The following is a 230,686-nucleotide window of genomic DNA, read 5'->3' as shown; positions in this document are numbered from 1 at the left end:
TCGATAGCCCGTGGATGCTACGTTTAACAGCATTATTTTTAGCTGCTGCTCTATTTTTATATATTCAAACTGAAGATAATCGAGCAGCAGATTCTGGTTCATCAAATGAAACAGATGTTATTACAAATGTGCCGCTTGAAGTGTATTATGATTCAGATAGTTTGTTTGTTACAGGGCTTCCCGAAACCGTCGATGTAAAAATTTCTGGACCGAAGGCAATTGTTTTAACAACAAAGCTGGAAAAGGATTACAAATTATTTGTCGATTTAAACTCATTGTTAATCGGTGAACATAGCGTTACAATACAGCAGGAAAACTTTTCTGAAAAACTAAATGTATCAATTGAACCGAAAATCGTTAATGTGACAATTGAAGAAAAAATTACCGAGCAGTTTCGTATAGAGCCTGAGATGAATAAAAGCCTTGTCGCCGAAGACTTCATCGTAAATAGGATGAGTGTAGAACCGACGAAAGTTGCCATTACCGGTGCAAAAAGTGTGATTGATAACATAAGCTTTGTAAAGGCAACAATTACAGGTGAAAAAGGTTTAAAAGAATCGTTTGAGCAAGAAGCTACTGTAAAGGTTCTTGACCGTGATTTAAATAAACTGGATGTGCGTGCTAATCCAGATAAGGTCAATGTTAAAGTAGAAATTAATGAATATAGTCGGGAAGTCCCGATTACATTGGTTGAAATTGGGGAATCAGTAGATGGGCTTAAGATTGAAAAGTTGTCGTCAGAGCCATCCCGCATCACTGTTTATGGGCCGAAAGCGGCAGTGGATGCTTTGGAAGAAGTAATTGTAGAAGTATCTCGTGAAAAAATTACCGAGTCTGGCTCCTATGATTTTAAAATTCCACTTCCAACAGGTGCAACAAAGTTATCGCAGAATAAACTTACGGTATATGCAGATGTATCAGGCGAGCCTGTTAGTGAAGAGGAAAGCGAAGCCAATGCAGATGAAAGTGTTGACAACGCGGAGTAAAACTTAACTACCAACAAAAACAATCAGTCCACATTAGGTGGTAAATTTAAAACGTATGTAATTTAAGCGTTGAAGGAGAGAAAAAGTAATGGGTAAATATTTCGGAACAGATGGCGTCCGCGGTGTCGCAAATAGTGAGCTAACACCTGAGTTGGCGTTTAAACTAGGTCGTATTGGCGGCTATGTGCTAACGAAGGATGCTAAAGATCGCCCGAAAGTATTAATTGGACGAGATACACGTATTTCTGGAGAAATGTTGGAAGGAGCACTTGTAGCAGGTCTTCTTTCGATTGGTGCAGAAGTTATGCGTTTAGGAGTGATTAGTACACCAGGTGTTGCTTACCTTACACGTGTCATGAATGCAGAAGCAGGTGTTATGATTTCAGCTTCGCACAATCCTGTGGCAGATAACGGCATTAAATTTTTTGGTCCAGATGGCTTTAAATTAACTGACGCACAAGAAGCCGAAATCGAAAGCCTAATCGATGCAGAGGAAGATACATTACCACGTCCTGTAGGAGCTGCTGTTGGTTCAGTGACAGACTACTTCGAGGGTGGACAAAAATATATTTCATACTTAAAACAAACTGTGGATGAAGATTTCGAAGGTTTACACGTTGCGTTAGATTGTGCGCATGGGGCAACTTCATCTTTAGCAACACATCTGTTTGCAGACTTAGAGGCTGATATTTCCACTATGGGTGCTTCTCCAGATGGCCTGAATATTAATGAAGGTGTCGGTTCGACTCATCCGGAAAAATTAGCTGAATTTCTTCTAGAGCGTAATGCAGATGTTGGCTTGGCCTTTGATGGAGATGGTGACCGTTTAATAGCAGTTGATGAGAATGGAACAATTGTCGATGGTGACCAGATTATGTTTATCATCGGAAAGCATTTACAAACAAAAGGTCGCTTAAACAAAGGTACGGTCGTTTCTACTGTAATGAGTAACATGGGCTTCTACAAAGCATTAGAAGAGCATGAGATGACAAGTATCCAAACAGCTGTAGGTGACCGGTATGTAGTAGAAGAAATGCGCGCTAACGAGTATAACCTGGGCGGCGAACAATCAGGTCACATTGTATTTTTAGATTACAATACAACAGGTGACGGACTTTTAACGGGGATTCAATTAGTGAGCATCATGAAAGCAACAGGTAAAAAACTATCTGAGCTTGCAGGAGAAATGACAATCTACCCGCAAAAATTAATTAATGTTCGTGTCACAGATAAACATGCAGTAACACAAAATGAAAAGGTTGCAGCAGTAATTGCCGAAGTGGAAGCAGAAATGGCCGGCAATGGTCGTGTATTAGTTCGCCCTTCAGGTACTGAGCCTTTAGTACGTGTGATGGTAGAAGCAGCTTCTGCGGAGGCTTGTGAAGAATATGTTACCCGCATTGCAGATGTAGTAAGCGCAGAAATGGGTTTAGCTGAATAATCTAGAATAAGGCATCGGGAGTAATGGAAACATTGCTTTCGGTGTTTTTTTTTGTCACTTTAATATACCCGAATGCCGTTACTTAATGATAACTAGTAAACATGAATATAGTTTAGCAAATGTTTTAATTCATAAAGTTAAGGGAAATGATATGGTGTACCCTAATAAGACGAAGGAGTGTTTTACATTGGCTAAAATTGCAACATTAATTACAGATAAGTTTGAAGATGTGGAATTCACAAGTCCGAAAGAAGCACTAGAGGCTGCAGGGCATACACTTGTGACGATTGATAAAGAAGGTAATAAATCCGTTACAGGTAAAAATGGTGAGGCTACAGTTCAAATCGATAAAGGTGTGGCAGATGTAAATCCTGCAGACTTTGATGCGCTGTTTATCCCAGGAGGCTTCTCACCGGATTTACTTCGAGATGATGATCGTGTCGTAGCTTTCGCAAAGTACTTTATGGATGAAAAGAAACCTGTATTTGCGATTTGCCATGGACCACAGTTATTAATTACGGCGAAGTCCTTAGAGGGAAGAGATACGACAGGTTATAAATCGATTAAAGTTGATTTAGAGTATGCAGGTGCAAAATTCCATGATGAGGAAGTATTTGTTTGTCAGGAACAGCTTGTGACAAGCCGTACTCCAGATGATTTACCTGCATTTAACCGTGAAATCGTGAAGTTATTAAAAGATAAGGCACTGTAATAGTGCTCTTGGCATAAGATAATATAATAGTGCATATCCCGTTTGGAAGTCATTGGAGTGAATGAATAAATCAGTGGGCAGCACAATTCTTCACTGATGCGTTATTCCAATGACAAAAACGGGATTTTTTTCTATGAAGCGCTTACATTAGATGCAGAGGATTGACGTATGAATTTGATTATGTGTATGATGGAAATGCTCATGGAAAAAACTATTTCTTGAGTTGCGCTAAAGGAGGGAAAAGCTGCGCATAAAATAAAATCGGAAAAAAAGTAAAAGCGCCAGAGCTAAGGAAATCGAGCGAACATTAATCCTTAGCTGACGAGGTGGAGGTTTATCGAAATTTCGGCGGATGCCTCCCGACCGCACATGCCCGGTTGTAACTTTCGTTTTAAAACAGAAAAGCGATTTTCTGGACAGAAGAACGAAACGGCATACAAATAAAAAATACTAACAAGCTACATCACCTTTTAAAGAGTAGGAATTTTATAGATGAGTTGACACTTTGCTAATCGAGAGCAAAGAACCTTTTCTAGTTAACATTCCTAAAGCGCATCAGGCGAAAAAAAAGGTAGATTTCGTAGTCTGCTTTCTTATTGCCAAATGTCGCTTAGATATAGCTGTTGCATCGGAGGAAATGGATTATGTGTGGAATTGTAGGATATAATGGCGTATTAGACGCAAAGGAAATTTTATTAAAAGGTTTAGAGAAACTAGAATACCGTGGCTACGACTCAGCGGGGATTGCTGTGCATAATGAAGAGGGGATTACGATCTTTAAAGAAAAGGGTCGTATTGCTGATTTGCGTAAAGCAGTAGATGGCGATGTTGAAGCTGCAGTAGGAATTGGTCATACACGTTGGGCAACTCATGGTGTACCGAATCGTTTAAACGCGCACCCTCATACAAGTGCATCAGGAAGATACACACTTGTACACAATGGCGTTATTGAAAACTATCACTTATTACAAAAAGCTTATTTAAAAGGCATAAAAATGTCTTCAGATACAGATACAGAAGTTATTGTACAGCTAGTTGATTTATTTGCAAAAGAAGGATTATCAACTTTAGAAGCATTCCGTAAAACTTTATCTTTAGTGCATGGTTCATATGCATTAGCGCTTTTAGATAATGAAGATGTTGAAACAATCTATGTTGCGAAAAATAAATCTCCTTTATTAGTAGGTGTGGGAGAAGACTTTAATGTAATCGCTTCAGATGCTATGGCGATGCTGCAAGTTACAGATCAATTTATTGAATTACATGATAAAGAAGTTGTTATTGTTCGTAAAGACAAAGTAGAGATATCTACTTTAAATGGTCGTTCGGTTGAGCGTGCACCATATACAGCAGAGCTGGATGCTTCTGATATTGAAAAGGGTACTTACCCTCACTACATGTTAAAGGAAATAGATGAACAGCCTACTGTTATCCGTAAAATTATTCAAGCTTATGAACAGGGCGAGGATGTAACTGTTGATGCCGATATATTAAACGCATTGGCTGAAGCGGACCGTTTATATATTATTGCAGCAGGTACGAGTTACCATGCTGGCTTGATCGGTAAACAGTACTTTGAAAAAATTGCGGGTATTCCAGTAGAGGTGCATATTTCAAGTGAATTTGGCTACAACATGCCATTACTTTCGAAAAAGCCTTTATTTATCTTTATTTCGCAATCAGGTGAAACAGCAGATAGCCGTCAAGTATTAGTGAAAATTAAAGAACTTGGCTATAAGTCATTAACTGTAACGAATGTTCAAGGTTCTACGCTTTCTCGAGAAGCGGACTATACATTACTGTTACATGCTGGACCGGAAATTGCAGTTGCTTCAACTAAAGCCTATGTTGCACAGGTAGCTGTGTTAGCGGTAGCAGCTTATGCAGTTGCGAAGGAGACAGGTGTGGCACTTGATTTTGATCTAAAACAAGAATTAGCAATTGTTGCAAACGGCATTCAAACGATTATCGATTCTAAAGATGTAATGGAACAAATTGCGGAGGATTACTTGAAAATCGCACGCAATGCATTCTTCATTGGTCGTAACATGGACTTCTGTGTATCGTTAGAAGGCGCATTAAAGCTAAAAGAAATTTCTTATATTCAAGCTGAAGGTTTCGCAGGCGGTGAGTTAAAGCACGGTACAATTGCTTTAATTGAAGAAGGTACACCTGTATTTGCTTTAGCAACACAAAAAGACGTAGCACTTAATATTCGCGGTAATGTGAAAGAGGTTGTTGCGCGCGGTGCCAATGCATGCATTATTGCAATGGAAGGTATGGAAGAAGAAGGAGATTGCTTAGTCCTTGCTCCTGTACATGAACTATTAACACCACTTGTATCGGTTGTACCGCTACAGTTAATTAGTTACTATGCAGCTCTTCACCGCCGTTGTGATGTGGATAAACCACGTAATCTAGCAAAATCGGTTACAGTTGAGTAGAATGATAAAAACAACCTCTATTGGTGAAATATCCATAGAGGTTTTTTTATATATCTTTGACTAAAAAATCGAATTGAAAATGTGCATAGAAAAAACCAAGAAATATTAATGTTGATTTGATAATGGTCCTAATATGAATAAGTAAAGATACCTTCTGTCTCCACCCCTCTATTTAACGAGGGGTTTTTTTAGTATATTTAAATAAAAATGAGATGTCCTGCTCATTTTTTCCGTCTAATAAATATAGAAAGGAGGCGGGCGAATGGATATTGAATATTACGTAGAGCAATACGGGGATTATTTATATCGCATTGCCTACATTTATACGAAAGATCGACAAGCAGCGGAAGAAGTAGTGCAGGATGTTTTTATTAAACTGTATGAAACGCAACAGTTCGAACAGAAAAGCTCGGAGAAAACATACTTAACGAAAATGACGATTAACCGTTGCTATGATTATTTGCGAAAATGGAAAGCGAAAAAAGCCCAAATTGTTCATTACTTTATGAAGCAGGAGCCTAGTGGTGAGCAGGTAGTAGTGGAGGGTGAGGAGCGCGATGTAATTGTAGAAGCAATTTTGAAGCTGCCTTTAAAGTACCGGGAAGTGTTATTACACTACTACTATGATGATTTGTCCATTGCTGAAGTGGCATCTTACATCAATATTCCGGAATCGACAGTAGCTACGAGACTGCAAAGAGCACGTCAAAAACTGAAAGATCAATTGCCAGCAATCGAATGGGAGGTGTTGCGTGATGCATAATTTAAAACAACGATTAGAACCAATACGTTTAACGAAAGCGCAAAAGCAGCAAATGATTGCCAATGCGAAAAGACCGTCAAAGAAAGAGCCATCATACATACCGGTAATTTTACCCGCTTTTCTTATTTTAAGTGTCTTTTTTGTGAGTATTAGTTTTGCGCCAGACAGCTGGACACTTCAGCCGACGACAGCTTCTAGTGGCAGTGAATCACCGTTTCACAATATATCATTAGCAGTCGTGCTTTGGTCAGTGGTAAGTTCGATTGAGCTGATTGTGATTTATTTTATCGGAAAAGCTTGTATAGCCAATACGAAACGTTGGCAAACAAATGAAAGAGTGCAAGAATGGAATGCTTTTTTATCGAAGCCGATTCAACCTAAAATTGCGGTGATCTTCACACTTCTTCTTTTATGGGCAGGAACGATTTATTTTGCGAGCCTTTGGTATAGCCAGTTAATTTTTGTCATATTATCCGTAGTTTTGGTGACATTATGGGTTTTATATGATGCCCGGGAACGAGAACAGTCACATTGTCCCCATTGTGAGACCCCATTTACACGAAAACAAATTTTCCGTAAAACCTATATGCCCTATCGTGAAAAATGCGATTCTTGCCAAAAAATTATCTATTTAGAGGGTAATGCCTCACAAAGTACAATGAGATATGCATTAATACCATTAGCACCGATCTGGCTACAAAATTTCCTGTCACTTCACTTTCCCTATGTATTGTTATTTTCAGCGCTAATTGTTGTCTCCTTAACATATTTTTATACCCCGCTTATGGTACAGTTTACTGATCGAGATACGACAATGGATGATTTTAAGAAGTGAGAATTTAAGCTTGGCAAAATATGCTAAGCTTTTTTCGTCTTTTTAGCAGTCAGCTTCGTTTATATAGAGAAGGGAGGGAGAACGTTTGAAATCTTCCGGGTTCATTGAAGAAGTGATGCATACTTATACCGACTACCTGTTTCGCATTGCCTATTATTACGTAAAAGATTCACATATGGCAGAAGATATTGTGCAGGATGTGTTCATGAAATTATATTGTTCGAACTATGTGGAACAAGGCGAACTAAAGGCGTATTTATCTCGAATAACAGCGAATGCGTCCAAAGATTATTTAAAGAGTTGGGCGTACCGCAAAATCAAGTTAACTGAGAAATTATTTTCAAAAGAAAATGTTTTACATAGAGATCACCTAGTGCACCAGGAAGAATTAAATACAATAGACAAAGCGATATTAGCATTGCCTCTAAAACAAAGGGAGGTAATTGTTTATTACTATTTAGAAAGTTTATCGACCAAGGAAATTTCGGAGCTTGTAGAACGTCCTGAAAGTACAGTGAAATCGAGGCTAAAGAGTGGACGGGATTTGCTGAAGCAAAATCTTGCAAAAGAAGAATGGGAGGTGCTTTTACATGACTAATTATCGTTTAACACCACTTCGAGATACATCAGAGAATAAAAAGCGCATTATGGAACATATGCGAAACAATATGTCTTCACCCAAACCAACAACTAAACGTAATTGGATGCCGGCGCTTATTGCTGTTTTCACGCTTGTCGTTGCTATATTTTTGATCGGTCCTTCTTTGTATCAGGCGTTATTTAATAAACAAGATTTTACGATTGAGAAAGTTGTATTTCCTGAAGTAGCCTATACGGCGTTAACTAACTCGACTTACCTTGATGAGACAAATGAATTTATTTATCGGACAGAGCGCGGATTTTATTCATTTGATGTTGCTAGTAAGCAAGAAAGATTTTTGGTAGAAACAACTCACTGGGGTTATGACTATGGAGTATCAGAAAACTGGCTTGTTTGGGCACAGCCTGTTGAAAACGAAGAGAAACTTCATGTAATGAATCGTCAAACGAATGAAGTCCAAATATATGAGACGGATTACTTTTATGGGATTGAAGTGAAGGACAATACATTATTTTTTATGGGGGTCACGAGAATTGATGGGAATTCTTCAAGTGCTGCCTATAAAATGATGGATTTGAAAACGGGAGAAATCAAAGAGTTAAGAAAACTTCATGGAGAAGGGGGGAGTAGTCTTCCTGAAATTAATGGGAGTCTTATGGTCACTTCTGAAACAGTAGAAGGAGAAAGCGGTATGTCGACAGAAATTACCGTACAAGATTATAAAGAAATAAACGATTATGGAAACTATACAGTACCCTATCGATCTGTTCAATATTTGCAATTAAGAGAAAATCAAGTTTATGGTTATATGTGGAATGAAGGGGACGATGAGCCTTTTATCGGTTCAATTGATATGGAAAGCGGTCAATTCCATGCAATTAAAACTTCTTTCAAGCTACATGACTTTGCAACAGATGGTGAGCATTTTGCTGTTTCGGTACAAAGAGGCGACAGCGATACAGTATGGCTCTTTGAAAATAATGATGGTGCATTAAAGCGAGTATCTAAATTGCCAAGTATTAAAGAACGTCTTGTTTTACCGAGATTTACGGAAGCCGGTACACTTGTCTTAAATGGAGAAGGACCAGATCGTGCCATGTACTTAATACGATTTAAATAGTGTATAAAATTTGAGCATTTAGCGTCCATTTGAATTGCAATCCCAACATAGGGATTCCCAATTTCCCAGTTTAGCTTTACACACTAAGGGTAAATACGTTAATAGCTAGGAGGGATAGACAATGAATATTAAATTTAAGATGGGCATTATTTCTCTATCTGCTGCATTAGCACTTGCTGCATGTGGCGGGGAAGGGGATGAAGATACTACTCAAAATAAAACAACACAGGAAGAAACAAACGGAATGTTAAATGAACAAAGTGAAGGTGCAGAAAATGGTAGCGAGAAAGATATGGATCATTCTTCAATGAACCATTCGGGGACAGGCGAAGTACCAGAAAATTTAAAAGAAGCCCAAAATCCAACATTTCCTGTTGGAAGCAACGCAGTAATTCAAACCAATCACATGCCTGGTATGAAAAATGCGGAAGCCACAATTGCAGGAGCTTTTGATACAACGGTATACACGGTTTCCTATACACCGACTACGGGAGGAGAAACCGTTAAAGATCATAAATGGGTTATTCATGAAGAAATAGAGGACGCAGGAGAAGCACCTTTAGAACCTGGAACAGAAGTATTACTTAATGCGGATCATATGGAAGGAATGCAGGGAGCAACTGCCATAATAGATTCAGCTGTAGAAACAACGGTTTATATGATTGATTTTACTTCCACAACAGGAGAACAAGTAAAAAATCATAAATGGGTAACAGAAAGCGAACTATCTTCTAAATAAAATCAGAAAGGTGTCCATGTAAAGGTGGGCATCTTTTTTTATTTGCGAAAAAATAAGAGTTCTATGGAGTTACAAATCCCATTCCGAAACAATTACTTCAAATAGTATTTAAACCTACTTCAAATGCTACTAAGAAAAAAATTTTATATAACATGAAATTGATAATATTATTCTAAAAACATATTTTACCAATTAGATAAAATTTAGAATATTCAGCATACTTTAGGCGACTAAATCGTAATTTACTAGATTATTTTAATTTAACCCATATAAACGAATAATCCTAAATTACACATTAACTATATTTATTTGTTAAGTTTTATAACATGAATAAAGTAATTGTATGGTTTTTAGTGATATTGACCATTAAAAATTAGCGTGATATATTCCTTTTATGTTAGAAAGACTAACATTAAATCTATTTCGGAGGTGTAATGTTCATGAAAAAACTATTTAACCTTAGAAAAGGGCTAGTCCTAACTTCTCTACTCTCGATGCTATTTTTAGCAGCATGCAATAGCGAAGAGAGTGATAAGGATGCTAGTGCAGCGGGAAAAGATACGATTAAATTAGGTCTATTAGAAGATCACTCAGGAGACTTTTCATTAATTGGACTACAAAAATTACATGCTGCTGAATTAGCTGTATCGGAAATTAATGAAAGCGGTGGTCTATTAGGTAAACAAGTTCAATTGATTGCTCCTGATACGCAGTCAGATAACACCAAATTCCAGGAGTTGGCTAGAAAACTTATTTTACAAGATGAGGTGGATGTATTGATGGGGGCTGTGTCAAGTGCATCTCGTGAAGCCATTCGACCAATCGTCGAGCAAAACAAAATACTATACTTCTATAACAATCAATATGAAGGTGGGGTTGCAAGTAAATATACCTTTGCAACTGGAGGCGTTCCTGAACATCAAATTCAAACATTAATGGAAGGCTTAATTAAAGACTATGGTCCAAAAGTTTATGTAATTGCAGCTGATTATAACTTCGGTCAGATTTCAGCGGATTGGGTATATAAAGAAACTGTCGAGAATGGTGGAGAAATTGTAGGAGAAGAATTCATACCACTAGGTGTTTCACAATTTAGTAGCACAATCTCCCGTATAAAAGATGCAGATCCGGATGTATTAATTACGTTATTAGCTGGTGCGGAACAATCTGCTTTTTATGGTCAATGGGCAAATTCAGGCGTTAGAGATATTCCAATGGGTACTACGGTTAATATGGCACAGGCCTATGAACATTTGAGGTTCCAGCCGCCAGCATTAGAAAATATGTATGTAACTGCAACATTTATGGAGGAGTTAGGTAAAAGTGATTTAGAAATTGCACCAAAAGCTCAGGAATTTGTTGATAAGTTTTATAAAATGTTCCCTGACGATAAATATGTAGGGATGGAAGCAGAAGCTGAATATTCGGCAATTATGCTTTGGGCTAAAGCGGTTGAAAAGGCAGGTACTACTGAAACTGATGCTGTAATTGAAGCATTGGAAACTGGAATTAGTTATGATGGCCCTGCTGGTTTAGTCACTATCGATGGTAAAACTCATCATGCAATTCGAAATGTTTATTTAGCTCATAGCGGCAAAGGTCATGAGATTACTTTCCCTAAACATTGGGAGGCAATCGTACCTGATTGGCTATCAACTGAAAAGGGTGTTGATTTAACTACTAAACCTGAATTTGTACAATATAATCCACTTGATTAAAAATTGATGAAAGGCGTTTTTAAAGCGCCTTTCACAAAAAGGGGGTAGAATCTATGAAATCATTTGAGCTTTTGTATCAGTTTATGGATAACTTTGCCTTCCTTGTTTTATCGGCAGTAGGCTTAGCTATTATTTTTGGAATGATGGGGATTATAAACCTGGCTCATGGTGAATTTATTATGTTAGGTGCCTATACAGCAAGTATTGCTGTAATGAGTGGGGTACCCTTCATATTAGCAATTGTACTGAGTGTTTTAGTTGTTGGCTTAATAGGTTTTATAATCGATAAATTAATAATCAGTAAGTTATATGGTAGAACGATAGATTCGGTAGTTGTAACTTTTGGTATAAGCATGGTATTAGGTCAGTTAATGCTTATCGTATTTGGACCTTCGATGCAAAGTCCTGCTACACCATTAGGAGCGGTAACGATCTTCGGTAGCTCCTACTCCGTATACAGAATTTGTTTGTTTTTTGTAGCTGTATTTATTCTAATTTTCATCTATTGGTTATTTATGCATACTCGCTTTGGTCTATTATCGAGAGCTACTATCCAAAAAAATGATATAGCAAAATCATTAGGGGTTAATACTGAAAAATACTATTCTTTAACATTCGTACTAGGTTCTGCTTTAGCAGGTTTAACAGGTGCTTTATACGCAGCGACAATGACGGTTTCTCCGACATTTGGAAATGGATTTTTAACGCCAAGTTTCGTAACGGTTATTGTAGGTGGTGCCAACGCTTTAATAGGAACAGTTATGTCTGGGACAATGCTTGGAATCGTTAATACAGGTGTAGATTATATATGGGGAACACTTTATGGTCGTTTAGGTTTATTAGTTGTAACAATTTTAGTCATTAGATTATTGCCTCTTGGTTTATCTGGCTTCGTTGAATCAAAATTTCTAAAGGTAAGGGGTAAATAATATGCAAAATAAACTATTTAAATTAAACACTGAAAATATAGTGATGATTGGATTATTTTTAACTCTATTAATTTATCCTCTAATGACTACTGCATACAATGTATTGAATCTGTCCTATTTTCTAACGATGGTTTTATTATCAATAAGTGTAAGCCTGGTCTGGGGGTATGGTGGCATCTTTAGTTTTGGACAAGCTTTGTTTTTTGGACTAAGCGGTTATTTTTACGCCATCTTAACGATGAACATTAATAATGCACAATTCAATTTTATTGCACTGATTATTGGTGTTTTATTTGGTGCTTTAATTGCTACAGTTATAGGTTACTTTATTTTCTACGGAGGCATTAACGATGTATTTGTAGGGTTAATTACATTGTGTTTGGCAGTTGGAATCGAAACATTTTTAGCGCAAACTGCAGGACCACAATGGAAGATAGGTAATATTTTATTAGGCGGTTTTAACGGTATTAATGGAATACCTACAATTCAAATGGGCAGTTTTGTGCTACAGGGCAATAGTTTATATTACTTCATTCTCCTAGCCATAATAGCTGTATTTATCGGGATTAAATATTTGATGATTTCAAGATACGGTTATGCTCTTATTGCCATTCGTGAAAATCGTGATCGTACACAACTGTTAGGCTATAACGTTCCAAAATATCAACTTGCTGTATTTGCATTAGGTGGAGCAATTGCTGCTTTAGGCGGGATATTATACGCCATCTGGGGGAGTTATTTAACACCTGCAACATTAAACTTAACTGCTGCAACACTCCCTATAGTTTTAGTAGCTGCTGCTGGTCGTAAAAATCTTTCTGCAGGGATTATTTTTACTTTAATTTATTATTGGGGTTCACAACAACTTGCTGCTTCCGGTAACCAATATGCACTGATTATTTTAGGAGTGGTGTTAATAGTTGTAATGTTATTTGTGCCTAATGGCCTTATTCAAACGCTATTTTCATTAAGCGATAAAGGTGTTAGCTCCCTTTATCAACAACTTCAAAAAAACCCGAAAAAGAGGGGGGCTTTACAAGATGCAAGTACAAAATAGTGAACCTATATTGAAGTTATCAAATGTTGGTAAATCCTTTGGAGGGTTAAGAGCTGTAGATGAAGTGGATTTAGTTATTAGAAAAGGGGAGCTGCATTGCTTAATTGGCCCCAATGGCGCAGGGAAAAGTACTATTTTTAAAATGATCATGGGAATCTTTGACCCGAGTGATGGTCAAATATTGTACAAGGGTAAATCACTTGCACATATGAAGAAGTGGGATCGTTTTAAAGAAGGGATTAGCATAAAAATGCAGGTGCCGGGTGTTTTTGGAGATCTTACAGTTTATGAAAATTTGAGGATTGCTGCACAACGGACGTATTCAAAAAAGGCATTAGAAGAGAAAATAAATTACTTATTGGAAGAATTTAATTTAACCCACTTAAAAAGTGAAATGGTTAATAATTTGTCGCATGGTCAACAACAATCTTTAGAGATGGGGATGGCAATCGCAAATGACCCTACGCTGCTTCTATTGGATGAACCTGTCGCTGGAATGGGACCTGAAGAAACTCAATTTATCTCAAACTTAATTAAAAAGATAAATAACAATGGAATTACGATTCTATTCATAGATCACGATATGGAGTTTGTTCGGTCTCTAGCACAACAAGTTACAGTATTACACTTAGGTAAAAAATTTGCTGAAGGGACGATTGAAGATATTGAAAACAATGAAAAGGTAGTAGAGATCTACCTTGGACAATCGTAGGAGGTGGTCTAATGCTGAAAATCAATAATATGGAAGCAGGATATGGAAAAATAATGATTGTGCGGGATTTAGATTTAGTTATAGAATCCAAAGAAATTGTTTCTATAATAGGTCGTAACGGAATTGGAAAGAGCACATTAGTTAAGTCAATTATTGGCTTAGTTCCTATAAATAAAGGGGAGCTAATTTATAATTCAAAAGCTGTAACGAATAAAAAAGCTCATGAGCGTGCATGGGAAGGTATGGGCTACGTACCACAAGGTCATCAAGTTTTTCCCATGTTAACTGTTGAAGAAAATTTAAGGATGGGAAAATTAATTAATAAGAAAAGCGGAAATTTAGACTTTGAAATAATTTATAATTATTTCCCTAAATTATTCGAAAGACGTAAACAAAAAGCAGGAACATTAAGCGGAGGCGAACAGGCAGCTTTATCATTAGGGAGGGCATTGGTAGGGAATCCTGAATTATTAATTTTAGATGAACCTACTGAAGGCATCCAGCCAAATTTGGTACAAGAAATTGGAGAAATCATTAAACAAATAAATAAAGATTTAGGTATTACCGTACTATTGGTTGAACAGCATATTGGACTTATACAAGCTATTTCCCAACGCTGTTACGCAATGGATAAAGGGAAGATTGCCCAGGAGATTCAGGGTGATGACATAAAAAATTATGATTTACTGAAAGAGTATTTAGCAGTTTAAATAATGGAGGGATATGAAATGGTAAAAATTCAAGAGAACCAAGTAACAGTAATCACTCAACCAGGAGAGCATAGCTATGTTTATTCTAAATATTTAGAACCAATTGCCGTTGTAAAACCAGGTGAGGTTGTAGAAATTCACACAAAAGATGCATTTGGCAATCGAGTTACAAATGAAAATGATCTTCCGTCTGTTGTATTGGTCGATGTAAAAGGCTTAAATCCTCAAACAGGTCCAATCTATATAGAAGGAGCGGAGCCTGGCGATACATTAGTAGTTCATATTATAGATATTCAACCTGACCGAGATTGGGCGGTTAGTGCGCTAAAAGAAAGTTTTGGCGGATTAAGTTCCACAGATTTAACTCCTTCTCTGCAAGAACCACTACCTGAAAAGGTTTGGATTTATAAAATTGAGGACGGGATGGTAACTCATAATAAGCAATTATCTTTCCCATGGCGACCTTTCCTAGGAACTATTGGTACAGCACCTGAATTAGAATCAATATCTTCATTAACCCCGCATAAACATGGCGGAAACATGGATGTTCCAGATGTAAAACCAGGAAATAAAGTCTATTTACCTGTTAAAAATAAAGGGGCATTTTTCTATACTGGAGACTGTCATGCCGGTCAAGGAGATGGAGAATTATGCGGTGTAGCTCTTGAAGTATCAGCGCGCGTAACACTAAAGTTTGAACTTATTAAACAAAAAAGTATTGAATGGCCACGTATAGAAAGTGAAACAGAATATATGGTAGTAGGTAGTGCAAGGCCAATGGAGGATGCAGCTAAAATTGCGTACTCTGAGTTGATTTACTGGATGGAGGAAATGGGATGGGATAAGTTTGAAGCTTATCAGGCACTTACCCAAATCGGAAAGCTTTATGTAGGAAATATGGTAGATACAAATTACTCGCTTGTAGCGAAAATTGAAAAGAAATATGCAGATGTCATTTTAAAAGATGAATAATTGCCTCTTAATATTTCTGAATATTTAGAAATTATGAAGATAAAAACAATTACAGTGTTAAGTTATCTTATTGTAATTGTTTTATCTTTTTCCGATTATGGCTTATTTGTAGAAGCCAAATATCCGTTAATGTCCGTTTTAGAAAGAAGGGGCCTCTATGAAAATAATACGTATTATTGCCCAAATATTTATTTTATGGATTTTCTATTTTATAGGTCAGGTTATTGTAAGCTGGACTGGAATATTTATTCCTTCTAGTATAATTGGTCTTCTATTGCTTTGGATTTGTTTGATGACCGGTATTATAAAAGTTGAATATATTAAAGATGGAGCAAGTTTTATGATTTTATATTTAACTTTATTCTATATTCCGGCAACTGTTGGTTTGATCGAATACCCTGAATTATTAAGATTAGAAGGGATATTATTAATGGTTGCAATTTTTGTTAGTTCTGCAGTAACGCTAGTGATAACTGGAAAGGCGAGTCAATTTATAGAAAATAAAGAAGGCGAAAAAATAAATGGAGGGGACTATGCAAATCTTAATAATCATTAGTACCGTTGCATTATATATTTTAATGAATAGATTATATTTAAAAATAAATAGTCCCTTACTTGTACCATTTTTCACCGTAACCGTCTTTTCAATTGCGGTATTATTAATATTTAATATTCCATATGAGACGTATATGGCTGGAGCTGAATGGATTCAAATCATGCTTGGTCCAGCTGTGGTTTCTTTAGCATATCCTCTATATAATCAGCGTTTACTAATCAATAAGTATAAAATGGCAATTATTTCAAGTATATGCATAGCTATGCTAACAGGTTTAGTGAGTGTTTATATAATACTAAAGCTATTTAAATCCTCACAGGAATTTATTTATACAGCGTTGCCAAAGTCTATGACTACACCTGTTGCAATGCAGGTAAGTGAATCGATTGGAGGCGTTGCACCGCTGACAGCTGTACTAGTTATGATAGCAGGGTATACAGGCGTATTGCTTGGACCTTTTTTATATAAAATAGCAAAAATTAATACTCCGATTAGTCGTGGTGTTGCTATGGGTAGTGTCAGTCATGGGGCAGGGGTATCAAAACTAAAGGAATTTGGAGAAAAGGAATTATCAATAGGCTCGCTATCTATGGGACTAAGCGCAATTATTGGTGCTATTGTTGTTCCGTTTTTTTCTCTACTAATAATGTGAAAAATTAATTAAACGAAAATCATAGGATAAAAGCGTTATTCCATTTGGAGATAACGCTTTTATCTTTTTACTTACCTATTATAGATAAGTTGCATTGCTTGAGAGGTAATTAGAATATATCTATACTTTAATTATGCAATAAGTGTTGTGTAAAAAATTGTTAATAGGCGGCAGAGTATATCAAAGGGGGCTTTAAAGTGAAGAGTGATTCAACGTTTCAAAGAGAAGTAAAAGATTATTGGTATCCGAAATATAACAAGAATGGTTACCCTCATATTCAGCAGGGCTTCATCCTTTCTCCAGATAGGAATAAAGAATTTGACCCATTTATTTTAATGGCGGAAGACTGGTTCAAACGCGGAACATTTTCGGATCACCCACATCGAGGCTTCCAAACGGTAACGTATGTAATCGATGGAAGACTTGAACATATCGATAATGCAGGCGGATATAGCATATTAGATGCTGGCGATGTTCAATATATGAATGCAGGTTGGGCAGCTAGACATGCGGAAGAAGCTTATGATGATGATCTTATTCATACATTACAGCTATGGTTGAACCTTCCGAAAGGCCTGAAACATACAGAGACAACTTATCAAAATATATATGTAGAAGATGCGCCTGTTGTAAATTTTGAAGGGGGCTCCATTCGAGTATATTCAGGGGAGATTGCAGGAGTAACAGGTCCAATGAATAGTTTAGTCCCGATAACGATGACGGAAATTAGCCTCCGCGAAGGAGCGGAGTATACACATGTTTTACCTGAAAACCATAATTCATTTTTATATATGCTAGCAGGAGAAATGGCGTTCGGGGATAATGAGACAACGATTACTAAAACAGGGGCAGCTACTTTGTCCTTTTACGAAGAAGGTTCAGAAACGAATCAAAGTGAGTTGAAAATCAAAGCAGTCACGCGTTCGAAAGTGTTAATTTATTCAGGCGTTCCAATCCGTGAAGAAATTGCTCTTGGTGGACCATTTGTAATGAATACAATGGAAGAAATCAAAGAGGCATTCCGAGATTTTCAGCAAGGAAAGTTTGGCGCACCGGCCGTAAAAGAGAAGTAAGTTCAAAGGAAACCAGATGGAGCAATCATCTGGTTTCTTTCTATAAATTAAAATAGTAAATCAGCGATAACTTGGACAATTAATAAGAAGAAGATAATAGGAAGCAAAATCTCAATCCATTTACCCTTTAAATAAGGGATAATTTTAAGACCGATTTGGGAGCCAACGATTGATCCAACAGCTACTGGAACGGCAACCCCCCAATTAACAATTCCATAAAAAAGGTAAAATAAAAATGCGGTCGTACAGCTTGCAAACATAACAAAGCGAGTCATTTCAGCAGCCATTACATAGCTGAATTGTTTTTTCAGAAAGTACGTTATATTTAAAAGCGCGGACCCCGTTCCAAGCCCGCCGTCATATATTCCTATGAGGAATGGAGCTATTAAAGTAGTTTTCTCTTCAATCTCAGGTTGTTCGTTAACAACTGATTTTTTATTACTTTTTATAACGAAAATGAACATTACGATTAACACAATACAAGCTACAATATTCATCGTTTGTTCCGACAGTCTTGTTGCTAAAAAGGCTCCGCTTATTCCGCCAACTGCAGCGATGAGCATGAACGGAATCATTTTTTTCAGATCCACTCTCTTTTTCATTGTCAGAACAATTACTGTCGAAAATGAAGATATGCCTGTTGCAAATTTGTTTATTGCAACGGTTGCATGGATGGGGATGCCGACCAGTAATAAGGAAGGAAGTAATACAAATCCTGCCGCTCCAAACATTACACCCACAAGTGCTGCAAGTAAACCAATTCCAAATAATATGAGACCATCAAATGATAGCCACTCTATTAGTAAGTTTTCCAAACAAATCACCCCTAATGACAAAATACTGCTATACTACTCATAAAACAAATATATATATTTTGTTTATTCATAAATTTTAGTTATGAATGGGTGAGAAAATGAATTTACATACACTAAGAATTTTTACAAATGTCGCAAAGTTAGGCAGTATTACTGAAGCGGCAAATATCCTGCATATTAGCCAACCAGCTGTTACCGCACAGATTCGCAAACTTGAAGGGGAAATCGGGGTCAAGCTCATAACTGGAAAGGGAAGAGGGATACAACTAACCTCCGAAGGGGAATTTCTTTATGAACAAGGACTGCGCTTATTCTATTTAGAGGAACAAATTGATGAGAAATTTAAAACGTTTTTGGCGAAGAAGGAGAACGTAAAAATAGCTTCTTCCTATATATCAACGAATTATATTTTACCATCAATAATTGCGGGTTATAAATTAGAAAACCCACAAATCGATGTATATGTATCGTTAGGTAATGTGCAGTCAGTAGAGCGGCTCGTCCTGAATTATGAAGTCGATTTTGGCTTTGTTGTACAGAGTAATATAGGTCATGAAGATTTATCCTTTGAGAAAATACTGGATATCCCATTTTGGTTTGTGGTAAATCCAACTCATCCTCTAGCAAATAAAGAAGTATCAATTTTTGAATTGAGTAGGCATGATTTTATTTATAGAGAACGGGGCAGTTCAACGCTGGATTTACTTGAGGCGATTTTTTATACACATAATTGTCCGCTACCAAAATTCGGCTTACAAATGGAAGGTGTACTTGAATCAATAAAAGTCGTTGAAGCTGGTTATGGAATGGCCATTGCACCAGCCGTCAGCGTAAAGGAGAAATTGGAACAAGGTAGTCTTGCGCGTGTATTTGTAGATCAAGTAGAAATCAGTCAAAGCCTGTTTATTTGTACAAGGAAAGCCGATCAGAATGAGTATCCGTTTATTCAATTTTTAAAAAGGAAATTAGGAGACTTAGAAATAATCTAACTTCCCTTTATAGTGTTTAACCGTAGTTTCTATCCAAAAATAGAAGCATATAACTAGCTGCAAAAAGAATAATAGCAATTCTAGTAATAATATATATTGAAAGCTCGGATGAATTCAGCTTTCTTTCCCTCTTCATCTTTTTAAAATGTCTATAATAATAGATAGCGCACAATAATAATATTATCGCTGATATTTGATAAATGTTTTCTAATAAATTAACTATCAAAAGAATGCCTCCTCATTTCTAACGTATAAATAAATTACCGTATTTAATGAAGGTAATTTCGTGTTTCAATAATAAGTTCCACAAAATAGGACATAATCCTGTTTTTTTATGGATGCACTATTAGGAGGATTTCTATGATCTATCAATCTCTGCTAGGTAAACAGTTCGGGCAACTCCATCCAAAATTGCAGCATCGATATACAATGCCCTTTTATGCAAAGGGCGTCATGCATGAGATTCAAACAGGTTCTCCATTTATAAAGCCTGTTTATCTACTGGGAAAGTATGTGAATTTCCTGTTTCCTGAAAACGGCAAAAACATTCCTTTTACACTTAAAAACACATGGGACGGCAAGGACACTGTAATATTTGAAAGAACTTTTTACTTTCCTGCCGCAACAAGAACCTTTACAACTGCAATGCATGTTAATTTAAACAATCTAACAGCACGAGATTATTTAGGTAAACCCGCCATTGTATGCGCGGATTTAGAATTTTTCACAACGAAAGATGGTGGTCTTATTACAAAATCCGGGGCACAAAAGCTTGTCGCAGGTACTGTTGAAATTCCGCTACCTTCTATTTTAGAAGGGCGTGGCAACGCGGTAGAAAGCTTTGATGAACAAAAACAAATGTATACAATTGAAATTGCTACCTATAATCCCCTATTTGGTAAAATTGTCAGTTATATTGGGGAGTTCGAAGAAACAGAACCTTTTTAGCAGTTTTTTTGCACGAGATTTAATCAATAAAACAAAGAGAAAAAATTTTTTGGGATAGTAATCGCTTACAAAATTGACACATATAAACAGATGGAATAATCTGAAAATATAACATCTGGAGGTGTGTACAATGAAGCTTTTAACCAATCCTAAGCCATTCAAGGAATTAATTCCTAAAGTGTTGCAAGTGATTTTGAATATTGGTTTATCGGTACTGGCGTTAGCTCTATGCGTCATGCTCATCGTCGAGATGGTCGAATTTCTAAAGTTTATAATTAATAGCGGGAAGCAGGAGTATAAATACTTTTTAGCTAAAATTTTAGTCTTCTTTCTGTACTTTGAGTTTATAACAATGATTGTGAAATACTTTAAAGAGGATTACCATTTCCCGCTTCGTTACTTTATGTACATCGGGATTACGGCAATGCTAAGGCTCATTATTGTCGAACATGATTCTGCATTAGATACACTTGTTTTCGCAGGAGTTATATTAATTTTAATCATTGGTTACTATATTATTAATATAACTCCGAGAGAGAGACCAGTGAAGAAATATTAAATACAGTGATTATAAGTTTCAAGTCTTGAAAGGGCTTGAGGCTTATTTTAAAGTGTAATAGCAAGTTCTTTAATTCTTAACTACATTTATTAGCCACTTATCATCCGCATCTTTTGCAACAATAAGTTTCACTTGAATATCTTTAAATATAATTTCCCCTTCTTTTCGGACTGTTGCCGCCATATTAACCGTATCTATATAACGAATATCTTTATAAGAAGCGATATATTTTAGCACCTCATTATTTGAAAGGGATTTCAGCTTTTCAACTGCAACGTCTGCATTGATACCTAACTTTATAAATCCCCTCACAAGAGTGGATTGATTAAAAAAGGTTAGCTCATCTCTATCAGCCTTTACTAGCATATTGGCAAACTGTGAACGCTTAATGGGTGTACTAGGTTTAAAGTTGCCATCCTGATAGCCAGATAAAATTCCAAGTGTTTCAAGTGTGGCAATTTGTTGTCCCCATGGATCCGTAAAGTAATTGCCGTTAAAGATATCCGATTTAACAGCTCCATTTTCTTTGTAACTGTGACGCTGAATTAATGGAATGTCATAGGCTTTTATAATGATTCCGGCAAATTGTCCGCGTGTTAAAGGTTGATTTATACCAAATGCCCAATCGGAAGAATTTCCGACAGTATAGCCACGCATTATCCCATTAAAGAACAGTCTATCAATATAAGGGTAAAATTGATCTGTCTTCGGCACGTCTATATAGTCGATTCCATAATACAAATCTGAGTATTCTACCTCTTTTAAGCGATTGTCCAATGCCTTTGTCAATATACTGGAAACCTGTCCACGTGTAATATTTTCATAAGGTCTAAAATTAGGCAAAGTTCCACTAATGGCCTTTTGATCCAATAAATATTGAACAGATGGGTAAAAGTTATCGGATTTCTTGACGTCTTTGTAATGTACGTTTGCTGCATTTACATCCATACTTACCGAAAACAGTAATCCTAGTGATATTCCAATAGTTGCAACAGTTCTTTTCATCTATTCAGCTCCTTTACCAATTTGGGGTAATTTCCCTTTAACATACCATTTTATTAACAGAATAATCAATAAATTGATAGAAAAGCTTTGTATTTCACTAATTAAAAAGTGCAGCCAAAGTACAATTTAATGTACACTGGCTGCACTTTTATTTGGAAATATCTTTTCTTCCTTTAAATTTTGAAACGACTAACAGCTGTCGCAAGGTCAGTGCTCAATTGATTTAATTCCTCTGAAGCCTGTGCGACCGATTGAATCGCATGTAACTGTTCGTCTGTCGATGCACTTACTTCTTCACAAGCAGCAGCTGCCGTTTGTGAATTCATCGACATTTCCTCGATTGTATCTAGCACACGGTCTTTGTATTTATTTACATTATCAATTTCTGAATGAACAGCAATAAATGAATGGTTTACACTGTCAATTAAATTTGATAGCTGTGCGAACAGCTCGCCTGTTGTATTAACAACCTCATTTGATTCATTAAAAGACCGCTTCATTTCATTCATACGGATTGTCACATCATGAGACTGGCTTTGAAGCTGATGAATTGTTTTTTTAACGGATTCTGTTGCCTCAGCCGATTGTTCAGCCAGTTTTCGTACCTCCTCTGCAACAACCGCAAATCCCTTGCCATGCTCACCAGCACGAGCAGCCTCAATGGAAGCATTAAGTGCAAGTAAATTTGTCTGGGACGAAATAGAGGAGATCGTATTCATTATAGAATCGATTGAACCAATTCTTGACTCTAACAACATAATTACCTTTGTCAGCTCTATTAATTCCTGATCATTTTCTGTAAAGCTTTCTAAAAGGTTATCCATCTTCTGACGCCCCACCTGATTCAGGGCTGTTGCTTCTTTTGTTGTTTGTTCTACTTGAGTGGATAGATTATTCATATTGTTGATTTTCTCGCTTAAACTTGTTGATTGCTCAGTTACAGTATCTGCCTGATCAGATGTACTCGCAGCACTAATTGCTATTTCATTTACAGCTTGTGCCACTTGTACGGAAGAGGCACTCGTTTGTTCAGCCATCGCACTTAAATGTTGTGAGCGATCATCTACTTGTTCGGAAGAAGTTTTTACAATACTAATAATATTTTTCATTTCACCAATCATTGAATTAAAGTGGTGAGCTAAACGTCCAATTTCATCTTTTGATTTTACATCAATATGAACAGTTAAATCTCCTTGAGATACTTTTCCCATTAATGTACCGAGAGTAAAGAGCGGTTGAACAATTTTTGAAATAAAGAAATATAGCACGATAAAGGTAATAGTTAATATTCCGATTGTAATTAAGAAAATAATCTTTTGAATATCAGTTGCTGTACTGTTGAGACTGGATTTATCATAAATCGTGGCTATGGTCCAATCTACATTATCGATACGCTCTGAAACGATAATGCTCTCCACATTATTTATTGATTCTTTAATAGTTGTAGAATCAGTTGTTTGCAGTAACTGCTTAGCGTACGGTTCCACCGATAAGTCCTCACCCGCGAGCTCGGGGTGGACAATTGCTAAGCCTGTACGGTCAAAAATGACAGGATATCCGTTATACCCAAGCTCCATTGCTGAAACCATTTCTGTTAAGTTTGTTAACAAAATATCTGCTGCAAGTACCCCGATTACTTGGTCATTTACTTTTATGGCTGTCACTCCTGTAATAGTAAAAGTACCAGTTGCCGCATCCAAATAGGGCTCTGTCCAGCTCACGACATCCGGATTCTCTAGGCCAAGCTGATACCAAGGGCGTGTTGTCGCATCAATATCTTCGAGACCATCAAAGTGAGGCTCATACATCAACCCTTCAACGTCAGCAGTATAAATTCCGGACACATTAGGATATGTAGCTAAAAATGTTTGAAAATCCTGACGAAGTGTTGTATCCGCTTCGTCAAAAAGCACACTATTATTCAAATAGTAGTTTTCAATTTCATCAGATTGTGCAATTATTTGAAGAGAGCTACCATAATTTTCTAAAACCGTCTGAACATTCGTTGATAACTGTTCCACAATGGTCTTGCTTTGATTCACAACGCTTTCTTCTGTTTTGTTCGAAATAATAATGGAACTAATGGTTGCCAATGATCCTAAGCCAATAATAATAATCATGATAACAATCCCTATTATTTTCCATTTTACTGATATTTTCATAGACTCATCCTTAAATTAGTAGTAAGTTTTTACTTTTCTAATAGTAATAATAAATAATGAATATTGCAAAATCATTTTGGTGAACAAGTTGTTATAGTATATAGATTAATAAATAAAGTAGTTAATGATAAATAGAATTAAGGCAGGTGTATAGTAATGGAATTTCAATTGGCATCAGTAGACGATATGGAATTGTTAATTGATTTGCGTAAGCGGTTATTGATCGAGGAAGGGCAACATATGTCTGCGAATATAGATGAACAATTAACAGCTTTTTTTGAGAATCAATTAAAATCAAGTCAATTTGTACAATGGTTAATACAAGAGGGAAATCATATTATTGCGACAGGAGCGATTCAATTTATTTCATTTCCACCCAGCTATTTTAACCCAACAGGTATTCGAGGATATATATTGAATATGTATACAAGGCCTGAAAGTAGAGGCCAAGGATTAGCGAAAAAGTTAATAGAACGATTAATAGATGAAGCACAGGCTAGAAATGTTCATCACCTATTTTTAATCTCTTCACCGATGGGAAAACCGCTATATAAGAAAATTGGATTTAAAGAAAATGATATTTATATGGAATATTTTATGGGATAAATTTTGATTAGAACAATTATTAATGGGGCAGGAGGGGCATGGCGATGACTTTAGAAACAGAAAGACTTTTATTAAAGCCTTATGAAAAAGAATTTGCAGATGATATTTACGAGGTCGTGAAGCGTAAGGAAATTGCAGATACAATGGTGATGATTCCGCATCCTTATCCCCGAGAAGTGGTGGATAGTTGGATTTCTTATTTACAGAAAAGTTTTGAACAAGGAAAAGCCTATGAATTTGCAGTATTTCTAAAAGAGAATGGCCGTTATATTGGAAATTGTGGGTTAGTTACGATTTCAAAAAATCACAGAAATGCTGAGGTAGGTTATTTTATTGATGTTTCGGAGTGGGGAAAGGGGTATGCAACAGAAGCATGCAAGAAAATAATAGAATATGGATTTCAGGAACATCAATTAAATAGAATTTATAGCGGCTGCATGGTTAGAAATACAGCTTCAAGAAAAGTAATGGAAAAGTCAGGAATGATATGGGAAGGGCGCCATAGACAAGAGTTTTTAAAAGATGGTGTATATGAAGATATGGATTATTTAGCTATTTTAGCGGAAGATTTTATTAAAAATAATTAGAGGCTAAGTCCTTTGAGGCATCATTATTAATACTTCTTATAAAACACTTGAAATGTTGTTATAGCAATATTTTAAGTGTTTTATTTTTTTGATGAGCCAATACTTCAAAAATGTATAGTAAATGTCCAAGTATAAGGGTAGTAATTTATATGAACGATAGCTTTTATAAAAAGGGAGGTTTTATTTTGAAACTGCTTGTCGGATTAAGCATAGTTATATTATTTCTTTTCGGATGTTCAGCAAAAGAAGACGAACAGGTTCAGCCTTTGCCTGCAAATGAGGACATACAGATTGATGGTCGATATGAAGCCATCGCAACTAACCTCACTGCACCATGGGCAATTAATAAGATTGGTGATAGTTTTTATATTACGGAGCGTACAGGAAATATTGTAAAGGTAGAGCAAGGTGAAGTAGTAAGACAGGAAGTAAGCTTGGAACAAACACTTTCAACTGCTTCAGAGGCAGGCTTATTGGGACTTGTATTAGCACCGGATTTCGAACAGTCAAATAAAGCATTTGCGTATTATACTTACGAAAAAGGACAAGAACAGTTTAACCGGGTTGTGTTACTCCAATTAGAAAACAATAGATGGCAAGAGAAGCAAGTGCTTGTTGATGAAATTCCAAGTGGCACCTATCATCACGGGGGCCGTTTGAAAATAGGTCCAGATAACATGCTTTATGCTACAGCAGGTGATGCCTCTGATCCCAAAATTGCGCAAGATACGGATTCGTTAGGTGGTAAAATACTGCGTATACAACTAGATGGCAGTATTCCAAAGGACAACCCATTCCCTGACTCATATGTATATAGCTATGGACACCGCAATCCACAAGGAATCACTTGGTCTCCAGAAGGAAAAATGTATGCGAGTGAGCACGGACAAAGTTCGAATGATGAAATTAATGAAATAGAAGCAGGGCAAAATTATGGCTGGCCTACTATCGAAGGGGATGAAGAACAAGAAGGATTAATGTCTCCTTTATTTACCTCAGGTGAGGGAACGACTTGGGCTCCTTCAGGTATGACTTTTTACAATGGAAAGCTATATGTTGCTGCACTGCGAGGGACGGCGATACTTGCTTTTAATTTAGATACAAAAGAAGTGGAAGAAATCGTTGATGATGTCGGTCGAATACGGGATGTTTGGATAGAAGAAGATAAACTTTACTTTATTACAAACAATACAGATGGTCGAGGAAATCCATCTAATAACGATGATCAGCTATACTCGTTAGACTTATAAAATAAAAAGGGGCTAGTAAAAGCAGATAACTTTTACTAGCCTATTTACGCGTCCTCTTTTATTCAGATTGCTCTTCCCAAAACAAATCGTCCAACGTTTTATTCAATGTTTTACAAATCGCTATACACACACTTAATGTCGGGTTGTATTTGCCCAGCTCAATAAGTCCGATCGTTTGTCGAGTTACCCCCACTTTTTTAGCCAATTCATCCTGCGATAAATCATGTTCAATACGAGCCATTTTTAAACGTACATTTTTCATCTGCATTCACCACGTATCTTCATCATCTTTTAACATCTTATCATTTATTTGTTTGCTTTTCTTCACAGCTGATTGATGGCCAATAAATAAAAATATCGCTAGAAACGGCGCGTAAATAAGCAATGATATTAAAAACACCATAAAGAAATATTCAATAGCCTGGGCATTACTATCTGCATAGTTAATACCGCTATTTAATCCCATTGCTAAAGCAATTAAAACACCAATAAGAATGCCGATAAAGACAGTTTTAGTACTAGATCGGAATTTACTGTTGGCATCATGGATTTCTACCTCTTCCGATAAAACCCCGGTATACATCGCGCGATAACTATAATAAATACCGCATACAAATAGGATAATAAGTTCAGTTGCTACATGTTCTACACCACGACCGTAAATAATCATTTTAGTAATTAATGAAATAAGACAAATAATGGATACGATGTAGTAAATTTCACGATAAATTTTGTTTTGTATATTTTGTACACGTTCATCAACAATTTTGCGTTTAAATAACCCCATAATTAACGCCTCCTTAGTTTGTTTGTTAATTTTATTATACATTATAAATTACAAAATGCAATTTATATATGTCATAAAGTAATGTATTTTTTGCTTTAAAAATTTATCAATAGGACTGTTTTTGTATTTTAATTAATGTTATGTTATTTTTATACATTTATTTCAAATGAGGAGGTTATATAAATGCTTGATACGATTAGAAGTGTTACAGATGGAGAGCAAATTATAAAAGTAATTCATGCAGCATTTAAACGTTATGAAGATGATCCGATGCCCTCGAGTGCTTTAATTGAAACGGCATCAACAATTAAAAAAGAGCTTGAAAGTAATGTACTAATATTAGGTACAGAGTTTCTAGGGCAGATTGTGGGGGTAGTAAAAGTGGTCTATCATAAAGATTATATCTATTTTTCAAGGTTATCGGTATTGCCTGAATACCAAGGAAGGGGAATTGCGAGTAAGCTTGTCAAACATATTGAAAAGCTGGCGGTTAATGAGGAAATTCCATATGTGCGCTGCAAAGTTCGGAAATCGGAAGAAGCTAATATACGGTTGTATAGGAAACTGGGGTTTCATATTTCAATAGAAGAAGTAATGACAAGCCCGTTAGGTTTTGTGATGGAGACTTTAACGATGGAAAAGAAGGTTATAGATTAAACCACTAACCTAAGTTTCTGTTAGTGGTCTTTTGGTATGATCTTTAAACATTTGTATGAAGAAGCGAAAACTTAGTGGTATCTTCAAATATGCCATGCACATGTTGAATATCCACGTTGCCTCCGGAAATGAGTGTGACAATATTTTTTCCTTGCATGTTGATTTTATTATATAGCGCGGCTGCAACTGTTATAGCACTTGAAGGTTCGATTAGTTGTTTCATGCGTTCAAGTACAAAGCTGAATGCCATGCGAATTTCCTCTTCACTAATGAGAACAAGGTCGTCTAAATACTTTGATAATACAGGGAATGTTAAATCGCCCGGCTGATTAGTACGGAGACCGTCTGCAATAGTATGTGTTTCGGGAATTGCCGTAATTTTATTGTTCTGTAATGATAGATAGGTGTCCTGTGCAAGTTCAGGTTCAACGCCGATAATTTGAATGGAAGGATTCGTCTCTTTTACTGCGGTTAAAATTCCTGAGATTAAGCCACCTCCGCCAATCGGTACAATAATAGCATCGATATTATGGAGTTGTTGTAAAATTTCCAGACCCACTGTTCCTTGCCCTGCCATTATTAGGGGATCATCATAAGGGGGAATATAGGTGCCGTTTTGATCGTCTGCAATTTGCTTTGCTCTTGGCAAACGCTCAGCAGAAGTTGTTCCGCACTTTTCAACTTGACCGTTATAACCTAAGATGGCATTAATTTTACACTGGCTCGCATTTTCAGGTACAACAATTGTGGAGGATATCCCGTATTTATTGGCAACGTAAGCCACTGCCTGACCATGATTTCCGGAAGAAGCAGCTGTTACATGCCGGGCGCCATTTTCAATAGCATGAATGACCATGTTGCTTGCCCCACGAATTTTAAAAGAACCAGTTTTTTGTAAATGCTCTGCCTTTAAAAATAACTGATTTCTACATAAATTTGATAAGTGCTCAGATTGAAGAATGGGTGTTTCAAAGACCACATTTTGAATACGCTGTCTCGCATCCTGAATATCTTTAAGTGTAATCATCATTTCCCTCCTTTTTTCAACCTCAAAAATTGGAAGGATCTATCCGGAAATAGAGATAGATAGATCCCAAGAATTACTTTAGTACGCCATGTAATGTCAGTGCTTGTAAAAATACCTCACTTATATGCAGCATAGACTGTTCATCAACATCAAATTTCGGATGGTGATGTGGGTAAATAGCATTAATGTCGTCATTACCGCCACCAACGAAGAAGAATGTACCGGGCTTTTCCTGCAAATAATACGTAAAATCTTCAGCCCCCATACGAGGCGGTACATCTATTACTTGAAGCTTTGGTAAATTAATTGAAACGGCTTTGCGTAAAGCAGCTGTTTCGGCAGGATGATTGTATACTGCATCATAACCACGTGTATAGTCAAAATCCAGCTTTGCGTCGTATTGAATTTCAATGGCCTTGCATAAATTATTTAACTTTTGCTCTACCATATCGCGCACTTCGGGATTGAATGTGCGTACAGTCCCTTTTAAGTAGGCCTTATCAGGTATGACATTGCCGACGGTTCCACTTTCAATTTTGCCTACAGTAATAACAGCGGATTCAATCGGATCAGTATTACGGCTTACAATCGGCTGTACACCGAAAACAAATTGAGCTGCTGCGACAATCGGATCAATTGTTTCATGCGGAGCAGCTCCGTGACCGCCTTTTCCTTGAATTGTCAGTTCAAAAAAGTCTGCAGCGGCCATCGCATATTCTTCACAAAACAGCACCTTACCGAGCTCGCTCCATGAAGCAACATGTGCACCATATACGTAATCGACCCCCTCCAAACAACCTGCCTCTACCATAGCCTTTGCACCGCCGGGAACTACTTCTTCAGCGAACTGGTGAATAAAAACGATATTTCCGTGTAGAATTTCACGTGCATCGGCAAGTGCTTTGGCTAAACCAAGAAGTGCAGCTGTATGAATATCGTGCCCACACGCATGACTTATCCCATCAATTTTAGATTTGTAAGACACATCCTTTTCATCTTGAATCGGAAGTGCGTCAAAATCTGCACGAAATGCAATAGTTGGTCCATCAAAGGCACCTTTTAACACCCCAACAACACCATTACCGCCAACGTTTTCTTTTACTTCAATTCCAAATGAAGCAAGTTTTTCAGCGATAAGTTTTGGTGTATTTATTTCTTTAAAAGAAAGCTCAGGATACATGTGTAAATGTCTTCTTATATCAATCATCTCACTAAAATTTGCCTGAAGTTTTTCCGAAATGCTCAACTCATCCACCCCTAAATTTTATTGATGTAAAGCTTTCCATTCTTCTCGTAAAATGCCCATACGAATTGAATCGTAATAATGTCCTTCATAATAACGGACTTTACGAATGCGCGCTTCCATTTGCATGCCAAGTTTTTCACCGACACGAATCATCCGTTCATTGCCTGACCAAGTGGTGAATCCAACCCGAACAAGTGGCATAGATTCAAATAAATGTTCAATCCATAATTTCATTGCGCGTGTTCCAATGCCTTTACCCCAAGAGCCAGCTTCGTGTAAAACAATGCCGATTTCAAGCCATTGTGACGGCTTATGCTCCCAGTAATACGTAATAATTCCACGTACGACACCAGCTACTTCAATAACCCAAAAGCTGTCATCACCAATCCAGTCACCATTATTTTGAATAAAGCTTTCGTAAGGGATAGCTTTATGCGGATAGTAGGGTGCATCCCACTTTTTCCACTCAGGTTGTTCCTCTTTATAAATAAGTTCCCATAAGCGTTTCATATCATTTTCATTAATAGGTCGAATTATTAATTCTTGATCTTTATACATTGTTTTCCTCTTTTCAATTGTCATTGTATTTGTAAAAGATTGAAAAGAGCATAGAGTCTACTTTTCAATCACCTTTGCCATGTTTTTCATCTGAATCATCCTTTCTATAATTAAGTTGATACTATTTTATCAGAAAATTAAGTGAAATATAAATAGAGTTTTACTAAAAAGGAAATTAAAGGGTGTATACTTTGTTTATTTTATAAAATCTTCCATTCTAATAGAAAATAATATGGATAGGCAAGAAGATAATCGTGATAGATTATAAAAATAGGAGTAAAAGGTAAAGATTAATGAAAATGAGCCGAATTTAATGATATGTACTATTAATAATGTTTATTTAGAACTATAATAACTCATTAAAGAGACGCTGGTAATATAATATAGTAATAGAAAATATTCACAAGTTAAATGTGAGGTGGAGGAATGGTTAAAATAGAAGAGACAAATGTCCTAGGTTCAATGCAACTTACAGTAGAAGAATTACAAAATATAAAATTGGCATTAGACGAAGCCTCCATTTTAGCTGTTACTGACCAACGCGGTGTAATTACAATGGTAAATGACCGATTTTGTGAAATATCTAAATATGAAAGAAATGAGCTAATTGGACAGGACCACCGACTGTTAAACTCAGCTTACCACCCGAAAACATTTTTTAAGGAAATGTGGCGTACAATTGGTTCAGGGCAAACGTGGCATGGGGAAATATGTAACTGTGCTAAAGATGGATCAATATATTGGGTGCAAACAACGATTGTCCCTTTTTTAAACTCTAAAGGAAAACCGTATCAATATATTTCTATACGTTCAGATATTACAGCTCGGAAGAAAATCGGCGAAATGATACATATCGCCCATCATGATGATTTGACAGGACTACAAAATCGCCGTCAATTAATAAATGACTTAAATAAACTGATAGAAGTAGAAAATCACCCGTTCACTCTTATGCTGTTTGATGTAAATCGCTTTAAAAATATTAATGATGGTTTAGGTCATCATATAGGTGATATTTTCTTGGTGGAAATAGCTCAACGCATGAAAACTTTAAATAGTGATGAAGTCACTTTTTACCGATTAAGTGGAGATGAGTTTGTTTGTATTTTAAAGGAACCCACATTACTGGAAAAAATTGTGGATGATCTCCAAATGCAATTTCAGCGGCAATTTGATTTAAATAATCATAAATTTTATGCATCAATTAGTATAGGCGCCGTGAATTTCCCCGATCATGGTCAGTCAGCGCAGGACATCCTAAAATATGCAGATATTGCGATGTATGAAGCGAAGAAAAGCAATAATAAAAGCTATGTAATGTATAAAAAGCAGCAACGTTTTTCGCATAATCAAATGCTGAAATTAGAAACGAGATTGCATGATGCAATTATTAACGAGGCATTTGAACTATATTACCAACCTAAAGTAAATTTGCAGACGAATAAAATTGATGGAATGGAAGCACTTATTCGCTGGTTTGATGATGAACTTGGCTTTGTTGCACCGGACCAATTTATACCCTTTGCCGAAGAGGTTGGTTTTATAACAGATATTAGTGAATGGGTCATTGCTAAAGCTGGACGCCAAGTTATGAAATGGAATGAACAATTTAACTTGAACATGCGAGTTGCTGTTAATATTTCACCAAGCCATTTGAAAGCAGAAAATTTTATTGAGCGATTGAAAACTATATTAAAAACCAATGAAATTTCCCCGAGTTCATTGGAAATAGAAATTACCGAAATGAGCTTTCTAGATCAAAATGTAGATTTACTAAGCACGATAATGCAATTGAAAGAAATGGGAATTACATTAGCGATTGATGATTTTGGTACAGGCTACTCGTCACTGAGCTATTTGAAAAGATTTCCGGTAGACCTGTTAAAAATTGATCGTTCGTTCATCCATGAAATGTATAAAAATGAAGCGGATGTTGCAATGGTAGCAGCTATAATTACATTAGCGCGGGCACTCGATTTAAAAATAGTTGCAGAAGGTGTGGAGGAATATAAAGACTTATTGCTACTACGTGATTTTAATTGTGAGTTTGTCCAAGGCTATTATTACAGCCGACCATTAACTATTGAAGATTTTTCAAAACGATTAAGTGAAAAGGGCATACAAGTATAACGATCCACGCATGTTGATGTATTGAGCATGCGTGGTATTTTGAGTTATGGAATTAACTTTATATTTGGGTTTATTTCGAGCAGTATTTTAACAAAGCCTTCTTTGTCTTTAGGGGAGACAAGAATGACCTCACTAAAAGTAGTATTATATGTAATTTCGATACGGTCTATTGACATTGCGGGTGCAGAAAGCGGATTTTTCGATGGGCGTAAGCTTCGTATTTGTTCAATATCAATACGTTTCTTATAAATACCGCCATATACAATTAGCTCTTCACCCTCGATAATATATTTTGTTCCAAAAAATAATGTTGCTAACAAAACGATTACAATTGTAGTAACTAGCATTAAAATTGCATTAGGTTCCGTTATTACTCCATAAATCATTGAAATAGGTACAGCGAGAAAAATAGCTGCCATCCACCAATCAACCTTTGATTTGAAAATCAATATAATTCCCCCCTTAAATAATGTATTAATTATATTGTAAATGGATGTAATTATACTAATCAATGAAACTTTAGGAAGCTGAAAATAAAAAGCCATGGATGTCTTTGCAAACTAATAGACAAACCATGGCGGTTATTTATTTAATACCATATTTACGGTCTAATGTAACAATACGTGCATCGGCATTAGGTCGGTTCATGATTAAGTCAGCTATAATTTTTGATCCGAGCATGCTATAAACCGTACCGTTGCCGCCAAAGCCAAGCAAATAATAATGATTTGGCTCTTCAGGATGTTGCCCAATGAATGGTAGGTGGTCCAATGATTCGCCGAACGATGCACAATATTTATATGGTGCATGAAAGGTTTCATTAGGTAATAACTCATGGAGTTTATCGAGTAGGCTATTTGCCATTGCATCAACCTTTGTTTCATGTTTGGCAGGTGATGCCTTCTTTTCATCCAATCCTCCTATTATAATGCGGTTGTCCACCGTTTTTCTCATGTATAAATATGGACGGGCTGTTTCCCAAATGAGTGCGTTTTCATACCAACCCTTGAAGCTCGGTTTTTGCTCAGTAACAATCGCATAGGAACGATTAATGTCTGCCCCTTCCATTGTTCCGTATGGAAGACGCTCATAACCGGTTGTATAGACAATGCGGGATGCTTTAAAGTCACCATTCATTGTCCGCAGTATAACCTCATTTCCTTCATTTTCAATAACATTGGCAAACGTATTTTCAAATAAATCCATTCCTTGATCTATTAGCTGTTCTGCTAAAGAGACAACAAGTTTATAAGGATTTACTTCTGCATCATTATTCGTGTACAATGCAGCGGGCGCTTTAAAAGGCAACCGCTTTTCTACGATAAGTTCGTTCCAGAACTCAGCAGGAAATCCGTGTTTAACCAACATTTCACACTCTTTTTCCAGTAGTTTTACATCGCCTTTTTTACTTGCAAAACAGATGCTTGGGCGACGTATAAAATCTGCCTGATCGAGTAATGAAGATGTTATTTCCTCTAATTGATCAACTGCTTCATAGCAAAGTTTATAAAAGCGTACGGCATCCTCTTCACCTATCAATTCGCTCAGTTCATACAACTGAATGTCATTTGAATATTGGAGAAGTCCTGTATTTGCGGCAGTACTGCCATAGCCGAGTTCGTTTCTTTCTAGCACGGCTACGGTTAATCCCTCATCCATTAATGCCTTTGCTGTTAATATTCCACTCATTCCGGCGCCAACTACGATGGCATCATAATGCGGCTTAATGGGTGGGTTTGAATGTTGTTTTTTAACGAATGTACTAGGCCAAAACAATAAACCGTTGTGCAATTCCATAAATAATCCCCCTTATAATCATCTAGAGAATAATTCCCGCTTGATATCATTTCTAATCTTTAAATTTTATAAAATTGGGTAAAAGAGGAAAGAGTTGAAATTAGGAGGAGGTATTGTAAATGGATCCTTACATTTTCGGATTTTTCGCATTAGCTTATATTTTTATCTTGATTTGGGGAATTGCGAAGCATAAAAAAACAGCCTCGGCTATTATATTTTTTGTTATTCTTGCCCTTATTTATGATAATGCAATATTAGCGGTAGGGCATTTATTTGGAGAAGGGGAGTTACTGGAAAATTTAAGCTATGGACGATTTTGGCTTCACGCAATCTTTACCCCAACTTTGATCATTTTTTCCTTACTTGTCATGAGAGAAGCGAACATTGAATTTGCATATAAAAAATGGGTTGCCTTTTCATTTGGTGCATTATGGATTGTGGCAATGATTGTCGAGTATTTTATGGAATTAAGCGGTCTTAAACTCGCACCAAAAGAGTCATATGGGGTGCTTAACTATAGTACAACCGAAGCCGCCTCAGGACCACCACCCATGATTTTAATTGTTCTTGTGGCGTTATTAATTGCTGCAGTTACGCTTGCCTGGAAAAGAAAGTGGTGGTGGATGCTTGTTGGAACCATCTTTATGACAATCGGCAGTGCGGTTCCTATTGATATTGGGAGCGATGCGATTACAAATGCCTTCGAATTATTTTTAATTGCAACATTGATGTGGACAGCTATCCATTTCTCTAATGATAGAGCTTATAAAAGGTTTTAAAAAAGTTGTGCTAAGTTTTTTACTTAGCACAATTATTTTTTGTACACTACCTTGCAATGAACAGTAGTGTTTGATACACTACTGTATATAAAACAATAGTGAGGTGTGAGGTGAAGTAGTGAATCCTCAATTTAAAAAAGGTGTATTGAATTTATGTGTACTCGCCTTGTTAGAGCAGAAAGATATGTACGGATATGAGCTTGTCCAGGCGATCTCAACACAAATAGAAATTTCAGAAGGCTCGGTCTATCCGTTGTTGCGCAGGCTCACAAAAGATGGACTTTTTACAACGTACTTAATGGAGTCTACAGAGGGGCCACCACGCAAGTATTATCAAATTACCGAACAAGGCATTGAACAACTAAACAGCTTACGTAATGAATGGGAAAGTTTTATTTCAGGTGTAAATACTTTAATTCAAGGGAGCAAATAAAATGAACGAACAACAATTTTTAATTTTACTTGATCACCATTTAGAAAAATTACAGCAGCAAGAGCGTGAGGATATTCGCCGAGACTTTGAGGAGTATTTCGAAAATGGCCGTGCCGAGGGAAAAACGACAGAGGAAATCATTCAATCGTTCGGAAATATAAAGGAGCTGGCCGAAGAACTTCTTGCCTCATATGATGAAGAGGATTTTACAGAGAATATGGCCATTATGAAAAATGATGAAACGATCCCATATCGCAATGTAGAGATAGAAGCTGACGGAGTGAACATATTAATTATTCCAACAGATGCTAGTGAGGCAATGATTGAAGCAAAGGATAAGGACAACTTAACAGAAGCATCGATGGAAATTAAAAATGACACACTTTTTATTTCCGTAAAGCGTCAAGAACAAGTTCGCCGTTTTTGGTTTATAACGATAGTAGGGTCAATCAATCCAATAGATACGGTTATTCATTTGCCGAAAAAACAATATGAGAAGCTAAAAATTAATAATGACAGTGGGCGTATTAAGGTATCCGAAACAGTCGCACAGCAATTTTATTTAAGATCAGATAACGGTCGTATTTTAACAGATCATATTCAAGGGAAGATGCTTGATGCTCACTCTGCTAATGGGCGTGTTGTACTTACAGAAACTAATATTAAAAATGTAAAAGCAAGTTCAAATAATGGTCGAATTATTGCAGAGAATGTAGTTGGTCAGCAACTACAATTAGAATCTGATAACGGGCGTGTAGAACTGAAAGATGTTGTAGGGCAAATTAAAGCACAATCAAGAAATGGAAGGATTGTAGCCCAATTAAAAACTGTGCAATCTCCATTAAATTTTGCATCCGATAACGGGCAAATTTTATTAAGCACAGAAGGAAAGCTAGAAAATGTTGAAATTGAAAGTTCGACTGCCTGGGGTTCTGTCTCTATTTATAATGAAAAAACGTCGCATTATACACATGGAACGAAAGAACATCGAATTCAATTGAAAACTAGTAATGGGAAAATTACAGTAGAGGATCGGTTAGTACTGTAATCATTGTCAAAATTAGAATTTCATCGTCATAATCCGTATAATAAAACTAATGATAGTTGAAATGGAGTCGTTAACGATGAAAACATATAGCTTTAAATTATTTGGTGGCTATAAGGTGATGCTGGATCAAAAGGATATAATAATTGACTATGCGGGGGAGAAGTTCCTTTTTATAAAAAAAGCAAAACCTCGCAAAAAGGCCATTCCTTATCAGGAGATTTTACGAGTAGATTATAAGGAAGCCGGCATGACATTCGGTTATGTACGTCTTATTACCGAGCACAACGCCCCCTATGTTAGCAGTTCTTATGTTGCTCAGCATGATGAAAATTCTTGGATGGTAGAAAAAGATGAAATCGGTAAATTAAACGAAGTGTTGGATTTACTGAAAAAACAATGTAAAAATATAGAGTTCGTTCATATGAAAGCTTAGCTAATATGCTAAGCTTTTTTGTTTGAAAACTAAATTAACATTGAACCGTTGATTTCCATTCCGGGACCGATGCTTTCCCCGGGCACGGCTCCAGCTAACTAAATTGTGCCTACAACGGCAGGCACAATTTAGTGGATCTTCCGCGCGTGCGTTTCCCGGTGGAGTCACGGTCCCTCCACTCCAATCAACTTATTAATTCCTTTAAATAGGAGAAATTTTTTAACAACTTGTCCCTGCTAAGCATCTAGTTGAAATTTATAATAAAAAGACAAAAGGCCTCTCGAGACATTTTGTCGACAATCGGAAGTACCCAATTTATTTTGGATACTTACTTATATATATATTAAATCGTTTGCATTTTTGACCACAGCTGCTTGTAATAGGAGTGGGAGTTAATCAGTTCTTCATGTGTGCCTGCGCCTGAAAGCTGACCTTCTTCAAATAGTAGTATTTGATCGGCATTCGTAATCGTTGAAAGACGGTGGGCAATAATAATCGTCGTCCGGTTTTTCATCAATGCCTGCAAAGCAAGCTGAACTTCCCGTTCTGATTCATTGTCTAAATTAGATGTTGCCTCATCTAATAATAGTATTTGGGGGTTACGTAAAATTGCCCGGGCTATCGCAATTCGTTGTTTTTGACCGCCGGATAATTTAATGCCGCCTTCACCAACCTCGGTATCCAAGCCCCGTTCCAATGCCATAACAAAATCATATGCATATGCAGCTCGTAACGCTTCCACAACCTGCGCCTCTGTTGCCTCATGTTGACCGTATAATACATTTTCACGAATTGATCCGTTCATCAGCGGGGCATCCTGGGTTACATAGCCGAAGAGCTTCCGCCATTCATATAAGTTGTATTGTTCTATGTTCGTTTGTCCATATAAAATTTCACCATCTGTCACTTCATAAAAACGTTCAATTAAGGAAAACATCGTCGTTTTCCCCCCGCCGCTAGTACTTACAAATGCGGTCGTTTTGCCAGCAGGAATTGTAAAGTTCATTCCTTTTAAAATAGGCTGCTCGGCATACTGAAATTTTACATTTTGAAAGGCGATTGCCTGTGCAGTAGTTGGGATAACAGAGCCAGGAATCTTTTCAGTCACCTGTGAAATGATGGATTGGATACGCTCTGTAGCACCGAGTGCTTTTTGTAATGCAGTAAAAAATGTAGCCATTTGTGTAAATGGAATAATAATTTGTACTAAATAAATCATTATCGCTACAAGTGCCCCTGAAGAAATTGCACCGGTAGAAACCTGAGTACCACCGTAACCGAACAAGAGAATTAGAACAACCATCATAATAAGTGTCATAATCGGGGACAAAATAGCTAAAATTTTAGCTTCCTTTAGACCGAATCGATAAAGCTGCTCAATACGGTTTTCTCCGCGCTCCTTTTCCAAACGCTCAGTTTGAGACGATTTCACGAGTCGAATATTCGATAATACCCGGCCTAGATGTCCGCTGAATGAAGCAAGTTCATCTTGATTGGCTTTTGCTATTTTATGCATTCTTTGTCCAAGCGGTATTGTGACAAAAATGGCAAGTGGCACAGCAATTAACATAAGTAATGTCATCTTCCAGTCAATCCACAATAAAATTGCTATCGCTCCAATAATAGAGAAAATACCTGAAACGAAGCTGACAAGATGACTTGTCACTAATTCTTTAACAACGCTTGTATCTTGTGTAATTCGGCTCATCGTTTCACCCGATTCATGGGCATCAAAATAAGGGGTTTTTAAATGTAAAATGTGCTGCCAAAGTGTATTGCGTAAATTGGCAACAATACGTTCTCCAAGCATGCGCATTAAGAAATAGGTAAGACCGCTTAGTATTGCTTGAATAACTAAAATGACCGCTACAGCGGTTACCGCTGTCCATGCAAATCCAGTGCTCGAAAAATCATTGATCATATTCATTGTAAATAGGGGTACGGCTAAAGAAGCGAGTGTTTCAATAATGCTTAAGGCAAAAACAACTATGACTAGCCTTTTTGGGAATTTACTTCTTTTTACGAGTGCCCATAATTGCTTAAGTTGAACGTTCATGTAATAACCTCCTCTAGTATTTTTAACCGCTCAACTTGTTCCATTAACCAATTTTCCTCTTCAGTAGTAAAAGGAATTGAAAATAACCAATTATCAACTTCAATTGTCTCATATTTCCCGAATTCCTGAACTAAACTTTGCGCTAAATCCTGCGGGATAATACTAAATAAACGTTCGATGATCTCTTTTAAGTCAGTATCTGCAGGAGGACAAATAAAGGCTTGCTTTAGTTCATGTACACTTTCAATATAGCGCCGATTAATTTCGATAAAGTTCATACCAAAATAACTATATATGCGGTCGATTAGTTGTTCAGGAATATATTGTCTTAAATAGTCCCTTTGAGCATCCTCTGTTAATAAACTATGAATGACGAGCAATAATGTCGTAGGATCAACCGCCGTATGTTCTTGGTGTATATGAATGGCAGTATCGATTGTTGAAATCATTTGTTCAAGTTGTTTTTTCTTTTTGAGTAACTGGTATTTTTGCTGTTCCAAAGATTCAAGTAAGGAATCGTTCTTTTCCAGAAGTTCCTTAATATCCTCTAAAGAATAATCAAGGTATTTAAAAGTTACAATCTTTTGAACTGTAATTATACTGTCGTCATTATAATAGCGCTGTCCGCCATCAGAAATATAGGCCGGTTTCAGTAAGCCTTTTTCACCGTAGTACCGTAATGTACGAATTGTAATGCCAGTTTTTTTAGAGAATACCCCAATTGAATACATTCATTTCCACCCCTTTATATGTAGTATAAAAGCTAACGTAACGTCACATGCAATAAAAAATATTTAAACAATATTCATATAAAAAAGTTATTACGTTATTGTCGAAAAGTGTTGCAATATGTTTCACGTGAAAACTTTTGACCTAAATTTAAATATATAAATAACCGAATATAATAAATATTTGTAAAAATTAAAAAACATTAACAGAAAACATAGATAAAAAATACAATAAATACTATTATATTTAGTAAGAAAGAGTTAGGTTGTTAAGTAGATTTTCTGCTTTTTTATACAAATTAGTTTCCAACAACGACGATAGCGAGGAGAGAGTGTTTATGTTTCGAAGGATTTTGTTTCAATTTGTAGTAATATGTATTTTTTTGTCGGCAGCAAACGGTGTAGGGTATGCTAATACATTTCCGGATGTTCAGCAGGGCACAAAATTAAGCGAAGAGCTTACTGTTTTAAGTGATTTTGGTGGAGTCACGATAGTGCCAAATGAACCTTTTCGGGTAAATGACGCAATAACAAGATATGAAGCGGCAGAACTTATCGTTCGAACAATGCAAATTGATTCTGAAGCTATAGCAATACCTACATATGAAGATATTTCAGTAGATGACCCTCGCATGCCAATTATCGCAGCGATTACAGAGCTGCGTATTATGACAGGGTTTGAAGGTAAATTTAATCCCGATACAAAACTCACGCGTGCCCAGGCAGTGAAAATCCTTGCGCATGCTTTTAGCTTATCAGGGCAAGCAAAGGTGACTTATACAGATATTCCTAAAAATCATAGTGGGGCAAATGCCATTCAAGCTTTTGTAGCAAACCAAATTCTATTTCCTGCAAAAAACGAAAAGTTTAATCCAAACGCAATGATGACACGCGGGAATTTTGCTTCTTATGTTGCAAGAATTATCGAACCATCACTACGACCTACTGAACCAGAACAACCAGTTTTTGAAAGTTGTGTTAAAGAAACGAATAAAAAAAGATATGTAGTCGATGTTGCAGTAACAAATTTATGGAATAAACCAAATCAAGCGCGTGCTGTTGATTATCCTTCAACGAAAAATCCAGTAGAAATGCAAAAGTGGGTTTCATCGTTAAGCTTATCTCAGAAAAAGTGGCTAGTTGGACGTACAGATACGCAAGCATTGTACGGGGATGAGGTTACGCTGCTTGATACAAAAGGAAAATGGCAACGAGTGGCGGCAAAAGATCAATATGTACCGTATTTAAAAGCGGGTTACCCAGGCTGGGTACCACAAAGCCATATCGCAACGACGAATAAAAATTACGATGACTGTGCCATTGCAATCATAACTTCACAAAAAGCACACTTGTTTGAGGAAGATGCAAAAACAAAATTTCTTCAAATTAGTTATGCGACGATTTTACCTGTAATCGATGAAGATAAAAAGTATTATTACGTCGAGACACCAAGTGATGGCGTTAAGCTATTAAAGAAGGGGGACGCAAAATCGTATACAGCATATAGCAAAGTGCCAAAACCAACAGCACAAACGATTATTAAAGAAGCGAAGCGTTATTTAGATCTACCGTATTTATGGGCAGGAACATCTTCATGGGGATATGATTGTTCAGGAATTTTATATGCGGTATTTAAAGCGCACGGCATTATGATACCCCGAGATTCATTTTACCAAGCGACAGGCGGGAAAGCAGTTGCAAAGAAAGACTTAAAGCCTGGAGACCTTGTATTTTTTGCTTATAATGGCGGCAAAGGGAAAGTATATCATGTCGGTCTGTATGTGGGGGAAGGTAAAATGCTGCATGCCCCACATTATGCGTCAAAAGTGAAAATTGAATCGATGAATAATGGCGCCTATAAAAAGAATTACTCAGGAGCAAGACGTTATTTATAAAAAATGAGGTGTGTTGAAAGAGGGAAAGCTTTTAACACACTTTCGTATTTTTTCAGATGTATTAATAATTGCCAAATGGGTATATGTATTAAAATAGAGGAATAGAAGGAGGTATATTAATGAATAGTTGGCTTTTGGCTTCAATTATAATATTAGGAATAGCTGTTGTTGTTTTAGTTGGATGTATAGTTGCTGTTCTAGGACCAATAAAAAAAATCGTCACTTTATTATTGGCACGTGTTGAAGGTATCCAAAAACAGATGAGCTATATTCAAACTGAAATAATAAAGTTAACGGAAACAATGGATCGTTTAAAAACCGATATTGAATTTAAAAAGGACTCTGTTCAATCTGTTATTCATTCAGTAAAAAATACCGGGACTATATTAAACGAGGTGAGTGATGTCTCCTATGACAGGACTTCGGCTGTTATGAAAAAGGCAAATAATGAACCACAACGACAAGCGGAAGTTAAAGCGTGGACAAATACAGTGATGAGTTATATAAACCGCAAAGCACAATGAGTAAAAGTATAAGGCTGTGTTAAAAGTCAGGTTGACTTTTAGCACAGTTTTTTTGGGTTTTAAAACAGCGTGCGCATAAAAAGATGTGCTATGTAAATTTATAATTGCTTTTGAAAGCGTTTTTATTGTGTGCTATAACAGATGATGCTAGCTAATGATCTATTCTTCTAAATTAAATTTAAAACCGATAAAAGTGAGGTGTCACAAAGTGTTCAAAGAAAGCGTTTTATTTTTGAACACATTGTGAAAAGGGGTATTTTCCACTTTTAATTTTATAAAAAGAGAGTACAATGTGAAGTAAGAAAGTTGTTATATAACAAGTCGCAAAAGTCATTGGGGAATAGGCTTTTTAAAATAATAGGTTTTAAAAAAAGGAGAAATGAAACATGTGGGTAGTAACAGTATTTAACGGCATAAATGATATACGTATGTTCGAGTATAAGACGAAAAACGAAGCAGCAACAAAGTTAGCGAAATATACAAATGCAGTTTTATCTTACACAAAATAAAACAATTTAAAGGAGCTGGAATTTATGTGGGTAGTAACTATTTTTAATAATCCAAACGATATTAGAATGTTTGAATATACAACGAAAAAAGAAGCATCGGCAATTTTAGCTCGATACAAAAATGCCGTATTATCTTTTACAAACTAATATTAGAAAAGTCTATGCTGTAAGTGAAAGCTTATTGCATAGACTTTTTTACTTTTTATGAAGAATACCATAGTACGTGATGCATCCTCTTTCTCATTTATTAGGATGAAATGAAGTGTTAAACGAGAATTGCCAGAATTAAAATGATTTGATTCTATTAAAGGAGATAATGCTCATAATTTTTTGAGGGACAATTATTTCTTTATAATTTCTGTATACAAGAATAACGTATATATGAGAATTTACTTTTATTCAAATACAATTTATTGTCTATTTGAATTATACTGATATTGATATCTGCCAAGGGATTGCTCATTTTACAAGAAAATCTCGCAATTTATGTAGCTACTAGTTGACGAAATATTATTAATGTAAGATAATTTTAGATGGTAATAATAATTATTTTATAATAATTATTCAACGATATTTATATAGGAGGAATTTTATCATGGCATTAATCGGTAAAGAAATAGCACCATTCGCTGCAAAAGCATTCCAAAAAGGCGAATTCATCGACGTATCTTCAGAAAACTTCAAAGGACAATGGTCAGTAGTATGCTTCTACCCAGCAGACTTCACATTCGTTTGCCCAACTGAGTTAGAAGACCTACAAAACGAATATGCTACTTTAAAATCTTTAGGAGTAGAAGTTTACTCAGTATCAACTGACACACACTTCACTCACAAAGCATGGCATGATACTTCGGATGCTATCGGTAAGATCGAATACATCATGATTGGTGACCCATCACATACAATCTCTAAAGCATTTGACGTATTAAACGAAGAAGATGGTTTAGCAGAGCGCGGAACATTCATCATCGATCCAGATGGTATTGTACAAGCAGTAGAAATCAATGCTGGCGGTATCGGTCGTGACGCATCGATTTTAGTTAACAAAATTAAAGCAGCTCAATACGTACGTAACAATCCAGGTGAAGTTTGCCCAGCTAAATGGGAAGAAGGCGGAGATACGCTAACACCAAGCTTGGATCTAGTAGGTAAAATCTAATCTAACTTTTAAGTTATAAATAACAATAAAAAGGCGGCAAAAAACAACCATTATGGCTTGATTTTTGTCGCTCTGTTTTTAACGTGGAAAAGAAAGACAAGCTCTCTATCTTTTAATTTAATATGAAAGAAGGTGAAAGGCTTGCTGTATTAGAGGGAGAATGGTCGATTATTTTTCGGGGGGAACAATCATCGGCATTCATACAGCAGCCAGTGCAATGTTAGATAATCAAATTAAAGTGCAATTACAGCAGTATTTAACGATGCTTGAAGGAGATTTATTAATTAAAGCGAGTATTGGTGATGACAAAACATCACAAGATATGCTCAATTTAGTAGAGGAACTTGAAAAAATGTCGCCTCGTATTACGGTGCAACATGCATTGTTGGAACGTACACCAAGCTTTAGCATTAATAAGGTAGGTGCAGAGGAATCAGGCGTTGTGTTTGCAGGGTTACCGCTTGGTCATGAATTTACATCATTAGTTTTAGCGCTTTTACAAGTTTCAGGTCGTGCGCCAAAAGTAGATGCCGCGGTTATAAAACGTATTCAATCAATTAAACAGCCATTGAAATTTGAAACGTATGTAAGTTTAACTTGTCACAACTGTCCGGATGTTGTACAAGCATTAAATATTATGTCAGTGTTAAATCCGAACATTTCCAACGTGATGATTGAAGGTGGTACTTTCCAGAACGAGATTAAAGATCGTGACATTATGGCAGTACCTACAGTTTATTTGAACGGTGAAAATTTCGGCGGCGGTCGTATGGAATTGGAAGATATTTTAACAAAGCTTGGGGAAGTATCGGATGGTTCGGAGTTTGCGGATAAAGAACCTTTTGATGTATTAGTTGTAGGCGGTGGTCCGGCGGGTTCTGCAGCGGCAATTTATTCGGCGCGTAAAGGGATTCGTACAGGTATTGTTGCTGAGCGCTTCGGTGGTCAAGTAAATGATACGCTATCAATCGAAAACATTATCGGAACAAAGGCAACGGAAGGTCCTGCATTTGTATCAAGCTTAGAGGCACATGTATTAGACTACGAAATCGATGTCATGAAATCCCAGCGCGCTAAAAAGATCGAGAAAAAAGATCTTATTGAAGTTACATTGGAAAATGGTGCTGTCTTAAAAGGGAAAACGGTTATTCTTTCAACAGGCGCACGATATCGTCAATTGGAAGTGCCGGGTGAAGAGAAGTTTAAAAATAAAGGCGTTGCTTATTGTCCGCATTGCGACGGTCCAATCTTCAAAGGGAAAGATGTAGCGGTTATCGGTGGAGGTAACTCAGGTGTTGAAGCTGCAATTGATTTAGCAGGTGTAGTAAATCACGTAACTCTAATTCAACGAAGTGAAGAATTGAAGGCTGATAAAGTACTCCAGGAACGTGTTCGTAGCCTGAAAAACGTAACAATCATTACGAATGCTTTAACAACAGAAATTACAGGTACTGATAAAGTAAATGGCTTAACATATAAGGATCGAAAAACAGGTGAAGAAAAACAAATTGTATTGCAAGGCGTATTTATTCAAATTGGCTTATTGCCAAATACAGAGTTCCTTCAAGGGGCAGTAGAAATGAATGCGCATGGAGAGATTATTGTCGATAAGCACGGTGCGACAAACGTCTCTGGCATCTTTGCCGCAGGTGATTGTACAGACACGGCGTATAAACAAATCGTCATCTCAATGGGTTCAGGTGCAACGGCAGCTTTAGGAGCATTTGATTATATGATTCGTAATGTTGATTCCCGTGACTATATAGAGGCATAAAAAATAGATCCGTTGTGCGAAAAACTCGTGCAACGGATTTTTCTTTTGGAATCATGGTGGACAATTGACTTGAGAGAAAAAGGTGTATTCTTTCTAGTATTCGGGTAATAAATATAATGAGTACTAGAAAGGGAGGTTTTTAAAAATGAGAGAAGAAAGAGATGAAAAAATTAAACATAAGAAACTCGACAATCCTGATTTATTAAATACCGAAAACGAAAGTATTTTTGATAAAGATGAGGAAATGAAATTTGTCGATCCGATCCCGATGGAAGAACTTAATGATCAAGTAAAAGACGAAAGACATCCTGCGGACACTAAAAAGACGTCAGGCAGTGAACGTAAAAACCAGCCAAGACGTAGATAAATAGTTTATTTTTATAAAAAGATTGATCATTTTACGAAAAAAGTGAAATGATCAATCTTGTTTTTGAAAAATCTATCATTTTTCAGAATTGTCCTATCTTTTTCACAGTATTGCATCACTAAATGGATTACAATATTGGGATAAAGGGAGGGAGTTCTAAAAATGAATTGGAAATCAATGGTATTAAGTGTATTTGTGATAATGTTTTTAGCTGCGTGCGGTAATGAAAAGGAAACGGATAGTCAAGCGATCGATAACAAGGGAGTCGAGCCTGAAACTGAAACTATTTCAAAAGGCGAAAGCGAAGATGTGAAGGGTTTGGTGGCGGAATATAGTGCCAACAAAACGACTGATGAAAAAGCATCAATTACTTCAACACAATTAATCATAACGGATACAAATGAAAATAAAATTACATATGATTTACCTGAAGATGAGTTTTTTATTTCGATTGCACCGTATGTTAATGAAACTCATCCTTGTAAAGACCATAGTTTAACAGGGTGCCAAGGAGAATTAGTTCAAAAGGAAATAGATGTGTTTATTGAAAATGAAAAAGGCGAAGTTATAGTGGATGAGAAGTTGACAACTTTAGAGAATGGTTTCATCGATTTATGGTTGCCGCGTAATGAAGCGTTCATTGTTGAAATGTCTTATGATGGGAAAAGTGTAACAGGGGATTTAACAACGTTTGAAGAAGATGGAACATGTATCACAACATTACAACTACTGTAAATTGGATATAAAAATTACAAGCTCATAGTAGGGGAAAACATCCTTTACTGTGAGCTTGTATTGTCAGGGTTATTTTTTAAGTCTTTTTTGCGGGGATGATATCATCAATCGTGCGTGATAATTTTAAAGCGTTTAATTCAAATTCGCTATAGTGGATCTCCGCACCTGCTCCACCAATATAAAAAGATATATCCTGATGTGCTTGGGCCAACTTTTCCAATGTTGTAATCGATTGTGCAAATTCAGTAAAAGCAATTTCAGTGGATCCTGTGAGGAGCACAATGGTCGGCTTTTTTAAAGCGATAGTCGATTGAATCGCGGTAGGTGCAGGTGAAGGGCCGAGCATTAGTGTTCGATAACCGCGTAACATGCATTGAATAAGCAGAATCTGCATAGGAATCTCATGTCTTTCTCCAGGAAGACAGCTCCCTAAAACGAGCGGAGCATCTTCTGGGACGTAAAAGTGCCGACGGATATGACTTAAAAAGTCTCGTACCGTTTGACTACTGATAGCTTCCTGATATTCCCCCCACGCATTTTCGCACCAAAGTTGGCCAATTTCATGTAAAAAGGGAACGACAATTTCATGAATCAGCTTTTCAACACCAAATTTATGGTGTGCCTGTTCGAGTAAATGTAATATCTCATGTTCATCCCCTTCCGTACCAGCCTTAATCAGCGCTTTATGAAAGAAAGTAATGGGGTTTACTTCTGGGGCGTCTTTATATTTAAGATAATGGTCTACAGCTTGCTTAATTGTCATGCCATTATTTATATGATTTTTCAGCAGCATTAAAGTTTGTACTTCGTCTTCGGAATAAACGCGATAACCATTGTCCAATCTTTCGGGTTGGATGATTTGATAGCGATCTTCCCACTTACGAATCAGTTGTTTAGAAAGATTTGTAATATCGGATACTTGCTGAATAGAATACGTTTTTTTAACCAAGTTCTGCACCTCCTTAAGTAATTTCTTATTTATGTCTATTCAATCGAAAAAAAAAGCACTTGTCAAATGTTTTTCATATGCTGTACAATGTTTGTATAACCATGTATGAGGGTATTGTTTGTAGGGTATGATTATTAGTAAAAAATGGTAAACAGATAAGTGGGAGAAGGGGGTTGTATTGTGTCAAAACATCCATTAGAAAAATGGGGAAGTGCAATGGGCGGCAAGAATACACGCTGGATAGTTGTAGGACTATGGATTGTATTCGCTGTTACATTTGCGCTTATATTCCCGCAAATTAATAGTGTAGAAAATTTCGCGGGTGATGAAATCCCAGAAACATATACATCAATACAAGCAGGAAAAATTTTAGAAGAAGAATTTGCTTCAGATAGTGGAATTCCATTATTAATTACTTGGTATAACGAATCAGGAATTACGGAACAGGATTTGACAAATATCCAAGGGTTATACAAGCAACTTGCAGATGATCCACTAAATGGGCAGGAATCTATTCCGCCATTCCATGAACTTCCGGCTCAAGCATTGATGGGCTTGTTATCGGAAAATGGAGCCGCACTTGTAACACCTGTATTTTTCTCCCCAGATAAAAATACAGATGTATTAAAAGAAAACTTAGCAATTATTAAAGAACGTACGGAAGAACAGTTTGGCGAAAATCCATATGAGTCGAACCTGGAAGATAAAGGATTACATGCTCGTTTCTCGGGACCGGTTGGAATCTCAATTGATGCTACGGATCTTTTTAAAGCAGCTGATGTTCAACTTATGATTGCCACTGTGATTATTATTTTAGTCATTTTATTATTAATTTACCGTTCTCCAATTTTAGCTATTATTCCTTTAGTTGTTGTTGGGATTGCATATTTAGTTGTAAGTCCTTTATTAGGGGTGATGGCAGAAAACGGCTGGATCGATAAAGATGCGCAGGCAGTAGCGATTATGATTGTCCTACTATTTGGTGCGGGTACAGACTATTGTTTATTCTTAATTACACGTTACCGTGACATATTATTAACAGAAGAAAACAAATTTACGGCGTTAGCTATGGCAGTACGTGAATCTACCGGTGCCATTGTGATGAGTGGTTTAACTGTAGTAATCGGTTTAGCAACACTGTCTTTAGCGGACTATGGTGCTTTCCAGCGATTCGCTGTTCCATTTAGTTTCGGTGTATTAATAACTGGTTTTGCCGTTGTCACATTATTGCCGGCAGTACTCGGCATTTTAGGTCGTGCAGCATTTTGGCCATTCGTTCCACGTACGGAATCGGCTGAAAAAGCACATGCGGAAAAGAAAAATAAACCATATAAGCCTCGAAAGCCAAATCACCGTTATATGCGTGCGGTCGGTGAATTCGTAACGACAAAGCCATGGCTTGTTATTGTTATTGCAGGTGTAATTTTGATTGGTTTAGCTTTCGCTTCAACGAATATTAAATATAATTATGATTTAATTTCTTCATTCCCTGAAGATATGCCATCACGTGAAGGCTTTACAATTATTGAAGATAACTTCACACCAGGCGAATTAGCTCCGGTACAGCTTTTAGTAGATTCAGAAGGAACAGATATTAATATTACAGAACAATTATTAGGGTTGCCTTACGTGAGCATTGTAAAAGAAATGCGTACAGGTGATGTAAATAATAATATTCAGCTTTATGAAATAGATTTAGATAAAAATCCATACTCTAATGAAGCAATGGATGATGTTGAACAGATGAAGGATGATGTCAAGTCGATTTTAGCTGAAAATAATCTGGAAGATGGTCAGTTCTGGATAGGGGGCGAAACAAGCGCCCAATTAGATACAAAGGTTGTGCAATCAGGTGATGAAAATATTATTCAACCTGTTATGATTATCATTATTTTTATCGTCTTACTAGGTTACTTACGTGCCCTTATTACTTCGATTCAACTGATGGTAACTGTATTGATTTCCTTCTTCTCAGCTTTAGGTGCAGGTTGGTTAATAATCCATTACGGCTTAGGGCATGAAGCGATGGCAAGTGCAATTCCGTTATACAGTTTTGTATTTATTATTGCGTTAGGAAATGATTATAATATATTCATGATTTCAGATATATGGAAAAACCGAAAGCGTGGTATTGCTCATCGTGAGGCAATTGTGAATGGTATTGCATCGACTGGAGCAGTTATTACTTCGGCAGGGTTAATTTTAGCGGGTACATTCTTAGTATTAGCTACATTACCGATTCAATTATTAGTACAATTCGGTATCGTAACGGCAGTCGGAGTATTACTGGATACGTTTGTTGTACGTCCGTTGCTTGTACCAGCAATTATTACGGTATTTGGAAAATGGTCTTATTGGCCAAATAAAAAGCTTCAAAAATAGAAAAAGGGTGCTGTCCGAAATGAATTTCCGGACAGCACCTTTTGCTTTTAAGAAATTAACGAACCTGATTGTAATCGGTACATCAATTCATATTTACCGCCAAGTGCAACAAGCTCATCATGGCTGCCTTGCTCAACGATCTCACCACGGTCTAATACTAAAATTTTATCTGCATTTTTAATAGTAGAAAGACGATGTGCAATGATGAAAGTAGTCCGTCCCTTTTTGAGTACATCCATCGCATGCTGGATAATCTCCTCTGTTTCCGAATCAATATTAGATGTTGCTTCATCCAAAATCAAAATGGCTGGGTCAAATGCTAATGCCCTTGCAAATGAGATTAATTGGCGCTGACCAGATGAAAGGGTACTTCCTTTTTCGATTACGGGTTCATCAATTCCTTTTTCGAATTTTGATAGAACACGGTCACCACCGACAGCCTCCAGTGCATTTTCAACCATCTCACGTGAAATACGTGCATCATTCAAGCTAACATTTGATGCAATCGTTCCGGTAAATAAATACGGGTCCTGTAATACAATGCCCATATGCTCACGAATTGCTTGTCGAGGCAGCTTTGTAATGTCCTGCCCATCAATGATAATACGTCCTTTTTGTGGGTCATAGAAGCGGAATAACAAATTCATTATTGAACTTTTTCCTGAGCCTGTATGACCAACAAGTGCAATGGTTTCGCCTTCCTTTGCTTCAAAGTGAATATTTTTTAATACATAATCGTCATTTTTGTATGCAAATGAAACATGATCGAATACAACATTTCCTTTGTAGCGCTCAATTCTTTCTTTGCTTACTTCTTCTCCCGGCTGATCAAGTAACTCGAATACACGGGTACCCGCTACAAGTGAACGTTCCAGTTGCGAAAATTGATTGACCAAGTTAGTAATTGGGTTGAATAGACGTGTAATATAATCAACAAATGCATAAAGTGTACCTGCTGATACTGCTTCAGGCAATGTCATCGATTGTGTACCGAAGTAATAAACGAATACAGCAAACATACCAAGTCTTAAAATATTTACTAAGTTATGTGAAGTCGCAGAATCCAATAGTAAAAGCTTACGGTTGTATTGGTAATGCTCATCGTTCATCTCATCAAATTCAAGTCTCATCTGATCTTCGCGGCGGAAAGCCTGAATAATTGTCATTCCATTAATCGATTCGTTAATCATCGCATTAATATCGGCAATTTTTGTACGAATGACATGATTGTATTGTGAAGCAAATTTACGGTATAAAATCATCCAAATATAGACGATTGGAATGAGCACTAGGGCAAAAAGCGCCATTTTCCAATTTAAAATAAATAAAGCTATATATACCCCTGCAATGGTAATAAAGCTGTTCGCAAATTGCGAAAGTACGGTTACGTAAAGGTTTCGAATTGCCTCTGTATCATTTGTGACACGGGCAACTACTTTACCGGCCGGCAAGTTATCAAAGTATTCAATTGGTAGCTTTTGAATATGCCCGAACACATCTTTCCGTAGCTGTTGAATGACAAAGTTTGCACCCCGTTGTAAAAAGATGAACATTAAATAACGGAACACAGCAGTCAGTACGGATAACAAGAAGAAAATCGATAATAAAATCGCAATTGGCTCTGCCTGTAAATTACCTGGTTCCATGTAATGGTCGATAATATATTTTGCAATAAACGGACCTGCGATATCCGTTGCAACAGCAATAGTTAATAATGATAATCCGATTAAAATCGGCTTTTTAAATTTTAAAGCATATAGGTACAGTCGTTTTGATGTACTCATTGCTCCACCTCCTCAAGCTGCTGGCGGTCAAATTGCTCTTTGTACCAACCACCTAAGCGTAGAAGCTCTTCATGTGTACCTCGTTCAACGATATAACCATCATCCAGTACAATTATTTCATCCGCATGTTGAATACCTGATAATCGGTGAGTTGAAATGATTGTCGTTTTTCCAGCACGCTCTGTTTGTATATTTTCAATAATTTTTGATTCTGTTTTAGCATCGACAGCAGATAAAGAATCGTCCAAAATTAGAATTTCCGGATCTTTAATTAGTGCACGTGCAATTGATACACGCTGTTTTTGTCCACCAGATAACGATACTCCTTTTTCTCCCACTAGTGTTTCGATACCTAGTGGTAAATTCGCTAAGTCTTTTTCGAAGTCCGCTAAGCGAATAGCCTCATCAATATCTGCTGATGATGCATCCTCTTTTCCGAACAATATATTTTCACGAATGGTACGGGAAAATAGCACGTGATCTTGTGGTACATAGCCAATCCAATCTAAAATTTGTTCCTTCGTCATATGTGCCAAATCGGTATTATTAATAATAATTTGCCCGTCTCCTAACGGGTACTCACGCAGTAGTTGACGAATGAAGGTTGTTTTTCCCGCACCTGTCTTTCCGACAATGCCAAGAGTTTGCCCCTTTTGTAAATTCAATGAAATTTGCTGTAAGTTTTTTACCTGAGATAAAGGGTATTGGAAAGTAAACTCAGAGAAACCAATTGAATTGGGTACGTTATGTTTCATTGGATTATTTGGATTTTTAACATCTGCTTCATATTCTAATGTATCCTGTACACGGTCAAGAGATGCACTTCCTTGCTGCATGACGTTAATCAGCTCGCCAATTGCGAACATTGGCCAGATTGCAAGCCCTAAATACACATTAAATGATACAAGCTGACCGACTGTTAGCGCCTCATTTGATACAAGGACGGCCCCGTAACCAAGCGCGATAACGTAACAGACTCCTGTTCCGATTTTTGTAATTGGCATAAAAAGACCATTAATATAGGCAACACGCATATTTTTTACAAAGATATTTTCGCTCATCTCTTCAAAACGTTCTTCGTCTTTACTTTCTTGGACGTAAGCGCGGATAACACGTGTTCCCGCAACAGATTCCAAAACGTTGTCATTCATTTCACCGAACGCACCCTGTGCAATCATATAACGCTCATGGACAATCTTACCTAAATATTGAATAATGATTGCCATGACCGGTATTGGAAGCATTGCAAAGAAAGTTAGTTTCCAGGAGATGAAGAAACCCATTGCCAAAATAATAAGCGCCATAAACACCGTCGAATCAATTAGCGTCATGATTCCGAATCCTGCTGTTAGAGTGACGGCATTTAAATCATTTGTAGCTTTTGCCATTAAGTCCCCTGTACGGTTTTTTTCATAAAATGTAGGGGTCATTTGTAGAAATTGATGCATTAATTTTTTTCGCAATATTCGGTCCAGTGCAATTGAACCACCGAATAACTGGTATTGCCAATAGAAGTTTAATCCATAGCTTGCGATTGCAGCTGCCAGAATAAATCCGACATACTTAAGAAGCTGTGCCTGATCCATTTCGCCACCAGTCATAACATCAATGGCTTCACCTAAAATCCATGGTGGCAATACTTCTATAAAACTTGCAATTATCAATAGCGTAATAGCAACGGTGTACTGCTTACGGTACTGTTTAAAAAACCATTTTAATTTCACAAACACATTAAACATTACTTATACCTTCCTTCTATAAAGTTTGTAGCATTGGCTACCCATCATCGAATCGATCCGTTTTTAATAGTTTTCGAATAAAGATTGTCATACAAAGCCCTCCTGAATTTTTTTCACTAAATAGCACTGTTTTTCTAGGTTTCGAACATCCGTAAGCTCTTATCCAACAAAAAAACACCTCTTTCGATTTTTCGAAAAGGTGTCATTACGAAAAAAAGCACAAGGAAGTCCAAATCCGTGCCCTTTAATTAAAAGTGCAAGCTAAATTAAAACAAAAGTACGGAAAAGGGAAATATGAAGTTGTCGCTTTGAAACGTGTACATCTAAAGGTGTTGTCTTCATGCCCCTAATCTCCTTTCCTTGTTCCAATTTATTTAGTGTTCCTTAATATTATTAGAGCGAATTATCATTGTCAATATATTTTGAAAACAATTTATATTCAGTATTGGTATTTTATGGTTTAAGGTGCGAATTCCTATAAAATACAACTTTATTATTATAAAAGTTTGAAAATTGAGAGTATATTCGTTATCGTGGAAGTAACACATCAAAAGGAGTGGTCCAACAATGAAGAAGCTATTTTTTACTTTGTCACTTATATTTGTGCTGGCAGCATGTGGGACGGAAGATACAACGGATATAACAAATAATGTCCCGGGAAATACTACAGATGATGTAACACAAGGTGATACAAATGTAGAGGAAAAAATGATTACTTTATATAAATCAGATGCAAATGCTGAAAATACAGTTCCATTTGAAGAAGAATTTGAAGGCGATGAAGGGAACCTAGTATCTTTTATTTTCGAGGAAGTAAATGAGCATGACGTAGAGTTATTGGATTATACACTAGAAACTGAGAGTAAAAGCTTAGTGTTAAATTTAGGCGACGATATTTATACTATTCAAGGTTCTGCTGGAGCGAGAATGTTCGTAGAAACATTAGCACGCTCTTACTTTGAAAATTTACCGGATATTGATGAAATTACATTTATTCATAAAGGCTCGTATGAACCGGCATTGGATCATATGAACATAGGACAGCCTTACTTAAGAAGTGAATTTGATATGTAGATTGGGGATTGTGGGAGATGAAACAACTATGGACAAATGGCACGATTTATACGATGGAACAAGAAGGAAGTACAGTTCAGGCTGTACTTGTTCATGAAGGTAAAATTATAGAAACAGGAGATTTCGATCAATTACAGGAAAAGGCAGATGAAATTATCGATCTACAAGGGGCATTCATGTATCCAGGCTTTGTCGATAGTCATTTGCATATGATTGGGCATGGCGCAAAGTTAATGCGACTGGATTTAACGCAGGCGAAGAATGGAAAGGGAATTTTGGAACTTGTACAGAACGCGACAAGTCTGCTTGATAAAGGGCAATGGTTGATGGGCGATGGTTGGAATGATAATCAATTTATAGATGGTCAAATACCAACAAAAGAAGAACTTGATGCCATCACTAACAAACCCATATTCCTCAATCGCGTTTGTCACCATGTTGCATTAGTAAATTCAGCAGCACTCCAAATAGCAGGTATAACAAAAGACACACCAGATCCGGAAGGCGGAAAATTGGGACGTCATAAAAATGGCGAGCTGAATGGCTTACTGTATGAGCAAGCTATGAATTTGGTTTCGTCTACTTTCCAGCAAGAAGGAGAAAGCTATATTGCTAGTTTGGAGCAGTACCTTCAACTGGCCATTGAACATATGCAATCTTATGGATTAACAGGAGGACATACCGAGGAAATGGCCTATTTTGGACAGTATACGAATCCACTAACAGCTTATCAGCGTGTTGTTGGTGGTAAAAAACATTTCCGTGTCAATTTATTGCGTCACCATACAGTCTTTGAAGAAATGGTTATAAATAATGCGTCATTTGATGAACCGTTTATCGAGCCCGGTGCAATGAAGATTTTTGCTGATGGATCCTTTGGAGGCTCGACAGCTGCAGTTCTGGAACCATATGCAAATGAAGCTGATAATAAAGGTATGCTCATTCATACAGATGAACAACTGGAAGCCCTTATTCAATTAGCGAGAAAATACGGGGAAGCAGTAGCCATTCATATTATTGGAGACGGTAGTATGGAACAAGTATTACCATATTTAGAGAAATACCCGGTTGCTAAAGGAAAGCGTGACCGCCTCATTCATTGCTGTCTCGTATCGGAAGAGCAGCTAAATCGAATAAAAAAGCTGTCTGTTATTTTGGATTTACAGCCTGCTTTTGTAACGTCAGATTTCCCATGGATACTTGAAAAGCTGGGGGAAAACCGTTCTGGTCATTTGTATGCATGGAAGACTTTTGTTGAAGAAGGCTTAATGTGCGCGGCAGGAACCGATGCGCCGATAGAAGCGATTAGTCCATTTGAAACAATCTATGCAGCAGTAGAACGTAAAAAGCTAGAAGATACGCATGACGGATATGGTGCTGAACAAAAGCTAACACGCTTTGAAGCCGTAAAAATGTACACTGTGGGAAGTGCTGAGGCCATTTGTAAAGAAAATGAACGGGGTTACATCCGCTCAGGATACGATGCAGACTTTACAATACTAGATAAAGATCTATTAAATTGCACTGCCGATGAAATATTACAAACAACTGCATTAAAAACAGTTGTTGCAGGTAATGTAGTATACCAAAAATAAATAATAAAATTAAAAGAATCACAGACTACCTGTGGTTCTTTTAGTTTTGGGAAAAATAATCCAAGTAAACTTATATGAAAAAACATTGAAATCTCTTCTATAAAAAGCTATGATATAAAAAAATTGAAAATTCAGTTATATAAGGAGTGTTAAAAATGAAGTTACATAGGTTTTGGATGTTATTAACGTTCTCTTTTCTTTTATTGTTAGCCGCATGTAGCGGTGATGAAAATGCGACATCAGAGAATAATGAAACAGCTACAAATGAAACTACAGAAAAGACAGATGCTCAAGGGGGCGAGTTAGTAATAGAAGTGCTTTCAGAGGCAGTAGAATTGGATCCCCACGGTTCAAATGATATTCCTTCGTCAAATATACAACGCAATATTTTCGAAACATTAGTTGTTCGAAACTTTGAGACTGGTGAAATTGAGCCATTATTAGCAGAATCATGGGAATATGTAGACGATTTGACTCTACAATTAAAATTGCGCCAAGGGGTAAAATTCCATGATGGCACAGAATTTAATGCTCAAGCAGTAAAGGTGAATTTGGACCGTATACTTGACCCGAATATTGCTTCGCCACGTCTTTCAAACTTTGAACCGATTTCAGAGATTGTAGTTGTGGATGATTATACAGTTCAAATTAAAACAGAGAAACCGTATGGACCGCTATTATTTGCTTTAACACATCCAGGGGGTAATATTATGAGCCCAGCTGTTATTGAAGAAGACTATAAACGGATGGAAAATGGCGGAGAGGCACGTGCTTACGGAAATGAGAACCCTATCGGCACAGGCTTCTTAAAATTAGAGAAGTGGTCACCAGGTCAGGAAATTCGTTTAGTGAAAAATACAGAATACTGGGGTGAGCAAGTTGCTTACGATTCAGCGGTCTTTAAAACAGTACCTGAAAGTGCAACACGTGCAGCGGATTTAGAAGCTGGATATGCACATATTATAGATCCAGTGCAACCAACAGAAGTACCACTAGTAGAAGGGTTTGCACAAGTATTAAAGCAACCTTCCGTATCTATTTCATACTTAGGCTTCAATACGGAAAAGGCACCATTCGATAACCCGAAAGTTCGTCAAGCCATCGCAAAAGCATTAGACCGTGAAGCAATTATTAAAGGAGTATTTGATGATTTTGGTGTGCAAGCCTTTGGTCCATTATCACCTATGGTATGGGGATATACAGAAGATGTAACCAAACAGGATACAAACTTAGAAGAAGCGAAAGCATTATTAGCGGAGGCAGGCTTTGCTGATGGCTTTAAAACGGCAATTTGGACGAATGACAATCCACAGCGTCAACAAATAGCAATAATTTTACAAGAAGCATTGAAGCAATTGAAAGTCGAAGCAACAATTGAAGTAATGGAATGGGGTGCATATTTAGAAAAAACATCCAAAGGAGATCATGACATGTTCATGCTAGGATGGGCGCCTTCTACAGGGGATGCAGATGGTGCACTTTACCCATTATTCCACTCATCCGATATCGGTAATAACAACCGTACTCGCTATAGCAATGCGAAGTTGGATGAATTATTGGAACTAGGTCGTATTGAAACAGATGAAGCGGTACGTGCAGATATTTATAAGGAAGTACAGGAAATGATTAATACAGAGGCACCAGCGGCATTCATTCATCACCAAGCATACTTAACAGGATATGCGAATAATGTTACAGGTTTATCCGTTGACGCGACAGGCATCTACCAAATCCAAAACGTACAAATTAATCAATAAGCAAAAAAGTGCTACTTGCAACCGACGAAACTCACTCGGTATGCAAGTAGCCTTTTTCATGGGTGAAAGTTTATGACTATTTCCTGATGTTTGGCATGTCCTGTCTGGATTTAATATACTAAATTTACGAGAAAGGATGGGATACGATGGAACCTATACAAAATGTATTGCCTCCAATTGTAGATGATAAAACATATGTGCTTGTCATAGGCTCGATGCCAGGAAAACAATCATTAGAAAAACAGCAATATTACGGTAATCCAAGAAATCATTTTTGGGCAATCATCGGGAAGCTACTGGCAACCGAAATTCCTGAAAACTATAATGATAAAATCAGTCTTCTTCGTACACATAGAATTGGTTTATGGGATTCAATAAAAAGTTGTGAACGGAAAGGGAGTTTGGATGCGACGATTAAAAACGAAATTCCAAATGATTTTGTAGCGCTTTTTAAAAAATATCCGCAAATTAAACTTATCTTATTTAATGGTGGTAAAAGTTTTGAAGTATTTAAAAAGCATGTGGGACTAGAGGTTTTGGAAGATCGTTCATATGGGAAAATGCCGTCTACAAGCCCTATACCAGGAAAAAATATAAAATCATTCGATGAAAAGGTAGAAGCGTGGCGTATTATTCAGCAATATCTATAAATAGACCATTTTTATGTTGTTCGGTATGATTGGTATAAATAATCATAAAAGGGGAGTTTTCAATGTATCGTGTAGCAGAAGATTTCGTAAAAGATTGGGCAATAGCATCAAAAGGTGCACTAAGAGTAATGCAGGCAATTTCGAATGATAAAATGAAAATTGCGATTGTCGATGACCACAATTCACTAGGTTGGTTATCATGGCATTTAGTGAGTGTAGCAGGTGCATTTGGTCAATTTGCAGGGTTACAAATTCCTGCTCCGGGACCAGATATGCCACAGCCTGAAACAATGGAAGAGATCATTGAGAAATATGAACTAGTACGTGAAGCCTATAAAAAAGAAGCAGCCACATTGACGGAAGAGCAATTATTAGAGGAAGTGCCTGCATTTGGAGGAATGATGCAGCGCGGTGATTTATTGAGTAAAGTCATTGCACATCAAACACATCATGTTGGTCAAATGACTGTATTACTGCGCCAGGCAGGCTTAAACGTTCCACCGGTAATGGGTCCAACAAAAGAAATGCAGTAATATAGTGACCTGCGCCTTTTTGATAAATGAAAAAAAGAAAGTGCCCCAACTTTAAGGCACTTTCTTCTCTTGCAAATTAATTGGAAAAATAATCATATGCATTTTTTGCAAGTAAAGTAACTGTGACAATGATGAATAGAACACGAACATAGCCACTTCCACGCTTAATGGCAAATCGTGAACCGACAATTGCGCCGAAAATTTGTGCAGCCCCCATTATAATCCCATATGTATAATTGATTTGTCCTAAATAAACAAACATTAAAAGTGCTCCAATATTACTTCCAAAGTTCAGAAGTTTTGCATTGCCCGCAGCCTTTAAAAAATCATACCCCACTATTAAAAATGCAAAAATTAAAAATGAACCTGTACCTGGTCCCAAAAAGCCGTCATAAAAGCCAATAAGCGCAATGACTAAGAAGAATAAAATATATTTTGTCTTCGATAGTGACTTAACTGCAGAAATACTGCCCCAATCCTTTTTAAAAATGGTGAAGATTGCTACAGCGGCCAACATAATAAGCATTAGTGGTTTCAATAGATTTGGATCTAGTAAATGAACAATCCATGCCCCGATCATAGAACTAATAAAGACGTAAGGGAAGTATTTCATTACCGATTTAAAATCCAATTTTCCAGAACGGTAAAAAGTAATGGTACTTGTTAGTGATCCCATTGTTCCGGCAAGTTTATTTGTTGCAACGGCTGCAGATGGACTAAGCCCAGCAAACATTAGTGCCGGTAAGGAAATAAGACCACCGCCTCCCACAACAGAGTCAATAAAAGCAGCTAAAAAACCAAAGGAAATTAAAATAATAATGAGTTGTGGGTCCAGCTCGAATCCCATAAAGGAAAACCTTCTTTCTTCATTTAAACCAATATAGTCATGCTAACGAAAATCAGGGTTCGTGTAAATACTTAAAATTTTATAATAACTGTGATATTGTTAGTAAATTAGCTTTATAAGAACGGAGTATATAAATGAAGGACTATCAATTTTTATTGTTTGATCTAGATGATACATTGCTCGATTTTAAAGCAGCAGAAAAATTAGCTTTGCCGAAGTTATTTGAAGCACATCAATTGCCATTAACTCCACAAATCGAAAGTGTCTACCGTGAGATAAACTCTAACTTATGGCGCTTACTTGAAGAGGGGCTAGTTACTAGAGAAGAGTTAATGCAAACACGTTTTGGGAAAACATTTGAATACTTTGGGTATGAAGTAGACGGAAGAGCATTGGATGCTGAGTATCGCGGCTATTTAACAGAGAGTAAAGTGTTTGTAGAAGGTGCAATGGAATTAATTCAAACATTGGCACCTCAATATGACTTATATATCACGTCAAACGGCTTGGCAGATACACAAATGAAACGCCTCCAAGTTACGGGACTAGCTCCTTATTTTAAAGGAATCTTCGTTTCGGAAAATACAGGCTATCAAAAGCCGATGAAACAATTTTTTGATTATGTCTTTAACCATATTCCGAATTTCGATTTAAATAAGGCATTGATTATAGGGGATTCCTATAGTGCTGACATTATTGGCGGGGCTCGTGCAGGCATTGATACGTGCTGGTTAAACCCAATGTATATTGCACCGCCACAATCCATAGTGCCGACTTATGAAATTAGTAGGCTGGATCAGCTCCTTTCGATTATAAAGAATGAAAGCCATTTAAAAAGCACTGTATAATATTGTTTTTTGAATGTGTTTACGATTTTTATTAGCCTATAGGTGCATAGTAAAAGGGTTCAGTTGTCTGTTAAAATGGAGTATAAAATGTACGCAAGGAGTGAGCGTAATGACCTTATTTATAATAGTTGTAATGGTAATTGTAGGCTATCTCGCATACAAAGTTTATGTTCATGACAATACTATTTTTTACAAAATAACGGGTTATTCCTATTTTGATGTAATAATGAAGAAGAGGGTCCGAGTATTAAATAAAATTATGCATGATCTAGAGCGTGCTAAAGGCGCTCGAAAAGTAATGATAAATTTACAAATTCCTATTTATGAGGAACTTCATTTAATTGATGCATTACTCCTACATGAATCCGGTATTTATGTAATGACCATTAAAGATAAATCCGGCTGGATTAATGGGCGAGAGCAAAATATTGAATGGAAAGAGCTCTTACATAAGAATAAAATACGCACATTCAACAACCCGATTCACGAAACAAAGCGTCTGGTAAATGCCTTGCAGGATCAGTTTCCAGAAGTGGATGCAACACTATTCGAGTCAGTTGTTGTCTTTACAAACGATTGTTCAATTCAACAAATTGAAATTCATTCGCAAAATGTCGAAGTGTTAAAAATGTCCGAGTTAAATAACTGGACAAAAACCCTTGATAGAAAACGTCTAACGGAAGCAGATATTGCAACATTATTCTCAGCATTAGAAGGCTTTATGATTGGGAAAAACATTGAATTAAAGTCGAAACCAACAGTATCGGCGAATTAAAATGAAGAGCTAAGCAGGTAGTCCGCTGCTTTAGCTCTTTTTTTATATTAAACGAAAATGTATAAAAATGCATAATGTACTATTGAAAAAAGGTTGGTTTTGCTATATAGCATATTTTATTTGCTCATTTAAGTAATTTATTTCGAAAATAATATGAACGAATTATTTGTCTGAAATGAATAAAAATTTAAAATATTGTTTGTTTTATGAATTTCAACCTGTAAAATTTAGGCTGTAATATGGATGAAACAAAAAACAAAGGGGGCACAACAAATGAAGAAAAACTTTAAAAATAGTTTTCTACTATTTATAGTAATGGCATTTGCCTTATTACTTGTTGCTTGTAGCGGTGGAGATGATTCAACAGAAGATTCTTCTAGTAATAACGATTCTTCGGCAGATTCTTCGAATAATACAGATGGAGCAGGCGGTGATTTAGTATTAGCAACATTATCCGATGCCGCAAATCTAGATCCTCATATGTCAACGGATGTTCCATCAGCTTCGGTATTATCAAACATTACAGAGGGATTAGTAAAAAAGAATAAAGACGGAGAAATTGTACCGAGCTTGGCAAAAAGCTGGGCATCCATTGATGATTTAACATGGGAGTTTGAACTTGAAGAAGGGGTACACTTCCATGATGGAGAACAATTCAATGCTACAGCAGTGAAAAAGAGCTTTGAACGAATTTTGGATCCGGAAGTTGCAGCGCCACGCGCATTTTTATTTGAAGCCATTAAGAAAGTGGAAGTTGTGAGTGATTACACACTACGTATTCATACACACTATCCATTCGCACCACTATTAAACCACTTAAACCACCCAGTAGGCGTTATTCTTTCACCAGCACAAATTGATGCAGATTATGAAAATATGAAAGCCGGCAATATAGCCGGAGCAATCATGAATGCTAATGGTCCAGTTGGTACTGGCTTTATGAAGTTTGATTCATGGACACCAGGCACGGAAATTAAATTAGTGAATAATCAGGATTACTGGAATCAGAAGGCTTATATTGATTCAGTAACTTTCAAAGTAATTCCTGAAAGTGCAACGCGTGCAGCCGAGCTTGAGACAGGGTATGCACAGATTATTGAACCAGTTCAACCTAATGAAGTAGAAATGATTGACGCCACATCTAGTTCAGTTAGTATTACTCCGGGTTCTTCATTATCCTACATCGGATTTAATATTAATAAAAAGCCGTTTGATGATGTACGTGTGCGTCAGGCGATCTCAATGATTGTAGATCAACAGTTAATCATTGATGGAATATATGAAGGAATTGGCGAACCGGCACGTGGTCCGCTAGCACCAACTGTATTTGGCTATGATGGAACACTAACACCAATTACAAAAGATATTGAAAAGGCAAAAGCACTTTTAGCAGAGGCTGGGTACGCAGAGGGCTTTGAGACTTCGATTTGGACAAATGATAATCCACAACGACAAAATATTGCCATTATGCTTCAGGAAGATTTAAAGCAATTAAATATTACAGCTAATATCGAAGTTTTAGAATGGGGTGCATATCTAGATAAAACGGATGCTGGTGAGCATGAAATGTATATTCTAGGTTTATCAAATCCAGTAGGTGATGCAGATTACTTCCTGACACAACTATACCATTCTAAAAATCACGGGGGATCTGGTAATACTACTTTCTATAGTAATAAAGAGTTAGATGCAATATTAGATGAAGCACGTGAAGAAATTGATACAACGAAACGTCTTGCATTGTATAAACAGGCTCAAGAAATCTTAATAGAAGAAGCACCAATGATATACGTACACCATCAAGCCTATATTACGGGCTTAAGTGAAAAAATAGAAGGGCACTGGATCAATGATTCAGGTCATCATAAGCTTCAGGAAGTGAAATTTGTAAAGTAAGTATAAAGGAAGCGGAACTTTTCGGAGTTCTACTTCCTTTTTATGTATTTTTTAAAGGTGAACTGGCTGTTAGCGTCGAAATTATTAAAGTAACGAAATCCTATTTAGGAGGTTTTATGTATGAGATTGAAGGATAAAGTCGCAGTAATAACAGGTGCTGCATCAGGAATGGGGAAAGCGACAGCCATTTTATTTGCCCGAGAAGGTGCAAAGGTTGTTGTATCGGACCTAACTCTTGAAGGTGCAGGGGCCACAGTAGCAGAAATTACAGCACTGGGTGGAACGGCAACTGCTGTAGCAGCTAATGTTGCGACGGAAGCAGATATTCATAAATTAATAAAAGCCGCTTTAAATAGTTATGGTACACTTGATATTTTAGTAAACAATGCTGGTATTATGGACGACTTCTCTCCAGTAGGTGACGTGAAAGATGACTTATGGGATCGCGTATTTGAAGTAAATGTAAAAGGTGTTATGCGTGCAAGCCGTCAAGCAATGCCTATTTTTCTGGAAAAGGGTGCAGGAACGATTATCAATATTGCCTCAATAGGTGGTTTATACGGCTCTAGGGCAGGTGCTGCTTATACAGCATCTAAACATGCGGTTATAGGATTAACGAAAAATACAGCATTCCAATATGCAGAAAAAGGCATTAAATGTAATGCAATTGCTCCAGGCGGGGTCAATACAAATATTGGGGCAAGTTTCAGCAATGCAAACCAAGAAGGTATGTCTCGTGCAATGGCAGGATCAAGTTTTAACCCACGCAGTGGCGAACCGGAAGATATCGCGCGGGTTGCACTTTTTTTAGCATCTGAGGATTCTGATTTTGTAAATGGGGTTGTCATTACTGCAGATGCAGGATGGACAGCTTACTAAAAATTTATTATAAAGGTTCGGTATGTAAACCGAACCTTTTTTATAGGTGAAAATGCATTTGAAGAACAATCCAATACAATTTTAAGAAAAATATGTTTTTTTTGAAATATTATCAACTTTTTGCTGTGTTCATACGTCTAATTAATATACTGACGATTGGAGGGCAATAAGATGGGCAAAAAAGTTGGACTACTCGGTATTATGTTTAGTTTAATAGTTTTTCTAGGCTTTCGTTTTTGGACAGATGTGCCATCCACATTTGCAGATAGCGAGAAGATTACGATGAGCTTAACTTATTCTGAACAAGTAGCGTACAACCAATTTATTAATACAGCATCAAGTGACAGTGGCTTAGTGAAACCCTTTTATTTATATAATGGGGGGTTATCACGGACTATTCAAAACTGTGATGAATACATAGAGGTTGAAAAAATATTAACTCAAAAACAAGAGGATGAACAGAGCCAACCTACTAGGGGAGATAAGAAAAGAATTGCGCTTACTTTTGATGATGGTCCACATCAATATGTGACAAAACAGGTTTTAACAACGCTTCAAAAACATGAAGTGAAGGCAACATTTTTTGTCCTTGGTCAAAATGTTGTGAAGCATCCGGAAATTGTAAAAAAGGCAGATGCATTTGGGCATGAAATTGCCAACCATTCATGGAGCCATAAAAATTTAACGAAGCTTAATGTTAAGCAAATGCAAGCGGAGATCAATCGTGCAAACGAAGCAATTTGTGATGCAATCGGGAAATATCCCACAATGTATAGACCCCCATTCGGTGCCATTGACGAGACGGTACGAGAAGTCATTGAGTTAACTCCGGTTTTATGGAATATTGATACACTTGATTGGCACCATAAAACACCGTCAAAAACTTTGGCGAACTTGAAGGAACAAGCAAAGGATGATGGCATAATTTTGATGCATGATATTCACCAACAATCCGCAGATGCTTTGGAAGATGTGATTCTTTATTTAAAAGAGGAAGGCTATGAATTTGTGACAACAAGCCAATTATTATAGTTTGCGAGTTTTTAAAAGGAAGTAGTGAGGGCTATTTCCTTTTTTTATTTTTATCAGTTTATGGTACGATACAAGCGAACACATACGAAGGAGGATCCATCGTGGGTCTATTATCAAAAAGAGCGTTAAGTATTAAACAATTTCAATTAAACAGTAAAATTTTTGCTTGTCCTATTTGCAAACAGCAAATGAATATGAGCGATGAAGGGAAAATGAGCTGTCCCTTGAATCATACATTTGATGTAGCAAAGCAAGGCTATTTATATATGTTAAATCGACCGGTCCAGTCGATGTATGGTAAAGAATTATTCGAATCACGCCATACGGTTATTCATGCGGGAATATATGACAAAGTGCAAAAAGCGATTGCCAGTGAAATTATACAGCAAAATCCAATCATTTTAGATACAGGTTGTGGAGAAGGGTCTCATTTACACCGCATCTGTGAGCAATTAGACGGTGCTGTTGGCATCGGAATCGATATTTCAAAAGAAGGAATTATGGCAGCGGCAAAGTTTTATAATGAACAGCTTTGGTGCGTGGGTGATTTGGCGAATAGCCCATATAATGAACAATCCTTTGATGCCATCCTTAATATTTTATCACCTGCAAACTATGAGGAATTTAAACGACTGCTGAAGCCAGGGGGGAAGGTTATTAAAATTGTTCCCCAGGAAAATTATTTAATGGAGCTACGCAAGCAAGCATTTGCAGATTCTGAAAAGGAAAGCTATACAAATGCTCAAACGGTAGAGCGTTTTAAGACAGCCTTTACACATGTCGAAGTGAAGCGAATTACGTATACCGTTCCACTTGAAGCACATCTAGTACAAAACTTACTTGAAATGACACCAATGGGCTGGCACATTGAAGGAAAAGAAAGTATTCAATTAAGGGAAATTACAATTGATTTGGATTTATTAATTGGAATGGAGTGATGATGGATGAAGAAAATTTTAGTATTAGGTGGAACGCGTTTTTTTGGACAGAAATTAGTGGAATTATTATTAGAGCAAAAGCATGAAGTAACGATTGTAACACGCGGGGTTTCTGAAAATCCGTTTGGTGATGCAGTGGAACATATTAAAGTCGACCGTAAAGATAAAGCTGCATTTGAGCAGGCTTTAGTAAGCCGCACTTTTGACATAGTTTACGATAATATTTGCTATTCACCGAATGAAGCGAAACAACTGTGCGACATTTTTAATGGTAAAATCGGTAAACTCGTTTTCACCTCTACATTAGCTACATATGAGGCAGATGGCAAACCTCATGAAGAGGTGGATTTTGATCCAACTTCATATGAAATCGTTATGGGTGAAACACATGAATTTTCATACGGTGAAGGTAAGCGTTTAGCGGAAGCGGTTTTTTATAGATTTGCCGATTTCCCAGTAGTGGCTGTTCGTTTCCCTATTGTGATGGGGGCGGATGATTATACGCGCCGATTGCATTTCCATATTGAACGCATCGTAAATAATGAGCCGATAGGATTTAGCAATATGGATGCGGAAATGTCGTTCATTCAAGCAACAGAAGCTGCAAGATTTTTAATGTGGGCCGGAATGGAAAATGTTGAAGGACCAATTAATGCTACGGCTAATGGTGTTATAGCATTAAAAGATTTGATTTCACTTATAGAAGAAAAAACGGGTGAACGCGCAAAGATAGCACTGCTCGGTACTGAAGAAATCCGTTCGCCATATGCAATCCCTGCTTCCTGGTATATGAAAAATGATAAATCACAGCAACTAGGATTTAAATTTAGTCATATTGATGATTGGTTGCCTCAGTTAGTCGAAGAAATTGCAAAATCTACACCAAAACAGTAATGATTGTATAGCAATACGACTATAGATTACAATAGATTGAGAATTAAACATAAGGTAGGAATGAACAGTGTATAAATTTATTGCAAATGTTGTATATGGTATTTTAGGAGTTAACGGGTCAAAGGCAAAGGTATATGGGAAAGAAAATATACCGAAAGAAGGAGGCTTTGTCATTGCTTGTACGCATAATGGCTATATCGACATTTTAAATTTGGGAATATCGATGTTGCCAAGAGAAGTACATTTTATGGCTAAAAAGCAATTGTTCGATGTTAAAGGCTTAGGTTGGCTTATTAAAAGGTTGAATGCATTTCCAGTTGATCGTGATAATCCAGGGCCTAGTGTGATTAAAATCCCTCGCCAACTTATTAAAGAGGGAAAGGTTGTAGGGATATTTCCTAGTGGGACAAGAAGCTCCGAAAACTCGGAATTAAAAGCCGGTGCTGTTACAATCGCCCAACTATCTAAGGCAGAAATTGTGCCCGCTGCCTATATCGGACCGAAAAATGCAAAGGGTGTATTCAAACGTCAAAAAGGCTATTTAATTTACGGCAAGCCATTTACAGTGGAAGCGGGAAAAGAAGGTCGTGAAAAATCGGTACAGTTTTTGGAACAAGAGCTCAACCGACTGACTGTCCACCTAAAAGAAATGCATCCAGAAGTGAAGTAATATATAGAAGCTGCCTATATATTTGTGGGTGGCTTCTTTATGAGGAGGAGTCAATATGAAACAAGTGTTATTCGTGTGCTTAGGAAATATTTGCCGTTCTCCCATGGCAGAGGCGGTCATGCGTGATTTAATAGAAAAGCGTGGTTTGACTGCACAAATTAAAGTTGATTCAGCAGGGACGAGCAACTATCATATCGGCGAACCACCACATAAAGGGACAAAGGCAAAACTACAGGAGTTCGGTATTACTACAAGCGGTATGCAAGCTCGACAATTACGAAGCGGTGATCTGCATAGCTTTGATTATATTGTTTGTATGGATGAAAGTAATGTAAAAAATACGATAGAAATGTTCCGTGCAGAAGCAGATACCAAAGTGTTCCGCTTTCTTGATTTGACCAATCATAAGAAGGACGTCCCTGATCCATGGTATACAGGGGATTTCCAGGAAACGTATGATTTATGTTTAGAAGGCTGCGAGGCATTGCTGGAAAAAATTGAAGCGGATTTATGAGGAAAAGCGAAGTGGAAGTGATCCGCTTCGCTTTTTCATATTATTCAAATTCTGCAAGTATGGTTTTGGTTGGTTTGTTATCCGCTTTCATCCAGTCAACATATGCCTCTGTAAACGAGGAATTGCCAATGTCCGGTACAGTATATTCAAGCGTAAAATTATCCAGCCATTTATACGTAATAATTGGTTGGGAATAAAGATTCAATTCTTTATCGTTCAAGGGGCTTTCCGTGAACATCTCATTCTCATCTAAACGAACGACAGTTAAGCTGTCAGTCTGATAATCATCTATATTACTCCAATTATGACCTTCACTCCTATAAATAGCTAAGCGTTTTTGATCTGGTGAAAAGCGCCAATCGGCAACTCTAGTGGGACTACCAGCAATGGTCTTTACGGAATTGCCCGTACGTACAACTAAAAGACTGATATATTGCTCAAATAAATCAATTTCGATGAAACCTAATTCCTGTCTTGTGGATTCATAAATCTTAGTATAGCTTGCTGTTGATTCAGTAAATTCAGGGTGATAAATTAATAATGGATCAATCATAATAAGCTTCTCAAAAGTTACTACTTCTTTTTCATTTGTATCTTGATTGACTAAAGGTAGTGAGAGTTCAAGTGATGGTTCTGCATTAATAGATGTAAGCAAGGAAATTATTGGTGCGCCTTCCTTAAAACTTGAAATTTGTCCGATTAAACCAAAGTTTTCCGCAAAATAGAATTCAACTGTTGAGTCTTTTGATTCATTCGTCACTTGAATGACGTTTTCAAACTTCTGAAGAGGTATATTTAGTTCGGTTGGGTAAGTAACATCATTTTCAGCTATTGTTTCCATCTTTTTCAGATCTGCCGTAAGTAATGTGGAAATAGGGGTTAAAGAGTCTAAAAGATCTTTTGAAATTTCCGTATCTCCTTGCAATTCGGGCATATCTTCGAAAATTAAATAAATGGCATCTTCTGTAATTTTATAAATTTTCCGTTTTTCAATAGCGCCGTTTTCGATGGAAAGCTGTACATATTCATCGCTTAACCAAGTCGTAGTTTCCTTAAAGCTTGCATATTCGTTATTCATACCAACGAAGTAGGCAACATCACCATTTTGTTTAAAGAAATTTTTAAGATTCAACTTTGACTGATCTTGTTGTTCTTGCTGCCCGATTAAAGTCGGTGTCGATGTTGTCGGTGCTTTTGTTTCGAACGGGTTGATGTACAGCAATGTTACAAGTAACGCAACGAAAACTGTGAATGTGGCATAGTAGCGCTTTGATAAAAACTTTTTGTCAGGTGACTGCAGTTTGTTGTTTTCAATTGACTGCATAAGTTTTTCAGATCTTGCTTTCGTATCGCCCATCTTTTTATCTAATTGCCGTTTAATTTCATTCATTTGAAAGCACCTCCCATTCATCTTCAGCAAGTGATTCTTTTAAGAGCTGTCTTGCCCTGCGCATCCTTGTTTTGACAGTATTATCTGATATCCCTAATAAAGCAGCTACTTCCAAAACAGACAGTTCATCATAATAGTAATGAATAATTACTTCCCTTAAAGGAATAGGCAATTGTAAAATCGCCTCTGCAATATCCAATCGCTCTGCCTGTTGAAGCGCTTTTTGCGGATCTATTTTTGTCTGAAAAAAACGGTTTGTTAATTGCTGCTTACGATATGCCCAACTTTTCAAATAATCTTTGCATTTATTAATAACGATTCGTACAAGATAGGTTTTAAGAGAGGCGCGTTCTTCAAACTGTTCGAACTTTACATAATAAGTTAAAAACGTATCTTGAACTATGTCTTCTGCAACTTGCCAATCTTTGACGTATAAATAAGCGATGCGCAATAAATAATCACTGTGAATTTGCATCGATTCCTGAAATGCCTGTTCATCGGATAGCATCATAAAAATGCACTCCTTTCTCTTTAATTACCCATTAGACGAAGCAAAGGGAAGTTACGTTTTAGTTAAAGGTAAAATTAATTAAAAATGTTATTTTATTACTGACTGTTATAAGAAGCATTGTTAAGGGTAATTATATGGCAAAGTATGTAAAAATTCATTCATATGGAGGGAATAGCTATGGATGTGAAGGGCAGACGAAAAAGCAGTAATGTAGAAGATCGTCGGGGGATGAGTGCCGGGAAAATCGGCGGAGGTCTTGGCGGAGTCGGAATCATTATTGCAATTATTTTTACATTGCTCAATGGCGGAGATGCAGGGGATGTTGTTTCGGAAGTATCAAAGAGTATTACGCAAAACGGTGCAACTTCTGAAAACTATGAACCGACCGCTGAAGAAGAGGAACTGGCGGAATTTGTTTCTGTAGTACTTGCGGATACAGAGGATATATGGCAACAATTGTTTGCCGATAATGGGCTGACCTACAAAAGTCCAACACTTGTGTTATTTACTGATAGTGTAAGCTCAGGCTGTGGATTACAGAGTGCCGCGGTAGGGCCGTTTTATTGTCCGGCTGATTATAAGTTATATATAGATTTAAGCTTTTATAAAGAATTAAAAAATCGCTTTGATGCACCAGGAGATTTTGCGATGGCATATGTTGTGGCGCATGAAGTAGGACATCATGTACAAACATTGCTAGGAACTTCTCAAGAAGTGCATGCTTTAAGCGGTAAAGTATCGCAGGCTCAGTACAATGAAGCAGTTAAACGCCTAGAATTACAGGCGGATTATTATTCAGGTGTATGGGCACATCACATACAAAACAAAGGCTATCTGGAAGAAGGCGACTTTGAAGAAGCATTAACTGCAGCAAATGCCATTGGTGACGATACATTACAAATGGAAGCGCAAGGTTATGTCGTACCGGAAAGCTTTACTCATGGTACAAGCGAACAACGGATGCGCTGGTTTAATAAAGGCTATGATGCCGGGACACTTCAAGGCGGCGATACATTTAGCTTAGAGGCTTCACAGTTATAATGAAACCTGTAGCATATGAAAAATTGCTACAGGTTTTACATTTTTTTGAGAAGGCAATTTAATTTTTTTTGGACTTTATGTATAATGAGTAAGTTAAATAATATTTTTTCGTTTCTTAATAACGTGATGAATAGATAATCGAAAGAGAGTGGATATAATGGGTCGTAAATGGAATAACATTAAAGATAAAAAAGCTGGTAAAGATGCAGCTAACAGCCGTATTTATGCAAAGTTTGGTCGTGAAATTTATGTGGCGGCTAAATCTGGGGAACCAAACCCGGAATCTAACCGTGCACTGAAAACAGTTTTAGAACGCGCGAAAACTTACTCTGTACCAAAGCATATTATTGAAAAAGCAATCGACAAAGCAAAAGGTGGCGGCGATGAGCAATTCGATGAATTACGCTATGAAGGTTTCGGTGTAGCAGGTACAATGGTTATCGTTGATGCATTAACAAACAACGTAAACCGTACAGCTTCAGAAGTACGTGCAGCATTCGGTAAAAATGGCGGAAACATGGGTGTATCAGGCTCTGCGGCACATATGTTCCAAAATACAGCTGTATTCGGTATTGAAGGTAAATCAGAAGATGAAATACTGGAAATCTTAATGGAAGCTGACTTGGATATGCGTGATATTATGGAAGAAGAAGGAACAATTATCGTTTACGTTGAGCCGGAACAATTCCATGCAACTCAAGAAGCGTTTAAAGAAGCTGGCATTGAAGATTTTACTGTAGCAGAGTTAACGATGCTACCAATGACTGAAGTAGCTTTAGATGGTGATGATCTAGTGAAATTCGAAAAGATGATTGATGCACTGGAAGATTTAGAAGACGTGCAACGTGTATATCACAATGCTGATTTAGGTGAATAATAGTTGGGCTGCCGGGTAAGTTTAACCGGGCAGCTCTTTTTTTATATGTGAAGGTATTCGAATAAACTTCAATAAAAAAGACACAACTTTTTGTTATTTTATAGCACACTTAGTTTTTTTATAGTTTTAAATAAAAGAGTGAGTTATACTATTCCAGACTTTGAGGGATTTAATACATAATATTATACGTGAAGCAGATAAAAGTATCATAATAATAGTAATTATTTGCGGGGGGATTAAATGAAAGTTTTAAGTTCAATCAGGGGGAAGTTATTAGTTTTTTCATTTTTATTATTCTTTATTCCAAGTGTGATAATAGGTACTGCGAGCTATTTCCAGGCAAAGAGTGGTATGGATCAGCTTGGCGAAACAATCATAAAAAATAGTGTAGAAACTTCATTACAGTTAATCGCTACGACGAATGAGCGAGTGAAAGCTGGAGAAATTTCAATTGAACAAGCGCAGGAGGAAGTATTAACCGTATTAATCGGCCCAAAGGATAGTGAAGGTAAGCGTCCATTATCGAATCCAAGTGATTTAGGGGAAAATGGCTATATTTATATTTTAGGCCATGACGGGACATTACTTGGTCACCCGACCCGTGAAGGGGATAATTTATGGGAGAATAAAGATGGCTCGGGTAAATATTATATACAAGAGGTAAAGGCACAGGCAGAAGCGGGAGGGGGCTTCACATATTATGATTTCCCACTACCAGGGACAGACATAGAAGCACCTAAACTTATTTATTCAGTTGTAGACCCGAATTGGAATTGGATTGTAACATCAGGAAGTTATTTAAAGGATTTTAATGCACCAATTCTGTCACTTTTATGGGTTATCATCGGAACGCTTATCGGCTCCACAATATTGGCAACAATCGTATCTGTATTATTTTCACGCCATTTGGCCCAACCTTTACATCGCTTAGCAAAGCAAGTACATCAAGTGGCACAAGGGGATTTAACAGTAGAAGTATTACAAATGGAACGTAAAGATGAAATTGGTACATTAAATACAGGCTTTAATGAAATGTGTGTCCAGTTAAAGAACTTAGTAAGCGAAATTCAGGAAACAATTGTAGAGATTCAAGATACATCTGAAAATTTAACTGCAGTTACTGAAGAAACGAATGCACATAGTGATGAAATTATAAAAGCAGTGAGTGCAGTTGCTGAAGGGGCATCGCAACAGGCCATGGATACCGATGCGACAAACCGTACAATTGTCCAGTTTGCAGGGGAGGTAGAGCATTTACATGAAAAGAATAATTTTATGCTTCAATCTTCAGTCCAAATGCAAAGCTCAAATGAGCAGGGATTACGAAATTTAGTTCATTTAAAAGCTCATTCAAATGAATCCATTGAGCTGATAGAACAAATGCAGACAGTATTTGAATCATTAACAAATAAAGTAAGAGAAATTGAAGGTATCGTTGGTTCAATCAATGAAATTTCAGACCAGACGAATTTACTTGCCCTTAATGCATCGATAGAAGCAGCTCGAGCAGGTGAGCATGGAAAAGGATTTGCAGTGGTGGCGGAAGAAGTAAGAAAGTTAGCTGACCAAACGACGAATGCTACAGATTTGGTGAAAACTACTTTGCGAGGAATTGAAAATGAAACAAGTTTAGTAACGACAGAAATGAGCAAAACATATAAAATTATTCACGAGCAAAATGCATCAGTAAGCAATACGGAACATTCGTTTAAAGAAATAGAGCAAGCGGTACAGCAAATAAGCCAATCCATAGAGGAAGTATCAGCAAGTATTTCGGAATTAAATACAACAAAAATAGTCATTATTGATGCTGTCGAAAGTATCTCCCATGTAAGTGAAAGGAATGCTGCAATGGCGGAAGAGATGACAGCTTCTGTTGAAGAGCAGCAAAGCGCCATGTCTGTTGTAACTACTTCAGCAAGCAATTTAACGGACGAGATTACGGGTCTTCAAGAATCAATTAGTCGTTTTCGAATATAAAGGGTTACAAGGATAAACGGTGGCGACAATTCTCCACTGTTTATTTTTGATTATTTATAAGAAAAGGATAAATATTCTGATAATAATTGCAATTTTTTACATTATAATAAATAATAAAGAGTGAATTTTGAATTACTAGGTGGGGTGAATGAGTTTGGTAACATTTAAAGAATTTGAATATAAACGTCCAGATTTAGAACAGATGAAAGAACAAACAGCAGCATTATTAGAAGAGTTTAAAACTGCCGCTACTGTAGATGAGCAAAGCGCGGTTATCGAAAAATTAAACGCCATTCGTAACACATTTTCTACAATGGCCAATATCGTTTATGTGCGTGCATCAATTGATACGAATGATGACTATTATCAAAAAGAGCGTGATTTTATTGATGAAGTAAGCCCACTGGCAGATGAGCTTGTTTTTAATTACTATACAGAACTGGTGAAATCGCCATTCCGAGCTCAGTTAGAAGAGAAGTGGGGTACGCAGCTCTTTGCTTTAGCGGAAAACTTATTAAAAGGTTTCTCGCCTGCAGTAATCGAGCTTATGCAAAAGGAAAATAAATTAACGTCTGAATACAGCAAGCTAGTTGCTTCTGCTCAAATTGAATTTGATGGTAAAACATTGACATTGGCACAAATGGGGCCATACGCAGAATCTACAGATCGTGAAGTTCGTAAAGCAGCACGTAAAGCGACTGCAGACTTTTTTGCTTCAAATAAAGAGAAATTCGATCAAATTTATGATGATTTAGTGAAGCTGCGACATGAAATAGCGACACAATTAGGCTTCAAAAACTATGTGGAACTAGGCTATGTCAACATGAACCGTATTGACTACAATGCAGAGATGGTCGCAAAATTCCGTGAGCAAGTACGCGAATATATCGTTCCTCTTGCATCAAAACTATATGAGCGACAAGCGGAACGAATTGGTGTAGAAGACTTCAAGTTCTATGATGAGGGCTTAACGTTCTTAACAGGAAATGCTGTACCTCAAGGGGACCCACAATGGATTATTGATAATGGTAAAAAAATGTACGAAGAGTTATCAAACGAAACAGGTGAGTTTTTCAACTATATGATCGAGCATGATTTAATGGATTTAGTTGCGAAGAAAGGTAAGGAGAGCGGTGGGTATTGTACGTTTATCGAAGATTATGAATCTCCGTACATCTTCTCGAACTTTAATGGCACATCCGGAGATATCGATGTACTGACACATGAGGCTGGCCATGCATTCCAAGTATATTCAAGCCGAAATATTGGGATTCCTGAATACTTATGGCCGACATATGAGTCAGCTGAGATCCATTCAATGAGTATGGAATTCTTTACTTGGCCGTGGATGGAGCTATTCTTCAAGCATCAGACAGATAAGTATAAGTTCTCACATTTGAGCAGCGGGCTACTATTCTTACCATATGGTGTAGCAGTAGATGAATTCCAGCATGTCGTGTATGAAAATCCACAAATGACACCAGCTGAACGCAATGCTGCATGGAAAGAAATTGAGGCGAAATATTTACCACATCGTGATTATGATGGACATGATTATTTAGAGTCAGGTGCTTTTTGGCAACGACAAGGGCATATTTATTCAAGCCCATTCTATTATATCGACTATACGTTAGCGCAAATTTGTGCATTCCAATTTTGGAAACGTTCACGAGAAGATTTTGAAGGAGCTTGGAAGGACTATCTTCACCTATGTAGTCTTGGCGGTTCATTTGCATTCACAAAACTTGTTGAAGAAGCCGGCTTAGTTTCTCCATTTGAGGATGGCTGTGTAGAGTCAGTTATTGGCACAATTGAGGACTATTTAAATTCAATCGACGATAAAAAACTATAGTAGATAAAAAGGATTGTTTTGCAAATACTCAGTTGCAAAACAATGCCTTTTTATTTTGTATTTTATGAAGCTTTATGGCATGCTAAAACGTACATAATCTATAGTGATTAATAAAAGAAAAAGATAGTTGAGAAAGAGAGTGAGCCGATGACAAGGAAGCTGTGGTTTCAAGTTGGGGTAGGGATTTTAATTACTTTACTGATTATTAAATATTTTATTGAAATTCATGCGATTTTTAATCCAATTATCATTATTTTTACGACAATTCTTGTACCGCTACTACTCGGCGGAGTGCTCTATTATATTTCAGAGCCGTTGCAGCGTATATTGGAAAAACGCGGAATGCCGAGATGGGGAAGTTTAATTACAATTGTTCTTATAATTGCTGGTTTATTCGCAAGCTTTTTGATTTTAGTTGGATCTCCAGTAGCAACCCAAGTAAACAGACTTGTTGAAAATGCACCGACAATCGCGAAAGATATTGAAGAAGCAGCTGATTTTATTTTAGATAATAAGGAAAATATTCCGATGTTACCTCCTCAGGTAGAAGAGTTTATCGGGTCGGTAACCAACTCCATTCAAGACATTGCTGTCGCAAGTAGTAAATATCTTATGTCCTTCTTAAGTGGAGCGGTAACGGTGACATTAACATTAGTATTAGCGCCGTTTTTCTTTATTTTCATGTTGAAAGACCATGAAAAGTTTGCTCCCCAAATTTATGGTATATTTTCCGGGGAACGTCGCACATGGGTGAAGAAAACTTTAGAAGACATTGATAATGTATTAAGAAGCTATGTACAAGGACAAGTATTGGTCAGCTTTTTACTCGCAATCATGATGTACATTGGCTACTTGATCATTAAATTGGAGTATTCGTTATTACTTGCTTTATTTGCATTTTTCATGAATATGATTCCATTTATCGGTCCATGGCTTTCGCTTTTACCGGCTGTGATTGTGGCAATGATTTATGATCCGTTTGACGTTATTTGGGTTGCTGTTATCACACTTGTGGCTCAGCAAGTAGAAAGTAACTTAATTACACCAAATGTAATGGGCAGATCTTTGGATATTCATCCACTGACAGTTATTTCGATTGTATTGGCAGCAGGAAATATTGCCGGATTTATCGGAATTTTAATCGCCATTCCTACGTACTGCGTCATTAAAGTAATCGTTCAGAATATTTATGGAGAACGTAAACAAATTAAAGAGACAGCCAATAAGACGGTATAGCTATATTTAATAGTGTTAATATTGCGGAGCATATATGATAAGTATATGCTTCGCTTTTTAATTTTCACTGAACACGGTATACTAAATAATTGAAAAGACATTTAAAAGGAGCATACAATGCTAACATTTGAACAAAAACAAGAAATTATCGAATCATTTCCTCAGTTGACTAAAAAGGAAATTTCATTAAAACGTGTGAATTATCACTTTGAAGGAAGCCTTTACGAAAAAACAATTGTTGTAGAAAAGTTGCACCCTAACGGCAATGGTTTTGTTTTCGTAGGAGACTTATTAAAATATGAAAAAGAAGCAGGCGACAATGGACTTGTGAACATTCGTGATTATGACGAAGAAGCGTTACGTGAAATTGTACGTGATGCCATCGACTATTTATCGGAAGAAGAAGTAGAGGACTTGCCTATTATCGAGACATGGGTATCTCGTGAAGGTACGAAGCTGAATCTCGAATTTAACGATCGTTCTTGGAATATTTATCATCAAGGAAATTTAGAGGAAACATTCGGTACGCGTGAAGACGCTGTCGCTTATTTACGTGAAGATGGTTTCCGACTTTCAAAATAGATAAGTGGGGGATATGAAGGATGGGGCAGGAGCAGCAATCAAAAGAGATGTCGGGGAATAAAATGGTAAAAATTATCATAGCTATAATTTTAGTCGCTTCTATTATTATCGTTGTTGCAATTCAAGCATTTTATATGCTGTGGGAGCCTAAAGAGCCGAAGCAAATTGAACAGCAAAAAGATGAGCAGCCAAGCTATTCGAAATCGGCACATCATTATTATGAAGAGCTACTTTATTTAGGTTAATATAATGAGCTAATCCCTCTTGTTGTGTCTACGGCGAGAGGGAATTTTAACAATAGTATATAGGTTATTTTCTAATAAATAAGGGACTGTTTTAATATATTTTTAAAACATCTAATAAAATTGTAATTTTCTAATAACCTAATGTGTTGTGCTAATAAGTGTTAGAGAAATGCTAAAATAGGTTATGGATGTTCTAAAATCATCTCAAGGTGTTCTAAATTCCATTCGATTTGTTCAAATAAATTTACATCTACCATTTACAGTGAATTTAAAATAGCCATCTATCCTCATAAATCAGGATAGATGGCTATTCTCATTTTCTCTTTATTTCGGTCTTGTGTCTTTTCTAAACGGCAGCCACCAGTTCCAATCGCCGAACAGCTTCATGAAACTAGGAACAAGCATGAGTCGGATAATTGTTGCATCAATGGCAATAGCTATTGCAATACCGACACCAATTTGCTTAACAGGCATTACATCAGTAAATGCAAATGCGCCAGTAATGACGATCATAATAAGTGCGGCTGAAGTAATGATTTTACTTGTTGAGACAAGTCCATCTATTGTTGCTTTTGTATTAGTTGAACCTTTTAAATATTCCTCTTGAATACGGGAAATTAAAAATACCTCGTAGTCCATACTTAATCCGAATACTAAACAGAATATAAGAACAGGAACTATCAACACAAGTGTTGTTGCCTCCAAACCGAAATGTCCATATTGGAATATGTAGACGAGAATCCCGAACGTTGCACCAAGCCCTAAAATGTTCATGATAATCGCCTTTAATGGAATTAAAATCGATCGGAAAGCCACCATTAAAATAAAGAATGTTGAAACGATGATAATCGCAATTGCAATAAGTACCTTATTTGCTATTTCATCAAATATTTCCTGGTTGAACTTCGCTTGTCCAGACAATGCGAAATCAACACCTAAATCTTTATCCATCCAGTTGCGTACAAAATCCTGTGCTTCTGAAGTTGCACCAGTTGTATTTAAATAGGCCACCATATACATTTTATCTTCTTTAATAAAGTTTTCGGCAACTTCATCGAGTACTCCCGGTGCTTGTGGGTTACTATTTGCCATTTCCCACATTTCAGCAGATTCAATATTTGCCACCGTAAACATAGAAGTTACTCGGTCTACCATTGGATCATCTAATAGCTGTTGTTGAATATCGAATATTTTTTCGCGTCCATCTGTCGTATCCCAGTCATCATAGTTTTCAGCAAGTAAGAAGACAGGTGTATTTTCAGCTATGCCAAATTCTTCATCCAGTTTATCGAAAGTTTGGCGAGATTCATAAGAAGTCGGTAATGACTCCGTTGAAGGAATCGTTAACTCAATATCTTTAATCGGTACCATTGCAATGTTTAGAAGGATAACGGCAACGAAAATAATCGTGACGGGACGCTTCATAACGAAAGCGGCAAACTTTTGCCAACGAGAGGCAGTTGGCTTGATACGGAAAATACGTCCTTTATTTAAACGGTCTCCGAGCAGAATAAGAGTTGCAGGTAAAAGAGTTAGCCCTGTTAATACTGCCAATAGCACAACAATTGTTCCGCCCAAAGCGATATTCATGAAAATCTCAACATCAATGACAACCATTGCACCGAGCCCAATCATTACACAAAGTGCGGAAAATATAATCGAGCGCCCTGCTGTTTGAATAGCGGTTTGTACAGAGTGTTCAATTGACTGTGTATTGCGCTCTTCACGATAACGATTGATTAATAATAAAGCGAAATCGATACTTAACGCCAAACCGAGCATTGGCACAATATTTAACACGAAAATGGATAGGTTAACTGAATCCCCTAAAAGTGTTAAAATACCGAGTGTCATTACAACCGTTGCACCACCAACAAAAATTGGCAGTAATGAGGCAACAATAGTACCGAATGCAAGGAGTAGGACAATCAATGCAATAGGTAAACCAATTGTCTCTGCTTTAATTAAATCATTTTGGCTAGCTAGATTAATATCTTTTGAAATAACAGGTTCGCCCGTAATGGAAATGCCATTATTTTCACCGAGCTTTTCTCTCAGTTCATCAATAATGGGGAAGTAATCAACGACTGTGTTATCGAATTCCAAAAGACCGTAAGCATACTCATTGTTATTTAATTCTTCCACACCTACTGGAGAGGTAATAGTTTGTATTTCCTCGATCGCTTCTAAACTTTCAAGTGCTGTATTGATTTCTTCGTCGGTTTTATCATCAAACAATATGAAAATCGTTTTTGCAGGTAGGTTGAAAGTTTCGGAAAGCTCATCTGTTACATAAGAATGATCCCCATCATAAAAAAATCCATCCCCTTGCAGTTTAGCGGGAAGTTGTAGTGCCAAATAGGCAAGAATGACTAAAAGCGTACACCATATAATAACTATGGGCTTTGCGAACCTTGTGACAAATGCTGCGAACTGTTTCATCTAATACCGCCTTTCTTTCTCAGTAATTACAGTGTAATAGATTCCTGGGAAAAAAGAAAAGAGGGAGGTTTGCCCGAATGAAATTTCGGAACATACCTACCCTCCAACTAAAAGAATATGTTTAATATTGTGTAAATAACTGCTGCCATGACAGCAGAGATAGGCATTGTAATAATCCAAGTAGTGACTATTTTACGAGCCATTCCCCAGTTTACGCCTTTAACATTTTGAGCTGCACCAACACCCATGATCGCAGATGAAATAACATGTGTTGTAGATACTGGTAAATGGATTAGTGTTGCCCCAAAAATAATCGATGCAGAAGAAATATCGGCTGCTGCACCATTTACAGGGCGGATTTTCATGATTTTCCCGCCAACTGTTTTAATAATTTTATAACCACCAATTGATGTACCGAGACCCATTGCTAAAGCACAGGCGAAACGTACCCAGCTTTGTACATCATCAGTCGTTTGCCAATTGGCTGCAATAAGTGCCATTGTAATAATACCCATTGCTTTTTGCGCATCGTTTGTACCGTGTGTAAATGACTGGATCGCAGCCGTAAAAATTTGCATAATACGGAAGCCCTTATTTGTTTTATAAAGATTCATATCTTTAAAAAGGAACTTCATAAGTGTCATCATAATATATCCGACAGTAATAGCAATAATTGGTGAAGCTAATAAAGCGATAAGAATTTTAGAAAAGCCACCATAATTTAAAACACCAATTCCTGATGCTGCAATGGCTGCACCGGCAATTGAACCAATCAATGTATGTGAAGAACTTGATGGAATTCCAAAATACCAAGTGACTAAGTTCCAAGTAATTGCAGATAATAATGCTGCTAGTATAACAACAGAACCAATTAATGGTGCATCCGGAGTTGATAATGCAAATGGATCAACAATATCTGATGCAATCGCTTTAGCTACGCCTACAAATGTAATGGCACCTAAAAAGTTCATGATTGCTGCCATGATTACCGCTACTCGAGGTGGTAGGGCACGTGTAGAAACAGATGTTGCAATAGCATTTGCAGTATCATGAAAACCATTAATGAAGTCAAATGCAAGTGCAAAAAAGACTACTAAGACGGTAATGATAAGTAGTGTGTTCATAAAAGGACTCCCTAAATTTTACGCGTTACGCATAATGATTGTTTCAATTGTGTTTGCCACTGTTTGACAGTAGTCAGCAATTTCTTCTAACTGCTCATAGATGTCTTTGAATTTAATTAAACGAATTGGATCTTTTTCATTTAAAAATAGTTTTTTGATAGAAGAACGTAATACTTCATCGCATTCACGTTCATAATCTTTAATTAAAATCGCATGCTGACGCATACCAACAAGATCCTTTTTGTTTAATAGTTCCATTGCTTTTACAATTTCATCTGTAGATTTGGCAATGTAGGCTAGGAAATCACGCATCGATTCATCGATTTCTGTTAATGAAAACATTTCGAAGTGTGCAATCGTACCTTCTGCGCCATCTAACACATCATCCATACGAATGGCTAATGATAATATATCTTCACGCTCGATTGGCGTCATAAACGACTTATTCAGCATAACGATCAATTCATGGATCAATTTATCGCCCGCTGTTTCGTATTGTTTCATACGAATACTAATCTCTTTTAAATCTGCAACCGTTTCGATACGGAAATCATTTGCATAGTGAATGCCCTCACGCATATTTTCAGCAATTTTTAATAACGCCGAGAAAAACGGATCTTGCTTCTTTGAACTAAACATGGAATTGCCTCCTGAATTTATATAATAGAAATTATTTTAAAAATTAACCTCAATTATCATAACAAAAACTTAAAAAAATCTATACAAAATTTACGTTGTATGAGTTAATCTTTACAATTCTGTAACATAAGGAATAAGTGAATATTTGCTTATATTTAGTCAATAAAGAGAAAATTATTAGCAAATAGAGAATATAGTTATGTTATTTCAATAATATTTGTAGTTCGTTTTCTAAAAAGGGCTTTGCATTTAAAAAGCGCACAAATTCGTCATATTTTACTCGTTGTTCATTTGTTGGCTTTTTCCCCGTGAAATATGCACGAATTAAAATATTCTTTGGTGTATTTTCCATATCGATAAACTCTAATAGCTGTGTGTCATAGCCAACAAGTGATAGTAACTCAGCACGAATGGAGTCTGTTGCTAATGCAGCAAAGCGCTCTTTCACTAATCCATGTTGAGTCATGACTGATAGAGCTGGTGCTTGAAGCTGACGGTTAAGCTCATGCTGACAGCAAGGAACACTTAAAATTACTTTTGCTCCCCATTTCACTGCACGTGCCAATGCCATATCTGTCGCAACATCACATGCATGTAGCGTTACAACCATGTCGACCTGAGTTTCTTCATTAAAGTCATTTATATCTCCTACTAAAAACTGTAGATTTTCATACTTTAAATCTTGGGCAATCTGATTACATTCATCAATTACTTCTTTCTTTAGGTCTAGACCTGTGACGTGAATATCAAGTTCTTTTTCGACTTTTAAATAATAATACAGCGCAAATGTTAAATACGATTTACCAGAACCAAAATCTAAAATACGAATTGTTTTGTCTTTTGGTAAATGGGCTAAAGAATCATCAATAAACTCTACAAATCGATTGATTTGTTTAAACTTATCGTACTTTTGCTTTTTGATCTTCCCATCTTCCGCCTGCACACCTAAACGGACTAAAAACGGGTGTACTCTGGAGTCATCCAGTAAGTATTGTTTTTTACGATTATGTGATAAATCAACTTGTTTTGCCGTCGCATTTTGACTGGATTTCCAGAGTACTTTGTTCTTTTTGGAAAGCTGTACATGTATCGTCTGTTCCTGAAACTCAGCATGTACTTGCCTGAATTGTTCAAAAAGCATGTCGAGCTTAGCAGTCAAATCCTGTACCGTAATATTTTCATGCTTTAAAATTCTTTCATATTGATATTCAAGCTGGATCATATATTCTTCGCGTATTTCGACTGGCTTTAGCTTAACGCGTTTTAAGTCATTTGATTTTTGCCGAGGTTGGCTAATTGTTGCTTGGATTAATGTTTTATTAGAAATTAGTGCGAGAAGCTGCACTTTCATTTGTTCAAATTCCATAAAAACCGCCTTTTCTTTTTTCAAAATAATCATGTTCGTATAATATAATAATGCGCCTTTGTCGTCTCATTGTACAGGCTTTTGAATTGTGTGATACGATGGGAAAAAGTTTTAATGTAAGCAAGGAGGCAACAGTTTGAAAGATGTTGAAGTATTAGTTGAACGCGGTGTATTAGTCGGAGTCAATTTACAAAAGAATGAGCATTTCGATTATTCAATGGAAGAATTGGCGAATTTAGCAGAAGCATTGGATGTAGAAATTGTCGGTATGGTAACGCAAAATTTAGAGCGTGTAACATCGTCACATTATGTAGGCACTGGGAAAATTGAAGAAATTAAAGCATTCTTTGAAGAAACAAATGCAAACATTGTTATTTTTAATGATGAATTGTCCCCTTCGCAAATTCGAAATTTAGAGCGGGATTTAGAATGTAAAGTAATTGATCGTACTATGTTGATTTTAGATATTTTTAGTCGTCGTGCAAAAACACGTGAAGCGCAATTGCAAGTGGAACTTGCTCAACTACAATATATGCTTCCACGCCTAGTTGGGCTTCATGCATCATTATCACGTCAGGGAGGTGGCACAGGTGGAGGCTTTAAAAACCGTGGTGCAGGTGAAACGAAGCTTGAGTTGGACCGTCGAAAGATAGAAGATCAAATTTCGAAAATAAAAAAAGAATTAGAAGTAGTAAAAGAACAGCGTGAGACACAACGTAAGCAACGCCGTAAAAATGCTGTACCAGTTGTTTCTATTGTAGGATATACAAACGCAGGGAAATCTACAATTATGAACCAGCTGCTTGCAAAGGCAGGCCAGGATACTACAAAGCAGGTTTTTGAAAAAGATATGCTTTTTGCAACATTAGAAACCTCTGTCCGTAATATCGAACTTGAAGACAATAAGTCATTTTTACTTACGGATACTGTAGGTTTTGTTAGTAAATTACCTCACCATTTAGTGAAGGCTTTCCGTTCGACTTTGGAAGAAGCACGTGAAGCGGATTTACTTTTGCATGTTGTCGATGTATCAAATGAAGAATACCGCTTCATGATGGACGTGACGAATGAAACATTGAAGGCTATCGATGTTGAGAATATTCCTACCATTTATGTATACAACAAATCTGATTTGGCAAGTTTAGAATATCCGTTAGTAAGTGGCGATAATATTTGGCTTTCTGCGAAGCAAAATGTTGGCTTGGATGAATTGCTGCAGCTTATTCGCAAACAAATTTTCGCCAACTATATCACTTGTCAAATGTTAATTCCTTACGATCAAGGAGCTGTGGTTTCTTATTTAAATGAACAAGCTACCATTATTGAAACAGCATATGAAGAAAATGGTACGTTACTGACGCTCGAGCTTAAAGAAGCGGACTATCAAAAATACGACAACTATGTCCTGAAATAAAATAATTAATCTAAGAGGCTGGGACATAAGTAGAAATTTCTTTGTATAAGGAAAATACTCTTATTAAGAAATGAATATTATATGAATTGATTGGAGTGAAGGGGCGACTCCTGGGGGAACAGCACGACGCCTGAGACTACAGGCTCAGGCCGTGCCCCCGGAAAGCGTCCCCGTAACGGAAATCAATTCTGGCAGAAGCAGAAAAACATCTATTTTTTCCTTGAAAAAATGGATGTTTTTCGTTTTGTCCCAGGCTCTTAAATTTTTTTGTGGTTATTTATCCAAAAAGAGGAAGAGTCAAAATGTTTTCTTTATATAATTAATTACTTTATAATTCAAAAGTCTAAAATATAATAATATATCTTAATTGTTAGAAAATAACGAAAAATGACATTATTATAACATTTTGATTATTTGTTGATTTTAATCAACTATTGCGCTAAAGTGTTTCAAGTGTATTATTTCAAATGTCAGACAACAGACTTAATTGTCGGAATATTTATTAATCGGAGGATTTCAAATGTATTCAAAAGAAGAAATAGTGAAATCTGTTCCTCAAACAGGATTTGTCGGTCAACCAAAAGGTTTATTTACATTATTCTTTACAGAGTTTTGGGAACGATTCTCATATTATGGAATGCGTGCCATTCTACTTTTCTACATGTACTATGCTGTTAAAGATGGTGGATTAGGATTAGATCGTACGCAGGCAAACATTATCATGTCAATATATGGTTCATTAATCTACATGTCAGGTATTATTGGCGGTTGGATTGCTGACCGTATAACGGGTACACGTAAAGCTGTATTCTATGGCGGTATATTAATTATGGTCGGTCATATATTATTGGCATTACCGCTTGGTGTAACAGCGCTGTATTCATCAATGTTCTTTATTATCATTGGTACAGGCTTACTTAAACCGAACGTATCATCAGTTGTAGGTGATTTATATGCGCCAACAGATGCACGTCGTGATTCAGGCTTCTCCATTTTCTATATGGGTATCAACATGGGTGGTTTCTTAGCACCTCTATTAGTTGGACTATTCCAAAAGAACTGGGGCTTCCATGCCGGATTTGCAGTAGCTGCAGTAGGTATGTTCATCGGATTGGTTGTATATTTAATGTCTCAGAAGAGTCTAGGCTTAGCTGGTTCATTTGCACCAAACCCTCTTACTGACGTAGAGAAGAAAAAATCAGTACGTAACTTTACAATTGGTGGTTTAATCATTGTAATTTTAGGCTTCATTGCATATCAAACAGGTAATGCAAATATCGAAAACTTCTCATTATTAATTACAGCATTAGGTATTTTAATTCCAACTGTATTTATTACTTATATGTACCGTAGCCCAAAAACAAATGCGGATGAAAAGTCTCGTTTGTTGGCATATATCCCATTATTCCTATGTGCGGTAATGTTCTGGGCAATTGCAGAGCAGTCTTCAACAATTCTTGCGACATTTATTGATACACGTACAAATTTAACATTTTTAGGATTTGAAATTCCTGCAGCATGGTTCCAATCGTTTAATCCACTGTTCATTATTCTAATCGCACCATTATTTGCGGTTCTTTGGACAAAGTTAGGGGATCGTGGTCCTTCAACACCGAAGAAGTTTGCGCTTTCGTTATTCTTCTCAGGTACATCATTCCTAATAATGATTGCTGCAATCGTTTTAACGCCTGCGGACACATTAGTTAATCCATTATGGGTTGTATTCTCGATTTTCCTAGTTGTATTAGGTGAATTATTACTTTCACCAGTTGGTTTATCTGCGACAACAAAACTAGCACCTGCAGCATTCGCTGGACAAACAATGGCGTTATGGTTCTTGGCGGCAGCAGCAGCTCAAGCAATTAACGCACAATTAGTTCGTGTATATGAGCAAGTTTCAGAAACAGCTTATTTCGGTGTATTAGGTATTTTATCTATTGTATTAGGTATAGTTATCTTAATCATTTCACCAATCATTACGAAAGCAATGCGCGGTGTAAAATAATTTTTAAACCTTAATTTGTAGAATTTTTTACGAATTAAGGTTTTTTTTTTTGGAAAAAAAGGAATAATAAAAGTTAACTACTTAAAAAGGTAGCTTGTGGTATATAATGGAATTGGGAGAATCCTTACTAAAATAAAAAATCTCCAAAAAATTTTAGTTGGGAAGGACAAATACAACACTTGAAATATGCAGAACATTCCCGATGGTTACAAGGATCTCAATAAGCAGTGTAAACGGCTGAGAGGTGCAAATAATTTTAATAACAGTTTTAAGGGCACGATGAAAAAGTAACTATAGGGGAGGCAAACATTATGTTAGAATCAGTAACGATTAAGGAATTGACGACAATTGAACAAATTGAAGAGGCACGTGAGTTAGAACATGAGATTTGGGCAGTCGGTAGCATCCCTGTTCATCAAACCATTGCAACAATCCGTAATGGTGGAATTGTTCTTGGAGCTTATTTAAATGACGAGATTATTGGCTTTAACTATAGTTGTCCTGGATATATGGATGAGCAAGTGTATTTATATTCCCATATGATCGGTATTAAACGAAATTACCGTGAGCAAGGTGTAGGAGAATTACTAAAAAACTATTTGAAAGATATCGCTATTGAACGCGGCTATCGAACTTGTCGATGGACGTTTGACCCGCTTGAAGCGCGTAGTGGCCATTTAAACTTTTCGAAGTTGCGCAGTTATAGCGATACTTATATAGAGAACTGTTATGGTGAAATGGAAGATCCATTTAATAAATTATTGCCTACAGATCGCCTTTGTGTAGAGTGGCAGCTTGTTGATAATGATTACTTACGTTGGGATGCAAAAGTAGAAGAATTGCTTGATGAGGCAAAACCTATCGTAGATTGGGAAGCAAATATTGTAGGGTTGCCTACATTGGATAAGGAACAAAAGTTTAGTAAAGAGGAAACACTTATCCACGATGCATATACATTGCCTATTCCAACAAACTTTCAAAAAATCAAAGTGGAGAGTGTCGCTTTAGCAGAAGATTGGCGGTATAAAACAAGAAATATATTACAATCAATGTTTGACCAAAATTATAAAATTATTTATTTAATGAAAAAAGATGAGCAAATAAGCCATTACTTACTTGTAAAGCGTTCCTTATTTGCCCTTTAATTCCTTTTCAGCGGGTGCGTCATTACCCGCTGAAAGTTTTTTATGTAACTATCAATAGGAGAAATGAACATGAAATTAGTCGAAGTCACGATGCATGAACTCGTAATGAAGATGAAAACACCATTTACAACGAGCTTAGGGTCAATGCAGGATAAACGATTTTTAGTAGTGGAGGCGAAGGATGAAAGTGGTGTTGTCGGTTGGGGAGAAGGCGTTGCTTTTGAAGAACCATCCTACACTGAAGAAACTTTTAAAACTATGCGTCATATATTGGAGGATTTTTTAATTCCAACGTTATTGGGAGCTGAATTGAAACATCCAGATGATGTATTTGAAATGTTTCGGTCCATACGTCGCAACAATATGGCGAAAGCGGCGATCGAAGGCGCAGTATGGGATATTTATGCCCAATTAATGAATCAACCGTTAGCGAATGTCATCGGAGGGTCCCAGGATAAAATCGAAGTGGGTATTAGTATTGGATTACAGCCTACAGATGAACAGCTTATAAAAACGATTCAACATTACTTAGATGAAGGTTATAAAAGAATTAAAGTAAAGATTAAGCCTGGAAAAGATATCGAACTTTTACATACAATTCGTCAAGCATTTCCTAATATCCCTTTAATGGCAGATGCAAATTCCGCGTATACATTAGAAGATATGGAAAGTTTAAAAAAGCTGGATAAGTTTAATTTAATGATGATTGAACAGCCGCTTGCCCATGATGATTTAATCGACCATGCCTTATTACAAAAGCAAATTAAGACACCTATTTGTTTAGATGAAAGCATTACCTCTCTTGAGGATACACGTAAGGCGATTTTGCTGGGGAGCTGTGGTGTAATCAATATTAAAATTGCGCGAGTAGGCGGTATTAGTGAGGCGAAGCGCATTCATGATTACTGTATGGAGCACCATATACCCGTATGGTGTGGAGGGATGCTTGAAGCAGGAATAGGACGGGCACAGAATGTTGCCCTTACAAGTCTTGCTAATTTTATAATGCCTGGAGATACTGCTGCCTCAAGTCGTTATTGGTATGAAGATATTATTAGCCCGGAAGTAACAGTAGAAAATGGCTACATTAAAGTTCCTCAAAAAAATGGAATCGGCTATGAAGTAAATCGTGCAATATTGCAAAAGTACAGTGTCAATAAAACAACATATCGGATTTAGATACAAGTGGCTGGGACAAAACCCGCCCAAAATCAAAAGTCCTGCAAACTTTAAGATTAGTAAATTTGAATGGCTTACTTATTGTGTCAACTGCGTAGCCGTTGTTCTCCGTTACGGCGGACGCTTTCCTAGGGGCACGGCTCGAGCCTGTAGTCTCTCCCTCGTGCTGTTCCCCTGGGAGTCGCCGCCTTCACTCCGAACAACTAATTTTTCATCTATATCAAGTAAATCTCTGCATAATTTCAGGCATGAAAAAAGGACATTCTCTGTAAAAATTTAAGTATCCTACCACCAAATTTTAAACGAAAGAAGTGTTACCTCTCCGAATATTTCCCTTATAAGCGCAAAAGAGAAATTGCACAATGCAATTTCTCTTTTTGCGTGAACTGGAACTAATTCTTTCCCCTCTTTGAGATTGTCGACAAAAGGCCAGGAGAGATGAACTCTCGAGACTTTTTGTCTTTTTATTATAAATTTCAACTAGATGGTTAGCCGGAACAATTTGTTCACGTTCATTGTTTGATTACTATTCATTAGAGAAATCCTAACTCAATTTATTTAAAGCGATTAATAAGTTGATTGGAGTGGAGGGACCGTGACTCCACCGGGAACAGCAAAATTTATTTTGCGACGAGTAATCGCAGGAGCACCGCGCGGAAGATCCACTAAATTGTGCCTGCCGTTGTAGGAACAATTTAGTTAGCTGGAGCCGTGCCCGGGGAAAGCATCGGTCCCGGAATGGAAATCAACGGTTCAGTGTTAAGGTGATATTTTTAAACAAAAATTTTTTAAGAATTTGTTTACAGTCTGAAACTACGAATTTATATTTGTGGTTTTTTATTATTTCGTCTAATTTCCTATATATACTGTACTTTGTAAATAAAACGGCTAATTGCTCTTAAAATACTAATTTCAATATATTCGCTGTTCAAAGATGCTTTATTTTTAAATCGTGTGTTTGATTTTCATTATTAGCAATTATATAATGATGTAGGGAAAGAAATGATTCTCATTTTCATTGAGAATTAGTGAATACGTTTTAGTGTATTCCATCAGATTTATTAGTTCACTCAAAAATTCAACAGCGTTTGGCTATTGGAATTAAAATAAAATATATAAAGAATAGTGGGAAAATGAAATGAGACTTTGGATGCTCGTTGCAGCAACCATCGTTCTGTCCTTTATATCATTATTTATTGGGGCAATCGACATTAAACCATCTGATTTATTGGATTGGGATTCAGATAAAACACAAATTTTCCTGATGAGTCGAGTGCCACGATTAATGGCGATTATACTTGCTGGGGCAGGGATGGGTATTTCAGGCTTAATTATGCAAAGCTTAAGCCGTAATAAATTCGTATCACCGACAACATCGGGCACGTTGGATGCGGCTAAACTAGGTATTGTAGTATCGATGGTATTTTTCACAAGTGTAGGTTATATGGAGAAAATTCTCTTTAGTTTTACCTTTGCACTTATTGGTATGATGATTTTCATGCGCCTTCTGGAAAGTATTAAATTTAAAGATGTAATTTTCGTGCCTCTAATCGGGATTATGTACGGGAATATCATTGGCGCTATATCCACATTTATTGCTTATGAAGCAGATGTTTTGCAAAGTGTGGATACATTCTTTTTAGGAAGTTTTACACTTGTTGTTTCAGGACGCTATGAGTTGCTTTATGTAGCTGTACCTGCGATTATTCTTGCTTACTTATATGCAAATAAGTTTACAGTGGCAGGGATGGGTGAAGATTTTGCGAAAAATCTAGGATTGAGCTATCGGACTGTGTTAAATCTCGGTTTAGTGCTAGTCGCGATTATTTCAACAACTGTAGTATTAACAGTAGGGATTATTCCTTTCTTAGGATTAATTGTACCAAACATCGTTTCATTATATATGGGTGACAATTTACGTAAAACAATTCCACATACCATTTTCTTAGGGGCAGCATTCCTATTGATGTGTGATATTTTGAGTCGTCTTATTGTGTATCCGTTTGAAATTCCGGTAAACACAACGGTTGCGGTAATCGGCAGTGCAATCTTCTTAGTAATGTTATTTAGGGGGAAAGCATATGCGAAAAAATAGGACGAAACTTATTGTTTTAGCGGTAATCGCGCTTATTAGTATACTGTTATTCTGTCTATATAATATTCAAGGTGGATTTAGCTACGCCTTTCCAAAACGTGTAGAACGCGTATTGGCAATGATTATTACCGGTACTGCCATTGCGTATGCGACAGTAACATTCCAGACCGTTACACATAATCGATTATTAACTCCTTCAATGATGGGTGTTGACTCGATGTATGAAGTCGTCCAAACGGTCATATTCTTCTTTGCGGGGTCCGCCTCTATTTTTGTAGTAAGCCGTTATTTGAATTTTGGATTATCAATTGTTGCGATGGTTATCTTCGCACTTATTTTATACAGATTTCTATTCAGGGCAGATAAGCATCCAATCTTCCTACTGCTGCTAGCAGGGATGATTATAGGGACACTGCTCGGTAGCTTAGTAACATTTTTACAAGTAATTATTGACCCGGTAGAATATGAAAGCTTACAATCTCGTTTATTTGCGAGCTTTATGAATGTTAAAACTGAGCTTTTACTTATTGCTATCGTTATATTAGTGGCTTCGTTTATATACGGTTATCGTTTATTAAGGGATTTAGATGTAATGTCATTAGGACGTGAAAATGCAATAAACTTAGGTGTAAACTACGATAAAATTGTATTGAAAGTACTAATTTTATCTTCCGTGCTCATTGCAACATCTACTGCGCTTGTAGGTCCAATTACGTTTTTAGGATTAATCGTTTCAAACTTAGCGTATCAATTTTTTGCTACGTATAAGCACTCTGTTTTAATTGTGGGTGCGAGCCTAATTAGTATTATTGCACTTGTCGGTGGGCAGTTTTTAGTACTGCATGTGTTCCAATTAAGTACCACGATAAGTGTTATTATAAACTTTATCGGTGGATTGTACTTTATCTATCTAATACTGAAGGAAAGTAGGAAAGCAGGATGATTGAAATTAAAGGGCTTTCTAAAAGCTTTGGAAAGAAACCAGTTGTTGAAAACGTATCATTAACTATCCAGCCAAAAGCAATCACTTCATTTATTGGACCAAACGGTGCCGGTAAGTCAACATTATTATCCATGGTAAGCCGATTGCTTGATTCAGATACAGGGGAAGTATTTTTAGACCAAAGTGATGTTAAAAAAATGAAATCTAATGATTTTGCTAAACGTGTGGCTATTTTACGTCAGTCAAATCATTTAAATGTACGATTAACTGTACGTGAACTCGTAGCATTTGGCCGTTATCCTTATTCAAAAGGGCGTTTAACAGCAGAAGACGAAGAACATATTGATCGTGCAATTGAATATATGACATTGGGCGATATGGAACATAAATTTTTAGATGAATTATCCGGAGGTCAAAAGCAACGTGCTTTTATCTCGATGGTAATTGCACAAGATACTGAGTATATTTTATTGGATGAGCCATTAAACAACCTGGATATGAAGCACTCGGTTCAAATCATGAAAATTTTACGCAAGCTTGTAGACGAATTAGGCAAAACAGTTGTTATTGTGTTGCATGATATTAACTTTGCTTCTGTGTATTCAGACCGTATTGTCGCTTTAAAAGATGGACGCCTTGTAAAAGATGGTCCAACTCATGACATTATTAATTCAGAAGCACTTCGGGAAGTATATGACATGCATATTCCGGTTCAAGAACAAGATGGCTGTAGAATTTGTGTATATTTTAATTCTCATAGCTAAAGATAAGTAAATGTATAGGTTATTCTCGCTTATACATTTATTTTCTAAGTTTAAATGAGAATGAATATTAATTTCATAAAAACAATTGACAACTTTAAACAGTTGATTTAGACTTACGTTAGTTAATTGAAAACGATTATCACTCTCGATTGAGAGAAAAGTAGGAGGAAATTTTAACATGAAAAAGTGGAAATTTTTAACGGCAGCAGCATTAACATTAATGCTAGCAGCATGTGGTTCAGATGAAGAAAAGGCGAATGAAACAAATGAACCAGCTGCAACTGAAAACAGTGAAACATCTGCATCAACAGAAACAGCAGCATTCCCAATGTCAGTTTCTCCATTATCAGCAGGTAGTGAAACAGAGGATGGAAAATCAATTTCCTTTGAAGATGTAACATTTGAAGAAATGCCAAAAAACATCGTAGTACTTGACTACGGTTTCTTAGATACACTTGATGCATTAGGCGTTGAAGGAATTGTTGGTATCGCTGCAAACGGCGGTAAAGGGAATATCCCAGCGCATCTTAAAGAGAAATACGTAACAGACTCAGTAGCAGACGTTGGTACTTTAAAGCAAATCGACTTTGAGAAAGTAGCAGCTGCTAACCCAGATGCAATTTTCATTTCTGGTCGTCAGGCTCCATTCTATGAAGAGTTAAAAGAAATCACTCCAAACGTAGTATTCATCGGTTCTGATAACTCGAACTACGTTGATGGTGTATTTGAAACTGTAGACTTAGCAGCAAAAATCTTCGGTAAAGAAGAAAAAGCTGAAGAGTTAAAAGCAAGCTTACAAGCTAAAGTTGATGAAGTGAAAGAAAAAGCGGCTGGCTATGAAAATGCATTAGTAGCAATGTACAACGACAAAAAAATCTCTGGTTTCGATAACGGTGAAGATTCTCGTTTTGCATATGTATATAATGACTTTGGTTTCAAACCTTCTACTACAGATATTAAAGCATCTTCACACGGTTCAGACTTCTCTTATGAGTCAATCCTTTCTGTAGATCCAGAAGTATTATTAATCATCGACCGTACAGCTTCTGATGTAGATACTATTAAAGCTGACATCGAAAATGATATCATTAAAAAGACACGTGCTTACAAAGAAGGTAAAATCGTTTATCTTGATGGCGTAAACTGGTACTTCTCTTCTAACGGTGTAACAACTGAAGCAGAAAAATTAGATGAAATTTTAAACGAATTAAAATAATATTATAAATAGGGCATGTCTCATTTTGAGGCATGCTTTTTTTAAAAAAAGGAGCGATAGATTATGTTTGTACAAATACGTAAATGGGTTGTAACCGAGGGTAACTCTGAAAAAATTATTGAACGTTTTAGTAGGAAGCCGGATCAAGGTCCATCGAAATTAGAACAACGCGAGGGTTTTATTGGTCGCGAACTATTGGTGAAAAATGTCCGCCGCGGTGAAGAAGAAGTGGTTATGATTATCCGTTGGGAATCAGAGGAAGCATGGAAGGCTTGGGAAAAGAGCCCTGAACATATCGCTGGCCATAAAGCGAAAATAAAAGAACATGGTGGTAAACCGCCGAAACCAGAATTCGTCATTTCGATGGAGCATGGAAATTACACTGTTGTAGAATAATGAAAACTTACGAAAATCTACTTTGCTGAAAATAATAGCAAAGTAGATTTTTGTTTTTTTACGTAGCGCATATAATTTTGGGTAAAAGAATAGAAGTATAAGAAAGAGGGGGATGCTAATGAAAAAAGAAGCATATTTTTCCGCACTCATCACTCTGGCTGTTTTCGCCATAATATCGCTGAATTATAATAGCGTAAGCTTGGAAGTATTGGATGCGAAAATCCAATCCTTATTACGTGGTAATGAGATGATTATTTTATTTCATTATTTAGGTGAAACGCGTTTTATTGTAATGATTACTATCCTACTTTTGCTCTTTTTATGGATTTGGAAAAAAAGTTACCGCAGTGTGCTGTTTGTTTTGTTATCAATTGGAGTGGGAAACGGTATTAATCAACTCTTAAAGCATTACTTTGAAAGGCCTCGACCTGATATTGCCGATCAACTAATTACATATAGCTTTCCATCAGGGCACTCTCAAATGGGTTTGTTGTATTTGTTTACTTTAGCTTACCTATTTTCCAATATGATTGGCAGTAGAAAAAAGGCGATGACTATATGGAGTATAGCTATTGTACTGGCTTTCTTTATTGGTTTAGCACGTATAGCAGAAGGTCGGCATTTTCCTACAGACGTCTTAGCAGGATGGAGTATAGGCTATAGTTGGTTTATTATTTGTGTATTATGGTATGAGTCGCCTAAACGTTGGAGAAAAAAGTGAATTCCTAAATAATAGGGATTCTTTTTTATAACAGAAAGTTGGTTTATGACATAAGATGTTACCTTAACAAAAAAAGTTGCATAAAGGAAACTTCTCGCATATAATTTGATAAATGAATAAAATCCAAAGGAGAATGTTATGGATGAGAATGTATTATTAGCATTAGGATTAACGTTGTTTGCAGGGCTTGCTACAGGAATAGGTAGCTTAATTGCTTTTTTTACAACGCGTACAAATAAAAAATTCCTATCAATTGCATTAGGGTTTTCGGCAGGTGTCATGATTTATGTATCGCTAATTGAAATTTTTGTGAAGGCAAAAGATTCATTAGTAAACGTTCATGGGGAAACGACTGGTTATTGGTATACTTTGTTTGGATTTTTCGGGGGGATGCTATTAATAGCATTAATTGATCGCTTTATTCCAAAGGGCAACAATCCTCACGAAGTAAAATCGGTAGAAGATGTTCAAAAGGCACAAATAATAGGCAATGAAGAAATAGAAGCTGATCGTCTAATGAAAATGGGGCTCTTTACAGCATTGGCGATTGCAATTCATAACTTCCCGGAAGGTATTGCTACTTTCATGGCAGTTCTACAAGATCCAAATGTAGGAATTGCCATTGCTATTGCCGTAGCAATTCATAATATCCCGGAAGGTATTGCTGTAGCCATTCCTATTTTTTATGCAACAGGGAAGCGTATGAAGGCGTTTAAATGGTCGTTCGCTTCAGGGTTATCAGAACCTTTAGGTGCATTAATTGCTTATTTTGTACTGATGCAGTTTATGACAGATACATTGTTTGGTATTATTTTTGCGGGTGTAGCAGGTATTATGGTATTCATCTCAATTGATGAACTACTCCCGGCTGCCAAGAAATATGATGAAGCCCATTCGTCTATTTATGGGTTAGTGGCAGGTATGGCTGTTATGGCAATAAGCCTAGTAATGTTAACTTAATTAAGACAGTATAAAAGCCAGCACCATTAACCGGATGCTGGCTTAATTGTATTTGTTTCTAGGAAGCAGCTGTTACATTTTCAGATGCAACCGTAAAAGTTGTATTTGGATATTCATTCTTTTCTATCTCATCAAGTAACGCTACAGCGAAGTCTGCATAGCTAATATAACTGTTAAACTGTGAGTTTACTAAAATTTTTTCCGCTCCTTTAATATAATGACCTGTACGTGGTCCGTCGGAATCGAACATAGCTGAAGGAATCGCAAATGTCCATTGAATTGAGGAGCTTTCTAAATCCTGTAAATTTTGTAATTGTGCTCTTGCTGTGTCAACAAGATCTTCTGGATAATCTTCCAGGTCCATAAGGCGAACGGTCTTTTCGCGGTTCACAAATAGACAGCCTGAGCTACCTACAACTAACAGCTTCTTATCCGTTCCTTCCAATAAGGAAATCAAATATTCTCCCGCCGTTACATGCAAATGTTCGTCCCCTGGTAGTGGGGCAAAGGCATTAATTAAGATATCAAAAGGTTCAATTTGTTCTTTTGTTAAATTAAACAAATCGCTTTCAATAATCGAAATATTATTTTCTTGTAATGTCGCCTTATTTTTCACAATAGCTGTTACATCAAAGTTTCTCATTAAAGCCTCACGTATAATATGAGTCCCTGCTTTACCAGCAGCACCAATAACTGCAATTTTCATAAACATTACCCCTTTCTAACAGTAGATTTATTAATATACCCAAAATGGAATAGAATTATGCATATTTTGGGATAAATTGAAGAGTAAATGTCAGATATAAATCATTGGTTTTGAAATACTCTATGCAATAGATACACAATAAAAGGGTCGCAAATTTATTTAAAATTTGCGACCCTTTAGAATTATTTACTATTTGAATAAGTAGTGACTTGTATCCCTGCGGAAGCTCCCGTTGTTAAAACAATTTGATGTGTAGAAAATTGTTTTTGCATAGTTTCAATAAATTGTTGCTTTATCGATAGTGGGATAATTGAAATTAATGTTGGTCCCGCTCCGCTTAAAGCAGTTCCGTATGCTCCAGCCAATTTTGCTGCTTCATGTATTTCGTTGTAATTTGGTATAAGCTTCGCGCGAAACGGCTCATGAAATAAATCTGCTTCCATGTAACGACCGATACGAACATAATCCTTCGCGATTAAAGAAGCTGCTAACATATTCGCATTTGCACTTGCTCGGACAGCATAGCCCCGCTCTAATTGGCTTGGTAAAACACCTCGTGAATCAGATGTTTTTAACTCAACATTTGGAATAAACACTACAAATGCTGCATCCATTTCCTGAATATGAAGAGTATCGACATTCCCTTGTTCATCCATAGAAGAAATAGTTAGTCCCCCTAATACGGAGGCAGTAGCATTATCAGGATGTCCTTCAATTTGGGAAGAAATATTCAACTTGTCCTGAGTCGATAAATTTAACTCTCCTAAAATATTCGCTAATTCAATGGCCGCAACTATAGCTGCTGCACTACTGCCGAGTCCTCTTGCTAGAGGAAGCTCGCTCTTCATTTCCACTTTGCATGGTCGTAATGAAGCATTGTACTGATTAGCCACTTGCTGGGCAATTTTATAAATTAAATGTGTTTCAACTGTTGTATCTGAAGGGACATTTTCTCCAATATGAACAAATTCCCACTCATTTTGTAAAGTTACTTCCAAAGTTAAATAAAGTGATAGTCCAAGACCAATCGAGTCAAATCCAGGTCCTAAATTTGCTGTACTGCCTGGGACTTTGATTTGCCAACTGTTGCTCATAAACTGAAAACGCCCTCAATATAGCTGCGGATTTCTTGCTCATCATTTTTAAGTGCCACTAAGTCAACAGTTGAAACATTCATTGCTGTATCAGGATCTTTTAAACCATTGCCTGTAAATACTGATACTACTTTACTGCCCGGAATAATCTTACCCGCTTTAACGGATTTGATGACACCTGCTAATGATGCAGCAGAGCCTGGTTCAATGAAAATTCCTTCTTTTTGGGCAATTAACTTATAGGCTTCCAAAATTTCCTCATCTGTAACGGCCCCGATTAAACCACCTGATTCATCACGTGCTGCTTCTGCATATTTCCAGCTCGCAGGATTCCCAATGCGAATTGCTGTCGCAACTGTTTCTGGATTTGCAATTGGAGCTCCGTTAACGATGGCAGCTGCACCTTCTGCTTCAAAGCCATACATTTTTGGCAGACCGCTTTGTTTTGCTTCATTATATTCTTTAAAGCCTTTCCAGTATGCTGTAATATTTCCAGCATTCCCAACAGGAATGCATAGGTAATCCGGTGCTTGGCCTAATTGATCAACTATTTCAAATGCTGCTGTTTTTTGTCCTTCAATACGGTAAGGGTTAACGGAATTTACTAACGCGATTGGAGTAGTTTCTCCAATTTTGCGCACAATATTTAATGCATCATCAAAGTTACCATCAATCTCGATAATTTTAGCGCCATACATCGTAGCTTGTGCTAATTTTCCAAGTGCTACTTTACCTTTTGGAATTACAACGATTGATTGGATGCCTGCACGTGCTGCATAGGCTGCAGCCGCAGCTGAAGTATTACCTGTAGAGGCACAAATAACTACTTTTGAACCTTCTTCAATAGCTTTTGCAACGGCAAATACCATGCCACGATCTTTAAAAGAGCCAGTTGGATTGGCACCTTCTATTTTCCCATATAATTCAACCCCTAGTTCCTTCGATAAATTCACTAAAGGAATTAAGGGAGTATTTCCTTCATTTAAAGAGAGAGCAGGTGTATTTTCAGTAATAGGTAAATACTGTTTATATTCTTCAATAAGACCTTTCCACATAGACAATTTAACTCCTTCTGTTCTCGGTAGATGAACATTTGTTTTTGTATACAAGACATTTTAAACCTATGCGCCTCTTATTTCAATAGGAATCGATAAATTGTCGGAACAATTCGTTAAGTAAAAAAAATGTTGTCACTTTTAAGAAAGAAATGTATGATAGGAGTGTTGTTAAGTCAAGTGTAAAGACACATGGAGGGTGGGATAGTAAATGTCAGTGGAAGTAAATGAACAAAAGCCTTTATCACGTAATAAATTATTGGGCATTGCTGGTGTCGGTTGGATGTTTGACGCTATGGATGTCGGCATTCTCTCTTTTATCATTGCTGCACTTGCAGTGGATTGGGGTTTAAATAGTAGTCAAATGGGGTGGATTGGTAGTGTAAACTCCATCGGTATGATGGTAGGTGCGTTAGTTTTTGGACTACTCGCAGATAAAGTGGGCCGCAAGCAAATTTTTATGTGGACACTTATATTGTTTTCTGTAGCGAGTGGACTGTCTGCGTTTACAACTACATTAACACTCTTTCTAATATTGCGTTTCTTCGTTGGGATGGGACTTGGTGGAGAATTACCGGTTGCTTCTACATTAGTATCTGAAAGTGTGAAAGCAGAAGAAAGAGGAAGAATCGTTGTTCTTTTGGAGAGCTTTTGGGCAGCAGGTTGGTTATTGGCAGCAATCATATCTTATTTTGTAATTCCTGCAGATTTTTGGCCAATTGAAGGATGGCGTGTTGCTTTATTAATTACTGCAATACCAGCATTTTATGCGATCTATATACGAATGAAATTACCTGATTCACCGCAGTTTAGGGTAAAAGAAGAGTCTAAAAAGCGATCTGTATTTCAGAACATTGCTGAAGTTTGGGCAAAAAAGTATGCTCGCTCTACCGTTATGCTATGGATACTGTGGTTTACAGTTGTGTTTTCCTATTACGGTATGTTCTTATGGTTGCCAAGTGTAATGGTTGGAAAAGGGTTCGATTTAATATCGAGTTTTAAATATGTACTTATAATGACGTTAGCTCAATTACCGGGTTATTTCACTGCTGCATGGTTTATTGAAAAATTTGGGCGGAAATTTGTTTTGGTTACATATTTATTAGGTACTGCAGCAAGTGCATTTGTTTTTGGAGGTGCAGAAACAATTACAACTTTGCTGATTGCAGGTATGTTGCTTTCGTTCTTTAACTTAGGAGCATGGGGAGCTTTATATGCCTACACACCAGAGCAATATCCAGCAATTGTACGTGGTACAGGGGCTGGAATGGCAGCGGCGGTAGGACGTATTGGCGGAATATTTGGTCCGTTATTAGTCGGTACACTTTTAACAAAAGGTTATGATATTAGCTATATATTTACCATTTTCTGTGGTGCTATTGTCATAGGGGTGTTAGCTGTAATTTTCTTAGGAAAAGAAACAAAACAGACGGAATTACAATAAATGTAAAAATCAAGGACCTGTGCAGATTGAATTTGCACGGGTCCTTTTAAACATAATTTATACATTCAATTATACCCAACTAATTTAATTTGAATAATAAGTTTATAGTAAGTATATTTACTAAAATACAATAAATTTACAAAAATATGTCTATTTTATACATAAAACATACAGTTCTTTAGCATAATAAAGTTTTTTCAGAAAACTCATTGTATTCTATTAATATTCATGATAATGTATTTTTTATTATTAGAAATTACTGCGCGGAATTTACATCGTAATAGTTATTAATCACTATTTTAGTTGCCATAACCATGTCAACTAATTAATAGGTATATAAGATGATTTTAAGAAAGGGAGATGTGGAGTTTGAGTATATGTAATGATATTAAAAAAAGGTATATTCGATTGTCAAAAGGACAACGCAAGGTAGCCCAGTTTGTCATTGATAATCCAAATGTAGTTGCCACACAAATTGCTTCTGAAGTAGGTAGGCTTGCAGATGTTAGTGAATCAACGGTTATTCGATTTTGTTATGCAATGGACCTCTCGGGTTTTAGTGACCTTCAAGACAAAGTGAAAGGTTACTTAATGGAAAAAGGGGAAACAGTAGAAGCGAAAAAAGCAATTGCGAAGAATAGAATTAGACAGCAAATTGGCGCTGATATTGTAAAGCAGGATATTGCCGGTATTTCCAAAACTTTTAATGAATTAAAAGAGCGCGATGTCGAAGAAGTTATTCAATTGCTGCATCAATCAAAAAGAATACACTTTTTAGGATTTAGACACTCGGAACCTGCTGCTTTTTGGATGTTCAGCAATCTGAAGATGCTGCGCGATCAAGTATATTTTATTGAACATGAAACGGAAAAAATTGCTCAACAATTAGCATTTATGGATGAGAACTCTTTACTATTTATTATTTCATTGGATGATGAGTATGAAGATCTGGCAACAACAGTAGAGATTGCTAAGAGAAAAAATGTAAAAATTGTTGCGATTCGGGATAAAAAGCTGACTTCTCTAAAGGAGCCTGCAAATCCAGTGCTGATTGTTCCTTCTGCAAAAGAAGGCGGGGCCACATGCACAATTGCTATATATTCTCTATTACATATTTTAGTGGAAACGATGGTAATGCAATATCCAGAGAAATATTCTAAAGAAAATAATAGTTCGAAAAAGCAAATTAATTTAACAGCAATTAGCTGAGTAAGAGACTGCGATATAACCTGAAAATGCCATTATTCTCCATGAGGAAAATGGCGTTTTTTTCTGGCATGAAAAATTGATCTGTCCGATCCCCTTTTGTACATCCTTAGTCAATGAGAAATGTTGTTTTTCACTTTCATACCATTATGTTAAAATGAAGGGCGAACAGTATTTTATATAGGAGGCTCAATTATGAGTAAAACATTAGTTTTTGGACATAAAAACCCTGATACAGATACAATTACTTCGGCGATTGTTTATGCATACTTAAAGCAACAGTTAGGTGTCGATGCAGAGGCGGTCCGTCTTGGAGAATTAAATAACGAAACTAAATTTGCATTGGAGAAGTTCGGATTTGAAGCACCTCGCCTAATCGGAAATGTTAAAGAGGAAGCAAGCCAAGTGATTTTGGTCGATCATAACGAATTTCAACAATCGGCAGATGGTATAGAGGAAGTAAAAATTACAGAAGTAATTGACCATCACCGTATTGCTAATTTCCAAACATCAGATCCGTTATACTTCCGTGCTGAACCTGTAGGATGTACAGCAACAATCTTAAATAAATTATTTAAAGAAAATAATGTTGAAATACCGGCAAATATTGCAGGCCTAATGCTTTCTGCTATCATCTCGGATACGTTACTATTCAAATCGCCTACATGCACAGAGCAAGATGTTAAAGCGGGTGCTGAATTAGCAGCGATTGCAAATGTTGATTCGGCAGAATATGGTTTAGCGATGCTAAAAGCGGGCGCCGACCTTTCTGATAAATCATTGGAAGAATTATTATCACTTGATGCCAAAGGCTTTGAATTCGGGGAATATAAAGCAACTGTTGCACAAGTAAACGCTGTCGATATTGAAGATGTACTTGGTCGTCAGGAAGAGCTTGTAAACTTATTGAACAAAAATATAGCAGAAAATGGTTTAGATTTATTCTTCTTCGTCGTAACGGATATTTTAAATAACGACTCAACCGCGGTAGCTGCCGGACAAGTTGCGGAAAATGCAGCGAAAGCATTTGGAACAGCAATCGTCAATGGCCGCATTAATTTACCTGGTGTTGTATCACGTAAGAAGCAAATTGTTCCAGTATTAACTGAAGGCTTAAAATAATAAAAAATCCGGTACTCCATTTAATTGGAGTGACCGGATTTTTTTATATCTAGAGGATAAACGGCAGGACCTTCTATTACTTGTCCTTCTGCATTATATCGTGACCCGTGACATGGACAATCATACGTTTGGTCTGCTTCATTCCATCTTGTTTTACAACCTAAATGGGTACAGCGCGGTGCTTTAGGCCGTTTTATATATCCTCCAATTAACTCCTTGCCAATAACCCCACCTGTCTGAAGCATGAAATAAAGGTTCTTACCAAAACTTGACCGATGTGGAGAGAACAGATTTGCTGCATCATTTGGTACATTTTTTATAAGATCCGTAAGAAGATTCCCTGCAACAAGTGAAGAAGATAATCCCCATTTATTAAAGCCCGTTGCCACATAAAGGCTATCATCATCTGGAGAAAGTTGTCCGATATAAGGGACTTGATCAGCTGTCATAATATCCTGCGCACTCCATGCATATTCGTATGAAGGTAGTTCAAAATCCGTAGTTAATTCATGCTGCAATGTTTCGTAAAAACGATCAGTATCACCAGTGGACCCTGCTAAATGGGACTGTCCACCGTAAATGAAGTAAGGTTGGTTATCGATAAGTGCACTTCGGATTGTACGACTTTGATCATCAATGCTTAAATATTGCCCCTCTAACAGTTGCGAAGATTTTGTAGCAGTTAAATATGAACGTTTTATTTGTAGTTTAATCGAATAAAGTTGGCGAATTGATTCGATTGGGTAATGAGTACATAAAATTAGTTTATTATACTGAACCGTGTAGCCATTGCTCGTACGAATCTGATTATTACGGAGTTCAATATTTGTAACACGGGTATTTAAATAAAGTTGTGCCCCGTATTTTCTTGCTAAGTGAACATAAGAATTTGTGAATTGTACGGGATTAATTTGTCCTTCATTCTTTATACCAATGGCCAACTCTACAGGAAGATTAAGTTCAGTTTCATTCGTTGCTTCAAATGGAATGCCGATTTTTTTATAAAGCTCGGCTTCATTTAATAGCTGTTCTTTTCCTTTGGAAGTGGAAGTGTATAAATAGGAAGTAGCCCTTGTAAATCCACTATTATTTTCAGAGATGCCTTTTTCAATTGCAAATTTATTTGCTTGATAATAGATTTTCCCATCTTCTGGTGTCAATTTCGAATAAATGAGATTATGCTGCACAGTTAATTTACCTGTAGAATAGGCAGTAGTTCCATTTGCAAATTGTGGAAGTGCTTCAATCAGTACAACTTGAAATCCTTCTTTAGCAAGTAAATAAGCGGTATACACCCCGCTAATCCCACCTCCAATAATACAGATGTCACATTTAATAGGTTGTTGAATGGACGGAGAGGAAAAACCTGAATCCGTTGGGAGCCATAGCGATTGTTTCAAAATATCACCTTTTTTATTTTTAGCTTAGGATATTTTTTAATTTTTTATTCAACTAGAGTGAATATCGAAAATTCTATACGTATGCATAGGATCTGAATAATTGTACTTTTTAATCGTAGCTCGTTACAATACAAGACAAGGAGAGTGATTAACATGAAAATAGAAGTGTGGTCTGATTATGTTTGTCCATTTTGCTATATCGGCAAAAAACAACTCGAAATCGCATTGGAAGAATTGGGATATGGAGATAGTATTGAAGTTGAGTATAAAAGCTATTTATTGGATCCTACTACACCAGTGGATACGAACAGCTCAGTTTATGAAGAGCTGCAACGTAAATATCAAATTTCTTTGGATGAAGTAAAGAAAATGACAGCTAATGTTAAAACTCGGGCAAAAGAAGTTGGATTAGATTACAATTTTGACGAAATGAAAAGTGCCAACACTGTAAAAGCCCATCGTTTGGCAAAATGGGCTGAAACAGAGGGCAAAGGGAAAGATTTCACAGAGCGAGTTTTGAAAGCGTACTTTTTGGAAGGGAAGGCAATTGGTCAAACTGATGTCCTCCTAGAATTAGTAAATGAAGTGAATTTACCGATAGAAAAGGCTAAACAAGTAATTGAAACCGATGATTATATAAAAGAGGTAGAGCAAGACATCGCTGTTGCCCAAAACTTAGGTGTACGTGGTGTACCATTCTTTGTTATCGATAATAAGTATGGTATTTCAGGTGCACAGCCACAAGAAGTATTTGAACAAAGTATCGAAAAGGCAGCACAAGAATTGGGCTTACGAAAACCTTTAAAAATGCAGGGCAATAATGGTGCAGCATGTACCGATGGTTCCTGCGAAATTTAATTATTCCTACCGTAAGTAACAAGTCTAAGACTCCCTAAATAAATGATGCCATGAATTTTCGGTCGAAAGTATGAGGGCATTTATGTTGATTTTCTTTGGAAGTTATTTTATTATAGTAAAGTACCTCGAATTTGAGATATCTAAAAATAGGATAAAAATTCAGAAAATAAATATACTAATTAGTAGGGAGATATAGATAAATGACAAACGTATTAGTAGTAAAAGCAAATAACCGACCAGATGGTGTATCAACAAAAATGTATGAAACGTTCATGGCTGAAGTAGCTAATGTACAAGGTGTCAACGTAACAACTTTTGATGTATTTGAAGAAAATATGCCGTATTTTGGTCAGGAACTATTCAATGCATTCGGTAAAGCACAAGCAGGCGAAGAATTATCAGCAATTGAAGCAGGGTCTTTAGCTGCATTCAATAAATCACGTGAAGCATTAACAGCTGCAGATGTAGTTGTATTTGCATTCCCATTATGGAACTTAACAATTCCAGCTGCATTACAATCATTCATCGATTACACATACGGTGCTGGATATTCATTTAAATATAATGAACAAGGTCAATTAGTAAGTTTAATGACTGACAAAAAATATATCGTATTAAGTGCACGTGGTGGTATTTACTCTACACCAGAAACTGCACCACTAGAAATGGCTGCAACATACATTAATGCGGTTATTGGTGGCGTATACGGTATGGAGAAAATTGATGAAGTAATTATCGAAGGTCATAATTCTAATCCAGCTGGTGCTGAACAAATTATTGCTGAAGGTTTAGGGAAAGTAAAAGCTACAGCTAAAAACTTAGTAAAAGTAACAGCATAATTATTTTATATTGAAAAAGGGGCGCCCATCATTTGGTGAGCGCCTCTTTTTCAGTTTTTATTTAATTGTATTTCCACAGATATTTGTACTTGTTCAGAGATTAAAAGTCCGCCCGATTCAAGTGAGTCATTGTATGTTAAATTGAAATCGCTTCTATTAATTTCGGTTTGGCATGTATAGCCGTATGTATCGATGTCCCATGGATTTTTAACACAACCATTGTATGTTACTTCGAAAGTAACAGGTCGTGTAACGTCTTTAATAGTTAAGTCTCCATGTAATTTAATTTGATGTGGGTCTCTTGTGATTTCTTTACTTATAAATGTAATCTTAGGGTAACGGTCCGCATTAAAGAAATCTGCAGAAATTAAATGATGATCCCTTGAACTGTCCCGAGTATTTATACTCGCTACATCTATCTCAAAACGTATGTATGAATCATTAAAATCTTCTATTTTACTTGCCTCTATGTGTGCAGCAAAAGAATCGAATGTACCATGTACCTTTGTAATCATCATGTGTTTAATGGAAAAGTTAATTGATGAATGAAAAAAATCTACTGAATAAGTCGTCATAGTTTCACCTCCAATATATTACAATGTTTTAATTCCATCATAAAATAGAAGATATTTTTTTACAACATGAATTAAGTTCTAAGTAAGCTACTTACTTTTCGTAATCTATAAAAAGTGGTAATATAATATTAAGGAGTTAAATAAAGTTTATTTTAAGCAATAAATTTGAGGTGAAGAAATGAAGGAATCAGCATTATGTCCACGTTTGTCCAAGGCTATGGAGCTTGTAGGGAAACGGTGGACTGCTTTAATTATTTATCAACTACTGGAGGGTCCACAACGCTTTAACGCGATTGAATCGGCATTGCCGATAAGTGGACGATTATTGTCAGAACGCTTAAAGGAACTTGAAAAAGAGGGCATTGTTGAACGAAAAGTATTTTCGGAAGTACCGATCCGTGTGGAATATAATTTAACAGAAAAAGGAAAATCACTTGAACAGACGGTTAGAGAAATTGAAAAGTGGGCGAAAAGTTGGTTATAAATCATGTTGTTTTACTTGTAAAAAGCGCGTCAAAAACAGATACTAAAAAGGTATGTCAGCTTTTGAGGAAAGGAAAATGGCTTTTATGACAATTCAACAATGGGAAAATGATTTATTACAATGGATACCTTCAAATAATATAAAAACAAATGAAACGTTAAAAAAATATACGATGACAAAACTTGGTGGTAAGGCGGATATTCTCGTGCTGCCTGAAACAGAAGAGCAAGCAGCAGCTGTCGTTAAGTATGCATATGAAAATAATGTACCGCTACTCATGCTGGGGAATGGCTCCAATATGGTTGTACGTGATGGCGGTGTCCGTGGAATCGTCCTGCATTTTGCTTTACTGGACAAAATACGCATTGAAGGCGAAACGGTTTATGCACAAAGTGGTGCATTAATTAAAGAAGTATCAAAACAAGTTGCAGCTCAATGCTTAACCGGTTTTGAGTTTGCATGCGGTATTCCAGGTTCAATCGGTGGAGCAATGGCAATGAATGCCGGCGCTTACGGTGGTGAGGTTAAAGACATCGTCACATCTTGTAAAGTACTAACACCGGAAGGAGAGCTTCTAGAGCTGAACAACGAGCAACTTGAACTTTCTTACCGTAAAAGCATTATTGCTAAAAAGGGCTATTTCGTTCTGTCAGCTACGTTCCAATTAGAACAGGGCGATCAAAAGCAAATCGATGAGAAAATTGCTGATTTAACATACCAACGCGAATCAAAGCAACCACTCGAATACCCTTCTGCTGGCAGTGTATTTAAACGTCCCCCAGGTTATTTTGCAGGTAAACTTATTCAAGACAGCGAATTGCAGGGGAAAGGCGTTGGTGGTGCCGAAGTCTCTACGAAGCATGCCGGATTTATCGTAAATAAGAACAATGCAACAGCTAAAGATTATATTGAAACAATTCAAATGGTACAGCGTGCTGTGAAGGAAAAGTTTGATATCGACTTAGAGATGGAAGTAAAAATCGTCGGTGAAGATTAATCTTAGGAGATAAAAAGACCCAACTCGTGCTCATTTGGCACGGGTTATCTTTTTGTCGATAAGAAAGTGATAAGGTGGTGAGCTTGATTTTACTAAGACCTCCACCTTACTAATCATATTGGCTGAATTTGTAGCTATTATAAATCAGAATATAACATAGAAGGAGTTCAAAGATGAAATTTATTTCGTGGAATGTCAATGGTATACGTGCATGTGTAAATAAAGGCTTTTTAGATTATTTTCATGAAATGGAAGCTGACTTTTTCTGCCTTCAAGAAACTAAATGCCAGGAAGGACAAATGGACCTTGAACTCAAAGGGTATTATCAGTATTGGCATTCAGCAGTAAAAAAAGGATATGCAGGTACAGCGGTATTTACGAAACATAAACCATTAGCGGTATTTTACGGTATTGAAAATGAAATTGCACCTGATGAGGGACGCATTATTACATTAGAATACGAGAATTTTTATTTAGTAAATACGTATACACCGAACGCAAAACGGGATTTAACGCGTTTAATAGAACGCCTCCTTTGGGAAGACCGTATGGCGGATTATTTAAGGGAACTTGATTCAAAAAAGCCCGTCATTTATTGTGGGGATTTAAATGTTGCACACGGCGAGCTTGATATAAAAAACGTTAAATCCAATATTGGCAATTCCGGATTTACATATGAAGAACGTGGAAAAATGACCGACTTACTTAATAGTGGATTTACAGATACATTCCGCCATTTCCACCCGAATGAAACGGACCATTATACGTGGTGGAGCTATATGGCAAAAGTGCGTGAGCGAAATATTGGATGGCGAATTGATTACTTTATTGTTTCGAACCGTCTCGTTGAACAAATTGAAGAAGCGTCCATACATTCACAAGTTTTAGGTAGCGATCATTGCCCTATCGTATTAAAATTAAAAACAGTGTAAGATAAAGAGAATTATAGAAAACTATTTTTTGTAAAGAACAAATCGCACTTTGCAAAAAACAAGATAAAGAGGTGGATCTAATGGCACAACAGGCTACAAAGGCAAAAGGGCGCAAAATTGTTAACATTGTCATTTGGACAATTGGGATTTTGATTGTTCTTGGCGGTTCAGCAGTTGCTGGGTTGCATTTATACGTATCTAATTCGAAGCCTTTAATTGAAGGTGAGAAAATCGTTACGATTTTAGATGAAGATGTGGAAGTAACGAGGGATGGTGTAGGGGTTCCACATATTGTGGCGAAGTCAGACGCCGATCTTTATCGCGCCCAAGGTTATGTCCAGGCGCAGGATCGTTTGTTCCAAATGGATTTGGCTCGTCGTCAGGCAAGCGGTACTTTAGCGGAAGTAGTTGGTGCGTCTGCAGTTAATACCGATAAGTTCTTCCGTACATTCAGCTTGCGTCATGCAGCAGAGAATTCATGGGATGGTTATGATGCGGAATCTAAACAAATTTTAGAATGGTATGCAGAAGGTGTAAATGCCTTTATTGATGAAGTGAAAGGGAGTAGCAAGCTTTCCTATGAATTTAAGCTGCTTGGTTATACACCAGAAGCTTGGACACCAATCGATTCATTAGTGATCGGAAAATATATGGCATATGACCTGGGTGGAAACTGGAATCAACAAGCATTCCGTTCATGGGCATTACAGAATTATACAGAAGAGCAAGCTAAAGAATTATTTGTAGAATACCCGGAAAATGCAAAATCAATTATTGAGGCAAATTTAAATATAGAGACAGATATTACAACTGCCTTTACTACAGATTATTTACCTAATGAATTTAACGGAAGTAACAACTGGGTAATTGGCGGGAAGTTTACGAAATCAGGGAAACCGCTACTTGCGGATGACCCGCATTTAGGTTTAAGTACACCATCTGTATGGTATCAAATGCACTTGAAGTCCCCTGAACAAAATGTGAGCGGTGTTATATTTGCAGGGATTCCAGGTATTATTTTAGGACATAACGAACAGATTGCCTGGGGAGTTACAAATGTAAACCCTGATGTCCAAGATTTATATATTGAAAAGCCAAACCCGGAGAACCCATATCAATTTGAATATGATGGTAAATGGGAAGATGCAACTGTTCGAGAAGAACCTATTAAAGTAAAAGATGGTAAAACGATTGACTTCGAAGTGGTGGAAACACGTCACGGTCCAATTATTTCAAATATAATGCTAAAAGAAACAGAAGTTAAAGAGCAGTTTTCAATGCAGTGGACTGCGCTTCAATCTACACAGGAATTAAAAGCAGTATTAGGCTTCAATAAAGCATCAAATTGGGAAGAGTTTGAAGTTGCGTTAGAAGACTTCAAAGCACCTGCGCAAAACTTTGTGTTCGCTTCAACAGACGGTACGATTGCCTATAAAGCAAACGGTTTAGTACCGATACGTAAACAAGGTACAGGGGCATTACCAGTACCGGGGAATTCTTCTGAATATGGTTGGGAAAGCTATATCCCATTTAATGAGTTACCGACTGTCATTAACCCGGAAGAAGGTTATATTGCAACAGCTAACAATCAAATAGTAGGTGAAGAATATCCATACCATATTTCCAACCTTTGGGCACAGCCATATCGTTATGAACGAATTGTGGAAATGATCGAAACGCCTGTTTATAACGACGAGGGAGAATTATTAAAGCTGACGGCTGCGGAAATGAAAGGTATGCAAATGGATAAGAAAAACTTGCATGCCGTAGAGTTTTTACCGAGTCTACTAGAAACGATTAAAGCACAGGATACAGAAGGCAAATATAACAGGGTTATTACATTGTTAGAAGAGTGGGAGTATTATGATGATAAAGATCAGGGTGCACCGCTTGTGTATCATTTCCTAATTGAAAATATGGAAAATGCCTTATTCAAAGATGCCATGCCGGAAGATGTCTTCAAATTAATGCCAGGGAAATCCCAGATTACTGACCAAATGCTCCGTGATGCATATGCCGGTAATCCAGGTGTTTGGATTACTGAAGAGGGCGGTTTAGATCAATTCGTTTATACTGCGTTTGAAGATGCCGTAACGAAAATTCAAGGTAAATTTGGGACAGCGGTATCAAAATGGAAGTGGGGAAGTTACAATAAGTTAACTTTCAACCACCCATTGGCAAGTGCGTCTGACTTTTTAGCAGATTACGTAAATCCTGAAAGATTGGCAGTAGGCGGATCGAGTGTAACAGTTCAAGCTGCTTCAGAAGATGGAAACGGAAATGTAAAGCATGGTGCATCTTGGCGCTTTGTGGCTGATTTGAATAATTTGTCTACAGCACATCATATTGTCGGTCCGGGTCAAAGTGGACATATGAAGTCAAAATGGTATGACAATCAAACATCGAATTGGGTATACGGTCGTTACCATAAAACTAATATCGATGGCACTATTAACACGAAATACGAGTTAATATTGAAAGCAGAATAAAGAATGAAAAACCTTCCTTTTAGATAAAGGGAGGTTTTTTACATTCAAACAATCATTTGAATGTAAAAAGTACATAAGCTATAATACATTCAAACGGATATTTGAATGAGGTGTAAAATTGAAGGATACTTGTGATATAACAAAAGTGAATGAACAGGCAGTGGAAGCTGTAAGAGAGCAAATGCCCGAACTTTCAAAGGTAGCGAAATTTTTAAAGGCGCTTGCAGATGAAACACGTTTGAAAATTACATTTGCGCTGACAATTGAAGAACGGTTATGTGTTTGTGATGTAGCAGCAATCATCGGTACGAGTATGGCAACTGCATCCCACCACTTACGTTATTTAAGAGAACATGGTTTGGCAAAGTCGACACGTGAAGGAAAATTAGTTTACTATTCGTTAGCAGATGACCATGTGCATCAAATTGTCATGATTGCTTATGAACATTCAAAGGAGTGAATCACATGGGGCAAAAAACAGAACAATATCGCTTGGAAAATTTATCTTGTGCAAACTGTGCTGCAAAATTCGAACGAAATGTAAGGGAAATTGATACAGTTGAAGATGTACTTTTAAATTTCGGTGCAGCAAAGTTAACGGTAACCGGTACAGCGACACTTGATCAACTAGAAGCTGCTGGGGCTTTTGATGGTATTAAAGTTTCCCGGGCGAATGAGCGATTAATGGCTGAAGCGATCCCATTTTATAAACGTAAAGAAAATAAACTTGCAGCATTTGCATTGCTGTTTGTATTAATAGGAGTCATTTGCAGTTTCGTTCTTCATGAAGGGCATATAATCGTAAATAGCCTTTATGCGGTCGCAATTGTTGTGGGTGGCTACACTACTTTCATAACAGGGATAAAGAATTTAATCCATTTGGAATTTGATATGAAAACATTAATAACAATTGCGATAATCGGAGCTGCCATCATAGGTGAATGGCAAGAGGCTGCAATTGTCATTTTTCTATTTGCGGTAAGTGAAGCTTTGGAAGCGTATTCGATGAATAAAGCTCGTCAATCCATTTCCCAGCTAATCGATTTAGCACCTGACACAGCCACTATTAAGCGAGTGCAGGATGGTCACAATGATGAAAAGGTAGTCCCGACTGAGATGATTCAAGTTGGTGATATTTTAATTGTTAGACCGGGACAGAAAATTGCCATGGATGGTGTCGTCATTACTGGTATTTCAACCGTCAATCAAGCAGCCATTACAGGTGAACCACTTCCCGTTGCAAAACAAATGGGGGATCCGGTATTTGCAGGAACATTAAATGAAGCTGGTGCTTTAGAGGTTAAAGTGACAAAGCGGGTAGAGGATACAACAATTGCTAAGATTATTCATTTAGTTGAAGAAGCACAGGCTGAAAAAGCGCCATCACAAAAGTTTGTTGACCGCTTTGCAAAATATTATACGCCAGCAATTATAGTTGTCGCTTTATTAGTAGCGATTGTGCCAAGCATTATAACGGGGGATTGGCTACATTGGGTCTATCAAGGTTTGGCAGTCTTGGTTGTAGGATGTCCTTGTGCGCTTGTGATTTCCACACCAGTTGCAATCGTTACAGCAATTGGTAATGCAGCTCGCAACGGCGTATTAATTAAAGGTGGGGTTTATTTAGAGGAATTAGCCCGCATTAAAGCAGTTGCGTTCGATAAAACGGGAACTTTAACAAAAGGGCAACCGGAAGTAGTGGCAATTGAAATAGAAGGGAATACTGATAATGCGGATATATTACTCGCAAAAATTGCCGCTGTTGAGAAGATGTCACAGCATCCTTTAGCTCGAGCGGTTTTAGCAAAAGCATTTGATAAAAAGATACTTATTCCCAATGCTGTATATTTTCAGTCAGTAACAGGAAAAGGTGCTTATGCATCAGTGAATGGTGAAGTAATTTATGTAGGAAGTGTAAAATGGATTCAATCGATTGTAACTATTCCTGAGTCCTTATTACAAAGAGTTCAACAGCATGCATCGAGCGGTCATTCGGTAATCGTAGCCGCAAATGAGGAGCGTGTTTTAGGGATACTATCGATAGCTGATCAGCTTCGACCGGAAAGTAAAGAAGTGATTGCAGCGCTTCACGAAAATGACATCCAGCACACTGTAATGTTGACAGGCGATGAATCTTTAACTGCAAAAAAAATTGCAGAGCAGCTTCATATCAATGACGTAAGGGCAAATCTTTTACCGCAGTCCAAGTTACAGGCTATGAAAGACTTGCAACAGCAATATCACTCAGTCGCAATGGTTGGAGATGGGGTAAATGACGCTCCTGCTTTAGCTTCGGCTAACATCGGTATTGCGATGGGGGGAGCAGGAACAGACGCAGCGCTTGAAACAGCTCAAATTGTTTTTATGGCGGATGACCTTACAAAGCTTCCGTATACGATGAAGTTGAGTAAAAAGGCAATGAAAATAATTAAACAGAACATTGCTTTTGCACTTGGGTTGAAGCTTATTGCGCTTTTATTGATTATACCGGGATGGTTAACTTTATGGATTGCAATTTTTGCCGATATGGGTGCAACATTGCTAGTCATTTTAAATGCATTGCGATTACTGAAAGTAAAGTAGACTAGACAAACACTATAAATAGGTATCAAACGACGGAGTTCTTGAGTTATTTTAACGAAAGTTATATTATTAAGTGAATATTAATGAAATGAGGCGAAAGGTCGAAATATAAAAATGTCCAATATAAAATTAGTAAATGTTACAGAAGAGATTGTAATGGGACTTGTAAGTTTTTTGCTGCATGGCGTTCAATACCAGACATTTTGTCACTGTAAACAGTGTGAAATGGATGTCGCTGCTATAGCATTGAATTCTTTACCTGCTCGATATGTCGCTTCAGAAGAATCAAGAGATGCAGCATTCAACCAAATGAACACACCAGAAAGCATTGAGGAAATTAACAAGCAAATTATCCGTGCACTTCATCTTGTTAAACAATATCCAAGTCATTCATAATTCCTTGGGGATAATTATTCATATGTATAAATCATGTAGCTGTATGGCAAGCTTTAACATAGATTTGAAATAAAAGGGTATTCAATTAGGGACAAACTAATTTGAATATCCCTTTTTTAACGTTCACTGTTTTCAGTTAACTTTTTGCATGAAATTGTAGTAAACTTAAAAGAGCAATTGAAAGAGAGGGAACAGTTATGCCAACACCTAGCATGGAGGACCACATTGAACAAATTTATTTATTGATCGAAAATAAAGGGTATGCTCGTGTGTCCGATATCGCAGAAGCTTTATCTGTTCTACCTTCCTCCGTTACAAAAATGGTGCAGAAATTAGATAAAGATGGATATTTACTGTATGAGAAATATAGAGGCTTAACATTGACGCCAAAAGGGCAAAAATTAGGAAAGCGACTTGTTCAGCGTCATGAATTGCTGGAACAATTTTTGCGTTTAATTGGGGTAAATGAAGAACATATTTATGAAGATGTTGAAGGTATTGAACATCATTTAAGTTGGAATTCGATTGACCGTATAGCTGATTTAGTACAGCTTTTAGAAGAAGAGCCCGACATGACAAGGAAGCTAGAAGAAATGAAATCAAATCATAATATGTAATGATTGACGAGAAAAAGGAGAATGTATTGAATGAATCAATTAATTAAATCAGGACAAGTAGTAGAATTAACTGTATTAGAGGAACAAGGATCACGATATGTATTAACGAATGGCGATTTAGAAATCCCATTAAATGCATCGGATGTTATAGAAACATTAGCGATTGGGGATTTAGTAAAAGTTTTCCTATATACGGATCGACGTGGGGACCTTCAAGCGACAACAGCCATTCCACATATTACAGAAGCCGATTATGGTTGGGCACGCGTTTTAAAAGTTACAAAAGAAGGTGCCTTTTGTGATATTGGCACATCTCGTGAAGTTTTAGTCCGTGCAGAAGATTTACCAGCTATTTCCGAAGTATGGCCGGAGTCAGGTGACCATTTGTATATGACATTGCGTACAGATCGCAATGGTGATTTGTTCGGACGTCTCGTTACTGAAGAAAAGGTAAATGACATGTATGAAGGTGCTGAAGCAGAACTGTTCAATAAAAACATTACAGCTCGCCCATATCGTCTATTACCAGTAGGGTCATTTTTGCTAGGTGTTGAAAAACCATATCGTATTTTCGTACATGAGTCAGAAATGAAAGCTGAACCTCGCTTAGGACAAGATGTACAGGTACGCATCATTGATGTGAAGGAAGATGGATCACTAAACGGGTCATTTTTACCTCGAAAACATGAACGTTTAGGAGAAGATGCAGAAAAAATCTTCGCGTATTTAGAAAGTGTCGGTGGTAAAATGCCGTTCGGTGACAAGTCAACGCCGGAAGAAATTACGGAAATGTTCAATATGAGTAAAGGTTCATTTAAGCGTGCGCTTGGTACATTAATGAAGGCTCGTAAAATTACACAAAAAGATGGCTGGACGGAAATCGCCAGAGATTAAAAAAGAGTAAAGTACATTGAAAAGTAAAAGGTGAATTAAAATTTGCAACCTTTTACTTTTTTTATACGTATTAATAGAGAATGTATATGAAATTAGGACAAGATTAAGTGAAAATGGGAATATACATTTAAAAAGGGGGACTTAATAATGAAACAAAAATGGATTGCATTAGTTGCGATGTTTGCACTATTAATCTCGGTAGTATTACCATTGAGTGTGTCTGCAGCAGCAACAGAGCAAAAAAATCCAATCAATGAAAAGCTAGGGGTACCAATCGTAGTTTATGGATCGAATTTATCCGATAGTGAAAAGGAGATTGTAAAAACTGCATTACGTGTCTCCCAAGAAACAGAAGTTGATGAAATTACTATTTCTGGCCAAGATTTAGCCAAATATATAAAAGACAGTAACCCTAGTTCCCGCATGTTTTCATCTGCTAAAATTACGCGTCAAGATGCAGGGAAAGGACTGACAATTAGTATTGTCACTCCAACTAATATTACACAAGTGACATCAGAAATGTATGCAAATGCAATGTTAACTGCAGGTATTGAAGACGCGATTGTGGAAATTGCGGCACCAAAACCGGTAACAGGTCACTCTGCGTTAGTGGGAATTTATAAAGCGTATGAAGTAAAAACAGGTGAAACATTGGATATTGAACGTACAGATGTTGCCAATGACGAATTATCAGTTGCCACTTCAATTGCCGAGTCGGCAGGTGTTACAGATGAACAGGTAGCAGAGCTATTAACACAAATCAAAAAAGCGATTGCTGAAAACAAGCCGGCTAATAAAGAGGAAGTTCAACAAATTGTTGAAGAACAATTGGCTAAGCTACAAATTAATTTAAGCGAGAAAGACCGTCAATTATTGGTAGATTTAATGGATCGCATTAGTAATTTAAATATCGATTTTAGTAAACTATCTTCACAGCTTTCAGATTTAACGGCAAAATTTGATGAAACTTTCGGTGGCATTTTAGAAGATGAAGGTTTCTGGCAAGGTGTCAAAAACTTCTTCACTAATCTAATTGATACGATATCAACTTGGTTTAAAAAAGAATAGTAGTATTTAAAAGCACTCATCATTGGGTGCTTTTATTTTTCATGAAAATTCAAACTATGATATATTATTGTGAATAATAAAGGAGGGTGAAAAATGGAATTTACGTACAAAGACAATGGAAATAACAATGGAGCTTTTGAATATGAAGTGAACGGAGAACGTCTAGCAGAGATTACTTGGGTGCTACGCGATGGAGTCATGGTTATGGATCATACGTATGTATCAAATGAATTGCGCGGTCAAGGTGTAGCTAAAAAACTTTTGGATGAAGCGGCAAACTATGCCCGAGAAAATAACTTTAAGATGAAAGCCCTTTGCTCATATGTCGTATCTTCATTTGATAATAGTGACGCATATGACGATGTAAAAGTATAAAAAATACAAAAACACGAATTCCTATTACGATAGGGAATCGTGTTTTTCTTTATACATATTTAAGTGAAATTAATATCGATTAAAATCCTACAAAAAGTGAAATTATAAAAGTAATGACTCCAGAGACGCCAAGAAGAGTGAGCATCTCAGTTCCTTTATATGTAATTTCCTTTTTTTGAATCATAGCCAACACCCCTTTTTTCTTTAGTTAATTATTATTATCCGTTTTTTGGATTTTCTAATCCTAAATAGTTAAGGTTTTAAAAGAAATTCACAGGGTATATTAGATTATATGAATGGAAATCAAAATCAAATGATACTGGAGGTAATATTATGGCTAAATTAAAAGGTAAAGGCGTTGTAATGGCGGGATTAATAGCTGGAGCAGCTTCTTTCTTAAGTAAGAAGGAAAACCGTGATAAAGCAATGGATTATTTAAATAAAGCAAAAGGTAAAGTAGATGAAAGTGGTGGCGTGCAAGGTTTAATGCAGAAAGCACAAGAAAAAGTAACTGGTAACGATGCTGCTCACTCTCCGGTTACGAAAGATTTAAATACAAATATTGCTAAGTCTGCTTCTGTCGGCAAAGATGCTTATGAAGAAGAAACGCTGGAAGAGGTTGCAATGACAGCGGGCGATGTTGCAGATCATACTTTAGAGGGTAACCAGATGGTTGAAGAAGGTGCCCAAACAACAACGGATTATTACAATGAAGAACAGGATAAACGTTCTTAAAATAAATATAAAAAAGGGTTTGTCCGAATAGTCGCAAGACTTCGGACAAACCCTATATATTGTGTTAATTACGCTTTAGTTACTTCTTTTTTCATTGTTTTGTTTTTAGCAAGGTTTACGTGCCAAGAAAGAGCTTCCTCTAAAATGTGAGGAGTTTGCGCGCCGCCTGTAGCTTCAAAAGCACGGTTGTAGTAATCCCATAATTGCTCTTTGAAATCAGGGTGTGCACAGTTTTCGATGATTAACTTAACACGCTCTTTTGGAGCTAGTCCGCGTAAATCAGCGATACCTTGTTCTGTTACGATTACATCTACATCGTGCTCAGTGTGATCTACGTGAGAAACCATTGGTACGATTGAAGAAATCGCGCCGCCTTTTGCGTATGATTTCGTTACGAAGATACCAAGACGAGCGTTACGTGCGAAGTCACCAGAACCGCCGATACCGTTCATCATTTTAGTACCTGAAACGTGTGTAGAGTTTACGTTACCATAAATATCTAACTCAAGAGCAGTGTTGATTGAGATTAAGCCCAAACGACGGATAAGCTCTGGGTGGTTAGAAATTTCTTGTGGACGTAAGCAAATTTTATCAGCATACTTTTCTAAGTTGCCGTAAACTTTTTTCTGTAATTCTTCAGTAAGTGTAATAGAAGTTGCAGCAGCAAAGCGTACTTTACCAGCATCAATTAAGTTGAATACTGCATCTTGTAGTACTTCAGAAGCAACTACTAAGTTTTCGAATTCTGAATCAGCAAAACCGTCTAAAACTGCGTTTGCTACAGAACCTACACCAGATTGTAACGGCATTAATTCATTTGTTAAACGACCCGCTTTGATTTCTGAACGGAAGAAGTCTAATAAAATGTTCGCCATATTTTGTGTTTCTTCATCTGGAGGTACGATTAATGAAGGCGCATCTGGCTCTTCAGAAATAACGATTGCTTGGATTTTATCTAAGTCTACACGAATACCAATTTCACCAATACGTTGCTCAGCATTTGTCATTGGAATAGCATCACGCTTACCTTGTTCACCTGGAACGTAAATATCGTGAATACCGATTAATGCTTCTGGATGAGAAATGTTTAATTCGATAATAATGTTCTCAGCATACTCAGCAAAAATTGGAGAGTTACCTACAGAGTTTGATGGGATAATAAGTCCATCTTCTGTAATAGCTACAGCTTCTAAAATTAAGTGTTTAATTGGACCGATAACTCCTTGGCGCACTAACTCAGCATTGTGAGATAGGTGAGCGTCTACATAAGAAATTTGGTCTTTGTTAATCATACCGCGCATTACCGCATCCCCTTGGAAAGGACCGCGTTTGTTAATAACACCAGCAGCAGCTAAATGGTTATCAACTTCAGGACCTAATGAAGCCCCTGTATATACATCAATTTTAATTTTTTCATTTTTAGCGCGCTCAACTAAAGCCATTGGTACTACTTTAGCATCCCCTGCACGTGTGAATCCGGACATCCCTACTACTGTACCGTCTTCAATTAAAGCAGCTGCTTGTTCAGCTGTTACGATTTTATCTGCTAACCCTTTTAAACCTAAACGTTTCTCAACTCGTGGATCCATTTAAAAATCCTCCCCTAAAAAGTTTTTTAATCGTTTGATTAATCAGAAAATAATATTAGAATTTTCTGTTTTTTTTACCAGGTACTAAACCGGCATTTATGTTAATAATATCACCAAATTGTCACATTAACTTCACACATAACATAAAAGCGCTTAAAAAACGATTAATCGAGAACTTTATTGCGTAGAGTAGATAAATTCTGTTTTATTATTATTTTACCGAAACTAAAAATGAGCAGATTTTTACAATTTAGATGAAAAAATGGTTGAAAAGGAGAAAGTAATAAGTGGTAAAAAGGTAAAAGCGACCTGTTTATAACAAGTCGCTTAGAAAGTTTCGTTTAGAAACCTAAAGAACGGCGGAAGTAGCTCGCATAGCGTTGGCTAACAGGAATGCGTGTGCCGTCTTTCATAATTAATAAGAAAGTAGAATGTGAATCCGGTTGGATTTCTTCAATATAATCGATGTTCACAATATATGAACGGTGGCATCGAATAAATGAATCTGGTGCCAAGAATAATTCCAGGTCACTAAGGTTCAAACGGTGGTAACCTTCACGGTGCATTGTTTTAACAAAAGTTTTACGTAATTGAGTCTCCAAATAGATAACTTGGTTATGTTTGATTGGGTACCAGCAATCATCAATTTTCACTGTAATATAATTTGTTAAAAACGGTGAGGGCTTTTGAGGGAAAATGGCCGTGATGGCACCTTTTGTTTCGCCTTCTTCAATGAGGGGAATGCTCATTCCGTAATAAGGAACCCCGAATACATCCGACTCAATGTAAGAGTTAATCTTCTGTCCATACGTTAATGCTTTGTAAGCTGCTGATCCTTCTTTAATAGGGTCACCCGGCTTAATTTTTAAATCTACTTTTTTGCTTGGTTGGTAGTAAATATACTCATTCGTATCTGAAATAGCAATGGAAGTATTTTCAGGGAAAAATTCTTTAATGACTTCCATAATTTCTTCTATTTGTTTTGGCTCCACTTTATAACACCTCTTCATAAGCATTTTATACAATTATGAACTATTTTGCTACATATTAAAAGAGATTAAGGTTAAGAAGATTTATTTTATAAATAATTAATTTTTGGATAAAAGTAAAGTGAATTTTGTTAGAAGATTTTATTGGTGGAAAGTATTCCAGTAATAATATAAAAAAGGTTTGATTTTCTAGGAATATAAAATTATTTACGGAGACTATTTCTAAAAAAGGGAAGTATCATAATCATTTTGAACTATACTATTTGTTAAAATTAGGTTGAAAGGAAAAGTTAGAATATGTTAATATTCACTATAGTTACTAATAAATGCACAAATATATACGAAATATATTATAGTTAATGGAACTCAAACAGCAAAAAAATAATTACTTTACATAATATTTTGTAATTTATTATAGGAAATTTGGCAGATTGGATGGAGCGGTAGGCATCTTTATCTGCAGTGTAAGGACAAAATCACAGATTAAAGTTGTCTTTAAAAGTTTAGAAACAGAATGTCTATTCTGAAGAAAGATGGGGTAATTTATGCAACTACATCAGTATTCGATTTCGGAAACAATTTCAAAGCGCTATTTTCAGGAGATTGACAATATTAATCAATATGCAGGTATTGAAGATTTTTTTGTATTGGAATCTCGATTAATTTTTGAGATTTATCATCTAGAGGCAACAAAGGCGAAAAAGACATTACATGAAATAATAGACATCCTATCTGCACGCTTTGGCAAACAAGTGATAAAAGTTGTCCGTTCATATTTTGTTACTTTGTCATCAATTGTGGCACGTAAGCTATTAGACAACCAGGTTCCATCTAAAAAAGCATTTGCCTTCAACTTAGCATGTGCGGATATGGTTGAAAACAAAATGAAAGACGCCGAGTTTCTGCAATTTGCAGATGATTTAGTAGAATTTTATGTATACTTTATTGCTGATCGTAAACAGCCAACATTCCGCCATCAGACAGTAAACAAAGTAATTATGTACATAAATGATGAGCTCGAAAATGATTTGACAGTTGAAAGCATTGCAGCAAACTTCCATATAAGTACGAGTCATTTATCACGAATATTCCGCGAGCATGTAGGTATAACATTAGTGGAATATTTAAATGTCCGTCGAGTAGAGGAATCTCAATACTATTTACGTCATACAAACAAGAGCATTACATCAATTTCCGAGCAGTTCCACTTTTGTAATCAAAGTTACTTCACAAGAATATTTAAAAAATATACAGGTGTGACACCGAAGCATTTCCGTGATGAGTTGCATCATGAGTTTTTCCGTTTTGAAATGGCAGAAGTCGTTTATGAAAATGTATGATGTTTTAAATCTACAACATTAAATACTAATCAACATAAATAAAATGCACTTTTATTTAAGAACTTTTAACGAGAAGTTTCAGAAAAAAAAGAAAAATATTTAAAAACTCTGCATGGATTATCGTTTTACATGTAGAGTTTTTATTTTGCTAATAATGAAGCGATTGATTAAGATTTTCAAAATTGATTCTCATTCAAACTAGTTTTATACTAACTAGAGGTTAAAAAATAGGTTGCCTTAATCGAATAGGAAATTTTGCAATCATAGTTTAAGGAGATAATGATGAAAAAGTATGAAAAAGCAGTATCGCTTGTATTAGTTGCAGGAGCAAGTTTATCAGCATTGTATTTTATCGTAAAACAAAATATGGAAGCAGCGATTTTATCAATGACGATTATGTTTACATTCACAAATTTTTTCCGTTCAAGGACATTTAAAGAAAAAGGTCATGTAAAAGAAGCAAAATGGATGCGCAATATGTCTGCATTGTTTGCAGTTTTATCGATAGTTGTATTATTAGTCATTGTCAGCGGATAACAATAAAAGAAGAAGGCGAACTTTAATGAACTACAAAGCAAAAAGAAAGAGTCCCATCGCTTTGATTTTTTCCATTTCCATCATTTTATTAATCGCGATTCTGGGCTCCGTTTATTATAAATATAATAGTGCTCAGACACCGGAGCAACCGGTCATCCCAATGGAGGAGGAAACAGCGGAGTCAGATAAACCATCTACTCCTTCTCCATTGGAAGGGAATAATTCCGATACAAAACTACAGGAGGAAAAACCTCCAACTGTGCCAGGTACGAAAAACGAAAAACCGGTTGAGGAAAATCCAAAAACGCCGTCAGTAGATACTAAAGAAGAAACAATATTAGAAAATGGCTATATTGTAGGACAAAAACCTGCAACAGAACCTACGTTTATAAAAGGTGTTTTAATAGTAAATAAAAAAATACCTCTACCGGCCTCATATAATAAAGGCGAGGATTCCAAAGCACGTGCAGCATTTGAAAAAATGGCTGATGCTGCCAAGGGAGAAGGGATGGAGCTAGTAGCATTTAGTGGCTTCCGTTCCTATGAGTATCAAAAGTCATTATATGATCGTTATGTGAAAAGAGATGGGAAAGATGCTGCCGATCGATACAGTGCGAGACCTGGGTATTCCGAACACCAAACAGGCTTAGCCTTTGATATTGGCGAGAAGGGTAAAGAAGATCTGTGGTTGACGAATGCTTTCGGTGAAACAACAGCGGGGCAATGGTTGGCTCAAAATTCCCATAAATACGGCTTTATATTGCGTTACCCTAAAGGTAAGGAGCAGGTTACCGGTTTCATGCATGAATCATGGCATTTCCGTTATTTAGAAGGAGATTTGGCAACAAAGGTTTATGAAGCAGGAGTTACATTAGAAGAATATTTAGGGATAAATTAAAAAATGGGATGTGCTGTTCATAAGCGCATCCCATTTTTTATAAAATCGGTGATAACAATCGTGACATCGATTCTCTGAATTTAGTGTAGTTCGAACGGTTTTTATAAAGCTCCAATGTAAGCTCGGAGCAATCCATTATGTCTCTTTCAAATATTTCTGCAAGACGATGGGCCAATAAACGGTCATAGATAAGGGCATTCACTTCAAAGTTTAAACTAAAGCTTCTTACATCGATATTGGCTGTTCCGACAGAAGCAATCTCATCATCAACGACAATCATTTTTGCATGAATAAAGCCTTTTTCATAATGATATACTTTCGCACCTGCTTCAACAAGTGGACCTACATATGAATAAGTGGCCCAGTAGACAAACATGTGGTCCGGCTTATTTGGAATCATAATGCGCACATCAATACCTGTAAGAGTTGCAATACGGATGGCATCAAAAAATGATTCATCTGGAATGAAATACGGGGACTGTATGTACACGTATTTTTTTGCATTTGCTATTAAATGCAAATAATTATTTTTGATTACTTCCCATTCTGTATCAGGTCCGCTTGAAATAATCTGAAGGGCGGCCGTTCCCTTTTGTGGAATGATAGGGAAATAACGCTCTGCATAGATAATATCGTTTTTGGCACTCGCCTGATTCCAATCCAATATAAATCGCGTCTGTAATGGATGAACAGCACTACCTTCAATACGAAGATGGGTATCCCGCCAATAACCGAATCGATCGGATAGGCTTAAATATTCGTCCCCTACGTTAAACCCACCTATATAGCCAATTCTACCATCTATAACAGCGATTTTACGATGATTCCGGAAGTTTAATCGAGGATTAATTAAAGGAAGGATGGATGGGAAAAATACTTCTACTTCTCCTCCTGCTTCAATCAGTTCTTTAAAATGACGTTTGCGAATGCCCCGGGAGCCCATTTCATCAAATAGAACCCGTACTTTCACACCTTGCTTAGCCTTTTTTATTAATGCATTTATAATTCTTTGCCCTAAATTATCCAGTTTAAAAATATAATATTGAATGTGGATATGATTTTTTGCGTGGTTTATATCACTAATAAGTGCTTCAAACTTGTCACTACCATCATCGAAAATTTTCACATCATTATCCTGTGTTAAAACAGCATTATTTGTTTTTAAATTCATATAAATAAGATGGCTATAATTTTTTATATGCTCAGTACGCAACTCCAGTTCATTATTCTCAATTGCTTCAATTTGATAATTAATGAGTTGTTCAATTCCAATATCTTTCCTTCCGTCCCACCGGAATAAGTGCTTTTTCCTTAACTGTCTTCCCAATAATAAATAGAGGAAAAATCCAACAAACGGGAGGAAAAAAAGTACGAGTAACCATGCCCAAGTGGATGAAGGTTTTTTACGCTCTAAAAAGATAACTGTTATTGCAAAAAGAATATTTAAAACCATTATAATAGGGAATAAAAAATAGCCTTGAATAAGAGAGCTCAAAAAGTTCACCTACCTTCCTTCTTATCTCCATTATAGCGTACGGAGGCTAAACAAAAAAAGAAACACTCGACAATTCTATAAAAGCGAGTGTATCTTAATTTTCTTAATACTCTTCCACATGAAAGTATATATCCGAGAAATCACATTGCGCTAATTTTTTTGAGTTGATAAAGAAGCTAATAATCCCACTATCTCCCCACATTATATTTTGTTCATCGTTAGAAACAATCTGCAGCAATAATGTGTCATAATGCTGCAAATACATAGAGCCCTTTCGGAAATCCTGATGAATAAAATACGGGTAGCCTCCAATTTTATGTTCTGCTGCTAAATAACTTTCCAGATAAACATCTTGGAATGACCGCTCATCTAATGTAATAGACGTATTCATCATTTCAGGCTTGAAATAATTATGTAGCCGATAGTCCATGGCTGATACAGGTTCAAATTGTTTAGTAGGGAGAAGCTTCATTTCCTGCTGAATTGGAAAATTATTTAAATTTACGTCTTCTAAATAGGTAAAGTCATGAATAAATTGATTATAGTGTGCAATATGAGGGATATATTGAACTTTAAAATGACAATATTCCGAATGTGACTTTACTTTTTCATAACAGTGTTGAGCAATATAAAATTGTAAAATACCTTTTTCAGGAAATGGATGGCCTAGCTGTATTTCCGAGAAGTTCAGCTGTGCCAAAAACAGCATATATCGATTTTGTCTATCTTTAGGATGCTCCATTTCATGGGTTAAGAAAGGCAAACCTGCAAATTTACTTTCGTGCAGAAAAGCCGGCTCCATTACAGGCTTTAATATGGCCACCTGTTCAGCAGAATGACTTAAGCTCGTATGAAAATTAATTAACTCTTTAGGGATAAATATATTTTTATCTAAATGTGCCATTTTGATGTTCCTCCTTTTGAAGTAATTTAATTCGAAATAGTCAATATTACTTCAAAACTGTTCGTGATAATAACACTATTTCCACTTGTAAAATTTGCTAAACATGCCTAAAATTTAAATGCGAATTGTTTTTAATATGTAAATGAAAAACATAAATAAATTGTTAGGAAACAAGTAAAATTCCCGCAAATGTTTTTTTAAGGGTTTATTTATTATGGGAAAAGGTTAAGTTTAACTATATTTAACTTTTGTAATGAAACTGAAAAGTATAAATAAGCTTTTACATGGTACTCTATAGAAGTAGAAGGTCTGACCTTTGAAAAATGAAACTTTTAAAACCTAAAATCGTTATATATATTAGAAAAGGAAAGTTTGAGGTGTAATCAAATGGCGAAAGAGATTGATTTAAAGCGTATTGTTACAAACTTATCAAAATTAGGTGTTACGGCGACAGTTACGAAATCTCGTCTTGAGCTTTTAAAAGTTTTAACACCACCAACGCAAACTCCACAAACACAAAATTAAAGAAATTCAGGTAGGATGAAAGTTATCTTCATCCTACCTGAATCTCTAAGTAGTAGAGGACCCTTTATAATAAAATGGGTCCTTTCATTTTATTCGTCGTCGGGATCATTCGTAGTGAACATATACGTACGGTAATGAAACTTCATACTATATACGAGTCCGATTGCAAGAGCATTCCCCATCATCGAACTTCCTCCGTAACTAATGAAAGGTAAAGGAATCCCTGTGATAGGTAATAGTTGTATCGTCATCCCGATATTTTCAAAAACATGGAACGTAATCATGGCAATAATTCCTGCACATACATAAGTACAAAATGGATCTTTAAGTAATAGCGTCGTTTTCGTTAAATGGTAAATTAACAAAAAGTATAAGCAAATAACAGCACTCGCACCAACAAAGCCCCATTCTTCACCAATTACTGCGAAAATAAAGTCTGTATGGTTTTCTGCAACATATACTTCACGTGCCATAAACCCTTTCCCGAAAATCTCACCTGAACCTATCGCATTAAGTGAGGTAATTAAGTGATATCCGTCTGAAGATGCATATGAGTACGGGTCAATCCAAGAATAGATACGGGCAAATTGATATGGCTGGAATCCAAATGTTTTTTCAAGGAAATCCTGCATGTACAGTGCCATCCATAATAAAGATCCGCCGATAACAGCGGCTCCGCCGAATAAAGGTACAATTATTTTCCAGGTAACACCGGCAACAATAACAAGTGCCGCGGTAATCGCAAAAAATACTAACCCCGAACCTAAATCAGGCTGCAACATAATTAAGAAAAGAGGCACAATAAGTGTTAATCCAATTTTACCGAGTAACATGAAATCTGATTTGATCGTTTTAATTTGATATCTTTCATTATGCTTACTTATTAAATAAGCAGTAGCTAAAATGAAAAATGTTTTCATGAACTCAGCAGGTTGAATGCTTCCAATTGGTGTATTAAACCAACTTTGTGCACCATTACGATAAATTGTTATATTTGTTGACGGTGGAATGGCTACAACTGCAATTAACAAGAGTAGTCCAAAACCATAAAGCGGCCACGCCAGCTTTTTGTATTGATCTGGGTCAAAGTACATGACAACTGCGACTATAAAGGCGAAAATTGCATAGTTAAGCATTTGTCTCGGAACAAAGTTTGTCCCGTATTGACCGGAAGTTTGCGCAGAAGCGATAGCCAGTAAGCTTACACCAAAAAATATGAATAGTATGATTGTAAGCGGCCAGTCGAAGCGCTTATTAAAATTATAATTGTTTGTATCCATTCATTTCACCTTAAATTATTAAATTTAACCCATCTAGGGGTTAGAAGATACCAACAAATTGAAGGTATTTAATATGAGAATGGTTAAATGTTTTACCATTCAAGAAAGTATCGTGCTTAAAATATAGTAATATTTTAAGCTTTATTAACTTTATCATATTCTTAAAAAAATTACTTTAGTAAGTCCAATTTAAAAGTTCGACGAAACATATGAGAAAATGTTTCAAATTTGAATAAGAAGTCATATAATAATCATATTATTCATGTTAAAGGGGCGTGCAAGTAGTGGCAAAGAAATTGAAGTCTGCTGAAGATTTTATGCATCATTTATATGTCCATATGAACGATGTGGAAAATTTTGTTATTTATAGTGGGCTTACACTGAGGGAATTTATGGCTTCAGTAGAACCGGTAAAGAATGTTTTGCTATTAAGGCATGCCTACGACAATGGCTCTTTTAACATGCATACACAATTTGATTTTGTTACTAATGAAGATATGCGGGATTTTTTGAAAAGAGAAAGCGACTTAAAACAGGATATATGCTGGGTAGACTTCGCGGCAGAAAAAAATGTTAATGCATTGACGCCGCTGGAACAGGCAGAGCTTCTCTATTTAAGTCATAAGCGTGAACCATTAGCATCACCTTTTTTCAGCAAGTTGCAAAATCGGTACGCTTATTATTCATCTGTGGCGGACAAAATGACAAAAGTATATTATCGTTTCATTGGCGATTCTGAAATACTCATATCGAATTTATTTAATCAAATGATAAGAGAAAAAGAAGGAGGAGGAAGTTTTTGGAGAAGAAAAAACAAAAATAATTCCCCTACAATTGATCCTTCTACATTAAGATTATATAGACCATTTGCAAAAGAGGGTGCATTGCTTTCGTTATATAAATTAGATAAGCCAAATGCCCATTATGCAATCGAAGTTCGAGTGTTAAGTGACTATGATTATCCCGATGAAGTTTGGGATGATTTAGATGAAATATTAAAACAAGGCTATGATGAATTAATACAAATTAGTTAACACTCACAGCGAACCAGGCAGTGAGTGTTTTTTATCCGATTTCAGCGTACAGGAGATTCGTGATAAAATAACGTTAGTAAAAACTGGAGGTCAAAAGAATGAAAAAAAGAATCGGTTTATTATATGGTGGTAAGTCTGCCGAGCATGAAGTATCACTATCTACTGCAAAGGCTGTAACGCAGGCGGTAGATTTTAATGAGTTTGACGTCTTTCCGATTTTTATTACATTAAAGGGTGAATGGCGTGTTGGACCTCAATTAACAGAACCCGCTCAAACAATTGAACAATTACAATTTACAACGACTTCAGAGCAATCTGAAAATAATATAACGCAATTCATAAATGCTCATATGGAAAATCCATTCGATGTAGTTTTCCCATTATTGCATGGCACGAACGGCGAGGATGGAACTGTACAGGGCTTTTTAGAAGTTTTGAATATTCCTTATGTAGGAAATAGTGTTCTTGGTTCTGCAGCCGGTATGGATAAAGTAGTAATGAAACAGTTATTTGAAATGGCGAATTTACCCCAAGTACCATATGAATCTTTTATTCGTAGTGAGTGGGAGCATGATAAAACAGCATGGATTAATAAATGCGAAAAAGCATTAGGTTACCCTATGTTTGTAAAACCGGCTAACCTTGGATCTAGTGTTGGAATCAGTAAAGCAACTAATGCGGAAGAGTTGGAAAAAGCAGTACAATTCGCATTGCAGTATGATCGCAAAATTGTCATCGAACAAGGTATTAAAGCACGTGAGATCGAGCTTGCCGTTTTAGGGAATGATACTCCAAACGTTTCTGTAGCGGGTGAGATTAAGCCAATGACAGATTTTTACGATTATGATTCAAAGTATAAGGACGGCTCAACAGCCTTGATTATTCCGGCCGATTTGCAAGCAAATGTCTATACAGACTTAGTGGATATGGCGAAAAGAGCGTTTAAAGCAATTGATGGAGCAGGATTAGTCCGAGCGGATTTCTTCGTAACGGATAACAATGAAATTTACATTAACGAAGTAAATACTATGCCAGGTTTCACACCGGTTAGTATGTACCCGTTGCTATGGCAGCATACAGATCTAACATATCCTCAACTAGTTAAGGAACTTATTAACTTAGCGTTAGAGCGCCATACTGAAAAACAACAGCTTCAATACAATAGAGATTGAGTGGGATAAAAAGTGAAAAAAAAATTACAACAGCTTGCAACATGGCTAACGATAGAAAATCAATCATTTCCTGATACGGTTGTCACAGGTATTTCCATTGATACACGCACCATCGCTAAAGGTGATTTATTTATTCCTTTTCGCGGTGAAGCTGTAAATGGACATCGCTTTGTGGAACAGGCATTTGAAAAAGGTGCAGCAGCTTCATTGTGGATGAAAGATGAACCTAACCCACCGGAGAATCTACCGTTAATATTTGTAGATGATCCGGAACAGGCACTGCAAAAAATGGCGGAATGTTATCGTAATGAGCATAAAGCAATATTTATCGGTATTACTGGTTCAAATGGGAAAACTTCCTCTAAGGACATTTTGGCGGGAACTCTTTCTCCGTATTTTAAAGTGCAAAAGACGATTGGTAATTTTAATAACCAATTAGGTTTGCCGATAACAATTTTACAGCTTGATGAAGATACAGAAATCTCCGTTTTGGAAATGGGTATGAGTGGCTTCGGAGAGATTGAATTTTTAACTAAACTTGCACGCCCGCATTATGTAATTATTACAAATATCGGTGAAGCCCATATGCAAGATTTAGGGTCGCGAGAAGGTATCGCAAAAGCGAAGTTTGAAATAGTAAAAGGTTTAAATGAGGAAGGTTTGCTTTTCTTTGATGGAGATGAGCCATTATTGCAAAGTCTTGTTGCCAAAACGCCAAATTTAAAAACGCAGTCGTTCGGTTTTACACGAAGCCAAGATTTAGTGGCTTCTAATATTGTAGCGACAGCACAAGGCAGTAGCTTTCATGTAGAAGGAGCCATTAATGGAGACTTCTTTATATCTGTTTTAGGAGAGCATCAGGTAAAAAATACATTAAATGCGATGCTTGTAAGTAGAGCTTTAGGGTTAACGGATGAGCAAATTCGAGAAGCATTAAAGCAAGTTGTGTTGACGGATATGCGTATGCAGCTTATTTCAGTAGGTGAGCTATTATTTATTAATGATGCATATAATGCCGCACCGACTTCGATGCACGCTGCTATTCAATTTATCGAGCAAACGACAATTCGTAAGGAAAAATGGCTTGTCCTCGGTGATATGCTGGAGTTAGGGAATGATGAGCAGTCGATGCATGAAGAAGTGGCTGCCTATATAAACGATCAGAAAATCAGCTATGTTTGTCTATATGGTCCGCGCATGAAATGGCTATATGAAAAGCTGCAAGCTAAATTTGATGCAACGCACTTAATATATTCTGAGCGAGACTATGATCCGATTATAAATAAAATTAAATTAAATGCTACGAGTGAGTCCATAATTTTAGTAAAAGGCTCACGAGGAATGCAGTTGGAGAAAATTATTCAATCAAACGAGTTGGCATAGCTAACTCGTTTTTTTTTTTTATTAAAAGCGCGGAAGCTTTTTTCTACGGAAAGAGTCGCTTATTATATTTATAAGAACATCAATAAAAGTAGGTGAATTGATGATAACAGGCGTACTTTTTTTACATGGATTTTCTGGTGGACCGTATGAAGTGCAACCTTTTGTGCATTATATACAACAACGTACAGATTGGGTTATAAGTGTTCCTACATTTTCAGGTCACGGGGATGCAGAACATTTATCGATGAAAGGCTATAAAGCTGAGCATTGGATGATGGAAGCGGAAATTGCTTATCGTCAGCTAAAAAAGCAAGTAGATGAAGTAATTGTTGTTGGTTTTTCAATGGGCGGAGTTATTGGTATGTATTTATCAATCCGCTATCCAGTAAAGAAATTAGTGTTATTGAGTGCTGCGATTAAGTATATAGACCCACCCCAGCTAGTGAAAGATGTTCGGGCAATTGCTCAAGATATGGTTCATAAAAAGCTGGAAGAAAACGAATTGTTTGCACGCTATAAAGATAAATTCAAAAATGTCCCACTATCGGCGACGGTTGAATTTATGAAAGTCGTCAAAAAGACGGAACCTTATATAAAAAACATTCAATGCCCAACCTTTATTGTTCAAGGAAGGCTGGACGGCATCGTACCGAATACGACTGCACAGATTTTATACAACCAAATTCCCTCACTGCAGAAGCAAATGTATATTTCAGATTGTGGAAAGCACCATATTTGTTATAGTGATGATTGTGACGAATGGTTCGATGCGGTGTTCAAATTTATAACGTGAATAAATGTCAGACTATTCGATACAAGCATTATCATTGCATACCGTTACAACCCATGTTAGACTATTAAGAGCAATGGATACATTTTGTGCGAAGACTCTTCAGACTTTTTGATGAAGAGTACTTTTTTTTGATAAACGGTTTTATTCTATTTTTTTAAAAAAGCTAGAACAAATAACAACGGTAGAATTGAACCGCTCGGCAATGACCGGGCTTTCCTTTTCATATAAGAGACTCTGCATGTGAAGCAGAGAGAATTTTTTAAGTAACGGAAACGTTCCACATACAATGGCTCGAAATTTGCCGCCATTTCATCTGAAAATGTAACCATTTGTCAACTTATATAGGAAAAAGGAGATTGAAGAGTTTGACAAATTTTTCAGAATTAAACATTAGTGAATCGACATTACGCTCTATTAAGCGTATGGGGTTTGAAGAAGCAACACCAATCCAAGAAGGAACAATTACGTTTGCAATGGCTGGTCGTGACGTATTAGGTCAAGCACAGACAGGTACTGGTAAAACAGCTGCATTTGGTATTCCATTAATCGAGAAAATCGATCCAAAAAACCCAAATGTTCAAGCGTTAGTAATTGCTCCAACTCGTGAATTAGCAATTCAAGTATCAGAAGAACTTTATAAATTAGGCTATGATAAACGTGTAAAATTATTATCAGTTTACGGTGGTCAAGAAATCGGCCGTCAAATTCGTGCACTGAAAAATAATCCTCAAATTATTGTAGGAACACCAGGTCGTATTCAAGACCATATTAACCGTCGTACATTACGATTAGACGAAGTTCAAACATTAATATTAGACGAAGCAGACGAAATGTTAAACATGGGCTTCATTGATGATATTAATGCGATTTTAGAAAATGTACCATCGACTCGTCAAACTTTACTATTCTCAGCGACAATGCCTCCAGCAATCCGTAAAATTGCAGAGACATTTATGAAAGACCCTGAAATAGTAAAAATTAAAGCAAAAGAATTAACAATGGAAAATATTGAACAATTTTTCGTAAAAGCAACAGAGCGTGAAAAATTCGATGCATTATCTCGTTTATTAGACTCTCAAAAACCAGAATTAGCAATCATTTTCGGTCGTACGAAACGCCGTGTTGATGAGTTAAGCCAAGCGTTAGGTTTACGTGGTTTCTTAGCAGAAGGTATCCACGGTGACTTATCACAAGCAAAACGTATTTCTGTTTTACGTCAGTTCAAAGAAGGTAAAATCGACATTTTAATCGCAACAGACGTAGCGGCTCGTGGTTTAGATATTTCAGGTGTAACACATGTTTATAACTTTGATATTCCACAAGATCCGGAATCATACGTTCACCGTATCGGCCGTACAGGTCGTGCAGGTAAATCGGGTGTTGCAGTAACATTCGTAACACCTCGTGAAATGGGTTACTTACGTATCGTAGAAGAAACTACGAAAAAACGTATGACTCCTTTACGTCCACCATCATCAGAAGAAGCATTAGTAGGCTTACAAGAAGATGCAATGCAATCGTTGGTGGAACTAGTTCAAAATAATGATTTAGGAAGTTACCGTGAATTAGCGGCTAAGTTATTAGAAAATAACGAAGCGTTAGATTTAGTGGCAGCTGCATTAAAATCAATTACAAAAGAACCTGATGCAACTCCAGTATCATTATCTGAAGAGCGTCCACTCCCAATGCGCCGTGAGCGTTCAGGCGGCGGTGGTGGCCGTGGCCGCGGTGGCAATGACCGTAACCGTGGTGGTGGTAACCGCAGTGGTGGTGGAGACCGTCGCGGAGGAGATCGCCGTCGTGAAGGTGGCGGTGGCGGAAGCCGTAGTGGTGGCGGAGGAAGTCGCGAAGGAGGTCGCCGTGAAGGTGGCGCTCGTCGTGAAGGATCTCGTGATCGCCGTCCTCGTCCACGTCGCGAAGACTAATATCATTCAAACACATCAACGAATTTTCGTTGGTGTGTTTTTTTTACATAAAACGATAGGAATATAAACTTTTCATAAATTATTTAACAAAAGTACCATTTATCTATACTATATAAGGTAATGGAAAATTTTTAACATCATTTATATGGGAACTATGAAACAATTAAGAGGTTGAACCGTATAGCATAATAGAAAGAAAGAGGTGTAAAGCTTGTGAGAGAACAACCGAAATACCAATTACCGAAAAAAGCACAAACTGTTTGGCGATTATATGGGCTAATTCAAACTATATTCATTGCTCTTCTTGTCGCGGGAGTTATATTTCTAGTGGTGACATTTGATTGGCCCCAATGGATTATGTGGGTTGCTATTGCATTTGTAGTCTTATCCATTATTTTTTCCATCGCTGTCTTTCCTCGTGTACGTTGGAGGATTTGGCGCTATGAAGTGAGAGAGCAGGAAATCGAGATTCAAAGTGGGTTATTTGTCGTAAAACGAACATTAATACCAATGGTGCGTGTTCAGCATGTAGATACGGAACAAGGTCCGATTTTAAAAAAATATACGTTAGCCAATATTTCCATTTCTTCAGCTGCAACTGTACATACGATTCCGATGTTAAAAGTAGAGGAAGCCGACTTACTACGGACAAAAATTTCTGAACTTGCAAGGGTGGCGGAAGATGATGTCTAACGAAAAATTTAAACTTCACCCTGTTACAGCTATTATTAACGTGGTAAAAGCATTAAAAGACCTATTGATTCCGATTGTGATTATCTTAGTTGCAAATGGCTTTAATATTAATTTGGATTATCGCAGTGAAACATTTTTCAGTGAAATGATTCCACTTTTTATTTTAGTGATTGTCGTCTTCGGTACGATGGTGAGTGGTCTTATTAAATGGTGGACGTTTGTATACTGGTATGAAGATAGCGAACTGCGGGTTGAATACGGATTATTCGTAAAGAAAAAGCGTTACATTCCATTCGATCGAATTCAAAATTTAAATTACAAAGAAGGGATTTTCCATCGCCTCTTTAAGCTTGTTCAAGTGCAGGTAGAAACGGCGGGGAGCAAAAGTGGTAAGCCTGAAGCTGAGTTAACTGCTGTTACGAGAGCAGCGGCGGATGATGTGGAAATCCAAATGAAAAAAGCGAAGCAAAAAACACCGATTGAAAGTGAATTAATGGAAATAGTAGAAGAGGAAGAACCGCCTTCAACTATTCTACACAAAATGAAGGTCCCTGAACTGTTATTATTGGCAAGCACTTCAAGTGGAATCGGCGTAGTACTGGCCGGGGTTTTTGCTGTCTTCTCGCAATTTGCGGAATTTATTCCATTTGATGCGATATATGATGAAGTGGCATTTTTAATGGAATACAGCTTTATCGCGGCAATGATACTGATTGCTCTTGCGCTCATGGTAGCGTGGATAATATCCGTGGGGATTACATTTTTAAATTATTATAACTTCACGGTGAGTAAACAGCAGAATCGTTTAATTATTACTCGAGGGTTAATTGAAAAAAAACGTGTAACAATCCCGTTAAATCGTGTACAGGCAATTAAACTAGTGGAAAATCCATTCCAGCAAATGCTGGGCTTAGCATCGATTGCAGTGGAAAGTGCTGGTGGAGGATTTAGTGGGGAAGCAGATAAGAAAATTATATTATTTCCGTTAATTGCAAAAAAGGAAGCTTTAAAACCATTGGCTGAGCTATTTCCTGAATATGATTTTCACCTTGTGGAAGCAATTCAGCCTCCTAAAAAAGCATTACCTTTTTTCTACAGGATAGATTTTATTTGGCTCGTACCATTGATAGCCGCTATTTCTTATTTTTTCTATCCATATGGATTACTGTCCTTACTATTGGTATTACCGATAATTTTGTTAGGAAGATGGCAGTTTAAAACAACGGGCTATACAATTGAAGGTCAGCAAATTACAATTGTATCTCGCATGATTAGCCGTGTTACCTTTTTTGCTTTAAAAAAACGTGTACAGGTAACGCAGGGGAGTCAAACCTATTTCCAAAAACGCCGTAAAATTGGTTCTGCGAAAATTATAGTTATGTCTGGGATGACAGGGGCTTCGGCGACGGTTCGTCATATAGACCAAAAAGAAGTTGAAAAGATATTAACTTGGTACGAATATTAAAAAGAATAGGATGTGTGCAAAGGTGGTTCCTTTTTCACACATCCTATTTTTTATTTTACTCGTTTTATAGAGTTGTTGCGCCAACGAACCATATTTTTGGGATTAAAATAAACAAATCCTAAAATAAAGCCGGTAACAAGCCCGCCTAAATGAGCACTGATATTAATATTAGGCGTTACGAAAGTCATGATAATACTAATGACGATTAATGGTAGCATGATTTGTTTTAGTTGTGGGAATAAATGTCTCGTATAATAAATGAGTGCCCCAAACGCACCGAATATACCATAAATCGCACCACTAGCCCCTACACTAGCGTAATCTGGGGCCTGTGTTACAAATGTAGCAGCACCACCGAAAATTCCTGCTAAAAAGTAAATCGTTAAAAAACGAACTTTACCAGCTATTTTCTCCAGCTCCGGACCAAATAAAAATAGTGAGAACATATTAAAAAGAACATGCATAAATCCAGCGTGTAAAAACATTGACGTAATAATACGCCACCACTCACCAGCGGCAATTAGACCATTCACACTAGCGCCTGCAATAAGTATTTCCCTTCCTAATGAGGGAATTAATGTCAAGGTGTATACGATTAAATTAATCGCAATGATTGACGAGACAATTGGATATAACGTAATGTATTGTTTGAAATTTTCTCTGCGAATAAACATTTTCCACCTCAATTATGTCGATATAAAATAATACAAATTAATATTCATTATACATTGGACTAATGTTCAAATGAAAGGGAGAGCTACTAATTGATTAAAGGTATTGGTTTAGATTTAGTAGAATTGGATCGAATTGAAAAGATGTTAGGGCGTTCTGCAAAATTTGCACAACGTATTTTAACGGAACGCGAATTAATTATTTTCGATGAGTTATCACCAGCTCGGAAAGTGGAGTTTTTGGCTGGGCGCTTCGCTGCAAAAGAGGCATATTCAAAAGCTATCGGTACAGGAATTGGTAAAGGGTGTGAACTCCATCAAATGGAAATTTTAAAGGATGGGCTAGGAAAACCAGTCCTCTATTTTGATGGCGAACTGGTAAATGGCTTTATTTCTATTACGCATACTCGAACAACGGCAGCTGCTCAAGTAATCTTAATGCAATAATACATACATGCCCTCATTCGTTCATATAGTAATTTATCGAAAAAGTTAATCGAAAGGATGAAACTTTGAAACTCCGACTGCTAGTTGTTGTCGTTTGTTGTCTATTTTTGGCGGCGTGTGGGAAAGCAACGAAAGATGAAGTGATTGAAGATGTAAACAAGAAATGGAATGAGGCAAAGGGTTATGAATTAAGTGCTTCGATGGAAGTACGTACTGGGGCTGAGCCGAGAATTTATGATGTGAAAGTATGGCATACGAAACCGGATTTTTATCGAGTAGCAGTTAACCCGCAAGGAGAAACGGAACAGCAGTTAATTGTTCGTAATGAAGAAGGGGTATTTGTTGTAACTCCGGCTCTTAGAAAAACGCATAAATTCCAGAGTGAGTGGCCGAAACAAAATAGTCAAGCCTATATTATTGGAACGCTTGCAGATGATTTAATGGCGGATTCAAAAGCTGTTATGACAGAAGATGATTCAACTTATACATTTGAGCTGGCTACACGGAATGTAGATCAAACAGCTTTACCTATCCAGCAAATTATGGTTGATAAGAAAACAATGCTTCCGACAAAAGTTAGTGTGTTAGACGAGTCTTTACAAGAGCAGGTTGTTATTACATTTGGAGAAATTAAGTTAGGTGTACAACATACCGCAAAGGATTATGAAGTAGAAAAGTTCACTGAAAAAGAAGAGAAAAAGGCAGCATCAGCTGATGTTGTAAATACAGATTTCAGTGTATACTATCCAACAATTGACTGGGCACATACTAAGTTGACAGAAGAGTATGAGGTTAAAGAAGATGGCAATTCCCGTGTTATTTTAACGTTTGAAGGTGAAAAACCATTTACATTAATGCAGCAACCAATTCAATATGACAACATGGTGTTGCCTGTATTCTCACCTGGGGATCCAGCTGATTTAGGCTACACGATTGGCGCAATTACAGATCATTCTATTCAGTGGGATAAGGATGGCATGACATTCTTTATCGCATCTACAAAATTATCTAAAGAGGAATTATTGGAAGTGGCAGCTAGTGTGCAGCAAAGTAGTATGAAATAAATTGCCATGACAGATGATTTATTGCGAACCTAGCTATATGTCTTCTAAAAAAGATGCATCTTGCACATACTTGTGCAAGATGTTATTTTTTTGTATTAATTTTAGCTTTATTCGAAGTGAAATGTATGCCATAATTTTCTTAACATTTACGGGGTGTTTATACTTTTAAAAAGAGGGTAAAGTCAAAATGGAAAAACCAATAAATTACCGACCTACAAAAGCAATTATTGATTTACAAGCAATCGAACATAATCTCATTTCATTACGCCAATATATTGGCAAAGACATTCAAATTATTGCGGTAGTAAAAGCGAATGCATATGGGCATGGAGATGTAGAAGTGGCAAGAACAGCTATTCAGGCAGGAGCAACGATGCTAGCTGTAGCAACACCTGATGAAGCTGTACACATGAGGGAAAATTTTAAGGATATTGATATTTTAGTGTTGGGTGCTACACCACCTAATTTTGCTCCTTATGCTTCCCAGGAAAATATTATCCTTACCGTATTTTCAACAAGCTGGATAGAAACGGTAAAACAATATATACCTTTGGCAAATCAATTAAAGCTTCACATTAAAGTTGATTCAGGTATGGGGCGTATTGGAGTCTCTACGAAAGAAGATTTACTGGAATTGTACGAAGCAATTGTTATGTCCGATGATTTTATTTTGGATGGTATTTTTACACACTTTGCTACAGCAGATGAAGAAGATTCATTGTACTTTGACAACCAAGTAACCCTATTTAAGGACTTTTTGAGTGTATTGCCAAAAAGACCAAGACTAGTCCATGTGGCAAATACTGCTACCACTTTAGTTAAAGAGCCGTCTTTACAGTATGATGCGGTTCGCTTCGGTATTTCGATGTACGGATTATTACCTTCGTCTTTTGTTGGTTCTAAAATGCCGTTTCCAATTAAACCTGCATTTTCACTACATACTGAACTCATACATATAAAAAAAATGCATGCAGGGCAATCGGTTGGCTATGGTGCAACTTATACGTTAGAGGAAGATTGCTACATTGGTACGATTCCGATTGGATATGCGGATGGCATGCTTCGTAAGCTCGAAGGTCAAGAAGTGCTTGTTGGAGGAAAAAAGGCGAAAATTGTCGGTAGAATTTGTATGGATCAAAGTATGATTTTACTGCCAACAGCATATAATGTAGGAGAAGAAGTTGTATTGATTGGTCGCCAACAGCATGAACAAATCACAATGGATGATTGGGCAACTAAACTCCAAACGATTAATTATGAAGTACCATGCGTGATTACAGCTAGAGTTCCTAGGGTATACAAATAAATTTCGATGTAATTTTACTGTAAAAAATTCCAAAAAATCGAAACAAATATGTTCACATTTATCCCCCTAATAGCGAGAATTGTCAGTTTTTTTATTTTCCTGTCTTTTCATTGTAGGTAATCAATGATAGAATTAATGGGAAATGGGATGTTCGGTGGAGGTGCTTGTTTTGTACGCGAAGGAATTGGTAGAAGTAGAAGAAGTGGTAATTGACATACCAAATGAGCTAGTTACTCAATTTGAAAGAACGTTTGGACGCAATACTGAGAGTGGTTATATGATGGCGTATTTGGCGACTCAAAAATATACAAAGCATATGCAACCAAATCAAATACGGGAAGCTTTAATAAAGGGCTATGTGGAAATGTCGCAAATTAATCTGACAATTTGCAGTGAGTGCTTGCATGCAGAGTATGAAGCGGAACATATGGTGGAGCGTCTCGTAAGCGGGGGATGACAAGTTGATTGTAAAACGTGGAGACGTTTTTTTTGCTGACCTATCACCAGTGGTAGGTTCAGAACAAGGCGGGACTAGACCCGTGCTTATTATACAAAATGATATTGGAAATCGTTTCAGTCCAACTGTCATAATAGCTGCAATAACTGCGCAAATTCAAAAAGCAAAATTACCTACACATGTAGAAATCGATGCGAAAAAGTATGGTTTTGAACGCGATTCGGTAATTTTGCTTGAGCAATTGCGTACAATTGATAAGTCACGATTAACAGATCGGATTACTCAGCTTGACACAAAACTAATGCAGGAAGTCGATATCGCGCTCAATATTAGTTTAGGACTCGTAAAATTTTAATACATAAAAAAAGCATCGAAACTTATGGTTTCGATGCTTTTTATTATCTTCACAATAATATTATTTTATAAATAGTAGCTGTAATCATGTAAAAATATAACAAATAGTTTACAATAAATACATCGAGTATTTATATAGATATACTTCTAATTAAAAATAATTTTGAAATCAAATTTAAGTTATAAACATACCGTATGCTATAATAAAAAAGATTAATAATTCCGAAAATTGATAATGTGTATTAACTCCTTATAATGAAAATGTAGGAAATTGGAGGCACTATGATGAAGACGAAATCTACCGTAGAGATTATAACAGAATGGGATATTGTAGCTGCACGCCAACTTGGACGAAACGAAGCGAAAGCTATTGGCTTTGGCGCGGTAGATCAGGCTCGAATTACGACTGCAATTAGTGAACTTGCCAGAAATATATATTTATATGCCAGGGCAGGGGAAGTGACAATCGAGCGTATTAGCGAGGGCGTGAAAGTTGGTATTCGTATTACAGCGGCAGATAAAGGACCCGGAATAAATAATATAAAAAAAGTAATGGAAGATGGTTATTCCACTTCCGGGGGGCTAGGTGCAGGGCTGCCAGGTGTTAAAAGATTAATGGATACGATGGATATCCAATCCTCTGTTGAAAAAGGAACGACTATAATTATTGAAAAATGGGTTTAGTAGGATGTGATAAAATTTGAAAGAGCTGCAAATGCAATATCAAAAAATATTATCGGACTTTTTATCAAATCAAACGGAAAGGAATTTATATATTGGCCAAAACTTTATTCGCCAGTTAATCCAGAAGAAAGTAGCTCCGGAAGAAGTTATAAATATTCACAAACATGCGATGGAGCAACTCTATCCTGACTTACCCGAATATATTTCGCATAGCTATGATTTTTTAATTGAGATTATGGTCCATTTTGGTTTAACCTTAAAAGAGCATCAAAGTTTGTTAGAACAGCAGGAAGAACTGCGTATGGAGATGAATGTTGCTACAAAAATTCAAAATATGATATTGAGCACGGAAATTCCCAAATTTAAAGATATTGATATCGGAATGGTATCAATACCGATACGGAAGATGAATGGTGATTATGTTCATTTTTTGGGAGATAAATCGAATGTGAGTGTAGCGGTAACGGATGTTGTAGGGAAGGGTGTTCCGGCAGCGCTTTGTATGTCGATGGTAAAGTACGGTCTTGATACACTTGAATGCTCTAATAATGCACCGTCTCATATTTTGGGAGTGTTAAATCGAATTATTGAAAAAAGTGTAGATGATAGTATGTTTGTCTCAATGTTTTATGGAACTTACAATGTCGAAAATGGTAAATTTACATACGGTTCAGCTGGTCATGAGCCCTCTTTATATTATAATTCCAGTAAAAGAACTTTTTTCGATTTAGAATCAAAAGGATTACTTTTGGGTGTTATGCCCGAAGTTAAATATCCACAATACGAAGTTCAGCTCGATGAAGGCGATTTCATCGTAATGATGACAGATGGCGTAACAGATTTCCGGAAACAGGGGGAACTGGATCCACGGGATGTAATTAAAAACATAGCATTGAGTTATCGTCACTTTACGGCTCAGGAAATGTGTGAAAAAATGTATGCATACTTAAAGAGTCTGCCGGAGTTTGATTTAGAGGATGATTTTACAGTCGTCATTTTTAAAAAATAAATAATTATATGTTTAGTTACCTAGGGTTTTGGGTAATGTAATTAAGTTTATAGATGGAGGTGTCTAATAATGAATGTGAATGTTCAATTTAGAGAAGATGGTAATGTTTTGCGAGGCTATATCGAGGGTGAAATCGATACTTATACAGCTCCGGTATTGCGTGAAGAATTGGAAACGGTGCAAATTGTTGAAGGCCGTGTAATTGAGTTGGACTTATCAAAAGTAAATTATATGGATAGTACAGGTTTAGGGATTTTTGTTGCGTTTTATAAAAAGGTGACAAGGGACAATGCATCACTTAAATTAGTGGGCTTATCAAATCGTTTAGTTAGATTGTTTGAAATTACAGGATTAAGTGAACTGATGAGTATTGAGACAGACGAGGAATTGGAGTTGAAATAATGAAGGCATTTGACTATATTGAAATTCGAGTACCTGCCAAGTCGCAATATGTAAGTGTAATCCGTCTGACAATTTCAGGATTAGCGATGCGAGTTGGATTTACTTATGATGAAATTGAAGATTTAAAAATAGCTACAAGTGAAGCGGTAACAAATGTTGTCCACCATGCATATAAAGCCAACGAAGATGGTGAAGTTGTAATTGGATGTGCATTATTTGAAAACAAAATTGAAATAATGGTAGCTGATTATGGTGTAAGTTTTAATTTTGAAGAAGTAAAATCAAAGATTGGTCCATATCACGAAGATGAAAACGTAGCCCTTTTACGTGAAGGGGGATTAGGAATTTTTTTAATGGAAACTTTAATGGATGAAGTGAAATTAACTAACGAAGGTGGCGTCACTGTTTTCATGACGAAGTATGTCTCGAGAGAGCAGGTGAAAGGAAATGTCGAAAGAATCACTACCTAAAAATTCATCAAAAGAAGAAGTACTAAATTGGATTGCCGAATATCAAGACAATGGCAGTGAAGAAGCACAGACAAACCTTGTGCTTCATTATCAACAATTGGTAGAGTCGATTGCTCGCAAATACTCCCATGGTAAATCTTATTATGATGATATTGTACAAGTCGGTATGCTTGGCTTGTTAGGTGCAATCCGACGTTTTGACCCTTCTTTTGGCCGGAGTTTTGAGGCGTTTGCAGTTCCAACGATTGTGGGGGAAATAAAGCGCTTTTTACGTGATAAAACATGGGACGTGCATGTTCCTAGACGAATAAAAGAATTAGGACCTAGAATTAAAGCGGCAGTAGAAGCATTGACTACTTCGCTACAACGTTCTCCTTCAATTACTGAGATTGCTGATTATTTAGAGGTTCAGGATGAAGAAGTATTAGAGGCAATGGAGATGGGACGAAGCTATCAAGCGTTATCAATGGATCACTCGATTGAATCTGATTCGGATGGAAGTACAGTAACATTATTTGATGTTGTCGGAAGAGAAGATGTCGGATATGAAGCGACAAACCGCCGAATGCTTGTTGCGGATGCGATGAATGTATTAAATGAGCGTGAGCGACAAATTATCCAGTTAACCTATTTAGAACAATTAAGTCAAAAGGAAGCTGGAGAAAGACTCGGTATTTCACAAATGCATGTTTCAAGAATTCAGCGAAAAGCTGTGAAAAAATTACAGGATGCCATTGCAGCAAGTGGTGGCGTATCTTTATAAAAAAGTTTGAGTCTACTAGATAAGTAGGCTCTTTTTTTACGGGAATTTGATCGATAATTGGGAAAATACTTATCCATAAGTGATACACTAAAGGCAGTTTAAAATTTAAAGGAGTGGCATAATGGAGCAACAAAAAATGTTACAGATAATCGCCAAAGATGCGAATGTAGAACCAAAACAAGCGCAAGCAGTTATTGGGTTATTAGAAGAGGGCAATACCGTACCTTTTATTGCACGCTACCGAAAAGAAGTTACAGGTTCCTTGGATGAAGTTCAAATTAAGGCAGTAGAAGACCGCTACCATTACATACAACAACTCGAAACACGTAAAGAAGAAGTAGTTCGCTTGATTGATGAGCAAGGGAAGTTAACCGAGGAGTTACAAGCATCAATTAATGCAGCAACAGTTTTACAACGAGTGGAAGATTTATACCGTCCGTATAAGCAAAAACGCCGTACCAAAGCGACAATTGCAAAAGAGCGTGGCTTAGAACCGTTGGCAGAACAAATATTAAAATTTAGTAAGCAATCTTTAGAACAGCTTGCGAATCCGTTTTTAAACGAAGAACAAGGTGTAATAACGATTGAAGACGCATTGACAGGTGCGCGTGACATATTAGCGGAGCGATTTGCAGATGATGCTACAGTTCGCGAAAAACTACGTACTCTTTCTTGGCGAGAAGGAAAGCTCGTGACTATGTTGAAAAATGCGGATAAGGATGAGAAGCAAGTATTTGAAATGTATTATGAATATGAGGAACCTGTCCACCGAATGGCCCCGCACCGTACATTGGCGGTGAATCGTGGGGAGAAAGAAGAAGTATTAAGAGTTTCAATTGAAGTACCTGTAGATAAAGCCACTGCTCAAATGGAAAATCATTTTATTCCTAGAAACTTTATAGGCCCGTCTGTGAATGAAGTTAAATCAGCGATTACTGATAGCTATAAACGTTTAATTAAACCATCCATTGAGAACGAATTGCGGGCGGAACTTACTTCAAAAGCTGAGGCACAAGCAATTCACATTTTTTCGGAAAACTTGAGAAATCTATTATTGCAGCCTCCAATGCGCGGAAAAGTTGTTCTAGGTGTAGACCCTGCTTACCGTACAGGTTGTAAACTAGCGGTAGTTGATGAGACAGGGAAAATGATTGAAGTTGGGGTTATTTATCCGCATACAACATCAGATCCATCAAAAGCAAAAGAGGCTGTTAAAGCATTACTGAAAAAATATCCAATTAGTATTATTGCGATAGGGAACGGTACAGCATCTCGTGAAACAGAGCAATTTATTGCGGAGTTATTGAAAGAAACTGATGGGGATATTGCCTATGTTATTGTAAATGAAGCAGGGGCATCGGTGTATTCAGCATCGGAAGTGGCACGTGCGGAATTCCCGAATCTACAAGTAGAGCAACGTAGTGCCGTATCAATTGCACGCCGTTTACAGGATCCACTATCCGAGTTGGTGAAAATTGATCCGAAAGCTGTCGGTGTAGGTCAGTACCAGCATGATGTATCTCAAAAACAGCTAGCTGAATCATTGACGTTCATTGTAGAAACTGCAGTAAACCAAGTGGGGGTTGATGTGAATACGGCATCTGCATCACTTTTACAATATGTATCAGGGCTATCCAAAACAGTGGCTGAAAATATTGTAGCTATGCGAAGTGAAAATGGATCATTCTCTTCACGGACACAGCTTAAAAAGATACCGCGTTTAGGTGCCAAAACCTATGAGCAAGCAATTGGCTTTTTACGTATTTCAGAAGCAAAAAACCCATTGGATGCAACCGGCATTCACCCAGAGAGCTATAAATTGGCTGAAGCAATATTGGAGGCAGCGGGGGTAACAAAAAAAGATGTAGGTACGCAAAAGGCAGAAGAGGCTATTAATAAATTAAGTTTATCGACATTAAGTGAAACACTAAATGTCGGAGAAGTAACCTTGAAGGACATTATTGATACTTTAATAAAGCCAACCCGTGATCCTCGAGATGCATTTCCACAGCCTTTACTAAAAACGGATGTATTGCAGATGGATGATTTACAAGTAGGAATGGAATTGCAAGGAACTGTTCGAAATGTTGTGGATTTCGGAGCGTTTGTGGATATTGGTGTAAAACAAGACGGTCTAGTTCACATATCTAAATTGCAGAAGGGCCGGGTAAAGCATCCGTTAGATGTCGTATCATTAGGTGACATTGTGACGGTATGGGTAGAAAAGGTAGAAGCAAGTAAAGGGCGTATTTCATTAACGATGCTCTCACCGGAAAATCAACTAAACGTGTAAAGTAAATAAATATCAATTATAATAAAAAGCGCATAAATTAATATGTGCTTTTTTATTATGTGTGGGGAGGTAGCGTATGACAGATGAACAACTTCAAGAACTTGTAGAACAGTTATCTAATGAATATTTTAACCGACCTTTTGTTCATAAAGCGTATTTTAATAGTCGTTTAAAAACAACGGGTGGACGGTATTTATTAAGTAGTCATAATATAGAGCTCAATAAAAAGCTTTATGATCATTTCGGTTTACAAGAGCTCAAGGGGATTATCTTACATGAACTTTGCCATTATCATTTACATATTTTAGGAATGGGCTATAAGCATCGAGATGCGGATTTCCGAAATTTATTGAAAAAGGTCGGAGCGCCAAGATTTTGTTCTACAATAGAGCAGCCAAATAAACCTCTAAAGAAAAAGGCAATTCATATGTATAGTTGTGTAAATTGTGGGCAGATTTATAAAAGGAAAAAAAAGATGGATGTAAAAAAGTACTCTTGTAGCATTTGCCGAGGGAAAATTAAATTTTTGCGAAGTGAACTTTAACTTAATAAGATGTTTAGATAGTAGAAGATAAAGGAAAAGATTAATTGTGAGCTTTTCAGATGAATATGTTTTTTTGTATATATAATAGGAAATAAATTATTTTTAAAAAAAATTATTAAAAAGTGTTGACGAAACTTATTTCGATATCTATAATAGTAAAAGTCGACAAGATGATGTCGCTAAGAAGTTATTATTCCGAAGTAGCTCAGTTGGTAGAGCATCCGGCTGTTAACCGGCAGGTCGCAGGTTCGAGTCCTGCCTTCGGAGCCATTGTAGGCCCGTTGGTCAAGTGGTTAAGACACCGCCCTTTCACGGCGGTAACACGGGTTCGAATCCCGTACGGGTCACCACTTTTAATTTCATATTATAATTATAGTTTACTTATGGTCCCGTGGTGTAGCGGTTAACATGCCTGCCTGTCACGCAGGAGATCGCCGGTTCGATCCCGGTCGGGACCGCCATTTATTGGGGTATAGCCAAGCGGTAAGGCAACGGATTTTGATTCCGTCATGCCCTGGTTCGAATCCAGGTACCCCAGCCATTTTGGAGCCATTAGCTCAGTTGGTAGAGCATCTGACTTTTAATCAGAGGGTCGAAGGTTCGAGTCCTTCATGGCTCACCAGTTTTCATATTGACAAATTATTTTAAAGATGTATAATAATTAAAGTCGAATGAAGCGGTCGTGGCGGAATGGCAGACGCGCTAGGTTGAGGGCCTAGTGGGGGCAACCCCGTGGAGGTTCAAGTCCTCTCGGCCGCACCAAGTAACTTTTAACTTGCGCCCGTAGCTCAATTGGATAGAGCGTCTGACTACGGATCAGAAGGTTATGGGTTCGACTCCTGTCGGGCGCGCCAAAAAACATAAAATAATAAAATGCGGGTGTAGTTTAGTGGTAAAACCTCAGCCTTCCAAGCTGATGTTGTCGGTTCGATTCCGATCACCCGCTCCAGTTTTTTTAAAAAACTGTTGACATTCACAAAAGGATGTTGTATGATATAAAAGTTGTCGCTAACGACAATACAATGAACCTTGAAAACTGAACAAGCAACGTTAAGGAAACAAGCTTCTTAAATGAAGCAAACAATAGATTTTAACTTTTAATTAAGTTAAATCGCTAGCAAAGCAAATGAGCTTTCAAACTACTTTTATGGAGAGTTTGATCCTGGCTCAGGACGAACGCTGGCGGCGTGCCTAATACATGCAAGTCGAGCGGACGAATTTTTGGTGCTTGCACCGAATTTTCGTTAGCGGCGGACGGGTGAGTAACACGTGGGTAACCTACCTTGTAGATTGGGATAACTCCGGGAAACCGGGGCTAATACCGAATAATACTTTTAAACACATGTTTGGAAGTTGAAAGACGGTTTTGCTGTCACTATAAGATGGACCCGCGGCGCATTAGCTAGTTGGTGAGGTAACGGCTCACCAAGGCAACGATGCGTAGCCGACCTGAGAGGGTGATCGGCCACACTGGGACTGAGACACGGCCCAGACTCCTACGGGAGGCAGCAGTAGGGAATCTTCCACAATGGACGAAAGTCTGATGGAGCAACGCCGCGTGAGTGAAGAAGGATTTCGGTTCGTAAAACTCTGTTGCAAGGGAAGAACAAGTAGCGTAGTAACTGGCGCTACCTTGACGGTACCTTGTTAGAAAGCCACGGCTAACTACGTGCCAGCAGCCGCGGTAATACGTAGGTGGCAAGCGTTGTCCGGAATTATTGGGCGTAAAGCGCGCGCAGGTGGTTCCTTAAGTCTGATGTGAAAGCCCCCGGCTCAACCGGGGAGGGTCATTGGAAACTGGGGAACTTGAGTGCAGAAGAGGATAGTGGAATTCCAAGTGTAGCGGTGAAATGCGTAGAGATTTGGAGGAACACCAGTGGCGAAGGCGACTGTCTGGTCTGTAACTGACACTGAGGCGCGAAAGCGTGGGGAGCAAACAGGATTAGATACCCTGGTAGTCCACGCCGTAAACGATGAGTGCTAAGTGTTGGGGGGTTTCCGCCCCTCAGTGCTGCAGCTAACGCATTAAGCACTCCGCCTGGGGAGTACGGTCGCAAGACTGAAACTCAAAGGAATTGACGGGGGCCCGCACAAGCGGTGGAGCATGTGGTTTAATTCGAAGCAACGCGAAGAACCTTACCAGGTCTTGACATCCCGGTGACCACTATGGAGACATAGTTTCCCCTTCGGGGGCAACGGTGACAGGTGGTGCATGGTTGTCGTCAGCTCGTGTCGTGAGATGTTGGGTTAAGTCCCGCAACGAGCGCAACCCTTATTCTTAGTTGCCATCATTCAGTTGGGCACTCTAAGGAGACTGCCGGTGATAAACCGGAGGAAGGTGGGGATGACGTCAAATCATCATGCCCCTTATGACCTGGGCTACACACGTGCTACAATGGACGATACAAACGGTTGCCAACCCGCGAGGGGGAGCTAATCCGATAAAATCGTTCTCAGTTCGGATTGTAGGCTGCAACTCGCCTACATGAAGCCGGAATCGCTAGTAATCGCGGATCAGCATGCCGCGGTGAATACGTTCCCGGGCCTTGTACACACCGCCCGTCACACCACGAGAGTTTGTAACACCCGAAGTCGGTGAGGTAACCTTTATGGAGCCAGCCGCCGAAGGTGGGATAGATGATTGGGGTGAAGTCGTAACAAGGTAGCCGTATCGGAAGGTGCGGCTGGATCACCTCCTTTCTAAGGATTATTTCGGAATCATTCCCTCGGGGAATGAAACATTAACGTTTGCTGTTCAGTTTTGAAGGTTCATTCTTAATTGAATGGAATACTTCAAAACACTTGCTCCTGCGGTTACTCGTCGCAAATATGCGAAGAAGTAAGACAGGAAGCATATTCGTTCTTTGAAAACTGGATAAAACGACATTGAAAGCAATAAAACAAATTTCTATTTTATAGAAATGTAACAAGTCAAGCAATTGACGTGTAAACTTAAATCTTGGATTTTATCCAAGTGTTAACTTTTGGTTAAGTTAATAAGGGCGCACGGTGGATGCCTTGGCACTAGGAGTCGATGAAGGACGGCACTAACACCGATATGCCTCGGGGAGCTGTAAGTAAGCTTTGATCCGGGGATTTCCGAATGGGGGAACCCACTATCTTTAATCGGATAGTATCTACACGTGAATACATAGCGTGATGAGGACAGACGCAGGGAACTGAAACATCTAAGTACCTGCAGGAACAGAAAGAAAATTCGATTCCCTGAGTAGCGGCGAGCGAAACGGGAAGAGCCCAAACCAAAGAGCTTGCTCTTTGGGGTTGTAGGACACTCTATACGGAGTTACAAAAGAATGAGTTAGACGAAGCGACTTGGAAAGGTCCGCGAAACAAGGTAAAAGCCCTGTAGTCAAAAGTTCATTCCCTCCAGAGTGTATCCTGAGTACGGCGGAACACGTGAAATTCCGTCGGAATCCGGGAGGACCATCTCCCAAGGCTAAATACTACCTAGTGACCGATAGTGAACCAGTACCGTGAGGGAAAGGTGAAAAGCACCCCGGAAGGGGAGTGAAATAGATCCTGAAACCGTGTGCCTACAAGTAGTTAGAGCCCGTTAATGGGTGATAGCGTGCCTTTTGTAGAATGAACCGGCGAGTTACGATTACGTGCGAGGTTAAGTTGAGAAGACGGAGCCGCAGCGAAAGCGAGTCTGAATAGGGCGAATTAGTACGTGGTCGTAGACCCGAAACCAGGTGATCTACCCATGTCCAGGGTGAAGGTGAGGTAACACTCACTGGAGGCCCGAACCCACGCACGTTGAAAAGTGCGGGGATGAGGTGTGGGTAGCGGAGAAATTCCAATCGAACCTGGAGATAGCTGGTTCTCTCCGAAATAGCTTTAGGGCTAGCCTCGTGATTGAGAATACCGGAGGTAGAGCACTGTTTGGACTAGGGGGGCATCTCGCTTTACCGAATTCAGACAAACTCCGAATGCCGGATATTTATACACGGGAGTCAGACTGCGAGTGATAAGATCCGTAGTCAAGAGGGAAACAGCCCAGACCACCAGCTAAGGTCCCCAAGTAATCGTTAAGTGGAAAAGGATGTGGCGTTGCTTAGACAACCAGGATGTTGGCTTAGAAGCAGCCATCATTTAAAGAGTGCGTAATAGCTCACTGGTCGAGTGACGCTGCGCCGAAAATGTATCGGGGCTAAACGATTCACCGAAGCTGTGGATGCATACTTTGAGTATGCGTGGTAGGAGAGCGTTCTAATAGCGTTGAAGTCAGACCGGAAGGACTGGTGGAGCGATTAGAAGTGAGAATGCCGGTATGAGTAGCGAAACATGGGTGAGAATCCCATGCACCGTATGACTAAGGTTTCCTGAGGAAGGCTCGTCCGCTCAGGGTTAGTCGGGACCTAAGCCGAGGCCGATAGGCGTAGGCGATGGACAACAGGTTGATATTCCTGTACCACCTCCTCACCGTTTGAGAAATGGGGGGACGCAGTAGGATAGGGTAAGCACGCCGTTGGTTGCGCGTGTTCAAGCAGTAAGGCGTGTATGTAGGCAAATCCGCATACTATAACGTTGAGCTGTGATGACGAGCTCTTTAGAGCGAAGTTCCTGATTTCACACTGCCAAGAAAAGCCTCTATCGAGGTGAGAGGTGCCCGTACCGCAAACCGACACAGGTAGTCGAGGAGAGAATCCTAAGGTGTGCGAGAGAACTCTCGTTAAGGAACTCGGCAAAATGACCCCGTAACTTCGGGAGAAGGGGTGCTTCTTTGGGTGCATAGCCTAGAGAAGCCGCAGTGAATAGGCCCAGGCGACTGTTTAGCAAAAACACAGGTCTCTGCAAAACCGTAAGGTGACGTATAGGGGCTGACGCCTGCCCGGTGCTGGAAGGTTAAGAGGAGCGGTTAGCGCAAGCGAAGCTGTGAATTGAAGCCCCAGTAAACGGCGGCCGTAACTATAACGGTCCTAAGGTAGCGAAATTCCTTGTCGGGTAAGTTCCGACCCGCACGAAAGGCGTAACGATCTGGGCACTGTCTCAACGAGAGACTCGGTGAAATTATAGTACCTGTGAAGATGCAGGTTACCCGCGACAGGACGGAAAGACCCCGTGGAGCTTTACTGTAGCCTGATATTGAATTTTGGTACAACTTGTACAGGATAGGTAGGAGCCAGAGATCCCGGAGCGCCAGCTTCGGAGGAGGCGTCGGTGGGATACTACCCTGGTTGTATTGAACTTCTAACCCATGCCCCTTAGCGGGGTAGGAGACAGTGTCAGGCGGACAGTTTGACTGGGGCGGTCGCCTCCTAAAGAGTAACGGAGGCGCCCAAAGGTTCCCTCAGAATGGTTGGAAATCATTCGAAGAGTGTAAAGGCATAAGGGAGCTTGACTGCGAGACCTACAAGTCGAGCAGGGTCGAAAGACGGGCTTAGTGATCCGGTGGTTCCGCATGGAAGGGCCATCGCTCAACGGATAAAAGCTACCCCGGGGATAACAGGCTTATCTCCCCCAAGAGTCCACATCGACGGGGAGGTTTGGCACCTCGATGTCGGCTCATCGCATCCTGGGGCTGTAGTCGGTCCCAAGGGTTGGGCTGTTCGCCCATTAAAGCGGTACGCGAGCTGGGTTCAGAACGTCGTGAGACAGTTCGGTCCCTATCCGTCGTGGGCGTAGGAAATTTGAGAGGAGCTGTCCTTAGTACGAGAGGACCGGGATGGACACACCGCTGGTGTACCAGTTGTCTTGCCAAAGGCATCGCTGGGTAGCTATGTGTGGACGGGATAAGTGCTGAAAGCATCTAAGCATGAAGCCCCCCTCAAGATGAGATTTCCCATTACGCAAGTAAGTAAGACCCCTGAAAGACGATCAGGTAGATAGGTTCGAGGTGGAAGTGCGGTGACGCATGTAGCTGACGAATACTAATCGGTCGAGGACTTAACCACATTTTATTGCACAAATTCAATGAACCGTTTATCCAGTTTTGAAAGAATGATTCTTTCAAAGGGTTCCAAGACATAAGCTGTATTGGAAGCCGAAAATAGTGAAGTGATGATGGCAAAGAGGTCACACCCGTTCCCATACCGAACACGGAAGTTAAGCTCTTTAGCGCCGATGGTAGTTGGGGGCTTCCCCCTGTGAGAGTAGGACGTCGCTTCGCACACGCAAAACCACTGAATTTTCAGTGGTTTTTTTGTCGACAAAAAATAGAGGGAGAAATTCCGCTTATTTAGAAATTAAAATATAAAAAGACGAAAATAAACGGAAGAATTCCGCCTATTGATCACAAAAATAGAATTACACACACTTTTTCCATGAATAACCGGAAATTTGACCTTTATTTATAGCTTAAACTAGTGCCCATCTACAAATAACCGGAAAAACGTCGCTTATCTTATCTTATTTTCTGTTGATGGCAGGATCATATCCCCATCCACTAGTGCCAATATAAAACACTCCAAAAGCAAACTTATAAGTTTAGTAGCTGTTGCTTGAAAATAATTGATTGTTTAGTTAAAGTCATAGTCATAGCAAAAGGAGGAATTAAAGTAATGAAGGCACTTTTTGAAAAGGTTAAGTTAAATGAAAAGATTGAACTTAGAAATCGTTTTGTAATGGCCCCAATGACAACATATTCGGCTAACGAAGATGATACAGTTTCTGATGAAGAGATTGCTTATTATAAAGAACGTGCTTCAGGAGCTGGCATGATTATTACGGCATGTGCTTATGTTGCGGCAAATGGAAAGGCATTTCCGGGGCAAATAGCAGCTCATGAGGATCACTATATCCCAAGCTTACAAAGGATTGCACAAGCTATTCAACAAGGTGGTGCTAAGGCGGTACTGCAAATTCATCATGGCGGTCGTCAGTCACTTCAGCACTTAGTTCCAAATGGCGATGTTGTAAGCGCAAGTGCAGCAATTACAATAGAAAAAAATGAAGCTCGACCATTAACACTCGATGAAACGAAACAAATTATTAAGGCATATGGAGAAGCAACAAGACGAGCAATTCAAGCAGGCTTTGATGGTGTTGAGATCCATGGAGCGAATACGTATTTAATTCAGCAATTCTACTCAGCATTTACAAATAAAAGAACCGATGAATATGGTGGTACCATTGAAAAACGTATGCGATTCCCTTTAGAGATAGTGGAAGAAGTTCTAAAGAATAAAAATATGTATGCAGATGAGTCGTTCATAGTTGGCTATCGATTCAGTCCAGAAGAGCCAGAGGAAGATGGGATTACGATGGATCATACAATTATGTTAGTAGATGAATTAGCTAAAACAGAGCTAACTTACTTGCATATTTCACTTGGTGATTTCCGCTCTGAGACACACCGCTATGAAAAAGGACAACAAAATCGTATCTCCGCTATTCAAAGCTTATTAGATGGAAGAAAACCTTTAATTGGTGTTGGTTCCATTTATACTGTTGAAGAGGCAGAGCATGCATTACAGCTAGGGTCAGATTTAGTTGCGCTCGGTCGTGCATTACTTATTGAACCTCACTGGGTTGAAAAAGTGCAAAAGGGAGAGAAGGTTAATACAGCATACAATGAAAACGTTGATACTGTACTTCCAAGCCCATTACTGAAAAGACTGCAATCTAGACCAGGGTGGGTACCAGGTTTTTAATCAAAGTTCATTTAGTTTATTACAAGAGGTTTAGTAAAAGGGGAATTCCTTTACTAAACCTTTTTTATGCTACAGAAATGTTTTATAGTGCGATATTACGGGAAAAGTCCGCTATATACATAAGTAAAGGAGGGATACTGATGAATAAAAAGGGTTTTATTATCTACCTATCTATTTGTCTGGTTTTCTTTCTAATGATGCTCGTTTCTGCATGTACTGATGAAATTTTGGAAATTGAAGAAGGTAATGCGTTTACGTGGCAGAAGTACATGAACGAAGAGGAATTTAATAAGCTGGAAGAAGGTATGTCGTATCTGGAGGTAGTGAGGGTTACGGGAGGTGCCGGTGAAGAAATAGATAATGGAGTTTTTGAATGGAATGATGAATTTTTAATGACACAGGCTTATCGTCTGCAATTTAAAGAGGATGGTTTAGTCCAAAAAGAAATAGTAGAACGAAAAGGTAACTCTTCACGTTAAAATGGATCTTATAGGCATTTTGCTTATAAGATTTTTCTTTTTATATAGATTTATCCTGTAAACATCCATCTAAAAGTGATACATTTTGAACAATTGCCTCAGTTCAAGTAAACTAGAGGTAATGGATTTTTTTGTGGAAGGAAGCAACTTTAAATGATATACGAAAAATATATAGAAACACTTGAGGAGACGCAAGCACTTGCGATAAGGCTGGCGAGTTTAGTTCAATCTCAATATACAATTACGCTTGAAGGCGATTTAGGTGCTGGTAAAACGACTTTTACACAGAGCTTTGCAAAAGGTCTTGGTGTAAAACGTACAGTTAATAGCCCAACTTTTACGATTATGAAACAGTATGAAGGACGAATTCCACTGAACCATTTAGATGTCTATCGTTTAGCCGATAGCGATGAAGATTTAGGGTGGGAGGAAATCTTTTTTGGTGATGCGGTAACAGTAGTTGAATGGGCGCATTTGATTGAAGAGGATTTACCAGAAGAACGTTTAGCAATAGAAATTACACGTATTGATGAAACGAAACGTAAATTTGTATTGAAACCAATTGGCGAAAAATATATTCGCCTTTGTGAGGAGTTATTAAAATGATTTGGTTAGGAATTGAAACAGCAAATGCACCGCTTTCAGTTGCAATAGTAAAGGAAAATAAAGTGCTAGTAGAAGTGGTACAAAATATAAAGTTAACACATTCAGTTGGAGCAATGCCCGCAATTGAAGAAGTAATAAAAAAGGCAGGATTAGTACCAGCAGATATCGAGGCTGTTGCTGTTTCGGAAGGACCTGGCTCCTATACCGGTGTCCGTATTGGTGTTACCCTTGCCAAAACTTTAGCTTGGTCACTAAAAAAACCATTAGTAGGAGTTTCCAGCTTAAAAGTGCTGGCTGCCAATGCCCGTATTTCTAATTATGCGATTTGTTCTTTAATCGATGCGCGCCGTCAAAATGTATATGCAGCGGTTTATGAATCAGGTAGTTTAAATACAGTGATTGAAGATTATCACGATCATATAGACGGATTATTACTTAAACTTCAACAACTTAATCGTCCAATTTTATTTATAGGGAGCGATGTTGAAGTATACTTTGAAAAAATTCATCATGTATTAGGTGATTTAGCCATAAGAGCACCTTATACAATGGATTTACCGAGAGCTTCCGAGCTAATAGCATTAGCTCAGCAAATGCCATTACCGAACATTGAATCCACTCATACATTTGTTCCCCAATATCGCCGTATTGCAGAAGCAGAAGCGAACTGGATTAAGGAACAAAAAAAGGAGCAACACTAATGGTACAGTATCGTAAAATGGTGATTGACGATGTTCCAGCTGTCCATGCAATAGAGCTTGCCACATTTCCAACACCATGGACGTTGGAGTCGTTTTATTATGAAATGACAGAAAATCAATTTTCTCATTACTTAATAGCCGAAAACGAGACAGGTGACATTATCGGCTTTTGTGGAATTTGGCTTGTTATTGATGCAGCTCAAATCACAAATGTAGCTGTTGTGAACTCTGTACGTGGTCAAGGTATCGGTGAAGGGTTGATGCGTGAGGCGATGCGAATAGCCAAAGAAGCTAATATGGACGTCATGAGTTTAGAAGTACGTGTAACAAATACGGTTGCACAAAATTTATATCGCAAGCTTGGATTCCAAGAGGGTGGGCTTCGTAAAGGCTACTATACGGATAATCATGAAGATGCGTTAGTAATGTGGGTGAAATTATAATGGATAACTATATATTAGCAATAGAGACAAGCTGTGATGAAACGGCAGCAGCAATCATTAAAAATGGAACAGAAATTATTTCAAATGTCGTGTCATCGCAAATTGACAGTCATAAACGCTTTGGAGGTGTTGTACCTGAAATTGCGTCACGCCATCATGTAGAACAGGTAACAATTGTATTAGAAGAAGCATTAAATCAGGCAAATATGGAACCAAAAGATTTAACTGCTGTAGCGGTAACAGAAGGTCCAGGTCTAGTAGGAGCTTTATTAATCGGGATTAATGCGGCAAAAGCTTTTTCATTTGTTCACGGCTTACCGTTAATTGGAACTCATCATATTGCAGGGCATATTTATGCAAACAATTTAGTACAGCCGATGGAATTCCCATTGTTAGCATTAGTTGTGTCAGGCGGACATACTGAACTGGTCTTAATGCGTGAACATGGCTTATTTGAAGTAATCGGTGAAACTCGTGATGATGCGGCTGGAGAAGCCTATGATAAAGTAGCACGTGTATTAAATATGCCATATCCAGGTGGACCCCATATTGACCGTTTGGCTCACGAAGCAACTGAGGCTGTACCTTTTCCTCGTGTTTGGTTGGAGGAAGGATCCTATGATTTTAGCTTTAGTGGCTTAAAATCGGCTGTTATTAATTACAAGCATAATATGGATCAGCGCGGGGAAGAAATTATTCCTGAAAAAGTCGCAAAAGGATTCCAAGATAGTGTTGTGGAAGTATTAACAGCGAAAACAGTACGCGCGGCACGAGAATATCATGTGAAGCAAGTTATTGCAGCTGGTGGCGTATCGGCAAATAAAGGGCTACGTACAGCATTGGAGAAAGCATTTAAAGAAGAAGGTATTCCGTTTTTCGTACCACCGTTAAAATTATGTACAGATAATGCTGCTATGATTGGTGCAGCTGCCTATCAAATGTATCAAGCAGGTATTCGTGGGGATTTAGCTATGAATGGCCGTCCTGGTATGGAACTAAATAGTTGGAAATAAGGACCAAAAGCATGATAGAACGGAATTATATTATTTCCGTTCTATCATGCTTTTTTTATGGGAAAAAATAAAGGGATAATTGTTTTAGTGTATTGCAATAATATAAGAAAGTCGAAACTAATAATTTATGGTAGATAAATCTCATTTATAACAAGATTTTATTCAATGTTGAATTTTTCTGAAAATTATCCACAGATAAAGTTAATTAATCACAAAAAAGTTGTACGAACATGCGTACTTATGCACAAAGTGTTAATAACTTGTGGAAAACATGTGACTTATCTATATATAGTGGTGTCTTTTTCACATCGGATTGTGTATAACTTTGATTTTAATTGTGGATAATGTGGAAAACTATGTTGATATGTTGGTAGAACTAGATTTGTAATGTGTATAAAATTGTGGAGAAATTTGTAGAAATTTGGCGTATTGACCTATATATATGATTATTATGTTGATAGGCAAATTATAGAATTAGTATTATACAATAATAATGAGAACTAGAGTTACTTACAAAAGAGGCTACAGTAAAAAAGAGTGCCCAAAATTTCTTTTGGACACTCCTTTACTATAGTTGTTCTAGTTCGTCATTTAGTTCAAGCCATTCCATCTCAAGTTCCTCGTGTTGCTGCTTTACTTCATTTAATTCAGATTGTATCGATAATGTTTTTTCATGGTCTGAGTAAATGGCAGGATCACAAAGTTGCTCTTCAAATGTTGCAATAGTGTCAGCCAATGCACCCATATTTACTTCGATTTCCTCGACAGCACGGCGAATTTGGCGTTCTCTCTTTTTCGTATCTTTATCAATCATAGATGTCGATTTCATTTGAGTATTTTTTTCTGCCGCATTTTTTTCAGTTGCAGGTGTTTGCATAGCAGCCAGCTCTTGAAGTTCTTCTTTTTTCTCTAAATAATAGTCATAGTCTCCTAAATATTCAAAAGAACCTGTGCTGGATAGTTCAATAACTTTAGTTGCGATCCGGTTAATGAAGTAACGGTCGTGTGAAACGAAAAGAAGCGTCCCTGGATAATCGATTAATGCATTTTCCAATATTTCTTTACTGTCTAAGTCCAAATGGTTTGTAGGCTCATCTAGTACAAGAAAGTTAGATTTTTGCATCATTAATTTTGCCAGTGCAAGACGTGCTTTTTCGCCACCGGACAGTGAGTTTACAGATTTCGCCACGTCATCGCCACTAAAAAGGAAGCGCCCCAAAATATTGCGGATATCTTTTTCGTTTAATAATGGCCATTCATCCCAAAGTTCACTTAATACAGATTTATTGGAATGGAGTTTTGCCTGTTCCTGATCATAGTAGCCAATTTGGACATTCGTACCGTAACGAATATCTCCTGCAAGTGCCTGTATATCTTTAACGATTGTTTTTAATAAGGTAGACTTGCCGACACCATTCGGTCCGACAAGGGCAATGCGGTCTTCCCTAAATACGCGCATTCGAATATTTGTCGAAATTTCCTTTTGGGAGAAGCCGATTGATAAATCATCAATGGATAGTACATCATTTCCACTTTGACGCTCAATAGTAAAACCAAAGTTCGCACTTTTTTCATCGCCATCAGGAGAGTCCATCCAATTTGTTTTTTCCAATACTTTACGACGGGACTGGGCCATTTTTGTTGTCGAGGCACGAGCTAAGTTTTTTTGAATGAATGTTTCAAGCTTTGATTTTTCATCCATTTGGCGTTCATACATTTTTAAGTCCCGCTCATAATTTTTTGCCTTTTCTTCTAAATAACCACTGTAATTCCCAACATATTTTGATACTTTCGTTCGTGATACTTCATAAACGATCGACACAACCTGGTCTAAAAAGTATCGGTCATGGGAAACGATTAAAATTGCACCTTCATACCCTTTTAAATACCCTTCCAGCCATGACAATGTCTCAATATCCAAATGGTTTGTCGGTTCATCCAAAATCAGTAAATCCGGCTTTGATAAAAGAAGCTTCGCAAGGGCTAGGCGTGTCCGTTGTCCGCCGGAAAGTGAGCGAATCGGCTTATCATAGTCCTCAGGAAAAAACTGCATCCCATGTAATACGGAACGTGTATCGGCTTCATATTGGTAGCCACCTGCATCTTTGAAGTCATGCTGTAATTGGTCATATTCTCCAGTAACACGTGTATATTGTTCAGTGTTTTCATAGATGCTTGGATCTGCCATTTGTTTTTCTAACTGGCGCAGCTTCTGTTCTTGATTTTGTAGGCTTGAAAAAATTGTCATCATTTCGTCCCAAATTGATAGTTCTGAATCGATTCCTGCATGTTGCTCCAGGTAGCCGAGTCGTATATCTTTCGGAATAATAATTTCACCTGAGTCGTAACTCATTTGCCCAGCAATTATTTTTAATAACGTTGATTTCCCTGCACCGTTTCGACCGACTAATGCAATACGATCACGGTGTTGAACTTCCAACTTTACACCACTTAAAATTTCATCGGTAATAAAGGATTTATATAATTGATTTACTTGTAAGACAATCATTTTTACACCTCAGTTTCTCCTATTTAGTTTAATGGATGGGAACATCGTACGCAACGATGGATACTTTACTTGTTGCTAGTAGTTTAGTAAGATTAACTTGCTTCTGCTCAAATAGGGAGAGCTCAGGCAAAGAGTGCTGGATTATGTAGCAACACCTGAATGACCAACATAATGTTGGCCTAACAATTTTCAAATGTACATAGGAGGAGAATGTGTGAAACCAGATATAAAAATTCCACAAGCAACGACAAAAAGACTTCCTCTTTATTATCGGTTTTTAAAAAACTTCTCAAATGAAGGTAAAAAGCGTATTTCATCACAAGAATTAAGTGATGCGATGAAAATAGATTCAGCAACGATTCGACGTGATTTTTCTTATTTTGGGGCACTCGGTAAAAAGGGGTATGGCTATGACGTACAATATTTGCTAGAGTTTTTCCGTCAAACATTGGACCAGGACGAAGCGATGAATGTCGCGTTAATAGGAGTCGGTAACCTAGGGAATGGTCTACTAAAATATAATTTCCAAAAAAATCATAATACACGTATTGTTGTCGCATTTGATACGAAAGCACCTCTTGAAGGAACGACAGTTAGCGACATCCCTGTATTCCATCCAGATCGTTTAGAGGAAATGTATGAAGAATTTGGCGCAGAGTTAGCCATTCTTACTGTCCCATCACGATCTGCCCAAATGATGACAGACCGTCTTGTTAAAATGAATGCAAAAGGGATTTTAAACTTCACGCCTGTACGATTATCCGTACCCGATACATTAAAAGTAATGAACATCGATTTATCGGTAGAATTACAGGCACTTATTTATTTAGTGCGAAATTCAGGTTAGTAACAAATTGTTCACATTACTATAAATAGCAAATTCTAGTTAATTACTGTAAAATGTACATAATAATAGAGGAGGTGGCTATAGTGGTTGTGCATTTAAATGCGATTGGACCGGTGAGCCTAATTATCATTGGACTTATTGCTTTATTAATTTTTGGACCAAAAAAATTGCCATCATTAGGTCGTGCGATGGGGACTACTTTACGCGAGTTCCGTAGCGCTACGAAAGGCTTGACAGATGACGATGATGATTTTGATAACAAGAAAAAAGTTATTGAACATAAAGATAATGAAAAAAATGACGTTAAGTAAATAAGGAAGTCTTACTATGAATTCAAGAGAATTAACTGTAGTTGAACATATGGAGGAGCTTAGAAAGCGCTTGTTTTTCGTGGCGATTTTCTTTGTAATGGCTCTTTTTATAGGGTTTTATACAGCTAAACCACTAATTCGACACATTCAACGTAGCGATTTAGCTGCTAGTTTTTCCATGAATGCATTTAGTCCGGCAGATCCTTTAACTGTTTATTTACAAGTAACCTTTATTGTGGCAGCAGTCATTGTGTCTCCGCTTTTGCTTTATCAGCTATGGGCTTTTATTACTCCTGGCTTGCATGAAATGGAACGTAAAGCGACGTTGAAGTATATCCCTTATGCATTTGTTTTAGGTATTGGAGGAATTGCCTTTGCCTACTATATATTATTCCCATTTATTATGCGCTTTATGACGGATTTATCGGCAGACTTGAATATTACACAAACAATTGGTATTAACGAATTCTTCTCTTTTTTAATCAAGCTGGTAGTACCGTTTGGTATACTATTTCAATTGCCTGTTGTTACATTGTTTATATCCCGTCTTGGCATTATTAATCCTAAGCTCATGATAAAGTTTCGTAAGTATGCCTACTTTGTATTAATCGTTATTTCAGTACTGTTGGCACCGCCTGATTTAGTATCGAATATTATAATTGCGATTCCGCTTTTTATTTTATATGAGATCAGCATTGTCATTTCGCGTATCGGCTATCGGAAATACGAAGCGGCCGAAAAGGAACGTATACTGGAAGAGGAAGAACGTGAACGTGAGCTGCAAGTAGAAGAGCTGCTTGAACAGCAACGTCGACAAATGGAGCAAATGAATAGTTAAGGTAAAACGCTATCAAAAGGGGTAGCGTTTTTTTATTGTAAAATACTGCAGTCCATATTTATGGAATTGAAAAACCCGCTATTCAATCTATAGCGGGTTTGAAAAATTACACTTGAAACTTATCTGCATTCATCTGCACAAATGTCACGAACCCATTTAAAAGAATATGGGCGATAATCGGTGTGAGAAGTCGCTTTGTTTTATAATATAAAAATGAAAAAATCATACCACAAATGGTATAAAGTAAAATGTGAGTGAAGTCCATATGAATGGCTGCAAAGATGATAGCACTAATAATGCTCGCAATCCAGAAGTTATAATTTTGAATAATTGAACCGAAAATAACGCGACGGAATACGAGTTCTTCCAAAACTGGTCCTAGAAATACGGTAGCAACAATCATGATAGGTGCTACTTTTGTGACATTCATAATTGCTTCTGTATTTTCTGAACCCATATCAATTCCTAAGGCGAGCTCTATATACGCTCCAATAGTTTGCCCTAAAAATACGAGGAAAAATCCAATAATCCCCCAACCGATGGATGACCCAATCGACGCTTTTTCCCCTTTAAAAACATCCCAAAATTGCTTATTGCGGGAGATCAAAATAAAACTCACGACAAATGCGACCCCAAATGCTATTGTTGTCCACCAAGCCTGTAATTTAATTATACGGTCTTGCTCAGATACACCAGAAAAAAGTTGTAAAAGGGAATCTTTTAAACTAGGAATGAATATAAGTAATAAGACTGATAATTGACAAATGATATAAGTTAATAACACATAAAATGCAGTTTTCTGTGTTTTAAACTTAGAAGATGAGGTAGACGTCACGGATTAATAACCTTCTTTCTAATTGTTACAGCATGAAATTCTACACAAAAATCGTGTGAAATGCCGTATTTTTTATTATACATTTAACTAAGGACTATTATGATATAGCCATTAGCATACATTACTTCTTTATTGTAGAGGAATTTAGCAATAAAACAAAATTTTTTAAAGCACATACTTGCAAAAAAATATAGAATTCATTAAACTAATAAATGTGTTAGCACTCGACAATTGAGAGTGCTAAAAAGAAAATTTCTTTAGGAGGTTGTTTCAATTGTTAAGACCATTAGGAGATCGCATCATTATCGAACTTGTTGAGGTAGAGGAAAAGACGGCATTTGGTATCGTTTTACCCGACTCAGCAAAAGAAAAACCACAAACTGGTAAAGTAGTGGCAGTAGGTACAGGTCGTGTTCTTGACAACGGCACTCGTCTTGAGCTTGACGTAAAAGAAGGCGACGAAATTATCTTCTCTAAATTCTCTGGTACGGAAGTGAAGTACGACGGCGTAGAATATTTAATTATACGTGAGAGCGATGTACTTGCAATTGTCGGATAATTCCAAATTAAAACGTAATTATGCAGCTAGTTTTACATATTAAACTTTGCTAGCTGCTCATCTTCATAAAAAATATATTTAAATAATAGATCGCAAATTTTAGGAGGAAAATGAATTATGGCAAAAGATATTAAGTTTTCAGAAGAAGCACGTTCATTAATGGCATCTGGTGTAGATAAATTAGCTAACGCTGTAAAAGTAACTTTAGGACCTAAAGGACGTAACGTTGTTTTAGAGAAAAAATTCGGTTCTCCACTTATTACAAATGACGGTGTATCAATCGCCAAAGAAATTGAATTAGAAAATGCATTTGAAAATATGGGTGCAAAATTAGTAGCTGAAGTTGCTTCTAAAACGAATGAAATTGCTGGTGACGGTACAACTACTGCAACAGTTTTAGCACAGGCTATGATTCGTGAAGGTCTTAAAAACGTAACAGCTGGTGCTAATCCAGTAGGTATTCGTAAAGGGATGGACAAAGCGGTTGCAGCTGCATTAACAGAGCTTCAAGCGATTTCACGTCCAGTAGAAAATAAAGAATCAATCGCACAAGTAGCGGCAATCTCTTCAGCGGATGAAGAAATCGGTCAATACATTGCAGATGCGATGGAGCGCGTAGGAAACGACGGCGTTATTACAATTGAAGAATCAAAAGGTTTTACAACAGAATTAGATGTAGTGGAAGGTATGCAATTTGACCGTGGCTATGCATCACACTACATGGTAACAGACACAGATAAAATGGAAGCGGTACTAGATAACCCATTCATTTTAATTACAGATAAAAAAATCGCTAACATTCAAGAAATTTTACCAGTGTTAGAGCAAGTAGTACAACAAGGTCGTCCAATTTTAATTATTGCTGAAGATGTTGAAGGGGAAGCTCTTGCAACATTAGTAGTAAATAAATTACGTGGTACATTCAACGCAGTAGCTGTAAAAGCTCCAGGCTTCGGTGACCGTCGTAAAGCAATGTTAGAAGATATTGCTGTATTAACGGGTGGACAAGTAATTACTCAAGATCTTGGCTTAGATTTAAAATCAGCTGATTTATCATCTTTAGGTCGTGCTGCTAAAGTTATCGTATCAAAAGATAACACAACAATCGTTGAAGGTGCTGGTAACACAGATGCAGTAGCTGGTCGTGTAAACCAAATCCGCGCACAACTTGCTGAAACAACTTCAGAATTTGATAAAGAAAAATTACAAGAGCGCTTAGCAAAATTAGCTGGTGGTGTTGCAGTAATTAAAGTTGGTGCAGCAACAGAAACAGAATTAAAAGAGCGCAAATTACGTATTGAAGATGCATTGAACTCAACACGTGCAGCAGTAGAAGAAGGTATCGTATCAGGTGGTGGTACAGCACTTCTAAATGTATACGCAGCAGTTGAAAAAGTATTAGAACAAGTAGAAGGCGATGTAGCAACAGGTGTACGTATTATTTTACGTGCATTAGAAGAGCCAGTACGTCAAATTGCTGAAAATGCTGGTTTAGAAGGTTCAATTATCGTTGACCGCCTAAAACGTGAAGAAATTGGAATCGGTTTTAACGCAGCAACAGGCGAGTGGGTAAACATGATTGAAGCAGGTGTAGTTGACCCAGCAAAAGTTACACGTTCAGCATTACAAAATGCAGCTTCTGTAGCTTCACTATTCTTAACAACTGAAGCAGTAGTTGCAGATATTCCAGAACCAGCTGGCAGCGGTATGCCGGATATGGGCGGCATGGGTATGCCAGGGATGATGTAATTCGTAATTAATCATTATCCGAAATTAATATAGAAAACCTTAATTGGAGTTAAAACATCGTATGATTATGAAGTCATACGATGTTTTTTGTCTAAAATAAGGTTCATCACCATAAGTTGGGGATGACAAAATTGCCGACTCGCGATAGCACAAGCGGCTTGATTAGGTGTTTTTTACTTCACTTTATAACGAGGGCAAAATTTTGGGATTGGTGGGCCTCCCAAACGGCAATAAAGGCAGTGATAAAGACACGTATCACGTGGCTTTAGCGCTGTCTTGCCGCAGCCCACCAATCAAAGTGGAATTTTATTAGAAAAGCAACACCATGTTATGGTTATAAGCCTAAAATAAATAATATAAGAAGATTTTGTTTTTTAATAACCAATAAATTATAATATGAACAAGTTACATAATAAGGGGGAAATTGGATGAAAAGATTCTCGGTTTTTGTAGTACTACTAATGGTATTGCAACTAATACTGCCTTTTTCTACAACGGTAAGTGCTGAAGAAAAAAGTGATTTATTGAACTATTTAGCACTTGGTGATTCATTAGCAGCAGGGGTGAATGAAAATAGTGAAATTGGACTCGGGTATGCCGATCTAATCGCTAAAAGTTATATGGATGAGCAAGAGGGAATCCAGTTTAACAAAGGGTTTTCTTACCCGGGCTATACAACTGTAAATGTATTAAACGATATTGTTGAAAATGTTACAAAGCCAATTTATGATCTAAATGGTCCGTCAGAAAAAACAGCTTCTATTAAACAGGCAATTCAGGAAGCCGACCTAATTACATTAAGTGTAGGTGCAAATGATATATTGAAATATGTGACTCGCTCAGAGACAGGTAGCATTACATTTGATGCAGCAGGTGTTTTAAAAGGAGTACAGGAAGTATCATCGAACTATGATAAGATTTTCAAAACTATTTATTCGATTAATCCGAATGTTGATATTATCGTAATGGGACTTTACAATCCATTTCCCGCTATTCAAGACCCAGTTATCCAAACACAATTAAATATGCTTGTAACAACGATAAACAATTCAATTAAAAATATAGTAGAAACTAATAAAGGTATTTTTTCAGAAGTAGCCCAATTAATTGCAGCTGATTCGAAAGCGTACCTTCCTAACCCTGCAAATATTCATTTAAGTGAAGCGGGCTATAAAGTGGTCGCAGATAAGATGATGAATGATTATTTAAACTCCATCATTAAAGAAGTAGAAGAAATGACTCCAGAAGAGGTATTGAAAGAAGCACCATTTCAGGATACTAAAAATCATTGGGGTAAAGAATATATTGATATCGCTTATACTCAAGGCTTTATGAGTGGGTTCCAAGATGGTTCTTTTAAGCCGAATGCAAATATGACACGTGCCCAAGTATTATCGGTTATTTCACGTGCTTTTGAATTAAAGGCAACAAAACCTGCCCCATTTAAAGACATTAGCCATTATGCTCAGCAAACACAAAATGAAATTGCTGCAGCATATGAAGCGGGATTAGTCCTTGAAAATGATGGCTATTTCAATCCACAAGGCAATATTACACGCTCACAGCTAGCTTTAGTTTTAATGCGCCTATCAAATACTTTAGCTGGAGAAGAGTTTGAACCAAAAGAACTTGCTCCATTTAAGGATATCGAGAACTATGCTTATGAAACACAAGCAGCAATTACTTATTTATTTGATAGTGGTATTGTACAAGGGACTAGCGCTACTACATTCTCGCCAAAAGGCAATATTACACGTGCGCAATTAGCAAAAATTCTCGTACTCGCAAATTCAAAAGAATAGAAAAACGAGCGTTAAATGGACGGGGATCCATTTGGCGCTCGTTTTTTGTGACGAGTAAATAAAACTCCACTCGTCAAGAAAGGGTACATTCCCACCCAGAAGAGCATGGAATGTCTTTCAAATATATCATTGCAAAAACGGGGATTTTTGCAAGGGGACACTATTTATCTTAATACACTTACTTCGAGTAATTCTACTCTTTCCACTTTAAACCTTCAAAGAAACGGTAAATTTCTTCAAACACTAATTCACGTTCTTTACCTAATGTTAATATATGTCCGGAATTAATGAAAGTTTTAATTGATTTAATTCGTGAATTTACTGAACTATAAATTAGATCGGCACTTTCACAATAATATTCATCATCTTCAAAACCACGTAAAATATGAACAGGTGTTTCAATGACATTTAACTTTTCGCTTGTTTCATTAATCATACTCTGTAAATAATTTAAAGAAGGCATTTTCATGAGTTCAGCAATTTTAGTATGGCTATCCACTGTTTCATCATACGTACCTGATAACTTTTTATAGTTAATCGCATATTCAACAATTCGATTTTGCAGACTATCCGTCGATTTTGACATTGCTGGAGCAGACATTGTAACAATTGCCTTTGTTGGTCGTTCTTCTCCAAGCTTTAAGGAGAAAATGCCCCCAAGAGAAACACCTGCTACTGCGATTTCTTCATAGCCACGATTACGTAAATCATCATAGCCTTCGATTACACTATCCCACCACTCAGTTGGTTGAGATTGGATTAATAAGTCAGGACCACCGCCATGACCTTTATATAATGGTGCATGAACTGTGTAGTTACGATCCGCTAAATATTTTCCTAAACGTTTTACATCATTTGTATTTCCAGTAAATCCATGCAGTAATAAAACAGCACGTTTACCGGCTTCCATTGTAAAAGGTTTCGGCGCGATGAGTTTCATTGTCTATTAGACCCCTTTGTAAAATTAATTATGTCCATTTTATAAAAATTTATAAAAACTATTGAAATTTTAAATTATTTTTGTTATGAAAACTTGCTGCTATCGCTTATTATAAAGAGTATAGATATATAAGTACAATTTATTATTCTTATTGTTTTGATTCGAAAAAGTTATGAATAATGTGGGGGTTGAATTATGGAGATTGAACAGCTTCAATATTTCAAAACCGTTGCTACAATGCAACATATGACACGTGCGGCAGAAGTTTTAGCTATTTCCCAGCCAGCATTAAGTAAATCAATTGCGAACATCGAACAGCATCTCGGTGTGCCACTTTTTAACCGTGAAGGTCGTTCGATTTATTTAAATCGATTTGGTGAGCTTTTTTTGCAAAGTGTAAATGTAATTTTAGATGAATATGATCGTATTAAAGAGGAATTTGAAGATATTATTAAGCCAGGTTCAGGTGAAGTATCATTTGGTTTTATTCATACACTCGGTATGGAAGTAGTTCCCGAATTAATCGCTTCAACAAGCTCGGCTTTTCCAAATATGCATTTTTCTTTAACACAGGCTACTTCACTAAATTTAATGAAAAGACTAGAAGAAGGGGCTATTGATTTGTGCCTATCTCAAAAAATAGAATCAAAGGTAATTGAAATAGAAACTGAGGAATTATTTGTCGAGGAACTTTTCGTAATTGTTCCGACAACACATCCATTAGCTATGCAGGAATCCGTAAAACTAGATGAAGTAAAAAATGAACCATTTATCGCAATAAAAAAAGGCAACTCGCTACGACAGTTAGTCGATGAATTTTTTTTAGATGCGGGAATTGAACTTAATACAACATTTGCTGCTGAAGAAATGCATACTGTTGCGGGATTTGTAGGCGCGGGGATGGGTATTTCCCTCATTCCAAATATTAAAGGGCTTGACCATTATAAGGTAAAGAGGTTAAAGGTAGAGCCTCCATGCTATCGTTCTGTTGGTGTTTCTTGGGCAAAAAACCGCTATCTACCGCCTGCTGTTGTTGAATTTAGACAATATTTATTAGATTATTTTCAGCAAAGGGAAGTTTGAAATGATGGACAAGTATGCAAAATTTATAGTGTGGCTTAAGGAACGGGAAGTAGACAATTTAGCGATTTGGTTACAGGAATTCGAGTTAGCGGAAAAAGGTAGCGAAAAAGCAATAATCAATATTGCTTTATTATATAAACAATATGGTAATTTTGGTGAAATGTACGATTTACTCAATGAGATGAGTGAACGAAAAAATTCAGAGGCGATGTATGCGCTAGCGAACTGTTATATTGAAGGTCTTGGTGGAAAGGGCAGTGAGCATCAAGCTTTATCCTTGTATAAAAGTGCTGCACAATTAGGTCACAGTGATGCTATGAATAATTTAGCTGATATGTACTTCAATGGTGAAGCTACAGAAGTTGACGAGGAAAAAGCGTTCTTTTGGTTTGAAAAAGCAGCGGAGCTCGGGGTACCAGAAGCGATGTATACACTGGGAATTATGTATGAACAAGGTTTGGGAACCGAATGTAATGCATCCAAAGCTTTGGACTATTATAAGCGCAGTGCCGATCTTCAATATGTAGAGGCTAAATATCGCCTAGGTATGGTTTTCTATTCAGGGGAACTTAACCAGCAGCAGAACGATAGAGAAGCAGTCAACTGGTTTAGACAAGCGGGCGAGCATTTCCATGTCGATGCGATTTATAACTTAGGTTATTGCTATGAGCATGGCCATGGCGTCATGCAGGATGTAGACAGAGCCATGACTTATTATAAGCAGGCCAGTATACTAGGGGATATCGAAGCTACAAAAAGGGTAGTAGACTATTATGAAAAAACAAATTCTATAGAAGCTGCTAAGTGGCATGAAAAATTGAAAAGCCTTGAAAACCTTAACGAATAGGATGGAATTTAGTTATACTTCTTAGTAATTTATATGTTTAATTTTCCAGTAAACTTGGGAATATAACCAATAGGGAAAAGTGATAAGGAGGGGAATTTTTATGTTCATGTTTGCCGTACCGCATATCTCTTCTAATGACAATGAAGATGTTATTCAAAAACTACAGCAAATTCTATTGGAGCAACGGGAAAACTTAACAATGCTTTGTACAATTGTTGAATATTTAAGGGAATATGTCCAAACTGGATTAGATAATAAAGATGTCATAAAATATAATCAAAGAATCCAAATGATGACGTATAAACAAACAGATCGTTATAATGAGATTGATCATCTCATTAATAAAAATATTATCGAAATAAAAAAAGGTAAAACTACTGATAACACGGCTTTAACATTTGGAAAAGAAGTAAGGAAAATTGAATCGGGTTTCCGTACGTTAAAACTTTTCACATGTGATGTTATTAATATGTTAGATTCCAATAAACATATCGAAAATCGTAGTTTAGAACGCATACGTTATTTTGATAAACGTTCTGCTTCGTTGGAAGCGGAGATTATTTCACTGACACAGCAATTATCCTTTAAATAGAACTATGAAGCAAACTTTCTCAAATAACCAGAGGAGGTTTGTGTTTTTTTTATTCAATATAAATTTAGAAAATTGTAATATCGTTATGACCATATTTTGAACGAAAAAGATTATACTGTTAGGAGAGAGTGAACGAAATAGGAGCGAATTAATATGAAAACTGTAGTTGTAGTAGGTGGCGGAATTACCGGATTGTGTACGATGCATTATTTAAAAAACCAAATGCATGAAAAGAATATCGAAGCAAGATTAGTATTAATCGAAAAAAATCCCTATTTAGGCGGAAAGATACATTCCGTACATGAAGGAGGGTTTATTATGGAAACCGGCGCGGATTCCATTGTGGCCCGCCATCCAAATGTCCTAGAGCTCGTAAAAGAGCTTAACTTTGATTCGGAGCTTGTTTATAACGAAACAGGTATATCCTACATTCATACTAATAATGAGCTACATGCTATTCCCGCGGGGTCAACATTCGGGATTCCAATGAGCGTGGAATCACTTATGTCGAGCACGTTAATTTCAGAAGAAGGAAAGAAAAGAGCATTAAAGGATATAGACATTCCAAATACAAAATTTACGAAGGAAAGTTCCATCGGTGCATTTTTGGAATATTTTTTAGGGGAAGAAATAGTGCGAAAACAAATTGCTCCTGTATTGGCAGGGGTATATTCGGGAGATTTATACCAGCTGAGCTTAGCTTCAACATTACCGTATTTAGTCGATTATAAAAATAATTATGGGTCGATTATGAAAGGTTTTGAAGCTAATCGCGAGCAGTTTGAAAAAGCAGCGGATAAGAAATTTATTTCTTTCGAGAAGGGGTTATCTTCATTAATTGACCGCCTTGAAGAGCAATTGCCGGAAGTGGAATTCATAAAAAAGGCCGCAACTGAGCAAATACAAAAAGTAGGGGAACAGTATAAAGTTGTATTAGAGGACGAAACGATTATCGCGGATATTGTGGTCCTTGCTGTACCGAATAATACAGTACGTACTGTATTGCAAGACGAAAAATTAGATGGACAGTTAGAAAAGTTTACAACAGCATCTGCATTAACGATGTATGTTGGCTTTGATGTACCGGATAGTGTTTTACCAGCAGATGGTACAGGTTTTATCGTCTCCCATAATAGTGATTTAGTATGTAATGCATCTACATGGACAAGTCGTAAATGGAAGCATACTTCAGCAGAAGGGAATCTGCTCGTTCGTTTATTTTATAAAAATATTAATCCACGCTATGAAGAACTGGCAGCCATGTCTGATGAAGAGTTGGAGAAAGTCGCAATGGAGGATATTCGCTTAAGTTTAGGTATTGAAGCGAAACCAACCGTCGTAAATGTAACGAAATGGATTAATCAGATGCCTCGCTATGATTTAGCACATAATGAAGCGTTATCTAAAGTTATCGACTATTTAGAAGTGCACTATCCGAATCTGCTTTTAGCTGGATGTTCATACTTTGGGGTAGGGATCGGTGCTTGTATTCAAAACGGTAAAAAAACAGCGGAACAAATTATTGCACGAATTATGTAAAGAAATACTTTATTAGGCTAAAGGGTATTGACGTCTTATTTAGATAACGATATGATAGCTTAAATAATTTTAAATTTTTAGAAAAATTCATAAAATTTCTTATCGAGAGAAGTTGAGGGACTGGCCCGTTGAAACTTCAGCAACCAACATTATGTCAGGTGCTAAATCCAGTGGCGATAGCCAGAAGATGAGAAGGGATTAAGTTGACGACTGACAACTATCAAGCCTTCTTTTGCTTAGTGAAAGAAGGCTTTTTTGTATTAAAAATATACTGAAAATACTGTGAATAATGGAGTGAAATAATTGGGTTTACTACAAGATTTAAAAACACGCGTTTTAACGGCGGACGGAGCAATTGGAACTTTACTTTATTCCTATGGGTTGGATTACTGCCATGAGGAAATGAATATTGCACGACCAGAAATTATCGAGAAAATTCATAGTGAATATATTGCTGTAGGTGCAGATATTATTCAAACAAATACATATGGAGCGAATGCGATCAAGTTAGCTCGATATGGTTTTGAAAATCGAGTAAAGGAATTTAACGAAGCTGCGCTGAAGATTGCGAAGCGTGCAGCTGCTCCGGGGGGGCAGTATGTTCTGGCAACAATCGGTGGCATTCGAGGGATTCGAAAAAGTGATGCAACATTAGATGAAATCTTAAATGCCTTTCAAGAGCAAGTGGAAGTATTACTAGCTGGTGAACCGGATGGCTTCTTATTGGAAACGTATTACGACTTTGAAGAATTATCACATTGTGTTCACCTATTACGATCAATGACCGATTTACCGATCATTGCCCAAGTGACGATGCAGGAACCAGGTATCCTTCAAAATTTAATGTCTTTAAATGAAGCATTTCATGAATTGGAAAGGTTAGGTGCAGATATTGTTGGGAGCAACTGCCGGTTAGGTCCTTTCCATACAATTCAGGCGTTTGAAGGGGTCAACTTACCGAACAAAGCTTTTTTATCAGCTTATCCAAATGCATCGTTATTAGATATTGAAGATGGCCGTGTTGTCTATGAATCGGAAACCGATTATTTTGCTCGTGCAGCCGTTGAACTCGTAAATCAAGGAGTCCGTTTAATTGGCGGTTGCTGTGGGACGACACCGAAGCATATTGCGGCGGTAAAACAACGTCTAGCGAATATGCAACCAATTGAAACGAAAGAAGAAAAACACAGGTCTACACAATTTGTCCGTATTCCGGAACCACGTAAGCAAGAGCCACTCCATGAAAAAGCAAAACGTGAACGTTCTGTTATTGTGGAACTTGATACACCGCGTCATCTGGAAATTGACGGGTTTGTCGATGGGGCAAAACAACTGGCAAAAGCGGGAGCCGATGTCATTATGATGGCGGATAACTCACTTGCATCCCCGCGCATCAGTAATATCGCGATGGCTGCGATTTTAAAAGAGCATGGAATTCGTTCATTGCCGCATTTAACGTGCCGTGACCGCAATTTAATTGGGCTTCAGTCACATTTAATGGGACTTGATGCACTTGAACTTCATGATATTCTGGTCGTGACAGGGGACCCGACAAAAGTGGGGGATTTCCCTGGGGCAACGAGCGTATATGATGTTTCGTCAATGGAGCTTATTTCACTTATAAAGCAGTTAAATAAAGGTAGCTCTTTTACTGGGAAATCGCTGCGAAAACAGGCGGATTTTTCGGTGGCCGCTGCATTTAATCCAAATGTCCGTGTATTGGACCGTGCTGTAGCACGTTTAGAGAAGAAAATCGAGCATGGTGCAGATTACTTTATTTCACAACCGGTATATACGAAAGAAAAGATTATCGAAATCTATGAGGCGACTAAGCATTTGGAAACACCGATTTATATCGGGATTATGCCACTTACATCTTCACGCAGCGCGGAATTTTTACATCATGAAGTACCGGGCATTAAATTGTCCGATGAAGTACTTGCGCGCATGGCTGCTTGCGGGGATGACAAAGAAGCATCGACAGCAGAAGGAATCGCGATTGCCAAAGAGCTGCTCGATACGGCATGTAAATACTTTAACGGTATTTATTTAATTACACCGTTTTTACGCTATGATATGACGCTGGAATTAATGAACTATGTAAAACAATATGATGTGGAAAGTAAAGGAGTTCAGTCGAATGTATAATCACCCAATTCATGAGCAATTACAAAAAAGAATCTTAATCATCGATGGTGCTATGGGGACGATGCTTCAGGCAGAAAACCTAACATATGAAGATTTTGGCGGAGAAGACTTAGATGGTTGTAATGAAAACCTGGTACTTACGAGACCCGATGTTTTAGGCAAAATTCACCGTGAATATTTAGCTGCTGGCGCTGATATTATTTGTACCAATACGTTTGGTGGAACACCACTCGTATTGGATGAATATGACTTAGGTGACAAGGCAGTTGAAATTAATAAGCGGGCGGTTGAAATTGCACTAGAGGCGGCAGAAGAATTTTCGACACCAGAATGGCCCCGCTTTGTCGCAGGTGCAATCGGCCCAACGACAAAAACATTGTCGGTAACAGGTGGTATTAGTTTTGAAGAGCTAGAAGAAAACTTTTATATACAGGCAAAAGCGCTAATCGAAGCTGGGGCGGATCTGCTCTTAATGGAAACTTCCCAGGATATGCTCAATGTTAAAGCAGGAACGATTGCGATTCACCGTGCATTCGAAGAGCTTGGCAAAGAGCTGCCTGTCATGATTTCAGGGACAATTGAGCCGATGGGAACAACGCTTGCCGGGCAATCAATCGAAGCATTTTATATATCTATTGAGCACATTAAACCGTTGTCTGTCGGCCTGAACTGTGCGACAGGTCCGGAATTTATGACCGATCATATCCGTTCATTGGCGGAACTTTCGAATGGCTATATTAGCTGTTATCCGAATGCAGGTTTACCGGACGAGGAAGGCTGCTATCATGAAACGCCGGATTCATTATCGAAAAAACTGCAAGGCTTCGCAGAAAAAGGCTGGCTGAACATTGTGGGCGGCTGCTGTGGTACAACGCCAGCACATATCGCGGCGATCCGTGAAGCTGTAGATGGCTATAAACCGCGTGAGCCGAAAGATGTAACACACGGACATGTCGTATCGGGTATCGAGCCTTTGCAATATGATGAATCTATGCGTCCGTTATTTATCGGAGAGCGTACGAATGTAATCGGCTCTCGTAAATTCAAAAACCTGATTGTTGACGGCAAATTTGAAGAAGCAGCGGAAATTGCGCGTGCACAAGTGAAAAACGGGGCGCATGTCATCGATATTTGTTTAGCAAACCCTGACCGTGATGAAGTAGAAGATATGAAAAACTTCATGCAGGAAGTTGTGAAAAAAGTTAAAGTGCCGCTTGTAATTGACTCTACAGATGAAAATGTAATGGAAGTCGCACTGAAGTTTTCGCAAGGGAAGGCCATTATTAACTCGATTAACTTGGAAGATGGAGAAGAGCGTTTCGATGCTGTTATGCCACTCGTGAAAAAATATGGGGCTTCACTTGTTGTCGGTACGATTGATGAAACTGGAATGGCTATTACACGTGAGCAAAAGCTTGAAGTAGCGAAGCGTTCTTATAAGTTGTTAACAGAAAAATGGGGCATGTCAGCAGAAGACATAATCTTTGACCCGTTAATGTTCCCGGTAGGTACAGGTGACGAGCAATATATCGGTGCCGCTGAGGAAACAATCGAAGGGATTCGCCTCATTAAAGAACATTTACCTGGCTGCTTAACAGTGCTCGGTGTAAGTAATGTTTCGTTCGGTTTACCACCAGTTGGACGTGAAGTATTAAATGCAGTGTACTTATATCACTGTACACAAGCAGGCTTGGACTATGCGATTGTAAATACTGAAAAACTGGAGCGCTATGCGTCGATTCCTGAAGAGGAGATCAAGCTGGCGAATGATTTAATCTTCAATACAAATGATAAAACACTCGCTGTATTTACTGACTTTTACCGCGATAAAAAGAAAGATGCAGTTGTGAAAGAATTACCGGCGACAGTGGAAGAACGTCTTGCGTATTACATATTAGAAGGTACGAAAGAAGGGTTAATTGAAGATTTAAATGCAGCACTGGAAAAATTTGATGCACCACTGGATATCATTAATGGGCCATTAATGGCGGGAATGGCGGAAGTTGGTCGCCTATTTAATGAAAACCAGTTAATTGTAGCCGAAGTACTGCAAAGCGCAGGTGTCATGAAAGCGGCGGTAGCTCATTTAGAGCAATTTATGGAAAAAGGCGATACGAGTTCTACTAAAGGAACGATGGTTTTAGCAACCGTTAAAGGTGATGTCCATGATATCGGAAAAAACTTAGTCGATATTATATTAAGTAATAACGGCTTCCGTGTTGTGGATTTAGGGATTAAAGTAACCCCAGCCCAACTTATTGAAGCTGTTCGTAAAGAAAAGCCCGATTTTATCGGTTTATCAGGATTACTCGTGAAATCAGCTCAGCAAATGGTCATTACAGCACAGGACTTTAAAGAAGCAGGAATTGATGTGCCAATTTTAGTAGGTGGTGCAGCATTATCGCGGCGCTTTACGGAAACAAAAATTGCCGCTCAATATGATGGACCGGTCATTTATTCAAAAGATGCGATGCAAGGGTTGGAACAGGCAAACCGATTAATGAATGTAAACGAGCGTGAAGCACTGTTGGAAGAGTTACGTGAATCTCGGGAAAAACGTATAGAATCAGATGCAAAACGCGCGGCACGACCTGTGGCTGTTGCCGTTAAGCCTGTTCGCACAGTGAAGGAAGCTGACGTATGGAAGCCGAAAGATTTAGTGCCGCATATTAAACCGGACTACTCGATCGCCCATTTACACCCATATGTAAATATGCGTACTTTAATCGGACATCATTTAGGGTTAAAGGGCAATTTAGAACAAATGCTAGCTGACCAGGATGATCGTGCTGTTTTATTAAATGATTTAGTAAATCAATATTTGAAAAGTGATGTATTAAGTGCATCAGGCATGTATCAATTTTTCCCTGCTCAATCAGATGGTGATGATGTAGTCGTATATAGTCCTGAAGATGCGAAAACAGAAATTCAACGTTTTACATTCCCGCGCCAGCAAGTAGAGCCATTCTTATGCTTGTCGGATTACCTGAAGTCGGTCGATAGCGGAGAGATGGATTACATCGCATTAATGGTTGTGACAGCAGGTAAAGGTGTCAGCCAAAAGGCAAATGAGTTAAAAGAAGCAGGAAAATTTTTGGAGAGCCATGCATTGCAGGCAACTGCACTCGAGCTAGCTGAAGGCTTTGCGGAGCGTATTCACCAGGAAATACGTGACCAATGGGGATTCCCGGATGCGACAGATTTTACAATGCGTGACCGGTTTGCTGCCAAATACCAAGGGCAACGTTTCAGCTTTGGTTACCCAGCATGTCCAAATTTAGAAGATCAGGAAAAGCTATTTGACCTATTAAAGCCAGAAAAAATTGGTGTACAATTAACAGAGGGCTTTATGATGGAACCTGAAGCAAGTGTATCGGCGATTGTATTTGCACATCCGGATGCACGCTACTTCAACGTATAATATGATTCAAGAGCCGTTTTACCGAAGTTAGGGTGAAGCGGCTTTTGCTACCTGGAGGATGAAATAGATGATTAGACAAGCGACAAAAGAAGATGTACCTGAGATTTTGGCAATTTTTAATGACAATATTTTAAATTCAACCGCCATTTATATGTATAAAGAGCAAACATTAGAAGACCGATTACGCTGGTTTGAACAAAAACAGATTTCCGGTGAGCCGTTACTTGTGTTTGATAGTAATGGGGAAGTTGCGGGTTATGCCACCTACGGAAGTTTCCGTGCCTATCCTGCCTATCAATATACGGTAGAGCATTCTGTATATGTGCATAAAAACCATTATAAAAAAGGAATTGCGAGCAAGCTCATGCATTCGCTAATAGAAGAGGCAAAGGCGAATGACGTAAAAACAATGGTTGGATGTATCGATAAAGAAAATACTGCAAGTATAAAAATTCATGAGAAGTTAGGATTTACGTACAGTGGCACAATTCGCAATGCTGGATATAAATTTGGACAATGGTTGGATTTAGTATTTTATCAGCTTGATTTAGAAGGGCCTAAAAACCCCCAGGAACGTTAACTATAATTTGGTTTGTCACCTGGTCATATGACAACTGTCATAAAAAAGTTGTGATATTTAAGCGTTTCGTCATGTGTGTCTTTTTTGTACGATGTAATTAATTATTTTTACAGGAAAGAGGGATTAACACATGGCAAACATACATGCAGAGAAAACAAAGCAACTACGAAAAGATGTAGCGCCGTTCGCAAAATCAGAAACAAGACTTAGTATTCAACAACTAATCAATACGCTAGGACCACTTTTATTGATTTGGGGAGCAGGCTATGTATTGTTGCAATATTCACCTTGGTTCACAGCGCTTTGTAGTATTCTTGCTTCAGGATTTGTAATTCGTGCATTTATTATTTTCCATGATTGTACACACGGTTCATTTTTCCAGAATAAAAAAGCGAATGCAATTATCGGGAATATCACTGGGCTTTTAACATCATTCCCATATGAAAAATGGAAACGTGAGCATACGATTCATCACGCAACAAGTTCGAACTTGGATAAGCGTGGCATTGGCGATATCGATATGCTTACAGTGGACGAATACCTCGAAAAATCAAAGTTAGGTCGTTTAGGCTACCGTTTATACCGTAATCCAATTGTTATGTTTGGTCTAGGGCCACTATTTATGGTACTCGTATTAAATCGTGTAAACCGCAAAGATGCAAAACGAAAAGAGCGTTTAAATACGTATTTTACAAACATTGTATTATTGGTAATTTGTACAACCCTTATTTTAATCTTTGGTTGGACGACGTTTTTATTAGTACACGGATTAACACTATTTATCGCAGGTGCTTTAGGGATTTGGTTATTCTATATCCAACATACTTACGAAGATTCGTACTTTGAAGTAGATTCTGAGTGGGATTATGTTAAAGCGGCTGTAGAAGGAAGTTCATATTATAAATTACCGAAAATCCTACAATGGGTTACTGGTAATATCGGGTTCCACCATGTGCACCATTTATCACCGCGTGTACCAAACTACAAGCTTGAAGATGCACATGAGTCGATTAAACCGCTTCAGCAGGCGACAACGATTACATTAAAGACAAGTCTAGAATCAATTCGCTACAAGTTATATGATCCGGACAACTACCGTTTTGTTACATTTAAAGAAGCAGCAGAACGCGAAACAAAGCGTGATAAAACACGTAATAAAACACTTACTAACTAACTTCATTAAAAAACAGGTATCTCAACCATGGATTGAGATACCTGTTTTATTATAGAATAAAGAAAAAGAGAATAGAGGTTATTATGCAAACTTGGTATAGTATCATCCCGAAAAGTCCGATGTTAAGTATTTATATATGGATAATCTTTTGTATTATGCCATTCTTCTTTATTATCCAATCCTTCACGTTGTGGCAAATTATATTAGGAATCAATTTAATATTGGCCTATTTTCTGTGCCATTACTTTTCTTTCACGGCTAAGCCTGGACTCAAGTATATGTGGATCAGTTTCCAAATGGTGCTCAATATCGTAATGACTCTTGTTTTTGGTTATGTGTATCTATCCTTATTTACTGCATTTTTTATTGGTAATATAAAGCAGGCAGTTGGATTTTATATTATGTACGGTTTACATATCGGTTTTACCGTTCTATCGATAGTTGGAGGATATTTTATTTTCCTTGAGTTATTTATATCGCAAACCCCGTTCATAATTATTAATGTACTTGGGGTTGTACTATTGCCATTTACATTATATTCGAGAACGCGACGTGAAAATTTAGAAGGTGAACTGGAAACAGCGCGAGAACGCATTTCAGAATTAACGGTATTTGAAGAGCGTCAGCGTATTGCGCGTGATTTACATGACACACTAGGTCAAAAGCTTTCAATGATTGGTCTGAAGAGTGACTTAGCTGCAAGGTTAGTGGAAAAAAATCCAGAGCAGGCGATTTTGGAAATAAAGGATATTCGTCAAGCGGCAAGACTAGCCTTAAAAGAAGTGCGAGAGCTAGTCGCGGATATGCGGGCTGTTCGTATTGAGGAAGAGTTATACAGAGTCGAACAAATATTAAAAGCCGCACAAATTAAACTTCGATTAAATGGTGATAAAAGCGAAATTCATATGCCTACTTTGGCGGAAAATGTTATTAGCATGTGTTTAAAAGAGGCTGTAACAAATATTGTAAAGCATAGTAAGGCGACAATTTGCCGAATTAGTTTTTACCAAAGTGATGATGAGTTTAAAATGACGATTCAAGATAATGGTATTGGTTTTAAACGTTCCCATGAATTAGAAGGCGGTAATGGTTTAAAGGGGATGCAGGAGCGTATAGAATTTATAAATGGCTCACTTGAAATAGAAAACGGTGATGGGACAACGGTTGTTTTAAAAATACCGTTAGCTATTACGCATCAAAAGGGGGAGAACAAGAGATGATTCGAATTGTTATTGCGGAAGATCAGGGAATGCTACTTGGAGCAATGAAATCACTGCTTAGTATGGAAGATGATATGGAAGTGGTTGGTCTTGCGAAAAACGGTGAAGAAGCAATTGAGATGGTAACGGAATTAAAGCCGGATATTTGTATTATGGATATTGAAATGCCGATCAAAACAGGGTTGGATGCTGCTGAAGCTTTACGAGGAAGCGATTGTAAAATAATCATTTTAACGACTTTTGCACGTCCCGGTTATTTTGAAAGGGCACGAAAGGCAGGCGTACGCGGGTATTTGCTGAAGGATAGTCCGATTGAGGACCTTGTCAATTCCATTCGAATTATTATGGACGGTCGCCGAATTTATGCACCGGAGCTTGTGGACTTTGTATATGAAGATGATAGTGAAAACCCATTAACTGAACGTGAAAGCCAAGTGCTTGAACTCGTTGCAGAAGGAAAGACGACGAAGGAAATTGCAGCTGAGCTTTACTTGTCTGCTGGTACAGTACGTAACTATATTTCTACAATCCTTGATAAGCTGGGAGTCGGGAATCGAATTGAAGCGATAGCCCGATTTAAAGAAAAGGGCTGGAATAAATAAAATGCTCCGCTTACTTTTAACAGGTAGGCGAAGCATTTTTTGCTCTTAGCATTAATCTTTTTTTGTTAAGCGCCCAAGGACGAATGCACCAGCTGCTACAGCTAATAAGGTATTCGTCTTTTTATTGAATACTTGCTTTGTAACGAGTGAAATATTTTGCGGGCGCTCAGCAAGGCGACGCATAAAATACCCGTACCAATCTTCACCATAGGGTACGTATACACAAACTTGATAGCCTTCGCGTGAAAGCTCCAGCTGTAAGTCCTTTCGGAAGCCGTAAAGCATCTGGAATTCGAATTTTTCTTTCGGAATATCATATTGCTCAACGAAATACTTCACGTGTTTTATAATATTGTGATCATGTGTTGCAATGGAAGTGAAATGACCATGAGCTAAATGGTATTCAATTAGCTCAATAAAGTTAATATCGATATCTAATTTGTCTTGGTAGGCAACTTCTTCTGGCTCTTTATAAGCTCCCTTCACGATACGCAGGCGGAAGTCTTTAAATTGCTCGACATCTTCCTTTGCTCGGTGGAAGTAAGCTTGGATAACAGTCCCCACGTTATCGAAAGACTTTGAAAGTTCCTCCAACATATCGAATGATGGTTGCAGACGATCATAATCTTCCATATCAAAATTGACGAAAATACCATACTCATGGGCGCGCTCAACAATCTCATATAAGTTGTCGTAGCAAAAATCGATGTCGATATCCAACCCTAACTTTGAAGGTTTCAATGAAATATGCGCATCCAGTTCTTCAACTTGAATGGCTTCAATCATAGCTAGAATATCTTCTTTTGCTTTTGTTGCTTCAGATTCATCGATAACGTACTCACCTAAATTATCAACGGTACATGAAATTCCTTGTTCGTTCAATTTACGAATACTGTCGATTACTTCTTCAATAGTTGTCCCAGCGACAACACTTTGTGCCCCTAACTTTAAACCATATTGTTGAGCGGCGTTTGAAAGTGTTTGGTTTTCGGATAATGAAATGAAAAAATCACGTAATGCTGCCATAATAACATCTCCCTAAAATTCGTTATTTTCTTAAAATTATACCATAGCGCTATTTGCGGAAAGTATGAAGCTTGAATTATTTTACATGCATTTTGATTCCGCAGAACGCTCATTATAACGGCTTCAACCGTGATGAATGTAAGTATTAATTTCCTAGTGATACCTTTTAATGTTTTCCCCTTTTTTAAGCGCATTTAACGTAGCTGCCAAAATAATTAACGAAATCACCAAAACTAATAAAAGATGCTAAGGGTTAATGCCATTAGTAAACAAAGCAAAATAACAAGGAGCTGTCTGAAAAACTTTTCAGAACAGCTCCTTGTTCAGTTTAAGTATCTATATGGTTCGAAAGTGTGTGGGGGAAGGGGGCACACCTTTTTGCTTTTAACTCTTTGGAGAGCTTAAAGAAGATTTCGGAAACCCTTTAGAGCCACTATCCTGTACATTGGTAGGAGTTGATACTTTACCTAAGTTTGTTAAACGTGCGGCAAAGCTATCATTTGATTTTGTAACACCTTTGAATGTATCTTGCATTTCATATGCATAGGCAGCGTGTTCTGCAATGTCTAAGCCCTGTACTTCCTCTTCGTGAGTTACACGTAATGGGACGAAAGCTTTAATGACAAGAGTGGCAACAGCGACTGTGCTAGCAGTCCAAGCAATAATTGCAACAACGCCTAATGCCTGCACGCCAAGTAGTGTTGCGCCACCACCATACAAAAGACCACCGCCAGTAATATCGAACAAACCAACAGCTAATGTTCCCCAAATACCGGCAACACCATGTACTGCTACTGCTCCTACTGGATCATCAACTTTCAATTTATGTTCAATGAAGCGGACAGCTTCCACTAAAATGAAACCGCCGATTGCACCAGCGATAATAGCGCCGACGATGCTTAAGTTTGCAGCACCTGCTGTAATACTAACTAAACCTGCTAAAGCTCCGTTTAATGTTAAAGAACCATCGATAAAGCCGTAACGCAAACGAGTGTAAAATGCTGTAGCAATAACACCAGCTGATGCAGCTAAAAATGTATTTGCAATAACACCTGGAACTAATGCTGGGTCGGCAGCTAAAGTTGAAGCACCATTGAAGCCGTACCAACCTAACCATAAAATGAATACACCTAATGCGCCAAGTGGAATAGAATGACCTGGAATAACATTCACGACGCCTTTTGCATATTTCCCTACACGTGGACCAACCATTGCTGCAACGACTAATGCACCAACTGCACCAGTTAAGTGAACGACTGTGGACCCTGCGAAATCAGTGAAGCCTAATGCTGTTAACCAACCATCACCTTGCCAAATCCAATGCCCAACAACAGGATAAATGATTGCTGTCATAACTACTACTAATGCCATATAGGCAACAATGTTGGTACGTTCAGCAACAGCACCGGAAATAATAGTGGCACATGTCGCAGCAAACATAGCTTGGAATACGAAGAAGGCAATGTCATCAACACCGCTTAATGCAAAACCTGTAGTACCGATAAGTCCGTTGGCTGAGTCACCGAACATTATGGCGTAGCCAACTGCGAAATAGACGATACCGCCGATTGAAATTGTTAAAATATTCTTCATTAATATATTGACCGCATTTTTAGAACGAGTAAAGCCTGCTTCAACCATTGCAAACCCAGCATGCATGAAGAAAACGAAAAATGCACCAAGCATTACCCATACTAAGTTAATCGATAATTCTAAAGCTTCGTTTGTCATAAAAATATCCTCCTTTAGTTAACGGTTAATTAATCAATTGCAATGGAACCGAGTTCTTTCGTGCGAATACGAATCGCCTGCTCTACCGGATAGATGAAAATTTTACCGTCACCAACTTCTCCTGTAGAAGCTTCGCGTAATAAAACATCGATAATCGCTTGAACTTTTGCGTTGTCTACAACCATTTCGAGCTTTAGCTTTTGAGAGAACTCCATTGAAAAGGAATTGCCGCGAAACAATCCGATTTTTCCTTCTTGTCGACCTGCACCGGCAATTTCGGAAATGCTCAGCCCATCAATACCTTCTAAAGCTAAACCTTCTCGCACTCTTGCGAAAACTTCAGGACGAATAATTGCTTCGATCTTTTTCATTTCTCCCCAACTCCTTGTGTTATGTTATCTAACATGATAAATCGATTTTCATAATAAATCAATACCTTATGTTAGGAAAAATGACATGTATATTCGATGGGTTTAATCGCATTGTGAGATGAAGTGAAGATGGAGGGGGTGAATAGTTCGAAATGGCTTTATAAAAGAATAGGAGGAGTGATTTAACAGAAGCTTTACATAACGAACGTTTTTTATTGATTCATTTGGGGAAAACTAAAAGGAATTGAAACTAAAATGTGTGTGAAAATGCAGATATCGAAAATAAAAAATCTTCATACTTCGAATTAATTCAAGATAGTGTATACTATGACTAATTATGTTTTGGAAGAAGGGAACTCACGATGAATGAAAAGTATGTAGATGATAGTTTCGCTTTGCATACCGATTTATATCAAATTAATATGGCGGAAAGCTATTGGGCAGACGGTATACATGAACGCAAAGCTGTATTTGAACTTTATTTCAGGCAGTTGCCATTCGGGAATGGCTACGCTATTTTTGCAGGACTGGAACGCATGTTAAATTATTTGAAAGACTTTAAATTCAGTGAAACAGATATCGACTATTTACGTGAAGAACTCCATTATAAAGACGATTTTATTGAGTATTTAAAAACTATCCGCTTTACAGGTTCGATGTATTCCATGGTGGAAGGAGAACTTGTATTTGCTAATGAGCCAATTGTGCGCATCGAAGCGCCATTGGTTGAAGCACAGTTAATCGAAACGGCTTTATTGAATATCGTCAACTATCAAACGCTTATCGCAACAAAAGCAAGTCGCATAAAGCAAGTAGTCCACAATGAAATTGCAATGGAATTTGGAACACGCCGTGCACAAGAGATGGATGCTGCAATTTGGGGAGCTCGTGCCGCAGTAATAGGCGGTTTTGAATCTACTTCAAATGTGCGTGCAGGTAAATTGTTCAATATTCCTGTATCGGGCACGCATGCGCATGCTTTAGTTCAAGCGTATAAAAACGACTATGATGCATTCCATTCGTATGCGAAGCGTCATAAAGACTGTGTGTTTTTAGTCGATACGTACAACACGCTTAAGTCAGGTGTACCGACGGCGATTCAAGTTGCGAAAGAACTTGGGGACAAAATCAATTTTGTTGGTATTAGATTGGATAGTGGAGATATTGCTTTCCTTTCAAAAGAAGCGCGCCGTATGCTTGATGAAGCTGGATTCCCTAATGCGAAAGTCATCGTTTCAAACGATCTGGATGAATACACAATACTAAACCTGAAAGCGCAGGGTGCACGAGTTGATATGTGGGGTATTGGTACAAAGCTCATTACTGCATACGACCAACCGGCTTTAGGTGCGGTTTATAAAATGGTTTCAATTGAAAATGAGCGTGGTGAAATGGAAGATACGATAAAGATTTCTGCTAATGCCGAAAAAGTTACAACACCTGGATTAAAGCGAGTTTACCGTATTATTAATAAGAAAAGCGGTAAATCGGAAGGTGATTACATCGCGATGGCGGATGAGAACCCGGCGGCAGAAGAACGTATTAAAATGTTCCATCCGGTTCATACATTCATTTCTAAATTCGTTACAAACTTTGAAGCGAAAGAGCTTCACCAACTCATTATTGATCATGGGGAAATTGTATATGATAACCCATCGTTAACAAATATACGTAAATACGCTCATGCCAATTTAGATTTATTATGGGATGAATATAAACGTTCCTTAAACCCGGAAGAATATCCAGTAGATTTGAGTCAAAAATGCTGGGACAATAAAATGCGCAACATTCAAGAAGTGCGAGATATGGTAACAGAACTCGAATAACGTTAAGGGGTGTGTACATTGTCATTATTACAACAACAAATTATTGAAGAATTAAAAGTAATGCCAACAATTAATGTTGAAGAGGAAATCCGTAAATCCATTGATTTTCTAAAGAATTATGCAAAAAAGCATCCGTTTTTAAAAGGGTTTGTCCTAGGCATTAGTGGCGGACAGGATTCTACGCTAACAGGGAAGCTTGCACAAATGGCGGTGGATGAGTTAAATGAAGAAGCCGGCGCACACACATATTCATTTTGGGCAGTGCGACTTCCTTATGGACTTCAGAAGGATGAACAAGATTGCCAAGATGCGCTCGACTTTATCCAGCCGACAAAAATTTATACGGTAAATATTAAAGAAGCTGTTGATGCGAGTGTCAACGCTTTGTTAGCAGCGGGGATAACGCTGAGTGATTTTGCGAAAGGGAATGAAAAAGCCCGTGAGCGTATGAAGGTGCAGTATTCAATTGCGGCTATGCATAATGGGGTCGTAATTGGTACCGACCATGCAGCTGAAGCGGTAACAGGATTCTATACAAAATATGGAGATGGTGGCGTTGATTTAGTGCCAATCTTCCGTTTGAATAAACGACAAGGCCGTCAACTATTGAAGTATTTAAATTGTCCAGTTCATCTGTATGAAAAAGTCCCAACCGCTGATTTGGAAGAAAATCGTCCAGCATTACCGGATGAAGTGGCATTGGGGATCACATACGATCAGGTTGATGATTATTTAGAAGGTAAAGAGATTCCTGAACAGGCGCGTATTACGCTGGAAGGACATTATTTGCGTTCGATGCATAAACGTCATATGCCAATTACAATTTTTGATGATTTTTGGAAATGATAATTAAAGCTGTGTCACGGGAAAAGTGACGCAGCTTTTTTTATTTGTAAATATAATAATTTTTGAACAAGTCGATATAAAAGGGAGGAAGGGGGGACTATACTATGAGGACTTCTAGAGTTGCCGCTACACCAAGTAGTATTTATCGCAACTCGACGCGTGCTATGTTATCCGATACGCATTTTGCGGATGCAATCAACAGTGGAATGCATGATCATTTTCGTGACCCTCGCGAGCAGCTAACCAAAAAGAAACAAAAAAAGAAACCGCAGTCACGTCCTAAAAAGCTTATACATAACAAGGGTCACTATATTATAAAAGGAATGCAGTACAATGCGAATTCTGCAGAAACCTTAAGGCGTTTATTGCGGTATTCTGAGCGGGTAACTACCCTTAATAATGCCAATCGCCGGATAGCAACCTATAAAACATCTATATAAATCACTTCACTTTGAAATATAAGTGAGGTGATTTTCCATTTATAAAGTAAACTAGTTGTACTAACATTTTGTTTTGGTTATGCTTAAACTATATGTAATATATGGTACATTCAGCTGGGAGGACTATTCATGAACGAACAAATCGAGAAAATAATCAGAAATATCGAAAAAGTGATGATAGGAAAAAGAGAGATTGCTGAGTTAAGTATTGTTTCATTACTCGCTGGAGGACATGTATTATTGGAGGACGTGCCAGGTGTAGGGAAAACGATGATGGTACGTGCCCTTTCGAAATCTTTAGGTACTAGTTTTAAACGAATTCAGTTTACACCGGATTTACTGCCATCTGATGTAATCGGTGTTTCAATATACAACCCGAAAACTTTACAATTTGAGTTTCGTCCAGGACCGATAGTAGGAAACATTGTTTTAGCGGATGAAATTAACCGTACCTCTCCGAAAACACAGGCAGCTTTATTGGAAAGTATGGAAGAAGCATCAATTACAGTGGATGGTGATACGATTCAACTGCCAAAGCCATTTTTCGTTATGGCTACACAAAATCCAATTGAATATGAAGGGACATACCCGCTTCCTGAAGCTCAATTAGACCGCTTTTTGCTCAAAATTAAAATGGGTTATCCGACAAAAGAAGAGGAAATTGAAGTATTGAGCCGTGCCGAGAGAACGGTACCAATTGACGATATTTCGGCTGTAATAACAATTGAGCAATTAATGGAATTGCAAAGGCAAGTAAAAGAAGTGCATGTAGAAAATAATATAAAAGAATATATAGTGTCACTCGCTCAAAATACTCGTCAGCATCACAATGTATATTTAGGAGTTAGTCCCCGCGCTTCTATTGCATTAATGCGTGCTGCACAAAGCTATGCATTTATGAAAGGGAGAGATTATGTTATCCCGGATGATGTCCAATATTTAGTAAAATTCGTATTCAGTCACCGTATCATTCTAAAACCAGAAACGCGCTATGAAGGGATTACAGAAGAGCAAGTAATTGAAAATGTGCTTCACTATGCCCATGTTCCCGTGAAAAGGTATGTTCCGGAATGAGGGGATTCAAACAGTTTTTCCGGCATAGCGGTCGCTTAGTTACCGTTATTTTATTGCTCGTTATAACGTATTGCTATGCGATGTTCCAAGGGGGCTTTGTCAGCTGGTTTGTCTTTTTTACAATCTTACCCTTTTTGCTCTATTCAGTATTACTTGCTGTTTTCCCCATTCATTTTAAAGAGATATCCCGAACACTATCGAAGGATCGGATTGAACGAGGGAACGATGTGCAGGTGACGGTAAGATTTCGGAATACGAGTTGGTTCCCAATCGTGTTTATGATGGTACAGGAGTTGCCGATGGACAATGGGCTTTATGAAAGACCAAACGGAAATGTGACAAAGTTATTTTTAGTTGGTTGGAAACGTGAATTCGAATGGACATATGAATTGAAAGCATTAAAACGCGGGGAATATCATTTTAAAGGCTTGGAGTTTACGTGTACGGACTTTTTTGGATGGACGATTCGTAAAGTAGCAGTAAATCATCCTCAACTCTTTTTAGTTTATCCGAAAGTTTCGGATGTGAACGTATTGCCAATAGGGATGCAATATGATCAAGGTTCCAGTCAGTCGCGCTATTCTTTAGTAAAGGACACAACGATGGCAACCGGAGTACGAGAATATATACCGGGGGATCGTTTTTCCTGGATACATTGGAAATCCTTTGCGAAAAATGGCGAGCTACGGACGAAAGAGTTCGAAGATCGTAAATCGCAAAATATGTTTATATTAATAGATCGTGCTGTTCAAAAAAATTTCGAGCAAGTAATCGATTATACAGCATCCTATATTAATAAAATCGTAAAAGGAAATGGTGATGTTTCTTTTTTAAGTGCAGGTGACGATCGATATTTTGCGCCGATCATAAAAACAGATAAACAGTTTGAGAAGGTGCTTCAACACTTGGTAACTGTACAGCCTGATGCGCAGTTTGGTATTGAGCGTCTGCTATATGAAGAACAAAAATTCATGAGCCGCTCAGTAGTAGTTATTGTAACGGGTGAGCTCGTGCCGGAACTGCGGGAAATTTTGAATTCAGGAACAAAATATGCCCGTAAAATTATTTGCTTTGTCGTAAATGATGAAAAAGATTCCGTGCAGCTCTTTAGTCAAAACAATGAGGTTCATTACGTAGGTTCGGATGAGCTGCAGTCAATATATTCGGAGGTGAAGCACGCATGAGACGCAGTACTTCCGAAAAGATTGAATTCACTATTTTCTATATTATTATCTTCCTGATTTTAAGAGAATGGCTTTTACCAATTATGGAATTGACAAGTACAGGCTATTTCATGCAGTTTTTAGTCTTTATGGGCATCTGTTTAATATTGGGTGTTTTTTCATTACCGTTTGTCGTATCTTGGATTATTAAGTTAGTTTATATTACATGGTTTATTGTAAGTGTTTATAATGATGGTCAATTAACGGCAATGCAATTTTTATCGAATGAACTAAAAAATAATGTGAATACAATTTTAGCGGGTGAATGGATTTATGTAAGTGATCCATTCCGTACAAGCTTGTTTTTCATTTTAATTTGGATGCTGATTTATTTAATTCAGCATTGGGTAAGTGTGCGCTTTAGTATATACTATTTCCTTTTGCTTACAGTGTTTTTCATCGGTACACTTGATACTTTTACCGAATATGATGGAACGATGGCCATTATAAAAGTAATGATTTTAGGGCTTATTCTTACAGCTCTCCTTTTCATAAAACGATTGATGCAAGCGGCTAATATGCAAAAGGATTGGACGAGCTATTTAGTTTATGCGACCCCGATTATTATTTTTGTAACAATAGCAGGGATTATAGCAATCTATTTACCAAAATCAGAGCCGCAATGGCCGGATCCAGTACCGTATATGAAGGGGGTTGCTGGGATTGGGGGATCTTCTTCACAATCATTTGCCACAGTAGGTTACGGGGATAATGATGAAAGTCTTGGAGGTCCGTTTGTTGGTGATAATACACTTGTCTATGAAATTCAAACACCGATTCGCCAATATTGGCGTGTGGAAACGAAAGATTTTTACACATCAAAAGGGTGGATTCATTCTGGTGACGATTCTATGCAGCAGACGCTGCAAATGACGGATAAGTTACCGCTTTCCATTAATCCAGGACCGGAAGACCCGCAATCTATACAGGTACTAGCGGTAAATCCAGCTTACCGATTTTTGGTACAGGCATATGGAACGACATCCTATGAACTCTATGATCCGCAAAGTTTGATTAGGTTTGATGCGAGCAACGAAAAAATGGTTCCGGTTATAAATAATAATGTGGTTTCCCCTTCGTCGTATGAAATGACATTCCAACAACCAGAATATAGCTATACCGCATTAAAAGATTCTTTATCTTCCACGGAAAATGATTCACGCTATTTGCAGCTTCCCGATAATTTACCGCAGCGAGTTACAGACTTAGCGTATGAAATTACGGATATGTACGAAAGTGTTTATGATAAAGCGCGTGCAGTGGAAAGTTACTTTGCGAGAAGTGGCTTTCAATATGAAACGACAAACGTACAAGTTCCTAAAGGGAATCAAGATTACGTAGACCAGTTTTTATTTGAAACAAAACTCGGCTACTGTGATAACTTCTCAACTTCAATGGTTGTATTGCTTCGCTCGGTAGGGATCCAGGCACGTTGGGTTAAGGGGTTCTCAAGTGGAGAACGAGTACAAGAAAACGATGGTATGTATACGTATGTAGTGACAAATAATGATGCCCATTCATGGGTGGAAGCATATATTGACGGCATTGGCTGGGTACCCTTTGAGCCGACAATTGGTTTTAGTAACCCAATGAATATTAATTATGATGTTGATTTAGAAATGCCGGAAGAAGAACAATTACCGGAAATGGAAGAACAACCAGAAGTCGTGCAACCAGAACTGGAAGAACAAGATTCGCAGCAGCCTGTTAATGGTGCTGCAAATACAATCAACTGGTCTAATTTTAAATGGGTATTTTATGGATTATTAGCCATACTAATTATAGGGTTTATCATTATGTGGAGAAAGCGCGGCACGTGGCAACCGAAACTTGCTGTGAAAATGAACCGCTCAAAACTAAATCACTCGGATACATTTGAGGAGGGTTATTTAGTATTGTTAAAACAATTGGAGCGTATTCATTTGAAACGTCGTCAAGATGAGACATTACAACAATTTGCGCTACGTGTTGATAATCAGTTAAATACAACTAAGATGAGAGAATTAACTGCCTTTTATGAGAAACTGATTTATGACAAACAAACCAAAAAATTAGACACGACAGAAATGAAAGAAATTTGGGAATATTTAATCAATCGCACGAGTGGTTGATTTTAGCTCATTGAAAGAGTAAAATTTAGAAAAATGAATAGTATTGTGCCTTCATATAAGTCTGGTAATATGGTCCAGATGTTTCTACTAAGTTACCCTAAATAACTTATCTATGACGGTGGGTTTCACTATATCCCTTAATAGGGATAGGTATACCCACTTGAAGAAGAGATGAAATATGAACGCGTAGAAATTACTTTCTTACGCGTTTTTTTTCTTAATTATAGGCCGCAAAAAATTAGAAGAGGTGGAAATTGTGTCAACTCCTATGTTAAAAGAACTTGAAAAGATTGTCGTTCTTGATTTCGGTAGTCAGTTCAACCAGTTAATTACGCGTCGTATCCGTGAATTCGGTGTATTCTCAGAATTACATCCACATACGGTTACAGCAGAAGAAATCAAAGAAATGAATGCTGTAGGTATCATATTCTCAGGGGGTCCAAACTCTGTGTATGATGAATCAGCGTTTCATGTTGATCAGGCAATTTTTGAATTAGGGCTACCGATTTTAGGTATCTGTTACGGAATGCAGTTAATGGCACACACTCAGGGTGGTAAAGTAGAAGGTGCTATTACTCGTGAATACGGAAAAGCAGAAATTAACGTACCTTCAGATAATAAACTTTTCGCGGAATTACCAAAAAATCAAGTTGTTTGGATGAGTCACGGTGACCATGTAACAGCTGTACCAGAAGGATTTGAAGTAATCGCGACTAGTCCAGCATGTCCGATAGCAGCAATGGCTGATACATCTCGTAACTTATATGCAGTACAATTCCATCCGGAAGTACGTCACTCTGTATACGGAAATGATTTACTGAAAAACTTCGTATTCAATGTCTGTGAAGCAAAAGGCGATTGGTCAATGGCTAACTTCATTGATATCGAAATTGCGAAAATTCGTGAGCAAGTTGGCGATAAGCAAGTTCTTTGTGCATTATCAGGCGGGGTAGATTCTTCTGTAGTAGCGGTATTAATCCACAAAGCTATTGGTGATCAGTTAACTTGTATGTTCGTTGACCACAACCTAAACCGTAAAGGTGAAGTTGAGCAAGTAATGAAAACTTTCACGGAAGACTTTGATATGAAACTAATCAAAATTGATGCTCGTGAACGTTTCATGAACAAGTTAAAAGGTGTTTCTGACCCAGAGCAAAAGCGTAAAATTATCGGCAATGAGTTCATTTACGTATTTGATGAAGAGTCATCAAAACTAAAAGATATGGATTTCTTAGCTCAAGGTACACTTTACACGGACATTATCGAGTCAGGTACAGCAACTGCTCAAACAATTAAATCACACCATAATGTTGGTGGATTACCAGAAGACATGAAGTTTGAATTAATCGAACCTTTAAATACATTATTCAAAGACGAAGTGCGTGCTTTAGGATTAGAGCTAGGTCTTCCAGAAGCGGTAGTATGGCGTCAACCATTCCCAGGTCCTGGTTTAGGTATCCGTGTACTTGGTGAAGTAACAGAAGAAAAACTGGATATCGTTCGTGAAGCTGACTATATCCTACGTGAAGAAATTAAAAAAGCAGGCCTTGACCGTGATATTTGGCAATACTTCTGCGTATTACCGGACATCCGTTCAGTAGGCGTAATGGGCGATGGTCGTACGTACGATTACGCAATCGGTATCCGCGGTGTAACATCAATCGACGGCATGACATCTGACTGGGCACGTATCCCTTACGATGTACTTGAGAAGATTTCTGTACGTATCGTAAATGAAGTTAAGCACGTTAACCGTGTGCTGTATGACATTACTTCTAAGCCACCAGCAACAATTGAGTGGGAATAAACGCTCGCCAAATTTCGAGGAGCGACTGCACCGCAGAAGCACAATAAATTTATGAACAACGTAATAAGCTTGGTAGAGCCTTACTTGATAGGGTTTCTGCTGAGCTTTTTTACTTAGTTTTAAATTTTTTTACGAATATATGTAAGGTTAGCAGTGCACTATAAGGTTTACTTCAGTAAAATAAGGTATAGTATATTTGTTGGATGGATTCTCTTTAAGGATTAGAAAAGTAGGTGAACAAAGTGGGGAAATATCAATTGGATACAAAAGGCAAGGTAGCTGTGACAAAGTATCATGAAAAAAACAAACCTGCCAAATTTGATAAAAAACAACAACTTGAAAAAATACGTGCAGAGTATTTGAAGAAGAAACAAGAACAAACAGATAAATAGGATGAATGTAAACATAGGAGGATAGTTTTTCCCCTATGTTTTTCTTATTTTTAAACAAGTAGGGCTCTGAAAAAGATAGCGGTTAAATAAACATTTTTATTCTTTCAGTTTTATTGCGAATTGTTAAATTTATATTACTCGGGTTTAGTATTTCTGAGAAAAGGTATTGATTAGTATACCTATAATCAAGATAAACGAGCGGTATGAACTAAACTATTAAAAATGGAGGAATGAAACATGGAAACAAGTGAAAACAAAAAATTACATGGTATTTACAATACGGAAATGGAATTACAAGCAGAAATGGATCGCCTTCGTACACAAGGATATGGTGAAGAGGATATGTACATCGTGTCGAATCATAACCAACAGCTTTCAATGTATCGAGGATCATCTTCATATGATAATGATGCAAAAGAAGGTTCATGGTGGGATCGCTTCAAAGCATTCATCATGGGGGAAGATTTAGTGCGTGATAAGTATTTCACACAAATGGGTTTAACAGAAGATGAACGAAATCGTTATTATAAAGATTTACAGGAAGGTAAGTATCTATTGTATGTAGATAAAGACTATGGAACTTACTTCGATGAAGGTACAGATAGTTATGGGGTAAATAAAACTGAAGAAGAGCGTTTAGCCCTTCATGAGGAAGAGTTACTACAACGAGAAAGAAATGATATTCATAATACCTCAACAAATTTAGATGAGTCGTTAAATCGAACAAATCGTCAATATTAAGAGCTGTAATTAAATATAAGGAAGTCTATATTGTATAGGCTTCCTTTTTATGTTTAAAATTATTTACTCTTCAATAGTATCTTTTGGGCGGGATTTCCACTCGATTCCACTAGATACACAACCTAATGTCACGATTAATAAAAGTACAAATAATGTGTTATGCAACCAATACGGCAATTAAAGCCCTCCTTTAAACTATCTTTAACAAATATTATTTTAACATACTAAAAAGATAGAATGTACAATTTAGAGCTGGTGAAGTTAACAAAATAAGTAAAAGCCTAAGCAGCTTATAGGCATACTCAGGCTAATGTGATTAGTTTTCCTTTTTTTCGATGAAGAACGTTACGATAAAAAATAGGAAGAATGCGATTAATAAAATTGATCCGCCTACAATGAAGAATATCATATTTATTGTTTCGTTAGTGTTCAATGGATCTAAGTAGTGTAGCCACATTCCTATACATAACCCAACGGCACCAATCATACCTAAAATACTTTGAATCTTTACGTAAAGTAGTTTGCGGATTGGTACAGAATAATAGAAAATTCCCCACGCAAATACCGATAACCATCCGACTAATACAAAGTGAGCGTGAATTGGACGTAAAGCATAATTCATTTCTCCACTCATAATAGAGCCAATTAAAACACCTAAAAAGCCAAAAATTGCCGCGAAGCGAATTAAGCGCATCGCCCATATTCGTTGTTGTAACAAATAAATCCCTCCAAAAAAATTCATTTCAAGTTAACTATAAAAGAGTAATATGACATCTCTATAAACTTTCCTGAGAAAATATTCTATTATTCCAGTAAATCTAACACATCATATAGCTTGTAATCAGCTAATATCTCTTGAGGTAATAAAGTGAGCAACTCCTCTTTTGATGCCCAAAGATACTGCTCGTGTTCGCTTGATAAAGATATTTGACTTTCTTCACTCTCGCATAAATAGGAAAGTAAAACAATTTGCCGGTCATTACTTGTAAAGAAGGTGGTCGAAAATAAAAGGTTTTTCACGGTTATTTTCAATCCTACTTCTTCGAGATATTCTCTTTTAAGTGCTTCTTCCAATGATTCGCCGAAGTTTAAATTTCCTCCTACTACCTCCCATGTTCCTGCGCCGAAAGAATCGGTATGTGATCGTTGGATAATTAATATTCTATTATTTCTAATAAGAACGCCTTTTACAACAACCTTTATTTCATTCAAAAAATCCCCTCCAAAGTAAATGTGAGTAATAGAAAAAGTAGACTGGATTACAGTATATACCAAGTCGGTAAAAAGGCGTTTAGTAATTTTTGCGGAAAGACTTGGCTAAATTATGAATGTTTTTACGAACCTTTTTCGATAAAAATTAAAAAATGTTCGGATATGGGCTTGTAATTTAAAAAATGAAATGTTATATTACTAGCGTAAATTAAATATGTCGTCGTATAATGTCGGGAATATGGCCCGTAAGTTTCTACCGAATCACCGTAAATGATTCGACTACGATTTAAAATAAGTTTCGATTCTATTTAACTAATAGAAACTATTCTTATTTCCATAAATCGTAGACATGCAGCTTAACAGCTTAGCGTGTCTTTTTGTTTTATAGGATCGAAACCCTCGATAGTTGTAAGACGACAACACGGAGGAAAATTTCATTATGAAAAAGTATTTCGAGTTTGATAAACTTGGTACAAATTATCGCAAAGAGATATTAGGTGGCTTCACTACATTCTTAGCGATGGCCTATATTTTAATTGTCAATCCATTAACATTAACATTAGCGGATGTACCTGATCTTCCGGATGCAATGCGTATGGATTATGGTGCAGTATTCGTAGCAACAGCCTTATCAGCAGCTGTTGGATCGTTTGTAATGGGATTCTTGGCAAAGTATCCGTTGGCATTGGCACCGGGACTTGGACTAAACGCATTCTTTGCTTATACAGTTGTTTTAACAAACGGAAGTCCATGGCAGCATGCTTTGGCGGCGGTATTCGTTTCAGGTGTGTTCTTCTTGATTTTAACTTTAACAGGTTTACGTGAAAAATTAATTAATGCAATTCCAATGGAATTAAAGTTAGCAGTTGGTGCAGGTATTGGTTTATTCATCGCATTTATCGGTTTAAAAAATGCCGGAATTGTTATAGCGAATCCAGCAACATTTGTGGGTATTGGTAACTTAACAGATCCAGAAGTATTGTTAGCTATATTTGGTATAGTTATTACAGTTATTTTCTTAGTTCGTGGTATGAAAGCCGGAGTATTCATCGGAATGGCTATTACTGCTATAGCTGGCATGATCTTTGGACTAGTGGAATTACCATCACAAATTGCAGCGATGCCACCATCTTTAGAACCAACATTCGGTGCGCTTTTCTCGGCTTTTGGAGACGCGGAGTTTTATACTTTAGCAATGCTTTCAGTTATCTTAACTTTCCTATTCGTTGACTTCTTTGACAATGCCGGAACATTAATGGCTGTAGCCAACCAAGCAGGATTTGTTAAGGACAATAAACTACCTCGTGCAGGTAAAGCTTTAATTTCTGACTCGATTGCAACGATTGCCGGATCTATTTTTGGTACATCAACAGTAACTTCTTTTGTTGAATCTTCTTCCGGAGTAGCTGCTGGTGCTCGTTCTGGTTTTGCAGCAATTGTGACAGGCGTATTCTTCCTATTAGCACTTTTCTTCTTACCGATTCTAAGTGTTGTAACTTCAGCAGTAACGGCTCCAGCGTTAATCGTTGTAGGGGTATTAATGGTTGCATCGCTTGGTAAAATTGAGTGGGAAAAATTCGAAATTGCAGTACCGGCATTCTTCACTATGTTAATGATGCCCTTAACATTCTCGATTGCAACAGGTGTTGCTGTAGGTTTCGTATTCTACCCATTAACAATGATTGTCGCAGGCCGTGCAAAAGAAGTTCATCCAATTATGTACGTTTTCGGATTTATATTCTTGCTTTACTTAGGCACTGCAGCACATTAATAAAATTTAATCTTAGCTACTTAGACAATTCGTTTAAGTAGCTTTTTTTATTCGGCGGTACCTCCCGATTACAAATTAAGTTACGGATGATTAGAAGGACAATCAATATCGAGGTAGAAGATAATGTATAAGGGGTGAATAGATTATGGAAGTAAAAATTATTGAAGCCAGTACATCTGACTATATAGAAGTAAACCGAATTGTAAGGGAAGGGCATGAGGAACACGTAGAAGGGGATCGGTCTATTTTCCGTAGTGTGGAAACGGTGATGCCTGAAGATTATTACAATGAACTATTAAAGAATGATAATAGTAAAATATTTATTGCAAAATTAGAAGAAGAGACGGTTGGCTTTGCAATAATAAGTTTGGAAGTATCACCGCCATTCCCTTCGTTAGTTTCTCGGAATTATGCCTACATACATGATTTTGGCGTTGATCAAAGAAAGAAACGTCGATCAATCGGTTCGAAGCTCTTTGAAAGGTGTATTCAATGGTCGGAAGAAAAAAATGTAACGTCAGTGGAGTTGAATGTGTGGGAATTTAATGAAGATGCATTAGCATTTTATGAGAAACAAGGCATGAAAGCTATTAGTAGAAGAATGCGAATCGATATTACATAACTTTTTTCTTCTAAATGGGAGGGGGAAAAAGATGAATTTGGGGGTGACAAGCAAAAGAACTTTACGTTATGTATAATAGGAAGAAACTCTATATGAATGCCGGTCTAAATATCAGAAAATTTTTTCTTTTAAAAAGGGGTTGCGTAAAGCTTACATACGGGTGTATAGTTAATCACGTTGCTGCGACACACTGAAGCAAGCAACACAAACGAAAAACAAATTTTAATAAAGTTGTTGACAAGTAAAAACAACTCAGTTATAATTTGAAACAGTCGCACAAACGACTGACAAATGAACCTTGAAAACTGAACAAGCAACGTTAATGAAATAAGCTTCTTAAATGAAGCAAACAATAGATTTTAACTTTTAATTAAGTTGAATCGCTAGCAAAGCAAATGAGCTTTCAAACTACTTTTATGGAGAGTTTGATCCTGGCTCAGGACGAACGCTGGCGGCGTGCCTAATACATGCAAGTCGAGCGGATGATGAGAGAAGCTTGCTTCTCTCTGATTTAGCGGCGGACGGGTGAGTAACACGTGGGTAACCTACCTTATAGATTGGGATAACTCCGGGAAACCGGGGCTAATACCGAATAATACTTTTAAACACATGTTTGGAAGTTGAAAGACGGTTTCGGCTGTCACTATAAGATGGACCCGCGGCGCATTAGCTAGTTGGTGAGGTAACGGCTCACCAAGGCAACGATGCGTAGCCGACCTGAGAGGGTGATCGGCCACACTGGGACTGAGACACGGCCCAGACTCCTACGGGAGGCAGCAGTAGGGAATCTTCCACAATGGACGAAAGTCTGATGGAGCAACGCCGCGTGAGTGAAGAAGGATTTCGGTTCGTAAAACTCTGTTGCAAGGGAAGAACAAGTAGCGTAGTAACTGGCGCTACCTTGACGGTACCTTGTTAGAAAGCCACGGCTAACTACGTGCCAGCAGCCGCGGTAATACGTAGGTGGCAAGCGTTGTCCGGAATTATTGGGCGTAAAGCGCGCGCAGGTGGTTCCTTAAGTCTGATGTGAAAGCCCCCGGCTCAACCGGGGAGGGTCATTGGAAACTGGGGAACTTGAGTGCAGAAGAGGATAGTGGAATTCCAAGTGTAGCGGTGAAATGCGTAGAGATTTGGAGGAACACCAGTGGCGAAGGCGACTGTCTGGTCTGTAACTGACACTGAGGCGCGAAAGCGTGGGGAGCAAACAGGATTAGATACCCTGGTAGTCCACGCCGTAAACGATGAGTGCTAAGTGTTGGGGGGTTTCCGCCCCTCAGTGCTGCAGCTAACGCATTAAGCACTCCGCCTGGGGAGTACGGTCGCAAGACTGAAACTCAAAGGAATTGACGGGGGCCCGCACAAGCGGTGGAGCATGTGGTTTAATTCGAAGCAACGCGAAGAACCTTACCAGGTCTTGACATCCCGGTGACCACTATGGAGACATAGTTTCCCCTTCGGGGGCAACGGTGACAGGTGGTGCATGGTTGTCGTCAGCTCGTGTCGTGAGATGTTGGGTTAAGTCCCGCAACGAGCGCAACCCTTATTCTTAGTTGCCATCATTCAGTTGGGCACTCTAAGGAGACTGCCGGTGATAAACCGGAGGAAGGTGGGGATGACGTCAAATCATCATGCCCCTTATGACCTGGGCTACACACGTGCTACAATGGACGATACAAACGGTTGCCAACCCGCGAGGGGGAGCTAATCCGATAAAATCGTTCTCAGTTCGGATTGTAGGCTGCAACTCGCCTACATGAAGCCGGAATCGCTAGTAATCGCGGATCAGCATGCCGCGGTGAATACGTTCCCGGGCCTTGTACACACCGCCCGTCACACCACGAGAGTTTGTAACACCCGAAGTCGGTGAGGTAACCTTTATGGAGCCAGCCGCCGAAGGTGGGATAGATGATTGGGGTGAAGTCGTAACAAGGTAGCCGTATCGGAAGGTGCGGCTGGATCACCTCCTTTCTAAGGATTATTTCGGAATCATTCCCTCGGGGAATGAAACATTAACGTTTGCTGTTCAGTTTTGAAGGTTCATTCTTAATTGAATGAGATACTTCAAAACTTCGTTCTTTGAAAACTGGATAAAACGACATTGAAAGCAATAAAACAAATTTCTATTTTATAGAAATGTAACAAGTCAAGCAATTGACGTGTAAACTTAAATCTTGGATTTTATCCAAGTGTTAACTTTTGGTTAAGTTAATAAGGGCGCACGGTGGATGCCTTGGCACTAGGAGTCGATGAAGGACGGCACTAACACCGATATGCCTCGGGGAGCTGTAAGTAAGCTTTGATCCGGGGATTTCCGAATGGGGGAACCCACTATCTTTAATCGGATAGTATCTACACGTGAATACATAGCGTGATGAGGACAGACGCAGGGAACTGAAACATCTAAGTACCTGCAGGAACAGAAAGAAAATTCGATTCCCTGAGTAGCGGCGAGCGAAACGGGAAGAGCCCAAACCAAAGAGCTTGCTCTTTGGGGTTGTAGGACACTCTATACGGAGTTACAAAAGAATGAGTTAGACGAAGCGACTTGGAAAGGTCCGCGAAACAAGGTAAAAGCCCTGTAGTCAAAAGTTCATTCCCTCCAGAGTGTATCCTGAGTACGGCGGAACACGTGAAATTCCGTCGGAATCCGGGAGGACCATCTCCCAAGGCTAAATACTACCTAGTGACCGATAGTGAACCAGTACCGTGAGGGAAAGGTGAAAAGCACCCCGGAAGGGGAGTGAAATAGATCCTGAAACCGTGTGCCTACAAGTAGTTAGAGCCCGTTAATGGGTGATAGCGTGCCTTTTGTAGAATGAACCGGCGAGTTACGATTACGTGCGAGGTTAAGTTGAGAAGACGGAGCCGCAGCGAAAGCGAGTCTGAATAGGGCGAATTAGTACGTGGTCGTAGACCCGAAACCAGGTGATCTACCCATGTCCAGGGTGAAGGTGAGGTAACACTCACTGGAGGCCCGAACCCACGCACGTTGAAAAGTGCGGGGATGAGGTGTGGGTAGCGGAGAAATTCCAATCGAACCTGGAGATAGCTGGTTCTCTCCGAAATAGCTTTAGGGCTAGCCTCGTGATTGAGAATACCGGAGGTAGAGCACTGTTTGGACTAGGGGGGCATCTCGCTTTACCGAATTCAGACAAACTCCGAATGCCGGATATTTATACACGGGAGTCAGACTGCGAGTGATAAGATCCGTAGTCAAGAGGGAAACAGCCCAGACCACCAGCTAAGGTCCCCAAGTAATCGTTAAGTGGAAAAGGATGTGGCGTTGCTTAGACAACCAGGATGTTGGCTTAGAAGCAGCCATCATTTAAAGAGTGCGTAATAGCTCACTGGTCGAGTGACGCTGCGCCGAAAATGTATCGGGGCTAAACGATTCACCGAAGCTGTGGATGCATACTTTGAGTATGCGTGGTAGGAGAGCGTTCTAATAGCGTTGAAGTCAGACCGGAAGGACTGGTGGAGCGATTAGAAGTGAGAATGCCGGTATGAGTAGCGAAACATGGGTGAGAATCCCATGCACCGTATGACTAAGGTTTCCTGAGGAAGGCTCGTCCGCTCAGGGTTAGTCGGGACCTAAGCCGAGGCCGATAGGCGTAGGCGATGGACAACAGGTTGATATTCCTGTACCACCTCCTCACCGTTTGAGAAATGGGGGGACGCAGTAGGATAGGGTAAGCACGCCGTTGGTTGCGCGTGTTCAAGCAGTAAGGCGTGTATGTAGGCAAATCCGCATACTATAACGTTGAGCTGTGATGACGAGCTCTTATGAGCGAAGTTCCTGATTTCACACTGCCAAGAAAAGCCTCTATCGAGGTGAGAGGTGCCCGTACCGCAAACCGACACAGGTAGTCGAGGAGAGAATCCTAAGGTGTGCGAGAGAACTCTCGTTAAGGAACTCGGCAAAATGACCCCGTAACTTCGGGAGAAGGGGTGCTTCTTTGGGTGCATAGCCTAGAGAAGCCGCAGTGAATAGGCCCAGGCGACTGTTTAGCAAAAACACAGGTCTCTGCAAAACCGTAAGGTGACGTATAGGGGCTGACGCCTGCCCGGTGCTGGAAGGTTAAGAGGAGCGGTTAGCGCAAGCGAAGCTGTGAATTGAAGCCCCAGTAAACGGCGGCCGTAACTATAACGGTCCTAAGGTAGCGAAATTCCTTGTCGGGTAAGTTCCGACCCGCACGAAAGGCGTAACGATCTGGGCACTGTCTCAACGAGAGACTCGGTGAAATTATAGTACCTGTGAAGATGCAGGTTACCCGCGACAGGACGGAAAGACCCCGTGGAGCTTTACTGTAGCCTGATATTGAATTTTGGTACAACTTGTACAGGATAGGTAGGAGCCAGAGATCCCGGAGCGCCAGCTTCGGAGGAGGCGTCGGTGGGATACTACCCTGGTTGTATTGAACTTCTAACCCATGCCCCTTAGCGGGGTAGGAGACAGTGTCAGGCGGACAGTTTGACTGGGGCGGTCGCCTCCTAAAGAGTAACGGAGGCGCCCAAAGGTTCCCTCAGAATGGTTGGAAATCATTCGAAGAGTGTAAAGGCATAAGGGAGCTTGACTGCGAGACCTACAAGTCGAGCAGGGTCGAAAGACGGGCTTAGTGATCCGGTGGTTCCGCATGGAAGGGCCATCGCTCAACGGATAAAAGCTACCCCGGGGATAACAGGCTTATCTCCCCCAAGAGTCCACATCGACGGGGAGGTTTGGCACCTCGATGTCGGCTCATCGCATCCTGGGGCTGTAGTCGGTCCCAAGGGTTGGGCTGTTCGCCCATTAAAGCGGTACGCGAGCTGGGTTCAGAACGTCGTGAGACAGTTCGGTCCCTATCCGTCGTGGGCGTAGGAAATTTGAGAGGAGCTGTCCTTAGTACGAGAGGACCGGGATGGACACACCGCTGGTGTACCAGTTGTCTTGCCAAAGGCATCGCTGGGTAGCTATGTGTGGACGGGATAAGTGCTGAAAGCATCTAAGCATGAAGCCCCCCTCAAGATGAGATTTCCCATTACGCAAGTAAGTAAGACCCCTGAAAGACGATCAGGTAGATAGGTTCGAGGTGGAAGTGCGGTGACGCATGCAGCTGACGAATACTAATCGGTCGAGGACTTAACCACATTTTATTGCACAAATTCAATGAACCGTTTATCCAGTTTTGAAAGAATGATTCTTTCAAAGGGTTCCAAGACATAAGCTGTATTGGAAGCCGAAAATAGTGAAGTGATGATGGCAAAGAGGTCACACCCGTTCCCATACCGAACACGGAAGTTAAGCTCTTTAGCGCCGATGGTAGTTGGGGGCTTCCCCCTGTGAGAGTAGGACGTCGCTTCGCACAAAAAAACCACTGATTTCTCAGTGGTTTTTTTGTGCACTTATTTCGTTTAATATTTCCTCCTGTAAAGCTTTGTTAATCATGATTACGAGTGGTTAGCGTATAAAATGAGGCATTTTAATAGTTGCGCTTAAAAGGCTGCGTAGCACCGTTACAATACGGTCGCTAAGCAGCCTTTTTATGTTTGTATGCCAACAACTACACGTGCTACACCTTTATTAACCGAAATCCCCGTCCTTTCCTACCTAGCTCAAACAATTCTTTATATAAACAGCCTGCACTTTCTTTTATATAATCCTCATTTTATAAACAAAGTCCAATTTATAAGATAAAATATAAAGGATTTATAAAGTTACATAAATTCAAAAAATTACTTGTTATAGTTTATATAGGAGGCGGAAGGATTGAAACAACAAATTCTTTTAGTAGAAGACGATCGTGAAATTGCGCGCATTATTAAAGATACGTTGATAAAAGAAGATTATGGGGTTACATGGGCAACGACAGGTATTGAAGGATTAGAGGATTTTTCTGCCGGCAACTATGATTTAATCCTTGTTGATTGGATGATGCCCGAAATGGACGGTTTATCAATGATTGAACATATACGTCTAAAAAGTGATGTTCCGATAATTATGATTAGCGCAAAAAATAATGATGCTGATAAAGTTGAAGGATTACAGGGTGCAGACGATTATTTAGCGAAGCCGTTTTCTTTAGAAGAATTGAAAGCTCGAGTTCGGTCTCAATTACGACGATGGCAGCGATATAACAAAGTTCAGGCTGTCGATGAAGTAATTACCTTTATTCATGGGTTAAAAATTGATTGGCTAAAAGAACGCGTTTATTTAAAAGATCATGAAATCAACTTAACCCAAAAAGAGTTTGCTTTATTAAAAGTACTTGCCCAAAATCCATTTGAGCTGTTTACAAAGGAAGCGTTATACACCCATGTTTGGCAGCAAGTAGAGTTAGATCAGACACATACTGTAACAGTCCACATAAAAGCATTGCGTGAAAAATTAAAGGATCCTGTGAAGTCTCCTTACTTTATACAAACTGTTTGGGGGAAGGGCTATCGTTTTATTGGTGAACAAGTATGAAGATTAAGTCATGGTTACTAATAACCTATTTGCTTATTATGATTATTCCACTTATTGCGGTATACGGATTATATGTATCAATTAATGCATATTACCAAGATAAAAATGTAGAAGAGTACTTTGAAAAATGGAACACGGTTACGGATTTAAAGGAGATTTTAAATGATACATCGTTATACAACAGGACAAATACTTTTGAAGAGATTGAAAAGTTAACATCCGATCAATTAATGATTACGCTCTACAGTGCAAACGGAGCTACACTTTATAGTTCCAATCCATTTACAAATTCTACGGGCTTTGAAATGAGAGATAGATTATATAAAAATCTATATGAGTTTCAGCAAAATTATGAAACGTTTGTTTATAAAGAGCCTGTCTATGAAGGTGGGGGAATAAAGGGTGTTTATAAAATAACACTTACTCGCACTGAGTGGGTGGAGCAAGTAAATCAAAAAGCAATCATTGTTGGAGCTGGCTTAGGGGTAGTACTCATTGTCTTGTATAGTGCCGTTATATATTTTTTGAATATCCGATTGAATCGACCAGTGAAGCAATTAATTGAAAAGATGAGAGCGTATGCGAAAGGTGAAAAAACGGAACAGTTGCCAATCGGAAAAGACGAACTTGGCGAACTGACAGCAAACTTTCAGGCAATGCAGCAAGAAATCGAAGCAGCTCGTAAACATCTTGAGGAAGAACAACGTCAAAAAGGTTTTATGATTGCTAGTCTTTCTCATGATTTAAAAACACCGTTAACGTCCATTCAAGCTTATACAGAAAGTTTACTTGCAGGGAAACTTACGAAAGATGAGCAACAGGAATATTTACACGTTATTCATTCTAAATCGGATTATATGAAACAGTTGCTTGATGATTTAATGATGTTTACTTTACTACAATCCCCTACGTATGAACTTGAACTCGTATCAGTGGACGGTAATGAATTTTTTGAAATGCTCTTAGGGGACTATGAGCACATTAGTAAGGAAAAAGGTTTCCATTCTACAACGACGATTCAAGTTCAAGATAATTATCTTGTTCATCCAAAACAATTTATGCGTGTAATGGATAATATTCTATCGAATGCCTGGGTGTATACAAATAGTGGGGGATCCATTCATATCGCAGCTTTTGAAGCATCGAACATACCTGAATGGTGCAATGAAAAATTGGCTGAAACATGCATCAATGAAGGTGTATACGTCGTTATTGAAAATAGCGGGGCAACGATTTCAAAACAGCAATGCGAAAAAATGTTTGAGCCGTTATATCAGGTAGATGAAGCACGCAGTAGTTTAGGTCAGCGAGGGGCAGGTCTTGGTTTAAGTATTGCTAAGCAAATAATTGAAAAGCATCACGGCACGATTCAAGCAATTTCAGATCAAAATAAAACAGCTATTGTTATATGGCTACCTAAGGAGAGGTCAAATTGAAAAGAATAATACTTTCAAGTGCACTTATTTTATCGCTATCATTAGCGGCTTGTAATGATCAAGTTAGCTATTCACCACAGGAAATTTTAGAGACGGCAATGCAAGAGACATCTGAACTGTCTTCATATTATGCAGAGTATACAGTGGATATGGGAGATGAGGGAACGGGTGAAACGAAGCATTGGGAAAAGAACGGGAAAATACGTGTAGAAACTACTGATACAAATGGTGAGGAAAACTTTTCAATTAATGATGGAACGTCATTTATTTCTTATACAAAATCTAATAATACAGCAATTGTCTTCGAATTAGGTGATCTCGGGGAAGGCTTCGAAAAAATTTCAGTAAAAGAGCAGGCACTTCGTATATTAGAAATAATTAAAAATTCCCATGATATTACAGTAGGTCAGGATGAGAAGATTGCAGGTCATGATACTTACCATTTAATTGCAAAAGCGAAAAAGCCAAATACATTAATTGGCGACATGGAAATATGGGTGGATAAGAAAACATGGATGACATTGAAATCTGTTTCAAAAAGTGGCGGCTTAGAAACAACGATTGAATTCCAAAAGTTCGAGCCGAATGCTAAAATTGATGACGCATTATTTGTAGCAGATTTACCGGAAGATGTCATTATTCAAGAAGAAAAAGTTGAACTACCAAAACAGCTAACATTAGAAGAAGCAACAGAAAAGTTAGGTTCGTTTTTAATTGCGCCGAAATCAACAGGCTATACGTTAGAATCAATTGAAGATCTGAATGTACCACAAACTAATGAAATTGCGCTGCGCTATTTTAAAAATGAAGAGCCACAATTCACGCTTTCCGTGTTCAAGCCACAAGCTTCATTCGGTGAAGAGGAAGAGCGTATCGAAGTTCGCGGGCAAGAAGGAACGAAAATGGATATGGAAGTTTTCCGTCTTTTACAATGGGATGAAAATGGTTTACGCTACAACATCATTTTTGAAAATCCAGCGTTAACATTTGAGGAAGTATTGGAACTAACAGAGCAAATGGAGCTAACAGAATAATAATTAGTAAAGGCTGTGTGAAAAGTCAAATGGACTTGTAACATAGCCTTTTACTTTCACTTGTCGTATGAGTGCTTTACAATGAATTTAATTGTGCCCATCTTCGTTTTATGGGTGTGCCCTAAAATTACTTTTATTTTTAAATTATTTTTTAATTGTGACAAATCGTTCACAAATGCAATTTTTTCCATTAGGAAGGTTCGAAACTTACATGGTATAGTTAGAGCGATATTTAAGATGTGGAAGGTGACCAGGTTGACTAAAAAGCAAGTTTGGTATGAAGTAGAAGAAAATGAAACAATCGAGCAATGTCTAGAAAGAATGAAGAAAGATGGTTATATGGCGTTTGGGCGGAAAGAAGAGCCAGTATTTGAAGAAGTAAATGGAGAACCAGTTTACTTACGTCAAAAAATACGATTTAAAGGTATATTAATGGAAGATTGACAATGATTTAGTTAAAAACACGAACAATTAGTTTTACTCAAAAAATATTGTTCGCATTTTGGCGTTGATTTTATAACCAACCCTTGTTAAAATGTGAAAAGGAAAAACATTTAATCCCTCATATATGCTAGAGAATATGGCTCTAGTGTCTCTACCCGGCACCGTAAATACCGGACTATGTGGGAAAGCAACTTTTGGTATGATTATAAAAAGGGTGTGGATTGCAAATGCATATATCTACATATTTTATTAACAGTCCTCAAGTAAACTGCTTTCTCATGCGCAGAGAGTAGTTTATTTGAGGATTTTTTTCGTTAATAATTACGCAAGTGGAGAAGATGTTTAAAGGAGCGAAACTCATGGAACCAAAAGTTGGCGTTATAATGGGAAGTTCAAGTGACTGGGAAACGATGAAGCATGCTTGTGACGTTTTGGAAGAACTGCAAGTACCTTATGAAAAACAAGTGGTATCTGCTCATCGTACACCGGATCTAATGTTTGAATATGCAGAAGGTGCCCGTAATAGAGGTATTCAAGTAATTATTGCTGGGGCAGGTGGTGCAGCACATTTACCTGGCATGGTAGCTGCGAAAACGACATTACCTGTAATTGGTGTGCCTGTACAATCCCGTGCATTAAATGGTCTTGATTCATTATTATCTATCGTGCAAATGCCAGGTGGTGTACCAGTAGCAACGGTTGCAATTGGTAAAGCAGGTGCAACAAATGCAGGATTGCTTGCAGCACAAATATTAGGTGCCTTTGATCACGACCTTGCTACAAAGCTTGAAGCGCGACGTGAAGCGACAAAAGCGCAGGTTTTAGAAAGCACAGGTGACTTGACGTGACAAAAATGATTTACCCTGGACAAACAATTGGTATTATCGGCGGTGGCCAACTTGGTCGCATGATGGCAGTAGCGGCGAAAGAAGCCGGCTATAAAATCGCGGTACTTGAACCTACGATGGATTCACCTTGTGGACAAGTGGCAGATATTCGCATTGTAGCCGCCTATGATGATGAGGGAGCACTGGAAGAACTAGCAGAAGTAAGTGATGTAATTACTTATGAATTTGAAAATATAGATTACGATGGTTTAAAGCGTCTTACACAGATTGCTTACGTTCCACAAGGCGCGGAACTTGTACGTATTACACAAAACCGTATTACAGAAAAACAAATGATTGTTGATGCGGGTTGTCCGGTAGCACCGTATATTGTCGCTACTACATATGAACAACTTCAAGAAAGCATTGGAGAAATTGGCTTCCCATGTATCGTGAAAACAGCAAGAGGCGGTTATGATGGAAAAGGTCAGCAGTTGTTGAAGTCTGCGGATGATTTACTGCTAGCAAAAGATTTATTTGTACATTCACAATGTATTGCAGAAGGCTTTGTTCCATTTACAAAAGAAATTTCCGTTATTGTTCAGCGCAATGGATATGGTGAAACATACTGCCTGCCAGTAGGGGAAAACGTACATGTGAACCACATTTTACATGAGACAATTGTGCCTGCAAGGATTGATACTAAAACGGCTGAATTAGCAGAAAAGGCAGCAATGAATATTGCGGACCATTTACAATTAGTTGGTACATTGGCAGTAGAAATGTTTGTGCTTGAAGATGGCAGTATTGTTATTAACGAATGTGCACCGCGCCCTCATAATTCAGGTCATTACTCAATAGAGGCGTGCAATATATCCCAATTTACACAGCATATCCGTGCTGTATGTGGCTGGCCTTTACGGAAGCCAAAATTATGGGGACCATCGATTATGGTCAATGTGCTCGGTCAGCATGTCGTTTCATTAACAAATTCTATTTCGAAATATCCTGATTGGTCTATACACCTTTATGGAAAATCAGAAGCAAAAGTAAACCGCAAAATGGGTCACGTAACAATTATGACAGATGATATCAATACAACAATAAAACAAATTAAGGATTCCGGTATTTGGCCGGAATAGAAGGAGAAAATTTATGATAGAACGCTATACACGTCCCGAAATGGGTGCCATTTGGACTGAAGAGAACAAATTTAAGGCATGGTTGGAAGTAGAAATTTTAGCTTGTGAAGCATGGGCTGAAATCGGTGTAATTCCAAAAGAAGATGTTGTGAAACTACGTGAAAATGCATCATTTAATATGGATCGAATTTATGAAATTGAGCAGGAGACACGTCATGATGTTGTGGCGTTTACACGTGCAGTTTCAGAAACGCCAGCACTTGGTGATGAGAAGAAATGGGTTCACTACGGATTAACTTCTACGGACGTTGTAGATACAGCATTATCATATTTAATCAAACAGGCAAATGAAATTTTACGGAAAGATTTACATAATTTCATTGCCATCCTTACTGAAAAAGCAAAAGAGCACAAAAATACAGTTATGATGGGTCGTACACACGGGGTGCATGCAGAACCAACAACATTTGGTTTAAAGCTTGCATTGTGGCTAGAAGAAATGCGCCGTAATTTAGTGCGTTTTGAAGAAGCGGCAAACGTAATTGAAACAGGTAAAATGAGCGGGGCGGTAGGAACATATGCCAATATTGATCCGCGTGTTGAAGCTTATGTATGTAAGCATCTAGGTTTAGCTGCTGCACCAATATCTACACAAACATTGCAGCGTGACCGTCATGCACAATATTTTTCTACTTTAGCACTGATTGCAACATCAATTGAAAAATTTGCAACAGAAATTCGAGGCTTACAAAAATCGGAGACTCGTGAAGTTGAAGAAGGCTTTGCAAAAGGACAAAAAGGTTCTTCAGCAATGCCGCATAAACGTAATCCTATTGGTTCTGAAAATATGACAGGTATGGCACGTCTAATGCGCGGCTATATGTTAACAGCTTTTGAAAACGTGTCATTATGGCATGAACGTGATATTTCGCACTCATCGGCGGAGCGTGTCATTATTCCTGATGCAACAATCACATTGAATTATATGTTAAATCGTTTCGGTAACATTCTTAAAAACTTAACAGTATTCCCTGAAAACATGAAACGCAATATGGAACGCACATTTGGTCTAATTTACTCACAACGTATTTTACTAGCTTTAATTGACAAAGGCTTATCGCGTGAGGATGCGTACGATACGGTACAACCATTAACGGCACGTGCTTGGGATGAGCAAATTCAATTCCGTCCGCTTGTAGAAGCAAGTGAAAAAATCACTTCTTATCTATCAGCATCTGAAATTGAAGATTGCTTTGACTACAACTACCATATTCAAAATGTTGATATGATTTTCGAACGTTTAGGTCTTAACTAACTAATCCATTAATCAGGGGGAAATACGTCATGAACAAAGGTCAACTTTTGTACGAAGGTAAAGCAAAACGATTATATGAAACAGAAAACCCGGAAGTTCTTTTCGTTGAATATAAAGATAGTGCTACAGCATTTAATGGCGAGAAAAAAGCTGATATTGCTGGTAAGGGAAATTTAAATAACCAAATTACGACGCTAATTTTCGAGAAATTACAAGCTAACGGCATTGAGTCACACTTCGTTAAACGTCTTTCAGATAACGAGCAGCTTGTACGTAAAGTAGAAATTATTCCAATTGAAGTTGTGACACGAAATATCGCTGCAGGAAGCCTGGCGAAACGCCTGGGGTTTGAAGAAGGTACGGCGCTTAAACGTCCTATCGTTGAATTCTATTATAAAGACGATACATTAGGCGACCCCCTTATTACGACGGAGCATATCGATGTGTTAGGCATTGCAACACTGGCGGAAGTGGAAGAATTATATAACGCAGCTCTGCATGTCAATGAAGTGCTGAGTCCAATCTTCGCTGCAGTTGGTGTAACATTAGTCGATTTCAAATTAGAATTCGGTCGTGATAACCACGGCAATGTATTATTAGCCGATGAAATTTCACCAGACACTTGTCGTTTATGGGACACTAAGACCAATCAAAAGCTTGATAAAGACGTATTCCGCCGTGATTTAGGGAGTATTACTGAAGTATATGAAATTATTTTACAAAAACTTGGAGGCAATTAACTCATGAAGAAAGTCAAAATATATGTAACATTAAAAGAAAGTATTCTAGACCCACAAGGTTCTGCGGTTCAAGGCTCCTTACAAAAAATCGGTTACAACGAAGTATCAGACGTACGTATCGGTAAATATTTGGAAGTTACAATCAGCGATACTGACCGTGACGTTGACACAATCGTAAAAGAAATGTGTGAAAAAGTATTAACAAATACGGTTATCGAGAAGTACCGTTACGAAATCGAGGAGGCATAATACTATGAAATTTGCAGTACTCGTTTTCCCGGGGTCTAACTGTGATATCGACATGTATCATGCGATCAAGGACGAATTAGGTGAAGAAGTAGAATATGTGTGGCATACAGCAACAAGTTTAGACGGTTTTGATGGGGTACTCGTTCCAGGTGGCTTCTCATACGGAGACTATTTACGTTGTGGTGCAATGGCAAACCAATCAAACATTATGACAGCTTTAAAGGAATTTGCAGGACAAGGCAAACCTGTGTTAGGTGTTTGTAACGGATTTCAGATTTTAACGGAGGCGGGTCTTTTACCAGGGGCATTAATCCGAAACAAGAACCTGAAGTTCATGTGCCGTACCGTACAATTAAAAGTTGAAAATAACAACTCATTATTTACGAACCAGTATGAAGCTGGCGAAGTAATTAATATTCCAATCGCACATGGTGAAGGAAACTATTATTGTGACGAGGAAACTTTGGCAGAACTTAAAGCGAATAACCAAATCGCATTCACATACGAAGGTGAAAATCCAAACGGTTCTTTAGCGGATATCGGAGGAATCATTAACAAAGAAGGCAACGTATTAGGGATGATGCCGCATCCAGAGCGTGCAGCAAACGAAATCGTTGGTGGCGCAGACGGTCTGAAATTATTTAAATCAATTGTGAAGCAGTGGAGGGAACAACATGTCAACAACTAAATTTGAGCCATCACCAGAGCAGATTAAAGAACAACGTCTATATGCGGACATGGGTATGACAGATGCAGAATTTGACTTAGCGATCGAAAAATTAGGACGCATTCCAAACTGGACAGAGACAGGTCTTTTCTCAGTTATGTGGTCTGAACATTGCTCTTATAAAAAATCAAAGCCTGTATTGCGTAAATTCCCTACAAAAGGTCCTCAAGTTTTACAAGGTCCTGGTGAAGGTGCAGGAATAGTTGATATCGGTGATGAACAAGCGGTTGTATTCAAAATGGAATCACATAACCATCCATCTGCAATTGAACCATACCAAGGCGCAGCAACTGGTGTAGGCGGAATTATCCGTGACGTTTTCTCAATGGGTGCACGTCCGATTGCGATGCTGAACTCTTTACGTTTTGGTGAATTAAAGTCAGCGCGCGGTAAATATTTATTTGAAGAAGTTGTTGCTGGTATCGCGGGTTATGGTAACTGTATCGGTATCCCGACTGTAGGCGGCGAAATTGGTTTTGATCCTTGTTATGAAGGAAATCCGCTAGTAAACGCAATGTGTGTAGGGTTAATTGACCATAAGGATATCCAAAAAGGCGTTGCTGCAGGTGTAGGAAATACTGTAATGTACGTTGGTGCGAAAACTGGTCGTGACGGTATTCACGGTGCAACATTCTCTTCTGAAGAATTGACAGAAGATACTGAAGAAAGTCGTTCAGCAGTACAAGTTGGGGACCCATTCATGGAAAAATTACTTCTTGAAGCTTGTTTGGAAGTTGTTAAATCCGATGCATTAGTAGGTATTCAGGATATGGGTGCAGCCGGTCTTACTTCATCCTCAGCAGAGATGGCTTCTAAAGCTGGTACTGGTGTAGAGATGAACCTGGACTTAGTTCCTCAACGCGAAACAAACATGACGGCTTACGAAATGATGTTATCTGAATCTCAAGAGCGTATGTTAATCGTTGTAAAGGCAGGTCGTGAAGAAGAAATTAAAGCAATCTTTGATAAATATGATTTAGATGCAGTAGCGGTAGGTCGTGTAACAGACGATAAAATGCTGCGCCTTATCCACAACGGTGAAGTAGTAGCAGAAGTACTTGCTGATGCACTTGCTGAAGATGCACCAGTGTACAATATGCCAGATGCTGAACCAGCTTACTTTGCTGAGTATCAAGCAATGGAAAATGCAGAACCTAAAGTAGTAGATTACAAGGAAACATTAACTGCTTTATTAAAAGCACCAACAATCGCTTCTAAAGAGTGGGTATATGATCAATATGACTATCAAGTTCGTACAAATACAGTAGTAGCACCTGGATCGGATGCAGCAGTATTACGTGTACGTGGTACAAACAAAGGATTAGCGATGACAACTGACTGTAACTCTCGCTACATTTATTTAGATCCAACAACGGGCGGTAAAATCGCAGTTGCTGAAGCAGCACGTAATATCGTATGTTCTGGTGGACAACCACTTGCAATTACTGACTGCCTGAACTTTGGTAACCCGGAGAGACCGGAAATTTTCTGGCAAATTCAAAAATCAGCAGATGGAATCGCAGAAGCTTGTTTAGCACTTGATGCACCGGTTATCGGCGGTAATGTATCGATGTATAACGAACGTTCAGGTGAAGCGGTTTATCCAACACCGACAATCGGTATGGTCGGATTAGTAAAGGATTTAGCACATGTAACGACACAGGAAGTGAAAGCTGCCGGTGATATTGTGTACTTAATTGGTGAAACGAAAACTGAGTTCGGTGGGTCGGAACTACAAAAGTTAGTTGAAGGTGGTATTTCAGGTAAAGCACCATCAATTGATTTAACTGTAGAAGCAGCTCGTCAAAAAGCAATTTTAGAGGCAATTCAAGCAGGACTTGTACAATCTGCACATGACGTTTCTGAAGGTGGCGTTGCCGTTGCCTTAGCTGAAAAAACGTTTGCTGCTAATGGTCTAGGTTTGGATGTTGCTTTGACTGGTTCTGCAACGACAGCTCTATTTGCAGAGTCACAATCTCGCTTTGTTTTAACGGTAAAAGAGGAAAATACAGCTGCATTTGAAGCATTTGTAAAAGATGCAACAAAAATTGGGTCGGTAACAGCTGACGCAACGATTAAAATTAACGGTGAAACTGGCTTACTTGTTGAAGGTACTGTGGAGGAATTCCGTTCTGCTTGGAAAGGAGCAATCCCATGCTTGCTGAAATCAGAGGCTTAAACGAAGAATGTGGCGTATTTGGCATTTGGGGCAACCAAGATGCAGCCCACTTAAGTTATTACGGTTTACACGCATTGCAACATCGTGGTCAGGAGGGAGCTGGTATCGTCACAACAGACGGTAATCAGCTTCAGGCTGTACGTGGTGAAGGTCTTGTAAATGACGTATTCAATGAAGATAAGTTACGTAAAGTTGTAGGGCATGCAGCAATTGCGCATGTACGTTACGCAACTGCAGGCGGGAAAGGGCTGGAAAATGTTCAGCCATTATTGTTCCGGTCTTCAACAGGCTCACTAGCGATTGCACATAATGGTAACTTGGTGAATGCCACACATTTAAAGCAGTTTTTAGAGCGCTCTGGTAGTATTTTCAATTCTACATCTGATACAGAAGTAGTTGTACATTTAATAAAAAAATCAAAGCATTCACCTTTCCGAGCGAAAGTAAAAGAAGCTTTGTCTTTATTAAAAGGAGCATTTTCAATAATTTTGCTGACAAATGATCAGATGATTGTGGCAAGAGACCGTAATGGGTTACGTCCGCTTTCATTAGGTAAGCTGGGCGATGCATACGTTGTTGCTTCTGAAACTTGCGCATTTGACTTAATTGGTGCGGAATTCATTCGTGAAGTAGAGCCGGGAGAATTGCTCATTATTTCAAATAATGGTCTTGAAGTAGATAGCTATGTTGAAAAAGATAAGCGAACTATGTGTGCAATGGAATATGTGTATCTTGCACGTCCTGATTCTAATATTGATGAGGTTAATGTTCATATGGCACGTAAACGTATGGGGAAAGAGCTTGCAAAAGAATGTGCCCATATTGAAGCGGATGTTATTACAGGGGTACCTGATTCATCCATTTCAGCGGCAATTGGCTTTTCTGAAGAAAGCGGAATTCCATATGAGCTTGGATTGATTAAGAACAGATATGTTGGACGTACATTTATCCAGCCTACTCAAGAGTTACGTGAGCGCGGTGTAAAGATGAAACTTTCACCTGTCGTACAAGTTGTTAAAGGAAAACGTGTCATAATGGTTGACGATTCTATCGTACGCGGTACAACGTCTAAACGTATTGTTCGCATGTTAAAAGAAGCGGGCGCAGCTGAGGTACATGTCGTAATCTCTTCACCGCCGATGACAGATCCATGCTATTACGGTATTGATACATCGACTCATGAGGAGCTCATTGCATCGAACCATAGTGTCGAGGAAATTCGTGAAGCAATTGAGGCGGATTCACTCACGTTTTTATCTTTAGAAGGAATGGTACGTGCAACAAATCGTCCGTTTGAAGATGAAAATGGGGGTCTTTGCTTAGCATGCTTTACAGGGAAATATCCGACAGAAATTTTCCCTGATACAGTATTGCCACATGAAAAAGACTGTTAGAAATCAAGGAGGAACATGGCATTATGTCAAAAGCATATGAGCAAGCAGGCGTTAATATAGAAGCAGGATATGAAGCAGTTAAGCGTATGAAGTCACATGTTGAGCGTACGAATCGTCTAGGTGTGATGGGGACATTCGGTGGTTTTGGCGGTATGTTTGATTTATCTGCACTGAACTTAAAAGAACCAGTTCTTATTTCAGGGACAGACGGGGTTGGGACAAAGCTAAAGCTGGCATTTATGGTTGATAAGCACGATACAATCGGTGTTGACTGTGTAGCAATGTGTGTAAATGATATTGTAGCTCAAGGTGCAGAGCCACTTTATTTCCTCGACTATGTCGCTGTAGGAAAAGCAGTACCAGAAAAAATTGAGCAAATTGTTAAAGGGGTAGCAGACGGTTGTGTTCAGTCTGGTGCAGCTTTAATCGGTGGAGAGACTGCTGAAATGCCAGGTCTATATGAAGAGGACGAGTATGACTTGGCAGGGTTTGCTGTAGGTGCCTGTGAGAAAGCAGATATCATTACAGGCGAGAAAATTACTGAAGGTGACGTATTAATTGGTCTAGCTTCTAGTGGTGTACATTCAAATGGTTATTCATTAGTACGCAAAATTGTATTTGCAGATAATAATTTTGCAGTAGACGCTGTTGTTGAAGGCTATGAAGATCTTGGTCCAATCGGAGAAGCGCTTTTAGTTCCGACAAAGCTATATGCAAAGCCTGTATTAGCGGCACTTAAATCTGCAGGTGTACATGGCTGTGCACATGTAACAGGTGGAGGCTTCTATGAAAACCTACCTCGTATGATGCCTGCTGGTTTAGCAACGCAAATTGACTTAGGTAGTTGGCCGGCATTACGTATCTTTGATTTCTTGAAAGAAAAAGGTGCATTAGCGGACAAAGATTTATATAACGTGTTTAATATGGGGATTGGTTTTGTCATTGCCGTACCAGCAAGTGAAGCAGAAAAAGTAATCGCTGCAGTAGAGGCAGAAGGTGAAAAAGCTTACAAAATCGGTCGTGTTGTAAAAGGGGAAGGCGTTATTTTCAACGGTGAGCATGACGGGAGTTTAGTGTAATGACAACGAAAATTGCCGTTTTTGCATCAGGAAGTGGCAGTAATTTTCAAGCACTTGCTGAAAGTATTGCTAACGGAAAACTTAAGGCCGAAATTGGGCTTGTTGTAACAGACAAGCCTGGTGCCTACGTTGTCAAACGTGCACAAAGTTTAAATATTCCAGTAGCAGAGTTAGCACCAAAAAGCTTTGAAGATAAAGCTGCCTATGAAGCAAAAATTGTAGAATTACTAAAAGAAAAAGAGATTGAATGGATCATTTTAGCGGGGTATATGCGCCTGATAGGTGAAACGCTTTTAACGGCTTATGAAAATCGTATTATTAATATCCATCCATCCTTACTGCCATCATTTCCAGGAAAAGATGCTATAGGTCAAGCGATGGAGCACGGTGTGAAAATTACCGGTGTTACCGTACATTACGTAGATGCGGGAATGGATACAGGTAAAATTATTGCACAGGGTGCCGTTGATGTTGTAGAGGGTGACCGAGAAGCAACAGAAAATCGTATCCATAATTTAGAACATTTACTTTATACAAAAACATTACAACGATTATTTGAATCGTAATTTCGCCTGGGCCGCTCCTGTGAGGGCACTGCTCACCGAAAAAAATGAAAAATTGGAGGACCTAATCGTGACGAAACGTGCACTTATTAGTGTTTCAGATAAAAATGGTATTTTAGAATTTGCAAAAGAATTAGTAGCACTTGGCTATGAAGTACTTTCAACTGGAGGTACAAAAAAATTACTACAAGAAAACAATGTACCAGTTACAGCAGTTGATGAAGTAACAAAGTTTCCAGAGATTTTGGATGGGCGTGTAAAAACGTTAAACCCTATGATTCACGGCGGTCTTCTTGGTAAATTTGATGAGCCAAGTCATGTTGCACAAATGGAAGAACACGGCATTGAGCCAATCGAAATTGTTTGTGTAAACCTTTATCCATTCGTAGAAACGATTTCAAAGCCGAATGTTACTTGGGATGATGCGATAGAAAATATCGATATCGGAGGTCCAACAATGCTGCGTTCAGCAGCGAAAAATCATGATTATGTAACAGTAATCGTAGATAGCAATGACTATACTGCAGTACTTGAAGAATTAAAGGCAGATGGTAAAACAACATTAGAAACACGTCGTCGTTTAGCAGCAAAAGTTTTCCGTCATACTGCTGCATATGATTCTTATATTTCAAATCATTTAACAACAGCAATCGGGGAAGAGTTCCCTGAAAACTTAACGTTAACTTATGAACTAAAGCAAACATTACGCTATGGTGAAAACCCTCACCAAAAGGCTGCTTTCTATGCAAAACGCCTTGGTTCGGATTTCTCGATTGCCTACGCGACACAATTGCACGGAAAAGAATTGTCATACAATAATATTCAGGACGCAAATGCTGCACTTCAAATTGTAAAAGAGTTTGAGATGCCGGCTGCTGTAGCTGTGAAGCATATGAACCCATGTGGTGTTGGTACAGGTGAAACAATCGAAGAAGCATTTAATAAAGCATATGAGGCAGATTCAACTTCAATTTTCGGTGGCATTATTGCATTAAATAAAGAAGTGGACGAAGCAACTGCTGAAAAATTATCAGGTATTTTCCTAGAAATCATTATTGCACCTTCATTCTCTAAAGAAGCACTCCATATTTTAACGCAAAAGAAAAATATTCGCTTAGTAACAATTGATTTTGCACAAGAGAAGCAGGACCAATTCAATGTTGTAGCGGTTGAAGGTGGTTTACTCGTTCAGGAACCAGACCGTTTCGGCTTTGGAGAAGCAGTTATTAAAGTCGTTACAGACCGTGAACCGACAGAGGAAGAATGGGAAGCATTAAAGCTTGGATGGTCAGTAGTAAAGCATGTAAAATCCAATGCGATTGTTGTTACGGACAAGCAAATGACGTTAGGTGTAGGCGCGGGGCAAATGAACCGTGTTGGAGCAGCTAAAATTGCATTTGAACAAGCTGGTGAAAAAGCACAAGGCGCGGCATTGGCATCGGACGCATTTTTCCCAATGGGAGATACAGTAGAAGCAGCAGCAAAAGCTGGCATCAAGGCAATCATTCAACCAGGCGGCTCGATTAAAGACCAAGAATCCATCGATGCGGCAAACAAGTATGGTATCGCAATGGTATTTACAGGTGTACGTCATTTCAAACACTAATTAGTATCTTTATGTTAAAAACATTATATTCCTTTTAATTTTAGTAGAGAAAACTGCGGATTTTCGTTATAATAGAATAAAGTTTCGCTAATGTTCTGGCCGGACGTTAGCAGAAGCGTTTGCAAATGCTTTATTTATTCTTCTTTCTGGCTGGGAGAGGGATGAATAAGACGATTGAGCGATTCTTGGCCGGGTCCTCATCGTAAAATAATTTATTAATAATGCATCGACTTTGGTCGGGAGATGCATTGTTAATAATAAAATGATCATTAATTGTAACAAGCACAGCACTACTTTTGGTCGGGTATCGCAGTGCGAATGACCATTAATGAAAAACGCTCGCCTAAAATTTGGCGGGCGTTTTTTTATATAATTTTTTAACTTCAAGCTCATTAATTTCCGTTTCAGTGGACGCTTTCTGCGGGCAAAGCCTCAGCCTGGAGTTTCAGGCGTTGGTGCTCCTACGGTTACTCGACGCAGAATTATTTTTGCTCCAGCGGTTACTCGTCGCAGAATTATTTTTGCTCCAGCGGTTACTCATCGCAAAATACTAGTTATACCTAATAAACTAAACTATTCATTTTAAAGGAGAGCTCATCATGAACATTCTTGTAATTGGTAGTGGCGGTCGTGAACATGCAATCGCTAAACAATTTAACAACGCACCATCTGTAGAAAAGGTTTTCGTAGCACCAGGAAATGATGGAATGAGGCAGGATGCAGAAGTCATTGCAATTGATGCATTAGATTTTGCGGCACTTGCAAAGTTCGCCAAAGAAAATGATATCGCTCTAACTTTTGTAGGACCGGAACAGCCATTGGCAGAAGGAATTGTCGATTACTTCAATGAGAGAGGCTTAGTTATTTTCGGTCCAACTAAGGCCGCAGCAAAAATTGAAGGCTCTAAGTCTTATGCAAAAGACATTATGAACAACTATCAAATTCCGACAGCTGCACACGAAACGTTTACAGAAGCAGATAAAGCAGTTGCCTACATTAAAAAGCAAGGCGCCCCAATTGTTATTAAAGCAGATGGTTTAGCAGCTGGTAAAGGTGTTATTGTAGCGATGGAAGAACAGGAAGCGATTGAAGCAGTTGAGGATATGATCGGCAACCAGCGCTTTGGTGATTCATCGTCGCGCGTAGTGATTGAAGAGTACCTGGATGGCGAAGAATTCAGCTTTATGAGCTTCGTACATAAAGGACAAATTTATCCAATGGTCATTGCACAAGATCATAAACGTGCATATGATGGCGACCGAGGTCCGAATACTGGGGGAATGGGTGCTTATTCACCGGTCCCACAAATATCTGAGGATGTAGTAAAGGTTGCTTATGATACAATCGTTCAACCGACAGTACAAGCAATGGAGACAGAAGGCGTATCGTTTACAGGTATTTTGTATGCAGGGTTAATTTTAACAGCAAATGGTCCAAAGGTTATCGAATTTAATGCACGCTTTGGTGACCCGGAAACACAAGTTGTTCTTCCACGTATGGCATCTGACTTTGGTGAATTTATGATTAGCTTAATGAGTGAAAAGCCATTTGAGTTAAAGTGGAAAGATGAAGCGATGTTAGGGGTTGTAATAGCTGCTGAAGGCTATCCGGGTGATGTAGAAAAAGGAAATGCATTACCAGAGCTGTCCGATATTGACTTGCCAGTGTTCCATGCAGGTACAAAATTTGAAGATGGTCAATTTGTTGGCAATGGTGGGCGAGTGCTTTTAGTTGCTGCTGAAGCCGCAACATTAAAAGAAGCGCAGGAAAAAGTCTATACAGAGCTCGCGAAAAAGCAATGGTCAAACTTCTTCTTCCGTCAGGATATTGGTTGGAGAACATTTAAATAATAATAGAGCTGTGCTAATGGTCAAATAGACTTTTAACACAGCTTTTTTTCGGGCTTATTTTAAAGATTAATCATTAACTGGCATCATTTCATTCATTTGTTCGGAATTGGCCATTGCAACTACTGGACAGTATTGATAATAACCTTCTGCAACCTTCATCGAACCAGCAAGAATCATCATACGTCCTACTGTACATTGAGGCTTACGTGCAATTCTGCCAATTCCGAATGCAGTCATTGCTACACCACACATCATACGTACAAAAGCATTTGTTTCAGAAATATTAGGGTTTAACATTAATAGCTCCTCCTTTTATTAGAAAATTTAAAAAATTATTCTGGAAACACTTTGCTTTATAAAAGTGCTATGATACGATTAATTCACAAAAGGAATATTGTAGCAAAAGCCTACATAAAGCAAAATATAATAGATTTAGTATGGTTTTTTTTAATAAAAAGATACTAAATTTTTGGAGGGAGTGTTTAAAATGCCAGAAATAAACTGGAAATTAAATAATATTCGAAAGCATGTAGGTATCATTGATGGGCATGACGCTCCAAACCTAGTTTTAAGGAATGCAAAATATTTGCATAGTATACTTAAAACCTGGGTATCCGGTAATATTTGGATTAGTGATGACCGTATCGTTTATGTCGGAAATCAAATGCCTGCAAACCTTAATGGAACGGAAGTTATAGATTTATCAGGAAAGATTGTTGTACCGGGTTATATTGAGCCTCATGTACATCCATTTCAATTATATAATCCTCATAGTTTTGCAGAATTTAGTGCACAATCAGGAACGACAGCATTTATATCCGATAATATGACATTTGTCTCTTTATTCGAAAATAAGAAAGCGTTTTCTTTGATGGACGAGCTTGCAAAATTACCGTTCTCTTTTTATTGGTGGAGCCGCTTTGATTCACAAACAGAGCTTGAGAATGAAGGGGAGCTTTATTCGAATGCCTCGGTAATGGAATGGCTGGAACGTCATGACGTAGTGCTTGGTGGAGAACTTACGGGATGGCCTCGGGTAATGCATGGGGATAATCAAATGCTGTACTGGATTCAAAATGCCAAGCATAAAGGGAAAAAGATTGAAGGACATTTACCGGGTGCTTCAGAAAAAACTTTAGCAAAAATGAGATTATTCGGTGTAGATGGTGATCACGAATCAATGACAATAGAAGACATTGAAGCGCGTTTACTTCATGGCTATGCCGTTACACTCCGCTATTCGTCAATTCGTCCGGATTTACCTCAACTTTTAAAAGCAGTCGTTGATAAAGGCTATGAAATATTTGATCATTTAATGATGACGACAGACGGCTCTACACCAAGCTTCCATGAAGATGGTGTAATAGATAAATGTATTCGTGCGGCACTTGAAGCAGGAGTACGTCCGGTAGACGCATATAATATGGCAAGTTATAATGTAGCTCGTTATTATAATATGACGAATTTACATGGACTCATTGCTACAGGACGCTATGCAAGTTTAAATGTACTAACAGATGAATATTCACCTACACCGGAAGCGGTACTTTCAAAAGGTGTATGGTTAAAGCGTAATCATCAGGATACGAAGGCATTTCCATCCGTGGACTTGTCCGTTTTTGAGAGTTTGGAAATAGATTTTGACTTACATGAGTCTGATTTTCAGTTTTCGATGCCTATAGGAATTGAAATGGTCAATGATGTAATTACAAAGCCATATAGTATAAAAAATCATGGACATAATAGTTCGTTAACTACAGAGCATGATGAAAGCTTTTTAATGCTCGTTGACCGTAAAGGGAAATGGCGCATTAATACAATGATTAAAGGCTTTGCAACACATGTAAAAGGTTTTGCCTCCTCGTATTCAAATACGGGAGATATTATCTTAATCGGAAAATCGATGCATGATATGCAGCACGCATTTAAAGAGTTAAAGAAAATGCATGGAGGCATAGTGCTTGTTGAAGATGGACAAGTTGTAACAAAATTACCGCTACAATTATCAGGTGCTGTATATGATGGCGCAGTAGAAGACTTGATTCCGCTTGAGCTTGCATTAAAAAGCGCATTAAAAAAACGCGGTTATAGTCATTCAGATGCAATTTATACGTTACTATTTTTACAATCAACGCATTTACCATATATTCGAATTACAACGCGTGGCATTTTTGATGTCATGAAAAATACGGTCATGTTACCAGCTGTGATGAGATAGATAAAATGAGGGGAGTTAGCAGAATGAAGCGCAGTATATTGATATTAGCGATGTTAAGTATGACCGTGATTACAGGGTGTTCCAATAAAGAACAGGCGGAGGAAGAACCGGTAGTTGAAATAGAAGAGCAGCAGGTGGATGAGAAGGAAGATATTATTGTGGCCGGTGCAGAAGTACTGCCTTTTGTAACACCATTTACGGGTGAGAGAGTAGCGGAAGAAGTTACAATGCGCCCCATTCTTGCAACGATTAATAACCATCCTCAAGCACGCCCACAATCGGGCTTAGCGCAGGCAGATGTTGTGTACGAGATGTTGGCTGAAGGGGATGTGACACGTTTTTTAGCGCTTTATCAATCTGAAATCCCGGAATCAATTGGACCGATCCGTAGCGCTCGTTCGTACTTCATTGACATTGCCAAAGGATTAGATGCCTTTTATATTGCGCATGGTTATAGTCCAGAAGCAAAATCAATGCTTGAACGTAAGGTTGTAGAAAATATTAACGGCATGCATTATGATGGGATTTATTTTAAACGTTCTTCTGCACGCAAAGCACCTCACAACTCTTATATATCCGGTGAAAACGTTCGAGCAGGAGCAGAAAAAGTAGGCGCTTCATTACTTTATCAGAAAAAAGTATCATACCCATTCTATGAAGCTGAAGATAATGTTAAAATAGGAACAACGGCTAATGAAGTATTGATGAAATATAATAATAGTGGTTCATTTAATAGTCAGTATGTATATAATGCAGACTCAAATCGGTATACGAGATATTCAGCAAATACTGAGACAATCGATTATGAAACAAATGAATCTATCGAATTAGCTAATATATTATTTTTTGAAATGCCGCACCGCATTATTGATAATGCTGGAAGACGTGATATTACAATTACTGGCGGAGGCAACGCGTACGTAGCCCAAGCGGGAGTGGTACGGGAAGTTAAGTGGAAAAACGCAGATGGTTTGTTAATCGCTATTGAGGAAGATGGCTCTGAAGTAAAGTTAGTACAAGGGAAGACATGGGTACATTTCGTACCATCATCTCCAGGTTTAGCAACATCTGTTATATATTCAGAGTAGAAAGGAAATGATGGGCTAAATGCAAATTGAAAAAATTCGCGGTCATCAAACGGAACAGCTATTTAAAGCGGTCCTGGAATTAAAAGATATCGAGGAATGCTATAAGTTTTTTGATGATTTATGCACGATCAGTGAAATCCAATCATTAGCACAGCGTTTCGAGGTTGCGCATTTATTACGTTTAAAAAAGACGTATGAAACAATTAAAAAGGAAACAGGTGCTTCGACAGCAACGATTTCCCGTGTACGCCGTTGCTTTGACTATGGAAATGACACTTATGATGAGATGTTGGGACGTCTTTATCCGGATGAAAAACCATTTACACCAAAGTGATTATGCGATTATGCTAAGATGAATGTTTAAATATGAGTAGCTTAAAGACTGAGTAGATTTTCTCACTCAGTCTTTTATTATTTTTTATACATTCGTTATACTATTAGATAGTCGTAAATAATAAGAACTGACTTAAAATATAAATTAGAAGAAATTAAAAGAATAGGTGGAAGAGAGAATGGATTACTTAAATTGGCGTCACGTGTTTAAATTAGACCCGGCGAAGGAAATTTCAGATGAGGCGTTAGAGCTAATTTGCGAATCAGGTACAGATGTAATTTTAGTAGGCGGTACAGATGGGGTAACCCTTGATGGAGTACTGGACTTATTAGTACGGGTTCGTCGTTTTTCCGTGCCGATTGCGCTTGAAATTTCAAGTGTTGATAGTATTAGTCCAGGTTATGACTATTATTTCATACCGTCTGTTTTAAATAGTCGTGATACAAAATGGGTGAAGGATTTACATCATGAAGCTATTAAAGAATACGGCGATGTTTTAATTTGGGAAGAGCTTGTTGCAGAGGGCTATTGTGTATTAAATCCGGATTGTAAAGTAGCACAAGTGACAAATGCTAAAACGGATTTAACGGTGGAAGATGTAGTGGCCTATGCAAGAATGGCCGAAAACTACTTTAAATTACCTATTTTCTATTTAGAATATAGTGGAGCATATGGCGATATTGAAATGGTAAAAGCTACAGCAGAAGTATTAGATAAAACAAAGCTATTTTATGGCGGTGGTATTACCTCTGTCGAACAGGCAAAGGAAATGGCTGCACATGCTCATACAGTTATTGTAGGCAACATTATTTATGACGACTTAAAAGCTGCATTAAAAACTGTACAAGCAGTGAAAAGCATCGTGAAGTAATATATAATAGGAACAAATGTTCTTTAGATAGGAAGGTGCAACATGGAGCACATAGCAAAAAATTTAATTGCTGGTATGAATTCGCAGCAAGCAGAAGCGGTGAAAACAACAGAAGGTCCACTCCTTATTATGGCAGGAGCAGGATCAGGAAAAACACGTGTCCTTACACATCGTATCGCGTATTTAGTCGTAGAGCGTGAAGTGTATCCGTCAAAAATTTTGGCAATTACATTTACGAATAAAGCTGCCCGTGAAATGCGTGATCGAATCGATGGTATTTTAGGGACAGGCACGACAGAAAGTATGTGGGTATCAACATTCCACTCAATGTGTGTGCGTATTTTACGTCGTAATATCGACCGTATTGGCTACTCGAAAAGCTTCTCTATTTTAGATAGCTCTGATCAGCTGACAGTAATAAAAAATATATTGAAGCAAGATAATATTGACCCAAAAAAGTACGATCCGCGTGCAATATTAAATACGATTAGCTCGGCAAAAAACGAATGTATTACAGTAGATGGTTTTGAAGCGAATATGAATCCGCATAATCCATTTGAAAAGATTGCTGCGCAAGTGTACAAAGGCTATCAAAAACGCCTAAGACAAAATCAAAGTCTCGATTTTGATGATTTAATTATGCTTACAATTCGTTTATTTAAAGAGGCGCCGGATGTGCTTGAATTCTATCAAAATAAATTCCAGTACATTCACGTGGATGAGTATCAGGATACCAACAAATCACAATATTTATTAGTTCAAATGTTGGCTAAGAAGTTCCGTAACATTTGTGTTGTAGGGGATTCGGATCAATCGATTTATCGCTGGCGCGGTGCAGATATTACAAATATTCTTTCGTTTGAAAAGGATTATAAAGAAGCTAAAGTAATAATGCTTGAGCAAAATTATCGTTCGACGAAGCATATTTTACAAGCTGCAAACAGCGTTATTGAGAAAAATAAAGATCGCTATAAAAAAGTACTGCGAACAGATAATCCTGAAGGTGAAAAAATTCAGCTGTATAAAGCAGGCAATGAGCAAGATGAGGCTCAATATGTTGTACGAACGATTCAAAAGCTCATGAAAGATGAGAATTATAAGCTGGACGATTTTGCGATTTTATACCGAACAAATGCACAATCACGAGTAATAGAGGATGTACTCGTAAAATCGAATATGAACTATCAAATTGTTGGCGGTACAAAATTCTATGATCGAAAAGAGATTAAAGATTTACTGGCCTACTTACGTTTAATTGCAAACAATGATGATGACTTGTCACTAGCAAGAATTATTAATGAACCAAAACGTGCAATTGGTGCGACTTCGTTTGATAAAATGCTTGTCTATTCGATGGAGCGCGACCGTTCGATTTTTGATGCGATGGGTGAGCTTGTATTTATGGGGCTTTCAGGGAAGGCAGCCACTTCTGCTGAAAATTTTTATAATATGATTCGTTCGTTAAGTGAACGTCAACAAGAATTATCGGTAACGGAAATTGTAGAAGAAGTGCTTGAAAAATCAGGTTACCGTCAAATGCTGAAGGCTGAAAAGTCAATTGAAGCAGAAAGCCGACTGGAAAATATTGAAGAGTTTTTAACCGTAACACAGGCATTCGAGGCACGCAGTGAAGATCAGTCATTAGTAGCATTTTTAACGGATCTTGCACTTATTGCTGATATTGATTCTTTAGATGAAGAAGAAAAGGCAAAAGGAACGATTATTTTAATGACGATGCATGCCGCAAAAGGGTTGGAATTCCCCGTTGTCTTTATTATTGGACTGGAGGAAAATATATTCCCGCACTCACGTTCACTGGAAAGTGAAGATGAAATGGCCGAGGAAAGACGCTTAATGTATGTTGGTGCGACTCGGGCGGAACAGCGCCTTTACTTATCTTGTGCAGGCTCCCGTACGATATTTGGCCGTACAGGCTACAATGCACCGTCACGTTTTTTACGCGAAATTGATGAAAATGTGTTAGAGCAGGTTTCAAAAGCAAATACTACATCATATCGAGATGATTCATTACCGTTTAAATCGAACCGTTATGACCGTATGCCGAAGCGTTCATTAGGAAGTGTGCAGGCACCTGCTTCACAAACATCACGCTTAAATTCTACAGGTGGCGATAAGTTTAATTGGCAAGTTGGAGACAAAGCATCCCACGGTAAATGGGGTGTAGGTATGGTCGTTAGCGTAAAAGGTGAGGGAGACGGCATGGAGCTGGATATTGCGTTCCCGGCACCAACCGGCATAAAGCGTTTACTTGCAAAATTTGCACCGATTACGAAAGCTTAGGAGGAACATTGATGAATGAAATAGAACAAAGAATTGCGGAATTGAATAAGCTTCTTCATGAGTATGGCTATGCGTATTATGTACTGGATAAACCGGTAGTAGAAGATAGTGTATATGATCAGCTTTTACATGAACTTATCGCCTTAGAAGAAGCAAATCCGGAATTTATTTATCCTGATTCTCCTACTCAGCGTGTCGGCGGGATGGTATTGGAAGGCTTTAAAAAGGTAACCCATGAAACAGCAATGCTTAGTTTGTCGAATGCTTTCAATGAAGAGGATCTGCGTGATTTCGACCGGAAGATTGAGCAGGCAATCGGTAAAAATTATTCTTATGTATGTGAGCTGAAAATCGATGGTTTGGCTATTTCCCTACGCTATGAAAATGGGGTGTTTGTACAAGGTGCTACACGTGGTGACGGGACAGTTGGGGAAGATATTACAACAAACCTGAAAACAATTCGTGCCATACCTTTACGATTAAAAGAACCAGTAACATTAGAAGTGCGTGGCGAAGCCTATATGCCGAAAAAATCTTTTGAGAAACTGAATGAACGTCGTGCTGAAAATGGAGAAGAGCTCTTTGCAAATCCTCGAAACGCTGCAGCAGGATCGTTGCGTCAATTAGATCCTAAGATTGCAGCAAGCAGAAATTTATCGACGTTTATATATGCAGTTGGCGGGGACGGAGAAAGCTATGGCATCGACGGGCATTGGGAAATGCTCAAGTATTTGGAGGAGCTAGGTTTTCCATCAAATAAAGAGCGTGAGTATTGCGAAACTATTGACGACGTTTTAGCGTTTATAGAAAAGTGGACAGAAGCACGCCCAAATTTATCGTATGAAATTGATGGCATCGTCATCAAAGTGAATCGCTATGCCCACCAAGATGAACTTGGCTTTACGGCAAAATCGCCACGCTGGGCAATTGCCTATAAATTCCCGGCAGAAGAAGTTGTAACAAAATTATTGGATATTGAACTAACGGTAGGTCGCACGGGTGTCATTACTCCAACAGCGATTTTAACACCGGTACTTGTTGCAGGAACTACTGTAAGCCGAGCATCATTGCACAATGAAGACCTAATCCGCGAAAAGGACATTCGAATCGATGATACGGTCATCGTAAGAAAAGCAGGAGATATCATTCCGCAAATTGTAGGGGTCGTTTTAGAGCAGCGCGCGGATGACGCTGTACCGTATAAAATGCCGACTCATTGCCCTGCGTGTGATGAAGAAGTTGTACGCATTGATACTGATGTAGCATTGCGCTGCGTGAATCCACAATGTCCGGCACAAATCGCGGAAGGTGTGAAGCATTTCGTTTCCCGTAATGCAATGAATATCGACGGGTTAGGCGAAAAAGTTGTAGAACAGCTGCTTC

Annotated in this window: 208 protein-coding genes, 8 tRNA genes, 6 rRNA genes and 4 riboswitches (2 of these 226 running past the window's edge); of the genes, 180 read left to right on the top strand and 42 right to left on the bottom strand. The window is 37.9% G+C overall.

All coding sequences use genetic code 11. The features are described 5' to 3' along the window. The 18 genes from MHH95_RS03495 to MHH95_RS03410 all read left to right on the top strand — a co-directional run. Positions 1–986 carry the 3' portion of a CdaR family protein gene (locus tag MHH95_RS03495; RefSeq protein ID WP_340726470.1) on the top strand. The gene continues 13 nt to the left of window position 1, outside the view, so the window shows 986 of its 999 coding nt (coding positions 14–999); its start codon lies beyond the left edge, outside the window; it ends in the stop codon at positions 984–986. An 88-nt stretch (positions 987–1,074) separates the two neighbouring features. Beyond that, positions 1,075–2,427, top strand: a complete 1,353-nt coding sequence (glmM, locus tag MHH95_RS03490) for a phosphoglucosamine mutase (protein ID WP_340726469.1) — start codon at positions 1,075–1,077, stop codon at positions 2,425–2,427. Positions 2,428–2,614: 187 nt separating this feature from the next. After that, entirely contained in the window at positions 2,615–3,139 is a 525-nt protein-coding gene (locus MHH95_RS03485) for a type 1 glutamine amidotransferase domain-containing protein (RefSeq protein WP_191701466.1), read from the top strand. 644 nt (positions 3,140–3,783) lie between these two features. Continuing rightward, the gene (gene glmS, locus MHH95_RS03480; protein WP_340726468.1) at positions 3,784–5,583 is read left to right on the top strand and encodes a glutamine--fructose-6-phosphate transaminase (isomerizing); all 1,800 of its coding nucleotides are present in this window, start codon (positions 3,784–3,786) and stop codon (positions 5,581–5,583) included. Positions 5,584–5,845: 262 nt separating this feature from the next. Beyond that, positions 5,846–6,346 carry an RNA polymerase sigma factor gene (locus MHH95_RS03475; RefSeq protein WP_339214501.1) on the top strand — a complete coding sequence of 167 codons (501 nt, stop codon included), beginning with the start codon at positions 5,846–5,848 and terminating at the stop codon, positions 6,344–6,346. Then, on the top strand, positions 6,339–7,181 hold the full coding sequence (locus MHH95_RS03470) for a TIGR04104 family putative zinc finger protein (RefSeq protein WP_339214499.1): 843 nt from the start codon (positions 6,339–6,341) through the stop codon (positions 7,179–7,181). Before MHH95_RS03475 ends, MHH95_RS03470 begins: the two co-directional genes overlap by 8 nt. An 85-nt stretch (positions 7,182–7,266) precedes the next feature. Continuing rightward, complete coding sequence (locus MHH95_RS03465; protein WP_339214497.1) at positions 7,267–7,779, top strand: RNA polymerase sigma factor; 513 nt, start codon at positions 7,267–7,269, stop codon at positions 7,777–7,779. Then, positions 7,772–8,902 (top strand): hypothetical protein, encoded by a 1,131-nt coding sequence (locus tag MHH95_RS03460; RefSeq protein ID WP_339214496.1) that lies wholly within the window; start codon positions 7,772–7,774, stop codon positions 8,900–8,902. Before MHH95_RS03465 ends, MHH95_RS03460 begins: the two co-directional genes overlap by 8 nt. A gap of 121 nt (positions 8,903–9,023) precedes the next feature. Continuing rightward, a complete protein-coding gene (locus tag MHH95_RS03455; RefSeq protein ID WP_340726467.1) occupies positions 9,024–9,641 on the top strand; it encodes a YdhK family protein in 618 nt (205 codons plus the stop codon). A 440-nt stretch (positions 9,642–10,081) separates the two neighbouring features. Next, positions 10,082–11,359, top strand: coding sequence for an urea ABC transporter substrate-binding protein (locus MHH95_RS03450; RefSeq protein WP_340726466.1), 1,278 nt, complete (start codon positions 10,082–10,084; stop codon positions 11,357–11,359). Positions 11,360–11,412: 53 nt separating this feature from the next. Beyond that, positions 11,413–12,288, top strand: coding sequence for an ABC transporter permease subunit (locus MHH95_RS03445; RefSeq protein WP_191701460.1), 876 nt, complete (start codon positions 11,413–11,415; stop codon positions 12,286–12,288). Between the two features lies 1 nt (position 12,289). Further along, entirely contained in the window at positions 12,290–13,345 is a 1,056-nt protein-coding gene (locus MHH95_RS03440) for an ABC transporter permease subunit (RefSeq protein ID WP_191701459.1), read from the top strand. Next, complete coding sequence (locus tag MHH95_RS03435) at positions 13,329–14,057, top strand: ABC transporter ATP-binding protein (protein ID WP_340726465.1); 729 nt, start codon at positions 13,329–13,331, stop codon at positions 14,055–14,057. The genes MHH95_RS03440 and MHH95_RS03435 overlap by 17 nt, the downstream gene beginning before the upstream one ends. Positions 14,058–14,068: 11 nt before the next feature. After that, positions 14,069–14,767, top strand: a complete 699-nt coding sequence (locus MHH95_RS03430) for an ABC transporter ATP-binding protein (RefSeq protein WP_191701457.1) — start codon at positions 14,069–14,071, stop codon at positions 14,765–14,767. A gap of 18 nt (positions 14,768–14,785) precedes the next feature. After that, positions 14,786–15,739 (top strand): acetamidase/formamidase family protein, encoded by a 954-nt coding sequence (locus MHH95_RS03425; protein ID WP_191701456.1) that lies wholly within the window; start codon positions 14,786–14,788, stop codon positions 15,737–15,739. Between the two features lie 157 nt (positions 15,740–15,896). Further along, positions 15,897–16,295, top strand: a complete 399-nt coding sequence (locus MHH95_RS03420) for a CidA/LrgA family protein (RefSeq protein ID WP_191701455.1) — start codon at positions 15,897–15,899, stop codon at positions 16,293–16,295. Continuing rightward, complete coding sequence (locus MHH95_RS03415; protein WP_225231364.1) at positions 16,273–16,947, top strand: LrgB family protein; 675 nt, start codon at positions 16,273–16,275, stop codon at positions 16,945–16,947. Before MHH95_RS03420 ends, MHH95_RS03415 begins: the two co-directional genes overlap by 23 nt. 197 nt (positions 16,948–17,144) lie before the next feature. Next, positions 17,145–18,020, top strand: coding sequence for a pirin family protein (locus tag MHH95_RS03410; protein ID WP_340726464.1), 876 nt, complete (start codon positions 17,145–17,147; stop codon positions 18,018–18,020). A gap of 47 nt (positions 18,021–18,067) precedes the next feature. Here MHH95_RS03410 and MHH95_RS03405 read toward each other — a convergent pair whose 3' ends face one another. Continuing rightward, positions 18,068–18,844 carry a sulfite exporter TauE/SafE family protein gene (locus MHH95_RS03405; protein WP_340726463.1) on the bottom strand — a complete coding sequence of 259 codons (777 nt, stop codon included), beginning with the start codon at positions 18,842–18,844 and terminating at the stop codon, positions 18,068–18,070. A gap of 89 nt (positions 18,845–18,933) precedes the next feature. On the opposite strand from MHH95_RS03405, the gene MHH95_RS03400 reads away from it, so the two are divergent. The 3 genes from MHH95_RS03400 to psiE all read left to right on the top strand — a co-directional run bounded on the left by MHH95_RS03400 (position 18,934) and on the right by psiE (position 21,331). Continuing rightward, positions 18,934–19,824 (top strand): LysR family transcriptional regulator, encoded by an 891-nt coding sequence (locus tag MHH95_RS03400; RefSeq protein WP_340726462.1) that lies wholly within the window; start codon positions 18,934–18,936, stop codon positions 19,822–19,824. Between the two features lie 360 nt (positions 19,825–20,184). Continuing rightward, the gene (locus MHH95_RS03390; protein ID WP_340726461.1) at positions 20,185–20,772 is read left to right on the top strand and encodes a DUF4166 domain-containing protein; all 588 of its coding nucleotides are present in this window, start codon (positions 20,185–20,187) and stop codon (positions 20,770–20,772) included. Between the two features lie 130 nt (positions 20,773–20,902). Further along, positions 20,903–21,331 carry a phosphate-starvation-inducible protein PsiE gene (gene psiE, locus MHH95_RS03385; protein ID WP_340726460.1) on the top strand — a complete coding sequence of 143 codons (429 nt, stop codon included), beginning with the start codon at positions 20,903–20,905 and terminating at the stop codon, positions 21,329–21,331. Between the two features lie 69 nt (positions 21,332–21,400). Here psiE and MHH95_RS03380 read toward each other — a convergent pair whose 3' ends face one another. Both MHH95_RS03380 and MHH95_RS03375 read right to left on the bottom strand, forming a co-directional pair. Beyond that, positions 21,401–22,336, bottom strand: a complete 936-nt coding sequence (locus MHH95_RS03380; protein ID WP_340726459.1) for an S-layer homology domain-containing protein — start codon at positions 22,334–22,336, stop codon at positions 21,401–21,403. A gap of 173 nt (positions 22,337–22,509) precedes the next feature. Next, positions 22,510–24,498: a methyl-accepting chemotaxis protein gene (locus MHH95_RS03375; protein ID WP_340726458.1), complete on the bottom strand. Its 1,989-nt coding sequence runs from the start codon at positions 24,496–24,498 to the stop codon at positions 22,510–22,512. 156 nt (positions 24,499–24,654) lie between these two features. Here MHH95_RS03375 and MHH95_RS03370 point away from each other — a divergent pair, with 156 nt between their 5' ends. The 3 genes from MHH95_RS03370 to MHH95_RS03360 all read left to right on the top strand — a co-directional run bounded on the left by MHH95_RS03370 (position 24,655) and on the right by MHH95_RS03360 (position 26,941). Continuing rightward, positions 24,655–25,104: a GNAT family N-acetyltransferase gene (locus tag MHH95_RS03370; protein WP_340726457.1), complete on the top strand. Its 450-nt coding sequence runs from the start codon at positions 24,655–24,657 to the stop codon at positions 25,102–25,104. A 44-nt stretch (positions 25,105–25,148) separates the two neighbouring features. Then, a complete protein-coding gene (locus tag MHH95_RS03365) occupies positions 25,149–25,691 on the top strand; it encodes a GNAT family N-acetyltransferase (protein WP_340726456.1) in 543 nt (180 codons plus the stop codon). 185 nt (positions 25,692–25,876) lie between these two features. Then, positions 25,877–26,941 (top strand): PQQ-dependent sugar dehydrogenase, encoded by a 1,065-nt coding sequence (locus tag MHH95_RS03360; RefSeq protein ID WP_340726455.1) that lies wholly within the window; start codon positions 25,877–25,879, stop codon positions 26,939–26,941. A 58-nt stretch (positions 26,942–26,999) separates the two neighbouring features. Here MHH95_RS03360 and MHH95_RS03355 read toward each other — a convergent pair whose 3' ends face one another. Then, complete coding sequence (locus tag MHH95_RS03355; RefSeq protein ID WP_191701444.1) at positions 27,000–27,203, bottom strand: helix-turn-helix transcriptional regulator; 204 nt, start codon at positions 27,201–27,203, stop codon at positions 27,000–27,002. 6 nt (positions 27,204–27,209) lie between these two features. After that, positions 27,210–27,728, bottom strand: a complete 519-nt coding sequence (locus MHH95_RS03350) for a DUF6773 family protein (RefSeq protein WP_340726454.1) — start codon at positions 27,726–27,728, stop codon at positions 27,210–27,212. 183 nt (positions 27,729–27,911) lie between these two features. Between MHH95_RS03350 and MHH95_RS03345 the strand changes: the two genes are divergently transcribed. Further along, a complete protein-coding gene (locus MHH95_RS03345) occupies positions 27,912–28,385 on the top strand; it encodes a GNAT family N-acetyltransferase (RefSeq protein ID WP_340726453.1) in 474 nt (157 codons plus the stop codon). Positions 28,386–28,428: 43 nt separating this feature from the next. Here the strand turns inward: MHH95_RS03345 and MHH95_RS03340 are convergent, their stop codons facing one another. The 3 genes from MHH95_RS03340 to MHH95_RS03330 all read right to left on the bottom strand — a co-directional run bounded on the left by MHH95_RS03340 (position 28,429) and on the right by MHH95_RS03330 (position 31,216). Further along, on the bottom strand, positions 28,429–29,412 hold the full coding sequence (locus MHH95_RS03340) for a threonine ammonia-lyase (RefSeq protein WP_340726452.1): 984 nt from the start codon (positions 29,410–29,412) through the stop codon (positions 28,429–28,431). Between the two features lie 73 nt (positions 29,413–29,485). After that, entirely contained in the window at positions 29,486–30,667 is a 1,182-nt protein-coding gene (locus tag MHH95_RS03335) for a M20 metallopeptidase family protein (RefSeq protein ID WP_340726451.1), read from the bottom strand. Positions 30,668–30,676: 9 nt separating this feature from the next. Further along, positions 30,677–31,216: a GNAT family N-acetyltransferase gene (locus tag MHH95_RS03330; RefSeq protein WP_340726450.1), complete on the bottom strand. Its 540-nt coding sequence runs from the start codon at positions 31,214–31,216 to the stop codon at positions 30,677–30,679. 426 nt (positions 31,217–31,642) lie between these two features. Between MHH95_RS03330 and MHH95_RS03325 the strand changes: the two genes are divergently transcribed. Further along, positions 31,643–33,346 carry a putative bifunctional diguanylate cyclase/phosphodiesterase gene (locus MHH95_RS03325; RefSeq protein ID WP_340726449.1) on the top strand — a complete coding sequence of 568 codons (1,704 nt, stop codon included), beginning with the start codon at positions 31,643–31,645 and terminating at the stop codon, positions 33,344–33,346. Positions 33,347–33,390: 44 nt separating this feature from the next. Here MHH95_RS03325 and MHH95_RS03320 read toward each other — a convergent pair whose 3' ends face one another. Further along, entirely contained in the window at positions 33,391–33,795 is a 405-nt protein-coding gene (locus tag MHH95_RS03320; protein ID WP_340726448.1) for a PH domain-containing protein, read from the bottom strand. A gap of 136 nt (positions 33,796–33,931) precedes the next feature. Next, on the bottom strand, positions 33,932–35,143 hold the full coding sequence (locus MHH95_RS03315) for an NAD(P)/FAD-dependent oxidoreductase (protein ID WP_340726447.1): 1,212 nt from the start codon (positions 35,141–35,143) through the stop codon (positions 33,932–33,934). 119 nt (positions 35,144–35,262) lie between these two features. Here MHH95_RS03315 and MHH95_RS03310 point away from each other — a divergent pair, with 119 nt between their 5' ends. The 4 genes from MHH95_RS03310 (at position 35,263) to MHH95_RS03295 (ending at position 37,836) form a co-directional block, all read left to right on the top strand. Further along, entirely contained in the window at positions 35,263–35,922 is a 660-nt protein-coding gene (locus MHH95_RS03310; RefSeq protein ID WP_340726446.1) for a phospholipid phosphatase, read from the top strand. Positions 35,923–36,040: 118 nt separating this feature from the next. Beyond that, a complete protein-coding gene (locus tag MHH95_RS03305) occupies positions 36,041–36,355 on the top strand; it encodes a PadR family transcriptional regulator (RefSeq protein WP_191701435.1) in 315 nt (104 codons plus the stop codon). A 1-nt stretch (position 36,356) separates the two neighbouring features. Continuing rightward, the gene (locus tag MHH95_RS03300; RefSeq protein ID WP_340726445.1) at positions 36,357–37,403 is read left to right on the top strand and encodes a DUF4097 family beta strand repeat-containing protein; all 1,047 of its coding nucleotides are present in this window, start codon (positions 36,357–36,359) and stop codon (positions 37,401–37,403) included. Between the two features lie 76 nt (positions 37,404–37,479). Further along, complete coding sequence (locus MHH95_RS03295) at positions 37,480–37,836, top strand: hypothetical protein (protein ID WP_340726444.1); 357 nt, start codon at positions 37,480–37,482, stop codon at positions 37,834–37,836. 343 nt (positions 37,837–38,179) lie between these two features. Here MHH95_RS03295 and MHH95_RS03290 read toward each other — a convergent pair whose 3' ends face one another. Together MHH95_RS03290 and MHH95_RS03285 are read right to left on the bottom strand one after the other, a co-directional pair. Beyond that, positions 38,180–39,892: an ABC transporter ATP-binding protein gene (locus MHH95_RS03290; RefSeq protein ID WP_340726443.1), complete on the bottom strand. Its 1,713-nt coding sequence runs from the start codon at positions 39,890–39,892 to the stop codon at positions 38,180–38,182. Next, positions 39,889–40,623, bottom strand: coding sequence for a MerR family transcriptional regulator (locus tag MHH95_RS03285; RefSeq protein ID WP_340726442.1), 735 nt, complete (start codon positions 40,621–40,623; stop codon positions 39,889–39,891). The genes MHH95_RS03290 and MHH95_RS03285 overlap by 4 nt, the downstream gene beginning before the upstream one ends. 335 nt (positions 40,624–40,958) lie before the next feature. Between MHH95_RS03285 and MHH95_RS03280 the strand changes: the two genes are divergently transcribed. The 8 genes from MHH95_RS03280 (at position 40,959) to MHH95_RS03245 (ending at position 47,583) form a co-directional block, all read left to right on the top strand. Beyond that, entirely contained in the window at positions 40,959–42,515 is a 1,557-nt protein-coding gene (locus tag MHH95_RS03280; RefSeq protein WP_340726441.1) for an NlpC/P60 family protein, read from the top strand. Positions 42,516–42,634: 119 nt separating this feature from the next. Then, positions 42,635–43,039: a DUF948 domain-containing protein gene (locus tag MHH95_RS03275; RefSeq protein ID WP_340726440.1), complete on the top strand. Its 405-nt coding sequence runs from the start codon at positions 42,635–42,637 to the stop codon at positions 43,037–43,039. Positions 43,040–43,425: 386 nt separating this feature from the next. After that, entirely contained in the window at positions 43,426–43,548 is a 123-nt protein-coding gene (locus MHH95_RS03270) for a hypothetical protein (protein WP_340726439.1), read from the top strand. Between the two features lie 24 nt (positions 43,549–43,572). Then, complete coding sequence (locus tag MHH95_RS03265; protein WP_340726438.1) at positions 43,573–43,695, top strand: hypothetical protein; 123 nt, start codon at positions 43,573–43,575, stop codon at positions 43,693–43,695. A gap of 448 nt (positions 43,696–44,143) precedes the next feature. Then, the gene (ahpC, locus tag MHH95_RS03260) at positions 44,144–44,707 is read left to right on the top strand and encodes an alkyl hydroperoxide reductase subunit C (protein ID WP_191701428.1); all 564 of its coding nucleotides are present in this window, start codon (positions 44,144–44,146) and stop codon (positions 44,705–44,707) included. Positions 44,708–44,924: 217 nt separating this feature from the next. Continuing rightward, positions 44,925–46,481, top strand: coding sequence for an alkyl hydroperoxide reductase subunit F (ahpF, locus tag MHH95_RS03255; protein WP_340727296.1), 1,557 nt, complete (start codon positions 44,925–44,927; stop codon positions 46,479–46,481). A 145-nt stretch (positions 46,482–46,626) separates the two neighbouring features. Beyond that, on the top strand, positions 46,627–46,848 hold the full coding sequence (locus MHH95_RS03250) for a hypothetical protein (protein WP_191701426.1): 222 nt from the start codon (positions 46,627–46,629) through the stop codon (positions 46,846–46,848). A gap of 162 nt (positions 46,849–47,010) precedes the next feature. Next, entirely contained in the window at positions 47,011–47,583 is a 573-nt protein-coding gene (locus MHH95_RS03245) for a CueP family metal-binding protein (RefSeq protein ID WP_340726437.1), read from the top strand. A gap of 76 nt (positions 47,584–47,659) precedes the next feature. On the opposite strand, the gene MHH95_RS03240 is transcribed toward MHH95_RS03245, so the two are convergent. Beyond that, entirely contained in the window at positions 47,660–48,532 is an 873-nt protein-coding gene (locus tag MHH95_RS03240; RefSeq protein WP_340726436.1) for a MerR family transcriptional regulator, read from the bottom strand. Positions 48,533–48,712: 180 nt separating this feature from the next. Between MHH95_RS03240 and MHH95_RS03235 the strand changes: the two genes are divergently transcribed. Further along, on the top strand, positions 48,713–50,914 hold the full coding sequence (locus MHH95_RS03235; RefSeq protein ID WP_340726435.1) for an MMPL family transporter: 2,202 nt from the start codon (positions 48,713–48,715) through the stop codon (positions 50,912–50,914). 47 nt (positions 50,915–50,961) lie between these two features. Here MHH95_RS03235 and MHH95_RS03230 read toward each other — a convergent pair whose 3' ends face one another. Then, on the bottom strand, positions 50,962–52,698 hold the full coding sequence (locus MHH95_RS03230) for an ABC transporter ATP-binding protein (protein WP_339214457.1): 1,737 nt from the start codon (positions 52,696–52,698) through the stop codon (positions 50,962–50,964). Then, positions 52,695–54,437 carry an ABC transporter ATP-binding protein gene (locus MHH95_RS03225; protein ID WP_340726434.1) on the bottom strand — a complete coding sequence of 581 codons (1,743 nt, stop codon included), beginning with the start codon at positions 54,435–54,437 and terminating at the stop codon, positions 52,695–52,697. The genes MHH95_RS03230 and MHH95_RS03225 overlap by 4 nt, the downstream gene beginning before the upstream one ends. Positions 54,438–55,004: 567 nt before the next feature. On the opposite strand from MHH95_RS03225, the gene MHH95_RS03220 reads away from it, so the two are divergent. The 5 genes from MHH95_RS03220 (at position 55,005) to MHH95_RS03200 (ending at position 60,046) form a co-directional block, all read left to right on the top strand. Next, positions 55,005–55,511 carry a membrane lipoprotein lipid attachment site-containing protein gene (locus MHH95_RS03220; RefSeq protein ID WP_340726433.1) on the top strand — a complete coding sequence of 169 codons (507 nt, stop codon included), beginning with the start codon at positions 55,005–55,007 and terminating at the stop codon, positions 55,509–55,511. Between the two features lie 17 nt (positions 55,512–55,528). Then, a complete protein-coding gene (locus MHH95_RS03215; protein ID WP_340726432.1) occupies positions 55,529–57,106 on the top strand; it encodes an amidohydrolase in 1,578 nt (525 codons plus the stop codon). A gap of 155 nt (positions 57,107–57,261) precedes the next feature. Then, positions 57,262–58,863: a glutathione ABC transporter substrate-binding protein gene (locus MHH95_RS03210; RefSeq protein ID WP_340726431.1), complete on the top strand. Its 1,602-nt coding sequence runs from the start codon at positions 57,262–57,264 to the stop codon at positions 58,861–58,863. Positions 58,864–59,009: 146 nt separating this feature from the next. Continuing rightward, complete coding sequence (locus MHH95_RS03205; protein ID WP_340726430.1) at positions 59,010–59,513, top strand: DNA-deoxyinosine glycosylase; 504 nt, start codon at positions 59,010–59,012, stop codon at positions 59,511–59,513. Positions 59,514–59,575: 62 nt separating this feature from the next. Next, positions 59,576–60,046, top strand: coding sequence for a DinB family protein (locus tag MHH95_RS03200; protein ID WP_191701416.1), 471 nt, complete (start codon positions 59,576–59,578; stop codon positions 60,044–60,046). A gap of 76 nt (positions 60,047–60,122) precedes the next feature. Here MHH95_RS03200 and MHH95_RS03195 read toward each other — a convergent pair whose 3' ends face one another. Further along, entirely contained in the window at positions 60,123–60,893 is a 771-nt protein-coding gene (locus MHH95_RS03195; RefSeq protein ID WP_340726429.1) for a TSUP family transporter, read from the bottom strand. A 134-nt stretch (positions 60,894–61,027) separates the two neighbouring features. On the opposite strand from MHH95_RS03195, the gene MHH95_RS03190 reads away from it, so the two are divergent. The 9 genes from MHH95_RS03190 (at position 61,028) to MHH95_RS03150 (ending at position 69,339) form a co-directional block, all read left to right on the top strand. Continuing rightward, positions 61,028–61,741, top strand: a complete 714-nt coding sequence (locus MHH95_RS03190; RefSeq protein WP_340726428.1) for a YjjG family noncanonical pyrimidine nucleotidase — start codon at positions 61,028–61,030, stop codon at positions 61,739–61,741. A 109-nt stretch (positions 61,742–61,850) separates the two neighbouring features. After that, positions 61,851–62,516: a nuclease-related domain-containing protein gene (locus MHH95_RS03185; RefSeq protein WP_340726427.1), complete on the top strand. Its 666-nt coding sequence runs from the start codon at positions 61,851–61,853 to the stop codon at positions 62,514–62,516. 273 nt (positions 62,517–62,789) lie between these two features. Continuing rightward, positions 62,790–64,412, top strand: coding sequence for a glutathione ABC transporter substrate-binding protein (locus MHH95_RS03180; RefSeq protein ID WP_340726426.1), 1,623 nt, complete (start codon positions 62,790–62,792; stop codon positions 64,410–64,412). A gap of 120 nt (positions 64,413–64,532) precedes the next feature. After that, positions 64,533–65,291 (top strand): SDR family oxidoreductase, encoded by a 759-nt coding sequence (locus MHH95_RS03175; protein ID WP_340726425.1) that lies wholly within the window; start codon positions 64,533–64,535, stop codon positions 65,289–65,291. Between the two features lie 171 nt (positions 65,292–65,462). Beyond that, complete coding sequence (locus tag MHH95_RS03170; RefSeq protein ID WP_340726424.1) at positions 65,463–66,323, top strand: polysaccharide deacetylase family protein; 861 nt, start codon at positions 65,463–65,465, stop codon at positions 66,321–66,323. Between the two features lie 101 nt (positions 66,324–66,424). Then, the gene (locus MHH95_RS03165) at positions 66,425–67,261 is read left to right on the top strand and encodes a putative RNA methyltransferase (RefSeq protein ID WP_340726423.1); all 837 of its coding nucleotides are present in this window, start codon (positions 66,425–66,427) and stop codon (positions 67,259–67,261) included. 6 nt (positions 67,262–67,267) lie between these two features. Next, positions 67,268–68,155, top strand: coding sequence for an NAD-dependent epimerase/dehydratase family protein (locus MHH95_RS03160; protein ID WP_340726422.1), 888 nt, complete (start codon positions 67,268–67,270; stop codon positions 68,153–68,155). Between the two features lie 67 nt (positions 68,156–68,222). Then, entirely contained in the window at positions 68,223–68,825 is a 603-nt protein-coding gene (locus tag MHH95_RS03155) for a lysophospholipid acyltransferase family protein (RefSeq protein WP_340726421.1), read from the top strand. A 55-nt stretch (positions 68,826–68,880) separates the two neighbouring features. Beyond that, positions 68,881–69,339 (top strand): low molecular weight protein-tyrosine-phosphatase, encoded by a 459-nt coding sequence (locus MHH95_RS03150; protein WP_340726420.1) that lies wholly within the window; start codon positions 68,881–68,883, stop codon positions 69,337–69,339. A gap of 40 nt (positions 69,340–69,379) precedes the next feature. On the opposite strand, the gene MHH95_RS03145 is transcribed toward MHH95_RS03150, so the two are convergent. Both MHH95_RS03145 and MHH95_RS03140 read right to left on the bottom strand, forming a co-directional pair. After that, positions 69,380–70,729: a hypothetical protein gene (locus MHH95_RS03145; protein WP_340726419.1), complete on the bottom strand. Its 1,350-nt coding sequence runs from the start codon at positions 70,727–70,729 to the stop codon at positions 69,380–69,382. After that, positions 70,722–71,240, bottom strand: coding sequence for a sigma-70 family RNA polymerase sigma factor (locus tag MHH95_RS03140; RefSeq protein ID WP_340726418.1), 519 nt, complete (start codon positions 71,238–71,240; stop codon positions 70,722–70,724). The genes MHH95_RS03145 and MHH95_RS03140 overlap by 8 nt, the downstream gene beginning before the upstream one ends. A 177-nt stretch (positions 71,241–71,417) precedes the next feature. On the opposite strand from MHH95_RS03140, the gene ypfJ reads away from it, so the two are divergent. The 7 genes from ypfJ to MHH95_RS03105 all read left to right on the top strand — a co-directional run bounded on the left by ypfJ (position 71,418) and on the right by MHH95_RS03105 (position 79,053). Continuing rightward, the gene (gene ypfJ, locus MHH95_RS03135) at positions 71,418–72,281 is read left to right on the top strand and encodes a KPN_02809 family neutral zinc metallopeptidase (protein WP_340726417.1); all 864 of its coding nucleotides are present in this window, start codon (positions 71,418–71,420) and stop codon (positions 72,279–72,281) included. A 157-nt stretch (positions 72,282–72,438) separates the two neighbouring features. Further along, positions 72,439–73,158: a YebC/PmpR family DNA-binding transcriptional regulator gene (locus MHH95_RS03130; protein WP_340726416.1), complete on the top strand. Its 720-nt coding sequence runs from the start codon at positions 72,439–72,441 to the stop codon at positions 73,156–73,158. Between the two features lie 240 nt (positions 73,159–73,398). Next, a complete protein-coding gene (locus MHH95_RS03125; RefSeq protein WP_340726415.1) occupies positions 73,399–75,138 on the top strand; it encodes a methyl-accepting chemotaxis protein in 1,740 nt (579 codons plus the stop codon). A 154-nt stretch (positions 75,139–75,292) separates the two neighbouring features. Next, positions 75,293–76,990, top strand: coding sequence for a M3 family oligoendopeptidase (locus tag MHH95_RS03120; protein WP_340727295.1), 1,698 nt, complete (start codon positions 75,293–75,295; stop codon positions 76,988–76,990). Positions 76,991–77,137: 147 nt separating this feature from the next. Next, positions 77,138–78,226, top strand: a complete 1,089-nt coding sequence (locus MHH95_RS03115) for an AI-2E family transporter (RefSeq protein ID WP_340726414.1) — start codon at positions 77,138–77,140, stop codon at positions 78,224–78,226. A 117-nt stretch (positions 78,227–78,343) separates the two neighbouring features. After that, positions 78,344–78,808 carry a hypothetical protein gene (locus MHH95_RS03110; protein ID WP_340726413.1) on the top strand — a complete coding sequence of 155 codons (465 nt, stop codon included), beginning with the start codon at positions 78,344–78,346 and terminating at the stop codon, positions 78,806–78,808. Positions 78,809–78,828: 20 nt separating this feature from the next. After that, positions 78,829–79,053 carry a hypothetical protein gene (locus MHH95_RS03105; protein ID WP_340726412.1) on the top strand — a complete coding sequence of 75 codons (225 nt, stop codon included), beginning with the start codon at positions 78,829–78,831 and terminating at the stop codon, positions 79,051–79,053. Between the two features lie 324 nt (positions 79,054–79,377). Here the strand turns inward: MHH95_RS03105 and MHH95_RS03100 are convergent, their stop codons facing one another. The 4 genes from MHH95_RS03100 to MHH95_RS03085 form a co-directional block, all read right to left on the bottom strand. Beyond that, on the bottom strand, positions 79,378–81,495 hold the full coding sequence (locus tag MHH95_RS03100) for an MMPL family transporter (RefSeq protein WP_340726411.1): 2,118 nt from the start codon (positions 81,493–81,495) through the stop codon (positions 79,378–79,380). A gap of 107 nt (positions 81,496–81,602) precedes the next feature. Then, entirely contained in the window at positions 81,603–82,619 is a 1,017-nt protein-coding gene (locus tag MHH95_RS03095) for an inorganic phosphate transporter (protein ID WP_340726410.1), read from the bottom strand. A gap of 18 nt (positions 82,620–82,637) precedes the next feature. Beyond that, positions 82,638–83,258 (bottom strand): DUF47 domain-containing protein, encoded by a 621-nt coding sequence (locus tag MHH95_RS03090; RefSeq protein WP_008405849.1) that lies wholly within the window; start codon positions 83,256–83,258, stop codon positions 82,638–82,640. A 202-nt stretch (positions 83,259–83,460) separates the two neighbouring features. After that, the gene (locus MHH95_RS03085; RefSeq protein ID WP_340726409.1) at positions 83,461–84,624 is read right to left on the bottom strand and encodes a class I SAM-dependent methyltransferase; all 1,164 of its coding nucleotides are present in this window, start codon (positions 84,622–84,624) and stop codon (positions 83,461–83,463) included. A 136-nt stretch (positions 84,625–84,760) separates the two neighbouring features. On the opposite strand from MHH95_RS03085, the gene hflX reads away from it, so the two are divergent. The 11 genes from hflX (at position 84,761) to zupT (ending at position 97,462) form a co-directional block, all read left to right on the top strand. Then, the gene (gene hflX, locus MHH95_RS03080; RefSeq protein ID WP_340726408.1) at positions 84,761–86,038 is read left to right on the top strand and encodes a GTPase HflX; all 1,278 of its coding nucleotides are present in this window, start codon (positions 84,761–84,763) and stop codon (positions 86,036–86,038) included. A gap of 520 nt (positions 86,039–86,558) precedes the next feature. After that, a complete protein-coding gene (locus MHH95_RS03075) occupies positions 86,559–88,043 on the top strand; it encodes a peptide MFS transporter (protein ID WP_340726407.1) in 1,485 nt (494 codons plus the stop codon). A 311-nt stretch (positions 88,044–88,354) separates the two neighbouring features. After that, entirely contained in the window at positions 88,355–89,188 is an 834-nt protein-coding gene (locus MHH95_RS03070) for a GNAT family N-acetyltransferase (RefSeq protein ID WP_340726406.1), read from the top strand. A gap of 69 nt (positions 89,189–89,257) precedes the next feature. After that, positions 89,258–90,367, top strand: coding sequence for an o-succinylbenzoate synthase (menC, locus tag MHH95_RS03065; protein ID WP_340726405.1), 1,110 nt, complete (start codon positions 89,258–89,260; stop codon positions 90,365–90,367). 1,138 nt (positions 90,368–91,505) lie between these two features. Continuing rightward, complete coding sequence (locus tag MHH95_RS03060) at positions 91,506–92,462, top strand: ABC transporter permease (RefSeq protein WP_191704274.1); 957 nt, start codon at positions 91,506–91,508, stop codon at positions 92,460–92,462. Further along, the gene (locus MHH95_RS03055; protein WP_340726404.1) at positions 92,449–93,405 is read left to right on the top strand and encodes an iron chelate uptake ABC transporter family permease subunit; all 957 of its coding nucleotides are present in this window, start codon (positions 92,449–92,451) and stop codon (positions 93,403–93,405) included. The genes MHH95_RS03060 and MHH95_RS03055 overlap by 14 nt, the downstream gene beginning before the upstream one ends. After that, entirely contained in the window at positions 93,402–94,169 is a 768-nt protein-coding gene (locus MHH95_RS03050; RefSeq protein WP_340726403.1) for an iron ABC transporter ATP-binding protein, read from the top strand. Before MHH95_RS03055 ends, MHH95_RS03050 begins: the two co-directional genes overlap by 4 nt. Before the next feature lie 178 nt (positions 94,170–94,347). Continuing rightward, a complete protein-coding gene (locus tag MHH95_RS03045; protein ID WP_340726402.1) occupies positions 94,348–95,385 on the top strand; it encodes a siderophore ABC transporter substrate-binding protein in 1,038 nt (345 codons plus the stop codon). Between the two features lie 63 nt (positions 95,386–95,448). Further along, the gene (locus MHH95_RS03040) at positions 95,449–95,781 is read left to right on the top strand and encodes an antibiotic biosynthesis monooxygenase family protein (RefSeq protein ID WP_191701387.1); all 333 of its coding nucleotides are present in this window, start codon (positions 95,449–95,451) and stop codon (positions 95,779–95,781) included. A 118-nt stretch (positions 95,782–95,899) separates the two neighbouring features. Continuing rightward, positions 95,900–96,502, top strand: coding sequence for a phosphatase PAP2 family protein (locus MHH95_RS03035; protein ID WP_340726401.1), 603 nt, complete (start codon positions 95,900–95,902; stop codon positions 96,500–96,502). A gap of 138 nt (positions 96,503–96,640) precedes the next feature. After that, positions 96,641–97,462 carry a zinc transporter ZupT gene (gene zupT, locus MHH95_RS03030; RefSeq protein ID WP_340726400.1) on the top strand — a complete coding sequence of 274 codons (822 nt, stop codon included), beginning with the start codon at positions 96,641–96,643 and terminating at the stop codon, positions 97,460–97,462. A 58-nt stretch (positions 97,463–97,520) separates the two neighbouring features. Here the strand turns inward: zupT and MHH95_RS03025 are convergent, their stop codons facing one another. From MHH95_RS03025 to thrC, 3 genes are all read right to left on the bottom strand, one after another. Beyond that, positions 97,521–98,168, bottom strand: coding sequence for an NAD(P)-dependent oxidoreductase (locus MHH95_RS03025; RefSeq protein WP_340726399.1), 648 nt, complete (start codon positions 98,166–98,168; stop codon positions 97,521–97,523). A gap of 182 nt (positions 98,169–98,350) precedes the next feature. Then, positions 98,351–99,262 (bottom strand): homoserine kinase, encoded by a 912-nt coding sequence (thrB, locus tag MHH95_RS03020; protein ID WP_340726398.1) that lies wholly within the window; start codon positions 99,260–99,262, stop codon positions 98,351–98,353. Beyond that, entirely contained in the window at positions 99,259–100,317 is a 1,059-nt protein-coding gene (thrC, locus tag MHH95_RS03015) for a threonine synthase (protein ID WP_340727294.1), read from the bottom strand. The genes thrB and thrC overlap by 4 nt, the downstream gene beginning before the upstream one ends. A 211-nt stretch (positions 100,318–100,528) precedes the next feature. Here thrC and MHH95_RS03010 point away from each other — a divergent pair, with 211 nt between their 5' ends. The 3 genes from MHH95_RS03010 (at position 100,529) to MHH95_RS03000 (ending at position 104,089) form a co-directional block, all read left to right on the top strand. Beyond that, positions 100,529–101,761 carry an MFS transporter gene (locus MHH95_RS03010; protein ID WP_340726397.1) on the top strand — a complete coding sequence of 411 codons (1,233 nt, stop codon included), beginning with the start codon at positions 100,529–100,531 and terminating at the stop codon, positions 101,759–101,761. A gap of 369 nt (positions 101,762–102,130) precedes the next feature. Further along, positions 102,131–102,970, top strand: a complete 840-nt coding sequence (locus MHH95_RS03005) for a MurR/RpiR family transcriptional regulator (RefSeq protein ID WP_340726396.1) — start codon at positions 102,131–102,133, stop codon at positions 102,968–102,970. Between the two features lie 192 nt (positions 102,971–103,162). Then, complete coding sequence (locus tag MHH95_RS03000) at positions 103,163–104,089, top strand: manganese-dependent inorganic pyrophosphatase (RefSeq protein ID WP_340726395.1); 927 nt, start codon at positions 103,163–103,165, stop codon at positions 104,087–104,089. A gap of 20 nt (positions 104,090–104,109) precedes the next feature. On the opposite strand, the gene MHH95_RS02995 is transcribed toward MHH95_RS03000, so the two are convergent. Next, positions 104,110–105,489 carry an FAD-dependent oxidoreductase gene (locus MHH95_RS02995; RefSeq protein WP_340726394.1) on the bottom strand — a complete coding sequence of 460 codons (1,380 nt, stop codon included), beginning with the start codon at positions 105,487–105,489 and terminating at the stop codon, positions 104,110–104,112. A gap of 153 nt (positions 105,490–105,642) precedes the next feature. On the opposite strand from MHH95_RS02995, the gene MHH95_RS02990 reads away from it, so the two are divergent. Together MHH95_RS02990 and MHH95_RS02985 are read left to right on the top strand one after the other, a co-directional pair. Continuing rightward, on the top strand, positions 105,643–106,347 hold the full coding sequence (locus MHH95_RS02990) for a DsbA family oxidoreductase (protein ID WP_340726393.1): 705 nt from the start codon (positions 105,643–105,645) through the stop codon (positions 106,345–106,347). Positions 106,348–106,547: 200 nt separating this feature from the next. After that, complete coding sequence (locus MHH95_RS02985) at positions 106,548–107,186, top strand: FMN-dependent NADH-azoreductase (protein ID WP_340726392.1); 639 nt, start codon at positions 106,548–106,550, stop codon at positions 107,184–107,186. 50 nt (positions 107,187–107,236) lie between these two features. Here the strand turns inward: MHH95_RS02985 and MHH95_RS02980 are convergent, their stop codons facing one another. Then, complete coding sequence (locus MHH95_RS02980; protein WP_340726391.1) at positions 107,237–107,761, bottom strand: YceI family protein; 525 nt, start codon at positions 107,759–107,761, stop codon at positions 107,237–107,239. Positions 107,762–107,939: 178 nt separating this feature from the next. Here MHH95_RS02980 and MHH95_RS02975 point away from each other — a divergent pair, with 178 nt between their 5' ends. The 12 genes from MHH95_RS02975 (at position 107,940) to MHH95_RS02920 (ending at position 119,331) form a co-directional block, all read left to right on the top strand. Beyond that, complete coding sequence (locus MHH95_RS02975) at positions 107,940–108,245, top strand: winged helix-turn-helix transcriptional regulator (protein WP_340726390.1); 306 nt, start codon at positions 107,940–107,942, stop codon at positions 108,243–108,245. An 85-nt stretch (positions 108,246–108,330) separates the two neighbouring features. Beyond that, entirely contained in the window at positions 108,331–109,242 is a 912-nt protein-coding gene (gene murB, locus MHH95_RS02970) for a UDP-N-acetylmuramate dehydrogenase (RefSeq protein WP_340726389.1), read from the top strand. A 173-nt stretch (positions 109,243–109,415) separates the two neighbouring features. Then, positions 109,416–110,174: an exodeoxyribonuclease III gene (locus MHH95_RS02965; protein ID WP_340726388.1), complete on the top strand. Its 759-nt coding sequence runs from the start codon at positions 109,416–109,418 to the stop codon at positions 110,172–110,174. An 80-nt stretch (positions 110,175–110,254) separates the two neighbouring features. Beyond that, a complete protein-coding gene (locus MHH95_RS02960; protein WP_340726387.1) occupies positions 110,255–112,663 on the top strand; it encodes a penicillin acylase family protein in 2,409 nt (802 codons plus the stop codon). 118 nt (positions 112,664–112,781) lie between these two features. Beyond that, positions 112,782–113,123, top strand: coding sequence for an ArsR/SmtB family transcription factor (locus tag MHH95_RS02955; RefSeq protein ID WP_340726386.1), 342 nt, complete (start codon positions 112,782–112,784; stop codon positions 113,121–113,123). Between the two features lie 5 nt (positions 113,124–113,128). Further along, positions 113,129–115,246 carry a heavy metal translocating P-type ATPase gene (locus MHH95_RS02950; RefSeq protein ID WP_340726385.1) on the top strand — a complete coding sequence of 706 codons (2,118 nt, stop codon included), beginning with the start codon at positions 113,129–113,131 and terminating at the stop codon, positions 115,244–115,246. A 114-nt stretch (positions 115,247–115,360) separates the two neighbouring features. After that, a complete protein-coding gene (locus tag MHH95_RS02945; protein WP_191701369.1) occupies positions 115,361–115,642 on the top strand; it encodes a late competence development ComFB family protein in 282 nt (93 codons plus the stop codon). 197 nt (positions 115,643–115,839) lie between these two features. Beyond that, positions 115,840–116,259 carry a transcriptional regulator MntR gene (mntR, locus tag MHH95_RS02940; protein WP_191701368.1) on the top strand — a complete coding sequence of 140 codons (420 nt, stop codon included), beginning with the start codon at positions 115,840–115,842 and terminating at the stop codon, positions 116,257–116,259. 30 nt (positions 116,260–116,289) lie between these two features. Further along, positions 116,290–117,153 carry a CvfB family protein gene (locus MHH95_RS02935; protein ID WP_191701367.1) on the top strand — a complete coding sequence of 288 codons (864 nt, stop codon included), beginning with the start codon at positions 116,290–116,292 and terminating at the stop codon, positions 117,151–117,153. Positions 117,154–117,300: 147 nt separating this feature from the next. Continuing rightward, complete coding sequence (locus MHH95_RS02930; RefSeq protein ID WP_340726384.1) at positions 117,301–118,221, top strand: DUF1002 domain-containing protein; 921 nt, start codon at positions 117,301–117,303, stop codon at positions 118,219–118,221. Between the two features lie 93 nt (positions 118,222–118,314). Beyond that, the gene (locus tag MHH95_RS02925) at positions 118,315–118,596 is read left to right on the top strand and encodes a GNAT family N-acetyltransferase (protein ID WP_340726383.1); all 282 of its coding nucleotides are present in this window, start codon (positions 118,315–118,317) and stop codon (positions 118,594–118,596) included. 333 nt (positions 118,597–118,929) lie between these two features. Beyond that, on the top strand, positions 118,930–119,331 hold the full coding sequence (locus tag MHH95_RS02920; RefSeq protein ID WP_340726382.1) for a 3-oxoacyl-ACP reductase: 402 nt from the start codon (positions 118,930–118,932) through the stop codon (positions 119,329–119,331). 68 nt (positions 119,332–119,399) lie between these two features. On the opposite strand, the gene MHH95_RS02915 is transcribed toward MHH95_RS02920, so the two are convergent. Together MHH95_RS02915 and MHH95_RS02910 are read right to left on the bottom strand one after the other, a co-directional pair. Further along, positions 119,400–120,920 (bottom strand): succinate CoA transferase, encoded by a 1,521-nt coding sequence (locus MHH95_RS02915; RefSeq protein ID WP_191701363.1) that lies wholly within the window; start codon positions 120,918–120,920, stop codon positions 119,400–119,402. 341 nt (positions 120,921–121,261) lie between these two features. Then, on the bottom strand, positions 121,262–121,912 hold the full coding sequence (locus MHH95_RS02910; protein WP_191701362.1) for a LytTR family DNA-binding domain-containing protein: 651 nt from the start codon (positions 121,910–121,912) through the stop codon (positions 121,262–121,264). Between the two features lie 542 nt (positions 121,913–122,454). Here MHH95_RS02910 and MHH95_RS02905 point away from each other — a divergent pair. The 3 genes from MHH95_RS02905 (at position 122,455) to MHH95_RS02895 (ending at position 124,684) form a co-directional block, all read left to right on the top strand. Next, positions 122,455–123,249 (top strand): helix-turn-helix transcriptional regulator, encoded by a 795-nt coding sequence (locus tag MHH95_RS02905; protein WP_340726381.1) that lies wholly within the window; start codon positions 122,455–122,457, stop codon positions 123,247–123,249. A 282-nt stretch (positions 123,250–123,531) separates the two neighbouring features. Next, complete coding sequence (locus tag MHH95_RS02900; RefSeq protein ID WP_191701360.1) at positions 123,532–123,786, top strand: hypothetical protein; 255 nt, start codon at positions 123,532–123,534, stop codon at positions 123,784–123,786. Positions 123,787–123,811: 25 nt separating this feature from the next. Continuing rightward, positions 123,812–124,684, top strand: coding sequence for a M15 family metallopeptidase (locus MHH95_RS02895; RefSeq protein ID WP_340726380.1), 873 nt, complete (start codon positions 123,812–123,814; stop codon positions 124,682–124,684). A gap of 37 nt (positions 124,685–124,721) precedes the next feature. On the opposite strand, the gene cls is transcribed toward MHH95_RS02895, so the two are convergent. Both cls and MHH95_RS02885 read right to left on the bottom strand, forming a co-directional pair. Further along, entirely contained in the window at positions 124,722–126,188 is a 1,467-nt protein-coding gene (cls, locus tag MHH95_RS02890; protein ID WP_445682988.1) for a cardiolipin synthase, read from the bottom strand. Between the two features lie 94 nt (positions 126,189–126,282). Further along, positions 126,283–127,083 carry a YwqG family protein gene (locus tag MHH95_RS02885; protein ID WP_340726379.1) on the bottom strand — a complete coding sequence of 267 codons (801 nt, stop codon included), beginning with the start codon at positions 127,081–127,083 and terminating at the stop codon, positions 126,283–126,285. Between the two features lie 387 nt (positions 127,084–127,470). On the opposite strand from MHH95_RS02885, the gene MHH95_RS02880 reads away from it, so the two are divergent. Beyond that, positions 127,471–127,608: an Lmo0850 family protein gene (locus tag MHH95_RS02880; protein WP_176141992.1), complete on the top strand. Its 138-nt coding sequence runs from the start codon at positions 127,471–127,473 to the stop codon at positions 127,606–127,608. A gap of 89 nt (positions 127,609–127,697) precedes the next feature. Here the strand turns inward: MHH95_RS02880 and MHH95_RS02875 are convergent, their stop codons facing one another. After that, positions 127,698–128,888, bottom strand: a complete 1,191-nt coding sequence (locus tag MHH95_RS02875) for an FtsW/RodA/SpoVE family cell cycle protein (RefSeq protein ID WP_340726378.1) — start codon at positions 128,886–128,888, stop codon at positions 127,698–127,700. A 284-nt stretch (positions 128,889–129,172) separates the two neighbouring features. On the opposite strand from MHH95_RS02875, the gene MHH95_RS02870 reads away from it, so the two are divergent. From MHH95_RS02870 to MHH95_RS02840, 7 genes are all read left to right on the top strand, one after another. Then, positions 129,173–129,922, top strand: a complete 750-nt coding sequence (locus MHH95_RS02870) for a hypothetical protein (protein ID WP_339214388.1) — start codon at positions 129,173–129,175, stop codon at positions 129,920–129,922. A 98-nt stretch (positions 129,923–130,020) separates the two neighbouring features. Continuing rightward, positions 130,021–131,094, top strand: a complete 1,074-nt coding sequence (locus tag MHH95_RS02865; RefSeq protein WP_340726377.1) for a D-alanine--D-alanine ligase — start codon at positions 130,021–130,023, stop codon at positions 131,092–131,094. Between the two features lie 12 nt (positions 131,095–131,106). Next, positions 131,107–132,477 carry a UDP-N-acetylmuramoyl-tripeptide--D-alanyl-D-alanine ligase gene (locus MHH95_RS02860; RefSeq protein ID WP_340726376.1) on the top strand — a complete coding sequence of 457 codons (1,371 nt, stop codon included), beginning with the start codon at positions 131,107–131,109 and terminating at the stop codon, positions 132,475–132,477. 100 nt (positions 132,478–132,577) lie between these two features. Next, on the top strand, positions 132,578–133,270 hold the full coding sequence (locus MHH95_RS02855; RefSeq protein WP_339214382.1) for an alpha/beta hydrolase: 693 nt from the start codon (positions 132,578–132,580) through the stop codon (positions 133,268–133,270). 365 nt (positions 133,271–133,635) lie between these two features. Next, positions 133,636–135,195 (top strand): DEAD/DEAH box helicase, encoded by a 1,560-nt coding sequence (locus MHH95_RS02850; protein ID WP_340726375.1) that lies wholly within the window; start codon positions 133,636–133,638, stop codon positions 135,193–135,195. A 213-nt stretch (positions 135,196–135,408) separates the two neighbouring features. Next, positions 135,409–135,888: a PH domain-containing protein gene (locus tag MHH95_RS02845; RefSeq protein WP_340726374.1), complete on the top strand. Its 480-nt coding sequence runs from the start codon at positions 135,409–135,411 to the stop codon at positions 135,886–135,888. Further along, positions 135,881–137,353, top strand: coding sequence for a PH domain-containing protein (locus MHH95_RS02840; protein ID WP_340726373.1), 1,473 nt, complete (start codon positions 135,881–135,883; stop codon positions 137,351–137,353). The genes MHH95_RS02845 and MHH95_RS02840 overlap by 8 nt, the downstream gene beginning before the upstream one ends. A 50-nt stretch (positions 137,354–137,403) precedes the next feature. Here the strand turns inward: MHH95_RS02840 and MHH95_RS02835 are convergent, their stop codons facing one another. Continuing rightward, a complete protein-coding gene (locus tag MHH95_RS02835; RefSeq protein WP_340726372.1) occupies positions 137,404–138,027 on the bottom strand; it encodes a rhomboid family intramembrane serine protease in 624 nt (207 codons plus the stop codon). A 90-nt stretch (positions 138,028–138,117) separates the two neighbouring features. Between MHH95_RS02835 and acpS the strand changes: the two genes are divergently transcribed. The 29 genes from acpS (at position 138,118) to tsaD (ending at position 158,672) form a co-directional block, all read left to right on the top strand. Next, positions 138,118–138,471 (top strand): holo-ACP synthase, encoded by a 354-nt coding sequence (acpS, locus tag MHH95_RS02830; protein ID WP_339214377.1) that lies wholly within the window; start codon positions 138,118–138,120, stop codon positions 138,469–138,471. A gap of 65 nt (positions 138,472–138,536) precedes the next feature. After that, on the top strand, positions 138,537–139,535 hold the full coding sequence (locus MHH95_RS02825) for a LolA family protein (protein ID WP_191701347.1): 999 nt from the start codon (positions 138,537–138,539) through the stop codon (positions 139,533–139,535). A gap of 187 nt (positions 139,536–139,722) precedes the next feature. Further along, a complete protein-coding gene (alr, locus tag MHH95_RS02820) occupies positions 139,723–140,841 on the top strand; it encodes an alanine racemase (RefSeq protein ID WP_340726371.1) in 1,119 nt (372 codons plus the stop codon). A 169-nt stretch (positions 140,842–141,010) separates the two neighbouring features. Then, a complete protein-coding gene (locus MHH95_RS02815) occupies positions 141,011–141,298 on the top strand; it encodes a transcriptional regulator (protein WP_191701345.1) in 288 nt (95 codons plus the stop codon). 4 nt (positions 141,299–141,302) lie between these two features. Next, entirely contained in the window at positions 141,303–141,653 is a 351-nt protein-coding gene (locus MHH95_RS02810; protein WP_191701344.1) for a type II toxin-antitoxin system PemK/MazF family toxin, read from the top strand. Between the two features lie 284 nt (positions 141,654–141,937). Further along, positions 141,938–142,336, top strand: a complete 399-nt coding sequence (locus MHH95_RS02805) for an anti-sigma regulatory factor (protein WP_191701343.1) — start codon at positions 141,938–141,940, stop codon at positions 142,334–142,336. A 16-nt stretch (positions 142,337–142,352) separates the two neighbouring features. After that, positions 142,353–143,345 (top strand): PP2C family protein-serine/threonine phosphatase, encoded by a 993-nt coding sequence (locus MHH95_RS02800; RefSeq protein ID WP_340726370.1) that lies wholly within the window; start codon positions 142,353–142,355, stop codon positions 143,343–143,345. A 69-nt stretch (positions 143,346–143,414) separates the two neighbouring features. Next, complete coding sequence (locus MHH95_RS02795) at positions 143,415–143,747, top strand: STAS domain-containing protein (protein WP_191701341.1); 333 nt, start codon at positions 143,415–143,417, stop codon at positions 143,745–143,747. After that, positions 143,747–144,217 carry an anti-sigma B factor RsbW gene (rsbW, locus tag MHH95_RS02790; RefSeq protein ID WP_191701340.1) on the top strand — a complete coding sequence of 157 codons (471 nt, stop codon included), beginning with the start codon at positions 143,747–143,749 and terminating at the stop codon, positions 144,215–144,217. The genes MHH95_RS02795 and rsbW overlap by 1 nt, the downstream gene beginning before the upstream one ends. Then, positions 144,195–144,980, top strand: a complete 786-nt coding sequence (gene sigB / locus MHH95_RS02785; protein WP_191701339.1) for an RNA polymerase sigma factor SigB — start codon at positions 144,195–144,197, stop codon at positions 144,978–144,980. Before rsbW ends, sigB begins: the two co-directional genes overlap by 23 nt. A gap of 121 nt (positions 144,981–145,101) precedes the next feature. Next, a complete protein-coding gene (locus MHH95_RS02780) occupies positions 145,102–147,273 on the top strand; it encodes a Tex family protein (RefSeq protein WP_340726369.1) in 2,172 nt (723 codons plus the stop codon). A gap of 76 nt (positions 147,274–147,349) precedes the next feature. Next, positions 147,350–147,817 (top strand): SprT family protein, encoded by a 468-nt coding sequence (locus MHH95_RS02775; RefSeq protein ID WP_340726368.1) that lies wholly within the window; start codon positions 147,350–147,352, stop codon positions 147,815–147,817. A 194-nt stretch (positions 147,818–148,011) separates the two neighbouring features. Then, positions 148,012–148,087, top strand: a tRNA-Asn gene (locus tag MHH95_RS02770). A 5-nt stretch (positions 148,088–148,092) separates the two neighbouring features. Further along, positions 148,093–148,167, top strand: a tRNA-Glu gene (locus MHH95_RS02765). A gap of 35 nt (positions 148,168–148,202) precedes the next feature. Next, positions 148,203–148,278, top strand: a tRNA-Asp gene (locus MHH95_RS02760). Positions 148,279–148,283: 5 nt separating this feature from the next. Further along, positions 148,284–148,358 (top strand) — tRNA-Gln (locus MHH95_RS02755). A gap of 5 nt (positions 148,359–148,363) precedes the next feature. Then, positions 148,364–148,439, top strand: a tRNA-Lys gene (locus tag MHH95_RS02750). Positions 148,440–148,493: 54 nt separating this feature from the next. Next, positions 148,494–148,579 (top strand) — tRNA-Leu (locus MHH95_RS02745). Positions 148,580–148,594: 15 nt separating this feature from the next. After that, positions 148,595–148,671, top strand: a tRNA-Arg gene (locus tag MHH95_RS02740). Between the two features lie 21 nt (positions 148,672–148,692). Then, positions 148,693–148,766 (top strand) — tRNA-Gly (locus tag MHH95_RS02735). Positions 148,767–148,961: 195 nt separating this feature from the next. After that, positions 148,962–150,517, top strand: a 16S ribosomal RNA gene (locus MHH95_RS02730). Between the two features lie 286 nt (positions 150,518–150,803). Continuing rightward, positions 150,804–153,732: ribosomal RNA gene (locus MHH95_RS02725) — 23S ribosomal RNA — on the top strand. Between the two features lie 99 nt (positions 153,733–153,831). Beyond that, positions 153,832–153,947 (top strand): 5S ribosomal RNA (rrf, locus tag MHH95_RS02720). Together the 16S, 23S and 5S rRNA genes with 8 tRNA genes alongside form the textbook arrangement of a ribosomal RNA operon. Positions 153,948–154,338: 391 nt before the next feature. Beyond that, the gene (locus tag MHH95_RS02715; RefSeq protein WP_340726367.1) at positions 154,339–155,430 is read left to right on the top strand and encodes an NADH-dependent flavin oxidoreductase; all 1,092 of its coding nucleotides are present in this window, start codon (positions 154,339–154,341) and stop codon (positions 155,428–155,430) included. A gap of 140 nt (positions 155,431–155,570) precedes the next feature. After that, positions 155,571–155,909 (top strand): hypothetical protein, encoded by a 339-nt coding sequence (locus tag MHH95_RS02710; RefSeq protein ID WP_340726366.1) that lies wholly within the window; start codon positions 155,571–155,573, stop codon positions 155,907–155,909. Between the two features lie 153 nt (positions 155,910–156,062). After that, positions 156,063–156,515, top strand: coding sequence for a tRNA (adenosine(37)-N6)-threonylcarbamoyltransferase complex ATPase subunit type 1 TsaE (tsaE, locus tag MHH95_RS02705; RefSeq protein ID WP_340726365.1), 453 nt, complete (start codon positions 156,063–156,065; stop codon positions 156,513–156,515). Beyond that, positions 156,512–157,216: a tRNA (adenosine(37)-N6)-threonylcarbamoyltransferase complex dimerization subunit type 1 TsaB gene (gene tsaB / locus MHH95_RS02700; protein ID WP_340726364.1), complete on the top strand. Its 705-nt coding sequence runs from the start codon at positions 156,512–156,514 to the stop codon at positions 157,214–157,216. The genes tsaE and tsaB overlap by 4 nt, the downstream gene beginning before the upstream one ends. Further along, a complete protein-coding gene (gene rimI / locus MHH95_RS02695; protein WP_340726363.1) occupies positions 157,216–157,659 on the top strand; it encodes a ribosomal protein S18-alanine N-acetyltransferase in 444 nt (147 codons plus the stop codon). The genes tsaB and rimI overlap by 1 nt, the downstream gene beginning before the upstream one ends. Continuing rightward, a complete protein-coding gene (gene tsaD, locus MHH95_RS02690) occupies positions 157,659–158,672 on the top strand; it encodes a tRNA (adenosine(37)-N6)-threonylcarbamoyltransferase complex transferase subunit TsaD (protein ID WP_340726362.1) in 1,014 nt (337 codons plus the stop codon). The genes rimI and tsaD overlap by 1 nt, the downstream gene beginning before the upstream one ends. Before the next feature lie 568 nt (positions 158,673–159,240). On the opposite strand, the gene MHH95_RS02685 is transcribed toward tsaD, so the two are convergent. After that, positions 159,241–161,181, bottom strand: coding sequence for an ABC-F family ATP-binding cassette domain-containing protein (locus tag MHH95_RS02685; protein WP_340726361.1), 1,941 nt, complete (start codon positions 161,179–161,181; stop codon positions 159,241–159,243). Positions 161,182–161,395: 214 nt separating this feature from the next. Between MHH95_RS02685 and MHH95_RS02680 the strand changes: the two genes are divergently transcribed. From MHH95_RS02680 to tatC, 3 genes are all read left to right on the top strand, one after another. Next, a complete protein-coding gene (locus tag MHH95_RS02680) occupies positions 161,396–162,028 on the top strand; it encodes a redox-sensing transcriptional repressor Rex (RefSeq protein ID WP_191701832.1) in 633 nt (210 codons plus the stop codon). A gap of 83 nt (positions 162,029–162,111) precedes the next feature. Beyond that, positions 162,112–162,339, top strand: coding sequence for a twin-arginine translocase TatA/TatE family subunit (tatA, locus tag MHH95_RS02675; protein WP_318245232.1), 228 nt, complete (start codon positions 162,112–162,114; stop codon positions 162,337–162,339). Between the two features lie 16 nt (positions 162,340–162,355). After that, positions 162,356–163,177, top strand: a complete 822-nt coding sequence (gene tatC, locus MHH95_RS02670; protein WP_340726360.1) for a twin-arginine translocase subunit TatC — start codon at positions 162,356–162,358, stop codon at positions 163,175–163,177. Positions 163,178–163,283: 106 nt separating this feature from the next. Here the strand turns inward: tatC and MHH95_RS02665 are convergent, their stop codons facing one another. After that, positions 163,284–164,012: a CPBP family intramembrane glutamic endopeptidase gene (locus MHH95_RS02665; protein WP_340726359.1), complete on the bottom strand. Its 729-nt coding sequence runs from the start codon at positions 164,010–164,012 to the stop codon at positions 163,284–163,286. 274 nt (positions 164,013–164,286) lie between these two features. Between MHH95_RS02665 and groES the strand changes: the two genes are divergently transcribed. From groES to MHH95_RS02650, 3 genes are all read left to right on the top strand, one after another. Then, a complete protein-coding gene (gene groES / locus MHH95_RS02660) occupies positions 164,287–164,571 on the top strand; it encodes a co-chaperone GroES (protein WP_191705257.1) in 285 nt (94 codons plus the stop codon). A 117-nt stretch (positions 164,572–164,688) separates the two neighbouring features. Further along, positions 164,689–166,320: a chaperonin GroEL gene (groL, locus tag MHH95_RS02655; RefSeq protein WP_191701827.1), complete on the top strand. Its 1,632-nt coding sequence runs from the start codon at positions 164,689–164,691 to the stop codon at positions 166,318–166,320. A gap of 428 nt (positions 166,321–166,748) precedes the next feature. Continuing rightward, on the top strand, positions 166,749–168,122 hold the full coding sequence (locus MHH95_RS02650) for an S-layer homology domain-containing protein (RefSeq protein ID WP_340726358.1): 1,374 nt from the start codon (positions 166,749–166,751) through the stop codon (positions 168,120–168,122). A gap of 193 nt (positions 168,123–168,315) precedes the next feature. Here MHH95_RS02650 and MHH95_RS02645 read toward each other — a convergent pair whose 3' ends face one another. Continuing rightward, positions 168,316–169,062, bottom strand: coding sequence for an alpha/beta hydrolase (locus MHH95_RS02645; protein WP_191701825.1), 747 nt, complete (start codon positions 169,060–169,062; stop codon positions 168,316–168,318). A gap of 195 nt (positions 169,063–169,257) precedes the next feature. Here MHH95_RS02645 and MHH95_RS02640 point away from each other — a divergent pair, with 195 nt between their 5' ends. From MHH95_RS02640 to MHH95_RS02595, 10 genes are all read left to right on the top strand, one after another. After that, positions 169,258–170,145 carry a LysR family transcriptional regulator gene (locus tag MHH95_RS02640; RefSeq protein ID WP_191701824.1) on the top strand — a complete coding sequence of 296 codons (888 nt, stop codon included), beginning with the start codon at positions 169,258–169,260 and terminating at the stop codon, positions 170,143–170,145. 1 nt (position 170,146) lies between these two features. Beyond that, the gene (locus MHH95_RS02635) at positions 170,147–170,992 is read left to right on the top strand and encodes a tetratricopeptide repeat protein (RefSeq protein WP_340726357.1); all 846 of its coding nucleotides are present in this window, start codon (positions 170,147–170,149) and stop codon (positions 170,990–170,992) included. 100 nt (positions 170,993–171,092) lie between these two features. Next, positions 171,093–171,584, top strand: a complete 492-nt coding sequence (locus tag MHH95_RS02630; RefSeq protein ID WP_340726356.1) for a chemotaxis protein — start codon at positions 171,093–171,095, stop codon at positions 171,582–171,584. 153 nt (positions 171,585–171,737) lie between these two features. Continuing rightward, positions 171,738–173,123, top strand: a complete 1,386-nt coding sequence (hemG, locus tag MHH95_RS02625; protein WP_340726355.1) for a protoporphyrinogen oxidase — start codon at positions 171,738–171,740, stop codon at positions 173,121–173,123. Positions 173,124–173,219: 96 nt separating this feature from the next. After that, positions 173,220–173,317, top strand: a riboswitch (SAM riboswitch). Between the two features lie 109 nt (positions 173,318–173,426). Further along, the gene (locus MHH95_RS02620; RefSeq protein ID WP_340726354.1) at positions 173,427–175,271 is read left to right on the top strand and encodes a bifunctional homocysteine S-methyltransferase/methylenetetrahydrofolate reductase; all 1,845 of its coding nucleotides are present in this window, start codon (positions 173,427–173,429) and stop codon (positions 175,269–175,271) included. Then, positions 175,264–178,692: a methionine synthase gene (gene metH / locus MHH95_RS02615; protein WP_340726353.1), complete on the top strand. Its 3,429-nt coding sequence runs from the start codon at positions 175,264–175,266 to the stop codon at positions 178,690–178,692. Before MHH95_RS02620 ends, metH begins: the two co-directional genes overlap by 8 nt. Positions 178,693–178,759: 67 nt before the next feature. Next, a complete protein-coding gene (locus tag MHH95_RS02610; protein WP_340726352.1) occupies positions 178,760–179,272 on the top strand; it encodes a GNAT family N-acetyltransferase in 513 nt (170 codons plus the stop codon). A gap of 130 nt (positions 179,273–179,402) precedes the next feature. Continuing rightward, the gene (locus MHH95_RS02605; protein WP_191701817.1) at positions 179,403–180,446 is read left to right on the top strand and encodes a fatty acid desaturase; all 1,044 of its coding nucleotides are present in this window, start codon (positions 179,403–179,405) and stop codon (positions 180,444–180,446) included. An 83-nt stretch (positions 180,447–180,529) separates the two neighbouring features. Then, the gene (locus MHH95_RS02600) at positions 180,530–181,666 is read left to right on the top strand and encodes a sensor histidine kinase (protein ID WP_340726351.1); all 1,137 of its coding nucleotides are present in this window, start codon (positions 180,530–180,532) and stop codon (positions 181,664–181,666) included. Then, positions 181,663–182,268: a response regulator transcription factor gene (locus MHH95_RS02595; protein WP_340726350.1), complete on the top strand. Its 606-nt coding sequence runs from the start codon at positions 181,663–181,665 to the stop codon at positions 182,266–182,268. Before MHH95_RS02600 ends, MHH95_RS02595 begins: the two co-directional genes overlap by 4 nt. Positions 182,269–182,319: 51 nt before the next feature. On the opposite strand, the gene MHH95_RS02590 is transcribed toward MHH95_RS02595, so the two are convergent. The 3 genes from MHH95_RS02590 to MHH95_RS02580 form a co-directional block, all read right to left on the bottom strand. Next, positions 182,320–183,294 (bottom strand): proline dehydrogenase family protein, encoded by a 975-nt coding sequence (locus tag MHH95_RS02590; protein ID WP_340726349.1) that lies wholly within the window; start codon positions 183,292–183,294, stop codon positions 182,320–182,322. A gap of 384 nt (positions 183,295–183,678) precedes the next feature. Further along, positions 183,679–185,025 (bottom strand): ammonium transporter, encoded by a 1,347-nt coding sequence (locus tag MHH95_RS02585; RefSeq protein ID WP_340726348.1) that lies wholly within the window; start codon positions 185,023–185,025, stop codon positions 183,679–183,681. A 29-nt stretch (positions 185,026–185,054) separates the two neighbouring features. Then, positions 185,055–185,396 carry a P-II family nitrogen regulator gene (locus MHH95_RS02580; RefSeq protein ID WP_191701812.1) on the bottom strand — a complete coding sequence of 114 codons (342 nt, stop codon included), beginning with the start codon at positions 185,394–185,396 and terminating at the stop codon, positions 185,055–185,057. A gap of 362 nt (positions 185,397–185,758) precedes the next feature. Here MHH95_RS02580 and MHH95_RS02575 point away from each other — a divergent pair, with 362 nt between their 5' ends. From MHH95_RS02575 to MHH95_RS02535, 9 genes are all read left to right on the top strand, one after another. Next, positions 185,759–187,222, top strand: coding sequence for a nicotinate phosphoribosyltransferase (locus MHH95_RS02575; protein ID WP_340726347.1), 1,464 nt, complete (start codon positions 185,759–185,761; stop codon positions 187,220–187,222). Positions 187,223–187,240: 18 nt separating this feature from the next. After that, positions 187,241–188,068 (top strand): ammonia-dependent NAD(+) synthetase, encoded by an 828-nt coding sequence (gene nadE / locus MHH95_RS02570; RefSeq protein WP_339214334.1) that lies wholly within the window; start codon positions 187,241–187,243, stop codon positions 188,066–188,068. Positions 188,069–188,172: 104 nt separating this feature from the next. Further along, complete coding sequence (locus MHH95_RS02565; protein WP_340726346.1) at positions 188,173–188,508, top strand: hypothetical protein; 336 nt, start codon at positions 188,173–188,175, stop codon at positions 188,506–188,508. A gap of 129 nt (positions 188,509–188,637) precedes the next feature. Beyond that, entirely contained in the window at positions 188,638–189,582 is a 945-nt protein-coding gene (locus tag MHH95_RS02560; RefSeq protein WP_340726345.1) for an AAA family ATPase, read from the top strand. Next, entirely contained in the window at positions 189,579–190,766 is a 1,188-nt protein-coding gene (locus MHH95_RS02555; RefSeq protein ID WP_340726343.1) for a DUF58 domain-containing protein, read from the top strand. The genes MHH95_RS02560 and MHH95_RS02555 overlap by 4 nt, the downstream gene beginning before the upstream one ends. Beyond that, positions 190,763–192,916, top strand: a complete 2,154-nt coding sequence (locus MHH95_RS02550; RefSeq protein WP_340726342.1) for a transglutaminaseTgpA domain-containing protein — start codon at positions 190,763–190,765, stop codon at positions 192,914–192,916. The genes MHH95_RS02555 and MHH95_RS02550 overlap by 4 nt, the downstream gene beginning before the upstream one ends. 31 nt (positions 192,917–192,947) lie before the next feature. After that, positions 192,948–193,049: riboswitch (purine riboswitch) on the top strand. A 135-nt stretch (positions 193,050–193,184) separates the two neighbouring features. Beyond that, positions 193,185–194,723: a glutamine-hydrolyzing GMP synthase gene (gene guaA, locus MHH95_RS02545; RefSeq protein ID WP_445682987.1), complete on the top strand. Its 1,539-nt coding sequence runs from the start codon at positions 193,185–193,187 to the stop codon at positions 194,721–194,723. 242 nt (positions 194,724–194,965) lie between these two features. Beyond that, on the top strand, positions 194,966–195,115 hold the full coding sequence (locus MHH95_RS02540; RefSeq protein ID WP_191701804.1) for a hypothetical protein: 150 nt from the start codon (positions 194,966–194,968) through the stop codon (positions 195,113–195,115). A gap of 237 nt (positions 195,116–195,352) precedes the next feature. Next, positions 195,353–195,856 (top strand): general stress protein, encoded by a 504-nt coding sequence (locus MHH95_RS02535; protein WP_340726341.1) that lies wholly within the window; start codon positions 195,353–195,355, stop codon positions 195,854–195,856. Between the two features lie 316 nt (positions 195,857–196,172). On the opposite strand, the gene MHH95_RS02530 is transcribed toward MHH95_RS02535, so the two are convergent. Both MHH95_RS02530 and MHH95_RS02525 read right to left on the bottom strand, forming a co-directional pair. Continuing rightward, on the bottom strand, positions 196,173–196,574 hold the full coding sequence (locus MHH95_RS02530; RefSeq protein ID WP_340726340.1) for a hypothetical protein: 402 nt from the start codon (positions 196,572–196,574) through the stop codon (positions 196,173–196,175). Positions 196,575–196,660: 86 nt separating this feature from the next. Beyond that, positions 196,661–197,068 carry an NUDIX hydrolase gene (locus tag MHH95_RS02525; RefSeq protein WP_340726339.1) on the bottom strand — a complete coding sequence of 136 codons (408 nt, stop codon included), beginning with the start codon at positions 197,066–197,068 and terminating at the stop codon, positions 196,661–196,663. A 200-nt stretch (positions 197,069–197,268) separates the two neighbouring features. Beyond that, positions 197,269–197,370: riboswitch (purine riboswitch) on the top strand. A 137-nt stretch (positions 197,371–197,507) separates the two neighbouring features. On the opposite strand from MHH95_RS02525, the gene MHH95_RS02520 reads away from it, so the two are divergent. From MHH95_RS02520 to purD, 21 genes are all read left to right on the top strand, one after another. Beyond that, positions 197,508–198,839: an NCS2 family permease gene (locus MHH95_RS02520; RefSeq protein ID WP_340726338.1), complete on the top strand. Its 1,332-nt coding sequence runs from the start codon at positions 197,508–197,510 to the stop codon at positions 198,837–198,839. 145 nt (positions 198,840–198,984) lie between these two features. Next, a complete protein-coding gene (locus tag MHH95_RS02515) occupies positions 198,985–199,461 on the top strand; it encodes a GNAT family N-acetyltransferase (protein WP_340726337.1) in 477 nt (158 codons plus the stop codon). Positions 199,462–199,874: 413 nt separating this feature from the next. Then, positions 199,875–201,429: ribosomal RNA gene (locus MHH95_RS02510) — 16S ribosomal RNA — on the top strand. Between the two features lie 230 nt (positions 201,430–201,659). After that, positions 201,660–204,588: ribosomal RNA gene (locus tag MHH95_RS02505) — 23S ribosomal RNA — on the top strand. A gap of 99 nt (positions 204,589–204,687) precedes the next feature. Then, a 5S ribosomal RNA gene (gene rrf / locus MHH95_RS02500) occupies positions 204,688–204,803 on the top strand. Between the two features lie 404 nt (positions 204,804–205,207). Continuing rightward, a complete protein-coding gene (locus MHH95_RS02495) occupies positions 205,208–205,906 on the top strand; it encodes a response regulator transcription factor (protein ID WP_340726336.1) in 699 nt (232 codons plus the stop codon). Further along, the gene (locus MHH95_RS02490) at positions 205,903–207,342 is read left to right on the top strand and encodes a sensor histidine kinase (protein ID WP_340726335.1); all 1,440 of its coding nucleotides are present in this window, start codon (positions 205,903–205,905) and stop codon (positions 207,340–207,342) included. Before MHH95_RS02495 ends, MHH95_RS02490 begins: the two co-directional genes overlap by 4 nt. After that, entirely contained in the window at positions 207,339–208,376 is a 1,038-nt protein-coding gene (locus MHH95_RS02485; protein ID WP_340726334.1) for a LolA family protein, read from the top strand. Before MHH95_RS02490 ends, MHH95_RS02485 begins: the two co-directional genes overlap by 4 nt. Positions 208,377–208,631: 255 nt before the next feature. Next, positions 208,632–208,820 (top strand): NETI motif-containing protein, encoded by a 189-nt coding sequence (locus MHH95_RS02480; RefSeq protein WP_339214309.1) that lies wholly within the window; start codon positions 208,632–208,634, stop codon positions 208,818–208,820. Positions 208,821–208,918: 98 nt separating this feature from the next. Next, positions 208,919–209,018: riboswitch (purine riboswitch) on the top strand. 161 nt (positions 209,019–209,179) lie between these two features. Continuing rightward, positions 209,180–209,668 carry a 5-(carboxyamino)imidazole ribonucleotide mutase gene (gene purE, locus MHH95_RS02475; protein WP_339214307.1) on the top strand — a complete coding sequence of 163 codons (489 nt, stop codon included), beginning with the start codon at positions 209,180–209,182 and terminating at the stop codon, positions 209,666–209,668. After that, positions 209,665–210,789, top strand: a complete 1,125-nt coding sequence (purK, locus tag MHH95_RS02470) for a 5-(carboxyamino)imidazole ribonucleotide synthase (RefSeq protein WP_340726333.1) — start codon at positions 209,665–209,667, stop codon at positions 210,787–210,789. Before purE ends, purK begins: the two co-directional genes overlap by 4 nt. 13 nt (positions 210,790–210,802) lie before the next feature. Continuing rightward, positions 210,803–212,104, top strand: coding sequence for an adenylosuccinate lyase (gene purB, locus MHH95_RS02465; protein WP_340726332.1), 1,302 nt, complete (start codon positions 210,803–210,805; stop codon positions 212,102–212,104). A 29-nt stretch (positions 212,105–212,133) separates the two neighbouring features. After that, positions 212,134–212,844, top strand: a complete 711-nt coding sequence (purC, locus tag MHH95_RS02460; RefSeq protein ID WP_340726331.1) for a phosphoribosylaminoimidazolesuccinocarboxamide synthase — start codon at positions 212,134–212,136, stop codon at positions 212,842–212,844. 3 nt (positions 212,845–212,847) lie between these two features. Continuing rightward, a complete protein-coding gene (gene purS, locus MHH95_RS02455) occupies positions 212,848–213,093 on the top strand; it encodes a phosphoribosylformylglycinamidine synthase subunit PurS (RefSeq protein ID WP_191700875.1) in 246 nt (81 codons plus the stop codon). 4 nt (positions 213,094–213,097) lie between these two features. Continuing rightward, positions 213,098–213,781 (top strand): phosphoribosylformylglycinamidine synthase subunit PurQ, encoded by a 684-nt coding sequence (purQ, locus tag MHH95_RS02450; RefSeq protein ID WP_340726330.1) that lies wholly within the window; start codon positions 213,098–213,100, stop codon positions 213,779–213,781. Next, positions 213,768–215,999, top strand: a complete 2,232-nt coding sequence (gene purL / locus MHH95_RS02445) for a phosphoribosylformylglycinamidine synthase subunit PurL (protein ID WP_340726329.1) — start codon at positions 213,768–213,770, stop codon at positions 215,997–215,999. The genes purQ and purL overlap by 14 nt, the downstream gene beginning before the upstream one ends. Continuing rightward, positions 215,975–217,393 carry an amidophosphoribosyltransferase gene (purF, locus tag MHH95_RS02440; RefSeq protein ID WP_191700878.1) on the top strand — a complete coding sequence of 473 codons (1,419 nt, stop codon included), beginning with the start codon at positions 215,975–215,977 and terminating at the stop codon, positions 217,391–217,393. Before purL ends, purF begins: the two co-directional genes overlap by 25 nt. Positions 217,394–217,416: 23 nt before the next feature. After that, positions 217,417–218,472, top strand: a complete 1,056-nt coding sequence (gene purM / locus MHH95_RS02435; protein WP_340726328.1) for a phosphoribosylformylglycinamidine cyclo-ligase — start codon at positions 217,417–217,419, stop codon at positions 218,470–218,472. Then, positions 218,472–219,038, top strand: a complete 567-nt coding sequence (purN, locus tag MHH95_RS02430; RefSeq protein WP_340726327.1) for a phosphoribosylglycinamide formyltransferase — start codon at positions 218,472–218,474, stop codon at positions 219,036–219,038. The genes purM and purN overlap by 1 nt, the downstream gene beginning before the upstream one ends. Before the next feature lie 67 nt (positions 219,039–219,105). Beyond that, positions 219,106–220,641, top strand: a complete 1,536-nt coding sequence (purH, locus tag MHH95_RS02425; protein ID WP_340726326.1) for a bifunctional phosphoribosylaminoimidazolecarboxamide formyltransferase/IMP cyclohydrolase — start codon at positions 219,106–219,108, stop codon at positions 220,639–220,641. Positions 220,642–221,240: 599 nt separating this feature from the next. Further along, positions 221,241–222,491: a phosphoribosylamine--glycine ligase gene (gene purD / locus MHH95_RS02420; protein ID WP_340726325.1), complete on the top strand. Its 1,251-nt coding sequence runs from the start codon at positions 221,241–221,243 to the stop codon at positions 222,489–222,491. Between the two features lie 66 nt (positions 222,492–222,557). Here the strand turns inward: purD and MHH95_RS02415 are convergent, their stop codons facing one another. Beyond that, positions 222,558–222,788 (bottom strand): YgaP-like transmembrane domain, encoded by a 231-nt coding sequence (locus tag MHH95_RS02415; protein ID WP_340726324.1) that lies wholly within the window; start codon positions 222,786–222,788, stop codon positions 222,558–222,560. A 190-nt stretch (positions 222,789–222,978) separates the two neighbouring features. Between MHH95_RS02415 and MHH95_RS02410 the strand changes: the two genes are divergently transcribed. The 6 genes from MHH95_RS02410 to ligA form a co-directional block, all read left to right on the top strand. Continuing rightward, on the top strand, positions 222,979–224,709 hold the full coding sequence (locus MHH95_RS02410; RefSeq protein ID WP_340726323.1) for an adenine deaminase C-terminal domain-containing protein: 1,731 nt from the start codon (positions 222,979–222,981) through the stop codon (positions 224,707–224,709). A 23-nt stretch (positions 224,710–224,732) separates the two neighbouring features. Then, positions 224,733–225,797 carry a DUF3048 domain-containing protein gene (locus tag MHH95_RS02405; RefSeq protein WP_340726322.1) on the top strand — a complete coding sequence of 355 codons (1,065 nt, stop codon included), beginning with the start codon at positions 224,733–224,735 and terminating at the stop codon, positions 225,795–225,797. A 19-nt stretch (positions 225,798–225,816) separates the two neighbouring features. Then, on the top strand, positions 225,817–226,131 hold the full coding sequence (locus tag MHH95_RS02400; protein ID WP_191700886.1) for a YerC/YecD family TrpR-related protein: 315 nt from the start codon (positions 225,817–225,819) through the stop codon (positions 226,129–226,131). 178 nt (positions 226,132–226,309) lie between these two features. After that, complete coding sequence (locus MHH95_RS02395; protein WP_340726321.1) at positions 226,310–227,002, top strand: heptaprenylglyceryl phosphate synthase; 693 nt, start codon at positions 226,310–226,312, stop codon at positions 227,000–227,002. A 42-nt stretch (positions 227,003–227,044) separates the two neighbouring features. Continuing rightward, entirely contained in the window at positions 227,045–229,303 is a 2,259-nt protein-coding gene (gene pcrA / locus MHH95_RS02390; RefSeq protein WP_340726320.1) for a DNA helicase PcrA, read from the top strand. A gap of 11 nt (positions 229,304–229,314) precedes the next feature. Beyond that, positions 229,315–230,686 carry the 5' portion of an NAD-dependent DNA ligase LigA gene (ligA, locus tag MHH95_RS02385; RefSeq protein WP_340726319.1) on the top strand. It continues 626 nt past the right edge of the window, so only the first 1,372 of its 1,998 coding nucleotides appear in the window; the start codon lies at positions 229,315–229,317; its stop codon lies beyond the right edge, outside the window.

It is taken from the genome of Solibacillus sp. FSL K6-4121 (assembly GCF_038002585.1).
GTDB lineage: Bacteria > Bacillota > Bacilli > Bacillales_A > Planococcaceae > Solibacillus > Solibacillus faecavium.
Note: the sequence above shows the minus strand (reverse complement) of the source record. Positions and strands in the feature narration are given on the sequence as shown.

Excerpts from the sequence above, each read along its gene's own strand:
- glmM (WP_340726469.1), top strand. The coding sequence starts at position 1,075 with ATGGGTAAATATTTCGGAACAGATGGCGTCCGCGGTGTCGCAAATAGT.
- glmS (WP_340726468.1), top strand. The coding sequence starts at position 3,784 with ATGTGTGGAATTGTAGGATATAATGGCGTATTAGACGCAAAGGAAATT.
- MHH95_RS03475 (WP_339214501.1), top strand. The coding sequence starts at position 5,846 with ATGGATATTGAATATTACGTAGAGCAATACGGGGATTATTTATATCGC.
- MHH95_RS03470 (WP_339214499.1), top strand. The coding sequence starts at position 6,339 with ATGCATAATTTAAAACAACGATTAGAACCAATACGTTTAACGAAAGCG.
- MHH95_RS03460 (WP_339214496.1), top strand. The coding sequence starts at position 7,772 with ATGACTAATTATCGTTTAACACCACTTCGAGATACATCAGAGAATAAA.
- MHH95_RS03455 (WP_340726467.1), top strand. The coding sequence starts at position 9,024 with ATGAATATTAAATTTAAGATGGGCATTATTTCTCTATCTGCTGCATTA.
- MHH95_RS03450 (WP_340726466.1), top strand. The coding sequence starts at position 10,082 with ATGAAAAAACTATTTAACCTTAGAAAAGGGCTAGTCCTAACTTCTCTA.
- MHH95_RS03445 (WP_191701460.1), top strand. The coding sequence starts at position 11,413 with ATGAAATCATTTGAGCTTTTGTATCAGTTTATGGATAACTTTGCCTTC.
- MHH95_RS03440 (WP_191701459.1), top strand. The coding sequence starts at position 12,290 with ATGCAAAATAAACTATTTAAATTAAACACTGAAAATATAGTGATGATT.
- MHH95_RS03435 (WP_340726465.1), top strand. The coding sequence starts at position 13,329 with ATGCAAGTACAAAATAGTGAACCTATATTGAAGTTATCAAATGTTGGT.
- MHH95_RS03430 (WP_191701457.1), top strand. The coding sequence starts at position 14,069 with ATGCTGAAAATCAATAATATGGAAGCAGGATATGGAAAAATAATGATT.
- MHH95_RS03425 (WP_191701456.1), top strand. The coding sequence starts at position 14,786 with ATGGTAAAAATTCAAGAGAACCAAGTAACAGTAATCACTCAACCAGGA.
- MHH95_RS03420 (WP_191701455.1), top strand. The coding sequence starts at position 15,897 with ATGAAAATAATACGTATTATTGCCCAAATATTTATTTTATGGATTTTC.
- MHH95_RS03415 (WP_225231364.1), top strand. The coding sequence starts at position 16,273 with ATGCAAATCTTAATAATCATTAGTACCGTTGCATTATATATTTTAATG.
- MHH95_RS03400 (WP_340726462.1), top strand. The coding sequence starts at position 18,934 with ATGAATTTACATACACTAAGAATTTTTACAAATGTCGCAAAGTTAGGC.
- MHH95_RS03390 (WP_340726461.1), top strand. The coding sequence starts at position 20,185 with ATGATCTATCAATCTCTGCTAGGTAAACAGTTCGGGCAACTCCATCCA.
- psiE (WP_340726460.1), top strand. The coding sequence starts at position 20,903 with ATGAAGCTTTTAACCAATCCTAAGCCATTCAAGGAATTAATTCCTAAA.
- MHH95_RS03380 (WP_340726459.1), bottom strand. The coding sequence starts at position 22,336 with ATGAAAAGAACTGTTGCAACTATTGGAATATCACTAGGATTACTGTTT.
- MHH95_RS03375 (WP_340726458.1), bottom strand. The coding sequence starts at position 24,498 with ATGAAAATATCAGTAAAATGGAAAATAATAGGGATTGTTATCATGATT.
- MHH95_RS03370 (WP_340726457.1), top strand. The coding sequence starts at position 24,655 with ATGGAATTTCAATTGGCATCAGTAGACGATATGGAATTGTTAATTGAT.
- MHH95_RS03365 (WP_340726456.1), top strand. The coding sequence starts at position 25,149 with ATGACTTTAGAAACAGAAAGACTTTTATTAAAGCCTTATGAAAAAGAA.
- MHH95_RS03355 (WP_191701444.1), bottom strand. The coding sequence starts at position 27,203 with ATGAAAAATGTACGTTTAAAAATGGCTCGTATTGAACATGATTTATCG.
- MHH95_RS03350 (WP_340726454.1), bottom strand. The coding sequence starts at position 27,728 with ATGGGGTTATTTAAACGCAAAATTGTTGATGAACGTGTACAAAATATA.
- MHH95_RS03345 (WP_340726453.1), top strand. The coding sequence starts at position 27,912 with ATGCTTGATACGATTAGAAGTGTTACAGATGGAGAGCAAATTATAAAA.
- MHH95_RS03340 (WP_340726452.1), bottom strand. The coding sequence starts at position 29,412 with ATGATTACACTTAAAGATATTCAGGATGCGAGACAGCGTATTCAAAAT.
- MHH95_RS03330 (WP_340726450.1), bottom strand. The coding sequence starts at position 31,216 with ATGTATAAAGATCAAGAATTAATAATTCGACCTATTAATGAAAATGAT.
- MHH95_RS03325 (WP_340726449.1), top strand. The coding sequence starts at position 31,643 with ATGGTTAAAATAGAAGAGACAAATGTCCTAGGTTCAATGCAACTTACA.
- MHH95_RS03315 (WP_340726447.1), bottom strand. The coding sequence starts at position 35,143 with ATGGAATTGCACAACGGTTTATTGTTTTGGCCTAGTACATTCGTTAAA.
- MHH95_RS03310 (WP_340726446.1), top strand. The coding sequence starts at position 35,263 with ATGGATCCTTACATTTTCGGATTTTTCGCATTAGCTTATATTTTTATC.
- MHH95_RS03300 (WP_340726445.1), top strand. The coding sequence starts at position 36,357 with ATGAACGAACAACAATTTTTAATTTTACTTGATCACCATTTAGAAAAA.
- MHH95_RS03295 (WP_340726444.1), top strand. The coding sequence starts at position 37,480 with ATGAAAACATATAGCTTTAAATTATTTGGTGGCTATAAGGTGATGCTG.
- MHH95_RS03290 (WP_340726443.1), bottom strand. The coding sequence starts at position 39,892 with ATGAACGTTCAACTTAAGCAATTATGGGCACTCGTAAAAAGAAGTAAA.
- MHH95_RS03285 (WP_340726442.1), bottom strand. The coding sequence starts at position 40,623 with ATGTATTCAATTGGGGTATTCTCTAAAAAAACTGGCATTACAATTCGT.
- MHH95_RS03280 (WP_340726441.1), top strand. The coding sequence starts at position 40,959 with ATGTTTCGAAGGATTTTGTTTCAATTTGTAGTAATATGTATTTTTTTG.
- MHH95_RS03275 (WP_340726440.1), top strand. The coding sequence starts at position 42,635 with ATGAATAGTTGGCTTTTGGCTTCAATTATAATATTAGGAATAGCTGTT.
- MHH95_RS03270 (WP_340726439.1), top strand. The coding sequence starts at position 43,426 with ATGTGGGTAGTAACAGTATTTAACGGCATAAATGATATACGTATGTTC.
- MHH95_RS03265 (WP_340726438.1), top strand. The coding sequence starts at position 43,573 with ATGTGGGTAGTAACTATTTTTAATAATCCAAACGATATTAGAATGTTT.
- ahpC (WP_191701428.1), top strand. The coding sequence starts at position 44,144 with ATGGCATTAATCGGTAAAGAAATAGCACCATTCGCTGCAAAAGCATTC.
- ahpF (WP_340727296.1), top strand. The coding sequence starts at position 44,925 with ATGTTAGATAATCAAATTAAAGTGCAATTACAGCAGTATTTAACGATG.
- MHH95_RS03250 (WP_191701426.1), top strand. The coding sequence starts at position 46,627 with ATGAGAGAAGAAAGAGATGAAAAAATTAAACATAAGAAACTCGACAAT.
- MHH95_RS03245 (WP_340726437.1), top strand. The coding sequence starts at position 47,011 with ATGAATTGGAAATCAATGGTATTAAGTGTATTTGTGATAATGTTTTTA.
- MHH95_RS03230 (WP_339214457.1), bottom strand. The coding sequence starts at position 52,698 with ATGAGTACATCAAAACGACTGTACCTATATGCTTTAAAATTTAAAAAG.
- MHH95_RS03225 (WP_340726434.1), bottom strand. The coding sequence starts at position 54,437 with ATGTTTAATGTGTTTGTGAAATTAAAATGGTTTTTTAAACAGTACCGT.
- MHH95_RS03220 (WP_340726433.1), top strand. The coding sequence starts at position 55,005 with ATGAAGAAGCTATTTTTTACTTTGTCACTTATATTTGTGCTGGCAGCA.
- MHH95_RS03215 (WP_340726432.1), top strand. The coding sequence starts at position 55,529 with ATGAAACAACTATGGACAAATGGCACGATTTATACGATGGAACAAGAA.
- MHH95_RS03210 (WP_340726431.1), top strand. The coding sequence starts at position 57,262 with ATGAAGTTACATAGGTTTTGGATGTTATTAACGTTCTCTTTTCTTTTA.
- MHH95_RS03205 (WP_340726430.1), top strand. The coding sequence starts at position 59,010 with ATGGAACCTATACAAAATGTATTGCCTCCAATTGTAGATGATAAAACA.
- MHH95_RS03200 (WP_191701416.1), top strand. The coding sequence starts at position 59,576 with ATGTATCGTGTAGCAGAAGATTTCGTAAAAGATTGGGCAATAGCATCA.
- MHH95_RS03195 (WP_340726429.1), bottom strand. The coding sequence starts at position 60,893 with ATGGGATTCGAGCTGGACCCACAACTCATTATTATTTTAATTTCCTTT.
- MHH95_RS03190 (WP_340726428.1), top strand. The coding sequence starts at position 61,028 with ATGAAGGACTATCAATTTTTATTGTTTGATCTAGATGATACATTGCTC.
- MHH95_RS03185 (WP_340726427.1), top strand. The coding sequence starts at position 61,851 with ATGACCTTATTTATAATAGTTGTAATGGTAATTGTAGGCTATCTCGCA.
- MHH95_RS03180 (WP_340726426.1), top strand. The coding sequence starts at position 62,790 with ATGAAGAAAAACTTTAAAAATAGTTTTCTACTATTTATAGTAATGGCA.
- MHH95_RS03175 (WP_340726425.1), top strand. The coding sequence starts at position 64,533 with ATGAGATTGAAGGATAAAGTCGCAGTAATAACAGGTGCTGCATCAGGA.
- MHH95_RS03170 (WP_340726424.1), top strand. The coding sequence starts at position 65,463 with ATGGGCAAAAAAGTTGGACTACTCGGTATTATGTTTAGTTTAATAGTT.
- MHH95_RS03160 (WP_340726422.1), top strand. The coding sequence starts at position 67,268 with ATGAAGAAAATTTTAGTATTAGGTGGAACGCGTTTTTTTGGACAGAAA.
- MHH95_RS03150 (WP_340726420.1), top strand. The coding sequence starts at position 68,881 with ATGAAACAAGTGTTATTCGTGTGCTTAGGAAATATTTGCCGTTCTCCC.
- MHH95_RS03145 (WP_340726419.1), bottom strand. The coding sequence starts at position 70,729 with ATGAATGAAATTAAACGGCAATTAGATAAAAAGATGGGCGATACGAAA.
- MHH95_RS03140 (WP_340726418.1), bottom strand. The coding sequence starts at position 71,240 with ATGATGCTATCCGATGAACAGGCATTTCAGGAATCGATGCAAATTCAC.
- ypfJ (WP_340726417.1), top strand. The coding sequence starts at position 71,418 with ATGGATGTGAAGGGCAGACGAAAAAGCAGTAATGTAGAAGATCGTCGG.
- MHH95_RS03130 (WP_340726416.1), top strand. The coding sequence starts at position 72,439 with ATGGGTCGTAAATGGAATAACATTAAAGATAAAAAAGCTGGTAAAGAT.
- MHH95_RS03125 (WP_340726415.1), top strand. The coding sequence starts at position 73,399 with ATGAAAGTTTTAAGTTCAATCAGGGGGAAGTTATTAGTTTTTTCATTT.
- MHH95_RS03115 (WP_340726414.1), top strand. The coding sequence starts at position 77,138 with ATGACAAGGAAGCTGTGGTTTCAAGTTGGGGTAGGGATTTTAATTACT.
- MHH95_RS03110 (WP_340726413.1), top strand. The coding sequence starts at position 78,344 with ATGCTAACATTTGAACAAAAACAAGAAATTATCGAATCATTTCCTCAG.
- MHH95_RS03105 (WP_340726412.1), top strand. The coding sequence starts at position 78,829 with ATGGGGCAGGAGCAGCAATCAAAAGAGATGTCGGGGAATAAAATGGTA.
- MHH95_RS03100 (WP_340726411.1), bottom strand. The coding sequence starts at position 81,495 with ATGAAACAGTTCGCAGCATTTGTCACAAGGTTCGCAAAGCCCATAGTT.
- MHH95_RS03095 (WP_340726410.1), bottom strand. The coding sequence starts at position 82,619 with ATGAACACACTACTTATCATTACCGTCTTAGTAGTCTTTTTTGCACTT.
- MHH95_RS03090 (WP_008405849.1), bottom strand. The coding sequence starts at position 83,258 with ATGTTTAGTTCAAAGAAGCAAGATCCGTTTTTCTCGGCGTTATTAAAA.
- MHH95_RS03085 (WP_340726409.1), bottom strand. The coding sequence starts at position 84,624 with ATGGAATTTGAACAAATGAAAGTGCAGCTTCTCGCACTAATTTCTAAT.
- MHH95_RS03075 (WP_340726407.1), top strand. The coding sequence starts at position 86,559 with ATGTATTCAAAAGAAGAAATAGTGAAATCTGTTCCTCAAACAGGATTT.
- MHH95_RS03070 (WP_340726406.1), top strand. The coding sequence starts at position 88,355 with ATGTTAGAATCAGTAACGATTAAGGAATTGACGACAATTGAACAAATT.
- menC (WP_340726405.1), top strand. The coding sequence starts at position 89,258 with ATGAAATTAGTCGAAGTCACGATGCATGAACTCGTAATGAAGATGAAA.
- MHH95_RS03060 (WP_191704274.1), top strand. The coding sequence starts at position 91,506 with ATGAGACTTTGGATGCTCGTTGCAGCAACCATCGTTCTGTCCTTTATA.
- MHH95_RS03055 (WP_340726404.1), top strand. The coding sequence starts at position 92,449 with ATGCGAAAAAATAGGACGAAACTTATTGTTTTAGCGGTAATCGCGCTT.
- MHH95_RS03050 (WP_340726403.1), top strand. The coding sequence starts at position 93,402 with ATGATTGAAATTAAAGGGCTTTCTAAAAGCTTTGGAAAGAAACCAGTT.
- MHH95_RS03045 (WP_340726402.1), top strand. The coding sequence starts at position 94,348 with ATGAAAAAGTGGAAATTTTTAACGGCAGCAGCATTAACATTAATGCTA.
- MHH95_RS03040 (WP_191701387.1), top strand. The coding sequence starts at position 95,449 with ATGTTTGTACAAATACGTAAATGGGTTGTAACCGAGGGTAACTCTGAA.
- MHH95_RS03035 (WP_340726401.1), top strand. The coding sequence starts at position 95,900 with ATGAAAAAAGAAGCATATTTTTCCGCACTCATCACTCTGGCTGTTTTC.
- zupT (WP_340726400.1), top strand. The coding sequence starts at position 96,641 with ATGGATGAGAATGTATTATTAGCATTAGGATTAACGTTGTTTGCAGGG.
- MHH95_RS03025 (WP_340726399.1), bottom strand. The coding sequence starts at position 98,168 with ATGAAAATTGCAGTTATTGGTGCTGCTGGTAAAGCAGGGACTCATATT.
- thrB (WP_340726398.1), bottom strand. The coding sequence starts at position 99,262 with ATGAGCAACAGTTGGCAAATCAAAGTCCCAGGCAGTACAGCAAATTTA.
- thrC (WP_340727294.1), bottom strand. The coding sequence starts at position 100,317 with ATGTGGAAAGGTCTTATTGAAGAATATAAACAGTATTTACCTATTACT.
- MHH95_RS03010 (WP_340726397.1), top strand. The coding sequence starts at position 100,529 with ATGTCAGTGGAAGTAAATGAACAAAAGCCTTTATCACGTAATAAATTA.
- MHH95_RS03000 (WP_340726395.1), top strand. The coding sequence starts at position 103,163 with ATGAGTAAAACATTAGTTTTTGGACATAAAAACCCTGATACAGATACA.
- MHH95_RS02990 (WP_340726393.1), top strand. The coding sequence starts at position 105,643 with ATGAAAATAGAAGTGTGGTCTGATTATGTTTGTCCATTTTGCTATATC.
- MHH95_RS02985 (WP_340726392.1), top strand. The coding sequence starts at position 106,548 with ATGACAAACGTATTAGTAGTAAAAGCAAATAACCGACCAGATGGTGTA.
- MHH95_RS02980 (WP_340726391.1), bottom strand. The coding sequence starts at position 107,761 with ATGACGACTTATTCAGTAGATTTTTTTCATTCATCAATTAACTTTTCC.
- MHH95_RS02975 (WP_340726390.1), top strand. The coding sequence starts at position 107,940 with ATGAAGGAATCAGCATTATGTCCACGTTTGTCCAAGGCTATGGAGCTT.
- murB (WP_340726389.1), top strand. The coding sequence starts at position 108,331 with ATGACAATTCAACAATGGGAAAATGATTTATTACAATGGATACCTTCA.
- MHH95_RS02965 (WP_340726388.1), top strand. The coding sequence starts at position 109,416 with ATGAAATTTATTTCGTGGAATGTCAATGGTATACGTGCATGTGTAAAT.
- MHH95_RS02960 (WP_340726387.1), top strand. The coding sequence starts at position 110,255 with ATGGCACAACAGGCTACAAAGGCAAAAGGGCGCAAAATTGTTAACATT.
- MHH95_RS02950 (WP_340726385.1), top strand. The coding sequence starts at position 113,129 with ATGGGGCAAAAAACAGAACAATATCGCTTGGAAAATTTATCTTGTGCA.
- MHH95_RS02945 (WP_191701369.1), top strand. The coding sequence starts at position 115,361 with ATGTCCAATATAAAATTAGTAAATGTTACAGAAGAGATTGTAATGGGA.
- mntR (WP_191701368.1), top strand. The coding sequence starts at position 115,840 with ATGCCAACACCTAGCATGGAGGACCACATTGAACAAATTTATTTATTG.
- MHH95_RS02935 (WP_191701367.1), top strand. The coding sequence starts at position 116,290 with ATGAATCAATTAATTAAATCAGGACAAGTAGTAGAATTAACTGTATTA.
- MHH95_RS02930 (WP_340726384.1), top strand. The coding sequence starts at position 117,301 with ATGAAACAAAAATGGATTGCATTAGTTGCGATGTTTGCACTATTAATC.
- MHH95_RS02925 (WP_340726383.1), top strand. The coding sequence starts at position 118,315 with ATGGAATTTACGTACAAAGACAATGGAAATAACAATGGAGCTTTTGAA.
- MHH95_RS02920 (WP_340726382.1), top strand. The coding sequence starts at position 118,930 with ATGGCTAAATTAAAAGGTAAAGGCGTTGTAATGGCGGGATTAATAGCT.
- MHH95_RS02915 (WP_191701363.1), bottom strand. The coding sequence starts at position 120,920 with ATGGATCCACGAGTTGAGAAACGTTTAGGTTTAAAAGGGTTAGCAGAT.
- MHH95_RS02905 (WP_340726381.1), top strand. The coding sequence starts at position 122,455 with ATGCAACTACATCAGTATTCGATTTCGGAAACAATTTCAAAGCGCTAT.
- MHH95_RS02900 (WP_191701360.1), top strand. The coding sequence starts at position 123,532 with ATGAAAAAGTATGAAAAAGCAGTATCGCTTGTATTAGTTGCAGGAGCA.
- MHH95_RS02895 (WP_340726380.1), top strand. The coding sequence starts at position 123,812 with ATGAACTACAAAGCAAAAAGAAAGAGTCCCATCGCTTTGATTTTTTCC.
- MHH95_RS02885 (WP_340726379.1), bottom strand. The coding sequence starts at position 127,083 with ATGGCACATTTAGATAAAAATATATTTATCCCTAAAGAGTTAATTAAT.
- MHH95_RS02880 (WP_176141992.1), top strand. The coding sequence starts at position 127,471 with ATGGCGAAAGAGATTGATTTAAAGCGTATTGTTACAAACTTATCAAAA.
- MHH95_RS02875 (WP_340726378.1), bottom strand. The coding sequence starts at position 128,888 with ATGGATACAAACAATTATAATTTTAATAAGCGCTTCGACTGGCCGCTT.
- MHH95_RS02865 (WP_340726377.1), top strand. The coding sequence starts at position 130,021 with ATGAAAAAAAGAATCGGTTTATTATATGGTGGTAAGTCTGCCGAGCAT.
- MHH95_RS02855 (WP_339214382.1), top strand. The coding sequence starts at position 132,578 with ATGATAACAGGCGTACTTTTTTTACATGGATTTTCTGGTGGACCGTAT.
- MHH95_RS02840 (WP_340726373.1), top strand. The coding sequence starts at position 135,881 with ATGTCTAACGAAAAATTTAAACTTCACCCTGTTACAGCTATTATTAAC.
- MHH95_RS02835 (WP_340726372.1), bottom strand. The coding sequence starts at position 138,027 with ATGTTTATTCGCAGAGAAAATTTCAAACAATACATTACGTTATATCCA.
- alr (WP_340726371.1), top strand. The coding sequence starts at position 139,723 with ATGGAAAAACCAATAAATTACCGACCTACAAAAGCAATTATTGATTTA.
- MHH95_RS02805 (WP_191701343.1), top strand. The coding sequence starts at position 141,938 with ATGAAGACGAAATCTACCGTAGAGATTATAACAGAATGGGATATTGTA.
- MHH95_RS02795 (WP_191701341.1), top strand. The coding sequence starts at position 143,415 with ATGAATGTGAATGTTCAATTTAGAGAAGATGGTAATGTTTTGCGAGGC.
- rsbW (WP_191701340.1), top strand. The coding sequence starts at position 143,747 with ATGAAGGCATTTGACTATATTGAAATTCGAGTACCTGCCAAGTCGCAA.
- sigB (WP_191701339.1), top strand. The coding sequence starts at position 144,195 with ATGTCGAAAGAATCACTACCTAAAAATTCATCAAAAGAAGAAGTACTA.
- MHH95_RS02780 (WP_340726369.1), top strand. The coding sequence starts at position 145,102 with ATGGAGCAACAAAAAATGTTACAGATAATCGCCAAAGATGCGAATGTA.
- MHH95_RS02775 (WP_340726368.1), top strand. The coding sequence starts at position 147,350 with ATGACAGATGAACAACTTCAAGAACTTGTAGAACAGTTATCTAATGAA.
- MHH95_RS02715 (WP_340726367.1), top strand. The coding sequence starts at position 154,339 with ATGAAGGCACTTTTTGAAAAGGTTAAGTTAAATGAAAAGATTGAACTT.
- MHH95_RS02710 (WP_340726366.1), top strand. The coding sequence starts at position 155,571 with ATGAATAAAAAGGGTTTTATTATCTACCTATCTATTTGTCTGGTTTTC.
- tsaE (WP_340726365.1), top strand. The coding sequence starts at position 156,063 with ATGATATACGAAAAATATATAGAAACACTTGAGGAGACGCAAGCACTT.
- tsaB (WP_340726364.1), top strand. The coding sequence starts at position 156,512 with ATGATTTGGTTAGGAATTGAAACAGCAAATGCACCGCTTTCAGTTGCA.
- rimI (WP_340726363.1), top strand. The coding sequence starts at position 157,216 with ATGGTACAGTATCGTAAAATGGTGATTGACGATGTTCCAGCTGTCCAT.
- tsaD (WP_340726362.1), top strand. The coding sequence starts at position 157,659 with ATGGATAACTATATATTAGCAATAGAGACAAGCTGTGATGAAACGGCA.
- MHH95_RS02685 (WP_340726361.1), bottom strand. The coding sequence starts at position 161,181 with ATGATTGTCTTACAAGTAAATCAATTATATAAATCCTTTATTACCGAT.
- tatC (WP_340726360.1), top strand. The coding sequence starts at position 162,356 with ATGAATTCAAGAGAATTAACTGTAGTTGAACATATGGAGGAGCTTAGA.
- groL (WP_191701827.1), top strand. The coding sequence starts at position 164,689 with ATGGCAAAAGATATTAAGTTTTCAGAAGAAGCACGTTCATTAATGGCA.
- MHH95_RS02650 (WP_340726358.1), top strand. The coding sequence starts at position 166,749 with ATGAAAAGATTCTCGGTTTTTGTAGTACTACTAATGGTATTGCAACTA.
- MHH95_RS02645 (WP_191701825.1), bottom strand. The coding sequence starts at position 169,062 with ATGAAACTCATCGCGCCGAAACCTTTTACAATGGAAGCCGGTAAACGT.
- MHH95_RS02640 (WP_191701824.1), top strand. The coding sequence starts at position 169,258 with ATGGAGATTGAACAGCTTCAATATTTCAAAACCGTTGCTACAATGCAA.
- MHH95_RS02635 (WP_340726357.1), top strand. The coding sequence starts at position 170,147 with ATGATGGACAAGTATGCAAAATTTATAGTGTGGCTTAAGGAACGGGAA.
- MHH95_RS02630 (WP_340726356.1), top strand. The coding sequence starts at position 171,093 with ATGTTCATGTTTGCCGTACCGCATATCTCTTCTAATGACAATGAAGAT.
- hemG (WP_340726355.1), top strand. The coding sequence starts at position 171,738 with ATGAAAACTGTAGTTGTAGTAGGTGGCGGAATTACCGGATTGTGTACG.
- metH (WP_340726353.1), top strand. The coding sequence starts at position 175,264 with ATGTATAATCACCCAATTCATGAGCAATTACAAAAAAGAATCTTAATC.
- MHH95_RS02610 (WP_340726352.1), top strand. The coding sequence starts at position 178,760 with ATGATTAGACAAGCGACAAAAGAAGATGTACCTGAGATTTTGGCAATT.
- MHH95_RS02605 (WP_191701817.1), top strand. The coding sequence starts at position 179,403 with ATGGCAAACATACATGCAGAGAAAACAAAGCAACTACGAAAAGATGTA.
- MHH95_RS02600 (WP_340726351.1), top strand. The coding sequence starts at position 180,530 with ATGCAAACTTGGTATAGTATCATCCCGAAAAGTCCGATGTTAAGTATT.
- MHH95_RS02595 (WP_340726350.1), top strand. The coding sequence starts at position 181,663 with ATGATTCGAATTGTTATTGCGGAAGATCAGGGAATGCTACTTGGAGCA.
- MHH95_RS02590 (WP_340726349.1), bottom strand. The coding sequence starts at position 183,294 with ATGGCAGCATTACGTGATTTTTTCATTTCATTATCCGAAAACCAAACA.
- MHH95_RS02585 (WP_340726348.1), bottom strand. The coding sequence starts at position 185,025 with ATGACAAACGAAGCTTTAGAATTATCGATTAACTTAGTATGGGTAATG.
- MHH95_RS02580 (WP_191701812.1), bottom strand. The coding sequence starts at position 185,396 with ATGAAAAAGATCGAAGCAATTATTCGTCCTGAAGTTTTCGCAAGAGTG.
- MHH95_RS02575 (WP_340726347.1), top strand. The coding sequence starts at position 185,759 with ATGAATGAAAAGTATGTAGATGATAGTTTCGCTTTGCATACCGATTTA.
- MHH95_RS02565 (WP_340726346.1), top strand. The coding sequence starts at position 188,173 with ATGAGGACTTCTAGAGTTGCCGCTACACCAAGTAGTATTTATCGCAAC.
- MHH95_RS02560 (WP_340726345.1), top strand. The coding sequence starts at position 188,638 with ATGAACGAACAAATCGAGAAAATAATCAGAAATATCGAAAAAGTGATG.
- MHH95_RS02555 (WP_340726343.1), top strand. The coding sequence starts at position 189,579 with ATGAGGGGATTCAAACAGTTTTTCCGGCATAGCGGTCGCTTAGTTACC.
- MHH95_RS02550 (WP_340726342.1), top strand. The coding sequence starts at position 190,763 with ATGAGACGCAGTACTTCCGAAAAGATTGAATTCACTATTTTCTATATT.
- guaA (WP_445682987.1), top strand. The coding sequence starts at position 193,185 with ATGTTAAAAGAACTTGAAAAGATTGTCGTTCTTGATTTCGGTAGTCAG.
- MHH95_RS02535 (WP_340726341.1), top strand. The coding sequence starts at position 195,353 with ATGGAAACAAGTGAAAACAAAAAATTACATGGTATTTACAATACGGAA.
- MHH95_RS02520 (WP_340726338.1), top strand. The coding sequence starts at position 197,508 with ATGAAAAAGTATTTCGAGTTTGATAAACTTGGTACAAATTATCGCAAA.
- MHH95_RS02515 (WP_340726337.1), top strand. The coding sequence starts at position 198,985 with ATGGAAGTAAAAATTATTGAAGCCAGTACATCTGACTATATAGAAGTA.
- MHH95_RS02490 (WP_340726335.1), top strand. The coding sequence starts at position 205,903 with ATGAAGATTAAGTCATGGTTACTAATAACCTATTTGCTTATTATGATT.
- purE (WP_339214307.1), top strand. The coding sequence starts at position 209,180 with ATGGAACCAAAAGTTGGCGTTATAATGGGAAGTTCAAGTGACTGGGAA.
- purB (WP_340726332.1), top strand. The coding sequence starts at position 210,803 with ATGATAGAACGCTATACACGTCCCGAAATGGGTGCCATTTGGACTGAA.
- purC (WP_340726331.1), top strand. The coding sequence starts at position 212,134 with ATGAACAAAGGTCAACTTTTGTACGAAGGTAAAGCAAAACGATTATAT.
- purS (WP_191700875.1), top strand. The coding sequence starts at position 212,848 with ATGAAGAAAGTCAAAATATATGTAACATTAAAAGAAAGTATTCTAGAC.
- purQ (WP_340726330.1), top strand. The coding sequence starts at position 213,098 with ATGAAATTTGCAGTACTCGTTTTCCCGGGGTCTAACTGTGATATCGAC.
- purL (WP_340726329.1), top strand. The coding sequence starts at position 213,768 with ATGTCAACAACTAAATTTGAGCCATCACCAGAGCAGATTAAAGAACAA.
- purF (WP_191700878.1), top strand. The coding sequence starts at position 215,975 with ATGCTTGCTGAAATCAGAGGCTTAAACGAAGAATGTGGCGTATTTGGC.
- purM (WP_340726328.1), top strand. The coding sequence starts at position 217,417 with ATGTCAAAAGCATATGAGCAAGCAGGCGTTAATATAGAAGCAGGATAT.
- purN (WP_340726327.1), top strand. The coding sequence starts at position 218,472 with ATGACAACGAAAATTGCCGTTTTTGCATCAGGAAGTGGCAGTAATTTT.
- purD (WP_340726325.1), top strand. The coding sequence starts at position 221,241 with ATGAACATTCTTGTAATTGGTAGTGGCGGTCGTGAACATGCAATCGCT.
- MHH95_RS02415 (WP_340726324.1), bottom strand. The coding sequence starts at position 222,788 with ATGTTAAACCCTAATATTTCTGAAACAAATGCTTTTGTACGTATGATG.
- MHH95_RS02410 (WP_340726323.1), top strand. The coding sequence starts at position 222,979 with ATGCCAGAAATAAACTGGAAATTAAATAATATTCGAAAGCATGTAGGT.
- MHH95_RS02405 (WP_340726322.1), top strand. The coding sequence starts at position 224,733 with ATGAAGCGCAGTATATTGATATTAGCGATGTTAAGTATGACCGTGATT.
- MHH95_RS02400 (WP_191700886.1), top strand. The coding sequence starts at position 225,817 with ATGCAAATTGAAAAAATTCGCGGTCATCAAACGGAACAGCTATTTAAA.
- MHH95_RS02395 (WP_340726321.1), top strand. The coding sequence starts at position 226,310 with ATGGATTACTTAAATTGGCGTCACGTGTTTAAATTAGACCCGGCGAAG.
- pcrA (WP_340726320.1), top strand. The coding sequence starts at position 227,045 with ATGGAGCACATAGCAAAAAATTTAATTGCTGGTATGAATTCGCAGCAA.